The organism is Janthinobacterium sp. BCJ23 (genome assembly GCF_059617945.1).
Window position 1 is genome coordinate 112,548 of sequence record NZ_JCAQAW010000008.1, and the last position, 183,678, is coordinate 296,225.

Sequence of the window (183,678 nt, forward strand, 5' to 3'; positions counted from 1 at the left end):
CTTGCTGCGCCGCCAGGGCGACCGGCAGGGGGCGCTGGCGGCGTATGCCCGGGCGGCAATGCTGGCGTCGAATGCAGTGGAAAGGCAATACCTTCTCCGGCGTCACGGGGAAATGCGCCTGCCGCTTGTATAATGCTCCCAAGTTCAAACAGACTGCCTACCATGACCAATACGACCCATTTCGGATACAAAACAGTTGCAGAAGACGACAAAGTGCGCGAAGTCGCCAAGGTGTTCCATTCCGTCGCTGCCAAATACGACGTGATGAACGACTTGATGTCGGGCGGGCTGCACCGTCTGTGGAAGACGTTCACCATTGCCAATGCGGGCGTGCGCCCCGGTTTCAAGGTGCTCGACATCGCCGGCGGCACGGGCGACCTGTCGAAGGCGTTTGCCAAGCAGGCGGGCCCTACCGGCGAAGTCTGGCTGACCGATATCAATGAATCGATGTTGCGCGTGGGCCGCGACCGCCTCTTGAATCGCGGCTTGCTCACCCCCACCATGTTGTGTGACGCGGAAAAACTGCCATTCCCCGATAATTATTTCGACCGTGTCAGCGTGGCCTTTGGCCTGCGCAACATGACGCACAAGGATGTGGCGCTGGCAGAAATGCGCCGCGTGCTGAAACCGGGCGGCAAGCTGCTGGTGCTGGAGTTTTCCAAGGTGGCCGCTCCCCTGCAAAAGCCGTACGACCTGTATTCGTTCTCGGTCTTGCCGTGGTTCGGGCAGAAAATCGCCGGCGACGCGGAGAGCTACCGCTACCTGGCAGAATCGATCCGCATGCACCCGGACCAGGAAACCCTGAAGACCATGATGGAAACGGCGGGCCTGGAACGCGTGCAGTACTACAATTTGACGGCAGGCATTGCCGCTTTGCACACCGGTATCAAGATGTAATGCATCAACGTTGGTGATTTTAGGAGATGGAATGAAATTGAAGAAATTTATGGTCGGCATGATGCTGGCCGCGACCACGGTATCCATGCTGGGCGAGGCGCTGGCCCGTCCCATGGGCGGTGGCCGTTCGATAGGCCGTCAGTCGCAAAGCGTGAGCCGCCAGGCGCCCGCGCCGGCCCCAGCGCCGGCACCGGCTGCCACGCCACGCCAGGCGCAACCGGCGCCGGCTCCTGCGCCAGCACCTGCCGCCAAGGCACCGAGCCGCTGGAAGGGCTTGCTGGGCGGCGCCTTGCTGGGTCTGGGTCTGGGCGCGCTGCTGTCGCATTTCGGCCTGGGCGGCGCCCTGGCCAGCATGATCAGCACCTTGCTGATGGTGGCTTTGCTGGCCGGCGTGGTCTTCTTCATCTATCGCATGGTGCGCGGCAAGCGTGCTGGCAACAGCAGCGGCAATGCGCCGTTCGCCGGCTTCGGCAACCAGCCTGCGCCAGCGGGCAACGTGCCTGACATCGGTTCGCGCATTCCACCGCTGCCGCCGCTGCAGCCCGTCTCGTCCGGCGTCGGCCTGGACAAGCCGGTCCCGGTGCCGGCTGCCGCGCCATGGGGCGTGCCAAGCGACTTCGACAAGGAAGCCTTCCTGCGCCACGCGAAAAGCAATTTCATTCGCCTGCAAGCGGCCTGGGACAAGGCCGACGTCAACGATATCCGCGAATTCACGTCGCCGGAAGTGTATGCGGAACTGCGCATGCAAATCCAGGAGCGGGGCACGCAGGCAGACTTTACCGATGTCGTCACCATCGATGCCGAGCTGCTGGGCATCGAGACGAGCGTCAACGATTACCTGGCCAGCGTGAAGTTTGTGGGCCTGATCCGTTCGGCGCCGGGCGCCGCGGCGGAACCGTTCGCGGAAGTGTGGAATATGTCGAAATCCGTCAGCGGCAATAGCGGCTGGGTCCTGGCAGGCATCCAGCAATTGAATTAATTGTAAAAACTTGCTGAATAATGGCTTAAGTCCATGCGGAATGCATGATGCTTAACAGATATTTCCTGCTGAACTGGTAAGATCGAAACCGCCCACGTTGTTTTACGGGCGGTTTTTTCTTTTTGGGGGCGCGAAGCGCGCAACATGATGGCACCACTTTCCGACCTTTCCCTGATGACGCCCGTCATCGCGACTATTAACCACTTGCTGGCGCAAGAGCCGTGGGCGCGCCAGCAGCTGGCCGTGCACGCCGGCAAGCTGGCCTGCATCGACACGGGCGCCGTGGCCCTGCGCCTGCGTGTCGACAGCGCCGGCATGCTGGAAGCGGCGCCGGCCGACATGCCGGCCAACGTCACCATCCGCGTAAAATTGTCCGACGTGCCGCTGATCCTGCAAAACCGCGAGCGGGCGTTTTCCTACGTCAAGATCGAAGGCGATGCCGAGTTTGCCAATGCGATTTCGCAATTGAGCAAGGGCTTGCGCTGGGAGGCCGAGCACGACCTGGAAAAGGTCGTCGGCCCCATGCTGGCCACGCGCCTCGTTGCCGGCGCGAAGGATGCGGCCGCCTTTGTGCGCACGGGCCAGCAAAAGCTGGCGGAAAACGTGGCCGAATATTTTCTCGACGAACAGCCCATGCTGATCCGTCCTTCTACCCTGCAAGAGTATTCCGCTGGCGTGACGCGCGTGCGCGATGACGTCGAACGCCTGGCCAAGCGCCTTGCCCGGCTGGAAAAGGCGGCCGCCGCCGTCCAGCCGCAGTCTTCCTCACCGGATTTGTCTACATGATATTGAAATTCCTGCGCCTGTTTAAAATCATCCGTGTTTCCATCAAGTACGGTCTGGATGAGATAGCGATTTCTGGTCTGCAAGTTCCCCGCACCGCCAAATTGATCGACACCCTGATTTTCTGGCGCGACCTGTCATCGCCACGGGGCTTGCGCCTGCGCCTGGCACTGGAAGAGCTGGGCCCGATTTTCGTCAAATTCGGCCAAGTGCTGTCGACCCGGCGCGACCTGATGCCGCTTGACATCGCCGAAGAACTGGCGCGCCTGCAAGACCGCGTGCCGCCTTTCGATTCCGACCTGGCCATCGCGCAAATCACGAAGTCGCTGGGCGCCCACCCGGATCAGTTGTTTGCCCGCTTCGAGCGCGAGCCGGTGGCGTCCGCCTCGATTGCCCAGGTGCACTTCGCCACTTTGAAAGATGGCCGTGAAGTGGCCGTGAAGGTCTTGCGTCCAGGCATGAAAAAGCTGATCGACGAAGACGTTGCCCTGATGCACATCGCCGCCGACTGGACCAGCCGCCTGTGGGCCGACAGCAAGCGCTTGAAACCGAAAGAGGTGGTGGGCGAGTTCGACAAATACCTGCACGACGAGCTGGACCTGATGCGCGAGGCGGCCAACGCCAGCCAACTGCGCCGCAATTTCGCCAACTCGGACTTGCTGCTGGTGCCGGAAATGCACTGGGATTACTGTTCCAGCAGCGTCATCGTCATGGAGCGCATGGTCGGCATTCCCGTGTCGCAGACGGAGCGCCTGGTGGCGGCCGGTGTGGATTTGCGCAAACTGTCCAGCGATGGCGTAGAGATTTTCTTCACGCAAGTATTCCGCGACGGCTTTTTCCATGCGGACATGCACCCGGGCAATATTCTCGTGTCGATCGCGCCGGAATCGTTCGGCCGCTACATCGCGCTCGATTTCGGCATCGTCGGTACCTTGAACGACTACGACAAGGATTATTTGTCGCAAAACTTCCTTGCCTTCTTCCGCCGCGACTACAAGCGCGTGGCCGAGGCGCACATCGAATCGGGCTGGGCGCCGAAAGACACGCGCGTCGATGAGCTGGAAGCGGCCGTGCGCGCCTGCTGCGAGCCGATCTTCGACCGTCCGCTGAAAGATATTTCTTTTGGGCAAGTCTTGCTGCGCCTGTTCCAGACCTCGCGCCGCTTCAACGTGGAAGTGCAGCCGCAACTGGTGCTGCTGCAAAAGACCCTGCTCAATATCGAAGGCCTGGGCCGCCAGCTGGACCCGGAACTGGATCTGTGGCAAACGGCCAAGCCCTACCTGGAAAAATGGATGAGCAACCAGGTGGGGCCGCAAGGCTTCATGGAGCGCCTGCGTGCCGAAGCGCCCCGTTATGCGCATATCTTCCCGCAACTGCCACGCTTGCTGCACCAGGCTTTGACCGTGCATGGCGAGCCGCGCGAAAACGATGTGGAACTGATGAAAACCTTGCTTGCAGAACAACGCCAGACGAACCGCTTGCTGAGCTTTATCGTGTATTTCGTGGGCGCCTTCGCCCTCGGCGCGCTGGGCTTGCAAGTGTTCATGCGCTGGCATCAACTGCCGTTTTAAAGGCTGAGGACGTAAGTGATGGCTGACTTCAATACCCGCGATCCGCTCTCGCCCGCCTTCTGGGACGAGCGTTTCGAAAAGCAATTCACGCCCTGGGACCACGGCGGCGTGCCCACGCGCCTGCGCAGCTTCGTCGCCGGCAGCCCGGCGCCGCTGTGCTGCCTGATCCCCGGCTGCGGCTCGGCCTATGAGCTGGTCTTCATGCTCGATCACGGCTGGGATGCCACGGCCATCGACTTTTCGCCAGCCGCCGTGGCTGCCGCGCGCGCCGTCGTCGGCGAGCGGGCAGGGCAGGTGGTGGAAGCCGATTTCTTTGCCTGGGAACCTGTCGCGCCGCTGGACCTGATCTATGAGCGGGCTTTTTTGTGCGCCATGCCGCGCGCCATGTGGCCGCAAGTGGCGGCCCGCTGGGCGCAACTGCTGGCGCCGGGCGCCATGCTGGCCGGTTACTTTTTCTTTGACGACAATGCCAAGGGACCGCCATTTGGTATTTCACGGGAGAAACTGCAGGAATTGCTGGCCCCGCATTTCGACTGCCTGGCCGATGAAGCCGTCGACGATTCCATCGCCGTCTTCGCCGGCAAGGAGCGCTGGATGAGCTGGCGCCGCCGGGCGGACTGAGGCGGACCGGTCAATTTCCGTTGAGGGCAAAGGAAAAGCTTTATAATTCAGGGTTTTTGATGATTTTCTCGGAGTAGAGATGCCGATTTACGCTTACCGTTGTGACGAGTGTGGTTTTGCCAAGGATGTCTTGCAAAAGATCTCCGATCCAGTACTGACGGTGTGCCTGTCGTGCGGCAAGCCCAGTTTCAAGAAACAATTGACGGCCGCCGGTTTCCAATTGAAGGGCACTGGCTGGTACGCGACCGATTTCCGCGGCGGCACGGCGCCCACCACGGCCATTCCGACGGGCCCGGCTGATAACGCCAAGCCTGCCCCGGCCGCCGAGAGCGCGCCTGCTGCCGCACCTGTGCCCGCCCCGGCTGCAACCGCGCCGAAAGCGGACTGAGAGCGCGCCGCGCCGATACGATCCATTACCGAGAAACTGATGCGTAAATACTTTATTACCGGATTACTGATTTTGGTGCCCCTGGCCATTACGGCCTGGGTCCTGAATCTGGTGATCAGCACGATGGACCAGTCGCTGTTGCTGGTGCCCGGCAGTACGCAGCCCAGCGTCTGGTTCGGCCACAAGGTTCCCGCGCTGAGCACCATTCCCGGCCTGGGCACGGTATTGACGGTACTGATCGTGTTCTTCACGGGCTTGCTGACGAATAACCTGGTCGGCAATTACGTGGTGAAGCTGTGGGAAAAATTGCTGCAACGCATACCCATCGTCAACTCCCTGTATTCGAGCGTCAAGCAAGTGTCGGATACCCTGTTTTCCCCATCGGGCAATGCGTTCCGCAAGGCCGTGCTGGTGCCGTATCCGCACCAGAACTCCTGGACCATCGCTTTCCTGACGGGCGTGCCGGGCGGCGATGCGGCGAACCACCTGGTGGGCGACTTTGTCAGCGTGTATGTGCCGACGACGCCGAACCCGACATCGGGCTTTTTCCTGATGATGAAGCGCAGCGATGTCGTCGAACTCGACATGAGCGTCGATGCGGCGCTCAAATATATCGTCTCGATGGGCGTGGTGGCGCCTGCGGAAGTTGTTGCTGTACCGGCCCCGGCAGCCAAAGAATAAAGGCAGGCGTCCCATGCGGGACGTGGCCGGATTGAACACTCACTAACCTGAACTGAGAATTTTATGTCTATGCGTACTGAATACTGCGGCCTCGTTACCGAAGCCATGCTGGGACAAACCGTCAGCCTGTGCGGCTGGGTACATCGCCGCCGCGACCACGGCAGCCTGATTTTCATCGACTTGCGCGACCGTGAAGGCCTGGTGCAAATCGTCTGCAACCCGGAACAAGCGGAAATGTTCAAGGTCGCCGAAGCCGTGCGCAACGAATTCTGCCTGCGCGTGACGGGCGTCGTGACCAACCGTATCGAAGGCACGATCAACAACAACCTGAAGTCCGGCAAGATCGAAGTGGTCTGCTCGGAGCTGGAAGTGCTGAACCCTTCCGTGCCTGTGCCGTTCCAGCTGGACGACGACAACCTGTCGGAAACGACGCGTCTGACGCACCGCGTGCTGGACCTGCGCCGCCCGCAAATGCAGAACAACCTGCGCCTGCGCTACAAGGTGACGATGGAAGTGCGCAAGTACCTCGACGCGCTGGGCTTCATCGACATCGAAACGCCGATGCTGACCAAGTCGACGCCAGAAGGCGCGCGCGATTACCTGGTGCCGTCGCGCGTGAACGCGGGCAGCTTCTTCGCCTTGCCGCAATCGCCACAGTTGTTCAAGCAACTGTTGATGGTCGCTAACTTCGACCGTTACTACCAGATCACCAAGTGCTTCCGCGACGAAGACTTGCGCGCTGACCGCCAGCCTGAATTCACGCAGATCGATTGCGAAACCTCGTTCCTGACGGAACAGGAAATCCGCGACCTGTTCGAAGACATGATCCGCGTCGTCTTCAAGAACACCCTGGACATCGACCTGCCGAACCCGTTCCCGGTGATGGATTTCGCCGAAGCGATGGGCCTGTACGGTTCCGACAAGCCGGACATGCGCGTCAAGCTGGCCTTCACGGACTTGACGGAAGTCATGAAGTCGGTCGAATTCAAGGTCTTCAACGGCGCCGCCAACATGAAAGGTGGCCGCGTGGTTGCCCTGCGCGTACCGCAAGGCGGCAGCATGCCCCGTTCGGAAATCGACGCCTACACCCAGTTCGTCGCCATCTATGGCGCCAAGGGCCTCGCTTACATCAAGGTCAACGAGAAAGCCAAGGGTCCTGAAGGCTTGCAGTCGCCGATCGTCAAGTTCCTGCCTGCCGACGTGCTGGCCACGATCCTCGAGCAGACGGGCGCGCAAGACGGCGACCTGATCTTCTTCGGCGCCGACAAGGCCAAGGTCGTCAACGACGCCATCGGCGCGCTGCGCGTGAAAATCGGTCACAGCGAATTCGGCAAGAAAGCCGGCCTGTTCGAAGACGTGTGGAAGCCATTGTGGGTAGTCGACTTCCCGATGTTCGAGCACGACGAAGAAGCGGACCGCTGGACGGCTACCCACCATCCATTCACGGCGCCAAAAGACGGCCATGAAGACATGCTGGAAAGCGATCCGGGCGCCTGCATCGCCAAGGCCTACGACATGGTCTTGAACGGCTGGGAACTGGGCGGCGGTTCGATCCGTATCCACCGCGAAGAAGTGCAGTCGAAAGTGTTCCGCGCACTGAAGATCGATGCCGAAGAAGCGCAGCTGAAGTTCGGCTTCCTGCTCGACGCCCTGCAATACGGCGCGCCACCGCATGGCGGCCTGGCATTCGGCCTGGACCGTATCGTGACCATGATGACGGGTTCCGAATCGATCCGCGACGTGATCGCCTTCCCGAAAACCCAGCGTGCGCAAGACTTGCTGACCCATGCGCCGTCGGAAGTGGACGAGAAGCAACTGCGCGAACTGCACATCCGTTTGCGCAGCGCCGAGCCAAAAGTAGTGTAATGAAGCATGCGGCTGCCCCGGCGGCCGCTGTTTGATCCACTATGCAAAAAAAGGCGCTGTCGTGGCGCCTTTTTCATTGTTGATATGACTCATAAAATCCCTGTTTCCGTGCTGGTCGTCATTCATACGGCTGACCTTGACGTCTTGCTCATCGAACGCGCGGGCCAGCCCGGTTTCTGGCAATCGGTGACGGGTTCCGTCGATGCCGTCGACGAACCGCTGCTGCAGACGGCCGCGCGCGAACTGTTCGAGGAAACCGGCATCGTTGCCGATGGACACGATATCGTGCTGCGCGACTGGAAATTGTCGAATGTGTACGAGATCTATCCGATCTGGCGCCACCGCTATGCGCCCGGCGTGACGCGCAACACGGAGCACGTGTTCAGCGTGCAAGTGCCGCGCGACATCGCCATCACCCTGAGCCCGCGCGAACACTTGCAATATGCGTGGCTGCCGTACTTGGCGGGGGCCGACCGCTGTTTCTCGTCGTCCAACGCGGAAGCGATTCTGCAATTGCCGGCCATGACGGGCCTGGCGCGTCCCACCTGATTTTCCTAGAAAGCATTCCATGTTGAACTGGTTACATTTGACTGCGCAGCAAAAACTGCTGGGCACCCTGGGCATTGTTTTTTGCCTGTGCTTTATTTTCCTGCTGTTCAGTTCCACCGTGCCCGGCCGTACGCCACCGATCGGCATGCCGCTGATGGCGATCGGCTGGCTGCTGCACCCGGGCGCGTTTGCCAAGGGCAAGCGCACCGTGGCCTGGCGCGGTGCACCGTTGCTGGTCAAGATCGTCTGGGCGGCCGGCATCACGGCGCTGCTCGTCAGCGTGACGGCGGGCGTGGGACGCATGCTGGCCTGAACACCCGATAGCGAACGATTACCCGGCAACATTTTGATATGAATAACAACGTCAGCGATGACGAGAGGATGGCATGCTGAATTGGTCTCAACTTTCTTTACGGCAGCGCATGATCAGTGTGCTATTCCTGTCCTGGGTGTTGGGCAGCCTGTATGCCGTCTGTTTCCCGGAGCAGCCGCATGCCAGTTTTCCGCAAGCGGGCTTGCCCTTGTTGATGCTGGGATTTTTGCTGCATCCGCGTTTCTTCGCTGGCGGACGCGGACCGTTCAGCTGGAGCAGCGCGCCCAGCCTGATAAAGGGTTTGTGGGTGACAGGTGCCATTGTCGGCAGCATCAGTGCCGCTAGTAGTCTGCTGCTGTCGGCTGCAGGTAAATAAAGCTGCCGTAGGTGCGCACGCGCACCTACGCTGGCGCCGCGCGGGGCCCGTCTGGGAGTAGAATCAATGCATGAAAATCCGCGTAGCAACTTATAATATTCACAAGGGTGTCTCCTCCGTGCGAGGCTTGCCCCGCGTACATGCTTTAAAACAGGCGATCGCCCTGTTTCATGCCGATGTCGTCTTTTTGCAGGAAGTGCAAGGCAAGCACGACCGCAATGCGGCCCGCTATGGCGCCGAGAAAAACGGCCACAAGCATTGGCCGGAAGCGTCGCAGCATGAGTTCTTTGCCGGCGCCGAGCACCATTCCGCGTATGGCATGAATGCCGTGTACGATCACGGCCACCATGGCAACGCCTTGCTCAGCAAGTTTCCCATCGCCTCGCAAACCAACCACGACGTCTCCGACCATGCCTACGAGCAGCGCGGCATCCTGCATTGTGTGCTGAAGACGCCGCAGGCCGACGTGCACTGCTATGTCGTCCACCTGGGCCTGTTCGAGTCGGGACGGGGCCGCCAGACGCAGGCGCTGATCGACGCCGTGATGGAATCGGCGCCCGATGGCGAGCCCGTCATCATTGCCGGCGATTTCAACGACTGGCGCAACACGCTCAGCGACAAGCTGCGCAATGCGCTGGGCGTGGTCGAGGTATTCGACCAGCGCGCGTCGAACTCGGCCTTGGGCGACCTGGTGCGCACCCTGGCGCGGCGCCAGACGAAAACGCCGATCCCCGTGCCGGCGCGCACCTTTCCCGCCGCCTTGCCCTGGTTCCGCCTGGACCGCATCTATGTGCGCGGTTTCCACGTGGAGGGCGCGCAAGTGATGCATGGCACCTTGTGGGCAAAACTGTCGGACCACGCGCCGATCGTTGCTGCTTTGAAACTCGCGTAGACTGCCGGCATGCGTACAGTCAATTTCATCGCCCACAACGACATCAAGCTGCTGTATTGCGGCACCGATTACTTCCCTGCCTTGATTGCGGCCATCGACGGTGCGCGCTCGGAAGTCTATTTCGAAACGTATATCTTTGCCGACGACGCCACGGGCACCCTGGTGCTCGACGCGCTCAAGCGTGCCGCCGCGCGCGGCGTGCTCGTGTGCATGATCACGGACTGGTTCGGCACGGGCAACCGCCGGGTCAACGCCATGCATGCGCAGCTGGAGGCGGCTGGCGTGCACCACCGCATCTTCAACCCGTGGTTCCGGCGCGGCATCACGCGCACGCACCGCAAGATCTGCGTGGCTGATGGCGAAATCGCGCTGGTGGGCGGCATCAATATCAACGACGACATGTTTTGCGACTACGATCACAACATCAGCCTGGAAGCGCCGCGCTGGGATTTTGCCGTGCAGGTGAAGGGGCCGCTGGTCGACGCCATCCACGAAGAGGTGCAGGCGCAGTGGGCGCGATTGGGCAAGATGAATCTGGTGCGGCGTATCAAGCTGTACCGCAAGATGCGCGTCGTCAGCAAGGAGCTGGCGAAAAATCCCGTCGTGGCCGGCTTTGTCGTGCGCGACAACCTGCGCAACCGCCGCACCATCCAGCGCGCCTACCTGCAGGCGCTGGGCCAGGCGCGCAAAAGCGTGATGCTGGCCAACCCGTATTTCGCACCCGGACACAAGCTGCGCCACGCGCTGGCCCAGGCGGCCCAGCGGGGCGTCGACGTGGTGCTGCTGATCGGCGTGGGCGAGTTCCGTATGCAAGATGCCGTGGCGCACTCGTTTTATCCGAAACTGCTGGCCGCCGGTGTGAAAATCGTCGAATACCGCAAGACGCAGCTGCACGCCAAGGTGGCCGTCGTCGACGACGACTGGGCGACGGTGGGCTCCAGCAATATTGACGCGCTGAGCCTGTTCCTGAACCAAGAGGCGAACGTGGTGATCAAGGACGTGGCCTTCGCGCAAAGCTTGCGCCAGCATATCGAGCAGGGCGTGGCCGACGGCATCGTCATTCACCAGGACGATTTCAAGCACATCGGCCGCTTCCGGCGCATCGGCTACGAAGCCGCGTTCCTCGCGTACCGGCTGGTGATGCGCATTTTTTCAGTAGGCAAGTACGCATGAACGAGATGACAACGGTAAGGCTGGACAAATGGCTGTGGGCGGCGCGCTTCTTCAAGACGCGCTCGCTGGCCAGCGAAGCTGTCGACACGGGCAAGGTCAAAGTGGGCGGCGAGCGCGTGAAACCGGCGCGCAGCGTGCGCGTGGGCGACGAGCTGGCCATCGACAATGGCGCGGAGACATGGGAAGTGGCCGTGCTGGGCCTGTCCGACAAGCGCGGCGCGGCGCCCGTGGCGCGCTTGCTGTATGGCGAAACGCCGGCCAGCATCGCCCGCCGCGAGCAGCTGGCTGAGGAGCGCAAGCTGTTCCGCGAGCCTGGCACCACCATCAAGGGGCGGCCGACCAAGCGCGACCGCCGTCAACTGAACAAGGCAGGCGGCCTCGACTGAGGCACGCTGGCACTCAGGCGGCAGGGGCGCGCGCCGCTTTTGCCTGCCTGAAATCGCTACAAACACGCGGCTAAAAAATGCTGCGCCGCACCAATAGAACACCGGCTCTAAAGTTCCCGTTTGACTTTTACGTGGTAGTGGATAATAGTACGAGCGTTCGGATTTTTTCGAAGCGTGCTTTTTTTTACCCTCGCTTCAGTCCGCCAGATCGGCAACATCACTTTGAGAACGGACCTCTTGAATACTTCAGTCAAATTCATGCGCAAGGGCGAACTGACCCGTGCAGCCATCCTCGACGTGGCGCTGGACCTGTCCAGCCGCGACGGCCTGGAAGGCCTGACCATCGGGCTGCTTGCGGACAAAATGAACATGAGCAAGTCGGGCGTGTTTGCCCACTTTGGCTCGCGCGAAGACTTGCAGATGGAAGTGCTGAAGCTCTACCACTATCGTTTCGAGCAAGAAGTCTTTTTCCCCAGCATGAAAGAACCACGCGGCATCCAGCGCCTGCAATCGATGTTTGCGCGCTGGGTCAAGCGGGTCAGCGTGGAAATCGCTTCCGGCTGCATCTATATCAGCGGCGCCGTTGAGTATGACGACCGTCCCGGTCCCATCCGCGAGGCCCTCGTGGCCATGGTGCGGGCTTGGCAGGGCGCGCTGCTGCGCTGTGTCGAGCAATCGATCGCCACGGGCGACCTGAAAGCGGACACGGACGCCCAGCAGCTGGTGTACGAGATGTATGGCCTGATCCTGGCCCTGCATCACGACGCGCGCTTCCTGCGCGTGCCGGGCAGCATCGAACGGGCGCAAGCTGGCTTTATCCGCCTGCTGGCGTCGTACCAGAATTCCGTCACAAGCAAATAAGCTGTCAGGCAGTATCCGCAACAACGCACACGCACTTACAAGTACAACACTTTAGCTAATCGCCTTCAGGAGAAAATTATGGGTCAATACGTCGCGCCAATCCGGGATATGCAATTCGTCCTGCATGAGTTCCTGCAAGTGGAAGAAGAACTGAAGCAAATGCCGTCGTACGCCGACGTCGACGCCGACATCATCAACCAGGTGCTGGAAGAGGGCGGCAAATTCACCTCCGAAGTCTTGTTCCCGCTGAACCACTCCGGCGACCGCGAAGGCTGCCACCACGACCCCGTCACGAAAAACGTGACCACGCCTAAAGGTTTCAAGGAAGCCTACAAGCAGTACGTCGAAGGCGGCTGGGCAGCCTTGGCTTGCGATCCGGAATACGGCGGCCAGGGCTTGCCTGTCGTGCTGAACAATTCGTTCTATGAAATGCTGAACTCGTCGAACCAGGCCTGGTCCATGTACCCGGGCCTGTCGCACGGCGCCTACGAGTGCCTGAAGGAACACGGCACCGACCACCAGAAGGAAGTCTACCTGCCGAAACTGGTGTCGGGCGAATGGACTGGCACCATGTGCCTGACTGAACCGCACTGCGGCACCGACCTGGGCCTGCTGCGCTCGAAAGCGCTGCCTGAGGCGGACGGTTCCTGGACCATCACCGGCAACAAGATCTTCATCTCGGCCGGCGAGCACGACATGGCGGAAAACATCCTGCACCTGGTGCTGGCCCGCGTGCCGGACGCGCCGGAAGGCTCGAAAGGCATCTCGCTGTTCCTGGTGCCGAAATTCCTGCCGAACGCGGACGGCACGGTCGGTGAACGCAACCCGATCACCTGCGGCGCCATCGAAGAAAAAATGGGCATCCACGGCAACTCGACCTGCCAGATGAACCTGGACGGCGCGAAAGGCTGGATCATCGGCCAGCCGAACAAGGGCTTGAACGCCATGTTCGTCTTCATGAACGCGGCCCGCCTGGGCGTGGGCATGCAGTCGCTGGGCCTGACGGAAATCGCCTACCAGAACGCGCTGATCTACGCCAAGGACCGCACGCAAATGCGTTCGCTGTCCGGCATCAAGAACCCGGAACTGCCGGCCGACCGCATCATCGTGCACCCTGACGTGCGCCGCATGCTGCTGACGGGCAAAGCCTACGCCGAAGGCGCGCGCGCTTTCACCTCGTACGTGGCGCTGCAGATCGACCGCGAACTGCACCACCCCGACGCCGACGTGCGCAAGGAAGCGGCCGACGAAGTGGCGCTGCTGACCCCTGTCATCAAGGCCTTCATCACCGACAACGCCTGGATCGCCACTTCGGACGCGATGCAAGTGTTCGGCGGCCACGGCTACATCTCGGAATGGGGCATGGAACAGTATGTGCGCGACGCGCGCATCAACATGATCTATGAAGGCACGAACACGATCCAGTCGCTGGACCTGTTGGGCCGCAAGATCCTCGGCGACAACGGCGCCAAGCTGCGCAAGTTCGGCGAAAAGATCAAGGCTTTCGTCGAAGACAACGGCACCGATGAAGCGATGAACGAATTCGTCACGCCACTGGGCGACCTGGGCGACAAAGTCACCAAGCTGACCATGGAAATCGGCATGAAGGCCTTCCAGAATCCGGACGAAGTGGGCGCGGCATGCGTGCCTTACCTGCGCGTCGTCGGCCACATGATCTACAGCTATCTGTTCGCGCAGATGGCCAAGATCGCCCTCGAAAAAGAATCCAGCGGCGACAAGTTCTACACCGCCAAACTGGCTACCGCACGTTTCTACTTCGCCCGCTTGCAGCCTGAAACGGCAACCCTGATCCGTCAGGCGCGTTCCGGTTCGGCCAACCTGATGGCACTCGACGCAGACCTGTTCTAAGACTTGAGGAAAATATGACCAATTTCATCGTTAAAAAAGTAGCCGTCCTCGGCGCCGGCGTGATGGGTGCGCAGATCGCCGCCCATTGCATCAACGCGAAAGTGCCGGTCGTGCTGTTCGACCTGCCAGCGAAGGAAGGTCCAAAGAATGGCATCGTGCTGCGTGCCATCGAGAACCTGAAAAAGCTGTCGCCTGCCCCGCTGGGCAACAAGGATGATGCGGCGCTGATCCAGGTAGCCAACTACGAAGACAACCTGGACCTGCTGGCCGGTTGCGACCTGATCATCGAAGCCATCGCCGAGCGCATGGACTGGAAACACGACCTGTACCAGAAGGTCGCTCCGCACATCGGCCCGAACGCGATCTTCGCCTCGAACACCTCGGGCCTGTCGATCACCAAGCTGGCCGAAGGCTTCGACGCCGACCTGAAATCGCGCTACTGCGGCGTGCACTTCTTCAACCCGCCGCGCTATATGCACCTGGTCGAAATCATCCCGACCGAGTTCACCAAGCCTGAAATCAGCGACCAGCTGGAAGGCTTTTTGACCACCACCCTGGGCAAGGGCGTGGTACGCGCCAAGGATACGCCGAACTTCATCGCCAACCGCGTTGGCGTGTTCGGCATCCTGGCCATCGTGCACGAAGCTGAAAAATTCGGCCTGTCCGTGGACGTCGTCGATGATTTGACTGGCGCCAAGCTGGGCCGCGCCAAGTCGGGCACCTTCCGCACGGCGGACGTGGTCGGCCTGGACACCATGGGCCATGTGATCAAGACCATGCAGGACTACCTGCCGAACGATCCGTTCGCCGCCGTCTACAAGACGCCGGCCGTGCTGGCGCAGCTGGTGGAAAAAGGCGCGCTGGGCCAGAAGAGCGGCGCAGGCTTCTACAAGAAGGTCGGCAAGGAAATTCAACGCCTCGATTTCGCCACCGGTGAATACGTGGCCGGCGGCGCCAAGGCCGCCGACATCATTGCCCGCATCCTGAAAGAAAAGGATCCGGTCAAGAAGATGAAGGCGCTGCGCGAATCGACGAACCCGCAAGGCCAGTTCCTGTGGGCGATCTTCCGCGACGCTTTCCACTACATCGCCATTCACCTCGACACCGTGGCCGACAATGCGCGTGACATCGACTTCGCCATGCGCTGGGGCTTCGGCTGGAACGTCGGTCCGTTTGAAACGTGGCAGGCATCGAACTGGCTGCAAGTGGCCAACTGGGTCAAGGAAGACATCGACGCCGGCCACGCGCTGTGCAACGCACCGCTGCCAGCCTGGGTCTTCGAAGGTCCGGTCGCTGAAAAAGGCGGCGTGCATACGCCGGAAGGTTCGTACTCCGCCGTGTCGAACAGCTTCGTGCCACGCTCGACCCTGTCCGTGTATGACCGCCAGCCATTCCGCGCGCCCGTCCTGGGCAGTGGCGCCATCGACGGCAAGACCGCCGGCACCACCGTCTTCGAAGACGAATCCGTGCGCGTCTGGCATACGGGTGACGACGTCCTGATCATCTCGTTCAAGACCAAGATGCACGTGATCGGCGAAGGCGTGATTAACGGACTCAAACTCGCATTGGCGGAAGCTGAAAAGAATTTCAAGGGCCTGGTGATCTGGCACGCCGATGCAGCCGAAGGCGGCGCCTTCTCGGCCGGCGCCGACCTGCAATCGGCCTTGCCGGCGTTCATGCAAGGCGGCGTGAAAGCCGTCGATCCGATCATCGCCGAACTGCAGAACACCTTCATGTCGCTGAAATACGCGAACGTGCCGGTGATCGCCGCGGTCGCTGGCCTGGCACTGGGCGGCGGTTGCGAACTGGCCCTGCACGCATCGAAGCGCGTGGCCTCGATCGAGTCGTACATCGGCCTGGTGGAAGTGGGCGTGGGCCTGATTCCTGCCGGCGGCGGCTTGAAGGAAGCGGCGCAGCGCGCCTACAAGGAAGCCAAGGGTAACGACATCCTGCAATTCCTGAAGACGGGTTTCACCAACGCAGCCACCGCCAACGTGTCGAAGTCGGCGCTGGAAGCCAAAAAAATGGGCTACCTGAAGGAAGACGACGTGATCGTGTTCAACGCCTACGAGCTGCTGCATGTGGCCAAGGTCGAAGCGCGCGCCATGTTCGATGCCGGCTTCCGTCCGCAACTGCCGTCGCTGATCCAGGTGACGGGCCGTTACGGCTGGGGCACCATCAAGGCGCAGCTGGTCAACATGCGCGACGGCGGCTTCATTTCGGCGCACGATTTCAAGCTGGGCGAGATGATCGCCGAGATCGTATCGGGCGGCGACGTGGACCAGGGCAGCTTCGTCAGCGAACAGTGGCTGCTGGATATGGAACGCAAGGCATTCCTGGAGCTGTTGAACCATCCGAAAACCCAGGAACGGATCATGGGCATGATGCAAACCGGTAAGCCGGTACGCAACTAAGCCTGACGTCGATGGCGATCCTGTCCATTATTTTTAAAGTATTGCTGCGCGTGAGGCCAAGCATGGTGTATGACCGTATCAAACAACAGATGATGGACACCTTGCCCTTCGTGCGGCTGCTGGGGATCAGTATCGACGACATCGGCGCCGGCACCTCGAAGGTGTCGATGCCGGAAGATCCAAAACTGAATAATCACCTGGGCACGCAGCATGCGGGCGCCTTGTTTACCCTGGCCGAAACGGCTTCCGGCGCGGCCATGGCTGGCGGCTTCGCCGAGCTGATACTGGGCTTGCGCCCGGTGGCCAAGGAGTCGCGCATCCAGTATCAGAAGGTGGCCCGGGGCGCGACGCGCGCCGAAGGCCGGGTACCGGGCGACCTGGCTGCCTTGAAGGCGCAGCTGGCGCAGGATGGCAAGGTGGCGTTTCCCGTGGCAGTCGATATTTTCGACGCCGAAGGCACGCTGGCGGCACAGGTGACGGTGGACTGGTATTTGTCGCAGAAGCGATAGGCCAGCATCCCGGACATTCGACAGAACACGAACCTCGTTCAACATCTTTGAAAGCATAAAATGAGCAAACAACTTCAAGACGCGTACATCGTCTCTGCAACCCGCACCCCGATCGGCAAGGCGCCGCGCGGCATGTTCAAGAACACCCGCCCGGACGACCTGCTGGTGCGCGTGCTGCAATCGGCCCTGGCGCAAGCGCCTGGCCTGGACCCTGCATTGATCACCGACGCCATCATCGGCTGCTCGTTCCCGGAAGCGGAGCAGGGCTTCAATATCGCGCGTAACTCGGTGCTGCTGGCCGGCTTGCCGAAAACCGTTGGCGGCGTCACCGTCAACCGTTACTGCGCTTCGGGCATCACGGCCATCGCCATGGCGGCCGACCGCATCCGCGTGGGCGAAGCCGACGTCATGATCGCCGGCGGCATCGAATCGATGTCGATGGTACCGATGATGGGCCACCACCCATCGATGAACCTGGACATGTTCAGCGACGAGAACATCGGCATGGCTTACGGCATGGGCCTGACGGCCGAAAAAGTGGCGCAGCAATGGAAAGTGTCGCGCGAACAGCAGGACGCGTTCTCCGTTGAATCGCACCGCCGCGCCATCGCCGCGCAGCAAGCCGGCTTCTTCAAGGCGGAAACGACGCCAGTGGAAATCATCACGCGCACGCCGAACCTGGCCACCGGCCAGGTCGATGTGACGCGCCGCACCGTCGACACGGACGAAGGCGCGCGCGCCGATTCGTCGATGGAGTCGCTGGCAAAACTGAAGCCTGTGTTCGCCGCCAAGGGTTCCGTCACGGCCGCCAACAGCTCGCAGATGTCCGACGGCGCCGGTGCGCTCTTGATCGTCAGCGAAAAAATCCTGCGCGAGCACAACCTGACCCCGCTGGCGAAATTCTCCTCGTTCGCCGTGCGCGGCGTGCCGCCGGAAATCATGGGCATCGGTCCTAAATTCGCCATTCCCGCGGCATGCGCCGCCGCCGGCATCACGCAAGACCAGCTGGACTGGATCGAGCTGAACGAAGCGTTTGCCGCCCAAGCCTTGGCCGTCATCGGCGACCTGGGCCTGGACCCATCGAAGGTCAACCCGATGGGCGGCGCGATCGCCCTGGGCCACCCGCTGGGCGCGACCGGTGCCATCCGCGCCGCCACCGTGATCCACGCGTTGCAGCGCACCAAGCAGAAGTACGGCATGGTCACGATGTGCGTGGGCGCCGGCATGGGCGCGGCAGGTATTTTCGAACGCGTATAAGTTCGACGGGCTAAAGCAATAAAACAGGGCGCTGCGGGATTACCCCGGCGCCCTTTATCTTTTTGGAGACGACATGGATATTTTGTGCAGCAAGAGCGAGGGCATCCTGACCCTGGAATTCAACCGCCTGGAACGCAAGAATGCGATCACGGGTGCCATGTACCAGACCCTGGCCGACGCGCTGGTGGCGGCCGAGACCGATGATGAAGTGCGCGCCATCCTGATCTGCGGCAAGCGCGAGATTTTCACGGCCGGTAACGACCTCGACGACTTCATGAAGACGGCGCGCCCGAAGGATGGCTCGCTCGACCATGACCGTCCCGTGTTCCAGTTCATGCGTGCCCTGTACGGCAGCAGCAAGCCCGTGGTGGCGGCTGTTTCCGGTCCCGCCATCGGCATCGGTACCACCTTGCTGATGCATTGCGACCTCGTCTACGCGGCCGACAACGCCAGCTTCTCGATGCCGTTCACGCAGCTGGGCCTGTGCCCGGAATTCGGCTCCAGCCTGCTGCTCACGCAACTGGCCGGCTACCCGCGCGCGGCGGAAAAGCTGATGCTGGGCGAAGCGTTCCCTGCCAGCGAAGCGCTGGAAATGGGCCTGGTCTCGAAAGTCGTGCCCCTGTACGACTTGATGACGTACGCGCAAGGCCAGGCGGCCAAGCTGGTAGCCCTGCCAGCGGCCTCCATCCGCGCCACCAAGCGATTGATGAAGCAAAGCCGCATGGAGCCGATGAAGGCGGCCATCGCCGAGGAAAACAAACTGTTCAGCGCCATGCTGGGTGGCGCCGAGGCGAAGGAAGCGTTTACGGCCTTCTTTGAAAAACGCAAGCCGGATTTCAAACAGTTTGCATAAGGCAGGGCCTGACATCTCGTCGGACCCGGCACCATCTGATTTGGACATGATGATCGGTGATGAGAATGCGGTGGCCGGTGCTGCCGCAATTCATCGAATGGATTTTTCTCAGCCCCCGGCCTGCGTAGGAGGATGTGCCTTCAACGAGGGATGGAAGCGGCCAATTCCGAGCTATCGAGGAAGAATGCGCGGTTGTCAGCGAGTTTCTCGATCATGAAATCAATAAAAGTCCTCACCCGCAGAGACTGTTCCGCCCGATGCCCATAGTAGATATAGATGGCGCCGCACTCGCTGACATGCTGCATGAGCAAAGGCACGAGCCGGCCGCTACGGATATGCGGCATCGCCTCGAAACTCCCTAGCTGTCCAATGCCAAGACCCGATAACACCGCCCGTGTCTCCATCGCGGTGTCATTCACGCAAATGACGGCCGGTATGTCCCGATGCACAATTTCATCGCCGATCTGGAACTGCCATTGGGCGACCTTGCCTGTATTTGCCCACCGATAGCCGGTGCAGCTGTGCTGGCTCAGTTCGTCTATCGTCCGAGGAGCGCCGTGGCGCTGAATGTAGTCCGGCGATGCGCAAACGATCAACTGAATGGGCACGAGCCGCCGCGCAATCGACGCTCCCGAGGGCGGCGGTCCACCCCGGAAACCGACATCGGCGCGTCCGCTCACCAGATCGGTGAACTGGTCATCGAGCTGGATGTCGAGCTGCACTTTGGGATGGGACTGGTGGAATAATTCGAAAAATTGCCAAAGCACGGACAGCCCCAGCGACTGGGCAGCGTTGATGCGCAATATCCCGTTCACTTCTTCCTTTGACCGGCGCGCTTCGTCGAGGGACGACGACAGTATGGCCAGTGCCGGTTTCACGCTCTCGAACAGGCGCTGGCCTTCTTCCGTCAAACTCAGCTTGCGTGTGGTGCGGTGGAACAGGCGCACGCCAAGTGATTTTTCCAGCTGGATCACCGATTGGCTGGCCGCCTGCGGCGAGATGCCCTGGTCGATGGCCGCGCGCCGCAAACTGCCCAGCGTTGCCGTGCGGACGAAGACGGTAATGGCGCGGATATCGTTCATGAGCGAGAATGATTAGCAAGTTTTAGTTGATTATCATTCTAGCATTTGACCACTAGTTCATGCCAATTTTTGCTTCTATCATTCGCCTTTTAAGCACCTCGGGAGCAGAATGATGAAGAACGTTCAACAGCACGAATTCAAGCGCGTCTGGTTGATCACCGGTGCATCCAGGGGCATCGGCGCATTGATTGCAGAGGCGGCACTGGCGGACGGCAATGCGGTGGTCGCAACCGGGCGTAACGCGGCAGCGGTCGTCGAGCGGCTTGGCACATCCGCCGCGTTGCTGCCGCTTGCGCTCGACGTGACGAATGAGGAGCAAATCAGGCTGGGCGTGCGTGTTGCGCTGGAACATTTTGGGCGTATTGACGTGCTCGTCAATAATGCGGGCTTCGGTCTGCTGGCTGCCGTGGAAGAGTCTGGCGATGCGGATGTGAGACGGATGTTTGACACGAATGTCTTCGGCTTGCTGAACGTGACGCGCGCCGTGCTGCCCACAATGCGGGCGCAGCGTTCCGGTCACGTGATCAATATTTCATCGATCGGCGGCTATCAGGCTGCGGCAGGGTTCGGGGTGTACTCATCGACAAAATTTGCCGTCGAAGGCATCACGGAAGCCATGCATACCGAACTCAAGCCACTGGGCATTCACGCCACCATCGTTGAACCAGGTTATTTCCGCACCGATTTCCTCGATGCCTCATCGCTGCTCGTAGCACCCGATGAAATTGGGGATTACGCGGCGACTTCGGGCGCCGTGCGCAGACAAGCGTTAGCGCTGAACCACAATCAGCCCGGTGATCCCAAAAAATTGGCGGCCGCCATGCTCCGCCTTGCCGACGCGCCCAATCCGCCACTGCGCCTTCCCATGGGCACCGATACGCTGGCTGCGATTGCCGCAAAAAACGCCTTTGTGGCACAGGAAATGGAGACGTGGCGCGAGCTCTCCGCATCGACGGATTTTCCCGCCTGACAGAGTTTGACCGGGGGGCCATGCCTGAATTTGCCCATATAAGCGGTTTGCAGCTGCATCCCCCGATTCTTGAAACCATTATTGATATCGCGTTCGCTGGCAAGGAATAACGCATGAGCACATCTGATTCTGTTGGCAAAGTTCTCCACCATCACATACGGCGGATGTCAGGACGCGATCCGCACGAGCCGCACCGTGTCGCATCGTCTCTGGAATTGTTATTCGACCTGACTTTCGTCACATGCTTTGCGTTTGCCGCTGCACAGTTCGCACACGCACTCGCGGCAGGCCATTACGCCAGCGCGCTTATCGGATTTGGATTTTCGAGCCTCTGCATCTGCTGGGCCTGGTTCAATTTCACGTGGTTTGCATCCGCCTACGACACTGACGACTGGATTTTTCGCATCACCACCATGGTGCAGATGACGGGTGTGCTGGTGCTGGCGGTCGGTTTGCCGCGCCTGTTCTCTTCCCTCGAACACGGCCAGCAGCTCGATAACTCGGTGATGGTACTCGGCTACGTGATCATGCGCGTGGCGATGATATGTCAATGGTTGCGGGCAGCGAGGCAAGACGTCGCACGGCGCCGCACGTGCCTCAGCTATGCCGCCGCCATTGCGATTGCCCAGATAGGCTGGATAGCGATTATTCTTTTCCCTTTCTCGATGGGCGTGACCATTGCCCTCGTTGTCATCTGGTTTCTCATCGAGTTCGCCGGCCCCGTGCTGGCGGAGCGCAAGGATGGCGGTACGCCCTGGCACGCGGAGCACATTGCCGAACGCTACAGCCTGTTCGCCATCCTTGCCTTGGGTGAAGGGTTGGTCGGTACGGTCGCGACTTTGTCTGCCGAAATAGAGCACCAGGGCTGGACACTGGAAACGGCGCTCGCTTGCCTTGCAGGTGTCGGACTGACCTTTGGCATGTGGTGGGTGTATTCCATTCTGCCGTCGGCAAATGTGCTGCACGTGCATCGCTCACGCGCTTTCATCTGGAGCTATGGGCAGATACTGATCATTGCATCTATTGTGGCAACGGGGGCTGGCCTTGACGTCGCGGCGAACCTGATTGAAAACAAGGCCCATATCGGCACACTCCCGGCCCTGCTCGCCACCGCGATTCCCGTGACCATTTTCCTCGCCTTGATTTATGCGCTCCACTATTTTCTTGTGCGCCGCTTCGACCAACTGCATATATGGCTTTTGCTTGCAACAGCCATCGTCATCGCGACAGCGATCATGGCGGCGATCTTTGGCGCGAATATCGTTGAATGTCTCGGTATTCTGCTCTTTGCACCGGTCATCACGGTCGTCGGCTATGAAGTCTTGGGACACCGTCACCAGGACGAAATGCTCACATCCGTTAATGTGTGACGCAGTGCGCGAACCGATTGCATGCTGTTGATAGGGCTGCCGGCAAGCAAACCTGACATTTTTATCTTTTATGATACTTTTCTGAAGAATTTCATTTTTTTACGCTAATTCATTGATTGCGACAATTGTCATTCTCAAATGATGTGAGAGTCCGTAGCCATACGCTTTCACAGCCATGACGGCCAGTTAATGCGTATTGTTCGAGTATTGCTGCTGCAGTTAAAAACAGGAGGAGCATTCATGATTCGATTGGTGTTGCTGTTATTGGGCGTCGAATATCTACGCAAGCGCTGGCGCGGTATCCTGTTGATCGGATTGATATGGTTGATCGCAGGCCTGGTCATATTTATCGACGCACTCGATAACGCACTGTACTTCCCGATCAATTTCTTTGCTTACCTGTTCCTGGCCGAAGGCCTGGCAACGCTGGCTGTGGCATGGACCGGCGTCGGCGGCCAACGCATCCTGCGATACGTGAAAGGCTGCGCCGTCGTGCTGGCCGCGATGCTGATCTTCGCCGGTCACCACCATGGCAATTTCCTGTTATCGATGATTTTTGGGACGCTGTTTCTCGCCGATGGGCTGATACAGTGCATTTCCGCTTACATGGTCCGCTATCGCCGCTGGCGCGTGGCCTTCTCTTGGGGTGTGGCCGAGATTGCGCTGGCCATTTTCTTTTATCAGCCCTACCCGACGCATTATGTCGGCACACTGCCGTATTGCCTGGGCTTGTTCCTGATGTTTGGCGGCGCCAACTTGATCGCCCTGGCCGCCCGTGTTCGCCGCATGAGCGATAACCCGGCGCTGTCGGAATCGGTGCGGCCTGACGTTCAGCCGGATGAGCAGCTTGCTTCCGCATTCACGCAAGTGGAGTGGGAAGGTCCTCCCGCGGACCATGAGCAGGCGCTGACGGTGCACGTCTGGACGCCTTCCGGTTCAGCCAAGTCGCCCACCCAGAATTACCCGATCGTCGACCGCTATATCGCCGCGGTCGATGTCAACGGCGTGATCTCCACCGGGCATGCGGCATTGGAGTCGCCGGAGGGTATTTATATCAGCCTGTATCCGAGTGTGGAGATTGACCGTTCGCCCGACGATTTCGGGCGCCTGCTGCGCGCCACCCGCGAGAATGACGTACCGGGTGTATTCCAGCCCGATTACGCGACAGAGTCGAAGGCATGGTGCCCGTCCACCGTTCAGGTCCGTATCCGGAATTACGACCCGCGCCAGCTGCAGTCTTTCTGGCGCCATTATCGCGAGGACGCGACTTACAATCTCACGCATCGCAATTGTTCCAGTACCGTCGCCCGGGCTCTGGAAGCGGCTATCGACGGCGCCGTTGGCCGCCTGTACGGGGAGCGCGCAGGCTGGAGAGTGTTTTTCCGCATCCTGGCGACGCCGGAACTGTGGGTCGCCGCCCAGATCCGCAAGCGTGCCGTGACGATGGCGTGGACGCCCGGGCTGACGCTCGATTACTCCCGAGCGCTCAGCATGCTGGCCGACCCGCGTCCGTTCGCCTGGTGGAAATTGGCAAGGACCGCCTTCAGCCGGATGGCGCAATTGCGCCGCGAATGGCGCGCCCAGGATCATGGCGCCGTTGATCTTCGCGAGCAGCCTGCTGAAGACGCCATGCGTGACAAGCGCGCGTAGGTCGCCGCTGCTGCATTGAAATAGAAGGGTCTAGACGACTGGTCTAATTGTGCTACAATGCCTCGCATGAAAGCTGAATACATCGACGTGCGCCAGCACATTATCGACCAAGGCAAGGCCATCATCACGCGCAAGGGTTTTGCCGGGGTGGGGCTGAACGAGATCCTGTCGGCCGCCGACGTGCCCAAGGGCTCGTTCTACCATTACTTCAAGTCCAAGGAATTGTTTGGAGAAGCGATGCTGGAAGATTACGTCACCGGCTACCTGGACGAAATGGAGCTCGTGCTGGGCCAGCCGGGCCAGAACGCGGCGCAGGCGCTGATGGCGTATTGGGCCAGCTGGACCAGTGCAAGCCTCGACGGCAGCGGCTGCGATTGCCGCTGCCTGGTGGTCAAGCTGAGTAGTGAAGTGGCGGACATGTCGGAGCCGATGCGCGTGGCGCTGCTCGACGGCACCCACCGCATCATCGCCAGACTGGCCCTGGCCATCGCGCGCGGCAGGGTGGACGATACCTTGCCATCGGTGGCCGATCCGGCGCAGATGGCCGCCACCTTGTACCAGCTGTGGCTGGGTGCGGCCATGCTGACCAAGCTGCGGCGCGACGCCAGCGCCTTGCAAACGGCCTGGCGTGCGACCCTGGCGATGTTGCAGCTGCCGCCGGACAGCGACCGATAGGCAGCAAACCAAGCAAACAAGCGGACGCACCACGTCCGCATTTTTTGAACTGCATTCTAGACGACCAGTCTAATAATAAGGGAGCAGCAGCATGAAGAATTTTGAATTCCATAACCCGACGAAGATCGTGTTCGGCGCCGACACCGTCGCCAAATTGTCCATCTTGGTGCCGCATGATGCGCGCGTGCTGATTTTGTACGGCGGCGCCAGCGCGGAAAAGACCGGCACCCTGGCCGAAGTGCGAGCTGCGCTTGCGCTGGGCCAGCGCAGCGTGCAGGAGTTTGGCGGCATCGAACCCAATCCCAGCTATGAAACCCTGATGCGCGCCGTCGCCCAGGTGCGCAGCGAGAAAGTGGACTTCCTGCTGGCCGTCGGCGGCGGCTCCGTGATCGATGGCACCAAGTTCGTCGCCGCAGCCGCCCTGTACGACGGCGAGCCGTGGGAAATCGCCGAGCGCGGCGGCGCCAATGTGCAGCGCGCCTTGCCGTTCGGCACGGTGCTGACCTTGCCTGCCACGGGCTCGGAAATGAACAGCGGCGGCGTGGTGACGAAAAAAGCCACGCATGCCAAGCTGAGTTTCCGTAATCCGCTGCTGTACCCGCAGTTTTCCGTACTCGACCCCAGCAAGACCTTCACCTTGCCGGCCACGCAGGTGGCCAATGGCCTGGTCGACGCCTTTGTCCACACGACGGAGCAGTATCTGACCTATCCGGTGCAGGCGATGGTGCAGGACCGCTTTGCCGAAGGCTTGCTGCAAACGCTCGTCGAGATCGCGCCGCAGGCGGTCGCTTCGCCCGACGATTATGCGACTCGCGCCAACCTGATGTGGACCGCCACCCTGGCCCTGAATGGCTTGATCGGCGCGGGCGTGCCGCAGGACTGGGCCACCCACATGATCGGCCACGAACTGACGGCTCTGTACGACATCGACCATGCGCGCACCCTGGCGCTGGTGCTGCCGGCCCTGCTGGACGTACAGCGCGAGCAGAAACGCGGCAAATTGCTACAGTATGGCGAACGTGTCTGGAACATCACGGAGGGCAGCGACGACGAGCGCATCGATACCGCCATCGCCCGCACGCGCGCCTTCTTTGAAGGCCTGGGCATCCCGACCCGTTTGTCGGCCTATCAGCTGGGCCAGGAAGCGGTGGAAGCGGTACTGAAACAATTGAAAGCACATGGCATGACCTCACTCGGCGAACACCGCGATATCGACCTCGCGCGCAGCCGCCGTATCCTCGAAGCAGCACTGTAACCCTGACATAAAAGGACACAACATGAACATCCTGATGGTACTGACCTCGCACGACCAACTCGGTAATACCGGCAAGAAAACCGGCTTCTGGCTGGAAGAATTCGCCGCACCCTACTATGCCCTGAAAGAAGCGGGCGCGAAGCTGACGGTAGTGTCGCCCCACGGCGGCCAGCCGCCGCTGGACCCGAAAAGCGACGAGCCGGATTCGCAAACGGACGCCACGCGCCGCTTCAAGCAGGACGCCGATGCGCAAGCTGTGCTGGCCAACACGGGCAAGCTGGCCGACGTAAGGGCAGCCGACTTTGATGCCGTGTTTTACCCGGGCGGCCATGGCCCGCTGTGGGACCTGGCCGAAGACCCGCACTCGATCGCGCTGATCGAGCAGATGATCGCCGCCGGCAAGCCTGTCGCCGCCGTCTGCCATGCGCCCGGCGTGCTGCGCCACGTGAAGGCAGCCGATGGCACGCCGCTGGTGCGCGGCAAGCAGGTGACGGGCTTTACGAATACCGAGGAAGACGCCGTCGGCTTGACGGCCATCGTGCCTTTCCTCGTCGAGGACATGCTCAAGCAAAACGGCGGCGTCTACTCGAAGCTGGGCGACTGGCAGCCGTACGCCGTCACCGATGGCTTGCTGGTCACGGGCCAGAATCCCGCATCGTCTGAAGCGGCCGCGCAGGCGCTGCTCAAGCTGCTGGGCTGATGCCAGGGTAGTGCGTCCGGCCGCTCGTCGTCACACAGCAGTGTGTCCAGCGGCCATGCCCGCCAGGATCAGGCCGACCGAGGCGTGCCATTGCGTCTCGCTGGCCGGCCTGCCCGCCAGCGCATAGCCGTGCAGGAAATCGACGAGCGTATCGCGCCCGCGCAGCCGGGTTTTTTTGTCAAGCGCGAGGCCTTCGAGGGCTTGCTCAAACAGCGCCGTGAACCGCTGGGCCACGTCGGCTTGCTCCACCAGCCCGCGCGCCATCAGGCGCACGAAATACGGCGTGGCGCTGACCAGTTCCAGGTACAGCGCGCACAGCGCGAGCACACGCCGTGGCGCTGCCTGGCGCCGCGTAAATGGCGGCTGCTGCGGATCGAGTGCGGCAAAACGCTGCGCCATCAAGGCCAGCAACAGTTCCTCTTTCCCCGCGTAGTAGTGATACAAGGCCATGGCGTCGACGCCCAGGCTCTGCGCCAGTGCGCGCATGGAAAACGCATCGCCTTTTTCTTCCAGCAGGGCCAGGGCCGCTTGCAGGATGGCGGCGCTATCCAGCGCGGGCTTGGTGCGGCGCGGACGCCCGGCGCGGCGCACGGGAGATTCGGTGGCTTGAAGTTTTTGGGTTTTCATGGGCATAATTCTACACTGTAGAATTAAATCAAGGAGCACCCATGCAAAAAACTTTCGTCAGCGTTTTTCTCGGTATCAGCCTCGATGGCTGCATCGCGGGAGAGAACGGCGACCTGTCCTGGCTGGCCGAACTGGCGCCCGACTCGCCCGATGCCACCGGCTACACGGCATTGATGGAGCAGGTCGATACCTTGCTGATCGGCCGCACCACGTATGACGCCGTGCTGGGGTTCGAACCGTGGCCGTATGCGGGCAAGCGCGTGCAGGTATTGAGCCACCGCGGCTTCGCGCCGTGCCATGGCGAGCAGCGCCGCGAAGGCAGCGTGCGGGACGTGCTGGAGGCGCTGGCGGAAGAGGGTTGCCGCCACGTGTATCTCGATGGCGGCGCCGTTATCCGCGCCGGTTTGCGTGAGGGGATCATCGACAGCCTGACCTTGTCCGTGCTGCCCGTGGTGCTGGGCAAGGGCGTGCGCCTGTTCGAGGACGGCTTGCCGCGCAGCGACTGGCGCCTGGACGGCACGCGCCAGCTGCCCAGCGGCGTGGTGCAACTGCGCTATCGGAAAAATTAGCCCGCGCTGGCGATATCGACGATGAAGCCGGGATCGTAGCGTTCATTTTCCGGCGTGCCGTCGGGCCGCTTGTAGCCGCAAGGGTTGCACACGACGCGGCAATCCTGGACGCGGTAGTCGAGCGAGGCATGCATGTGGCCATGCACCCACAGGTCCGCCTGCGCCACCAGTGCATCGAGCTGCGAGGCAAACGCAGGCGAGCCGAGATTTGTCGCGTATTGCTCTTCCACCGACAGCATCGAGGGCGCCATGTGCGTGATGACGACCGTCTTGCCATCGAACGGTTGCGCCAGCTGCCGTTCCAGCCAGGCGCGGTGCTGTACGTGCAGCTGCGCCGTGTCGCTGGCGCACAAGAGGCGCGGCGTGTCGCCGCCCGTGCTGATGCGCTTGTAGTCGGGCATGTAACTTTGTGCCGCAACCATCGCTTCTTCCTGGCGCTCCGCACCAAACAGCAGAAAATCCGTCCACAGCGTGATGCCGAGGAAGCGCATGCCGCCGAGCGTCACCGCGTCGCCGTCGAGCAGGCGGACGTTGGCGCCGCGCGCATTGGCGCTGGCGCAGGCGTCGCGCACGGCGTCCTGCATGTGTTCGAGCTGGTGGCCATAGCCTTCATGGTTGCCATGCACGTACAGCACGGGCAGGGCGCCGAAGGTGCGCGCGGCCCAGGCGATGGCGTTACTGCCCGTGTCGATGTCGCCGGCCAGGATCACCACGTCGGGTCGGCAGGCGGCAAGGTCGATGGCGGGTGTGTCGTCACCCCAGACTTCCAGGTGCAGGTCGGACAGGATCAGCAAACGCATGGCAATAGGGGAGCAGTGACTGGGCCTCTATCGTAGCGCAAGTTGCCGCGCCCGTCTGCTTGACCGCGCGAGGGTAGCGACGTTACCCTGTGGCATCGATTACCGCAACTTACCCTGGAGCCGCATGCCGCCTTTCTTCCTTCCCAAGTCCTTGCTCAGCATCGCGCTGGCCGCCATGGCGCTGCCGTTTGCCGCACATGCGGAAACGCCTGCCATCGATCCCTTGACGCAGCCGATCGCCTCGCCGTATGCGGCGCAATGGAACCGCCCGCAGCAGCCGGCACGCATCCACGGCGACACGTATTACGTGGGCGTGGGCGGCTTGAGCGTGGTGCTGATCGATACGCGCGAGGGCTTGATCCTCATCGACGGCGCGTTGCCGCAATCGGTGGCCGCCATCAAGGAGCATATCCTCGAGCTGGGCTTTCGCCTGGAAGACATCAAGTTCATCCTGAATACGGAAGCGCATTTCGACCATTCAGGCGGCATTGCCGCCTTGGCCCGCGACAGCGGTGCGCAAGTGGTCGCCAGCCCGCTCGGCGCGCAGGCGCTGCGCGCGGGCTCGGTGCTCGCCATGGACCCGCAAGCGGGCGAAATCGACCCCATGCCGGCCGTGGAAAACGTGCGCGAAATCGCCGATGGCGAAACCCTGCAGCTGGGCGACGTGACCGTTACGGCGCGCTACACGCCCGGCCATACGCCAGGCAGCACCAGCTGGACCTGGGTGTCGTGCGAGGATGCGGAGCGTACGGACTGCCTGAACGTCGTGTTTGGCGCCAGCCTCACGCCGGTGGCGGCCGACGATTTTCACTACCTGGGCGATGAACGCCATGCTGACCTGACGCCGGCCTTCCGCCGCGTCATGCAGGACTTCGCCAAACTGCCATGCGACATCCTGATCTCGGCCCATCCCGACCATTCCGGCGGCGACCGCAAGCTGACGCAATTGCTGGAAGGCGTCACGCCGAATCCCTTCATCGATACGCAGGCGTGCAGCAGCTACGCGGCCAAAAATGAAGCGAAGCTCGATGCGCGCATCGCCAAGGAAAAAGCGGCTGCGACAAAATAACAACGTTGGCGCGTTCGCCATGAAAAGCGGTTGACGCACTGCAGCATCCGGTGCAGAATCATCGTCCGCAGTGCAGATTAACCCAACAAAAGAAAGGATACCCATGTTCGAGCAGGCTGGCAGCAAGTCGTACTTCCACTAGCCCCGCGCATGACGCTCGGGGCCACCGGCATCTTGCCGATCCCGAGCCGGGTCCTTGAAAACCCCGGTGAGGAAACTCGCCGGGGTTTTTTGGTTTACCAGGACCCCGGCATAACGCAGACATCAGGAACACCGTTATGCCCATTCATCAGACCCTGCGCGGCGCCCATGTGCCCGTGCATATTTTTACCGACGATATCGACGCGCAGGCATTGCGCCAGCTGCACAATATCGCCAGCCTGCCCATCGTCCATCCATATGTGGCGGCCATGCCCGATGTGCATGCCGGCATCGGCGCCACCGTCGGCAGCGTGATTCCCACGCGCGGCGCCATCATTCCGGCCGCCGTGGGCGTGGACATCGGCTGCGGCATGAACGCCGTGCGTACCACCCTGACGGCCAGCGACTTGCCCGACAACCTGGCGCGCCTGCGCAGTGCCATCGAAGCGGACGTGCCCGTCGGTTTCGAGCAGCACGACTGGAGCCGCGTGCAGGGTTCGCGCCATGCACGCACCGCGCGTCCCCTCGCCGGCCGCCTGGAGCACATCGTCGAGCGTCACCGCGGCATCGCCAAGATGCTGCGCCAGTTCGAACGCACGTGGATCTGCCAGGCCGGCACCCTCGGCGGCGGCAACCATTTCATCGAGATCTGCCTCGACGAGGAGCAGCGGGTATGGATCATGCTGCATTCGGGCTCGCGCGGCATCGGCAACGCCATCGGCCGATACTTCATCGCCGCCGCGCAGAAGGACATGCGGCGCCACCAGCTGCAGCTGCCGGACGCGGATCTGGCATACCTGAGTGCAGGCTCCACGATGTTCGACGACTATGTGGAAGCGGTGGACTGGGCGCAGGATTATGCGCTGCTCAACCGCAGCGAGATGATGCGCCGCGTGCTCGACGCGCTGGCGAAGTTTGCACCGCCGTTCCAGCTCGATGGAGAAGCCATCAACTGCCACCACAACTACATCGCGCGCGAAACGCATGGCAATGCCGACTTGTACGTGACGCGCAAGGGCGCCATTTCGGCGCGGCAGGGGGAGCTGGGCATCATCCCCGGCAGCATGGGCGCGCGCAGCTTCATCGTGCGCGGCAAGGGCAACCCGGAGTCGTTGTGTTCCTGCTCGCACGGAGCGGGGCGCAGCATGAGCCGCAGCGAGGCGAAGCGCCGTTACGACCGCTTCGATCTGGCCGAGCAGACTGCCGGTATCGAATGCCGCAAGGATGGCGGCGTGGTCGACGAGATTCCGGCCGCCTATAAAAATATCGACGCCGTGATGGCGCACCAGAGCGACCTGGTGGAGGTGGTGCATACCTTGCGCCAGGTCGTCTGCATCAAGGGTTGAAAGGAGAGCATATGAAAATCAAAGTGAAAGCCACGTCCAAGCCGCGCAACCCGCTGGTGGCGGCAGCGAAACTGCGCGGCGGCGCCGGCGCGCACCAGTCGGAGGCGTCGCCGCGCGCGGCGCGCCGGGCCGGCAAGCACCGCCTGCAGCAAATGCTGGCGGGCCGCCTCAAAGCTGACGATTAGCGGACCGGCAGTTCGACGATGAAGTTCGGATCAAAAGCGGGATTTTGCGGCGTGCCGCTGCGCGTCTTGTAGCCGCACGGGTTGCTGACGACGCGGCAGCGGCCGATGCGGTAGTCGCGCGAGACGTGGAGGTGGCCATGCACCCACAGGTCCGCCTGCGCGGCCAGGTCGTCCAGGCGCGAGGCGTAGGCGGGCGTACACCCTTCGCTGCCGTAGGCATCGTCGACGGACAACAGCGACGGCGCCATGTGGCTGATGACCACCGTGCGTCCGTCGAAGGGCTGCGCCAGCTCGCGCGCCAGCCATGCTTTTTGCTGCGCATGGAACATGGCCGTATCGGCCGCGCGCAGCTTGCGAAAGCCCATGCCGGCCAGGCGGATGCGCTTGTAATCGTTCATGACGGCTTCCGCGTCGCGCATGGCCGCTTGCCGCGTGTCGTCGCCCAGCAGGCGGAAATCCGTCCACAGGGTGGCGCCCAGGAAGCGCACCTTGTTGCCTGCCTGGTCGGTGATCACATAGGACTCCGCATCGAGAAAATGCACGTTGGGCGTGGCGGCGCAGGCCGCGCGCAGCTCCTGGCGCACCTTGTCCAGATGGTGGCCGTAGCCTTCGTGGTTGCCATGCACGTACAGCACGGGCAGGCCCGCAAACGCGTTGGCGGCCCAGGCGACGGCGCGCGAGCCCGTGTCGATGTCGCCGGCCAGGATGACGGCGTCGGGGCAGCTGAGCGCAAGGTCGCCCTGCGGCGCTTCATCGCGCCATAGCTCGTGGTGCAGGTCCGACAGTATCAATAAACGCATGCTGTTTTCACGCCTGTTGAAAGAGCACCATCGTACCTGAAAACCTTCACTCTTCCGGCAGCGTGGCGAAGCTGTGCGCCAGGTAGTCGATCAGCGCACGCACGGCCGGCAGCAGGCCGCGCCGCGAGGGAAATACCGCGTGGATGATTTCGCGCTGCGGCCGCCACTGCTCCATCAGCGGCAGCAGGCTGCCATTGGCCACCTGCTCGGTGATCATCATGGTCGGCAGCTGCACCACGCCCACGCCGGCCACGGCCGCGTCGCGCAGGGTTTGCATGTCGCCGGTGACGAAGCGCGGTGTATGGCGTAGCTGGGCGCGCGCCCCATCGGGGCCATGCAAATCCCACTGGTAGTACTGTTGCGGCATGCCCAGGGCCAGGCTGGGCCAGTCGGCCAGGTCGGCCGGCGCCTTCGGCAGCGGTGCACCGGCGAACAGCAAGGGGCTGCCCACCATGCACTGGCCCCGTTCGGCCAGCACGCGCAGCACCAGGTCGCTGTCGGGCAGCGGCGGCGGACGCACGCGGATGGCCACGTCGATGCCCTCGGCCACCAGGTCGACGCGTCGGTTACTCGCTTCCAATAACAGAGTCACCTGCGGATGCGCGCGCATGAAACCGGCCAGCATGGGCGCGACCAGCGATTGCAGCAGGGCGATGGGGCAGGACAGGCGCACCGTGCCGCGCGGCGCGGCCCGCGTCAGTTCGATCGCTTCCTGCGCCGCTTCCGCTTCCACCAGCATCGCCTTGCAATGCTCGTAAAACGTCTGTCCCACGTCGGTGACGGAAAAATGCCGCGTCGTGCGCTGCAGCAGGCGTGCGCCGAGGCGCTCTTCCAGCAGCGCGATGCGCCGGCTCAGTTTGGATTTCGGCATGCCCAGCGCGCGCCCGGCTGGCGCAAAGCCGCCATGGTCGACCACCTGCACAAAGTAATACAAGTCATTCAGATCTTGCATGCCACCTCCTTGATCGTTCTATTTTTGGAACGCTGATGGCCTATTTTACCGTCTACCCGCTTCATCGTTGCAGGTCTATTCTGTCTCCATCGTAATGCAAACCTCAACAGGAGATCGAGATGAACAAAGTCACAGGTATCTACAGCGCACCGCGCCAGCACTGGGTAGGCGATGGTTTCCCCGTGCGCTCGATGTTTTCATATAACGGCCATGGCAAGCAGCTGAGCCCATTCCTGCTGCTCGACTATGCCGGCCCCGCCGAATTTGCCCCCGGCACCCGTCCGCCCGGCGTCGGCTCGCACCCGCACCGCGGCTTTGAAACGGTGACCATCGTCTACAAGGGCGAAGTGGCGCACCGCGATTCGACGGGCCAGGGCGGCGTGATCGGCCCCGGCGACGTGCAGTGGATGACGGCCGGCGCCGGCATCCTGCATGAAGAGTTTCACTCGCCTGCCTTCACGCAGTCGGGCGGCACCTTGGAAATGGTGCAGCTGTGGGTGAATCTGCCGGCGAAAAACAAGATGACGGCGCCCGGCTACCAGGCCATCACCAGCGACACGATACCCACGCTGGCGCTGCCCGACGATGCAGGTTCCGTGCGCGTGATCGCCGGCGACTTTGCTGGCCAGCATGGCCCGGCCCGCACGTTCTCGCCGATGCAGGTGTGGGATGTGCGCCTGGCCCAGGGCAAGTTGACGGAGCTGCCCGTGACCCGCGGCTGGAGCACGGCGCTGATCGTCCTGCATGGCACGGTGCTGGTCAATGGCGAGAGCGTGGTGCGCGAAGCGCAGATGGCGCTGTTCGAGCGCGACGGCGACAGCATCACCGTCGAGGCGAACAACGACGCCGTGGTGCTGCTGCTCAGTGGCGAGCCGATCGATGAACCCATCGTCGGCCATGGCCCCTTCGTCATGAACACCGAAGCGGAAATCGCGCAGGCGTTCGAGGATTTCAACAGCGGCCGCTTCGCCCGTATCGCGAAGTAATTTGTGCAGTGAATTTGTGTAGCGAATTGTGTAGTACCCGTGCCGCATCCCGCGGCACGGTTTTTCAGGAGACCACCATGAGCACCCCCGCCAACTTCCAAGGTTTGCCACCGATGATCGATCCCGACGACGCCGTCATGCTGCTGATCGACCACCAGAGCGGCTTGTTCCAGCTGGTGCGCGACATCGAGCAGCACGTGCTGCGCGGCCACGTCACGGCGCTGGCCAAGCTGTCCCGCCTGGCCAAGATGCCGACGTTTACCACCGCGTCCGTGCCCGACGGCCCGAACGGCCCCTTGATCCCGGAAATCCACCATTTCAACCCGGAAGCCGTCTATATCCCGCGCACGGGCCAGATCAACGCCTGGGACAATCCGGCCTGGGTCGAAGCGATTGAAAAGACGGGCCGCAAGACCCTGCTGATCGCCGGCACGCTCACCAGCGTGTGCATGGCTTTTCCCACCATCAGCGCGCTGGCGGCCGGCTACAAGGTGTTTGCCATCATCGACGCCTCGGGCAACTGGTCGAAGATGGCCACCGACATCACCATGGCACGCGTCACGCAAGCGGGCGCCGTGCCGATCGACACGTATGCCGTGCTGGCTGAAGTGATGAGCACCTGGAACCGCGCCGATGCGATGGAATTCGCCGCCATCATGACCGACCATATCGTGCCGCCGTACCGCGCGCTGATCGAAAGCTACGACAAGGCGCAGGGCGTGCAAAAGAATGGCCGCGAAACGAAGCTGGAAATCCTCGAGGCGGCATCGAAGGGTTAGTCGCCGCTACGGCGCTTCGTAGCTGCTGCGTATCGCTGCCAGCACGCCGCGCTGTTCCAGGCGCGTGATGGCGGCGTTCAGTTGCGCCAGGTCGGCGGGGCTGGTCGTGCGCGCGTTGAGCATCAGGTGCACGGGCGCGCGCAGTGCCAGGAAGGGCAGGGTGTTCAAGGCCACGCCCTGCAGACGCGCTTCGTGGCGCACGGCCAGCACGTCGCCCAGCAACAGGTCGGCGCGGCCTGCGTCGAGCATGAGGATGCCTTGCCGGAAGCTGCCGAAGGTATTCAGGCGGCCGTCTTTTTCCATTGCCGGACGGGCCGCCGCATAGTCGGCCCCGTACCAGCCCACCTTGGGCGCCAGCAGGGTGGACTTGCCGCGCGCGAGCTGCGCGAAGCTGGCGACTTGGCGGTGGTTGCCGTGCGCGCCGGATTTGCTGAAGACACCGACGGCTTCATCGCGATACGAGAGGGAAAAGCGGGCATAGGACTGGCGTTCCGGCGTCTCGGACGCGGCGGGCAGCAGGTCCAGTTCGCCTTTCTGGAACAGCAGCTGGCGCCGCGCCGTGGGCAGTTCCGGCACGGTCAGCAAGGTGCAGCGCGCCTCCTTGAAGATGGCGCGCAGCAGTTCCAGGTCCAGCCCCGTATAACTGCCCTGGGCGTCGCGGTAGACATACGGCGGCCATTGCTCGAGCGCCATCGTCATGCGGCAGGCCAGGGCGGGCAGGACGCTGCCAAGCAGCGTTGCCGCAAGCAGCACGTGGCGCAAGCGCATGGAACATCTCCGCAGTGGTTCAGGGGGTACTGCTTAGCAATTTGCCAGAATGGCCACGGAAGTCAAGCAGTGCATGGCGGGTTGCGGATATCAAATGGGCTATAGTGGCGGCGTGTCTTCATCCAAAGGAAATCCGCTTGACTCCCCCGCTCGAGATCGCCGCCAATGTCTTGATGACTGCTTCCATCATCCTGGCCGGACGCAACAACATTCATTCCTGGTGGATCGGCATGGTCGGCTGCGTGCTGTTTGCCGTGCTGTTTTTCCAGGTCAACCTGTACGCCGACGTGATGCTGCAGCTGTTTTTCATCGTCACCTGCGTCATCGGCTGGCTGCAATGGCGACGCGGCGCCGGCGGCAAGCCGTTGCCGATCACGCGCACGGGTTGGCGCAGCCTGGCCTGGGTCGTGCCGGCCGGTATCGCCTCCGTGGCCATCTACGGCATGCTGCTGCACCGCTTCACGAATGCCTACGCGCCATTCATCGATTCGGCGGTGTTGGTATTTAGCATCATCGCGCAATTCCTGCTGATGAGCCGCCGCATCGAAACGTGGGCTTTCTGGCTGCTCGTCAACACCGTGGCCGTGCCGCTCTACTACAGCCGCGGCCTGCACCTGACGGCCGTGCTGTATGCGGCCTACTGGGTCAACGCCGTCATTTCCTGGTACTGGTGGAGCGTGCAGGCACGCCGCGCGGCGGCCGTGCCGCCGGCGCTGGCCGACGCCTGATATTGCCAAAAACCAAGTCCTTAGATCCAAATCGTATATACATTCAATTTTTAATTCGTTCACCCCATAAAGACACCGGGATATAGTGGCCTTTCCCCGCTTACCGGTGTCTTTTATGTTGCGTTTTACCCTTTCTGCCTGTTTTTACGCCGCCCGGCACCAGCTGACCATGCAATGCATGGCGCAGTGGATGCCGATGCGTGCCCGTCCACGCATCCCGTAATTCCTTCATCCCCCGTCGTCGTTTTGCCCGCAGGCCAACCCGGTCCGCGTGCCCCTGCTCGGCCTTTTTTATGTGAAAAAGGCTGCAATCCCAATAAGAGGAAACCATGTTCAAACCACTCGCCATCAGTCTTGCCATCGCCGCCGCCTTTCCCGCCGTCTCCACCATCGCCCATGCCGAGGACGACATGCTGCGCGTCAACGTCACCGGATCGAATATCCGCGTCAGCGAAAAAGAGGGGGCCAGCGCCGTGCAGGTCATCACGGCCAAGGAATTGAAAGCCAGCGGCAAGACCAGCGTGTCGGATGTGCTGCGCGCCATCTCCGCCAACAGCGGCAACAGCTACAACGAACAATATACGGGCAGTTTCTCGGCCGGCACGTCGGGCCTGTCGCTGCGCGGCATCGGCCAGAAAAATACCCTGATCCTGGTGAACGGCAAGCGCGTGGCCAGCTATGCGACGGCGCAAAACCTGCAGGAAACCTTTGTCGACCTGAACAGCCTGCCAATGGCGGCCGTGCAGCGCATCGAGGTGCTCAAGGATGGCGCCTCGTCGATCTACGGTTCCGATGCCGTGGCCGGCGTCGTCAACATCATCCTGTACAAGGAATTCACGGGCACGGACATCACGGCGCAGTGGGGCGGCTCGACCGAAGGCACGGGCCAGCATGAAAAGAGCGCGGCGCTGCAGACGGGTTTCGGCAAGCTAGAGGAAGACGGCTACAGCCTGGTCTTCTCGATCGACGCGCAGCAGCGCGACAAGCTGCAGCAAAGCGACGTGGCGTGGATGCGCGATGCGGACTTCCGCAATCAGCAGCGTGGCGCGCTGGGCTGGGTCGCCACCAATTATGCGGGCAGCGATCCGACGCGGACCCTGGGCGGGGTGCGTGGACCGCTGCAACTGGTCAATTATGGCGACATCACGCCCGGCAAGACGGGGCAAGTGCTCGCGTATAACCCGTCGCCGTATAAAACCCTGATCCCCGGCATCCAGCGCGTGCACACGGCCGCGCGCGCCACCTTCAAACTGAACGCGGACACGGAAGCGTACGTCGACTTGCTGCACAGTTATTCGCGCGCCGACCAGACCTTCAGCGCGCCGCTCACTGTCAACAATGCCACGCGCGTGTGGAACAACGCCACGCAGGCGCTCGACACCATCCCCGTCGTGCTGCCGGTCGGCCATCCGAACAATCCGGGCGCCACGCCCCTGCCGTTCACGGCCACCCTGTTCGACCTGGGACCGCGCCTGAAACAGGACAAGGTCACCTTCTACCGCGCGCTGGCGGGCGTCAAAGGCACGCTGGCGGGCTGGGACTGGGATGCGGCCGTGGGCCACTCGAGCAGCAAGCTGGAAGAAACCGTGCAGAACTTCGTCAACCGCTACGAATTCCAGAAGGTGCTGGCCGATGGCAGCTATAACTTCCTCGACCAGTCGCAAAACAGCGAAGCGGTGCGCAACCGCCTGCGCCTGTCTACGCTGCGTCCGGCCGAGTCGACCCTCGACACCGTCGATTTCTCGGCCGCGAAAGACCTGTGGCAATTGCCGGCCGGTCCGCTGGGCTTTGCCGCCGGTGCCCAGTGGCGCCGCGAAAAGATGGATTCGCAAACCTCGACGGCCGTGCTGTCGGGTACGGAGCTGCGCCCGGCCATCAACATCATCAACGGTTCGCGCAGCGTGTCGGCCCTGTTTGCCGAATTCAACGTGCCCGTCGTGAAAGACCTGTCCGTCAATCTGGCGGGCCGCGCCGACCATTACAGCGATTTCGGCAATGCGTTTTCGCCGAAGGCCAGCGCGCGCTACCAGGCGGCGCCGTGGCTGCTGGTGCGCGGTACCGTGTCGCGCGGCTTCCGCGCGCCGTCGCTGCCGGAAATCACGCAAAGCACGGCCGTCAGCTACGTCAGCGTGCTCGATCCGCGCGACCCGATCACGCCCACGCAGACGCGCGGCGTGACGGCCATTACCATCGCCAATACGGCGCTGCGTCCGGAGCGCTCGAATAACCTGAACCTGGGCGTGGTGGTGTCGCCGACCAGCAGTTCGAGCATCGGCCTCGATTACTACCGCATCAAGCAAGATGGCGTGATCGGCACGGAAAGCGCGACCACCACGCTCGCCAACGAAGCGTCGGCGCCGCAGAAGATCACGCGCGATGCCGATGGCCGCATCACGACCCTGTACCGCCAGTACCGCAACCAGGGACAGCGCGAAGTGTCGGGTATCGACCTCGACCTGCGCCAGCGCTTCGTCGACAAGGACTGGGGCAAGCTGACCCTGGCCGGCCAGTTGAGCCGCGTGCTGCGCTTTGCCGAACCGCTGTCCGACGGCGCCCCGCTCACCGATGGTGCCGGCACCAATTATTTCGGCTCGATTCCGAAATGGCGCGGCGTCACATCGGCCACGTGGGAGCAGGGCAAGTGGTCGTCCACGCTCACCTGGAACTACGTGGGCAGCTATGCGCAAAACACGCATCTCGATGAATCCGTGGCCGCCTTCAGCACGTTTGACGTGACCACCAGCTGGCAGGTCACGCCAGCGGCGAACGTCACCTTCATCGTGCAAAACCTGGCCAACAAGCGCGCGCCGTGGGATTACTCGGCCTCGGGCTTCGACTATACGCAGGCCGACCCGCGCGGCCGCTTCGCCTCGCTCAAGCTGAACTACAAGTTCTAATGACCGTTTGACACCTGCCGCTGGCCCGTCTGTTCATGCAGGCGCTGGCGGTAGGCGCTGGGCGTGACGCCCATGCGTTCGCGGAAGGCCGTGGCGAAGTTGCCCGCGTTGTGAAAGCCGATCAGCAGGGCGATATCCTGCACGTCGATCTCGGTCTGCTGCAACAGTTCCACGCCGCGGGCGATGCGCGCTTCACGGATGAAAGCGAAGACCGTCATGCCCGTCTGCTCGCGGAACATCAGGGTCAGCTTTTCGCGGTAGGTGCCCACGCTGCGGGCGATTTCGGACAGGTTGGGCAGGCTGCCCAAGTTGTCGAGAATCAGTTGTTTGACGGCATTGACGAACACGAGGTCCGGATGTTGCTGCCGGTCGCTGACCGGGGTCGCTGTCGGTGGCGTGCTGTTGCTTCTACGCATCAATCCCAGATGGATATGGATGCGCGCGGCCAGTTCTTCCGGCAGGAAGGGCTTGGAAATGTAATCGACGCCGCCCACCTGCAAGCCCATGATGCGTTCCTTGGCGGCATCGGCGCCGCTGAGAAAGATCACGGGTATCTGTTCCGTTTCGGGATTGGCCTTGAGCAAACGGCACGCCGTGTAGCCATCCATCTCGGGCATGCGCACGTCGAGCAGGATCAGGTCGGGATGCGTGGCCAATGCCAGCTGGTAGCCCTGGTAGCCATTGAAAGCAATGCTGAAGCGATAGGGCTGCTCGCTGAGCAGTTCCATCAGCATGCGCTGCTCGAACGCGGAATCGTCCACGAGCAGGATATTCTTTTTGATGGTTTCGCTGGTCAATGGCATGGCATGGATGACTTAACCAAATAGCAAGTTGTTGCTTATTATGCCCTGCTTTTCCTTTTTTTTCTGCTTTTCTCGTGTTTCAAAAGATGTTTCTCCGCCAGAAGAAGCGCGGATTTCCTAGATCGCCAATAATTCGCTCATGCATTGATTTTAAGCAATGTCGATTGCCAAAAAATCTGTTTTGCAAATGCTGCAAACAATGCCGGAGTCCCCGGGTTCCTGACTCTCGGCACAAGTTTTTTGTCGTCCTGGTTTGCGTGCCCGAGAAAACGCCGGCAATACCGTGACTATCCTCGATGCCCTTCATATTGGTGGGCTCATTAATGATGTTCCATCATCAGGAGGTATCATGTTGCGAGTTATTTTTCCCCGCCTTATCGTTGCCGCCAGCGTGGCGGTTGCCGCCACGGCGTTCCTGCCGCGTAGCGCCGACGCCGCCGTGTATCTGAATGGCAGCGCCACCACCACCTTTGACGTCACCCTGAAAATCATCGCCAATTGCACCATCGCGGCGGCCAATCTCGACTTTGGCCAAAGTCAGGGTGTACTGGCTACTGCCGTTAACGTCAATACGACCGTGAATGTCACCTGCACCAATACCACGCTGTATAACGTGGGCCTGACGGCCGGCTCGGGCACGGGATCGAGCGGCACCACGCGCTATATGAGCGGCACGGGCGGCAACCTGGGGACGGTGCAGTTCAATCTGTACCAGACGGCCGGCAGCACCCTGTGGGGCGATACCCAGGGCACGAATACCGTCGGCGGCACCGGCAACGGTTCATCGCAGCCGATCACGGTGTACGGCAATATTCCGCCGCAAGCGACACCGGCGCCCGATACCTACAAGTCGACCATCACGGCCACCGTGTACTTTTAAGCCAGGCGCTGCGTGAAGGCCGGTGCTGTTTCCCTGATGAAAAGCGTGCTGGCGCTGCTGGCCTGCTGTGCGGCGGGCGCACACGGCGCCAATCTGCAGATTTCGCCGGTGACGCTCAATTTGCGCGCGCCACAGAATGCGGCCGGCATCAGCCTGCAAAACCTCGGCGACCAGCCCATCTACGGACAGGTGCGGGTGTTCGCCTGGGAGCAGCGCGATGGCGAGGAAACCCTGGCGCCGACGCAGGAACTGGTGGCCAGTCCGCCGATCGTGGAAATCGCCGCCAACAGCCGGCAGACCATCCGCCTCGTGCGTGCCCAGGCCGGTCCCGTGGTGCAGGAAAAGACGTATCGCGTGCTCATCGATGAAGTCAGCCGCGAAGATGGGGCGGGCCGCAGCGGCATCGATATCCGCCTGCGCTATTCGGTGCCCGTGTTCGTGCTGCCGGCCGGTGCGCCGGGCAAGGAAATACTCGACTGGCAAGTGTTTCGCGAGCGGGGCGAGTGGATGTTGCGTGTCAAGAACAGCGGCAATTTCCATGCACAGATCGGTGCGATGACGTTGACGAACCAGGCGGGCAAGGAATTTGTCATCAGCAAGGGGCTGTTTGGTTATGTCCTGGCGGCACGCATGCGCGTCTGGCGCTTGCCCGTCGCCAGGGAGGCCGAACTGGATGGACCGTTGAGTATTGCGGCAAACGTGAATGCAAAGGCGCTCGTTGCCACGAATTCGACACCTTGAACCGGGCCGCCATGGCGGGCGGGTTTGCCGCGAACCGGGTTAAACCATGAGACGCGCACTGGCATCCTTGCTGTTGCTGTTGCTGGCCATGGCACCGGTGGCCAGGGCCGATGGATCGGCCGCCGAAACGGGTGCCGATCCGGGACCGGCCAGCTTGCCGAGCGATCCGATGGCGCCGAATGAACTGTATCTGGAGGTGACTGTGAATGCTGAATCAACCGGGCTGATCTTGCGCTTTACCCAGGTGGGCAAAGGCTTGCGCAGCAGTGTGGCGAACTTGCAGCAGTTGGGGCTGGACCCGGCGCGCCTGGTCGCACCCGGTCAGACCGAGGTGGCGCTTGATGCGATTCCCGGACTCAGCTATGACTATGATGCGGCGCGCCAGAGCGTGTCGCTGCAGGTGGCGGACGACTTGCGCTCGCCGTACCGCATCAACGCGCGCCTGGCCCCGCAGACGCCGCCGTCGCGCGTTACGCCCGGCGCCGTCCTCAATTACGAAGCCTATGCGGAACTGGGCCGGACGCGGCGCGCCGCCATCTTCAACGACTTGCGCTATTTCAATGACAGTGGCGTGTTCAGCAATACCGGCACCGTGAACCTGGGGTCGGACCAGCGCAAGTACATGCGCTTTGACACCTTCTGGAGTCACGCCGACCCCGAGACCCTGCAGACGTGGCAAGTGGGCGACCTGATTTCGTCTTCGCTCAGCTGGAGCCGCGCCGTGCGCGTGGGCGGCGTGCAGTGGCGCAAGAATTTCCAGCTGCGCCCCGACCTGCTGACCTTTCCCGTCGCCTCCGTCGATGGCACGGCGCTCGTGCCCTCATCGCTGAGCCTGTACGTCAATGGCGTGCAGCAATATGCTGCCAGCGTGCCCAGCGGTCCGTTCGTGCTGAACCAGGTGGCCGGCATCAATGGCGCCGGGCAAGCCACCCTCATCACGCGCGATGCCCTGGGGCGCAGCGTGACGACCGTGCTGCCCCTGTATGTCGATACGCGCATGCTGGCTGCCGGCTTGAGCGATTATTCGGTCGAGGCGGGCGCCGTGCGGCGCGACTATGGCCGCCGGCTGTTCGGCTATGAGCGGCAGCTCGTTGCCAGCGCTTCCGTCCGCCATGGCGTCAGCGACAGCTTCACGATTGAAGGCCATGCGGAACTGGCTGCCGGCTTGTATCAGGCGGGGGCGGGCGCGCTGGTGCGGCTGGGCCAGGCAGGCGTGCTCAGCGGATCGCTGTCGGCCAGTGCCGGCCACAGCCTTGGCGTGCAGCTGGGCGCAGGCTACCAATACATGGGGCCGCGCTTCAGCGTCGACGTGCAAAGCGTGCGCGCCAGTGCCGGATTCGGCGACCTGGCCTCGCGCGACGGCAGTCCCGTGGTGCGCGCGGCGGACCGCTTTACCGTAAGTTTGCCCTTGCCGGCGGGAAGCAGCATCAGCAGCAGCTATATCCGCTACCGCGCACCGGGCGCACCGTCATCGAAGCTGGCCACCCTGGGCTATTCAGCCACCCTGTTGCACGGCCTGTTCCTGAACGCCAGCCTGTTCCAGGATTTGCGGCAACGCGAGAAGCGGGGATTTTATGTCGGCCTGAGCATGGCCTTCGACAATAATCTGTCCATCAGCACGAGCGCCAGCCGGCAAAACGGCGAGAGCGGCCGCAGCGTCAGCGCGCAGCGCGCGGCGGACTTTGGCGGCGGCTTCGGCTGGAACTTGCAGGCAGGCACGGTGGGCGGCAATACCTACCGGCAGGCGCAAGTGGAATACCTGGGCAATGACGGCCGAGTGAGCGCGCGCACGCAAAGCAGCAGCATGGGCAATGCCTCCTCGCTGGGCGCGGCCGGCGCGCTGGTGCTGATGGATGGCCATGTCGAGACGACGCGCCAGGTGGGTAATGGTTTTGCGCTGGTCTCCACTGGCGGCGTGGGCAATATTCCTGTGCTGCATGAAAACCGCCAGATCGGCGTGACGGGCGGGAGCGGCTATCTGCTGGTGCCGAATTTGAATCCCTATGGCAATAACCAGATCAGCATCGCCACGGATGAACTCGAAGTCGACGCGCGCGTACCCGTGACCAATATGACGGTTGTACCGCAACACCTGGCCGGCGTGCTGGCGGCCTTTCCCGTCGAACGCTACAGCGCCGCCACCGTCATCGTGCAGGGCGCCGATGGCAAGCCGCTGGCCACGGGCTTGCCCGTGCTGCATGTGCAAAGCGGCAAGCAGACGGTCGTGGGCTTTGACGGTATCATTTTCGTCGACGATCTGCGCGAACAGAATCAATTGCAAGTGGGCGAGGGCGACAGCGCGTGCACGGTCGGCTTTGCGTATGTGCGTCCGGCCGCGGGCGGCTTGCCCGTGATCGGGCCGTTGCGCTGCGCTGCCACCGGAGGAGGCCGCTGATGCGCCGCCTGCTGCCATGGCTGACCTTGCTGCTGGGCTGCGCCTGGGGTAGTGTGGCGCAGGCGGCCGATACCTGCACGGTCAGCATGACGAATATCAATTTCGGCGCCGTCAGCCCGATTTCCGGCACCGATTACGTGGCGCAGGCCACGGGCACCTTCAGCTGCCTGTTTTCGTCGCTGAACCTGGGACAGTTGCTTACGCCCAATGCGCAAGTGTGCATCTCGCTGGGGCTGGGCACGAATTCCACCTCGGCCCTGCCGCGCAAGCTGGGCAATGGCAGCAACCGCATGGAGTACAACGTGTACGTGGACAGTTCATATGCGACGGCGAAGATCTGGGGCGGCGCCGGCGTGGCGGGCGCGCCATCGACCTTCGGCATGACCCTGTCTGCCGGCTTGCTGGCCCCGCCAGGCACGTATTCCACCACCTTTACCGTGTACGCGAAGATTCCTGCCGGCACGGCCCTGGCCGCCGTACCCACGGTCGCCAACGCCAATACCGTCTATGCGTCGAGCTTTGCCGGCGTGGGCACCTACACGTACACGACGTATGGCCTCGTCAACCTGCAGGGGTGCTCGGCCACCAGCGGCAGCTTCGGTTTCACGGTAAGTGCCACGGCCGTCAACGACTGCACCATCGCGGCCAGCCCGATGGCGTTCGCCAACGCCTCCATCCTGACGGGCAACTTGCGCAGCACCAGCACCTTGTCCGTGCGCTGCGTGAATAACAACGCCTATCAGATTGCCCTGAACGGCGGCAGCGTGGCGGCCAATGTGGCCAACCGGCAAATGAAAAACCTCTTAACGACGGACAAGGTCAGCTACCTGCTGTCATCCACGCTCGATGGCGCGCCCTGGGGCGATGGCACGGCAGGCACGAGCATGGTGACGGGGACGGGCACGGGCGCCAGCGTGCCGCTGACGATTTACGGCCGCGTGCCGGCGCAGGTGTCGCCGCGCCCCGGCGACTACAAGGACACGGTGACGGCAACGATTTATTTTTAGAACGTGACGGTAACGAGGCCGGTGCCCGATGGCGTCGCCTGCTGGTGCAGCAGATAAGGCGTGTTGTGCTGGCAGCGTACCTGGGTGATGTTGCGCTGCGAGATGATGGTGCACGCTTCCTGCACGACGAAGGTGGCCTGCAGCGTTGCGGAAGCGGCGGTACCGGCGGTGGTGGTCTGGCAAAGGGACAGGGCGAGCAGGGCAGGCAGTACGGCAAGCTTCAAAGGGGTCATCGTGAACGCATCGAGTGAAAAACGGGCGTGGGCAGCAGCGCCGGAAGGCGTGGCTGGCACCGTTTTTCGCACCGGGATTGGGAGAGCAGAACCAGCCATGATTGTACTTGAACAAGGAAAGTGTGAGTTTTCGCGTATTTTCAGCCCGCCGCAGGGGCAAGCAGCTCACTTTCAAAATGATAGTAACTAAGTTTCCGTGTTGCAACTGAAATTTTTTTCGATTGTTGTGTTGAATCAATGTGAGGAGATGGCCATGAAACATACCAACTTTAATAATTTGCCTTGCCCGATTGCGCGCAGCCTGGGCAAGGTGGGCGAATGGTGGAGCATCCTCATCCTGCGCGAAGCGTTTTATGGCAAGACGCGCTTCGACGAATTTGAAAAAAGCCTCAAGATCGCCCCCACCATCCTGACGCGCCGCCTGGCCGACCTGGTGGAAGGCGGCTTGATGACACGCCGCCTGTATTGCGCCAAGCCGCCCCGCTATGACTACGTGCTGACCAAGTCCGGGCGCGCCTTCAAGCCCGTCTTGCTGGCGTTTATCGCCTGGGGCAATGAAAACTTTGCGCCCGAAGGCGCCAGCCTCGTCATCGCCAGCCGCGATACGGGCCTGGCCGCCGATCCGGTGCTGGTCGATGCCACGACGGGCTTGCCCATCAATGACGAGTATTACGCGTTCGCGCCAGGGCCTGCCGCCAGCGACAGCATGCGCAGCATCATCCTCGACGCGGAAAAAAGCAGCGGCATCGCGCCCAAGCCGAAGGCGCCGGCCGCCAACCGCGGCTGGGTGGCGGAAGGGCATCTGGCCTGAAGACGCGCTGGCGGAGGTGCGCCGAGTTTGGCGCAAAGCAAGACGGACTGCACGGCATGGCGTTACCGTCGCACTATGCAATGCAAGTGCGGCGCAGGCCCGGCTGTGCAGGGCGAGGCGCCATCCGTGACCCGATGTCCGTTGAAGGAGTACTGCGATGACTACATTGCCACAACACGCTCGCCGCGCCGCCACCGTGCTGGCGCTGGCCGCCCTGCTGGGCGCCTGTTCCCATGGCCCGCACCACCCGGGCGGCCAGGACGTCACCTTGACGGGCGCGCAGGAAGTGCCGGCCAATACCAGCACGGCCAGCGGCAGCGGCAATATCCGCGTCGCCCATGACCGCAGCGTCAGCGGCGGCGTGCGCTACACGGGCATGGTGGCCACCGTCGCGCATATCCATGAAGCGCCGGCCGGCGCCAACGGCCCCGTCATCATGCCCCTGGTGAAAACGGCCGAAGGCATGTTTGCCGTGCCGGCCGGCGCCATGCTGACGCCGCCCCAGTATGCGAGCTACCAGGCAGGCAATATGTACGTGAACGTGCACAGCGCCGCCTACCCGGCCGGCGAGATCCGCGCCCAGCTCAAGCCCTAGCCGGCCGCCGGCGTTTTCCCCGAAACCTCCTTGGGCCGCGCGAGCGGCCTTTTTTTGCGCCCGGCGGCCAGCCGCAGCACCGCGCTACAATGGCGCTTCATGCTGACCATCCTCGCCATCACCTTTCCCTTCTTCGCCCTGGTACTGTGCGGCTACCTGGCCGTGCGGCGCACGCTGCTGCCGTTGGCCGCCATCGGCGGCTTGAACAGTTTTGTCCTGTACTTCGCGCTGCCGTGCATGCTGTACCGCTTCGGCGCCGCCACGCCCATCGCGCAGCTGCTCGACGCCAGCGTGTTCGGCGTGTACCTGCTGTGCGCGCTGATCATGGTGGGCGTCACGACGGCCATGACCCTGAGCCACCGCATCGACTGGAACAATGCCGCCTTCGGCGCGCTGGTGGCGGCCTTCCCGAATACAGGCTTCATGGGTGTGCCCCTGCTGTTGACCCTGCTCGGACCCCGTTCGTCCGGTCCCGTCATCGTCACCATCATCGTCGACATGCTCATTACCAGCTCGCTGTGCATCGCCCTGTCGCGTATCGGCAGCGGCGGCGCGCACGGCAGCCGCGCCGCCATCGCCAACGCCATGAAAGGCATGCTGGGCAACCCGATGCCGTGGGCGATCGTGCTGGGTGCCATGTCGTCGTGGCTGGAACTGGCCTTGCCCAAGCCATTGATGCAGACGGTGGGCCTGCTGGCCGACGCCGCCTCGCCCGTTGCCCTGTTTACCATCGGCGCCGTGCTGGCCCGTTCGCAAATGAGCACGGCCGACCCGGCGCCGCTGGGGGAGTATGTGCCCGTGGCGCTGAAAAAACTGCTGCTGCATCCGCTGCTGGTGTGGGGTATTGGCCATGCGGCCATCGCGCTGGGCGCGCCGCTCGATCCATTCGCGCTGACCTGCATGGTGCTGGTGGCGTGCCTGCCCAGCGCCAGCAATGTCTCGCTGCTGTCGGAGCGCTTTGGCGCGAACACGGCGCGCATCGCCCGCATCATTCTGGTATCGACGGCGCTGTCGTTTTTGACGTTTTCGGCAGCCGTCAGCTGGCTGGCGTGAGGGTGGCCGCGTGGCCCCGGGCCTCGCCGCGCGCCTTGCGCATCGTCGAGAGCACAGCGACGGCGCGCATCGCCCGCATCATCCTGGTCTCGACGGCGCTGTCGTTTTTGACGTTTTCGGCGGCCGTCAGCTGGTTGGCGTGACGTTGGCGGCGATCAGCGCACCGAGTGCTTGCGCCGCGCCGGGCTGGGTGCCGGCGGCCAGTTCGCGCGCCATGGTGGCCTGGTCCTGCATGCTGCGGTTCTGCCCCAGCTTCCATTTGCCCGTGATGCGCGTGAGGGGGATTTCGATGCCGACGATGGCTTTCAAGAGTTTCTCGATATAGGCGGCCGGCGCGTCGCTCACCCGCCATGGCGCGGCTTGATCTGCCTCATGGCGCGCCGTCAGCCGCTCCACCAATCCCAGCAGCCACGCCGCATCGTCGATGGCGCGCAAGGGGCCGTGGGCGTGCACGACGGCGTAATTAAAGGTCGGCACTTCCTTGCCGCTGCGCTGCTTTTCCGCATACCAGGCGGGCGTGATGTAGGCGTGCGGGCCCTGGAAGATCACCAGTGCTTCGTCGTTCCCGCCGGCGGCGCGCCACAGCGGATTGGCGCGCGCCACGTGAGCGCGCAGGCTGCCGAATGGGGCGTCGGGCGTGGGCGCGGCGATCTCGAACGGCAGGTGGTCGGCGCACAAGCCATCGACGCCCTGGCGCACCAGCGCGCCCAAGGGATGGGCGTCGATCAAGCCATGCAGCACGTCGAGGCGCTCTTCGCGAAAGCTGGCGGGCGAGTACATTTAATCAGCTCCTTCCACGACCACGTCGGCCGTCAGCGAATTGGCGATGTAGCAGCGTTCGTGCGCGTCGTGGTGCAGGGTGGCCAGCGCCTCGGGCGAGGGCGGCGTTCCCGCAAACGCGATGCGCGGACGCAGCACGATGCGCGTCATGGCCAGGCGGCCTTGCGCATTTTCCCCCAGGTCGCCGGTGGCGTCGTCGCGGTAATCGTCGATGACGTAGCCGCGCTGCGCCGCCAGCGACAGGAAGAACAGCATGTGGCAGCTCGACGTGGCCGCCACCAGCGCTTCTTCCGGATCGATATTTTCAGCCACCGACATGGGCAGCGGCACGGACAGGGGCGACGACGAGGCAGCTACCGTCAGGCCGCCGTCGAACTGCCATTCATGGCCACGGCTGTAGCGCTGGCCGGCGAAATCCTGGCCGTCGCGCTGCCAGGCCACGGTGGCGAAAAACTGATGCATGGGTGCTCCGCAAGAGTAAGGGGGTACGTCATCTTAGCGCCAGTCTTGGCTATTTAAAACAGCCAATAAGTGCTATCTTGAAGCTACCAATTCAAGAGTGCCACCATGCCAGCTTCCCATTTGCACCAGATCATCGCCACCTTGCCGCTGCGGCGCGGCGCCAGCGAGCCGCTGTTCCGCCAACTGTATGCGGCCATCAAGGCCGCCATCCTCGATGGCCGCATGAATCCCGGCATGCAGCTGCCGCCCACGCGCGACTTTTGCCGCCTGCTGGCCGTGTCGCGCCAGACGGTGCTCAATGCGTATGCGCTTCTGACAGCCGAAGGCTATCTCGATGGCGCCGTGGGGCGCGGCACCTTCGTCAGCGTCGAGGTCCCCATGGCCGCGCCGGCCACCAAGATGGAAGCGCCTGGCCTGCTGCGGCCCCTGTCGGCGCGCGGCCAGGGCGTGGTGACGGCCATGCGCCAGGTGGCGTTCCACCGTGGTCCGCTGCGGGCTTTCCGCGTCGGCATGCCGCGCATCGACCATTTCCCGTTCGACGTGTGGAATCGCCTGGAAGCGCGGCGCTGGCGCCGGCCCGACCACCATTTCGGCTACAGCGACCCGGCCGGCTACCTGCCGCTGCGCGAACTGCTGTGCGTGTATCTGAAGGCGTCGCGCGGTGTCCAGTGCACGCCGCAGCAGATCGTCATTACGTCCGGTTCGCAGCAGGCGCTGTTCCTGCTGTCGACCATTTTGCTGGCGCCCGGCGACCCGGTCTGGATGGAGTCGCCCGGCTACCGGGGCGCCAGCGGCCCGCTGCGCGCGGCCGGCGCGCGCGTGTTTCCCGTCCCCGTCGATGCGCAGGGGCTGGACGTGGCGTATGGCGTTGCGCACTGTCCGCAGGCGAAGCTGGCGTACGTGACGCCATCGCACCAGATGCCGCTGGGCGTGAGCATGAGTTTACCCCGCCGCCTGGCCTTGCTGGCCTGGGCCGCACAGCACAAGGCGTGGCTGGTGGAAGACGATTACGACAGCGAATACCGCTACGCGGGTGCGCCATTGGCCTCGCTGCAAAGCCTGGACCGGGCCGGCTGCGTGGTGTATGTCGGCACCCTGTCGAAAGTGCTGTTCCCTGGCCTGCGCCTGGGCTATATGGTGGCGCCGCCCGCGCTGGCCGACGCGCTGGTGCAAGCCAAGGCCGTGATGGACCGGCACACGGCCATCGTGCCGCAGATGGCGCTGGCCGACTTCATCGCCGAGGGCCACTTTGGCCGGCATATCCGCCGCACGCGCGACAGCAATGCCGAACGGCGCGACTTGCTGGTGCGCGGCATCGCGCGCGAACTGGGCGACCAGCTCGCGTGCGGCCCGGCCGACAGCGGCCTGGAACTGTGCGCGTATTTTCGCGCCGGCCACGATGAAGAAACGGTCGCGCGCGCGGGCCTGGCACGGGGCATCGAATTGCGTCCGTTGAACCACTATGCCGATCCGGCGGCGGGGCCCGAGTGCGCCACGCCGCCCGGGCTGCTGCTGGGCTTTGCGGCCATTCCCCCGGCCGAGATACAGCATGGCGTGCAGGAACTGGGACGCATCCTGCGCGGCCGATAAACTATACTGGCATTTGCCTGCACACGAAGAACACGACCATGACCACCATCCGCTGCTCCTGGGCCAACCCGGCCAATCCCCGCTATCTCGACTACCACGATACGGAGTGGGGCGTACCTTGCCACGACGAGCGCCGGCTGTTCGAGATGCTGAACCTGGAAGGCGCGCAGGCTGGCCTGAGCTGGGAAACCATCCTCAACAAGCGCGACACCTACCGCGCCGCGTTTGACGACTGGGACGCGGAAAAGATCGCCGCGTATGGCCCGGACAAGGTGGCGCAGCTGCTGGCGGACCCCGGCATCGTGCGCAACTGCCTGAAGGTGGCGGCCGCCATCACGAATGCGCAAGCCTATTTGCGCCTGCGCGCGCAAGGCCAGACCCTGGACAGCTTCCTGTGGGCGTATGTCGATGGCCAGCCCATCGTCAACAGCTGGCAGCCGGGTGAATTCCCCGCCAAGACGGCATTGTCCGACCAACTGTCGAAAGACTTGCTCAAGCTGGGCTTCAAGTTCGTCGGCTCGACCATCATCTACGCCTACATGCAGGGCATCGGCATGGTCAATGACCATGCGCCCGCCTGCTTTTGCCGCGCGGGGCGCTGATGCACCGCGCGCTCGTCCTGCTCGACACGGATTTTGACGGCGCCCGCTTGCGTGCCGCCTGTGCGGCGCATGGGGGGCGCCGCCTGCATTACATCGCGCTGGCGCCGCGTCCCGTCGATGCGCGCCACTTGCCCGAAGAGTGGCGTGCGCAATGGCCGCCCTGCGTGCCGGGCTTGCACCGCATGGTGTCGCACGATGGCTTCGTCACGCTCGATGTGCTGATCGGCGAGGCCGATGCCTGCCTGGCGCAACTGTCGGCGCGCGTCGATGAAGTACACCTGGCCTGGGTGCCGCCAGCCACGCCGGTGCTGGCGCGCCTGATGGCTGATGGCGCCCGTCTGCAAGCCGTGCATCTGGACGAGGCGCAGCGCGCGGCCCTGCAAAAGAATGGCTTTGTTTTTGACGAGAGCCGTTTGCGCGCCGTGTTTTATGCGCGGCGCGCAGAGTACGCGGCCGTCACCGTGCCCGAGCGGCGCGCCATCGTCATCGGCGCGGGTGTGGCCGGCGCGGCCGCCTGCGAACGGCTGGCCGCGCGCGGCTGGAAGGTGACCCTGGTCGAGCGCCACATGCAACCGGCCAGCGAGGCCTCGGGCAACCTGGCCGGCATCTTCATGCCGCTGATGTCGAAGGACGACAATATCGCCACGCGCCTGGTGCGCGCCGCCTACCTGTATTCGCTGAACCGCTGGAAAGACCTGGGCGGCATCGGCGCCGCCATCGAGGGTGCGCAAAGCGGCGTGCTGCACCTGGCGCGCGACGGCGCGCATGCGCAGGTGCAGCGGCAGATCGCCGCCAGTGGCCTGTATCCGCGTGAATTCGCCCGCTGGCTGGAAGCGCCCGAGGCGACCGCCATGCTGGGCGCACCGGCGCCCGATGGCGCCTGGTGGTTCGAGCAGGGTGGCTGGGCGCGCCCGTCTTCCGTCTGCGCGGCCATGCTGGACGCCTGCGGCGCCTCGCTCACGCGGCGCTTTTCCAGCAGCGCCTTGCGCCTGGAGCGCGGCGACCAGGAATGGCTGGTGCGCGATGCGGACGGCGCCCTGATCGCGGCTGCACCCAACGTCATCCTGGCGGCGGGGACGGGTGCCGTCGATTTCGAACAGGCGGCCGGCCTGCCGCTGGACGCCGTGCGCGGCCAGGTCACGCACCTGGCCGAAGGAAGCTTGCCATCGTTGCCGTTCGTCGTCTGCCGCGAAGCCTACATGACGCCGGCGCACCAGGGCATCGTGTGCGTGGGCGCCAGTTACGACGCGGACGCGGACACCAGCTTGCGCCCATCGAGCCAGGAAGACAATATCGCGAAGATCGCCGATATCCTTGGCGTGGCCCCGTTCGCCGCGCCGCTGGCCGGGCGCACGGGCTTTCGCTGCATGGCACCGGACCGCCTGCCGCTGGCGGGCGCCTTGCCCGACCCCGGCGTACCGGGCCGCTGCGAGCGCCTGCGCGACGTGCCGCGCTGGCCCGGCCTGTTTGGCTTGCTCGGCTACGCCTCGCGCGGCCTGATCTGGGCGCCGCTGGCGGCCGAGCTGCTGGCGTGCCAGCTGGAGGGGGAGCCGCTGCCGCTGGAACGCCAGTTGGCAGAGGCGCTTGATCCTGCGCGTTTTCTACTTCGCGAACGCCGCCGCGCTTCCTGAGGACACCTAAAGGCAAATTCCGGGGTCAGACCCGGCGGGTCTGACCCCGGCTTTACGCTGCAATATCTCCATATACGTTTTTCAGCTTTCCAAACTCTTTTTAATTTGTTTTCCGAACAACATAAGTTCGCTACAGTGGACTCGTGCTGGTTTTTGACGACGGAAGAAAGAGGTGGAAAGATGGCTGCTGCAGAACTGATTTTCGATCCCCGCGCCGCGCATGGCGAGGCGGCTTTTGACGAGGTGCTCAATCTCGCGCGTACTCAGGCGCAGGCGCAGGGCTTGCCGTATGCGGGCATCGTCAGCGCGCAGGATGCGTGGCAACTGGTGCAGGCTGGCAAAGCCGTGCTGGTCGACGTGCGCACGCATGAAGAACGCACGTTCGTCGGCTACGTGCCCGCCTCGCTGCACGTGGCGTGGGCCACCGGCACGGCCATGAACCGCAATCCCCGCTTTACGCGCGAACTGGAAGCGAAGGTGGGCGGCAAGGAGGCCGTCGTGGTGCTGCTGTGCCGCAGCGGCAAGCGCTCGGCCGCGGCCGCCGAAGCGGCGGCCAAGGCCGGTTTCACGCACGTCTTCAATATCGCGCAAGGCTTCGAGGGCGACCTCGACGAACAGCAGCAGCGCGGCCACAGCGGTGGCTGGCGCTGGCATGCGCTGCCCTGGCTGCAAGACTGAGCCTCTTCCCGGGACCACCATGAACCAGCGAGCCATTCCCCCTGCCTCTCTTGCCGCACAGCCGCAATGGGAACTGCGCCAGATCGTCGATGAATTGCGCGCCGTGCGCGAGCAGTGGCGCGAAGGATTGGCCAGCAACCAGGAGTGCGGCGCGCGCGAATTCCCGTCGCGCCAGCACTTGCACGACATCATCAAAGCCCTGTGCGCGGCGCTGTTTCCCATGCGCCTGGGGCCCCTCGACCTGCAGCAGGAGAGCGAAGATTTCTTTGTCGGCCACACGCTCGACACGAACCTCACGGGCTTGCACGAACAGGTGCGGCGCGAACTCAGTTACCACGCGCGCCAGCACGGCTTGCAGCAGACGGTCTCCATCGAACAGCAGGCGCTGGCCATCGTGCAGCGCTTCGCCCGCGCGCTGCCGCGCATCCGCACCCAGCTCGACACGGACGTGGCGGCCGCCTTCCATGGCGACCCGGCCGCGCACAGCGTCGATGAAGTGCTGCTGTGCTATCCGGGCATCCTGGCCATCATCCATTACCGCCTGGCGCACACCCTGTATGCGCTGGGCGCGCCGCTGGTGGCGCGCATCATCGCCGAAGTGGCCCATTCGCAGACGGGCATCGACATCCACCCGGGCGCCATCATCGGCAGCAGCTTTTTCATCGACCATGGCACGGGCGTGGTGATCGGCGAGACGGCCATCATCGGCGAACGCGTGCGCATCTATCAAGCCGTCACCCTGGGCGCCAAGCGCTTTCCCGCCGGCGCCGACGGCGTGCTGAAAAAGGGACTGGCGCGCCACCCCATCGTGCAGGACGACGTGGTCATTTATGCGGGCGCGACGATCCTGGGACGGGTGACCATCGGCCAGGGCTCCGTCATCGGCGGCAATGTCTGGCTGACCCGCAGCGTGGCGCCCGGCAGCCATGTCACGCAAGCGCACAACCAGCAGGAGGCACCGGAATTGCCGGCGCCATCCCACCCCGCCTTTGCCCACCACCCATGAGGACAGCATGTTGATCAAACAGTTTGGACTGGCCGTGCGCCAGTTGCGTGAAGGGCATGGCTGGTCGCAGGAGCGGCTGGCCGAAGCGGCCGACTTGAACCGCTCGTTCATCGGCGAAATCGAACGGGGCGCCGCCACGCCGTCGCTGCTGACGGTGGAAAAACTGGCCGTCGCGCTGGGCATCGGCCTGGCCGGATTGATGGCGCGCTGCGAGCCGGAATTGGTGGAGTAAAGCGGTTGGATTAAGTGCCGTGATGATGGCGATAGCATGTTGAGAAAAAGAGAGGGGCGTCCGATACTTTATTCGTTTTTCAGATAAGCATATTCACTTTTCTCATCAGGAGTAGTCATGGCAGAAGCAACAGAGAACCAGTTCGCGCTGGGCGATAACGCCGCGCGCCAGCTGGCCAATGCAAGCAAGAGCATCCCCCAGTTATCCACGATCACGCCGCGCTGGCTCGTGCACCTGCTGCAATGGCTGCCCGTGGAAGCGGGTATCTACCGCCTCAATCGCGTGAAAAATCCGAAGGACGTGCGCGTCGCCTGCTCGCAGCGCGACGAGTCGGAACTGCCGCAAACCTTCGTCGACTACGACGACCAGCCGCGCGAATATTTTCTCAACGCCGTCAGCACGGTGCTCGATGTGCACACGCGCGTGTCGGACCTGTACAGCAGCCCGCACGACCAGATCAAGGAGCAGCTGCGCCTGACCATCGAGACGATCAAGGAGCGCCAGGAAAGCGAATTGATCAACAATCCCGACTACGGCCTGCTGGCCAGCGTGCATGACGACCAGCGCATCTTTACCCTGACGGGCGCACCGACGCCGGACGATCTCGACGAACTGCTGACGAAAGTGTGGAAAGAGCCGGGCTTTTTCCTCGCCCATCCGCTGGCCATCGCCGCCTTTGGCCGCGAATGCACGCGCCGCGGCGTGCCGCCGCCGACCGTCAGCCTGTTCGGTTCCCAGTTCCTCACGTGGCGCGGCGTGCCGCTGGTGCCATCGGATAAACTGCCGATCGAAGACGGCAAGACGAAGATCATTTTGCTGCGTGCGGGCGAACAGCGGCAGGGCGTGATCGGCCTGTTCCAGCCTGGTCTGGCGGGCGGGCAAAGCCCGGGCCTGTCCGTGCGCTTCATGGGCATCAACCGCCATGCGATTTCGTCCTACCTGATTTCGCTGTATTGCTCGCTGGCCGTGCTGACCGACGATGCGCTGGCCGTACTGGAAGACGTGGAGATCGGTAAATACCATGACTACCCAGACACCTACAAGTGATGGCGCGGCGGGCTTGCCTGCCGTCCCGTTCTTACCCGACGAAGCGACCTTGAACCGCCTGGCCGGTGAATTCTTTGCCCGCTTGCCGGGGTTGGCCCCCGCGTCGGACAAGTCACCCAGCCTCGGCGGTTCCGGCAGCGTGCTCGATGCGGCGCCCCGCTATGCGAACCGTCCGCCGCCGCAGCCCGGCCCTTCCTTCGCCGCCATCGCCCCTGGCGTGGCGACGGCGCAAGTGCCGCCCGTGACGGCGCCGCTGGAGGCACCGATTGCGCCGGCGCCCGCATCGATTCCCACGCCGCGTGCGTCCGCCGTCAGTGCGCCGTCGCCATATTATTTTGTCGGTGGCGCGCATGGTTATCCGGCGTCGAACGGCAAGCTCGATGGCCTGGCGCAGCAGGGTCTGGGACAGGCCGCGCCGCAGCAGGCACCCGCGCGCCAGCTGCCCGTATCGCCGGCGAACAGCCAGCCCGTGTTCTACTTCCAGACCGAGCTGCCCTCGGCGACGAAGCCGGGCCAGCACCAGACGCCGGCGCCATTCGACGTGCATGCCGTGCGGCGCGATTTTCCCGTGCTGGCGGAGCGCGTCAACGGCAAGCCGCTGGCCTGGTTCGACAATGCGGCCACCACGCACAAGCCGCAGTCGGTGATCGACCGCGTGTCGTATTTCTATGCGCACGAGAATTCGAACATCCACCGCGCCGCGCACGCATTGGCGGCGCGTGCCAGCGACGCGTACGAGGCCGCACGCGCCAAGGTGGCCAATTTCCTCGGTGCGGCTTCACCCAATGAAATCATTTTCGTGCGGGGCGCCACCGAGGGCATCAACCTGATCGCCAATACCTTTGGCCGCAAATACATCGACAGCGGCGACGAGATCATCGTCTCGCAGCTCGAGCACCACGCCAACATCGTGCCGTGGCAGCAGCTGGCGGCGGAAAAGGGCGCGACCCTGCGCGTGATTCCCGTCGACGACAGCGGGCAGATACTGCTCGATGAATTCCGCAAGCTGCTCAACGGCCGCACCAGGTTGGTGTCCGTGACGCAGGTGTCGAATGCATTGGGCACCGTGACGCCCGTGGCGCAGATCATCGCGCTGGCGCATGCGGCCGGTGTGCGCGTGCTGGTCGATGGCGCGCAAGCCGTGTCGCATCTGCGCGTGGACGTGCAGGCGCTGGGTGCGGATTTCTATGTGTTCTCGGGCCACAAGGTATTTGGCCCGACGGGCATCGGCGCCGTGTATGGCAAGGCGGACTTGCTCGAGCAATTGCCGCCATGGCAGGGCGGCGGCAACATGATCGCCGACGTCACGTTCGAGCGCACCGTCTACCAGGGCGTGCCGAATCGTTTCGAGGCGGGCACGGGCAATATAGCCGATGCCGTGGGCCTGGGCGCTGCCATCGATTACGTGCAGCGCATCGGCCTGGAAAACATCGCCGCCTACGAGCACGCGCTGCTGGAATACGCGACGCACCACTTGCAATCGATTCCCGGCGTGCGCCTGATCGGCACGGCGATTGAAAAGGCGAGCGTGGCTTCGTTCGTGCTGGCCGGCTACGAGCCGGCGGAAGTGGGGCGCGCCCTGAACGACGAGGGCATCGCCGTGCGCTCGGGCCACCACTGCGCCCAGCCGATTCTGCGCCGCTTCGGCGTGGAAGCGACCGTGCGGCCATCGTTCGCCTTCTACAACACGTATGAGGAAATCGACCGCATGATCGTCGTGGTCAAGCGCCTGGCGGGTGCGCGCCGCTGATCTTGCCTGTTTGTCAGCCTGATGCCGCCCTTGCGCAAGCGGGGGCGGCATTGTTGCGTCATGTCACGGACTTTACGCGTGGCTGGCTGGCGCCCGCAGGCTGGCGGTATAATTTATCCTTGGCAATATTGAAGCTGCGGCCCAAGGAGATATCCGGTGGAAGATCAACACAGCTCGCCCGAGCTATTCCTGTTCCTGGCGTCGACCGTGCACGACATGAAAAACTCGATCAGCGTGGTCAGCGGCACGTTGGAATCGCTGCTGGCGGCCGAGCAGGCGAAAACGGCCCCCCAGGCCGACCCCGCCTACCTGCAGATGGCGCAGATGCTGTACCAGACCAAGCGCCTCAACGATAACCTGATCCAGCTGCTGGCCCTGTACAAGGAAGTGGGCAAGCCCGGCTACCCGTTCGACGTGCAGCCGCAGCTGGTGAGCCAGGTGGTCGACCAGGTGGTGGACCAGGAAAAGATCCTGCTGGCCTCGAAAGGCATCGCCCTGGAGACGGCCTGCCCGCCAGAGCTGATCTGGACCCTCGATGAAGATCTGGTCATCGGCGTGCTCGCGCATGCGATCAACAACGCCATCCGCTACACGAAGGACACGATCCGCCTGTCCGTGCGGGAGCACGGCGGCATGCTCGAGCTGCGCGTGGAAGACAATGGCGACGGCTATACGCAGGCCTTGCTCGACGCGGGCAGCGCGGCCATGGATGGCATGGCGGCCGGCGTGAATTTTTCCACCAATAGCACGGGACTGGGCCTGTATTTTTCCAGCGAAGTGGCAAAGATGCACAAGCACCGGGGCAGCAGCGGCAGCATCGCGCTGGAAAATGGCGGCGCCCTGGGCGGCGGCTGCTTCATCCTGCGCCTGCCCTGAACGAGGAACCCATGACGACAGACAGCCACGCCACCGCCGCCGAAGCGGGCAGCACCGACTGGGCCGACAAACATTATCTGCTGGTCGACGATTTCATCGGCATCCGCATCTTGCTGCGTGAATCCTTGCGCAACCTGGGCGCGCGCCATATCGACCAGGCGGCCAGCGGCGGCGAAGCCATGAAGCTGCTGGCCAAGACGCGCTACGACGTGGTGCTGTGCGATTACAACCTGGGCGAAGGCAAGAACGGCCAGCAAGTGCTGGAAGAGACGCGCGTGCGCAACCTGACGGCGCCATCGAGCGTGTGGCTGATGGTGTCGGCCGAGAAAAGCGTGGAATCCGTGATGGGCGCGGCCGAGCACCAGCCCGACGCGTATCTGATCAAGCCGATCACGGAAGGCGTGCTGCTGACGCGCTTGAACCGCGTGTGGCACAAGAAGCAGGTGTTTCGCGAAATCGACCAGGCCTGCATGGAAAAGGATTATCTGCGCGCGGCCAAGCTGTGCGACGCGCAGATCGAAGTCAACAAGCTGCACGAGCTGGAATTGCTGCGCATGAAGGCGTCGTTGCTGCTGAAAAGCGGCGAGCCGGAAAAGGCCCGTGCCGTGTACGAAAAAGTCTTGGCCGAGCGCGATTACAGCTGGGCCAAGGCGGGCCTGGGCAAGATCCGCATGAACAACGGCGAGCACGAGGCGGCGCGGCAAATCTTCCAGGGCGTGATCGTGGAAAACAAGTACTACATCGATGCCTACGACCAGATGGCCGTCGCCTACCAGCTGATGGGCCAGCACGAAGAGGCCTGCGGCGTGCTGGAAAAGGCGGCGCGCCTGTCACCCAATTCCGTGCCGCGCCAGCGCAACCTGGGGCTGGCAGCCCTGAAGGTCGGCAATGTCAGCATGGCGGAAAAGGCCTTTCGCAAATGTATTTCCATCGGCGAGTTTTCCGTCATGAAGACGCCGGACGCTTACCTGGGCCTGGCGCGCGTGTGCGGCCTCAAAAAGGATGCCAAGGAAGCGCTGCAATGGCTGCTGCTGGCGCAGCGCGAATTCTCGCCCGAGCAGATCGGGCTGCGCGCGAAGATCACGGAAGGCATGGTGCACCACGAAACGGGCGACTACCGGCGCGCGCGCAAGTGCGGCGACGAACTCGAAGCGATGCTGGCCGAAGACCCGGCGCGGCCCGAGAAAAGCATTTGCATGGAACTGGCGACCCTGCTGTTCGCCGTCGGCGTCAAGGATGCGCCGGCCGGCCTGCTGTGCTACGTGGTCAAGAACAACCACGATAACCAGGTGGTGCAGGACGAAGTGCAGAAAATTTTCGACAAGGCCAAGATGGGCGACGAGGGCACGAGCCTGATCATCGCCTCGCGCAAGGAAGCGTCGGACTTGATGAACAAGGGCGTGCTGCTGTGGAAGACGGACAAGCTCAACGAAGCCGTGGCCTGGATGCGCACGGCGCGCGACAAGCTGCCGAACAACTTACGCATCCTGTTCAATTCCGCGCAAATCATCGTGTCGTTCCTGGAGCAGCGCGGCTACCAGGCGGAATTGGCGGCCGAAGCCATGGAAGTGTTGTTGTATGTGGACAAAATTGCACCAGGGCAGCAGCGCTTCGCGCAATTGATGGAGCAACTGGTGCAGTTGACGCCGCCGCCCGGGCCGGAAGAGGCCGTCGTGGTAGCGGAAAAAGCGCCGCCGGTGCCGGAAAAAGGGGGAAAAGTCGTGCGTGAGCGTGCCGGATGATAAACTAGGGGCCAGCGTGGGTTCGCCCGTGCTTGAGTTGCTCTACAACAATAAGGAAGAAACTATGCGTGATGTGGTCAATGAAGTATACAAAAAAATGAAAGTCGGCGCCGTTGCCTGGGTACGCCCGGTCGCCGCCAAGGGAGACACGCTGGAAACATTCCAGTCTTCGTACGAGCACGCCAAGGCGCTGGCCGACGAAGGCCTGATCACGATCGGTGACGTAAAACGCCAAGCCGACAATCAGATCGAGGCGATCCGCATTCATCGTATCGCCTGATCATATCGCCAGCTTGAAACATCAGGCCTTGCCTGGTGCTTTCGACTTGGGTGCCGTGCGCTTTGCCGGCGCCTTGCGCAGCGGGGCCTTGGCCTTGGCTGCCGTGCCTGCTTCAGCGGGTTTGGCGGATTTGCCGGCCGCTGGCTTGGCCGTCGCTCCAGCCGCTCCACCGCCAAAACTGGCAGCATCGGGCGACATGGCTGTCGACACGGCCTGCTTGAACTGATCTTGTAACAAATTCCACCAGGCACTTGGATTGGCCAGCTGGGCTGCCGCCTGGCTGCCGGCATCGCTGGGCACCGCCGCAGCCGGTTCCGGTGCGGGGGCAGGCGCCGGCTTTGGTTCAGGCGCTGTCGCCGCAGCTGTGGGTGCCGCTTGCTGGAAAAATGCGGAAGCGTAGGGTACCGATTCAAACACGGATTTCTCGCTGGCGCCGGGCTGGGTAATGGCTGCCGCCAGAGAAGCGCCCATTGATTTCAGGGTAGCGATGGTGCCGCGCTGCACTTCCAATGCCTGAATACTGCCGCGCAGCATGCTGGTATTGAGGTTCAGCCAGGCTTCGACGGCTTTCAAGTCATTGATTTTCTTGTCCAGCTCTTCCACCGACATGGTGGGCGCCGTGATGCCAGGCACGCCCATGCCGGGCACGCTCATGCTGCCCCACAGGTTCTTGACGAAGTCGAGGGTGTCGGTCACAACTGCTGCGCCCGGCATTTGGGGCATTTGCGGGTTTGCCATGCGAAATCTCCTGGTAGGTGGATGTGCCTAGCGTAGCAGATATCAGCTTGCAACTGACGCAAAGCCGCCAACATTTTCTTACATAAAACAGCAGGAGTTGAGTACGGGCAAGAAGCGGGAAGTAGGGGGAAGGCGTTACACTACGGCCTATGATGCCTGACTCCTTCTTTTCGCCACCGCGCCGCCGCACCGTCATTTTTGTCGCGGTCATCGGCGCACTGCATTACGTGGCGCTGGAATGGCTCACCTCGCGTGCCAACATGGTGCCGCTGGGGCAGGATCATGCGCAGGTGGTCAGCATGGCCTTGATCGCCGAGCCGCCCGCACCCGTGCTGGTGCCGCCTCCGCCGCCCAAGCTGCGGCCCTTGCCCGAGCCCCGCTTGCCGCCACCGCCGCCGCCGACGGAGCTGCCGTCGAGCGACACGGCCCAGTTCACGGCGCCCGCCAGCGACGCGCCGCAAGGGCCGGTCACGCCAGCGGCACCGGCGGCCAGCGCGCCAGCCATCACGGCGCCACCGCCCGCCGTGGCGGAAGCACCGGCACCGGCCAGTCCGCCGCCACCGCCCGTCGAGCAGGCGCGGCGCTACAAGACGAATGCGCCTGCATCGGCCCAGTTCGACCTGCACGTGGACCGGCGCGATGCGGACGGTACCAAGTGGCAGGGCGTGGCCGCCATGGCGTGGGACAACCGGGGCGACACGTACCAGCTGAAACTGGAAGTGGGCTTGAGCATGCTGATCACGCGCATCAACCTGCTGGTGCTGACCAGCGAAGGCCTGATCGATGGCAGCGGCATCGTGCCCGTCACGGCGACGGAAAAGCGCAAGGGCCGCGCGCAAACAGCCACGCATTTCAACCGTGACGCCAAGGCCATCACGTTTTCGGCCACGACGGCCACGGCGCCATGGCAGGAGGGGGCGCAGGACAAGGCCACCGTGCCATTCCAGCTGGCCGCCATCGGCCGCGCCGACGTCAATCAGCTGGCGGGCAATATCGACATCCTCGTCGGCGAGGAAAAAGAAGCGACCGTGTTCCGCTTCCAGCTGGTGGGCGAGGAAGAACTGGAGACCAAGATGGGCCGCCTGGTGACCTGGCATTTGCGCCGGCCGCCGAAGCCCGGCACGTATTCGTCGCAGCTCGATATCTGGCTGGCGCCATCGATGCAATGGTATCCGGTACAAATACGCAATACCGAAGCGAACGGGGCGCTGACCACGCAAACCGTGACCCAAATTCGCGTCAATGACGCTACAGGAAAATAGATGACTACTTTGATAACTTTGAAACGTGTTCTGATCGCCAGCCTGCTGGCCGCCACCCTGAGCCCCGCCATGGCAGCGGACGCGCCCGTGGACCACCCCGTCATCAAGCGCCCGTACAAGCTGGCGCCGTCGGTCGACCTCGTCTATTCGATCAAGGCGAAGCAGCGCGGTATTGCGCTGTCCGGCGAATCGGTCAGCAACTGGCGCGCCGGCGACGGCAAGTACTCGCTGCTGGCTGAAACCAGGGCCGCCCTGTTCGGCAAGATCCTCGAGCAGCGCAGCGAAGGCACGGTCGACGATTACGGCCTGGCGCCGACGCAGTTCGTGGAAAAACGTTTTCGCAAGGAAGCGGCCACGACCACCTTCAAGCGCGACAGCAAGACCATCGTCTTCAGCGAAGGCGATGACAGCTATCCGCTGAAAGGCGGCGAGCAGGACCGCAACAGCACCGTCTGGCAACTGGTCAGCGTGGCGCGCGCCGCCCCCGAGAAATTCACACCCGGCTCGGAATGGAGTTTCTTCGTTGCCGGCCGCCACGACGCCGAGCCGTGGACCTTCAAGGTCGTCAAGCAGGAGACCGTCGCCACCGGCCAGGGTCTGGTGGAGGCCGTGCACCTGATCAAGGCGCCGCCGCCGGACAAGAAGGGGCAGCAAGTGGACCTGTGGCTGGCGCCGTCGCTGGAATGGTATCCCGTGAAGGTGACGTTCGCCGACGAAGACGGTGATTACGTGGAGCAAACCTTGCAAAAGGTCGTGCAGAAGTAAGTGCTTGCTGTTGTTGTGGGGTCAGACCCGCCGGGGGGAGGTGCCCAATGGGCGCATCCCGATTCCAAAGGAACTGACCCTTGTCCGCCCGTTTTCGCCATCAGGAGTCTTGATAAGCAGGCGCCAGCGTTGCGCCGTGTCCGCACCTCCCCCTCCCACGCGCTAAATTGCATGTCAGAACTGATATACTGACGCCCCCGCCCCGCAGCGCTGCGTTAGCCCGCTGCGCCGCCCGCTGAACACTCATCCGGAAAAGAATGATTGATATAATGGCAAGTGCAGCCGTGGCTACGGATGCAAATCAGACAGAGCAAGAGCATCACGATTCCTTGCAGGCGCATTTCCAGCCCAATATTTCGGCCGATGAAATAGAGCAAGTTTTTCACTTGAAGCGGGCGCAGCCTCTGCTGCAAGTGTTTACGGCCCTGTTCCACGGCGGTTTCGACGGCGTGCTGGTGCGTCTGCTCGTGTTGCGCGAACTCGCGTCCGATGCGGCCACGTCCGCCTATACGCGCGCCGATATCAACACGAAACTCGCCTACCTGTTGCCGGAAAGCCTGGAAACGGTCTTGCTGCGCCTGCGCTCGAACCAGTTGCTGGCCTGGGATGCGCAGCAGGGCGTGTACCGCGTGACGCCGATGGCGCGCAATGTGCTGTCGGCCATCGACAGCTTGCTGGGCCTGGGCCAGACGGAAGACGAAGCGGAAATGGGTTTTCTGCTGTCGCAGGTAGCGGGCGCGCAAGCCGTCGGCGGCGTGTCGGTTGAACAACTCCAGCATTTGCTGGGGCGCCTGGTGGATTTGACGGAGGAGTTCTCCGACGCCATCGCGTCCGGTTCCGAATTCCGGCTGCGCACGGCGCAGGCAAAGTGGAACATGGCGTGCGACTGGGTCGAGAAGGGTTCCGAAATCCTCGTGGCCATCACGTCCGATGAAAACGCGGATAGCGCCACGCACAAGGCGGCGCAGGCGATCGGCCGCGCGCAAAGCAAATTGCTGAACATGCAAGGCATGTTTTCGCGCGCCCTGAACCAGATCGAGCGCCAGCGCGTGCACCTGGGCCAGTCGGGCCTGTCGACCACGGACATCAAACGCTGGCTCTTGCTGCACGAAGACCTGGCCAGCCTGGCTGAAGGCGCCATCGACCAGCCCGTCGTGCCGCTGTTCTCCACGCCGGCCGAGATGATCGACGTTGCCGAAACGGAACTGCTGTCCGAACGGGCGGCAGGTATTACCAACACGGGCCTGCCCAGCGGAGAGGATGCGCCCACCACCATCAGCGACGGACCCGCCATGCAGCTTGAACTCGATGACCTGTTGGACCGCCTGTCGAACTTCGCCAGCCTGGGCAATTTCCCCAGCATCGGCGAAGAGGGGCCGAAGTCGGTGCCCGTGCAGGATTCCTTGCTGCCGGCCAGCTTTGCCGTGGCGTCATACCGCGCTTCGATGCTGCCGCTGCTGGGCGACGTGTCCGAAGCGAGCTTGCAAGGCTCGACGGCCGAACTGGCCCGCTTGCCGATTACCTTTACACCGACCGACGAGATGGTCCAACTGACCGACCCCCACGTGGCGGCCATGTCGATCGCCTCGCTTTCACTGAATGTTTCACTTGATTTAGATAGCGGCACCGCCGATGAATGACGATTCCCAAATCCTGATTGCGCGCCTGCTCACGCATCAAACCCTGCGCCGCGACGACAAGCTCGTCAAGCGCGTGCTGTCCGACGAGCTGTTCCGCGCCGAGATCGATGCGCGATTGCTGGCCTGCGGCTTGAAACTGCTCGACAACGTGTATGCCGACCACGTGACTTTGGCCCTGACGCGCACCATCGAGCCGAAGATTTTCGGCGCGCGCGACGTGTGGCAAAACAATAATTTCGGCCTGGCGCGCGATGGCGTGGCCTTGCTGGTGGTGCTGTGGGCGCAGATCATCCTGCCCAAGCGCGAACGCCAGGAAACGCACCAGCATGCGGACGATGACCAGAACGATATGTTCGGCACGGAAAAACCGCTGCCGCGCGCGGAAGACGCGTCGATCGGCATTTCCTACAAGGCGCTGCTGTCGGACTTCGGCGACAAGCTGGGCAAGAAGACGCGCATGGACATGAATCTGGGCACCCTGGCCAAGCTGGGCTTCATCGAGCGGCGCGGCGATTTCATCCTGGAAGGTCCGCTGCTGGACCTGATGATGGACACGGACGTCTTGAAAGAGCGCATCATCAACGGCGCCCTGGCCGACGTGTTCAAGCGGGCGCCGGCGCGCCTGGTGGCCGTCGACCTCGATGCTGACTTGTCCGCTGATTTGTCCGCCGATATCGGCGACCTGCCTGACGCTGGCGACGAGCCCGCGTCCGACCTTCCTCACTGAAAGCGCCCATGTTTCATATCAAATCACTTGAACTGGTGCACTGGGATTACTGGCAGCGCATCAAGAATATTCCGCTCGACGCGAAGATCATCACCATCGCGGGCCAGAACGGTTCGGGCAAGACCACCTTGCTCGACGCCTTGCGCACCCTGTTCGGCCTCGACTGTTCGATGGGGCGCACGTATAAACACTATGCGCGCCACTCGGGCCAGCAGACGGCCTGGCTGCGCGCCGTGGTCGACAACAAGAACGTGGGCAAGCAGTTGTCGAACCGGCCATTCCGCAGTTCCGGCTTCTTCAGCGACGATGAAGTAACCCTGTTTTGCCAGATCCAGAAAAATGGCGGCGACTGGAAGCGCCAGTATCTGATGCGTCCGGGCAATGTGCAGATCGAGGACATCACGGATGCCAACGACTGGCTCGGCGTGGAAAACTACCGCAAGCGCCTGGCCAATGCGGGCTTGTCGCCAGCCATGTCGAAAGTGCTGGCGCTGGAGCAGGGCGAGACGGACAAATTGTGCGAATATGCGCCGCGCCAGCTGCTCGACCTCGTATTCCAAGTGTTTGGCGACAAGGAAGTGCTGGATGCCTACGACGAAGCCAAGCGCCACCAGCGCGACACGGAAGTGGAGCTGAAACGTTTCGAGACGGAACTGGAAGCGTCGAAAACCAACCTGGAAGGCTTGCGCCTGCGCGTGGCCAATTACCACCAATGGGAAGGCTTGCATAAAGAGCGCCGCAACCTGCTGGAAGAAGTGCTGCCCAGCTTGCAATACCACGAGGCGCGCGAAAAAGCGGCCATCGCGAGCCGGCAATTGCGCGATGCGCGCAAGCCGATGGCGCAGGCGGACCAGCAACTGACCGATAAACGCAATGCGCTGGCCGCGCAAGCGAAGGCGCTGTCCGACGCGCAGATGAACGAGACCCTGCTGGAGCAGGAATCGATCGGCCTGCAGAGCCGCCTTTCCCTGATCAATGCCAAGCTGAAACCGCTGGACAGCCTGCTGGAACAGAAGGACCGCTTGCAGAAGCTGGCGGCCGATTCGGGCAGCGACATCGCCGAAGTGGCGGCCCAGCTGGAACAGAAGGAAGCGGAACTGCTGCGCCAGCGCCAGCAGCGCGACGCCCTGTCGGCGCGTATCACGGGCGAGCAGGCAACGATTGCAGCATTGCAAGGCAAGACGGCCATGCCGGAGCCGGACAATGTGCGCGGCATGCGCCGCGCGCTGCGCGACGCGGGGATCAGCCACGCCATGCTGTCGGACATCGTCGAAGTAACGGATAGCCGCTGGCAGGGCGCCGTCGAAGGCGTGCTGGGCGGTTATGCCTCCGTCGTCCTGCTCGACAAGGCCAAGGATGCGGCCGCCGCTTACCGCCTGGCCGAGAAGGAGCGCTACCGCCACTTCATCGTGCCCGACCTCGTGACGGCGCCCGTGGCGAAAGACGAAAGCTTGCTGGCCGTGGTGAAGTTTTCCGCGCCCGTACCCAGCTGGCTGATCGAGCAGCTGTCGCGCATTTCGCGCGTCGACTCCGTTGAAGCAGGCTTTAAATTGGGCAACCACGAAGAGTGGATCACGCCCGAGGCTTACCACCGCGAACGCCGCGGCGGACGCTCGCTGTTCGTGGAAGCGTCGCGCTACCGCTTCGGCCAGGCTGGCCGCAGCGGCCGCCTGGAAGCGCTGCTGCGCTCGCTGCCGGGCCTGGAAGGCCAGGAAGACACGCTCACCTTGGCGATCTCGAAGCTGGCGGCCGAAGTGGGCGCCTTGAAGGCGCGCATCGCCGGCGTCGACGCGGCCAAGGAACTGAGCGCACGCCAGGAAGAATTCGCCGAAGCGCTGCGCAATTCGAAGCCGCTCAAGGAAGAGCGCCTGGAAGTGGGCGGTCGCCTGGGCGAGTTGCAAAACCTGACGAAGAACGCCACTGTGGCGCGCACGCGTGCCGATACGGTGTGGCAAAACGCGCGCCTGGCTTTGTCGGAAGCGGAAGCCGGTTCGCGCCTAGGCTACAAGAAGCAGATTGAACAGCGCGCCGAACATGCGCGCGCCTTGCTGGCCCTGCGCCATGCGTGGCGCCACCTGCCGAAAAGCTGGCGCCGTCCCGCCCGCCGCGCCGCCCTCGTGGCCGAACACCAGAATGCGCACCAGGTCGATCTGCGCGTGGCCAGCCTGCAAAACAGCCTGGCGCGCGACGACTGGGAACTGGACGCCACCGTCATCGACCAGCATCACCGCCTGTCGGACCAGCTGCACGGCCGCCAGTCGGAAACGGACGAGCGCCGCTACCAGAACAACCGCGCCATCGAAGCGACGGGCAATGCCCGCGGCGCCTACATGGAGCGCTTGCGCTACACCATCAAGACCTACAGCAAGAACATCAAGGAGCTGGGCGAACTGGCCGGCATCGAAGTCCATGCCGACCCCGTGCGCCTGGAAAACGACGATGTGCAGCTGTCGCAGGCGGGCTTGCACGTGCGCTTCAAGTTCGATGGCAAGGGCGTCATCGGCATGAACGATGGAGAAGCGTCGGGCGGCCAGCAGGTGATGAAGTCGCTGGTGTTGTTGATCGGCCTGCTGAAATCGGAAGACGGTTCCGGCGGCTTCGTCTTCATCGACGAACCGTTTGCCCATTTGGATATCCGCAACATTCAGCTGGTCGGCGAGTTCCTGAAGAACACGGAAGCGCAATACCTGATGACGACGCCATTGACGCACAACACGGACGTCTACGATCCGTCGGAGCTCACTTTGATCACCAGCAAGAAGAAAAAGGATACCCAATGGGCGCAACCGATTTTCGTGCTGCAACGCCGGGTCGATCCGGCATCGGGCAAGGTGGCGTGATGCTGGTACGCACTTTGCTCGCATCTGCAGTACTGGCACTGGCGTGCTCGGCGCCAGCCGTGGCCAACGATGGCATCGGTTCCGTGAGCGCGGGTGGCATCCTGTTCGGCAAGACGGATGCCGTGGCCATGAAAAAGGAAGTGCTCAGCGTGAGCACGGACTTGATCAAGGTCGAGTATGAATTCCTCAATGAATCGGCCAAGGATGTGGAAGAGACGATCTTCTTCCCGCTGCCCGAATACTCGTCCGGCTACCACGGCTCGCCCACGTATTACGGCCAGCCGCAGCAGTTCACCGTCGACGTCGATGGCAAGCGCAAGGACTATCAAACCACCTTCGTCGCCAAGCTCGACGCCGAGGACGTGACGGCCCGCTTGCGCCAGCTGGGCCTGTCGGATGCGCAAATTGCCTATTTCCCCTCGCACACGCCGTTCGACAAGAAGGTGGCGCCGCTGACGGCCGCGCAGAGCAAGATCATGATACGCGAAGGCTTGCTGGCCCAGCTGTACGACGAGGAATGGGTACCGGCCTGGACCGTCAAAGTCATCTATCTGTGGCAGCAGAAATTCCCCGCCGGCAAAGTCGTGCGCGTGCGCCATCAATATGCGCCGTTCGTCGCGGCCGGTCCGGGCGCGTCCTACCTGGGCGATGGCGATACATTTGAAAAGAAATACTGTGGCGACAAGGCCTTCTACAAGACGTGGAACCGCCTGGCGGCCAAGCAGGGCGAAAGCGGCTTCGTCAATGCCGTGTGGGTGTCGTACATTTTGACGACCGGCAACACGTGGAAGAATGGCATCGAAGACTTTACCTTGAACCTGATCAAGGGCAAGCCGGACGAGCTGGTCAGCCTGTGCTTCCCGGGCACGTTCACCAAGATCAACCCCACCACCTTGCAAGTCAAGCTGCGCAACTTCCATCCGAAGCAGGATCTCGACGTGTACTTCGGCAATGTCGAAAGCGCGGGCGACCACGACGGCGTGGCGCCACGGATCCGGCCATAGCAATGAGCACGCAGGAAGCGCTGGCCGCGCGCCTGCGCGCCATCGCCCACGCCACGCCGTGGTGCATGCAAGCCCTGCACGCCGTGGCGCAGCTGGGCTTGCCCCACTGCTGCATCGGCGCCGGCGCCGTGCGCAACCTCGTGTGGGACGCCTTGCACGGCTACGCGCAACCGTCGGCATTGAGCGACATCGACGTGGCGTATTTCGATGCGCACGATGTGCATCCGGATAGCGAAACGCAGTTGCGCCAGCGCCTGGAAACCGTGCTGCCCGGCGTGCCGTGGGAAGTGTGCAACCAGGCCCGGGTGCACCTGTGGTTCGAAGGCGAGTTCGGCTATGCCGTGCCGCCGCTACTGTCGCTCGACGACGCCATCGCTTCCTGGCCCGAGTTTGCCACGGCGGTCGGCCTCCATCTGCAGCCTGACGGCGGGATCGGCATCATCGCGCCGCATGGCCTAGATGACCTGTTCGACATGGTGGTGCGGCGCAACCCAGTGCGCATCAGTCAGGACGGCTATGCGCAGCGCCTGGCCAGCAAGAACTATGCGGCGCGCTGGCCGCGCGTGACCATCATCGCTTGAAAAATGCTGGCGTAAAAGCAATTAAATACACTGTGGATACAGATTGCCTATAATTGCCAGTTATCCAATAGTGTTTTCCTGATCTCATGTCCCTGTCCATTTCCATGCCGCTGCGCCGCCTCGGCCGTTTGTTCTGCCTTTCCTCCGCCCTCGTGGCGCCCGCCGCCTGGGCCGGCAGCTATACCGATTTCCAGCAAGCGAGCGGCCAGCTGGAAGCGCTGATGGCCAAGGCGACGCCGCAAAGCGGCTTGCCGCGCCTGAGCGACCCTGGCGTGGCGCAGCTGTTTGCCCATATCGCCGACGGCCCGCGTCTGTTCCGGGCGCCCGTCGCGGCGCTGCAGGACATGAATCAGAGCGTGTCCCTGTGCGAACGGAGCACCAATCTGGGCAAGTCCTATTACCAATTTGGCCTCACGCGGCCGCTGCCGTTGTCGGGCGCCGAGTTGCAGCAGGCGCGCAGGGAACAAGTGACGCAGAACCTGGCCGATTACGGCGATGAAATGGCTGCCTTGTTCGCCTTTGGCATGCATTGCCATGCGCACTTGATTGGCTTGATGGAAAAGGAGTTCAGCAGCCAGCCCTTGTCCGAGGTGAGCAGTGCGGAGCGCATGCGCGCCCGCGCCTTCAGCAAGGGATCGAGCACCATGTTTGTGAACGTGGTGCAGTTCGTGCAAGTGCCGTTCTGGAACGTGGCGCAAAAGAAGCGGATGCTGGAAGCGGCGGGACAGCACGCCGCAGCGAATGCCAATCTGATGGCGCCGCCCTTGCGCGAGCGTTTGCTGACCAGCCTGGTCGATGCGGACAAGGATCTCGATCCGGCCCTTGCACCGGCGCTGGCGGCGATACGCCAGGCGCTGTCGGTGACGACGTGTACCGGCCTGTGCCAGTACTACTGACTGATGTGACTTACTCCGATGCCTGCAGCGGCTTGTTGCGCTGGCGCCAGCGCACGAGGCCCCACGCATACACGGCGTAGTAGCCGATGACGAGGCCGTAGGCGGCCATGGTCAGCGGACTCTGGCCGAACGGTGGCGGCGGCACGGGCACGTCCAGGCGCGTGTTCAGGTAGATTTCCATGCCGCGGTACAGCAGGCGGGCGATGAACAGCATCGTGATGGCTAGGCCCAGGTAGCGGTGCTGGGTAAAGAAGAAATCCTTGCCGACCTGTTCGAAGCGCGTCAGTTTCAATCCCAGCACGCCGAGCCAGCCGCCGGCCAGCGCGCCCGCGCCCAGGCTGGACAGGGGCAACAGCTCGAATTTCGTCGTCGTCGCCAGGAACAGCAGCAGCGCGGGAAAGACGACCGCCACGCTCCAGTGGCGCCACAGCTGCGACTTCTGGCGCGCCACCAGTTTCTTCAGACGCGAATAAATGCGCCAGACCAGCAGCGGGACCAGGAACAGCAGGGCGAGAGTAGTGGTTTCCATGTAGACATTCGGGTGCGGGTAAAACAGCGATTGTAAGCCAGATGGGGATGGGCGGCGATGCTTGTCAAACAGCAAAAGTTGCTGGTTGACATTTACATGGCATGAACGCACTATGCCCTGTCACACAGCGCCGCCATGAGCGGTGCGGTGCGCTTGCTTGTTGTCGCCACCTTCATACACTGGAGTTCCATGTCTACTCGTTTGCCTTTGCTGCCCATCACTGTCGGCCTGATGGCCTCGTCTTCCCTGGCCATGGCGCAAGATGGCGCGTATCAAGCCCCGCCAGCGCCTCTGCAAGCCATCGTCGATGCGCCGCGCGCGCCGACCCTGAGCCTGAGCCCGAAACGCAACCTGGCGGCCGTGCTGCCCACGCCATCCTTGCCCAGCATCAGCGAAGTGGCGCAGCCGGAACTGAAACTGGCGGGCTTGCGCATCAATCCACGCACGTATTCGGCCAGCCGTTTCAGTTTTCACACGGGACTGGGTTTGCTCGACATCGATACGCAGAAGGAAATCAAGGTCAGCGGCTTGCCAGCTTCGCCCCGCATCGCCGACCTGGCCTGGTCGCCCGACCAGCGCTACCTGGCGTTTACGCACATCGCCTTTGCCGATCCCGCCAAGGGCGTGAAGGAATCGGGCGTGGAACTGTGGCTGCTTGACGTGCAGACGAAAGCGGCGCGCAAGCTGGGCAATCAAGCCCTGTCGACCGTATATGGCCGCGGTTTTTCCTGGCTGCCAGACAGCAAGACCTTGCTGGTGCAACTGAAACCGGCCAAGCTGGGCGCGGCGCCCGTGGCGAGCGGCATTCCGACGGGCCCGTCCATCCAGGACAGCGTGCCGGGCGGCGGCGTCAAGCAATTGCGCACCTATCCCGACCTGCTGAAAAACGAACAGGATGCACAGCTGTTCGAGCACTACATCACCGTGCAGCTGGCCTTGCTGGACGTGGCGGGCAAGCAGCGCCTCGTGGGCCAGCCCGGCCAGTTCTCGCGCGTGGCGGCCTCGCCCGATGGCAAGCACTTGCTGACGACCAGCATCGTGCGTCCGTATTCCTACATCGTGCCGGCCTCCGACTTTGCGCACAAGATCGACGTGCGCGACCTGAATGGCAAGGTGGTGCATGCGGTGGCGGCCCTGCCGCTGGAAGAAGGTCTGCCGCCAGGCAATGATGCCGTGTCCGCCGGCGTGCGTTCCGTCAGCTGGCGCGTTGACGCGCCAGCCACCCTGGTGTGGGCCGAGGCGCAGGATGGCGGCGACCCGGCCAAGGTGGTCGAGATCCGCGACATCGTCTACACGCAGGCGGCGCCGTTCACCGCCAAGCCGGCCGTGCTGGCCAAGCTCGGCTCGCGCTATGCGGGCATCGCCTGGGGCCGCGGCGACCTGGCCCTGCTCAGCGAAGCGTGGTACAAGACGCGCGCCGTCAAGCAGTGGAAGATTTCGCCAGACCAACCTGCCGCGCCGGCCGACCTCGTGTATGCGGGATCGTTCGAAGACCGCTACAACGATCCGGGCCAGCCGGTGATGCGCGCCGACGCGGCCGGCTTGCCGCGCCTGCTGATCGCCTTTGACAACTCCATCCTGCTCGACGGCCAGGGTGCGTCGAAGGAAGGCGACCGTCCCTTCATCGACCGCCTGAACCTGGCGACGAAACAGAAGCAGCGCCTGTTCCAGAGCGCCGCGCCGTATTATGAAAACGTGGTGGCCGTGCTGGATGAGGACGGCAGCCGTTTGCTGTCGACGCGCGAATCGCCGACCGAGCAGCCGAATTACTATGTGCGCAACCTGAAGCAGCAGGGTGCGGCGCAATTGACGGCTCTCACGCATTTCCCCCATCCGCTGCCGCAATTGAAGGACGTGCAGAAAGAGCTGATCCGCTACAAGCGCGCCGACGGCGTGGACTTGACGGCGACCTTGATGCTGCCGCCGAACTACGACGCCAAGCGCGACGGTCCGCTGCCGACCCTGATGTGGGCATACCCGCAGGAATTCAAGACGGCCAGCGCCGCCAGCCAGACCAAGGGTTCGCCGTACAAATTCAATGCCGTCAGCTACTGGGGGCCGGCCGCCTTCCTGTCCATGGGCTACGCCGTGCTCGACAATCCATCGTTCCCCATCGTCGGCAATGGCGATCAGGAACCGAACGACACCTATCTGCCGCAGCTGGTGGCCGACGCCGAGGCTGCCGTCGAGGAGGTGGTGCGCCGCGGCGTGTCCGACCGCAACCGCATCGCCATCGGCGGCCACTCATATGGCGCTTTCATGACGGGCAATTTGCTGGCGCACACGCGCCTGTTCCGCGCCGGCATCGCCCGCAGCGGCGCCTACAACCGCACTCTGACGCCGTTCGGCTTCCAGGCGGAAGAGCGCTCGTTCTGGCAGGCGCCGGCCGTCTACCAGGCCATGTCGCCGTTTAATTATGCGGACAAGATCAAGGATGCGCTGCTGATGATCCACGGCGAGCAGGACAACAACTCGGGCACTTTCCCCATCCAGAGCGAACGCATGTTCCAGGCCGTCAAGGGACTGGGCGGCACGGCGCGCCTGGTGATGTTGCCGAACGAGAGCCACGGCTACCGCGCGCGCGAATCGATCATGCAGATGCTGTACGAAAGCAACAACTGGCTGGAGAAATATGTGAAGAACGCGGCGCCGCCAGCCGCCGACGCCAAGCCGGCAAGCAAATAAGGGCAGCGGCGCGCATCTCGTGGTATGGTCTTCCTTTGTCTGCAGGGAGGCCAGCCATGTCAGTCATCCATACCCACCGCGCGCCCGACCCGGCGCCCGTCGATGAACCCATGCCGGCGCCGGAGCCGCAAGAAGCGCCCGGGCGCCAGCCGGGGCCCGTGCACCCGGTGCCGCAGGACGATCCCGTGCCGCACCCGCACCCCAGTTAATCTCGTCAAGAAAGGCTGTTTTAGATGGCAATTGTCAAGGAAGTCTACACACGCAAAGTCAGCGGAGAATCGTTCGACTATGAACTCGACTACACCCAGGGCGCGGACGTGGCCTGGATTGCGCGCGTGTACCACGACGGCGTGCTGAAAGGCTCGCCGCACGGCGCGCTGACGGCCAACGTGCTGTCCGGCCCCGCGCTGGAACAGTATCTGCGCGCCTACGTCGAAGGCATGATCGAGCGGGGGCTCGACGTGGCCGAGTAAGCTGTTTTCGTTAGAGCAAAGAAAAGGGCGCCGAGGCGCCCTTTGTGTTTCTGCTGGTGTCGGTTTACGCGGCTGCGCCGCTAATCCGACCTACGCGCATGCACATGGAGCGTAGGTCGGATTAGCGGGGCAACGCCCCGCGTAATCCGACAACATGGTTGGCCGCCAATTTAATCAAACGCCCACGTGTACAACACGTCGAGCGCATTGTTCGTGCCCGTCTGGAATTGCAAGGTGATGCGGCGGTTCAGCTTATAACGCAGCTTGACCAGGCTCGTCGCAGTGCTCGTACCTTGCTCGAACGTCAGGTAGGCGCGCGAGGACAGGCGCTTGCCGACGGTGACGACCGTGCTTTCCAGCCCTTGCGCCTGCGACAGGCCCACTTCATCGAGCCCCAGCGAATTGGCCAGCTTGCCTTGCAGGCCGCCGCCGGAGCCGCCGAAGAGGGCGCCGGCCGCCGTCGTCAGGAGGGCCATTTCATCGCCGGCCGCCGTTTCCGCGCCGTGGCCGAGGATCAGCCAGGCCAGCTTGTCGCTGTCCGACACGCTTGGCGTGGACACCAGCTTGGCCGTCGGCGCCTGGGCCGTACCGCGCACTTCCACGCCCGCTTCCACGTTCGTTTCCGACAGCGCTTCGCCTTCGGGACGCTTGCGCACGGCCAGGATATTGAGCGACGGGTTGTCGTAGGCGCCCGTGAAGGCGATCAAGCCCCGTTCGATCGACAGCTTCTGCCCGTAGGCCGCGTACTGGCCGCTAGTGACCTTGATGCTGCCCGTCACGCGCGGCGCGGCGCGGTTGATGACTCTGGCGCGCACATTGCCGGCCAGGTCCGCGTCGATGCCCATGCCGCGCAGGTGGAAGGCATTGCCCAGGTCGAACTCGAGGTCGATATTCAGGGGCAGCGACGGCGCTTCCTTGCTGCCCTTGACTTCCTTGCCCAGCACCACCACGTCGCTGCTTTGCGTCGGCGTGTCTTGCGGCGCCAGTTCGATCAGCGCGCGGTTGGCCCTGAACTTGCCCTCGAAGCTGAAGCGTTTGTCGTTGCGCACCAGGGTGCTGTTGCCCGACAAGACCAGGGTACGGTCGGGGCGCGACAGCGCTTGCAGGCGGTCGGCCAGCAGTTTCAGTTCCAGGCTTGCCTCGCCATTCGCAAAGCGTACCCAGCCATCGGCCTGCACCTTGCCATCGCCGCCGTCAAAGCTCAGGCGCTGCAATTGCAGTTGATCGCCGGCCAGCTTCGCCTGCAGCACGCCATTGCGCAATTTCAAGCCCTGGTCGGCCCAGTTGACGAGCAGCTTGCTGCCGTTGATGTCGCCATTCAATTGCGGCGCGCCGATGGTACCGCTGCCGGACAGGGCCACCTTCAAGGCGCCGCCCAGTTCCAGGCCCGGCTGGCCCGTCAGCGGCGCCAGCCACGCCAGCGAATCGATATTGGTGGTGCCCGTCAGCGAGAGGGCGCTGTCGTTGCTGATGCGTCCGCCCAGCATTTGCACGGTGGCATTGATGTCGCTCTGGCCCGCGCGCGCGCCGTCGAGTTTCACGGCCAGGCGCAGCTGCTGGTTGGCCACGTCCACTCTCGCATCGAGCGTGCGCAAGCCCAGCGCCAGCGGCTGCTCCACGCCCACCGTCACGTCGCCTTTTTCGCGGTAGATGTGCAGCATGCCGGCCAAAGATGGATCCTTCTGTTTCGCCGTCGGCACTTGCATGTCGAGCGACCATTGCGCGCCCAGGGTCAGGTCGCTGCGCGCATTGGCTTGCAGCGCGGGAATCACTTGCGCCAGATAGGTCAGCGCCACGCCGGCCGCCTGGCCGGAACTGGTCCAGCGGGGGCCGTTCTTGACGAGGCTTTGCATGGTGATGCTGCCTGCCGGCAATTTGATGACGGTGTTGCCCACGCTGATCTGCTCGGGCTGGCCCAGGCCCGCCACGCCGCTGTTGGCAGGGCCCGCCACTTTCACGGGCACGGGCGCTTGCAGCACGAGCGCATAGCGGCCCTTGTTTTGCAGGCTGTCGATGGTGCCCGTCCAGCTGGCGCCGCTCTGGCTGCCGCGCACTTGCACGGTGGCGTCGAAATCGTCATTGCGCGCCGCCAGGCTCACCGTATGGCTGCCGCGCGTACCCGTCGTGCCCAGGCGGGCGCTGGCCAGCTTGAAGGTGGGCGTGCTGTAGCCCGTGATTTCCAGGCTGCTGACCATGGGGTCGAGCGCGCCCTGGCCGGCGCCCACGCTGGCGCTGCCTTTGACGGCTTTCAATTGCTGGTCGCCAAAGAAGGTCAGGTCCTTGCCGTCGAGCGTCAGCTGGGCTGCGGGCGCATCCATCTTGCCCGAGACGGAACCGGCCGCATGCAGCACGCCGCCAAAGCGCGGTCCCAGGGTCGACAGTTGCGGCGCATCGAGTTTCCACGTCAGCTTGTCTGTGGCGCCGCCCAGCGCGCCCTTGGCCAGCAGGCTGTTCGGCCCCAGGCGCAATTCCGTATCCACGCTGTCGATGCGTTTTGCATTGGCCGACAGCTTGGCGTAGCCGGCCAGCGGCGCATTTTGCAAGGTTGATTCGCGCAGGGCCAGGTTCAGGGCCACTTGCCAGTCGCTCGTCAGGCGGCCGCTGCCGTTGAAGTCCGCATTGACGTTACCATTGGGCAGCGATGCGCCAAACGCGGCCGGGTTGATCTTTTGCAGGGAACCCGTCATTTTCAATTCCGCTTGCTGCTTGGCTCCCGTCAAGCCCACTTCGCCGCTGGCGTGGATGGCGCTGTCGGGCGCAGGGCGCTTGCCGCTGGTCAGGCCCAGGCCCTTCGCATCGGCAACAAAGCTCGTGCGCGGCTGCTGCATGGTTCCCTGCACCACGCCGCTGGCCAGTACCGTGCCCAGCAAGTCGCCCTGCAAGGCGGAAAGTTGCCGCGCATCGACGTTCCAGTTGAGTTTTTCGCCGGCGCCGCCAAAGTTGCCCTTAGCCGTCACGTTGTTCTTTCCCAGCGCCAATTGCACGTCGATGCCGCTGAAGTGGGCCGCATCGGCCGTCAGCTTGCCCTTGCCCGACAGGGGCTGGTCGAGCAGCTTGCTGGGGCGCACGGTGAAGTCCGCATTCGCCAGCCACTTGGGCGCCACGTGACCATTCGCGCGCACGTCGAGGTTCAGGTCGGCCACGGGGAAGGCGCCGAAGTCGGCGGGATTGAGACGGCTGGTACTGGCCACGGCCTTGAATGGCTGCTCGTCCTTCAGGCTGATCTGGCCCGTCGCATTGACGCTGCTTTTGCCCGCTTGCAAGGTCGCCTTGCGCAGTTGCACCAAGGAGTCGGCCAAGGTCGCTTCCACGTCCAGGCGCAGCTTGGCTTCGCCGAGCTTGGCGCGCAGGGTCTGCGTCTTGCCGTCGCTGTCGAGCACGATGTCGCCGACGATTTTCGTGCTGTTGATGCTGCTGTAAATGTGCTGCAAGTCGATCTTGTCCGTGTGCAAGGTCAGCTGCGCATTGCCGATGGGCGCGTCGGCCGCGTCGCGGTTAAGCTTGCCGCCGCCCGTGAATTTGCCCGCGTTGCCGAAGTCGATGATGGCTGACTCGAGCGTCGTGGCCGTCAGGGTGCCGCCCAGGCGTGCCTCGAACTGGCGCAGCGGCAGCTTTTGCTGGTCGATGGGGCCCGGCGTGGCGTGGTTGAGGATGGCCAGCTTGCCCGACACGGTTTGCGCGTTGGGGCGCGTGTCGATGGTGGCATCGAGTTCCAGGCTCAGGTCCGCCTGCGGCAAGGTGGTGTCGAACTTGCCCGGATTGATGTTGCGGCCTTTGATGCTGGCCGAGCGCAGGATGATGACGGGATCGAACGGCGCCAGCGCCAGCCGGGCGTCGGCCGTGGCCGCGCCCGCGCTGCCCTTGGCCGTGACGTTCAGCACGTTCAAGTCGCCGCCCAGTTGCAAGGCGAGGGCAGCCGGTTTTTCGCCGGCGGCGGGGTTGAGCTGCGTCAAGCCGGCCTTGCCCGACAGTTTGAACGGCTGCGTGGCGGCTATCGTCGCGCTGGCCGTGGCCTGGCCGAACGGCGTCAGGGCTGAGGCGTCTTCCAGCTGCCATTGCGACTTGTCACCCGACAAGGTGAAATGGATTTTTTCAAACACCGTGTTGCCGCCCGGGCTGACCAGGGTCACCTTGTCCAGGCGCGCGTCGGCAATGCCGATCCTGAACGGCGCGGCCAGGCTGGTGGGCATGGTCGACGGTTCCTCGGACGGCGCCGTGCTTTCCACGGACAGGCTGGCCACGTGCAGTTCGCTGATGGCAATGCCTTCCGAGAAGAACTGGAACGGCGACCAGTTGATGTCGATATTGTCGGCCGTGATGTGCTGCGTCTTGCTGCGGTAGCTGACGTGGCCCAGGTGCATGCGGTTGTACAGCGAGCCGGACACGCCCGACACTTCGATGTCGCCGCCGCTGGCGCTGGCCACTTTTTGCACCAGCATCTGCAAGGTCGATTCGCGGCCCAGGAACCAGAAGGCGCCGCCCAGCAGCACCGCCAGGCTGGCGACGGCGATCAGTACGTAGCGCACCCAGCGGCGCGGTTTTTTCGCCGGCGGCGGAGGGACGGCGCCGGGCGATTCGGTAGTCATATCGGACATCAGAAAGTGAATCCCAGAGAGAAGTGCAAACGGTAGGCGTGGACGGCGTGGCCATATGCCACGTCGACATTGATGGGACCGACCGGGCTCTTGTAGCGCCCGCCCAGGCCGTAGCCCGATTTCGGCGTCATGGCCGCTTTCATGGTGTCGGCCGCGTTGCCGGCGTCATAGAAGGCGGCTATCGCCCACTTCGGCTTGAACCAGTACTGGTATTCGGCGCTGCCGGTGAGCATGTAGCGCCCGCCGACGGTAGCGTCGCCCTCTTTGACGCCCAGTTCCTGGTAGGCATAGCCGCGCACCGACTGGTCGCCGCCCGCGCGGAACAGGTAGACGGCCGGCACGCCGCGTTTTTCCTTCGAGCCGAGCGCGCCCATTTCGCCGCGCACGATCAGCTCGCCTTTTTCACCGAGCGGGCGGTAATACACGGCCTTGCCGGCCACGCGCACGAAGCGCTCGTCCGTCAGCACGGGCAGCAGGGCGCCGCCCACCTGGGCGTTGATGACATAGCCCTTGGTGGGGAACAGCAGGCTGTCGAGGCTGCGCTTGGTGATGGCATAGGTCAGCGGCAAGCTCTTGCTGCGCGTCTGTTCCAGCCCCACGACGGTCTTGTTTTCGCTGAGGAACTCGAACGTCAGGCTGCGCTCGAGGTTGGTGCCGCCCCAGTTGCGCTTGGCCGAGATGGTCGTCACAGCCGTGATTTCGTTGGAAATGTCGCTGCGCTCGAACGAGGCGCCCGCGCTGTCGTTGTAGCCGCGTTCGGTCGTTGGAAAGTAAAAATTGGCGTGCGCCGCCTGTTTCTTCGTTTCCATTGTGAGAGCGCTCTTGAAGCGCGTGCCCCACACGTTCAGGTTGTCATAGTTGAGCTGGGCGCGGTTACCCGTATTCGTACTGAAACCGAGACCGGCGCTGACGTTCTGCTGCTTGTTTTCCGTCACGCGCACGACCAGCGGCAACTGCGGCGCGGGGCCGCGGTTGGCGGGCTTGGCGTCGGGCGCGGCGCCGGCGGCATCGGCTTGCTGGCTTTCCTGGCCCGCCTCGATCTGCTCGCTGAGGATGCTGCTCATGTCGGCGCTCACTTCCACGCTGGCGAAGTAGCCCGTGTCCTGCAGGCGCGCCTGGAACGATTGCAGCGCCGATTCGCTGTAATAATCGCCGGGACGGATCTTGTCGAGGTTGCGGATGATGCTGGCATCGTAGCGCTTCAAGCCTTCGATGCGCAGCTCGCCGAAGCGCAGCTCGGGGCCGCTGTCGAGCACCACCAGCAGCGAGACCTTGTGCGTTTCCGGGTCGACCACGGCTTGCGTGTCGACCAGCTGGGCGCGCGGGTAGCGCGTCTGCACCACTTCGCGCAGCAGCGCGCGCTTGGCCGCTTCCCAGTCGGACTGGCGAAACACGCTGCCCGTCTTCAGGGCCCAGCTGCGCTTCAGCGCTTCCGTATCGTAGGGCTCGCTGGCGGCCAGTGGCGGCGTGGGGTCGAAGCCGCGCAATTCCAGCTCGACCTTGTCGATGGTCGCGGGCTGGCCCGGGTCGACGTCGACGATGACGACGGGCTTGGCGCCCGTCGTATCGACGCGCACCGTGACGACGGGCGTATAGTAGCCGGCCGTGGCGATGAGGTTTTTGGCTTCCTCGGGCGTGGCGCGCACGAGGCGGCGCAATTGCTCGCGGTCCATGCGCGGGTTGCCGCGGAAGCGTTCCAGGTCCAGGTTTTTTTCGAGCAGCTCATCGAGGTCGCCGGGCGCGTTGACCTTGACCTCGTACTGCAGCGGGGCAGGCGCCGCTTCCGTGGCGCTGGCGCTCTCTGGAGCAGCATCTTGCGTGGCCTCTTGTGCGGCAGCATGGGCGGCAGGAAACAGCAAGATGGCACCGCCGGCGGCCGCCAGTGTCAGTTGCCCCATTACTTTTGCCACTACTTGTGCCAAAATTCGTGGTCGTATCGCCTTGCCGGCAGCCGTATGCCGTATGGGTCGTGCAGAAAACATGGTGCTCCAGATAAGTAAATGCTGACTGCATGTTACCGGAATAGGTAAACTGATGGCGGACGAATAAGTATTTTTTGCGCAGGGAATCATGTTTTCCCGCGCACTCGGACAGAATAAAACTGAAAAGAAAGAAATTATGCTAGCAACGGACTCCGCACTGGTGCTCTTTAGCGGTGGACAAGATTCCACCACCTGCCTGGCCTGGGCCTTGAAACACTATAGCCGCGTGGAAACCATCGGCTTTGATTATGGCCAGCGCCACGCGATCGAACTGACCGTGCGTCCCGGCGTGCTGGAACAGATACGCCAGCAGTCGCCCGAATGGGACAGCCGCCTGGGCCAGGATCACATGATCGACCTGTCGCTCATTTCCGCCATTTCCGATACGGCCATGACGCAGAACGTCGAGATCGTCATGCAGGAAAACGGCTTGCCGAATACTTTTGTTCCTGGACGCAACTTGCTGTTCATGACCGTGGCCGCCACCGTGGCGTATCGCCGCGGCTTGACGGTGCTCGTGGGCGGCATGTGCGAGACGGATTTTTCCGGCTATCCGGATTGCCGCGACGACACGATGAAGGCACTGCAAGTGGCCTTGAACCTGGGCATGGACACGCGCTTGAAGCTGGAAACGCCGCTGATGTGGCTGGACAAGGCGCAAAGCTGGGACCTGGCGGAAGACCTGGGCGGCCAGCCGCTGGTCGACCTGATCCGCAGCGGCACGCATACCTGCTACCTGGGTGAGCGGGGTGAATTGCACGACTGGGGCTATGGCTGCGGCACTTGCCCCGCCTGTGCCCTGCGCGCGAATGGTTACCAGCAATATGCTGCGAGAAAAGCCCTGAAGTAACAGGTTGCGCCGTTTCTTCAAGCGGCGCGGCGGGGAGACCAGCCATGCTGTGGTTTTTGCCACAGGAGTGTCTTGCCATGAAATCCCTCTTTGCCGCGCTGTACGGCCCCGTGTTCTGGGCCGGCTTCATCGGCGCCGCCGCTTGCCTGATCGCGGTGTGCCACTATTCCCTGTGGGTCTTGCCACCCTTGCTTCTGCTGGCCCTGCTCACTTCCTTTCTTGCCGAGCGCTATGCGCCGTATGACGGCGCGTGGAACGATGGTCACGGCGACGGCTGGCGCGATACGCTGCATGCGCTCGTCAATGAAGCGCTGTACCTGCTGGGCCTGGCGGCTTTTCCCCTGCTGGCCGGGCATCTGGCGCTGGGGCCGTTCTGGCCGGGCCAACTGCCGTTCTGGGCGCAGCTGCTGCTGGCGATCCTGATTGCCGACTGCGGCATCACGCTCGTGCATTACCTGAGCCACCGTTATTATTTTCTGTGGAAACTGCATGCCGTGCACCACAGCGTGCAGCGCATGTACGGTTTTAATGGCTGGATGAAACATCCGCTGCATCTGCTGCTCGAAGCGGCGGGCGGCATGCTGCCCTTGCTGCTGCTGGGCATACCGGAGAAGGTCATGGCCGTGCTGGCGTTTGCCGTGGCGATCCAGCTGTTGCTGCAGCACGCGAATGTCGACATGCGCATGGGGCCGCTGCGCCACGTGTTCGCGTGGGCACCCTTGCACCGTTTTCACCACATGAAGTACGGCACGGCCGGCGACGTGAATTTCGGCCTGTTCTTTACGTGCTGGGACCGCCTGCTGGGCACGGCGTTCGACGCGCCCGGCTACCGCATGCGGGGCGAGGACCTGGGCATCGGCAGCCGTCCCGATTATCCCGTTGCTTATGGACCGCAGCTGCTGGAACCGTTCCGCGCGGAAGAGGGCGTGCGCGCGCCGGAGCTGCCGGCCGGTTTGCAGCAGGCGCTCAATCGTGCCGTCAATCGAGCAGCTTGACGTCGAGCTGGCGCAAGCTGCGGTCGGCGCGCACGCCGAACAGGCTGCGCATGGTGCGCGAAAAATGCGCGGCATCGGCAAAGCCGGCGCCGTGGGCCGCCTGTGTCAGGGTACTGCCGAGCAAGACGAAACGGATGGCCAGGCGCAGGCGGCGCCACAGCACCAGGCGCCGCACGGGCAAGCCCAGCTGGGCGCTGAACAGGCGCTCCAGCTGGCTTAGCGACAAATGCGCCGCCTCGGCCACTTCCGCCGCGCTGACCTTGCCGGACAATAGCGCATCGACCTTGTCCAGCGCCCGCAGCAAGCGGGGATCGGGCAAGCGCTCGCGCGGCTGCGCCTGCAGCGCGGCGGCCAGGCTGTCGAGACTGGGTACGCCGGCGCTGGCGGCCGCCGCCAGCAGGGCCGCGCCGCCCAGGCGCTGTGGTTCCGCATAGATGGTCAGCATGGGCGCCGGCGCGGCGATGATGGCGTGCGGGCGCAGGCTGTCGACCAGCAAGTGCCGCGCCGTGTGGATGATGCCGTCGAGCTCGGCCGTAAAGGGCGCTCCCGTGCTCAGCATCAGCTGGTGCGCATAATGGGCGTGACTGTCCGTGGCGCCCGCTGCGCCATGCAAGATGGCAAAGTCCGGCGCCAGCCAGAGTGTTCCCTGCCAGCTATCGTGCTGCAAACGCGGCTCCCTGATGATGGATTGCGGGGCGATCATACCAGTGTCGGGCGATGGTTTTCATGGCATCGAATTTTCCTGGAGTACACATCATTGCGTTCACGAAATATGTGCTCTTTTTAATACAATATTCAGCATTGCAAGGGCGCCCGCTGTAACGTACTATCATTCTCATCGACTACCGATGGTAGTTGTACAGCCCGCTGCCAGCTATGTTGCTGGCCGTGAAATGGTTTGATGTCCGTCCTGTCAGCCTGTCATGTCTACACGCGCGTCTTCGTCGTGGTTTGCCAAGCCAGTGTCGCACTGGGTGGGACCGCGCGCGTTGGCCGCGCTGGTGCTGGCGCTGTGCCTGGGGCTGACGTACGGCGCCTGGCGCAATGCCCATGATGCCAGCGAACAGCAGGTGCAGGCCGATTTCGATTTCCGCGTGCGCGAACTGGTGGGCAACATCGCCGGCCGCATGCAGACCTATATCCAGGTGCTGCACGGGGTGCAGGGACTGTATGCCAGTTCGCAGGAAGTCACGCGCCGCGAATTCCATGCCTATCTGTCGGTGCAGCAGGTGGACCGTCACTTTCCCGGCATCCACGGCATCGGCTTCCTGCCGCTGTTGCCCGGCGCCGCCCTGGCGCGGCACGAGGCCAGCGTGCGCGCGGAAGGCTATCCCGGCTATGCCGTGCGTCCGCACGGCCAGCGCGCCTGGCATGCGCCCATCACCTATCTGGAACCTTTAAGCGACAGCAACCTGCTGGCCTTCGGCTATGACCTCTGGTCCGAACCCGTGCGCCGCGCCGCGCTCGAGCAGGCGCGCGATACGGGGCGGGCCGCCATGACGGGCAAGATTCACCTGGTGCAAGATAGCGGCAGCGCGCAGGCGCATGGCTTCCTCGTCGTGCTGCCCGTGTATGACAACGGCATGCTGCATGCGAGCGTGGAACAGCGGCGCGCCGCCTTGCGCGCCTGGGTGTTTGCGCCGTTCCGCATGGGCGACCTGATGGCGGGCGTGGGCGGCGAGGCGGCGCGCCAGCTGGACCTGGAAATCTATGACGGCGCGCAACTGGCCGAGGCGACCCTGATGTACGACAGCTTGCCGGGCGGCTTTTCCTCTGCCGCGTCGGACAGCCTCGTGTCGCGGCAAGTCATCACCATCGCCGGCCGCCCCTGGACCTTGCGCGTGCGCGCCATGCCGGGCTTCGATGGCGAGCTGCTGGCGCGGCCCCGTCTGGTGGCCTGGACCGGTTTGCTGGCCAGCATCGTGCTGGCGCTGGCGGCCTGGCTGCTGGCGGCGGGCCGTGCCCGCGCCCAGGCGGCGCTGGCGCGCTCGAGCGAGCTGACCGGCCAGCTGGAGCAGGGGCAGGCGAGCGTGCTGGCGATGGCCGAGGCGGCGCAGCGCAGCCAGGCCATGCTGCGCAGCATCCTCGATTCGACCATCGACGGCATTCTGGTCGACAATATCAACGGCCGCATCTTCACGTCGAACCGGCGTTTCCGCGACCTGTGGCAAGTGCCCGACGCGCTCGACTGGCAAGCCGATGGCACGGCGCTCGTGCGCCATGTGGAAAGCCAGCTCGAGCAGGCGGCGCCTTTCCTCGGGGCACGTGCCCACGCGCCGCACGGCCACCGCGAGCGGCGCGACGTGCTGCACCTGCGCGATGGACGGGTGGTCGAGCAATACGTGCGCAGCATGCAGCTGGGCAATGAGCAGGCGCGTTTGTGGACCTTCCGCGATATCAGCGAGCGCAGCCAGATGGAACGGCGCGAGCATACGCGGCGGCAAGTGCTGGAAATGCTGGCCACGGGCGCGCCGCTGGAACGGGTGCTGGAAAGCGTGGTGCTGAGCGTGCAAGCCGACCATCCCGCCATGCTGTGCAGCATCTTGCTGCTCGACGAAAGCCGCCACCGCCTGGTGCTGGGTGCGGCGCCGAGCCTGCCCGCGTTTTTCAACCTGTCCAGCCATGGCCACGACCTCGACACCCTGCAGGGCGTGCATGGGATCGCCGCGCAAGCCGTGCGCGACGGCCAGCGCGTGATCGTCGGCGACCTGCATGCCGCTGCGCAGGAAACGATGGAACTGGCGTGCCGTGCCCAGCTGCAGTCGTGCTGGGCCGAGCCCGTGCGTGGCGGCTCGGGCAAGCTGCTCGGCGTGCTGATGGCGTATCACCGCCAGCCGACCTTGCCGGGTGCCGCGCATCTGGCGCGGCTGAGCGAGGCGGCCAACCTGGCCGGCATGGCCATCGAGCAGGCGCAGGTGGCGCTGGCCCTGCGCGCCGGCGAAGCGCGTTTCCGCAGCCTGTACGACCATGCGCCCGTGGCCTTGTGGGAACAGGACTGGTCGGCCGTGCGCGCCGCGCTCGATGCTCTCGAGCAAGCGGGCGTGCGCGACCTGGGCGCCCACTTCCAGGCCAATCCGGACGCGCTGCGGCGGCTGGCGGGGCTGGTGCGCATCATCGATGCGAACGGCGCCGCGCTGGCGCAAGTGCGCGCCAACGAGGACGACCAGCGCCGCGGGGCGCTGGGCCTGGCACAGAATTTCGACGACAGCGCCTTGCCCCGTTTCGGCGATGCGCTGCTGGCGCTGGCTGGCGGCGCTCACCTGTACGAGTGCGAGAGCAGCTTCGTGCGTCTCGATGGCGCGGCGCGGCAAAATGAATTGAGCTTGCTGGTGATGCCTGGCCATGCGGACAGCCTCGATTTCGTCATGGTGTCTTCGCTCGACATCACCGAGCGCAAGCGCATGAACGCGGAACTGCTGCAGCTGGCCACCACGGATTTCCTGACCGGCTTGCCGAACCGGCGCCACTTCATGGCGTCGCTGGAAAACGAGCATGCCCGCTTGCAGCGCGAGCTGGCCAGCTGCGCCAGCGTGCTGATGCTCGACATCGATCACTTCAAGCGCGTCAACGACGAGTATGGTCATGCCGTGGGCGACGCCGTGCTGCGCCACCTGGGCGCGCTGATGTGCCAGGCGCTGCGCAAGGTCGACGTGCCGGGCCGCGTGGGCGGCGAGGAATTTGCCATCTTGTTGCCGGGCACGGATCTGAGCGCCGCCGCCGTGTTTGCCGAACGGCTGCGCCGGCGCGTGGCGGAAAGCTCGCTGACCATCGATGGCGGCACGGTGATCACCATCACGGTGAGCATCGGCATGGCCGCCATGGCCGGTACCGATGCCGATTGCGACGCCGTGCTGGCGCGCGCCGACGAGGCGCTGTACCGGGCCAAGCGGGGCGGGCGCAACCGCATCGAACAGAATGATGGCGGCGGCGACGGCGTGCTCAGCAAATTCATGGCGCAATGATTACAGGCTGTGCTGACGCGCTTGCGTCTGCTTGCGGTTGCGGCTGACGATCAGCCAGACGATGGCCACGGGTATCAGCAGCGGCAGCAGCACTGGCGTGCTCAGCGCGAGCGCCAGCACGACACACAGCGCCACGGCGGCGATCAGCACCACGCCCACGCCGGCCAGCACCACGCCCGTGACGACGGCGGCGCACACCACCGCAATGGCGGCGATCAGCAAGCCGCCGCCGGCAAACACGAGGCCGAATAGCCACTCAAGCGGACCGTCGATATCGTCGCCGTTGAACTGCATGTGCATGTCGCTGCCGCCGATCTTGTCGAGGAACAGGCAGGCGAGCATGACGATGAGGACGAAGGTGAGCAGTTTTTTCATGGTGAACCTCGCAGTGTGGGTGATGGGGTGTTGCATGGTCACACTGTAGGGGCGCGCCCGGCTTGCCGCCAGCGGCGTGCGACAGGCCGTCATTTTCACGGTATGGAAGGCGCTGGAGGCCAGAAAACGCTGATCTGGAACAAGATTTCTTTTCTTGTAATGTACGCAAGCCGTCCTATACTGAATACCTCACTCTCGCAAGGAGGGCAACATGCTTTTGTTTGCAGATACCGGGGATCAATCGCTATCCCCCCCTGACCATCGAATCACGCGCCAGCGTAGCGCCACGCAGTCCTGCGCCGAGCCCGTCGGCGCGCCATCGGCGATACCGCCGATCATCATCAATCCCTTTAATTACCATGCGCCGCTGCCGGCCATCGACCCGCGCTGGGTGCCGCCGGGCCCGCCGCTGACCTGGCCCAACCGGCCTGCCATGTCCATGTGCTGACAGTCGCGTGGGAAGATGCCGGACGGAAGTGTTGAACGTTCACCCGTGCCGCCGGGAACGCGGCACGGGCGGGCGTTTTCGACTATCATGCTAGCCCCGACCTTCCATCACGAGCACCGCCATGAGTACCGATTTCCCCGACTTTTCCGACGAAGCAGCCGAGCAGGACAATGACGCCCCGATCCAGGAGCCGCGCCTGTGGGTAGGCAATGGCTGGACGGCGAGAGTGATCAAGAACGAGGAAGACGAAGGCTGGGCCGTGGCCATGATCAAGGATGGCGAACCGGAGCCGGCGCTGGTGGGCCCGTGGACCATGGGCCGCGACAAGAAAAACCCGAAGCCGCTCGACGTCAACGCCTTCAATACCCTGGTCAAGACGGCGTCGGAAGTGCTGCGCCGCCATGAGCAGCAGCTGCATGCGCAATTGCACAAGAACCTGTTCGTCGCCACCGACGAGGGGCAAGTCAAGGTGATGTTCGACATCGTCCCCGACGAAGACCACCCGTACGCGGAACTGAGCGCCTACGACGCCGACGGCGAGCAGATCGCCAAGGTGCGCACCTCGGCTGCGTTCAAGTTCAACGCCACGTCAGCGGCGAACTGGATCGAGGGCGGCTACCGCCGGCCGTAATCCAATGCCACCACCGGCGTCAACAATGTGTCGGATTACGCGCTTGCGCGCTAATCCGGCCTACCTCTTGCAACATACGCCAGCCGGTACAGCAGCGGCAGGGCGTAGGTCGGATTAGGCCTGAAAGGCCGTAATCCGACGCCACCAGCGCCAACAATGTGTCGGATTACGCGTGCCCTTCGGCCACGCTAATCCGACCTACCTCCTCTTCTTTCCTGCGATACGCGAGCCGGTACAACAGCGGCAGCACCAGCAAGGTCAAGGCCGTCGACGATAAAATGCCGCCGATCACCACGGTGGCCAGCGGACGCTGCACTTCGGCGCCCGTGCCCGTGGCGATCGCCATCGGCACGAAACCGAGCGACGCCACCAGCGCTGTCATCAAGACGGGCCGCAAGCGGGTGATCGCCCCTTCCCGTATGGCATCGTGCAAGGGCATGCCCTGTTCGCGCAACTGGCGGATGTAGGCGATCATCACGAGGCCGTTCAGCACGGCCACGCCGGACAGGGCGATGAAGCCGACAGCGGCCGAGATCGACATAGGGATGTCACGCAGCCACAGGGCGACGATGCCGCCTGTCAAGGCGAACGGGATGCCGCTGAACACCAGCAAGCCATCCTTCACATTGCCGAACATGGCGAACAGCAAGACGAAGACGAGGGCCAGCGCCACCGGCACCACCAGCTCCAGGCGTTTCGTGGCCGACTGCAGCTGCTCGAACTGGCCGCCCCAGCTGGTCCAGTAGCCGGCGGGAATGGCCACTTGCGCTTGCAATTGCTGCGTGGCGTCGGCGACAAACGAGCCGATATCGCGCCCGCGCACGTTGGCGCTGATGACGATGCGGCGCTTGCCGTCTTCGCGGCTGATCTGGTTCGGTCCCGGCGCTACTTGCAGGCTGGCTACTTCACCGAGCGGAATGAAGCGGGCACGGCCTTCCGCCGCCGCGCCCAGGGGCAGGGCGATGGGCAAGCGTTTCAGCTGCTCCAGGTCGCTGCGCAGGCTGTCGGGCAGGCGTACGACGATGTCGAAGCGGCGGTCGCCCTGGAACAGGGTGCCGGCCTCTTGCCCGCCGATGGCCGTGGCGATCGCCGCTTGCACGTCGGCAATGTTGAGACCGTAGCGGGCCGTCTGCTCGCGGTCGATCTGCACCGTCAGCATCGGTAACCCCGTCGTCTGCTCGACCTTCACTTCCGTCGCACCGGGAATCTTGCCCAGTACGCCGGCGATCTTCGCGGCCGTACCGTCGAGGACAAGCATGTCGTCGCCGAACAGTTTGACGGCCACGTCGCTGCGCACGCCGGAAATCAGCTCATTGAAGCGCAGCTGGATCGGCTGTGAAAACTCGTAGTTATTGCCCGGTAAACTGGTGGCCGTCGCTTCGATTTCCGCCAGCAATTGCTCGCGCGATTTTCCCGGTTCCGGCCATTCGTCGCGGGGCTTGAGCATGATGTAGCCGTCGGAAATATTCGGCGGCATGGGGTCGGACGCGATCTCGGCCGTCCCCGTGCGGGCGAACACGCGCGCGATTTCCTTGTGGTTTGCCATGAGCTTGTTTTCCAGCTGCTGCTGCATGGCCAGCGATTGCGTCAAGCTGGTGCCGGGGATGCGCAGGGCCTGGATGGCGATGTCGCCCTCGTTCAGGCTGGGCACGAATTCGCTGCCCATGCGCGTGGCCAGCAAGCCCGACAGCACGACGGCCACGGCCGCGCCCGTCAGCACGACGGGCGTGTTGCGCATCACCTTGTCCAGCAGCGGCGCATACCAGCGCTTGGCGGCGCGCATGATGGCGTTTTCCTTTTCCTCCACCTTGTCGCCGATGAACAGCGCCACGGCGGCCGGAATGAAGGTGATCGACAGCAGCATGGCGCCCAGCAGGGCGATGACGACCGTCAGCGCCATCGGCGTAAACATGCGGCCTTCCACGCCCGTGAGCGCGAAGATGGGCAGGTACACGACCATGATGATCAGCTGGCCGTACAGCAGGGGCCGGCGGGCCTCTTGCGATGCGGCAAACACTTCCTGAAAACGTTCCTGCAAGGTGAGCGGCCGTCCCAGTTTCTGCTGCGCGTGGGCCAGGCGGCGCACGCAGTTTTCCACGATCACGACGGCGCCATCGATGATGATGCCGAAATCGAGCGCCCCCAAACTCATCAGGTTGGCGCTTACATGGTATTGCACCATGCCCGTAAACGTGAACAGCATGGCCAGCGGAATCACCATGGCCGTGATGATGGCCGCGCGGATATTGCCGAGGAAAAGGAACAGGATGGCGATCACCAACACCGCGCCTTCGAGCAGGTTTTTCTTCACCGTATTGATGGCCTTGTCGACGAGCACCGTGCGGTCATACACGGTGACGGCGTGCACGCCTTTGGGCAGGCTGCGGTTGATCTCCACCATCTTCTTGTCGACGGCTTGCGAGACGGCGCGGCTGTTCTGCCCGATCAGCATGAAGACGGTGCCGAGCACCACTTCGCGGCCGTTTTCCGTGGCCGCGCCCGTGCGCAGCTCGCGCCCCAGCACCACGTCGGCCACGTCGCGGATGCGGATCGCCACGCCTTGCACATTGGCGACGACGATGTTGCCGATGTCGCTTTTGGATGCCACCTGGCCCGGCGCGCGTATCAGCAGCTGCTCGCCCTGTTTTTCGATATACCCGGCGCCCACGTTGCTGTTGTTGCGCTCGAGCGCCGTCACCACGTCTTGCAGGCTGATGCCGTAGGCGGCCAGTTTTTCAGGGTAGGGCGCCACCTGGTATTGCTTGGCGTAGCCGCCGATGGCATTGATTTCCGTCACGCCCGTGACGTTGCGCAACTGCGGCTTGATGATCCAGTCCTGGATTTCGCGCAAGTCCGTCGGCGTGTACGGCGTGCCGTCCGGCTTTTTCGCGCCGTCCTGCGTTTCCACCGTCCACAGGTAGATTTCGCCGAGGCCCGTGGAGACGGGGCCCATCTTGGGCGTGATGCCGGACGGCAGGCTTTCCCTGGCTTCCTGCAAGCGCTCGTTGATCATCTGGCGGGCAAAATAAATGTCCGTGCCATCCTTGAAGATCACGGTCACTTGCGACAGGCCATAGCGTGACAGCGAGCGCGTCTGTTCCAGATTCGGCAAGCCGGCCATGGCCGTCTCGATGGGGAAGGTCACGCGCTGCTCGGTTTCCAGCGGCGAATAGCCGGCGGACTGGGTATTGATTTGCACCTGCACATTGGTGATGTCGGGCACGGCGTCGATGGGCAGCTTTTGATAGCTGTAGATGCCGAGGCCAGCCATGGCGGCGACGGCCAGCATCACCAGCCAGCGCTGGTCGATGGCGAAGCGGATCAAGCGTTCAAACATGATGGTTTCCTTTAGTTTGACGTGATCAGTGTTCGTGGCCGGCGGAGTCTTTGCCCAGCTCGGACTTCAGAACAAAACTGCCTTGCGCCGCATACGGCGTGCCGGCTGCCAGGCCCTGCTTGATGTGCGTCAATGTGCCATCGCTGCGGCCCGGCACCACGGGCGTGGCCTGGTAGCCATCTTTCACCTGCACGAAGACGACGGGCTTGTCTTCCACCGTCTGGATGGCCGTGCTGTGCACGGTGACGGGCGCGTCCGCTTCGCCGGACACCACTTCCACCGTGACGAACAGACCCGGGCGCCAGGCCATGTCGGGGTTTTGCAAGCTGATGCGTGCCTTGGCCGTGCGCGTCTGCTCGCCCAGCAAGGCGCCCACGTAGGTGATCGTGCCTTGCGCGCTGGCGTCAAACGCGGACGCTTTCACTTCCGCCTTGCCTCCCATGCGAACGGTGGCCAGGTCTTTCGCCGGCACGGCGATTTCCGCCCACACGGTCGACAGGTCGGAAATGACGAAGATGTTCGCGTCTTCCTTGACGGCCTCGCCCAGGGTGATGTGTTTTTCCAGCACCATGCCATCGAACGGCGCGCGGATCTCATAGCGGTTCAGCGGACCTTTGCTGGTACTCGTGGCGCCCAGCGCGCTGAGCTTTTGCTGCGCGTTCTGCACGGCGATTTCCGCTTCGCGCCACGCCTGCTGCGCCTGCAGATAATCCTGTTCGGCCGAAATTTTCTCGCGCCACAGTTTTTCTTCGCGCTCATACATGGAGCGGGCCAGCGACAAGCGCCGCTGCGCCGACAGCAGCGCGCTGCGCTGTTCCGACAATTCCGTGCTGGCGATGACGGCCAGCACTTGTCCCTTCTTGACTAGCTGGCCCAGGTCCGCCTGCACCGTTTCGACCACGCCGGCCAGGCGCGGCACGACGTGGGCCGTGCGGTCTTCATTGAACCGGATTTCACCGGGCAAGGCGACCGTCGTCTTGATGCGGCCAGGCGCAGCCGTGGCGATGACGACGCCGGCTGCCTTGCTTTGCGCCGCCGTCAATTCCAGCTTGCCTTCCACTTCTTCGTGGCCGTGTTCGTCTTTCTTTTCCGCATGTGCTTCCGCCTTGACGGCAGGGGCCGAAGGGGCGCTGGACTTGCCGGTGCCGAGGATCAGAAAGGCCAGCACGATGCCGGCGGCCGCGATGGAAGCGATGGCGACCGCCTGTTTTTTGTTGAGTGTGATGTTCATGGATGGTGTTCCTTACAGGGAGGCGGGGGCGCCCAGCAGGCGTTCGATGTCGGCGGCGGCGTGTTGCGCTTCCGTCAGCGCGCGCAGGTATTGGTTTTTGGCTTGCAGCAAGGTGCGCTGGGCATCGAGCACGTCGAGGAAGGCGAACTTGCCGAACTCGAAACCTTTGCTGGCCGCGTCATAGGCGCTTTGGGCACCAGGCAAGATGTCCTGGCGCAAGCTTTCCACGTCGAGCCGGGCCGTGGCCAAGCGTTCGGTGGCGGCGGCCACGTCCGTTTGCACGGCGATGCGGGCGGCGGCCAGCTCGTCGCTGGCCTTGTCGCTGCGGCGCAGGGCGTCGAGTTTGTTACCCGCATTGCGGTCGAACAGGGGCAGCGGCAGGGCCAGGCCGATGATGGCCTGGTTGCGGCCCAGCTCTTCCGAGCGCTTCATGCCGATGCTGATGGTGACGTCGGGCGTGGCGCGCCGCTGTTCCACGTCCAGCATGGCTTGCCGCTGGGCCAGCGCGCTTTGCGCCTGGCGCACGGCCGGCGCCTGGGCCAGGCGCGCCGCCAGTTCGCTTGCCGGTGGCAGCGCCGGCAAGGTTTCCAGCCGTCCTTCCGCGACGCTGAAGCGTGGCGTGGCGTTGCCCCACAGGGCGGTCAGGCGCTTACGCGCGCTGGCCAAGGTGCTGCGGGCCAGGTTCAGTTCCAGCCGCACGCTCGCTTCGGCGACCCTGGCGCGCGTTTCCTCGACGGGCGAAGCCTTGCCGGCCGTTACCCTGCGCGCCGTGATGTCGCTGGCGCGCGCGGCCAGGGCCTGTGCGCTGTCGGCCAGGCGCAAGCCTTCCTGCGCGGCCAGCACGTCGACAAAGGCACTCGTGACGGCGGCGCGCGTGTCGGCTTGCTGCATTGACAGGCCCGCTTGCGCCAGGTCTGCGCCGCGCTGGGCAACGGCGGCGCGCGCACCGCGCTTGCCGCCCAGTTCGATGAGCTGGTTCAGTTGCACGGTGGTGCTGCGCGTGGCGCGCCGCGTGTCTTCCAGCACGGTTTGCAGTTCCGGATTGGGCAGGGCGCGTGCCTGTTGCAGGGCGCCGCCCTGCGCCGCCAGTTCATGGCGGGCGGCGGACAGGGTGGCGTTGCCGCGCTCGGCCAGCGCCAGTGCGGCGGGCAGGGTCAACGGTGCGGCGGGTTCCACGCCAGATTGCGCGTGGACAAGGTTGCCGGCCAGCAGGCCAGCGGATAGCAAGAAAATGAATCGGTACATCGAATTCTCCAAAAGCATGGAAAAGAATTCGACGGGACGCGCAGGCCTGCGCCTGACTTACTGCGATAAGTGATTGAAACGTCCCGTCGGCCTAGATGGCCGACGACCAGTCAGGGCGCTTGGGAGCGTCCGGGATGTGGGAAGCGTAAAAGAAGGGGGAGGTGTCCGCGTTGACGGACGCCGTGTCGCCGACGGGCAGGCTGGAGCCGGCTGGCAGCCACGCATGGCCGATGCCGTGGCAGACGTTGCAGTCGCTGTGCGGCTGGCCTTTTTTCTGCTGGTCCGCCACTTTTTTGTCGCCGGCAGGCTGCTTGTCCGCATCTGCCTTGTGCTGGTGGCTGTGGTGACCCAGGTGCTGCGCCGCCTTGCCTTCCTCGTGCAGGCAATACGCGCTCGCCGCGGCCCAGGACATCTGGAGCGGAAGCACGAACAGCAGAAAAATGAGGAAGAATCGGCGCATGGTGACGGCTATTGTACAGAAAGAAAGAAGGCCGTGCCCATGTCAGCGCGGCTGGGCGCGCCACGCCTTCAGCTGCGCGGCGATGGCCTTGCCCTGGAACAGTTGCGGCTCGGAATGCTCTTCCGCCTCCATGCCGCCTTCGTTAAAGTCGGCCGCTTCGCGCGCCTGCACCAGCACTTTGGCCTTGTCGAACGCTTCGGCAAAGCCAGCGCTCTTCGGCAAGGCTTCCTTGAAATACGCTTCGCTGAAATACGTAAAATCGTTCTGGTCGTCGCAGCCGAACGAGGTGCGGTCGCTGCGCGCGGCCGTGATGATGAGGGTATTGTCATCTTTTAAGGGCGCAATGAATCCGCCCGCATAGCAGGCCGAGATCACGATGACTTTCCAGCGGATGCCGCTGTGCTTGAGCATGGACGCCAGCTCCTGCGCGGGCAGGCTGTGCAAGTCCATGCCGTTTTGCGCCAGCGCCAGTTCGTGCTCGGGCGAGCCGTGGCTGGTGAGGAACAGAAACAGGATGTCGTTGGCCTTGTCCATCTTGGCGCCCAGCGCGTCGAGGCTGGCGGCGATGCTGGTGCGCGTGGCCATCGGCTGCTGGGCCACCGTGTTGCGGCTGTTGACCAGCATCAAGGAGCGGCCCACGGTACCGTAATCGCGGTCGAACTGGCGCTGCACGAAGGCCGTTTCGCGGTGGAACACTTCCTGCGCGCCATCGCCGGCCACGCCCAGCAGGTACAGATTGATTTTCTTTGCCGCATCGCGCGGCGCGATGCGGGCCAGGGCGCCGTCGAGCAGGCTGCGCTGGTTGTACAGGGCCAGTTCGATATTGTCGCGCGTGAGCTTGTCCAGGGCAGGGTCGTCCAGCTGGCCTTCCGTCCAGTTGCCGCTGTCTTCGCGCCGGCCGTCCGCTTGCGCCACGGCGTAGCGCAGCACGCCCTTGCCGTCGAACTGGCCATTCTTGAAGCCGCCCCGGTATTCGTCGCCGTCGGCCGTGCGCAGCACGCCTTCACCTTCGAATTTCCAGTCTTTCAGCTCGCCTTCGTAGTGGATGCCGTCGCTGGTGGTGACCTTGGCCTTGCCCTGCACCTGGCCCTGGACGAAGTCGCCTTCGAAGACGGTGCCGTCCGTGTCGGTCAGCTTGCCGGCGCCGTGCGGGCGCCAGTGCTTGAAATGGCCTTCGAAGGTGGCGCCATCGGCGCCCTGGAAGCGGCCTTGTCCCTCGAAGCTGCCCTTGACGAAGCTGCCCGCATAAATCTCGCCCTTGGGCGAGGTGTAGCGGCCGATGCCATCGAAAGCGCCCTGGCGGAAGGCGCCTGTGTATTCGACGCCGGACGCCTGGCGCAGCTTGCCCTGGCCGGAAAACACGCCGCGCGCGAAGCCCCCTTCGTAAAACGCGCCGCTCGCGTATTCGAGCCGGCCCTGGCCATGCATCTTGCCCGCGACGAGGGGGCCGAAATAGCGTCCGCCATCGGCCGTTTCCGCCGCCGGCGCCTTGGCTGGCGCGGCGCACAGCGGCGGCATGCCCAGCGCGGCAAAGGCCAGCAGGCCGGCGAGGGTATAGGGACGAAGCGAGGCGCGTAGCGTGGCGGTCATGAGGACAGTCTGGTCTGTAGGAAGGGGCCTAGTCTGCCACTGTATTGCCAGCGTGGCAAATGTGCGCGTGGCGTGTGTTGCTCTGCCTCAAGGCAAGATTCTCCGTTTTATGCCGTGCCAAGGCCGGGCTGAACTGATAATATTGATTTTCAGAACATATACTTGCACAAGGTACATAGTCACCCATGGAAAGCCGCCTCAGCCGTCTGGAAGCCGTTCAAACCGTGTTGCTGGAGATCGGGCAGCGCTCGAGCACCTGCAGCGATATCAGCGAATTCCTGCAGGCGGTGCATGCGGCGCTGGGACGCATCATGTATGCGGCGAACTTTTACGTGGCGCTCAGCGACCATGACGACGGTCTCGTGCGCTTTCCCTATTTTGTCGATGAATTCGACGCCGCGCCCGACCCGGACGAGGGCGTGCGCCTGGCCAGCGCCGCGCAGTCGCCCACGGCATGGGTCATCGTCAACCGCAAGCAGCTGGTGATGACGGCCGACGACGACGCCATGCGCGCCATCGGCGGCGGCGCCTGGGGCGGCGGCACGGAGGCCGAGCACTGGATAGGCTGTCCGCTGCTGGACCAGCAGCACCAGGTGCTGGGCGCCATCGTCATCCAGAGCTATGACGCGCAGCACCGCTTCAGCCTGGAAGACCAGGCCCTGTTCGCGCTGATCGCCACCCACGTGTCGAGCGCCCTGCAAGGCATGCAAAGCATGGACCGGCTGGAAAAGGCGGTGCAGGAGCGCACGGCCCTGCTGGCGCACGAGGTGGCCGAGCGGCGCCGCGCGGAAAACCTCCAGCATGCGCTGTATGAAATCGCCAACCTGTCGGCGCAGGCGGCCGACGCGACGACCCTGTATGCGCGCCTGCACGCCATCATCAGCGAGCTGGTGACGGCCAAGAATTTCCTGATCGCCCTGTACCACCCGGACAACAAGGACATCACGATCCCGTATTTCGTCGACGAGAAGGATGCGCAGGCGCCCGTGAAACGCTTTCATTACGGCATCGGCATGAGTTCGTACGTGCTGGCGCGGCGCAAGGCTTGCCTGCTCGATGCCAGCAGCTATGCGGCGCTGGTGGCCAGCGGCGAGATGGACGAGCCGCTGGGCAATGTCGGTATCGCCAGCTGGATGGGCGCGCCCATGCTGCTGGGCGAGCGCAAATATGGCGTGATCATCGTACAAAGCTACGACGAATCCGTCGTGTATGGCCAGGCGGAACTGGACGTGCTGGCCTTCATGGCCAGCCATGTGGCCGTGGCGATGGCCCGCATCCAGGCCGACAGCGCCATGCGCCAGGCCAAGGAAGCGCTGGAAGAGCAGAACGCGGCCCTGAACAGCGCCCTGAGCGCCTTGCAGGAAGCGCAGTCGGAACTGGTGCGCCAGGAAAAGCTGGCGTCCCTGGGGCGCCTGGTGGCGGGCGTGGCGCATGAAATCAATACGCCGCTGGGTATTTGCGTCACGGCCACCAGCCACCTGGTGCAGGAATTGAAACTCACGCGCGAAGACTTGGAAGGCGGCCAGCTCGACGAGGACGGCTTGCGGCAATTCTTCGACATCATCGACCAGACCCTGCGCATCATGACGACGAACACGCAGCGCGCCGCGGCGCTGGTGCGCAGCTTCAAGCAGGTGGCCGTGGACCAGTCGTCGGACGAATTGCGCAGCTTTAATTTGCGCAAATACCTCGATGAAGTCCTGCTGTCCCTGCAGCCCAAGCTCAAGGGCAAGCCGGTCAAAGTGGAGATCGACTGCGCGCTCGAGGTGCAGCTGCGCAGCTATCCGGGCGCCGTCTCGCAGATCGTCACGAACATGGTGGTCAATTCACTGGTGCATGGCTTTGCCGAAGGCGAGCCGGGCAAGATCAAGCTGTCCGCCAGGACGGCGGGCGACATGCTGGAACTTGACTACAGCGACGATGGCATGGGCATGGACAGCGCCACCCTGGCACAGCTGTTCGACCCCTTTTTCACGACGAAGCGGGGCTCGGGCGGCAGCGGACTTGGCGCGCATATCCTCTACAACCTGGTGACGGGGCCGCTGGGAGGGACGGTGAAGGTGGTTAGTGCGCCAGGCATGGGATTGCATTACAAGATACGCTTCCCATTAGAACCACGTAGGTCGGATTAGCGCTTGCGCGTAATCCGACGCCGGCGGCTAAAAACGGCGGGCCGGAGACGCGGGCCTGAGAAAATACCGATGGCGGCGTTGCAGCTCCTTGCCGTACATGCGTACTGTCTGCGTCGCTGCGCCTTGCCCTCGACATTTTTCAGGCCCGCTTGGCCCGGAACGCCCATGTTGGGGGCTTGGGCCGAAGCGTATTTTTCTGGCGTGCGTATCGATTCGGGGGGCACTTGGCTCTTTGATGAACCGCGTAATCTGGCGCCGTCGGCGGCGCCAACAATGTTGTCGGATTACGCGCAAGCGCTAATCCGACCTACTAGTCGGGGAAACGCTTGTTCAGTGCCAGCGCTTCATCCAGATTCGCAATCAGCAACTCCACATACTGCGGATCGAGGTGGCTGCCGCTCACTTCGCGCAGGTAGCTGACCACGCGCTCCAGGGGCCAGGCGTCCTTGTAGCAGCGCTTGTGCATGAGGGCGTCGAAGACGTCGGCGACGGCGGCGATGCGTGCGTATTTGTGGATGTTTTCGCCGACGAGACCTTGCGGGTAGCCGCTGCCGTCGAATTTTTCATGGTGCTGGTGGGCGATCACGGCCGCTGCCTTCAGGAGCGGGCGCTGCGAGCCGTCGAGGATGGACATGCCTACCGTCGGATGCTGCTTCATGATTTCCCATTCGGCCGCATCGAGCTTGCCCGGTTTGAGCAGCACGGCGTCGGGGGTGGAAATCTTGCCGATGTCGTGCATGGGCGCCGCGTGACGCAGCACCATGGTTTCCTCTTCCGACATGCCGGACGCCTGCGCCAGCAGCTGGCACACTTCGGCCATGCGGCGCACGTGGTTGCCGCCTTCGTGCGAGCGCGATTCGACCACGTCGCCCAGGCGCAAGATCAGCTCGGCCTGGGTATCGGTGATTTCCTGCGTCAGCAGGATGTTGTCGAAGGCGATGGCCACGCCCGAGCAGAATACTTCCAGCAATTGTGCGTCGAGGTCGGAAATTTCTTCCACGCCTTTTAGCACCAGCAAGGACGCCTTGCCGCTGCTGTTCGGGAAATAGCCGACATAGGTGTCGCCATGCAGGCGCGAAATCTTGTTGCTCTTGGCATCGTCCAGCTGCGACAGCAGGGACGGGCTGAGGATGCCGCCATCGGCTTCATGGTCGCCGATCTGCGCGAGGATTTCATAGTCCTGCTCGCCCGTGATGGCGCTGGCGCCGCGCAGGCGCAGCAGCATGCTCGTTTCCAGGCGCAGCAGGGCGACGACTTGCTGCAGCAGGCCGCTGGCGAAGTCGCGCAGGTTGCGCTGCTTGAAGATGTGCGCCGAGGCGGCGATGACGCGTTCCAGGCCTTCGCGGTAATGGAGCTGGGCCTGGCGCGCCTCTTCCACCTTCATGATGTCGCGGTAGGCGCGCAGGGCGGCAAAGGTGGTGGTGAACAGCTTGGTGCGGTCCAGTTCCGTCTTTTCCTTGTAGTCGTTGATGTCGTAGTTGACGATCACGCGTTCTTCCGGCGCCTGTCCCGGCTGCCCAGTGCGCAGCACGATGCGCGTAAACTGGTTGCCCAGGTCTTCGCGCATCCAGCGCGCCACTTCCAGGCCGCTGTCTTCGCGTTCCATCACCACGTCGAGGAAGACGAGCGCGATGCCTTCTTCGCGCGCCAGCACCTGCTTGGCTTCGGCGCCGCTGTACGCGTGCACGAAGCTCAGCGCGCGGCCTTCGAGGCGGAAACGGCTCAGCGTCAGTTTGGTGATGTCGTGGATGTCGGGTTCATCATCGACGAGCAGGACTTTCCAGGGAGGTAACTTGGGCGATGCTGAAGACAAAAATGACATAAGGGCAAGTTCCGCTAAAAGGCATAACTGACGCAATGCTGAGACGCCCGCGCCAGGAATTCCTGTGCGCCATGACCGGCGTTGCGCGTTTTTCGGGCGCATTTTGTCGATTGTAGACTGACAGCTAAGTATTAACAATAAGCAAGAACAATTGACTAAAATCATGCAACACACGTGCTAAAAAAGCACTTTAAATCCGTGCCGCCGACACTATCTATACTTTATCGCTTAGGCAACTATATTTTCAAGACAATACTTTGTTTTAATTAATATTGCTAATGAATCTGCAAAAAAGTGGCGGCCGGTCTTGTCAGAGTTGCCGTAGGAAAAGGTAACAAGGTATGAATTTCGCTTTGAACGGCGGCGCATGGGGGTATAGTGAATCGGATAAAAAGTGGCTCATGCGCCACCCATATTTTTCCTGAAAGGATTACATCATGAAAAAGAAGACAACGCGCGCCCTGATCGCCGGCCTGGCCTTGCTGGCCAGCAGCGCGGCCTGGGCAGGAACCGAAGTGCATTTCAGCAAACCGGATCAATTCACGGATGTGCCGTTCGACCCGCACGAACGGGAAGACGTACTGAAGGAGCTGACCCGGCATTTCGAGAAGCTGGGTACGGCGCTGCCGCCCGGGCGGACCTTGAAAATCGACGTCACGGATGTGGACCTGGCGGGACGTGAAAATCCTTCGCTGCGTGCCGGCCATGATATCCGCGTCATGAATGGCCGGGTCGACTGGCCGCGCATGCGCCTGCAGTATGTGCTGGAACAGGATGGCAAGGTCATCAGCAGCGGCAATGCGGCCCTGTCCGATATGTCATACCTGAGCCGCATCAATCCTTACTTCAGCAATGAAAAGTTGCGCTATGAAAAGCTGATGATCGATGACTGGTTTTCCGATACCTTTGGCGTCAAGGTGAAGCGCCACGCGCGCAAGTAGTGAGCAAGTAGTAAATCAGCGCAGGTAAGCGCCTTCGATGCGCGCCAGCTCGCCGCTCTGCCGCATGGCGAGCAGGGCGGCATTCATCTTCTCGATGAAATCGGCCTTGTAGGCGGGCGTGTTGCGCGCGCTGTAGGCGATGTAGGTGGCTTCTGATGACAATTCCAGCACTTCGCGCAATTGAAAGCCGTAGCCGGCCAGTTCCTCTTGAAGCTGGCGCGCCGTGTGGCGTGCCGCGCCGCGGTCGCTGGCGTAGCAATCGATGCGCCGCAGGGCCAGTTTCTTCAGGTTCGCTTCATTCCCCTTGGCCGCTTCCAGGCGCAGCAGCCCCTGGCGGGCTGGCGCCATCAACTTTTCCGACAGCAAAAAACCCGTGTTGACTCCAATGGTCAGACCCGCAAAGTTGGTCGGGAAGTGCGTGCGCGGCGTGCGCATGACGGCGTCATGGCAAAACAGCACCACCGATTCGCGGTGCAGCACGGCCGAATATGGTTGCACGTACGAGCGTTCCGTCTTGCGTCCGGGCGGAAACAGGCCGAAAACCTGGCCTTTTTCCAGCGCGTCGAGCCCCCGTTTCCAGGGACGCGGCTGCAATTCCAGCCGGTAGCCGGGCATCGCGCCCGCCGCCTGGCGCAGGATGTCGATATACATGCCCTTGAAGACACCGTTTTCCACATAGCTGTACGGCGCGTAGTCATCATCGCCGTACAGCGTGACGGTTTGCGGCGCGGCCAGGGCGCATGGCAAGACGCCCAGCAACGCCAGGGCCAGGCACAGTCTTGCCGTTATTGCTGATTGCATGCCGCTCCAGAATTAATTATCTTCCTGGCAAGGATACAGCATGGCGGCATCGAGCTGCTGTCAATCGATCCAGTTCACCTGCGGGAACTTGCTGCCGAACTCTTCCGGCATAGGCACGACCTGGCTGCGCTTGTAGTTGAAGAAGACAAAGCCGGACTTGGCCATCGCGATCAGGGTGTTGTCGCGCGGGCGCGTGATGCGGAAGGTGATGTCGCCGCCATACTTGTTGAAATCCATGACACCCACTTCGAACAGCAGCTGGTCGCGCGCATGGGCTTCGGCGCGGTAGGTGGTGGCCAGGTCGGTGACGATGATGCCGGTGCCGTCCGCTTCGATGTCGCGCACGCCATATTCGAACAGGAAGCGGGCGCGCGCCTCGGAAATCATGGAAATCATGGAATCGTTGCCGAGATGGTTGCCGGCGTTGATGTCCGTCGTGCGTACCGTCAGTTGCGAGGAATAGCAGTACTGGTCTTCGGGAAATTCAAGTTTCAAACGGGCCATGGTGTTCTCTTGGGCTGGTGCGCAGGGCGCGGCGGAAAAATCCAATTCTAGCCGGTTCCCCGCGCTCCGTCGAAAAACGCCGCCTCAGGCGTGCGTCGCCATGACTGCTTGCACATGCTCATTGGCCCACCTTATTGGCCCACCTTTTTGCGTACGCTTATTTACGTACAATCTTGTACACCTTGCCCGTGCCGCTCAGCATGTACAGCTCGTTTTGCGCATCCTGGCCGAACGACAGGATGTTGCCCACGTTCGTGATGCCCCAGTCTTTCACGGCCGATGCCGTGCCATTGCTGTAGCTGAAACTCTTCAGCCAGGCGCTGCAGTAATCCGAATACAGGTATTGCCCCGTCAGTTCCGGCAAGGCCGCTCCCCGGTACACATAGCCGCCCGTGATCGAACAGCCGTTGGCCGTATCGTTGTTGTACGTGATGGCGGGCAATACCAGCCCTGCCTGGTTGCAGCTGGTGCTGTTGTAGCACTGCGTGCCTTCCATGATGTTCCAGCCATAGTTGTTGCCCGCCTGACCCACGGGGCGCACGTCGACTTCTTCCAGGTTGGCCTGGCCCACGTCGGCGATGTACAGCAGCTGGGCTGGCACGTCGAAGGCATAGCGCCACGGGTTGCGCAAGCCGTAGGCCCAGATTTCAGGACGCCCGCCTGCCGTGGCAAACGGGTTGCCCGGCGGAATGGCGTACGGCTGGGCGGCGCTGCTGGCGTTGACGTCCAGGCGCAGCAGCTTGCCCAGCAGGACATTCGTGTTTTGCGCGTTGCGTGGCGGGTCGCCCGCGCCGCCGCCATCGCCCGTGCCCGCATACAGATAGCCGTCCGGCCCAAAGCTGAGCAGGCCGCCATAATGGTTGCTGAACGTGGGGTGGGGAATCGTCAGGATGGTCAGCGCCGACAGGGGATCGGCCATGTTGGCGTTGCCGGCCGACACCTGCCGGCGCTCGATGACGATATCGCCGGCCAGGTTGGTGTAATACAGGAAGAAATAGCCATTGCTGGCGTATTGCGGATGGAAGGCCATCGACAGCAAACCCCGTTCGCCGCTGGTGGTGGTGAGCGTACTGATGTCGAGGAAGGGCGTGGCCAGCAGAGTGCCATTCTGCACCACGCGGATGCGGCCGGCCCGTTCGAGGATGAACAAACGGTTGTCGCCGGGCGGCGCCGTGAGGAAGATGGGCACGCTCAAGCCGCTGGCCACCTCCTGCAGGCCCAGGGTCAGCGGCGTGGCCGCCGCATACAGGACGCTGGCGCTGGCCGTCGCCCCCGCGTTGACTTGCACCTGCTGCGTGACGGGCGTGGGCGCCAGCGGTCCCGTGCCTTGCGCCACGTTGGCGGCGTTGAGCGTATAGGCGCCGGGCGCCAGATCCGTGAGCGTGGCGCTCGCCGTCAATGTCTTGCTGTAGGACGCAGGTCCCGTCACCGTGACGGCGCCCGCCACGCCGGCCGGCAAGCCGCCGATGCTGACCATCAGGCTGCCGGTGGTGGGGCCAGGCGCAGGGTCGTCATCGTCGCCGCCGCCACAGGCGGCCAGCAGGGCCAAACAGCATGCCAGCAGCAGGGCCAGCCAGGGCCGGGGAAAGCGGGAAAAGATATGGCGCATGTCGGTCTCCTGCGGGAACGGCGCAACGGCGGCTCAATCGGGGAGCCTGTGCCAAGAATGCGCGTCTTTGTGCCTGTAGGTTTGCGTTGGCGCAAACGTGCGGCGCCATCGGACAAATGCGCCGCGTTTTCAGACAAGCGCGTGGCCAGCCGCGCCATCGCGCCTGCCGGCGCCCGATAATGGCGCATCTGAAACCGAGCAGGAATGACACACATGAAAACCAAAGCCGCGATTGCCTGGAAGGCGGGCGCCCCGCTGACCATCGAAGAAGTCGACCTGGCCGGCCCGCGCGCCGGCGAAGTGCTGGTCGAACTGAAAGCCACGGGCATTTGCCATACCGATTACTACACCTTGTCCGGCGCCGATCCGGAAGGCATCTTCCCTGCCATCCTCGGCCATGAAGGCGCCGGCGTCGTCGTCGACGTGGGCCCGGGCGTGACGATCCTGAAAAAGGACGACCACGTCATCCCGCTGTACACGCCGGAATGCCGCCAGTGCAAGTTCTGCCTGTCGCAAAAGACGAATCTGTGCCAGGCCATCCGTTCCACGCAGGGCCGCGGTCTGATGCCGGACGCGACCAGTCGCTTCTCGCTCAATGGCCAGCCCCTGTTCCATTACATGGGCACGTCCACGTTCTCGAACTACATCGTCGTGCCGGAAATCGCCTTGGCGAAGATCCGCGAAGACGCGCCATTCGACAAGGTGTGCTACATCGGCTGCGGCGTGACGACGGGCGTGGGCGCCGTCTTGTTCTCGGCCAAGGTGGAAGCGGGTGCCAATGTGGCCGTGTTCGGCCTGGGCGGCATCGGCCTGAACGTGATCCAGGCGGCGAAAATGGTCGGCGCCGACAAGATCATCGGCATCGACATCAATCCGGCGCGCCAGGCCATCGCGCGCAAGTTCGGCATGACGCATTTCATCAACCCGAACGAAGTGGAAAACGTCGTCGACGCCATCGTGCAGCTGACGGACGGCGGCGCCGATTATTCGTTCGAATGCGTGGGCAACACCAACTTGATGCGCCAGGCGCTCGAGTGCACGCACAAGGGCTGGGGCAAGTCCTTCATCATCGGTGTCGCGGCGGCGGGCCAGGAAATTTCCACCCGTCCATTCCAGCTGGTGACGGGGCGCGAATGGCGCGGTTCGGCCTTCGGCGGCGCGCGGGGACGCACGGACGTGCCGAAAATCGTCGACTGGTATATGGAAGGCAAGCTCAATATCGACGACCTGATCACGCACCGCTTGCCGCTCGAACGCATCAATGAGGGTTTCGACCTGATGAAGAGCGGCGAATCGATCCGTTCCGTCGTGTTGTATTAATTTTATCGGACTGTACTCATTGCGCAACACATGACGGACGGGGCAGGGCGGCACGCTGTACTTCGCTGCCTGCCCCTGCTAGTGTGAAGACATCCGCCTTGCTTTGGGAGCCGTCCATGTTTGCCACTGCCTATCTCGCGACCTTGCGCCGCATGCTGCCCGTCTTCCTTGGCGCGGCCCTGTCTTCCCTGCTGGCCTTGTGGTGGAGCAATGCCGCCAGCCTTGCCACGCCCGCCATCTGGCTGGCGCTGCTGGCCACCTATCTGCTGTGCGCACTCCTGTTTACACCGCTGGCCCGGCAGAGCCGCCAGTTGGCCACGCGCCACGTGCGTCACGGCAAGCCGCGCTGACCTGCTAGCGCGCCGTGCTGGAAAAGCGCTCGCGGTAATCGCGCGGCGTGATGGCGAGTTTCTTTTGAAACAGGCGGCGCAGCCTGTCCTCGCTATGCAAGCCCGCCTGCACGGCCACCTGTTTTAAGGAAGACACATTGTCTTCCAGCAAACGGCGCGCCACTTCGAAGCGGGCCGTGTCGATGAATTCCGTGGGGCTGGTGCCCGTTTCGCGCTGGAACACGCGCGTAAAATTGCGCTCGCTCATGGCCAGTCTGGCCGCCAGCAGCGGCACGGTGAGTTCTTCGGCAAGATGCTCCATGATCCAGCCCTGCAACTGGCGGATGGTCGGATGCGTCGTCATCTGGCTCGACAGGTGCACGGAAAACTGCGACTGGCCGCCGGGCCGCTTCAAATACACGACCAGGTCGCGCGCCACTTCCAGCGCGATATCGCGGCTGAAATCGTCTTCCACCAGGGCCAGCGCCAGGTCGATGCCGGCCGTCACGCCAGCCGACGTCCAGAATTTCCCTTCCCGCACGAAAATCGCATCGGCATTGACCTGTATCAATGGATAGCGCTGGCGCAGGCTGTCCACGGCGCTCCAGTGCGTGGCGGCACTCTTGCCGTCGAGCACACCGGCTTCGGCCAGGAAGAAGCAGCCCGTACACAGGGCCGCCAGGGTATCGATGCGCGGCGCCGCTTCGGCCACCCAGGCGGCGAGCGCGGGGATGTCCTGCAAGACTTGCTCGACGTGATGGCAGCCGACGATGACGGCCAAGTCGGGCAGGCGGCTGGCGTCGAGCGCCTTGCTCGCGTGCAGCGACATCAGCGTGTCCGATTCGACCAGGCCGATGGCCGTCGAGGCGATGCGCACGTCGTAGCCGCCGGGCAGCTTGCGCAGGCGCAGATGGGTGTTGGCATAGTCAAACACCTTCATGGCGCCGATGGCTTCGAGCGCCTTGAAGCCGGGATAGACGATGATGTCGACTGTGCGCAGGGGAAATTCTTTGGGGCTTTGCTTGATCATGCGATATGCGCGAGGGGGATAAATACTGCCATAATGCAACAACAGCGATGGCGTAGGTTAGCATGAAATAATCGGCGCGCCCGCTGGCTACCTACCCATCGGATTCCTGAATATCGTGCGCTTACTCCACTTTTTTGCCGCCCTGACATTGCTGCTGGGCTCATCCCTTGCCCACGCGGCCACGCTCAACTTCAATGGCGGCGCCGTCAGCGGCTGCGGCCTGAGCCAGGACGGTTTGCAATACACGTGCGCCTCGCTGGCGCTCGGTTCTACCGACGTCATCGTCATCGGCAGCGCGTATGGCGTGACAGTCAACAGTTCCTTGTCGATGAGCTACAACCAGGGCTTGACGATGAGCGGCAATGCCGCGCTGACGGTCAAGGGCAATCTCGACATCAAGGACATCAATCCGCCGAACCTGAAGGTGACGGGCGGAAACCTGACAGCCGAGGGCGGCACTTTCTTCCTGGGCGCGCAGGAACAGACGATTACGGCGAATATCTCCGCCACGACCATCAAGATGGGCTCGAACAACGTCACGGTGACGGGCAGGATCAGCGCCAAGGGGCCGGTGGAAATCGCCTCGGGTTCGGTCATCAACGGGCCCATCAGCGGCACCATCGTCAATATCCTGGCCGCCAATACCCGCATCCAGGGCGATATCACGGCGACCACTTCGCTGACCATCGGTTCCGGCAGCCAGGTGACGGGCAACCTGAAATCGCCGACGATCGACTTGAAGGCGTCCGGCCTGCTCGTCACGGGCGACGTGGAAGCCAGCAATTCCTTGTCGATCGCCTCGGGCAACGGCATCAAGGGCAATGTGGACGCCGGCGAGGTAACGCTCGACTCGTCCAACGCCTATATCACGGGCAACGCCAAGGTCGACCACATCACTCTGGGCTGGCAGGGCCGGGTGCAGCAAACCATCACCTGCAAAACCTATACACCGTCGTATCCGTGCAGCTGCGTGACGAACAACAGCGGCTGGGCTTTCAATGAACCGATGGGTCCAAAGTGCGGGCCGGGTACGCAGGCGGGGCCCCACCATTTCCAGATCGAGCATTCGGGCAATGCCCTGACGTGCGCGCCGCAGACGGTGACGGTGACGGCATGCGCGGATGCCGCCTGCAGCGCCAAGTACACGAACGGCGTGAATGTCACTGTCAGCCCTGGCGGCACGGCGACGCAGATAGGCAACACCGGCGTGGCGACGGCCAGCGTGCGCCAGTACACGGCCGGCACGGCCACCCTGAGCCTGACGAGCGTGCCCGGTACCACGGGCGCGCTCGTATGCAAGCGTGCTTCGGACAACAGCAGCAGCTGCGACATGAGCTTTGCGGCGACAGGCTTGACGGTCACTCCCGTCAATCATGTTTCTGCCAAGCTGCAATCGTTCAGTATCAGCGCCGTGCAGGCGCCCCCCAGTTCGACCCCGCAAGCTTGCGTGCCCCTGTTCAAAAGTACCAGCAAGAACCTGAATCTCGCTTGCAGCTATGGCAATCCCGCCAGCGGCACCCTGCCTGTTTTCGTGCAGGGAACCGGGGCGCTCGTGCCACTGGCATCGAACAGCACCAGCGCCTGCGGCACGGCGGGCGCGAACGTCAACCTGGCGTTCAACGACCAGGGCGTCGCCACCGCCATCATGTCGTATGCGGACGTGGGACAGCTGAATTTGAAGGCCACCTATACGGGGTCGGCCACAACCGGCGACGCCGGCTTGAGCATGACGGGCAGTGGCAAGGTTACCGTCGTGCCGGCCTCGTTCAGCGTCGTTGCCATCGCCAACCCCCAGCGCGCGGGCGCGCCTGTGGCGGTCAGCATGAGTGTGCTCAATAGTGTGGGCGCCGTGACGCCGAACTTCGGCAATGAAAAGCCGGCGGAGACGGTGCTGCCTTCGCTGTCCAGCCTGGTCAAGCCGACGACCAGCGAGATCGCCGCGCCGGACACACCAGCCAAGCCGGCCATGCAGGGTGGCGTGGTCTTCACGAATGGCAGCGTTGTCAGCAGCGACATGAACTGGCCGGAAGTGGGCACCATCACCATCGCTTTCAATCTGGCCAACCCCAACGGCTACCTGGATGCCAACCTTGCTGTGCCGGCCTTGCCCAAGGCTTCGGGCGTGAGCGGGGAGGTGCAGTTTATCCCGCACCACTTCATTACGGAACTGGTGAAAACCGGCGCTCCCGCCGGCATCGCCACGCCGTGCGCCGCACCGCTCACCTGCGCCAACGACGGGGAAAAAGGCCGCTACGCTTACTCGGGGCAGGCGATAGGCATGCGTGTGACGGCGCGCGCCTTGGGCGGGACGCCGACCAAAAACTATGACGACCGCGTCCCGAGCGTCCTGGCGCCCGTGCTGCTCGAAGGCCTCGATGCGGCCACGGGCACGATTTCCTTTCCGCCGAGTACCCCCGATGGCAGCAGCCGGCTTACCGATGGCAAGAAGGCGCAGACCACCATCACCGGCGTGGCGCCCGCGAAATTCACCCTCGGCGTTGCCCTTCCCATGGTCGCCTACCGTTTTCCGGGCAAGGCCGGCGTGCCGCTGAAGGTGGCGCCTACCGACGTGCGCTTGCGCGCCAGCAGCACCTATCCCGGCGGCGCCGTCGTCAGCTCAAGCTCGGCATTGATACAGAACGAGGCACGGATGACCGTGCTGTCGGGGCAATGGATGGTGCCCCACGGCTATGGCTCCGAATTGCTGCCAGTCAGGCTGGCCGTGCAAGTCCAGTACTGGAACGGCACGAAATGGGTCACGAATCTGCTTGACAACGTCAGTGCCTTGAACAAGTCGGACGTGTTGTTTGTCAATTGCAAGAAAACGCTGGACTGCGGCAAGCTGGCCGTTGATGACCGGATATACACCGTCACGCAAGGCGCACTGCCGCAAACCAATCTCCTGACCTTGCTGGCGCCCGGCGCCGGCAAGGCCGGCAGCGTGGATGTTTCCGTGGGCAGCCATCCCTACCTGGCCAGCACTGTGGGCACCGTCGTCTTCGGTGTCTTCAAATCGGGTCCCGTGATTTACCTGCGCGAGATGTATTGAGCCTGGACCAAGGGCGGGGGCAGAAAAGAGGAAAAACCAGTAACATGCCTGGCTGTGGCATTCCCCCCAACCTCAGACTGGAGTTTTCTATGAGCACAACTTCGCAGTGGATCGATATCGCCGGCCCGGACGGCAGCTTCCAGGCTTACCTGGCCGTGCCGCACGTGGGCAAGGGTCCCGCCATCATCCTGTTGCAGGAAATTTTCGGCGTCAACGAGCACATCCGCGCCGTGGCCGACCAGTATGCGGCCGATGGCTACGTGGTGCTGGCGCCGGACCTGTTCTGGCGCGCCGGCGCGCACATCGAGCTGGGCTATGACGCGGACGGCTGGAAGCGCGCCGTCGAGCTGATGCAGGCCACCGACAATCCGCAGGCCCACGCCGATATCGCCGCCACCGTCGCTGTCCTGCGCGCGCGTCCGGAAGTGACGGGCAAGCTCGCTTCGGTCGGCTACTGCTTCGGCGGCCGGCTGTCGTATCAGGCGGCCGCGGCTGGTCTCGTCGATGCGGCCATCGCCTATTACGGCGGCGGCATCCAGAACAAGCTGGACCTTGCCGACCAGATCAAGGTGCCGCTGCTCATGCATTTCGGCGGCCAGGACAGCCATATTCCGCCGGAAGCCGTGCAAAAGATCGCCGAGCGCTTCGAAGACCGCCAAGACGTGGAAATCCATATCTACCCGGGCGCCGAGCACGGTTTCAACTGCACCCACCGCGACAGCTACCAGCAGCGCGCCGCCGCCCAGGCGCATGGCAATTCGTTGATTTTCCTGGCGGAAAACCTGTAAGACAGCCACCCCAGGCTGGCCAGTTGCCATAGTTTGCTCAGCAGCAAAGCGGCATGGGCGCTAAAATAGCGGCTGTGCCGGGCAACTCCGGCCGGCCGGGCGCGGCGCCCGGCAAACCTGGATGAGGAACCGAATTAAAGATGGCCCAAGTAATTGTTTCTGTAACATTGGCGGCAAGCGCCGAACGAGTGTGGGATTTTATCGGCGGCTTCCAGTCGCTGGCTGAATGGTCGAGCTCGATCAAGACCAGCCTGTCCGAGCACGGCGGCCGCGTACGCCGCCTGAAAACCACGGACGGCGCCATCATCGCCGAACGGCTGCAAAGCTACAGCGAAGCGGACAAGAGCTACAGCTACACCATCGTCTCGGGCCCGATCCCCGTCAAGAACTACCGTTCCACCCTGCGCGTCACGGGCGAGCCAGGCGCGAACGAGTGCGTGGCCGAATGGTCGAGCGAATTCGACGCGGCCGAAGGCGTGGAAGAGGTCATGATCGGCGCGTTTCAGCATCTGTATGAAACGGCGTTTGTCGACCTGAAACGCATCATGGCAATCTGAAGCCGCGCAATCCGGCATCCCACCGGCGCTAACATACGTGGCTGTGCCGCTAATCCGACCTACGGGATTGTGGCCGGCACGCTTGTAAAAACACCGGCACAGGCCGGTGTTTTTCATGATGCCTAGCGCTTGACCTTCCCAAACGCTTCGCCCTTGTTCCACACCGGCAAATTCTTGTCGTTCGCCACTTCATAGCCGAGGTTCAATGTAAATTGCGCCTGCTGCACCATGCCCGACAAGTCCCACGACGGGTTGTACTCATCGGTGACCTGGTGGTAGTCCTTTTTAAAGGCGACCAGGCGCTCGCCCGACGCTTTCGGCTCCTGGACGAAGTCGAACGAGCCGTCGCCGGAAAACACTGCCGAACCCACGTTGAAGGCGGGTACGCCAGCCTTGGCAAACGCAAAATGGTCGGCCCGGTAAAACGCGCCGGACAGGTCCGGGATCGTCGGTGCCAGACGCAGGCCCATGCGCTTGGCGACCTTGGCGGCGCTCGCGTACAGGCTGCTGCGCTCGGCGCCGGCCACGCCGATGTCGTGCGTCTTGCCGACAAAATTCATGCTGTCGAGGTTCAGGTCGGCGGCTGTCTTGGCCAGCGGCCACAGGGGCGCGCGCGTGTAGGCCGTGCTGCCCAGCATGCCCGTTTCTTCGCCGGCCGGCCACAGGAAGATCTGCGTGCGGCGCGCCGGCTGTTTCACGGCCACTTGCGCCATGGCCAGCAAGGCCGCCGCGCCCGACGCATTGTCGATGGCGCCGTTGTAGATATGGTCGCTTTGCCCGGCGCGTTGGCTGCCTTCGTCATCCTTGCCCAGGTGGTCCCAGTGGGCCGAGTAAATGACGGCCTCGTCCTTCAATTTCGGATCCGTGCCCGGCACGATGCCGGCCACGTTGAATTGCTCGATGCTGCGTACCTGGCTATCGAGCGCCACCTTGACCGTGGCGTTCAGGGCCACGGGGCGGAACGCGCGCGTTTCCGCCTGCGCGCGCAAGGCGTCCAGGTCCTGTCCGCCGGCCTGGAACAGCGTGCGCGCCATGTCTTGCTGCAGCCAGCCTTCCATCGCATTGCCCGCACCGGCCAGGTTGAAGCGTTCATGGCCGAAACCGTTGGCCGGTACCGACCAAGGATACGAAGCCGATGCGGTCGTGTGTATCAGCAGCACGCCGGCGGCGCCCTGGCGCAGCGCTTCCTCGTACTTGTAGACCCAGCGGCCGTAATAGGTCAGCGACTTGCCGGCGAAGCGCTGCGGTTCGGCGCTTGTGGGTTGCGGGTCGTTGACCATCATGATGACGAGCTTGCCCTTCAGGTCGACGCCCTTGAAATCGTCCCAGTTTTCTTCTGGCGCGCGGATGCCGTAGCCGGCGAACACGACGGGCGCATCGAACGCCACTGTCTGCTGGCCATTTGCCGCGCCAAAGACGATGTCCTTGCCGAAGGCGGGAGACAAGGTCTTGCCCCCCGCGCTGAACGTGACTTTGCTCGATGGCAAGGCCTTGCTGCCGACGATGGTCAGCGCCTGGCGGTACGTGCCATCCTTCAACGGCTGCAGGCCGGCCACGGCCGCCTGCGTTTCCAGGTAACGCACGGCCAGGTCGCCGCCGCGCTGGCCCGTGCCGCGTCCTTCCAGTAAATCGTCGGCCAGGAAGGACAGGTGGGCGCGCAGGGGCGCTTCGGCCACGAGCGGTTGGGCGAGGGCGGCCGTGCTGAACAGGCTGGCGGCGAGGACGAGGGGAAAGCGCATGACAACTCCAAAAGTGAATACGGGAAAGCAAAGCAGCGACAATCTTACTCTACCGCAATGCCCTGGCGTAGCGCGCGGCGTGCGCGGGCCAATTGCGGCCACAATGGCTGCTCGTCTACCGACAAGGAGCGTTCCATGACTGCCACGAACTTGCAATCGAGCAATACCCTGCGTACCGCCGACGGTACATTGATCCACTACAAGGACTGGGGCAGCGGCCCGCCCGTCGTCTTCAGCCACGGCTGGCCATTATCGTCCGACGCGTGGGAAGACCAGATGTTTTATCTGGCCTCGCGCGGCTACCGCGTCATCGCGCACGACCGGCGCGGCCATGGCCGCTCGAGCCAGCCGTTTGACGGCAACGACATGGATACCTATGCCGACGACCTGGCCGCCCTGATCGACGCGCTGGACTTGACGGGCGCCACCCTCGTCGGCCACTCGACGGGCGGCGGCGAAGTGGCGCGCTACATCGGCCGCCATGGCACCGGGCGCCTGGCCGGCGCCGTGCTCGTGGGCGCCGTGCCGCCGCTGATGCTGCAAACCACGGAAAACCCGCTGGGCTTGCCCCTGTCCACATTTGACGCCATCCGTGCCGGCGTGCAGGCCGACCGCAGCCAGTTTTTCCAGGACTTGAGCGAGGCCTTCTATGGCTACAACCGGCCCGATGCAAAGCCGTCGCAGGGCGTGCGCGACGGTTTCTGGCGGCAAGGCATGCAGGCGGGCATGCCAGCATCCTACCTGTGCATCAAGCAATTTTCCGAGACGGATTTTACGGCTGACCTGGCCAAATTCGACGTGCCGACCCTGGTGATCCATGGCGACGACGACCAGATCGTGCCGATTGCCGCCTCGGCGCGGCGCACTGCCGAACTCATCATCGGCAGCAAGCTGCTCGTGTATGCGGGCGCGCCGCACGGCCTGGCGACGACGCACAAGGACCGGCTGAACGAGGACTTGCTGGAATTTTTGCGCCACTCGGTCGATGCGGCAAGCAATATCGAGGCGCATCTGTAAAGTAGTCGAATCTATTGCAAAACATATAATATTGCTTGGTTTTTGCACCAATTGCGTGCGGATCGCCGATTTTTCTGCGTTTTAGACTGCAAAAAATGGCGTTCTGCCGCCCCGTTCCACCCGGTAAGGTCCAGTAAAGAGTAAACTAGCGGATACACTCTTTCGCATTGGGCGATTCGAGCGAACTTGTGAGTGATTTCATGTCTGATACACCAATTTCCTTATTTTCCGACCTTAACCTGAGCGAGCCGCTGATTCGCGCGCTCAAGGATGTCGGTTACGAAACACCGTCGCCTATCCAGGCGGCCACGATTCCATTATTGCTCGCGAACCGCGACGTGCTGGGCCAGGCGCAAACGGGCACGGGTAAAACCGCTGCCTTCGCCTTGCCGATCCTGTCGCGCATCGATCTGAAACAAAGCTCACCCCAAGCCCTGGTCCTGGCACCGACGCGCGAACTGGCCATCCAGGTCGCCGAAGCGTTCCAGGTGTACGCCGCCCACATCCCCGGCTTCCACGTGCTGCCGATCTACGGCGGCCAAAGCTACGGCCCGCAGCTGTCGGCCCTGCGCCGCGGCGTGCACGTCATCGTCGGCACCCCAGGCCGCGTCATCGATCACCTGGACAAGGGTTCGCTCGACCTGTCCAAGCTGAAAACCCTGGTGCTCGACGAAGCCGATGAAATGCTGCGCATGGGCTTTATCGACGACGTCGAACGTATCTTGAAAGAAACCCCGGAAGGCCATCAAACGGCGTTGTTCTCGGCCACCATGCCTTCCGTCATCAAGCGCATCGCCACGACCTATCTGGTGAACCCGGCCGAAGTGACGGTCGCCGCCAAGACGGGCACGGCCGACAACATCCGCCAGCGCTACTGGCTGGTGTCGGGCATGCACAAGCTCGACGCGCTGACCCGCATCCTGGAAGCGGAAGCGTTTGACGGCATGATCATCTTCGCCCGCACCAAGCTGGGCACGGAAGAGCTGGCCGGCAAGCTGCAAGCCCGTGGCTTCTCGGCTGCCGCCATCAATGGCGATATCCAGCAAGCCCAGCGCGAGCGCACGATCCAGCAGTTGAAAGACGGCAAGATCGACATCCTCGTGGCAACCGACGTGGCCGCCCGCGGCCTGGACGTCGAGCGCATCAGCCACGTCGTCAACTACGACGTGCCGCACGATCCGGAAAGCTATACCCACCGCATCGGCCGCACGGGCCGCGCCGGCCGCAGCGGCGAAGCGATTTTGTTCATCACCCCGCGTGAAAAGAACTTGTTGAAAGCCATCGAACGTTCGACCCGCCAGCCGATCGGCATGCTGGAACTGCCAACGATCCAGGCCGTCAACGACGTGCGTATCGCCAAGTTCAAGGAGCAAATCAGCGAAACCCTGGCCCTGGGCGAACTGGAACAGTTCCAATCGCTGATCGAAGATTTCGAACGCGAACAAAACATTCCCGCCATCGAAATCGCCGCTGCCCTGGCGAAGATGGCGCGTGGCAATACGCCGCTGCTGCTGGACAAGAACAAGGCGCGCGAGCAAGCCACGTGGCAAGACGACCGTCCAGTGCGCCAAGACCGTTTTGACCGCCCTGAGCGCAGTGACCGTTTCGAGCGTAATGACCGCTTCGACCGCAACGAGCGCAGCGAACGCCCGGCCTTCCCGAAAAAGGAACGTATCCAGCGTCCAGCCGACGCCGGCATGCAGACCTTCCGCATTGAAGTCGGTCATCAGCATGGCGTGAAACCAGGCAATATCGTGGGCGCCATCGCCAACGAAGCGGGCATCGATTCGAAAAACATCGGCCGCATCGAAATCTATGACGACTACAGCGTCCTGGACTTGCCGGACAGCATGCCGAAAGAATTGCTGGACCAGCTGAAAACCGTGTGGGTCGCGGGCCAGCAGCTGCGCATCAGCCGCGACGGCGACGCGCCGGACCTGGCGCCGCCAGCCGCGCCGCGCAAGCCGTTCGCCGCCAAGTCCGCGCCAGCGTTCAAGGATGCGCCAGCGGACGCGGGCGACGCAGCCCCTGCGCCGCGCGCGCCGAAGAAGGAACGTCCACGCCCAGGCGTGACGGCTTACCGCATCGAAGTGGGCCGTGAACACGCCGTGACGCCAAGCAACATCGTCGGCGCCATCGCCAACGAAGCGAACCTGGAAGCCAAGCATATCGGCCGCATCGATATCTTTGACAATTACAGCGTGCTGGACCTGCCTGAAGGCATGCCGCCGGAAATCCTCGACCACCTGAAATCGGTCGTGGTCTCGGGCCAGAAGCTGCGCATCAGCCTGGACGATGGCACGACGGAGCGCAAGCCTGCGCCGCCGCGTCCGAAGTCGCCACCGCGCAAAACCTTTAAGTAAGCCATCCCCACGGGCGCTCCGGCGCCTGTGTCGCGGATTGGAGACAGTTCCCCCACTGGCGCATTCGCGCCAGTTTTTATTTTCCCTCAAGAAATGAATATTGTTACCGCGCTATGGTTGGTAGCAGGCGTCGCCACGTGCCGGCCATTGCGCCAGTTCCCTTGCGCCTTTTTGTCGGAGCATACGCCGTATTTATTGCCTGCTTCGCCGATAAATAATTTTTTATTAATTATTGTGTCTGCGCGCAATTTGAATTTTGCATTCAATAAAATCAATCAAGTTGAATCAAAGTAAATTCTAAAACATAAATGAATTAGCTTTTATTAAATTGTTTGACCAGTGTCACTGTCGCCGGGACGATATATCATGGGTGCTTGATGTGGTATATTGTTTTTATGATTTTGTTATGCTAGTTGAAAAAAAATAGAGGAGCGACGATGCGGGTCAATACGCCTATCACGCAAAATGAATACGTATTAAATGAAGGCATGACGATTGTTTCCACGACGGATTTACAAGGAAACATCAATTACGCCAATCAGTATTTCATTGAAGTCAGCGGTTTTTCAGAAATGGAACTGCTGGGTGCGCCACAGAATATTCTGCGTCATCCCGATATGCCGGCCGAAGCGTTTGCTGACCTGTGGGATACCATCAAGACGGGCATGCCATGGACCGGCATGGTCAAGAACCGCTGCAAGAATGGCGATTTCTACTGGGTCTTCGCCAATATCACGCCCGTCATCGAAAACGGCCGCCCGATCGGTTATATGTCCGTGCGCACCAAGCCCACGCGCGAGCAGATCAACGAAGCGGCAGCCCTGTATAAAAGTTTTAAAGACGGCAATAGCGCCAAGCTGGCGATCCGCAATGGCCGCGTCGTGCGCCAGGGCTTGGCCGCCAAGCTGGCCGAGTGGCGCAAGCTGACCCTGTCGCAAGACCTGGCCCTGCATTGCATCGTCTTTGGCGTGGTGCTGGCCATCCTCGGCTGCGCCGTGTGGAATATCGACGGCGACACGAGCACGGCCACGCGCAGCTGGCTCAGCGGCGCTGCCGCCGCGGCCGTGGCGCTGATGCTGTATTTCTGGGCCCATTTGCACAATTCCCTCGTTGCACCGCTGGGTGAGGCCATCACGGTGGCGCGCAAGATGGCCGGCGGCGACTTGACGGGCGTCATCGACAAGGTGCGCGACGACGACATGGGCCAATTGATGGCGGCCTTGCGCCAGACGAATATCAACCTGCACAGCATCATCGGCGACGTGCGCGCCAACTTCGAGGATATCCGCGTCACCACGGCCGAGATCGCCACGGGCAATATGGATTTGTCCAGCCGCACGGAATCGCAGGCTTCCAGCCTCGAGCAGACGGCGGCCAGCATGGAAGAGCTGACTTCCACGGTGCAGAACAGCGCCGACCACGTGGACACGGCCAATAAGCTGGCGGCGCAGGCGTCTACCGTCGCGGCCAAGGGCGGCACCATCGTCAGCGAAGTGGTGACCACGATGGACGAGATCAGCACCTCGTCGCGCAAGATTCTCGACATCATTGGTCTCATCGACGGCATCGCCTTCCAGACGAACATCCTCGCCTTGAACGCGGCAGTGGAAGCGGCCCGCGCGGGCGAGCATGGCCGCGGTTTCGCCGTCGTGGCCGGCGAAGTGCGCAGCCTGGCGCAGCGCTCGGCGACGGCCGCGAAAGAAGTGAAGAACCTGATCGACCATTCGATCGCCACCGTGAATGCGGGCAGCGTGCTGACCAGCAATGCGGGCGCCACCATGACGGAGGTGATCGCCTCGGTAGCCCGCGTGACGGAAGTGATGGACGAGATTTCCTCGACCACGCGCGAGCAGAACCAGGGCATTGGGCAAGTCAACCAGGCCGTCATCCACATGGATGGCATCACGCAGCAGAATGCGGCGCTGGTGGAACAGGCGGCCGCAGCCGCCACCAGCCTGGCGCAGCGCACCGACAGCGTGGCCCAGTCGATCGGCATCTTCAAATTGAAGGCCTCGCCCAAGCGCAAGACGGCTGGCGTGGGGCGCAGCGTGGGCGCGGGCGTGGCGGCAAGGGCCTTGCTGAAGGCACGCTAATTACCCCAACGGCGAAAGGCTGGGATCGTACCCTCAGGGTACGACCCCAGTTTGCTTTTGGGGTACTTTTACTGCTTCACCCGATACACCTCCCCGCTGCGCACCTTCTTCACTATCCCATCCCCGTCAAACAGAATCACATATTCCCCCTGCGCGCCCGAGGCGTTCGGGTAGGTGTACATCCACACTTCATTGCCGCTGTCGAAGCGGATGGAGGTGCTTTCTCCCAGCGCCGCGCGCACCTGTTCGCGCGTGCTGCTGCCCGGTTGCACCGTCTGTTCCAGGGTAGCGTAAGGAACATTCTTGCTCGCCTGCAAGGCGCGCGTGCCGGAGCAGGCGGCCAGCAGCGCCAGCATGGCGATCAGCAGCCATTTCATGGCACCACCTCGTCCATGTAAGTAAATTCCAGCAGGGTGTCGTCGGGCCAGCTGGCATCCCATAAGGGCGCGTAATACGTGCGGTCAAGCAAGACCTGGCAATCGCAATAGGGCAGCGAGGCGGGCGTCTGCTCGCCGCCCGCGTACAGCATCCTGAACGGCAACGCCAGGCGGCGCTCGCCATGCACGAGGGTGACGCCGAACAGGGGCCGCTCCGTGAAGAACAAATAATTGCCATCCGGCTCGGAACACACCTTGTCCGTGCTGTAGAGCATGCTGGACAGCCAGGCGATGATTTGCGGGTCGTTCGAGATCAGGCCCGAATCCATGCCGGCGCGGCATTCCAGGCGCAGGTCGCCCAGGCGCCGCGTGCCGGGCGGCAAGCCGGGCGTGATCACTTGCGCGCGCCAGCTCATGGTGGTGGCCTTGCGGTTGGCGATCAGCACGGCGTCTTCGCGCGCCGCTTGCGCATTGCGCACGGGAGCAAAGCTGTTGTCCTCGGCCAAGGGTAAGGGGATGCTGACGGTGTCGCCAGCGATGCGCAGCTGCACGCCCGTCATGTCCACGCCAGGCTGGCGCGGCAGTAGACGAAAGCGCAAGCTCGCTTGCGGCGCCAGCGCACGGTCGCGTTCGAAACGGTCCACGCCCTGCAGCATCTTGCGGTACGATTTATCGACGGGGTCGCGCGTGGCGTCCACTTTCACCTGCGGCACGGGCGCGGTTTGCGCCAGGGCAACCGGGCCAGGGAGCAGGCAGGCAAGCAGCAGGGGGATAGTGATGCGCATGGCTGGATGCTACGCTTTTTTGCGCATCAGCCACGCACGGATGGCTGTTCAGTATTCGCTATATTTGCGCGCGTCGCCGCGCACCTGCTGCGCCGGGTATTTCTGCGCATTGAGTTCCATCTTTTCCAGCACGGCCGCGTGCAGGTCGACGCCGCTCTTGTCGGCCAGGCGTACCAGATACATCAGCACGTCGGCCAGCTCGTGGCGGATGCCCGTGCGTTTGACCTCGTCCAGCTCGGCATCCGCGCCTGTGGGCAGCCACTGGTAGTGCTCGGCCAGTTCCGCCACTTCCACGGACAGGGCCATGGCCAGGTTTTTCGGCGTGTGGAACTGGTCCCAGTCGCGCTCGTCGGCAAAGGCGCGCAGGCGCGCGCGGATGTCAAACAGGCTGTCGGCAGGCGCACTCATGCCGCCACCTGCAGCGGTTTTTCCATGAAGACACTGAACGGATCGTCAGGATAGTCGCCGTACGGCCCGCGCCGCTGGTAGCCGTGGCGTGCGTACAGGGCGATGGCTTCGGGCTGGTGGATGCCCGTCTCCAAGGTCAGCAAACGGCAGCCGCGCGCCAGCGCCTGCTCTTCCAGCAGGGCAAGCAGGCGCTTGGCCAGCCCCAGGCCGCGGCTGTCCGGGTGTACGTACATGCGCTTGACTTCGCCGAAATCGGGCGTGACGACGATGGCGCCGCAGGCGCGCGCCGCGCCTGCCGCATCGCGGGCGACGGCAAACAGCAGTGTATCGGACGGCACGGACGCCAGGTCCAGCGAGTAGACGCACTCGGCCGGATACAGGGTCTGTTGATAGGCATCAAGCTCGGCGATCAGGGTTTGCACGTCGGCTTGCTGCGGCGATTCCAGGCGGATGGTCATGGGGAGGTCGAATGTATGGGACTTCTCCCATGGTATCACTGCGGTGGTGCCAGGCGCATCGTCAGGCCGATGGGCGACATGACAAAACCCATCAGCTCCTGCGCTTCGCCGCCATCGGGCGTGTCGACGCCGGCGATGTCGAAGCTGCCCAGCAGCATGGCCATGGCGATCTTGATTTCCAGCAAGGCCAGGTAGCGGCCCGGGCACGTGCGCAAGCCGGCACCGAAGGGCATGGCGGCGCGCTTGTTGTTCGCTTCGCCGCCTTCCAGCCAGCGTTCGGGCTGGAACGCCCGTGCGTCGGGAAAGTGCGCATCGGACACGCTGTCGTGGCGCATCACGCACCAGAGCATGCTGCCGGCGGGCACGGCCACGTCGCCCACCACCGTGTCGCGCAGCGCTTCGAGCGGAATGTAGGGCGCCACGGGTTTCAAGCGCATGGCCTCGCTGGCGCAGGCGCCCAGGTAGTCGAGGCTATCCATTTGCGCCACGGTGAACTGCGCCACGTCGGGTGCCAGGCGCCGCACTTCCTCGCGCGCCTTGGCCAGGCTGTGCGGATGGCGTTGCAACAGGTAGATGATCCAGGAAATCGTGTTGGCCGTCGTGTCTTCGCCGGCCAGCAGCATGGTCAGCACATTGCCGGCCACGGCGCGGTCGTTCACGCCGCTGCCGGGTTCGTCGGCGGCGGCGATCATGGCTTCGAGCAGGTTGGGCGGGCGCACGCGCCGCGCGGGGTCTTGTTCCATGCGTTCGCGCGCCTGCCGCACCAGTTGCGCCACGGCCACGTCCAGCGCCGCCACGTCGCGGTCCAGGCGCCGGTCGACGGGCAGCTTGACGTAGCGCCAGTACGGCAGCATCGACAGGCTGCGCCGCGCCACGGCTGGCAGGATGGCGTCTAGGTGGCGCTGGATCACGTCCTCGCCCGATTCGAGTGTATTGACTTCCGTGCCGAAGGCCAGGCCGGCGATGATGTCGACCGTGTAGCGTTTCAGGTCGCCATCGAGGTCGATGGCCTGGCCTTGCGTGGCGGCCAGATGCCAGCGCCGCTGCAGGCGCTGCGCCACCGTCACCAGCGCGGGAAAATACGCCTTGATGGCGCCCGGTGCCATGCCGGCCATCACCATGCGGCGCTGGTTGCGCCACTCGCTGCCTTCGGCAAGGAAGACGCCGGGATTGCCGCCCATTTCCTCCGAGACGATGTAGCTGCTGAGAGGACGGCGGAAACCATCGGGACGGTCGCGCAGCACGGCGGCCACAGCCTCGCTGTCGGCCACCACCAGTACCAGGGTGCGGCCGAACCAGGCACGCATGAAAGGTCCATAGCGGCGTACCCAGCCTTCCACGTCGCGGTGGATGCGCGGCAGCCGCACTTGCATGGCGTTGCCGATGATGGGCAAGGCGAATGGCCCCGGCAACTGGCGGATCTGGCGCAGGGTGGTGGCGGGTGCGGCGGCGTGGTCGAGTGGTGGCATGGAAAGCTCCTGTTGTCGTGGGAACGATGGCTAGACTCTAGCGCGCTTGCGGGCACGCGTCTTGAACGAATACGACATCGCGCGCGGCCAAAAATTGCCGGTACAATCGTCGCCATGCCTGCCGCCCCCATGCCCCTGACCCGCTTGATCGCGCCGCGTACCGCACTCGCTTCCTGCGTGCGCGCCTTCCTCGTGCGCGACACCACGCATTGCGCGCCGCTGCCGCCCGCGCAGCGCCTGAACCGCTTTCCCGCCACGCCCATGTGCTGCCTGCTGTGGACGGTCGCGGGCGACGTCGAGGCGGCCGCGCCCGGCCCCGACCTGCTGCATGTGCGCATGCCGCCCGCCCTGTTCAGCGGACCGCGCGGCTATCCGCTGGTCAGCTACAACCCCGGCCCCGTGCACTCGTTCATGGTGATGCTGTATCCGGCCGCCCTGCATGCGCTGACGGGCATCGACATGGCGGCCCTGTTCGACCAGGTGCGTCCGCTGGAACCGCTGTTCGACGCCGACTGGCTGGCCTTGTCCGACGCCGTGCTGGCCGCACCCGACGATGCAGCGCGCATCGCGCTGGTGGAAGCATTCCTGGCGCCGCGCTGGGCGTTGGCGCGCAAGAGCGGCGACCATCCCACCGGCGCCATCCAGGACTGGGTGCGCCGCCTGGGCGTACAGGCGGCCTCGACTAGCCTGGCCAGCGGCGCGCGCAATATCGAGCGCCGCATCAAGGCCTGGGCCGGCCAGCCCATGCGCACCCTGCGGCGCATGCGCCGCGCGGAACAGTCGTTTCTCGACGCACGCGAGGCCATGCTGCAAGGCAATGCTGCATGGACCGATATCGCCGCCGAGGGCGGCTACGCCGACCAGGCCCACCTGTGCCGCGAAGTGCGCGCCATCACCGGCCTGAGCCCCACCGAACTGGCACGCGCCAGCCGCGAAGATGAAAGTTATTGGATCTACAGGATTTGGGCGTAATCCGGCCGGTGGTGATGTCGGATTAGCGTGGCAACGCCACGCGTAATCCGACAACATCGTCGGCGTGGCCGGTGGTCATTCCGACCTACCGCTCGCTGTACACCTTGCCTTTGGCCAGGGTCACTTCATGGTGCGCCGCACCGGGCGCCATCATGGGGAAACAATTTTCTGCGCCATGCACGCGCACGTCGAGGAAGTACGGGCCGTCGGATGCCAGGCAGGCCGCCAGCGCCGCGTCGAGGTCTTCGCGCCGGCTCACCGTATGCGCCTGCCAGCCGAACGCGCGGGCCAGCGCGACGAAATCGGGCAGCGCTTCCGTGTAGCTGTGGCTGTAACGCCCGCCATGGATGAGTTCCTGCCACTGGCGCACCATGCCCATGTAGCCATTGTTCGACAGCACCACTTTCACGGGCAGGCGGTGCTGCACGGCCGTGGCCAGTTCCTGGATATTCATCAAAATCGACGCGTCGCCGCTGACGCACACGATGCATTTTCCCGGATGGGCGATCTGCGCGCCGATGGCGGCCGGCAATCCATAGCCCATGGTGCCGGCGCCGCCCGAGGTCAGCCAGCGGCGCGGCTGCTCGAAGCGCAGGTGCTGCGCCGCCCACATCTGGTGCTGGCCCACGTCGGTGGACACGATGGCGTCCTGTCCGTCCAGGGCCGCCTGCAGCCGGCGCATCAGCGCCTGCGGTGCGATCACGTCCGGCGTGTCGTCGAACGCCAGGCTGTCCTGAGCGCGCCAGCCGTCGATACGCTGCCACCACGGCTGGCGGTCCGCCAGCAAGCGGCCGCGCAGCTGCGCCAGCAATGCCGCCAGCACGGGCGCGCAATCGCCGCGCAGGGCCACGTCGGCGCGCACCACCTTGCCGATCGACGCGGGGTCGATATCGACGTGGATGATTTTCGCACTGGGGCAGAAGGCGTCCAGCCTGCCAGTCACCCGGTCGTCGAAGCGGGCGCCGACGCAGACGATCACATCCGCATGGTGCATGGCCAGGTTCGCTTCCAGGGTGCCGTGCATGCCCAGCATGCCGAGGAAGGCCGGGTGCGAGGCGGGAAAGGCGCCCAGTCCCAGCAGGGTCAGGGTACACGGCGCGGCCGCCAGTTTCACCAGCTGCTGGAAAGCGGCGCAGGCATCGAGGCCGGAATTGATGAGGCCTCCGCCACCATAGAACACGGGCTGGCGCGCGGAGGCGATCAGGATGGCGGCCTGCTCGATATCGGCCGCCTCGGGCAGGGGGCGGCGACGTTGGCGACGGATGGCGGCGGCGTGTTGGCCGCGACCTGCGCCAATTGCATATCCTTGGGAAAATCGATCAGCACGGGGCCGGGCCGGCCCTGCGTGGCCTGGATAAATGCTTCGTGCACGACGGCGGCCGTCTCGTCGGCCGCGCGGATTTGCCGGTTCCACTTGGTGACGGGGCGCGAGATGCCCAGCGCGTCGCATTCCTGGAAGGCGTTCGTGCCGATGCTGGTGGTGGCTACCTGGCCGCTGATGCAGATGACGGGAATCGAATCGCACAGGGCGTCAAGCAAGCCCGTGGTGGTATTGCTCATGCCGGGGCCGGAGGTGACGAAGACGACGCCGGGCCGCCCCGTGCTGCGCGCATAACCCTCGGCCGCGTGCACGGCCGCCTGTTCGTGGCGCACGAGCACGTGGCGCAAGCGCGGTTGCGCGTGCAGCGCGTCGTACAGGGGCAGCACGGCGCCGCCCGGGTAGCCGAAGACGGTGTCGACGCCCAGGGCCAGCAGGGTGTTGATCAGGGTGCTGGCGCCATTGCGCGGCGCAAGATCGTGGGCGGGAGCGAGGAGGGGAGCGGGATCGGGTTTCATGTGTCTATTTTCTGCTTGCCCCGGCAGAAAAGGCTGCTGGTTTTCTCGTATAAAATGCTTTGATCAGCAAAATTTGCTGCAAACATGGGAAATTGCAAAATGAAGCTCGATAAATTCGATCTCGCCATCCTGACGGCCCTGCAGCAGGATGCCCGCATCAGCCTGCACGAGCTGAGCGCCAAGGTGGGCCTGACCTCGTCGCCGTGCTGGGCGCGCATCAAGCGCATGGAGGACGACGGCGTCATCGAAGGCTACACGGTGAACGTCAACGCGGCCAAGGTGGGGCTGGCCGACACCGTCATCGTGCAAGTGACCCTGGACGACCATTCCGACCAGGCCCTGTTCGAATTCGGTCACGCGCTGGCCATGATCCCGGAAGTGCTCGAAGCGTTCCTCGTCTCCGGCGACTACGACTACTACCTGCGCATTGCCGTGAGCGACACGCGCGACTATGAACGGCTGCTGCGCGAGCGTTTATACAAAATCCCCGGCATCCGCCACAGCAAATCGAGTTTCGTGCTGCGCCAGCTCAAGCAGAGCTATTTGCCCTTGCAGCGCTAAGTTTCCTTGCACGGCGGGAGTTTTTCCCTAGTTCCTCGATGGTGGCTGTCCGATACTGGACAGACATAAAAACCATGATAAAAACGGGGATACGCATGAAACTGACTTTATTGGCCGCCGCCGCCATGGCGCTGTGCCAGGCGCAGGCAGCTGAACCGGGGATGGCCGCCTCGGGCGACTTGCCCACTGTTATCATCACGGGCAGCATGCCGCTGCCCACCGTGGAGCAGCCGCGCGATGCCTTGGCTGCGCCCGTGCAGACGGCCAGCGCACAGCAGATCGCCGCCAGCGGCGCGCTCGATATTTCCGCCTTCCTGCGCCGCAACCTGGGTAGCGTCTACGTGAACGAAGTGCAGAACAACCTGTTCCAGCCCGACGTCAGCTACCGCGGCTATACGGCCTCGCCCTTGCTGGGCACGCCGCAGGGACTGTCCGTGTACCTGGACGGCATGCGGCTGAACCAGCCGTTCGGCGACGTCGTCAGCTGGGATTTGATACCGCGCATGGCGATCGCTTCGCTGACCTTGATGCCCGGCTCGAATCCCCTGTTCGGCCTGAACACCCTGGGTGGCGCGCTGGCCCTGCAGACCAAGGATGGCAAGAGCCACCCGGGTACCGCCGTCGAGGCGCGCCTGGGTTCCGATCAACGGCGCGCCGTGGAGGTCGAGCATGGCGGCAGCAATGCGCAGGGCTGGCACTGGTACGTGACGGGCAACCGTTTCAAGGAAGTGGGCTGGCGCGACGATTCGCCATCCGACGTGCGCCAGGTGTTTGGCAAGCTGGGATGGGGCGATGCGCGCACCGATATCGCCGTCACCGTGGCGCACGCGGACAATGCGTTGACGGGCAACGGCTTGCAGGAACAGCGCCTGCTGGCGCGCGACTACCGCAGCGTCTACACCAAGCCTGACCTGACGGAAAACAGGTCGACCCTGCTGAACCTGACGGGCAAACACCAGGCCGGCGCCGCCTTGCTTTTGTCCGGCAATGTCTACTACCGCAAGATCGACACGCACACCTACAACGGCGACCTCAACGACGAGTCGCTCGACCAGTCCGTCTACCAGCCCGGCGCGGCCGAGCGCGCGGCCCTGGCGGCGGCCGGCTACACGGGCTTTCCCGTCAGCGGGGCAAATGTGACCAATACGCCGTTTCCGAAGTGGCGCTGCATAGCCAACGTGCTGCTGAATGAGGAGCCGGCCGAAAAATGCAATGGCATGATCAACCGCAGCCATACGCAGCAGGAAAACTATGGTTTTTCAGGCCAGTTCACCGCGCTGGCCGACGTGGCGGGCGGGCGCCATGCCGTCACGGCCGGCGCCGCCTTCGATGCCAGCCACGCCACGTTTCGCCAGACGAGCCAGTTCGGCTATCTGAACCCGGACCGCGGCATCACGCCCGTCGATTTCTTTGCCGACGGCACGCAAATCGACGACGATGGCACGCCCGTCGACAACCGGGTCGACTTGAGCGGGCGCATGCGCACCTGGAGCGTGTATGCGAGCGACAGCATCGCGTTTAGTCAAGACTTGACCCTGACCATCTCCGGCCGCTACAACCGCAGCACGGTGCGCAACCGCGACGCCATCACGCCCGGCGGCGGCAGCGGTTCGCTCGATGGCGACCACCGTTTCAGCCGCTTCAATCCCGCCATCGGCCTGGCCTATGCGCCAGTCAAGGGCGTGAGCGCCTACCTCGGCTACAACGAAGGCAGCCGCACGCCGACGGCCATCGAGCTTGGTTGCGCCGATCCGGAAAACCCCTGCCGCCTGCCCAACGCCATGGCTGGCGACCCGCCCTTGAAACAGGTGGTGACGAAGACGTGGGAAGCGGGCGTGCGCGGCCAGTGGGACGAGGTGGCGCGCTGGAGCGCTGGTGTGTTCCGCGCGGAAAACCACGACGATATCCTGTTTGTGGCCGACAACCAGGCCGGTTTCGGCTACTTCAAGAATTTCGGCAAGACGCGCCACCAGGGCATGGAGCTGGCGCTCGACGGCAAGGCGGGCGCGCTGGACTTCGGCGTCAACTACACGTGGCTGCAGGCGACGTATCAAAGCCGGGAAACCGTCAACGGCAGCGCCAACAGCAGCAGCGACGCGGACGCGCCTGGCCTCGAAGGCAATATCGTCATCACGCCGGGCAACCGGATTCCCCTCACGCCCAGCCATATCCTGAAGGCGCACGTGGAGGTTCAGGGCGGACGCGACTGGACGGTGGGCCTGGCCATGATGGCCGTGTCGAGCTCCTATGCGCGCGGTAATGAAAACAATGCGCACCAGGCGGGCGGGCCAGCGTACCTGGGCGCGGGCAAGAGCGGCGGCTACGCCGTGGTCGAGCTCAATGGCAAATACCAGCTGACACGGCAACTGAGCGTGTTCGCCCAGGTCAACAACCTGTTCGACCGGCACTATGCGACGGCGGCCCAGCTGGGCGCGACGGGTTTCGACGCCAACGGCAACTTTGCCGCCCGGCCACTGCCGGCCGTGAACGGCGAATATCCGATGGTCAACGCGACCTTCTACGCGGCCGGCGCCCCGCGCAGCGTGAATGTGGGCTTGCGCTACGTGTTTTAAGGGTGGATCTGTTCAATGACGCCATTGCGCAGGGCAAGATGGACGAGCGCGGCGGGGCCGGGTACGTCGAGCTTTTCCCTGATGCAGGTCTGGTGGTTGGCCACCGTCTTGCTGCTCAGGTGCAGCAGGCGGGCGCAGTCGGCGGCGCTGCGGCCTTCGGCCAGCAGGCGGAAGATTTCGAATTCGCGCTGGCTCAGGCTGCTCAAGCGCTGCGCTTCCATGCTGGCGGTGTCTTGCAGCACGCCGGGTACGCTGTGCGGATCGAGGTAGCGCCGGCCCGCATGGGCGGCACGCACGGCGTCGACCAGGTGTTCCGGGTCGGCCTGCTTGCTGACGAAGCCGCAGGCGCCGCCCTCAAAAGCGCGGGCGATCAGCTGCGGCGTGTCGTGCATGCTGAACACGAGCACGCGGGCACCGGCATCGCGGGCGATCAGCTTGCGCAGCAATTCCAGGCCGCCGATACCGGGCATGGACAAATCCGTCACGCAGACGTCGGGCGCGTGCTCCTGGTACAAGCCATACGCCGTTTCGCCATTGCCCGCCTCGGCCACGACGGCGATGTCGCCGCCCTGTTCCAGCAGGCGCCGGTAACCGGTGCGCACCACCGGGTGGTCGTCGACCAGCATCACGCGGATCGGGGTCATGGCCGCGTTCATGCCGCACCTGCCGCCAGCGGCATCGCCACTTCGATGCGCAAGCCGTTGCCCAGCGCGCTGATCCAGCGGATATGGCCGCGCAGGCCGGCCACTCTTTCGCGCATGCCCAGCATGCCGAAGCCATCTGTCGGCGTTTTGTCTGGATGCAAACCCTGGCCATTGTCTTCGATAGCCAGGTGCAGCAAGCCGTGCGCATCGGCGCGCAATTCCACCGTGGCCCGGTTGGCGCCCGCGTGGCGCGCCACGTTCGTCAAGCCTTCCTGCACCAGGCGGTAGATGGCGGTGGCGGTGCAGTCGTCGAGGTTGGCGGGGATGGCGTGCGGTGCGAAATGGCAGGCGATGCCGTGCTGCTGGGACCAGCTGTCGCACAGCGCCTGCAGGGCCGGCGCCAATCCCAGGCTGTCGAGCACGGGCGGGCGCAGCCGGCGCAGCATGGTGCGCACCATCGCATGCAGCGCTTCCGACGAGCGCGCGATGCTGGCGGCGCACGCCTGCACGTTCGCCTGGTCGCCATCGCGCGCGCGCAGGATGTAGCTGGCGGCCGCGCGGATGGCTGTGCAGTCTTGTCCCACTTCATCGTGCAGCTCGCGCGCCAGCGCGCAGCGTTCCTCCTCCTGCGCGCGCAGCAGGCGCTGCGTGAGGGTGCGGTTTTGTGCCAGCAGCAGCGCCACCTGGCGTCCGCGCCGCACGGCAAAGCCGGCCAGGGCCAGCGCCAGCAACAGCAGGCTCAGGGCCAGTTCATCAAGTTGCCAGTGTTCGTGGCGCCACAGCGCGTACGTCAGCCGTTCGGCCAGGTCCAGCCTGGCGGCCAGCAGGAAAAAAGCCAGCGCCAGCGCGCAGCACATGAGGAGGCGCCGGGCCGGCCGCGTGTCTGAGCGGCCGTTGCCGGCAAATTGATGGTGTTCCATGGTGCTGCTCCCTGAGCGCGGTCGATCTCTTCGTTGTGCAAGCTTCATGCCATCGTGCAGCGGCTGTGGCCGGGCGCGTGGCGGGGAGACAAGTGTTCCAGGATGGAACAGGTGTACCACGATGTGACGCGGGGATGACGGCGCGGCAGGCGCGGTTTTCGAGCTTATCCGAAGTCGCGCCGGCGCGCTGGCGCGCACGTCTGCGGTGCGAGGCATTGTTGTTCCGATGTAACGTTGAGATTGCTCAAGCTTTCATAGATAAAACAAAACAAAGTATCGCAGAGTTAGATAAAAAATAAATAAATGATATTAAAAATATGATATTTGTTTTGTGTGGTTTGCTATATTTGTTGACACTTTTGTGAAAAAGCTGAAAGCGGGCGCGAGACCTGCCGACCTATCTATCCACAACAACCAAGGGAATAGAATGAATCGTCCATCACATGCGCGGGTATCGCCCGCCACCGCCGATCGGCCCGCTACCCGCGGCCGTGCCACCATCTTGGCCGCGCTGGCCACCTTGTCCGTGCTGGCCTCGGCGCCGGCCATGGCCGGTGTCCTGACCTTCGATAATTTGCCCCCCGACGTGTATGAAAGCGGCCAGACGCTCAATACGTCGAGCTACAACCTGCTGTTCCTGGCCGACCCGACCACGGCGGCCGGCGGCGGCGTCAGCGGCGTAGGCGCCATCCTCGATGGCCGCGTGGGCTCGTCGTGCGATATCGCCGCCTGCCCGCAGGGCGCCACCGGCAACTACCTGGCCATCCTCAACGATGGCGGCGTGAATTTCGCGCGCGCCGATCACCAGGCGTTCAGCCTGGCCGGTTTCGACTATTCCTTCATCGCGCCCGTTTCCGGCTTGCCCAATATGCAGTGGGGCCAGCTGCAACTGAGCGGAACCCTCAGCAACGGCCAGGTGGTCAGCACGTCGCTGGCGTTCCCGGGCCAGGGCAGCGATGGCAATTACCATTTCCAGAGCGCATCCCTGCTGGGCGGCTTCAGCAACTATGCGTTGACGGGCCTGACCTTCAACGCCTGCATTTTCAATGACACTGGCGCGTGCACCAATTCCATCGATTTCCCCGCCTTTAACCAGGGCCAGTTTGCGCTCGACAATATCAACATCAGCGCCGTGCCGGAACCGTCGACCTATATGCTGCTGCTGGCCGGCCTGGGCGCCATCGGCATGCTGTCGCGCCGCCGCAGCGGCAAGTTCGCAGCGTTCACCGTGCAAGGAGCGTGAGATGAAACTACGTCCAGTCTCTCTCGGCATCCTCCTGCTGGCCGCCAGCCTGGCGCAAGCGGCGCAGGCGCAGGAACGCCGCTCCTACATCGTGCAGCTGGTCGACAAGCCGGCCGCCACCTACACGGGCCAGGTCGACGGCCTGGCCGCCACCAAGCCGGTCCCGGGCACGCGCATCAACGTGGGCGCCGCCGATGTGCAGGCCTACCTGAGCTACCTCGACACCAAGCAGGCCGCCGTGGCCGGCACCGTCAGCGCGGCGGAAATCACGCACCAGTACAGCGTCGTCTTCAACGGCTTTTCCGCCTTGCTGACGGACGATGAAGTGCGGGCCCTGAAGAAAAACAGCGGCGTAGCCAGCATCAGCGCCGACTCCATCCTGCAGCTCGACACCAGCTACACGCCCACCTTCCTGGGCCTGGACAAGCCGGGCGGCCTGTGGGAACAACTGGGCGGCAAGACGCACGCGGGCGAAGACATCATCATCGGCATCGTCGACAGCGGCATCTGGCCCGAGAACACGGCCTTTGCCGACCGCCTCGACGAGAACGGCGTGCCCAGCCACAGCGGCAGCAACGTCGTGTATGGCGCGCCGCCGGCCAGCTGGCAGGGCACTTGCCAGACGGGCGAAGGTTTCAGCGCCGAGAATTGCAACAACAAACTGATCGGCGCACGCTACTACCGCGCCTCCACGGCGGCGCTGCACTGGACGGAATTCCGTTCGCCGCGCGATTCCGTCGCCGGCCTGACGGGGCATGGCGGCCATGGCACGCACACGGCGTCCACGGCCGGCGGCAACAATGGCGCCTTGGCCACCTCGAACGGCGTGTCGCTGGGCAAGGCCTCGGGCATGGCGCCGCGCGCGCGAATCGCCGCCTATAAAGTCTGCTGGACGGCCGCATCGACGGGCCGCAACGGTTGCGCCACGGCCGACAGCGTGGCCGCCATCGACCAGGCCGTCAAGGATGGCGTCAACGTCATCAACTTCTCCATCGGCCCGAACGCGGGCGGCGGCGCCTTCGACGAGCCGACGGAAGTCGCCTTCCTCGGTGCGGCCGCGGCCGGCGTGTTTGTCGCCACGTCGGGCGGCAATTCCGGTCCATCCACGCCGGCGCCCGACGTGCCGGCGCCCGTCTCGCACATCAGCCCGTGGCTGGCGACGGTCGCCAATTCCACCCACAACCGCCTGTACGCGGGCAATGTCATCCTCAGCAACGGCACCAGGCTGGAAGGCGCATCGAGCAATGCGAAGACGCCGGCCCTGCCGCTGATCCGCTCGCGCGACGCGGGCCTGGCCGGCGTGCTGCCGACGGACCTCAATTTGCTGCGCTGCTTCGGCGAAGCCGATGCCACGTCCGCTTATCTGGACCCGGCGAAAGTGGCGGGCAAGATACTCGTGTGCGACCGTGGCGGCAACGTGCTGGTCAACAAGAGCGCGAATGCCAGGACGGCGGGCGCGGCGGGCGTGGTCATCGCCAACGTGGCCGGCGGCGCCAACACCATCATCAACCAGGCGCACACGCTGTCGACCGTGCACCTGGCGCAGGCGCAGGGCGACGCGCTGAAGGCTTTCATGGCGTCCAATCCGGACGGCACGGCGGCATTGGGTGAAATCCATACGATCGCCGACACGACGGTGCAGGCGCCGATCGTCAGCGACCGTTCTTCGCGCGGACCGAACGTGGCCAACGCGAACATCCTGAAACCGGACATGTCGGCGCCCGGCACCAACATCCTCGCCGGCGTGACGGCCGACCTGACGCCGGCGCAGCGCGATGCCGTGGCCGCTGGCGGCGCGGCGCCCGTGGCGGAATGGGATTTCTATTCCGGCACTTCGATGGCCAGCCCGCACGTGGCCGGCGTGGCGGCGCTGCTCAAGCAGCAGCATCCGGGCTGGTCGCCCGCGGCCATCAAGTCGGCGCTGATGACGACGGCCTTCAGCACGTATCCCGATGGCTTGAACGGTTCCGTGTCGTGGGATGCGACGGCGAAGAACTCGGGCCAGCTGCCATGGGGCCAGGGCGCCGGCCACATCGCACCGAACAGCGCGGCCGATCCCGGCCTCGTGTACGACGTGTCGGAAATCGACTATGCGCGCTTCCTGTGCGGCCTGAACCTGAAGGTCTACAGTCCCGCCACCTGCCAGGCCGTCGGCACCATTCCTGCCTACAACCTGAACCTGGCGTCGCTGACGGCGGCCAACGTGCTGGGCACGCAGGTGCTGACGCGCACGGTGACCAACGTGGGCGCCAGCAGTGCCGTCTACAACGTCTCTGCCAGCCTGCCCGGCTACACGGTGGCGGTGACGCCAACGAGCCTGAGCCTGGCGCCGGGCGCCAAGGGCCAATACCAGGTCAAGTTGACGCGCACCACGGCGCCGGCCAATACCTGGACCTACGGCGCCCTGAGCTGGACGGATGGCACGCACACGGTGCGCAGCCCGCTGACGGCGCGCGGCACGTCGCTGGCCGCCATTCCGCTGGTCAGCAGCGAAGCGGCCACGGGCAGCAAGGTGCTGACCCTGGGCACGGGCTTCACGGGTGCGCTGGTCGGCGTCAAGTCGGGTCTCGTCGAAGCCGTGCGCCAGACGCGCACGATTGGCCAGGCCAACAACAGCACGGCTTCGGCCAGCTGCAAGGCGGGAGGTGCCACGGGTGTGAACGTGCACAACGTGGTGATCCCGGCCGGCACCCTGGCGGCGCGCTTTGCCACCTACGATACGGAAACGACGGGCGGTGCGAATACCGACATGGACATGGAGGTCTACAACGCCGCCAATGTGCTGGTCGGCAGCAGCGGCAATGAAAGTTCCAATGAGCAGGTGGAACTGCGCCTGCCCGCCGCCGGCACCTACAAGGTGTGCGTGATCGGTTTTGCGCCGCAAAACGGCCAGGCCGACTACACCTTGTCGTCGTGGGTGCTGGCGCCGGGCTTGAACAACGGCAGCTTCAAGGCGCTGATGCCGGGCACGGCCTTCATGGGCGGCACCGCGTCTGTCTCGCTGAGCTGGTCCAACCTGGCCGAAGGCAAGCGCCACCTGGGCGCCGTCGGCTACCAGGTCGCTGGCGTGGTGCAGGGCGTGACGGTGGTCGAGGTCAATACCAATGATCCCGTGCCGCTGTTCCAGAACGCGCGCGGCGCCAAGCCGGTGCTGGCCGAGTAAACCGTTTCAGATGTCAGCGCAAGGCGTGCCTCCGGGCACGCCTTTTTTTTAACGCAGACCCCCGTTCGGGAGGAATAGCACTTGCATGGCGGTAACGCCCCCGGTATCTTGTCGGATAGCCATGGCTTTGTGGCCTGGCATTCTTGGGGAGTCGCGCGTGACCAGTTTCCGCACCAATACCGACCGCCTGCTGGAAGTGCGCCTGCAGGATGAAAAAGTGCTGGCGATTGCCGGCGCGATGGTCGCCTATACGGGCGCCATCAAATTTGAAAAGTCCCTGCTTGGCGGCGAGGGCCTCTTTGGCGCGCTCAAGCGCAAGGTGACGAACGAAGGCATGCAGGTGATGCAGGCTTCAGGCACCGGCACGGTGTTTTTCGCGCAGAATGCGGCCGAGATCACCGTCATGGCGCTGGCCGGCGAAAAGCTGACCATCGAAAGCAGCAGCCTGCTGGCCTACGACACGAGCCTGAAGACGGGCACCAGCTTTGCGGGCTTGCGCGGCGCCAGCTCGGGCCAGGGCCTGTTTTCCACCACCGTCGAAGGCAACGGCAACCTGGCCGTCATTTCGCGCGGCAACCTGATCATGCTGGAAGTGACGCCCGCGCATCCGCTGCGCGTGGACCCGGACGCCTTCGTCGGCTTCAAGGGCGACATCCGCCAGGAATTCGTTTTCGACGTCAACTGGCGCACGATGATCGGCCAGAGCTCGGGCGAATCGTACCAGCACAAATTCACAGGCCAGGGCGTGGTGTTCATCCAGCCCGCCGAACGTTAAGTTAGCGAGGACCCGCGATGCCTGTCTATCAGCAGATCAATGAAAAGATGCTTGAGGTCAAACTCGGCAATGAAGAAGTGTTCGCGCGCAAGGGCGCCATGGTGTCCTACCAGGGCGACGTGGCGTTCAGCCGCTCCTTCCTGGCCGGCCAGGGCGTGCAAAGCCTGGCCATGCGCGCCGTCACGAACGAAGGCTACGCCATGATGTCGGCGCGTGGCACGGGCAGCGTGTTTTACGCCCAGGGCGGCCTGTTCGTCACCATCGTCCCCGTGCGCGGCGAAACGTTTTACGTGGAAAGCGATTCCCTGCTGGCCTTCGATGCGCGTTTGACGGCCGGCACCATGTTCCTCGGCAACCAGGGCGGCGTGCAGGGTGTGGTGCGCGGCATGGCCTCGGGCCAGGGCTTGTTTACCACCACCTTGCAAGGCACGGGCGACGTGGCGATTTTGTCGGACGGTAACGCCATCGGCTTGCCCGTCACGCCGGACGTGCCCGTGTTTGTCGACCCGCAAGCGTATATCGGCCACACGGGGCAGCTGAGCTCGACCATCGTCACGGACCTGAACTGGAAAACCTTCGTCGGCCAGGCGTCGGGCGAATCGTACCAGGTGAAGTTCACGGGCCAGGGCACGGTCTACATCCAAGCGAGCGAAAGGTAAGCCATGACGATTTACACTCCCGATACCTTGCCGAAGAACGATAACCTGAACCGTTTTTCGTATGTCATCGACGTCAAGGAACAGATCTTCATTCGCAAGGGCAAGATGATCGCCTTCTATGGCGAGCTGCGCTTCGAAGCCATGGGCAGCAGCGTGCTCGACCTGATCGTGCGCAATGCCTTCAATGCGCCGAAATACATCCACCACTTTGTCGTCGCGCAAGGGCAAGGACAATTGATTTTGGGCGACAACGGCAACGACCTGGCCTGCTACGACCTGGACAACGCCAACATGACCATCCGCGCGAAAAACCTGCTGGGTTTCACGAAGGATGTGATCTGCCAGGAATCGACCTTGCCCGGCTACCTGACCATGATAGGCACGGGTAAAGTCATCGCCTCGTCGAACGGCCCCGTGCATTTCCTCGAGTTGCCATGCCGCGTGGACGAGCAGGCCGTGCTGGGCTGGGCCGATTGCCCCAGCCCCTCGTATCACTACGATTATGCCCACGTGCAGGGTTGGGCCTCGGCCGCCGGCGCGCTCACGGGCTTTACCCTGTCGGGCGAGGAAAAGCAGATCGACTTCACGGGCGCCGGCACGGTGCTGGTGCAGTCGTCCGAGCTGGACGTGACGGGCAGCTCGGCCCTGGCCAACCTGCTGGCGCAATTGCCGATGCTGGGCAAGGAAGACCTGGGGACCTTGAGCTTGTCCGTCCAGCAGCAGATGAAGCAGGAACGTTAAGCTACTTGACGGCCGCCCAGCCGGGCGGCCGCTTTTCCAGGAAGGCGGTGACGCCTTCCTCCGCATCCTCTTCCATCATGTTGCGCGCCATCACGTCGCCCGCATACGCATACGCGTCGTCCAGCGGCAGCTGGCGCTGCCGGTAGAACATGGCCTTGCCGTAGCGGATGGCCGTCGGGCTTTTCGCCATGATCTGCTGCGCCAGGCGCGCCACGGCTTCGTCGAGCGCCGTATCGGCCACCGTTTCATTGATCAGGCCCCAGTCGGCGGCCGTGTCGGCGTCGATGAAGCGGCCCGTCACCAGCATGTCGAAGGCCCGCTTGGGCGACACATTGCGCGACAGGGCAACCGATGGCGTGGCGCAGAACAGGCCCACGTTGATGCCGGAGACGGCAAAGCGGGCCGATGCGCCCGCCACGGCCAGGTCGCAGCTGGCGACCAATTGGCAGCCGGCCGCCGTGGCGATGCCGTGCACGCGGGCAATCACGGGCACGGGCAAGCTTTGAATGGCTTGCATCACGCGCGAGCATTGCGCGAACAGGGTTTGATAATACGCAAGCTGGCGCGTCGCCTGCATCTGGCGCAAATCGTGGCCCGCGCAAAAGGCTTTGCCTTCGGCGGCCAGCACCACGCAGCGCACGTGCGGCTGCTGCGCGATCGTGTCGAGCGCTTCCTGCAGCGCGGCCAGCATGGCTTCGGACAGGGCATTGAATTGCAGCGGGCGGTTCAGCCGCAGGGTGACGAGGCTATCGTGCTCCTCGCGCAGTACCAGCGGCGTGTCGGTATCATGTGTTGCGGTCATGCGGTCTCCAGTGGCCTGATGGCCTTGTTGTTCTAGGAAATCTTATTTGGCGGCATTGACGCTGCCGATGCCGGCGATCGACTTGTGCACGATCTTCGGCTTGCCATAATAGGTCAGTTCGCCCATGCCGCGCACCACGGCGTTCAGTTCTCCCGAGGAATACACCTTGACGGAGCCGATGCCTTCGAAATTCACATCGACGTTTTTCGCCAACAAGGCTTTCGTATCGACTTCGCCCACGCCTTGCGCCTTCAGGCGCAGCCAGTCGACCTGGCCATCGGCGGCCAGGCGGCCCGCGCCCTTGTAGCTGATGTCGACTCGTGGACCATTGAGCTTGGTGAGGATTTTTTCGCCCGCGCCTTCCGCGATCAGCTTGCGCAAGGTGGGCATGGTGATGATGATGCGTGGGTCGCCCTCGGTCTTCTTGATGTCCTTGTCCTTCATGGAAATTTTCAGCTCGCCATCGACCACTTCCGTGATGACGCCGCTGAGGAATTTCTGGTCGCCGCGCAGCAGCAGGCTTTGCTCCTTGCCCGATTCCACTTCGATGCTGATGGGGCCGCGGATGTCGATGGCGTTGAAGGCGGCTACCGTGCGGGTTTGCTCGTCGGCATGCGCGAGGGTCGAGAGGCAGGCGAGGGACAGGACTGACAACAGGAACAGAGGACGCATGGCGGTTTCCTTGAGTAGTTGATCAGTGTATTCTATGTTGCAACATCTCCAAGGGGGAGAAATTTGCGATGAACGGCACAAATCGCGGCGCGGATGACACGCCTCCGCAGGCCAGCCGCGCGCCCGGCAAGGCGCCGTTGGTCTATGCTATGGCGTACCGCGTCCTGGAGAGCAGATGAAAAATTACCACAAAGAAGATTATCCCGTCGCCGAAATCCGGCGCTTCCTCGAACCGGGGCCGGTGGTGCTTGTCAGTTCAACGTGGCAGGGCGAAAGCGACGTCATGACCATGGCCTGGCACATGCTGATGGAATTTACGCCATCGTTGCTGGGCTGCTTCATTTCCGACGCGAACCACAGCTATGAAATGATCAAGCGCAGCATGGAGTGCGTGATCAATCTGCCCACGGCCGACATGGTCGACCAGGTAGTCGCCATCGGCAATTGCAGCGGCGAAGACACGGACAAGTTCACGGCCTTCGGCCTCACGCCCCAGCCCGCCGAGCTGGTGGGCGCGCCCCTGATCGCCGAGTGCTACGCCAACTTCGAATGCAAGCTGGCCCAGGTGGCGGGCAATCCGAAAGGCGGCTTCTTCATCTTCGAGTGCGTGAAAGCCCACGTGGCCACCTCGCCCAAGCTGCCGGAAACGTTACATTACCGCGGCAACGGCGAGTTCATGGTGTCGGGCCGGACCATCAGCCGCAAGAGCCTGATGAAGCCGGAGATATTGTAGACACCTGACCAAACCTACTGCGCGTCGATATAGGCGGCCTGCGATGCTCACCGTACTTGAGTACGGTTGCGCTTCTTAGCCACCTCTATCTTCCGCTCGCTACGGTTTTGTTAGGTGTCGTGAGGCCGCTTAAATCACCCCCCTTAAATCACGCCCTGCGCCAGCATCGCATCGGCCACTTTCACAAAGCCGGCGATATTGGCGCCATCGACATAGCTGACCGTGCCATCGGCGCGCGTACCGTATTGCTTGCACGCGGCGTGGATGCCCTGCATGATCTGCAGCAAACGCGCATCGACTTCCTCGCGCGGCCAGGAAATCCGGGCCGCGTTCTGGCTCATTTCCAGGCCGGACGTGGCCACGCCGCCCGCATTGCTGGCCTTGCCCGGCGCATACAGCACGCCGGCCGCTTCGAATGCCTTGGCTGCCTCGATGGTGGTCGGCATGTTGGCGCCCTCAGCCACACACTGCACGCCGTTGGCGATCAAGGTGCGCGCGTCGTCGATATGCAATTCATTTTGCGTGGCGCAGGGCAGGGCGATATCGACCGGAACATGCCATGGCGACACGCCCGACTCGAAGCGCACGCCCGTGCGCGCGGCGTAGTCGCTGACCCTGCCATACAAATGGTTCTTGACCTCCATCAGGATGGCCAGCTTTTCCGGCGTAAAGCCTGCCTCGTCGATGACGGTGCCGCTCGAATCGGAGACGGTGATGACTTTCGCGCCCATCGCCATGGCTTTTTCCACAGCGTACTGCGCCACGTTGCCCGAGCCGGACACGGACACGCGCATGCCTTCGAACGAGCGGCCCCGCGTTTTCAACATTTCCTGCGCAAAATACACGGTGCCGTAGCCCGTCGCTTCCGGGCGCATCAGCGAGCCGCCGAAGCTGGCGCCCTTGCCCGTGAACACGCAGTCGGCGCGGTTGCTGAGCTTTTTCATCATGCCGACCATATAGCCCACTTCGCGCCCGCCCACGCCGATGTCGCCGGCCGGCACGTCCGTGTCCGAACCCACGTGGCGGAACAGTTCGCTCACGAAGGCCTGGCAGAAACGCATCACTTCGCCCGGGCTCTTGCCCTTCGGATCGAAGTCGGAACCGCCCTTGCCGCCGCCCATGGGCAAGGTCGTCAGCGCATTCTTGAACGTCTGCTCGAAGGCGAGGAATTTCAGCACGGACAAGGTCACGGAAGGGTGGAAGCGGATGCCGCCCTTGTACGGTCCGATGGCCATGCTGTGCTGGATGCGGTAGCCGCGGTTGACTTGCACTTGCCCGTGGTCATCGACCCACGACACGCGGAACATCACCACGCGCTCCGGCTCGATCAAGCGTTCCAGCAAGCCTTGTTCCGCGTATTTCGGGTGCTGTTCCAGGAACGGCCACAAGCTCTCCATGACTTCGGTGACGGCTTGCAGAAACTCGGGTTGACCTGGATTGCGTGCGGCGACATGCTGGACATACTCGTGAGCAGATGCGTATTTCATCAGAATTCCATGGAGGTAATCGGTTATTTGGGCAACTATCATCGCAGATTTCGCACAAAAATGGTGCGGAAATTTGGTTTTGAGGGGTTTCTGCTACATTGTGGGGATTTTTTTGGCACTATGGTCGATGCGAGCCGTAAACAACAACGCCAGCCCGAAGGCTGGCGTTGTCGTCATTCTTGCGTGCTTGGCTGGTCAAGCCAGGACAGGGATCACCCCGCCATGCCGCGCAAGATCAGTCCCGTGATGTAGGCGCCGTAGGTGCCCAGCGCGTAGCCCAGCACGGCCAGCAGCACGCCGACGGGGGCCAGGGATGGGTGGAAGGCGCTGGCGATGACGGGGGCCGAGGCGGCGCCGCCGATGTTCGCTTGCGATCCCACGGCCATGAAGAACAGGGGCGCGCGGATCAGCTTGGCGACGAGCAGCATCAGGCCGCCATGCACGGCGATCCAGATCAGGCCCAGCAGGAACAGGAAAGGCTTGTCGAACAGGGCTTTCAAGTCCATGTGCATGCCGATGGTAGCCACCAGCACATACAGCATGGCCGAGCCGATGGTCGAAGCGCCCGCGCCTTCCAGGCTGCGTGCTTTGGTAAAGCTGAGCAGCAGGCCGAAGGTGGTGGCGAGCACGACGATCCAGAAGAAATTCGACGTCAGGCTGTAATCCTGCAAGCGCCATGCGGCGGGCAGGGTGTTGATCCAGCTGATGATGGGGCCGGCCAGGAAGTGCGACAGGCCCGTCACGCCCAGGCCCACGCCGAGGATGATCATGATGTCGGTCAGGTTGGCTACGCGCGCGTGCTGGGCGCGGTAGCTTTCGATGCTGTCCTTGAGCGCATTGATGGCGGACAAATCGGCACCGGTCCAGCGGTCGAAGGCGCCCGCGCGGCCGGCCAGGAACAGCAGCACGGCCGTCCAGACGTTGGCCACCAGCACGTCGACGGCGACGAACTGGCCAAACAAGGTGGCGTCCACTTCAAACACTTCCTTCATGGCCGCCTGGTTGGCGCCGCCGCCTATCCACGAGCCGGCCACGGTGGTCATGCCGCGCCACGTGTCGCCGGCCACCGTTTCCGGGTGGATCAAACGCAAGGCTTCGAACGAGACGAGGGCGCCCAGCATCACACCCAGCGTGCCTGTCAAAAACATGATGATGGCCTTGGGACCGAGGCGGATGATGCCGCCGAAATCGATGGCCACGCACAGCAGGACCAGCGCGCTGGGCAGCAGGTAATCGCGCGCCACGGCGTACAGGCCGGACGCGTTGCCGTCGATGATGCCGAACGTGTTCAGCAACGCCGGGATCAAATAGCACATCAGCAGGGACGGGATATACGTGTAGAACTTTTTCCAGAAGCCGTCGGGGCGGGAAGCGCTCCAGAAGACGGCTCCCAAGGTCATGGCGAGCAGGCCGAGGACGACGGCGTCATTGGTGATCAGGGCGGGTGTGGCAGGTGGCATCGGGGATTCCGGTGAACGTGTCAGGGACGCACGGATGCCGATAAGGCCCCCGGGCGCGGGTGGCCGTATCGTATAGCAATGTTGAAGCCTAAACAAATTATTTAGGTAGTGCTAGCCGGAATTTTTCTTGCCAAATCAAACACTTGTAGACTGCTTCGCTACCCCGCGCAGCAGACTGGCGGTTACAAATAGCGCGCCAGCAAGGCCTTGTCGAGAGCGCCGTCAAGTTCGATGCGCACGAAGTGGCCGCTGCCGGGCGCCACCTGGATCTCTTTGCCGTCATCGCTGAGCATGCGGGTAATGGTGACGTCGCGGTTGCCGCCCGGATGCACGGCCTCGATGCGGTCGCCCACGGCGAAGCGGTTTTTCACTTCCACCCTGGCCCAGCCGTCCGCCACGCCCAGCACGTCGCCCACGTACTGGCTGCGGTCCGCCTCGGACGCGCCGCGCATGTAGTTCTGGTGCGCCTGCGTGTGGTGGCGCTGGTAAAAGCCGTCCGTGTAGCCGCGGTTGGCCAGGCCTTGCAGCTGGCCCAGGAGGCTGATATCGAAAGGGCGGCCCGCGACGGCGTCATCGATGGCCTGGCGGTAGACTTGCGCCGTGCGCGCCGCGTAGTACAGCGACTTGGTGCGGCCCTCGACCTTCAGCGAATCGACGCCGATTCTCACCAGGCGCTCGATATGCTCGACGGCGCGCAAGTCCTTCGAATTCATGATGTAGGTGCCGTGCTCGTCTTCGAGTATCGGCATCAGCTGGCCCGGGCGCTGGGCTTCTTCAATCAGATAGGGCTGGTCGGCCAGCGGGTGGCGCGGCTGCTGGTGCAGGGCGGAAAACGCATTGTTGTCCGCCTCGGCCAGCGCCTGGTGAAATTCCAGCGGCACCACCTGCATGCCGCCCAGGTCGCCGCTGGCGTCTTCGGACGCGTTTTTCACCTTGTAATCCCAGCGGCAGGAATTCGTGCAGGTGCCCTGGTTCGGGTCGCGGTGGTTGAAATAACCGGACAGCAGGCAACGGCCCGAATAGGCGATGCACAGCGCGCCGTGAACGAAGACCTCGAGCTCCATTTCCGGGCAGCGCTGGCGGATTTCCTCGATCTCGTCGAGCGACAGTTCGCGAGATAAAATCACGCGCGTCAAGCCCATGCGGTGCCAGAACTTGACGTCGGCCCAGTTGACGGCGTTCGCCTGCACGGACAGGTGTACGGGGACGTCCGGCCACTTGTCGCGCACCATCATGATCAGGCCCGGGTCGGCCATGATCAGCGCGTCGGGGCGCATGGCGATCACCGGTTCCATGTCGCGCAAATACGTTTTCAGCTTGGCGTTGTGGGCGAAGATATTGCTGGCGACAAAGAACTGCTTGCCGCGTGCATGCGCGCCATCGATGCCCTCCTGCAAGGCTTGCAAGGTCGAAAAATCGTTATTGCGCACGCGCAAGCTGTAGCGCGGCTGGCCCGCGTAGACGGCGTCGGCGCCATAGTCGAAGGCGGCGTGCATCTTGGCCAGGGAGCCGGCAGGCAGGAGGAGTTCGGGAGCGTGGCGCATGGAGGATGGGCAAAGCCGGCGATCTTATGCTGGTTGGCCGCATATTGCATTGCCTTGGGTCAAGGGATTGATATCCGCTGCCGGGATGCTCAGGCGTCAGGCGTTCAAGCCTGTGTGTCCCTGGTGCCGCTCGTGCAGGGCTTGCGCTTTCAGAAACCGGCGCAAGCCCTGGCAGGCTAGTGCGCATGCGCGGCCCCGCTGTTGCCGGCTTGTCCCGTCATGGGCAGGTGTTCGGGCGGCATGCCGTCCTTGAACAGTTGACGCAATTGCTGGCGCAGTTCCGGCGTGTCTTGGTGATGGTGTACAGAGACCGCGTGCTCCACGGCAATACCCAATAGCTCTTCCTCACTGTCGGCCGAGATGGCCACCGAGCAATGCGTGTCGCTTGGGAATTCCCGGCAATCGATGAATTTGCGCGTCATGATCGACTCCTTTCCGAAAAGAGCGGGCACAGCACCCGCTCAATTCAGTATAGGCCGCAATCCGGCTCAGGCTGCGCGGCTGTTGATATCGGCCCCGTGCGCCTGCAAGTGTGTAGGCTGCGCCGCAGCGGGCGCAAAATCGTCGACCTGTATCAAGCCGTCGACCAGGCGCGCATATTCCAGCAAGGTATTGTGCTCCTGGCAGCTGACCGAGCCCGCCGCCTTGGCTGCGGCCAGCCACTGCTGCATGGCGGACAGGCTTTGCGGCAGGTGCCGCAGGGCCGCGCCTTCGGGCGTGTCTTTCAGGCGTTTTTCGATGTGCAGGATGTCGGGCAGCAGGGTCAATGCCTGCTCGGCGCAAGCCACGGGGTCGTTGCTGTCGTTGGCCACATAGCCGTCGGCCAGCAGGCGTTCGCGGTCTGCGCCCGGCGTTTGCAGGGCCAGCGCCACCTCGCTGCCCAGTTCGTCGGATGGCGGACGGTGGGGCAAGCCAAACGGGAACAGCAAGGTGCGCAGCAGCACGGCCAGCACGCGCGCGGGGAAATTGTCGAGCACGCCCGTCAAGCCCTGCTGCGCCTTGACCAGCGCATCCTGCAGCGACCAGTGCACATAGGGCAGGTCGGCCTCGGGCCGGCCATCATCCTCGTAGCGCTTCAGCACGGACGACGCCAGGTACAGCTGCGCCAGCACGTCGCCCAAGCGGGCGGACAGCCGCTCGCGGCGCTTGAGTTCGCCACCGAGCACGAACATCGACATATCCGTCATGACGGCAAACGCCGTCGACAACCGCGTCAGGGCGCGGTAGTAGGGCGTCAGTACAGGCGCGCCGGCATCGGGCACGGCCGCCAGGCGCGCGCCGCCCAGCCCGTACCACAATCCCCTGGCCAGGTTGCCCAGCACAAAGCCGACATGGCCAAAGAAGGCCGTATCGAAATCGCGCAAGGCCTTGCGGCCGTCGCTTTCGCTGACGGCAGCCATTTCCCTGAGCACATACGGATGCGCGCGGATGGCGCCCTGGCCAAAGATGATCAGGCTGCGCGTGAGGATGTTGGCCCCTTCGACCGTGATCGCGATGGGGATTTGCTGGTAGGCGCTGGCCAGGAAATTGTTGGGCCCCACACAAATGCCCTTGCCGCCGAGAATATCCATGCCGTCATTGACGAGCGCGCGGCCCCGTTCCGTGACGTGGTATTTGACGATGGCGGAAATGACGGCCGGCTTTTCGCCCAGGTCGACGGCGTGCGCGGCCAGGGTGCGCGCCGCATCCATCAGGTACAGGTTGGCGCCCATGCGGGCCAGCGCTTCCTGCACCCCTTCGAACTTGCCGATAGGCATGTTGAATTGGCGCCGCACGGCCGCATACGCGCCGGTGCCGCGCACGGCCATCTTGCCCATGCCCACGCTGGACGAGGGCAGCGAAATGGCGCGCCCGGCCGCCAGGCACTCCATCAGCATGCGCCATCCCTTGCCCACCTGCGCCTGGCCACCGATGACCCAGTCGATGGGGATGAACACATCGTTGCCCGACGTGGGGCCGTTCTGGAAAGCGGCGTTCAAGGGATGGTGGCGGCGCCCGATCACCACGCCGTCGTGGCTGGCGGGGATCAGCGCGCAAGTGATGCCGGGCGCATCGTTGCCGGACAGCAGATGCTCGGGGTCGCTGGTCTGGAATGCCAGGCCCAGCAAGGTTGCCACGGGCGCCAGGGTGATGTAGCGCTTGTTCCACGTGAGGCGGAAACCCAGGGTAGGGCGTCCTTCATGCATGCTCATGCAAACCACGCCCAGGTCGGGAATGGCGGCCGCGTCGGAACCCGCGTACGGGCTGGTCAGGGCAAAGCAGGGAATCTCGGTGCCGTTGGCCAGGCGTGGCAAATAATGGTTTTTCTGTTCTTCTGTGCCGTAATGCAGCAGCAGTTCGGCCGGTCCCAGCGAGTTGGGCACCATCACGGTCACGGCCAGCGCCGAGCAGCGGCTCGACAATTTCATCACCACTTGCGAATGCATGTAGGCGGAGAATTGCTTGCCGCCATATTGCTTCGGGATAATCATGCCGAGGAAACCTTGCGCCTTCATGTAGTCCCACGCCTGGGATGGCAAATCCTGCGCCTGCTGCGTTTCCCAGTCGTTGACCAGTTCGCACAGCCGCTCGACGTCGTGCTCAAGAAAGTGGCGCTCCTCGGCCGTGAGCGTGGCGCGTCCATAGCTCAGCAGCTTGGGCCAGTCGGGTTTGCCGGAAAACAGGTCCGCATCCCACCACGTGGTACCGGCTTCGAGCGCGTCACGCTCCGTGTCGGACATCGTCGGCAAGATGCGCTTGAACAGGGCCAGCAGGTGTGGGGTAATCAGGGCGCGGCGCACGGGGCCGGGCGCGAACAGTACAACCAGGCCCAGCAGGGCCACCACCAGTATGATCGTCAGCATGCGATATCTCCCTGTTATATGACAACAGGATAGGCCGAGATGGCCGATGTTACTGTACGGTACAGCGCATACGCACAACGCCAACCGCAGGGGTTGGCGTTGTGCTGTCAGGCGTGAAGCGTATTAGCGTTGTGGAACGACAATCACCGTGTCGCCCTGTTTGCCCTTGGCGCCCGTGTCGCCTTTGGCGCCTTCATCGCCGGCAGCACCAGCGTCGCCCTTGGCGCCATCGTTGCCTTGCATGCCGCTGTCGCCGGTCTGGCCCGTGGCGCCGGTCGCACCGGTCGCGCCGGCAGGAGCTTCAGCGCCAGTGGCACCCGTCGCGCCGGCAGGACCAGGCGCGCCTGCAGGGCCGGGAACGACTTGTACGACGGTGGGCGCGGGTGGCGCTTCGCGCTGGCAAGCGGTCAAGGCAAGGGTAGAGGCGAGCGCGAGCAATATCAGGGTAGTTTTCATGATGCATCCTTTGGCAGTGTGCCGTTATGTACGGAACGGCTCGACGGCGTCGGGCGCGAGTTTCGCATGGCGGTGTGGCGGGGAGAGCTGACCAGATGGCCGTTGCGCCGTGTCGCGCAGGACGCTGGCGGCGGGAAGGGATGTGGTCTGCCTGCAGCATGGGCTCTTGGGCTGCTGCAGTCCGTTCGTTTGCGTACACAGTGGCGGGGTGGGGGAGGTTTTGTGCAAAGGAAAACAAAAAGCCAACCCGAAGGTTGGCTGAGGATGTTCAAAGCGGGCTGGCAGCTCCCTGATTGATCGTCTGGTGCTGCCTGGCGCGTTTATTTAACGGTGAAACTTTTGTCGTAGCCACCATTCGTACTTGTATATCCTAATGTGTCACGGAACGCTGTCCAGCCAACCACCCATTGCCCCGCTTTGGCGCCTGCGGGTATCGTCACCGTTGAACTGAACGTAGCATGCTTCGCGTCGCCGGATGCCAGCACCCATTTGCTGTCGATGCGTGTTCCGCCGATATCGGCGATGTTGTACCAATAGGGATTGGGCAGGACGTTGAGATTGATCCCGGTGGCATCTGTCACGATGACGGTGGTCGTCACCAGTTGACTTGTCTGAGAGACATCAACGGTGGTGGGATTGACGGTGATGGCTGAAACGGCGGGACCCGATGTGTCGCTGAGTCCATTACTTTGCACGGTGAAACTCTTTTCGTAGCCGCCATTCGTACTCGTATATCCTAATGTGTCACGGAACGCTGTCCAGCCAACCGTCCAGGAGCCGGCTTTGGCGCCTGTGGGTATCGTCACCGTTGAACTGAACGTAGCATGCTTCGCGTCGCCGGAGGCCAGCATCCATTTGCTGTCGATGCGGGTGCCGCCGATATCGGCGACGTTGTACCAATAGGGATTGGGCAGGGCGTTGAGATTGACCCCGGTGGCATCTGTCACGGTCACCGTGGCCGTCACCAGTTGGCTTGCCTGCGAGACGTCAACGGTGGTGGGATTGACGGTGATGGCTGAAACGGCGGGGCCCGACGTGTCGCTGAGTTCATTACTTTGCACGGTGAAACTCTTTTCGTAGCCGCCATTCGTACTCGTATATCCTAATGTGTCACGGAACGCTGTCCAGCCAACCGTCCAGGAGCCGGCTTTGGCGCCTGCGGGGATCGTCACCGTCGAACTGAAGGTGGCATGCTTCGCGTCGCCGTAGGCCAGCACCCATTTGCTATCGATGCGGGTGCCGCCGATATCGGCGATGCTGTGCCAATAGGGGTGGGGCAGGGCGTTGAGATTGATTCCGGTGGCATCTGTCACGGTCACCGTGGCCGTCACGCGTTGGCTTGCCTGCGAGACGTTGACGGTGGCGGGGGTGACAGTGATGGCTGACACGGAGGGTCCCGATGTGTCGACGGCACTGGCGCTGACAGTGACCGTTGCATCCGCACTGCTCGCTTTGCCATCGTTGACGATGAGCTTGGCGACATACAAGCCGGAGGCATCGGCGGTAAAGCTGGTCCTGGCTGCGCTGGCAGAGGACAAGGTGGCCGTACTGTTCGCCGGTTTTTCCGTCAGCATCCAGGCAAACGTCAAGGCATCGCCATTGGCATCCGAGCTGGCGCTGCCATCGAGTTCGACCACGCTGCCGGACAAGACATTTTGCGCGTAGCCTGCGTTCGCAACCGGCGCCGCATTGGCTACACTGGCCGTAATGCTGACCGCCGCGGCGTTGCTGCTGACCTTGCCGTCGTTGACGATGACGCTGGCGACATAGGTGCCAGCCACATCCGCCGTAAAAGTGGGCCTGGCGGAGGTCGGCGACAACAAGCTTGCCGTGCTGCCTGCCGGTTTGGATTGCAGGGTCCATGCATAGCTGAGTGTACGGCCGGCATAGGCCGAGCTGGCGCTGGCATCGAGGGTAACGACAGTGCCCGTTACCACGCTTTGTGCCGGCCCGGCCTGGGCGACAGGGGGGACTGCGGCAATATCGGCGATGACTTGCTTGATGGTGTCTGGATTGCTGATCTTGGCCAGCGCGGTCACGACCTGGGTAAGCTGGGCGGCATTGATTTTTATTCTGAGCGCATCGAGAACCCTGTCCTGTGCATCGCCGCCGGCGGGGTTGCCTTGCGTCGCCGCTTTCAAGGGCGTGGAAAGGAAATCAGCGAGCGGGGTCGTGTCGACGACACCGCTCAGTACCGCAGCCACGTCGGCCTGCGCCGCTTTCACCGCAGTGCTATTGATCTTGCTGCCGGCAATAGCGGAGTCAAACGCGGCAAAGAAGACCGCGGGTTCGTTACCCAATACCCGCGCCGTCAGCATTTCGGTCAGTGGCGTGATGTTGGCAGTGGCGGCGTTGCCGCTTCCCAGCACGAGCGTGTGTAATTTCGAACCATCAGCCGGATCGGTGATCTGGAGCAGGCACGGTAGTTGGCCACCGGCGGCGGCAAGGCTGTAGCTGCCGTCGGCCAGCGACGTGGCGTTGCCTGTGCCCGTCTGGCATTTGGCAGTAATCATGGCGCCAGCAATTGCTTTCCCCGTTGCGGCAGTGCCGTTGACGGTTAATTTTGCCGGGTTAGCAGGGGCCGGTGAGGAGCTGCTACCACCACCACCGCATGCAACGAGCATGCACGAACCAAGCATAATTGCCAAAATCTTCATCGAATATATCCATTTTCAATTTTTAAAGTGATGCCATGTGGCGTCACGTTCAAACGGCCAAGCTCTTGCCGAAGTCAGTCTGTTAAGGGAAATTATATATCTTTAAGTAATATTTTATGCCTTGAAATTGAAGGCTATGCACTTGAAGGGGCGTAGGGATGTATTTTTTCATGTGGCGCGCAGCGCTGCGCGGCTTGCAGCGTGACTGGCGACAGGCTGGACGCGAGCAATTCAGCAAACAAAAAAGCCAACCCGAAGGTTGGCTTTTTGCTATGTGCTGCTGAATTCTTGGTGGCCCGGGGCGGAATCGAACCACCGACACAAGGATTTTCAATCCTCTGCTCTACCGACTGAGCTACCAGGCCAAGGCGGCGAATTATAGCAGAAAGACTTTCTACCTGACCAGAGCTAGCTGTGTTCAAATGCAACAGATGGCCAAAACATGGTGTTTTGGCATCCTTGTATGACCCGAAGGGATGTGGCGATGCAGCGACGTATTGGAGTGCAGGGCCTGGCGGTGGCGGGCTTGTTCGGTTTGTTGTGCGGTGCGGCGCGGGCCGACGGGTTGACCGATCTGAATGCGGCGCTGGCCCGATTGCAGGGCCAGATGCCGATCAAGGCGCAGGTGGAATCGAAAAGCTGGCGCCGCGAGGGCGAGGGCAAGGCGGCGGAAGAGGATAGCGGCCAGGCGACCGTCACTGTCGAGGGTGGGCCGGCGGGCTTGCAAGTGCTTTACGGCAAGGATTTGCTGGCGAAAGTGGAGGCCGAGCAGCGCGCCAGGGTGAAGGATCCGAAGGTCAAGACGCCGATCGGCTTTGCGCTGGGAGAAATGAAGGCGACGGAGTTGCGTTCCATGGTGTCGGCCGCGGACGCCTTGTCGCGCGAGATCGAGGAAGCCGTGTTCAGCGGCGAGAAGATGGATAGCTACAAGGGCAAGCCGGCGCGTCTGCTCAGCTTTACTTTGTCGCTCGACAAGGTGCCTGAGAAAGACCGCAAGTATGTGAAGAAGTTCGAAGGCGGCATCGAGGTGTGGATCGCCGCGGACGGCACGCCGCTGGCCAGCCATTTCCACTTTGACGTGAGCGGGCGCGCCTTTGTCGTCGTCAGCTTTACGCAAAAGTCGGACGAGACGCGCCAGTATGGCGTCAGCGGCGACCATTTATTGTTGCTGCGCAAGGAGAGCAAGAACACCACCTCGGGCGCGGGCGAGAGGGTGGAGAGCAAGATCGTCAAGACCCTGCAATTGCAATCCTGACGTGTTGCCGGCACATTCGATTACATGGCGGCGTTGCCGCCCATGGCGCTCTTTTGCAGCACGCAGCGTCCCGCTTCGCAGGTGGCGCCCGGGTCCGTGACGATGGAGCAGGTCGACATCATGCCGTCCGCTTGCTGCTGCTTGCGGCTGGCCTCGGCTTGCGCCAGGGCCAGGGCCTTGAGCTTCTTGCCGTCATTGTTTTTGCTGGACCAGGCCAGGTAGCGCTCGGGGCCGCCGCAAGCCTTGGCGCCGATGGCGATGGTCTGACATTGCTGGGTGGAATCGCAGGCAGCGGTGCCCACTTCCGCCTGGATTTGCGCCAGCAAGCCGGCATTGCCGGGGGCGGGCGGCGCATCATCTTGCGTGGGGGCACTGCCGCAGGCACTGGCGGCCAGCAGCAGGAAGCTGGCGCACGTGGCGCGCAGCAGGGAGGAGTAGGTTGACGTTTGCATGCCTTCATCATGTGCCACGCTTGCGTAAATGGCAAGCGCGATTCGCACTTGGCCAGAACCTTGATCCCGGTCATTTCCATTGCCAACCCGTCAAAGTTAATATAAATCAACATCCAATTAGCGATGTACGGGTGGCGACCGGGCCGGCGCGCTGCATTCCCGCGCCGGTGCGCGCAGCCGATTCGGGAATGTTTCCAGGAGTTAGACTATGCGCCGCACCATGTCCCCCTTCCTCTTCATCGCCAGCCTCGCTCTCAGTGGCGCGTTGCACGCCGCCAGCAAGGAGCCGATCCAGCCGATTACTGCCGCCAAGGTGGCCAATCCAGCCATAGTCGAGCTGGGCAAGAAACTGTTTTTCGACCCGCGCCTGTCGCGCTCGGGATTTATTTCCTGCAACAGCTGCCATAACCTGAGCATGGGCGGCACGGACAATATCAAGACCTCGATCGGCCACAACTGGCAGCGCGGACCCATCAATTCGCCCACCGTGCTCAATGCCAGCATGAACGTGGCGCAATTCTGGGATGGCCGCGCCAAGGATTTGCAGGAGCAGGCGGGCGGCCCCATCGCCAATCCGGGCGAGATGGCTTTTACGCACGAGCTGGCCATCGACGTGCTGGCCTCGATTCCCGCTTATCGCGCGGAGTTCAGACAAGTGTTTGGCCAGGACAAGCTGTCCATCGAGCAAGTCACGCGCGCCATCGCCGCCTTTGAAGAGGTGCTGGTGACGCCCGGTTCCCGCTTCGACCAATGGCTGTCGGGCAAGAAAAGCGCGTTGACGAAAGACGAACTGGCCGGCTACCAGCTGTTCAAGTCGAGCGGCTGCATCGCCTGCCATAACGGCCCTGCCGTGGGCGGCAATACTTTCCAGAAGATGGGCGTGGTGGAACCGTACAAGACGGCGATGACGGCTGAAGGGCGCTCGGCCGTGACGGGCAAGGATGCGGACCGCTTCAATTTCAAGGTGCCGACCCTGCGCAACGTGGAGCTGACCTATCCGTACTTCCACGATGGCGAAGCGGCGACCCTGACGCAGGCCGTCGACGTGATGGGCCGCTTGCAGCTGGGCCGCACGTTTACGCCCGATGAAAACGCCAAACTGGTGGCTTTCCTGAAAACCCTGACGGGCAAGCAGCCGCACATCGTGCTGCCGATCTTGTCGCCATCGTCGGATACGACGCCACGGCCGGTGCCGTTTGACTGAGTGCTTGCCTGGGGTCAGACCCGGCGGGTCTGACCCCGACACCAGTTACTTCAGCGTGCGCTGGAATAATTGATAAATCCGGCGGTACTCGTCATACCACGCTTCCGGCTGGACGAAACCGTGGCGCTCCATCGGGTAGCTGGCCATTTCCCAGTTATCCTTTTTCAGCTCGATCAGGCGCTGCGACAGGCGCACGGAATCCTGGTAAAACACGTTGTCGTCGATCATGCCGTGGGCGATCAGCAGGTTGCCCGTCAGCTTGTCCGCGTATTCGATCGGCGACGAGATTTTATACGCTTGCGGATCGATGTCCGGCGTGTTCAGGATATTCGCCGTGTACTCGTGGTTGTAGGTCGTCCAGTCCGTCACGGGGCGCAGGGCGGCGCCCGATTTGAAGATGTCCGGCGCGCGCATCAGGGCCATCAGGCTCATGAAGCCGCCATAGCTGCCGCCATAGATGCCCACGTTCCGGATGTCGCCCTGGTGCTGCTGCGCCAGCCAGTTGGCGCCATCGACAAAATCTTCCAGTTCCGGGTGGCCCATCTGGCGGTAGATGGCCGTGCGCCAGGCGCTGCCGTAACCGAGCGAGGCGCGGTAGTCGACGTCGAGCACGATGTAGCCTTGCTCGACCAGCAGGTTGTGGAACATCTGTTCGCGGAAATACACGGGATAGCGTTCGGTCACGTTCTGCAGGTAGCCGGCGCCGTGCGCGAACATGACGATAGGGTAACGCTTGCCCGCTTCCAGCTGCTTTGGCCGGTACAGCTTGGCCCAGATCGGTGCCGCGCCGTGCGTGGACGGCACTTGCACCAGTTCCGGCATGACCCAGCTGCGCGCCTTGAAGGCGTCGCTGCGCGTATCGGTGAGGATAGTCGCCTTGCCGCCGGCAACGGGAACCGTCGCCAGCTGGGCCGGCATATAGCTGGTGGAATAGCGCAGCAGCAGCTTGCCGTTGTCGGGCGACAGGCCGAAGTTTTCCACGCCTTTCAGATTCGTGACTTCGCGCGCCCCGCCATCGTTGGCCGTGCTGGCGCACACTTCATACGTGCCTGGCGCTTGCCGGTTGCACATGAAATAGGCATTCTTGCCGTCGCGGCTCCACTCGACGGCGCTCACTTCCCACTGGCCGCTGGTCAGTGCGCGCGCCGGAGCCGCGCCCTGTTTCGTGTACAGGTGGGCGTAGCCGCTTTCCTCGGACAGATACCACAAGGTGGCGTTGTCTGGCAGCCAGCCGAATTCCTCGGCGCGGCGGTTGACCCAGGCCGTATCGCTGATGCGGTGCACGGGCACGAGGGCGCCGTTGGCCAGGTCGACGTTGGCGAGCCAGCCGTCTTTGTTGTCGATGGCGCGGATGCGCACGGCGGCCTTGCTGCCGTCATCGGTCCAGGCGATGCCGTCGCGCTGGGCGTCGATGCGTACGGCACGGTTGCCTTTCAACGGCGGCAGCTTCTGTTCCGCGCGCAAGGCTGCCAGCGGGTCGGTGGCGATACCGGGCAGGCTGTCAAAGGCGATCTCGCGCACCTGGCCCGTGCGCAGGTCCGCCAGTTTCAGGCTTTGCGCGATCGGCATGTTGCGGCCCACGCGCGTGCGTTCGTCGTCCGCTTCCGGATAGCCCGTTTCCGTGACATAGCGGGCCAGTTTGCCCAGCTTGCCTTTTTCGGCAGCTTTATCCTGCGTGACGAACAGCAGCCAGCGGCCGTCCGGCGACAGGGCGCTGCCGGAAATCGTCACTTTCTCGCCCAGGTAGATCGGTTCCGGCGCGCGCGTGGCGTCCAGGCGGCGCTCTTCGTGGCGGCGTTCGCGGTTCGCGTCGCGGTCTTCCTTCTGGCGCGCCAGGTTGACGATCAGGCGCAGCTGCAGTTCACGCAGGGCGTCCGCTTCCGGCTTGGCGTCCGGGTCCTTGGCCGCGCGCAGCAGGGCCACGGGGGCGCTCAGGCGATCAAGACGGTTCCAGCTGAACCAGTCGGTGCCGCTGCGGTATTGCACGGCGCCGCCGTCGCTGGAATATTGCGGGTCGCTGATGGCCGTCACACCGCGCGTGATTTGCGTCAGGGCGCCGTTTTTCAGGTCGCGCTCGAACAAGTCGCCGTTGCGCAGCAGGATGGCGCGCGTGCCGGCCCGGTTGACGACCATCTGCTGGCCATCGAGGTTGGCCAGCTGCGCATCGTCGACCTTCTTGCCGCTATTGAGCTTGGCGTTCGCGCCTGGTAATTGATAGGTGTCGCGCAGGGGCGAGCCGAGGCGTTTTTGCTTGTAGTAGAGCTGGCCATTCCAGCCCCACCATGCCGCTTCGACGGGTGTGCCAATCCAGTCGGGATCGGCCATGGCCTGGTCCAAGGTGATCGGCGTGGGCGCGGTGGCGGTGGAGGAAGGGGCCGCATGCGCGGCGGGCAGCAAAGAGAGCAGCAGGAGCGGCAGCAGGGGAAGAACCAGACGCATCGGGGATCACTTTAATCAAAGGGGATGATGAAGGTACAGGCTATGAGGCCGGTATTCTAGCGGAGGAGTTGCGTGCAGGAAATGTCGGAAAGCTAAGCCTGGTGCCGGGCCAGCCAGGCGAGAAAGTCGGCGAGCGGCATCGGCCGCGCATACAGGAAGCCCTGCAAGCCGTCGCAATCGTGGGCGATGAGGAAGTCTGCCTGCTCCTGCGTTTCCACGCCTTCGGCCACGACGCGCAAGCCCAGATGGCGCGCCATGGCCAGGATCGCTTGCACGATGGCCGTGTCGCGCGCATCGTGCGGCGTGTCGTCGATGAAGCGCTTGTCGATTTTGAGTTCATACAGCGGCATCGAGGTCAGGTAGGCGAGGCTGGAATAGCCGGTGCCGAAATCGTCGATGGAAAAGCGGATGCCCAGGTCCGCCAGTTCGCGCATGCGCGCCAACGAGGCGTCGCGCTGGTCGATCAGCAAACCCTCCGTCAATTCCAGGATCAGGGCGCCGGCCGGCGTGCCGTGTTCGGCAAGCGCCGCCTGCACGCGGGAAGCGAAATCGGGCTGGCGAAACTGGGCCGGGCTGACGTTCACGGACAGGGCGACGGGCGATCCCGCCTGCGCCAGCACCCTGGCGGCGCGGCATGCTTCGCGCAGCGCCCAGTGGCCCAGCTTGACGATCAGCCCCGATTCCTCGGCGATGGGAATGAAGATATCCGGCGCGATGTACGTGCCGTCCGCCTGCGGCCAGCGCATCAGCAATTCGGCGCCCGTGACCCGGCCGTGACGGTCGACCTGCGGCTGCACGTGCATGCATAACACATGGTCATCGAGGGCGCGCGCCAGCGCCCGTTCCAGGGTCAGCCGGCGCTCCACGCCCGCCTGCATGGCCGCTTCAAAGAAGGCGATGCCGTTGCGCCCTTCGGCCTTGGCGCGGTACATGGCGATGTCCGCTTCGCGCAGCAGGTCGTGCGCCTGCTGCTCCATTTTCGGCAGCAGGGTCACGCCGATGCTGGCGCTGCAATGATAGGACTGCGCGCCGATCTCGAAGTCGCGCGCGATGGCGGCACGGATTTTCTCGGCTACCTGGGCCGCGGCGCGCGCGGCGCTGTCCAGGTCATCGGCCAGGTGCGCCAGCAGCACGACGAATTCATCGCCGCCGATGCGCGCCACTGTGTCGGCCTTGCGCATCAGCTGCGCCAGCCGTTCGCCCGCCAGGCGCAGCAGCGCGTCGCCGGTGGCGTGGCCGCGCGCGTCGTTGATGTGCTTGAAGTGGTCGAGGTCGATGAACATCAGCGCGCTGATGGACTGGTTGCGCGGCGCGGCGGCCAGCAAGTGGCCGATGCGGTCCATCAGCAGGCGCCGGTTGGGCAGGCCCGTCAGCACATCGTAGAAGGCCAGGCGGTGGATGTCCGCTTCCGATTTCTTGCGCTCGTCGATTTCGCGCTCGACGGCCACCCAGTGCGTCTGCTTGCCATCCGCATCCGTAAATGGCACCAGTTCCGCCTCGACCCAGTACGCCTTGCCGGCCTTGTTGTAATTCAGTAATTCCGCCCTGGCTGGCTGGGCGCGGGCCATGGCGGCGGCGACGCGCGCCAGTTCGTCCGCATCGGTGGCGGGGCCTTGCTGGAACAGCAGGCTGCGGCCCAGCACTTCGGCGCGCGCATAGCCGCTGCTGCGCTCGAAGGCGTCGTTGACGAAGATGATGCGCGTGGCGGGCACCGTACCCGCGCCTAACGCGGTATCGGCCACTTCGGCGATCATCACCATGTCGTTCAGGCGGGCCAGCGCCGTGGCCGTCAAGCGCAGGTCGGCGTTCAGCTGCGACAGGGCCTGGCTGCTGCGTTCCAGGTGGCGCAGCAGGAAGGCGCAGGACAGGGTCAGTACGGCGGCGATGAACAGGAAGTTCAGGGCCACGATCAGCGCGCGCAGCACGGGCGAATCGGGTACGCCGCGCAATTGCAGTTCCACGTCGGGATGCAGGCCGAGCAGAAAGATGGTCAGCGACGTCAGCGCCAGGGTCGACAAGGCTGGCCGCATGCCCAGCAGCAGGGCCGCCAGCACGGGCATGAGCATCATGTAGATCTGGCTGACGGGGCCGATTTTCATCAGCAGGCCCACGCCCACCAGATAGGCGACGATGAGGAATTGCCACACGCGCCAGCGGTAGGGCATGGCGCGCAGATGCCAGATGAGGCCGATCCAGCCGATGGCCAGCAAGTCGAGGGCTACTATGGACCAGATAGCTTCGCGCGCAGCCAGCAGGGCGCTGGGGATGGCAGTGGCGATGCCCAGCAGCAGTACCGCCTGCAGCAGGCGCGTAAAAATCTGTCCGCGCCAGTGCGCGAGATCGTTTGACGCGGCCACGCTGCCGTCCTTTCCTCAGGGAGCTCTGCTGCCGAGCTGAGCAGTATGGTAAAAATATTACGCGGTATCTTTCAGCATGTCATCTTGATCATTCGGCATGATTGACGGCGCGACCACAAGGCGTATTGGCCCGCCTAGTCCGTTTGCGCCGTGGGCCAGTAGTGGCTATCCGGCGTGTCGCGCGCGCCGAAGATGGCCTGGCCGACGCGCACGACGGTGGCGCCTTCTTCAATGGCGATTTCATAATCACCGGACATGCCCATCGACAGCTCGTCGAGGCTGACGCCATCGGGGGCGCCCTGGCGCAGCCGGTCGCGCAATTCGCGCAGCAGCACGAAGCAGCGGCGCACGCGCACGGCTTCCGCCGACAATAGCGCCAGGGTCATGAGCCCGCGCACGCGCAGCGCCGGGAAGGCGGACAGCTGGCGCAGGAAAGCGGCCACTTCGTCCGGCGGCAAGCCGTACTTGCTGGCTTCTCCCGAGGTGTTTACTTGCACGAACACATCGAGCCCGCGCCCTTCCGCTTGCAGGCGACGTTCCAGCGCCTCGGCCACGCGCAGGCTGTCGAGCGCCTGGAATTCGCTGGCAAAGCGCGCCACCAGCTTGGCCTTGTTGGTCTGCAAATGGCCGATCACCGACCATTGCAGGTCGGCCAGGTCCGCCATCGCTCCCCATTTGCGGCCCGCCTCCTGCGGCTTGTTTTCACCCAGCATGCGGCAACCGGCGGCGTAGGCCAGGCGCAGGCTCGCCTCGGGCTTGGTCTTGCTGACGGGCAGCAGGCGTACGCCGTCCGGATCGCGCCCGACCCGCTGGCAGGCGGCGGCCATGCGCGCATGCACTGCCGCCAGATTGCGGCGGAAGTCATTCACCGACACGGCTTGCGGCCAGCGCCCATGCCGCTCGTGCATGGTGGGAGTGAGCAGGGGAGTGTCTTTGTGCATGTGTCGGCCTTGTGTCAGTCTTTAGCGGCAGGAGTCGCGGGAGTGGTGTATTATTGTCCTATGCCAAAATATATCATGTCTGAGACTATCGTGAAGATTGCCGGGAAAACCGCCGCGGAACTGTTCGACAGCATCCGCGCGCTGACGCAGGCGGGCGAGTTGCTGCCGGGCCAGGAGCTGCCGACCGTGCGCGAGCTGGCCGCGACCCTGGGCGTCAACCGCAATACCGTGTCGCTGGCTTACCAGCGCCTGGTGACGGCCGGGATCGCGGTCACGCAAGGGCGTTTGGGCACGGCCATCCGCGCGCAGCGCGATCCCGGCGAGCAGGAAGGCTTGCTGCCCGGCTCGCCGCTGGCCGACCTGGGCGGCGGCAATCCGAACCTGGCCTGGCTGCCTGACGTCGGCGCGGCCTTGGCGCGCAAGCCATACCGTCCGCGCCTGTATGGCGAAGCCACCGTCGATCCGGAACTGGAAGTGCTGGCGCGTCGCTGGCTGGCCGGCGATTGCCCCGAAGGCCACGACATCACCGTGACGAATGGGGCGGTCGATGCGGTCGAGCGCCTCCTGGGGGCGTACCTGGCCGCAGGCGACAAGGTAGCCGTGGAAGACCCGTGCTTCGTCAGCAGCATCAACACCTTGCGCATCGCCGGGTTGCACGCCGTTGGCGTGGCCGTCGATGCCGAGGGGATGCAGCCCGGGGCGCTGGAACGGGCGCTGGCGCAAGGCGCGCAAGCCGTGATCGTGACGCCGCGCGCGCACAATCCCACCGGCTGCAGCCTGAGCGCGGCGCGTGCGGATCAGCTGCGCGCCGTGCTGGCCGCCTATCCGCACGTGCTGGTCATCGTCGACGACCATTTCTCGCTGCTGTCCACGGCCGGCTACCAGGACGTGATTCCCCCTGCTGCCCGGCGCTGGGCGCTGATCCGATCGGTATCGAAGATCTTCGGCCCCGACCTGCGCCTGGCCGTTGTCGCCAGCGACGGGCAGACGGCACAGCGTTTGCGCTTGCGACTGGCGCCCGGCACGAACTGGGTCAGCCATCTTTTGCAGGATGCCGTGAGCGCCTGCCTGTCGTCGTCCGACGTGTCCGCGCAGGTGGTCCTGGCCCGCGCCGACTATGCGCGCCGACGCGACATGGTGGCGGCGGCGCTGGCGGCGCAAGGCCTGGTCTGCGCCAGTCCCGCCGATGGCCTGAACCTGTGGCTGCCGCTGCCAAGTAACAGCCAGGCGGCCGTGCTGGCGCTGGCCCGGCATGGCTGGCTGGTGCGCGGCGGCGAAGCCTTCGGCGTGCAGGCGCCGGCGCACGGATTGCGGATCACCGTGTCGACCATCGATGACGCGGGCGCGCAGGCGTTCGCCGCGGTGCTGGCCCAGGTGCTGGGCCGGTCATAGTTTCAGTTACTCGCTACAGAAGGGGAAGATCATGAAAGTCCATTTCGTCGTGCATGAAGCATTCGAGGCGCTGGGCGCCTATGAAACCTGGGTGCGCGAGCGCGGCCACGAGGCCACGTATTCCCGCGTTTATGCCCATGAGCCGCTGCCCGTTTCCATCGCGGACATCGACCTGCTGGTCGTCATGGGCGGGCCGCAGTCGCCGTCGACGACGCGCGAGGAGTGTCCGCATTTCGACGCCGCGGCCGAACAGGCCCTGATAGCCGCCTGTGCCGCGGCGGGCAAGGCGGTGGTCGGCGTTTGCCTGGGTGCGCAACTGATCGGCGCGGCCTTGGGAGCGCCCCATGCGCACAACCCTGAAAAGGAAATCGGCAAGTTCCCCATCACGCTGACGGCAGACGGAAAGGCGAACGACAAGTTCGCCCACCTCGGCGACGTCCTGGAAACGGGGCATTGGCCAGCGACATGCCGGGCCTGACCGGCAACGCGAAGATCATCGCCTATAGCGAAGGCTGCCCGCGTCAGATCGTCGAGTACGGCAATCTGGTGTACGGCTTCCAGTGCCACATGGAGTTCACGCCGGAGGTGGTCGAGCTGCTGATCGCCGCGTCGGAAGCAGAACTGGCCACGCTGGAATCGCACCGCTTCGTGCAGCAGCCAGCGACCTTGCGCTCCCACGACTGGCAAGCGATGAACGGCCAGCTGTTTGTTTTCCTCGACCGGCTGATGCAGGCTTACGCGGCGCCATAAAAAACGCCAGCATGATACTGGCGTTGCGGGGGCAGGCAGGCGAGGCGCTTATTTCTTCGGCGCGCTCAGGCATTCCTTCATGAAGGCTTTGCGGGCGTCGCCTTTCATGTCCTTGGCGTCGACATTGCACGCTTTCATCTTGTTTTGCTGCGTCATGGCCGGCGCCGGCTTGGCGCTCAGGCACTCTTTCATGAAGGCCTTGCGCTCATCGCCTTTCTTGCCGGCGGCGTCCGCATTGCAGGTGGTCATTTTTGACTGTTGGGCCGTCTTGGCGACGGGCGCCGCTTCCGGTGCGGCGGCAAAGGCGGTGCTGGCAAACGCGGCGGCGATGCAGAGGGCGATGAATTGTTTCATGGTAAATCCTTTAGGCGCAGTCGGTGGAAGGGGACATGCAAGCGGCAGGCAATGCCGATATGCAGAACGTAACTAACTATATGACATTTATCAACAAAATTTCCACTCGAGTGTGTCTTTTTGTTACTGACAGGCACAAGGCGCCCGCTGGCTGGCCCGGGCAGCCATGTTGCGGCGGCAGCGCCCCTGTTTTTTGCTATGCTAGCGACTTTCCACCGGCCGATGCCGCTGCCTTGGCCGGCGCACCCTCAATACGGAGTAGTTATGGTCTCGTTGCAAGAGCAGTTTTTAAAGGCCGGCCTGGTCGACCAGAAGAAGGTCAAGCTGGCCAACCAGGACAAGAGCAAGCAAAAAAAGGACGAGCGCAAGAGTGGCACGCAAAGCGTCGACGAAGTGCGCCTGGCCGCGCTCGAGACGCAGCGCAAGAACGCGGAACGCGCGCGCGAACTGAATGCCCAGCGCGACGCGGCCGCCAACCAGAAAGCCATCGTGGCGCAGATCGCGCAAATGGTGCAAAAGAACCGCCAGAGCAAGGGCAACAACGGCGACGTGCCGTATAACTTCACGTTCAACAACAAGATCGAGCGCATCTACGTGACAGCGGCCGTGCAAGCCCATCTGGTGGCGGGCCGTCTGGTGATCGTCTGCCTGGGCGGCGCCGTGGAACTGGTGCCGCGCATCATCGCCGACAAGATCGCCGAACGCGACCCCGCCATCGTCGTGCGCGTCAAGCAGGCCAGCACCGAAGTGGATGAGGATGATCCGTACGCGGCGTTCCAGATTCCTGATGATTTGATGTGGTAAAAGCGATGTGGCTGGCCGCAGGCGGCCGCCTTGCGTGATTTGAGAACGCCAACCTGCGGGTTGGCTTTTTTTGCATTAATTCGGTGCGACAGGCAAGCCAAATCCTGCGGGTAATCGCCCCAGGATATCGCCGGTGATGCCGGAGTAAAAAATAATGCCAGCCATATTGCCGGCAAGGTAAATGCTTTGTATTGTTTTCATGTCCGTTCTGTCCGGAGTAAACTCGGACCGGTAGAAATCATAGACTAGGTAAGGCGCCGCCACTTTCATCACGAGCAGCGCCTTCAAGGCAGGTAGCTCTTTTTCCGCGACGGCATTTTCCATCGTCAACTGGATTACAGGTTTCTTGTTAGATTGAAAATTGTCACGCTGAAAATCCAGGAACGGGATGCGATTGACTGCAATGCCCAGCCTTGCCGTGTCGGTTTCTTCGATGGGGTATTTTGCGCGATAGCTGCCAGGCCCCTTGTACGGACCTTTTGATTTCAGTTTGGAACTCAATTGAAATTGATCCAGGCCCTTGTATCGCAGTTTGTTGAGGTCGTAGTCAGGAGCGCCGATGCCATTCAGCTCAAAAGAGTAAGGCAAGACAAAGAGCTTTACTTTTCCTGTATTCGCATTGAATTCGTAGCTGATGGCATTTGAGGATTGTTCGTTATTCTTGACCGGGGTCACCAAGGCAAACCAGTCATTCAAGCTTGAGTTGCCGATGATTTTTTCATCCAGGGCAGCGGTCTTTCTACGCTGATAATCAGCCGTCGATTCGAATTCGCCTTTTTTGTCGGCCAAGAATTTTTGTATGGCGGTCACGGCGAGGCCAAGCGGCAAGCCAGGGTAGTCGGGATCAATGCGGCCGCTTGCCAGCATCTGCATGGAAAACGTCGACGCTGCCAGCCTTTTTTCCCATGGCCTGAGTGGGATTGCGCGCCGAGGTTCCTGCTGCGTGGCGCTTGAAGACGTTGTCACCTGTGCTGCGACTTGCGCAGGCTGCGCCATCCCGGTACTGGCAAGGGCACTGGCAACAGCCAGTAATAAACATTGTTTCACGGTCATGTTCCTTGATACGGGCGTTAATCTTTGATTAATCTTAACATGTTCCCGTGGGGAAAATCCTGTGTCAGGAATGCCGGCGTCTTGTGCAATGGTGCCGGATGATGAGCTGGGAGGGAATGTGACGGCGCCACAAACAAAAACGCCACCCGAAGGTGGCGTTTTTGAACGTGAAACTAATTCTTGGTGGCCCGGGGCGGAATCGAACCACCGACACAAGGATTTTCAATCCTCTGCTCTACCGACTGAGCTACCAGGCCAAGGTGGCGAATTATAGCAGACCAAAACGGGAATGCAAGAGCCGGCGACGACTTTTCCCGGATTTCCTGCATGGGCATCATTTTACTTGCCTGTGGATCAAATATGATTTGATATAAACGGTATTTTTATCAACAAAGGAAGGGCGCATAGTGTGGTCATCGACATGTATTTGAGAGGACTGCCGCATGAATACCACCACCAATCACACCGCCATCCCTGAAATCGGCCTGGGCACCTTCCGCCTGCAGGGCCAGGTCGTCATCGATTCCGTCACCGCGGGTCTCGACGTCGGCTACCGCCATATCGATACGGCGCAAATCTACGGCAATGAAGCGGAAGTGGGCCAGGCGATCGCCGCCAGCGCCGTCCCGCGCGACGAACTGTTCGTCACGACCAAGATATGGATCGACAATCTGCAGCGCGACAAGCTGATTCCCAGCCTGAAGGACAGCCTGCACAAGCTGCGGCTGGAACAACTGGACCTGACCCTGATCCACTGGCCATCGCCGAACGACGCGATTCCCGTCGCTGACTACATGGCGGCACTGGCTGAGGCGAAGGCGCAGGGGCTGACGAAGTCCATTGGCGTATCGAATTTCACCAACGCGCAGCTGCGGCAAGCCATCGATACGGTGGGTGCATCGGAAATCGCCACGCAGCAGGTCGAGATCCATCCGTTCCTGCAAAACCGCAAGGTCATCGATTTCGCGCGCAGCCAGGGCATCCACATCACGGCCTACATGCCGCTCGCGTATGGCAAGGTGATGGCCGACCCCGTGATCGCGGCCATCGCCGCAAAGCACGGCGTGACGCCGGCGCAAGTGGCCCTGAGCTGGTCGCTGCAGCAGGGCTTTGCCGTGATTCCGTCGTCGACCAAACGCGCCAACCTGGAAGCGAACCTGCATTTCCAGCGCATCACCCTGTCGCCGGACGAGATGGCGCAGATGGCGACCCTGGAGCGGGGCGAGCGCCTGGCCAACCCGGACGGCCTGGCGCCGCAGTGGGATTGAGATGGGCGCCATGATGAAGCTGGGGCAGGGCGGCTTCAGTATCGGCCTGGAACTGCGGCAGAACCGCCGCCCGCTGGCCGAGACGATGCAGGAGATCGCGGACCACGTGTTGCCCGTCTTTCATGGCGCCGCTTGATCTGAGGCACGCGTTCTGTACTTCCGGACTATCTGAAACAGGTGGGGCAAACGCTATAATGGCCGCATGAACAGTCCCACTCCCCCTACCATGCGGCGCTTCATGCACAGCCACAGCGACGTTTGCATCGTCGGCAACGGCGCCATCGCGAAAACCACGGCGCTGGCGTTTGCCCAGGCAGGACAAAGCGTCACCCTGTTATCTCCGGCGAGTCCGCCGGTGACCGCGTCCCCTTCGGCCGCCAAGCCGCTCGAAGCCAGCTGGGACGTGCGCGTGTATGCGCTCAATCACACGGCGCACGACTTGCTGTCGTCGCTGAAGGTGTGGGGCGCTTTAGAGGCCGACAGGGTGGCGCCCGTCGACGCCATGCTGGTCAACGGCGACGGCGCGCAGGCGGGCGGACTCGGTTTCGACGCCTACGGCGCCCATGTGGGCAGCCTGGCGTGGATCATCGAAGACCGCAACCTGGGCCAGGCGCTGGACGCCGCCCTGAAATTCGCGCCGAACGTCAGCGTGCTGCAGGGCCGCGCCAGCCGTCTGGAATGGACGAACGACTCGGCCATCGTGCACCTCGATGGCGGCGACACCATCACCTGCGCGCTGGTGGTGGGTGCGGACGGCGCCCAGTCGTGGGTGCGGGGACAGTGCGACATCGGCCTCGATTATCGCTCGTATGGCCAGCGCGGCGTGGTCAGCAACTTCGCCTGCGAAAAGCCGCACCATGGCGCGGCCCACCAGTGGTTTACGGGCAGCGAAGGCATCGTCGCGCTGCTGCCGCTGCCGGGCGAGCGCGTCTCTCTCGTCTGGTCGGCGCCCGATGCGCTGGCCGAGACCTTGATGGCCGAACCGGCCGACGCCCTGGCCGCGCGCTTGTCCGCATACTGCCAGGACAAGCTGGGTAAACTCACTCCTTTGCAGCCGGAGCTGGTGCGCGCGTTCCCCCTGACCCTGATGCGCCCGCACGCCATGGTTGCGCCGCGCGTGGCCCTGGTGGGCGACGCTGCCCACGTGGTGCACCCGATGGCCGGCCACGGCATGAATCTGGGCTTTGCCGACGTGGCGCAGCTGGTCAAGACGATCGCTGAACGCGAAGCGCACCGCGGCATCGGCGACGAACGCGTGCTGGCCCGCTATGCGCGCGCGCGCAAGGAAGACGTGCTGCTGATGCAGCTGGCCACCGATAGCCTGGCGCGATTATTTGGCGCCGATCTGGAACCGTTGCGCGTGGTTCGCAATTTGGGATTAAACTTGCTGGATAAATTACCTGCGCTGAAGCGGAAAATGATTTCGCACGCCTTGGGGCATCAGTAAATATCAGCGTATCTTAAGATATCGCCGGATAATGGCAGCAGTGAAAATTCAAGGTCGCCGCAGCTGGTCTGCGGCGCTCGTTTTATTAAAGAGATAACGGCGCCGGGCCCCCTGCCAGTTTCGCCGGGCGTTTCAAGTGGAGAAGTGATAGTGATAACAATGAACAGAAGCATGAGCAAAATCGCCTTGCTGATGGCCTCGGGCCTGATGATGTCGTGCGCTGGCGCCGAAACGCCGACGGAAGCGAACATCAAAAAGCTGATCGAGCCGCGCCTGGGCGAAGGCGCCAAGGTTGATTCGGTCAAGGAAACGCCGTACGGCGGCCTGTACGAAGTGCGCACGGGTGGCGACATCCTGTACACGGACAAGAGTGCGCAATACCTGTTCGTCGGCCACGTCTTCGACGCCAAGACGTCGCAGGATCTCACCAAGGTGCGCCTGGACGAAGTCAACCGCATCAAGTTCTCCGACCTGCCGCTCGATTCGGCCATGAAGACCGTCAAGGGCAATGGCAAGCGCGTGATCGCCGTGTTCGAAGATCCGAACTGCGGCTATTGCAAGCGCTTCCGCCAGAACGCTTTGAAGGAAATCGACAACGTCACCGTCTACACCTTCATGTACAACATCCTGTCGCCCGATTCGATCGTCAAGTCGCGCAATGTGTGGTGCGCGCCGGACCGCAACAAGGCCTGGGATGACTGGATGTTGCACGGCAAGGCGCCAGCCACGGTCGCCGCCAATTGCGCCAACCCGCATGAAAAAATCCTGGCCCTGGGCCAGCAGTTGCGCGTCTCGGGCACGCCAGCCATCTTCTTCGCCGACGGCAGCCGCATTCCGGGCGCGGTCGATGCGAAAACGCTGGAACAGAAATTCTCGACCATTAAGTAATCCGGGCTGTCGCCAGGAAGGCTGGACGGCGCGCCCTCGCAAGGCGCGCTTTTTTTTCGTTTTTTTCCGCTGTCGTATCATCAAGTGTTGTTCGTAGACGCCATAACAATCCAAAAAGGGGAAGCAGCAGATGATTACCTTGAATATCAACGGACGCGACACGCAAGTCGACGCCGATCCTTCCACGCCCATCCTGTGGGCGCTGCGCGATAACCTGAACATGACGGGCACCAAGTTCGGCTGCGGCGCGGCCCTGTGCGGCGCCTGCACGGTGCACCTCGACGGCCAGCCGATCCGCTCGTGCATCACGCCGATTTCCTCGGTGGGTGCGCAAAAGATCACCACCATCGAAGCGATGGAAAACGACCAGGTGGGCAAGGCCGTGCAGGCGGCATGGGTACGCCACGACGTGCCGCAATGCGGCTACTGTCAAAGCGGCCAGGTGATGAGCGCGACGGCGCTGCTGCGCACCAACAAGGCGCCCAGCGATGCCGACATCGACGGCGCCATGAGCGGCAATATCTGCCGCTGCGGCACCTATCAACGGATCCGCGCGGCCATCAAGGACGCGGCCAAGACCCTGGCCTGAGGAGAACGGCATGCGTATCGAATGGTTGAATCAGGAAGCATTGCAGCATGGCGGGGTGACCCTGGGCGCGGCGCTGGCATCGGCGCCGGTGGCTGTGGTTGGCGCGGCCGATGGCGTGTCGCGGCGCGGTTTCATGAAAGCCGGCGCTGTGGCCGGCGGCGGCTTGATGCTGGGCTTTTTCCTGCCGGGCGCAGGCAAGCTGGCGCAGGCGGCCGATGCCGCACCCGCCAAGCCCGTGTATGCGCCGAACGCCTTTTTGCACATCGCTCCCGATAACACGGTGACGGTGCAGGTGAACCGGCTGGAATTTGGCCAGGGCGTGCAAACGAGCTTGCCCATGCTGATCGCCGAGGAACTCGACGCCGACTGGAGCTTGGTGCACGGCGCGCTGGCGCCCGCCGGCGAGCAGTACAAGGATGCCGCTTACGGCATGCAGATGACGGGCGGCTCGGGCAGCATCGCCCACTCGTTTACGCAGTACCGCGAAATCGGCGCGAAGGCGCGCGCCATGCTGGTGGGCGCCGCTGCCGCGCAGTGGAAAGTCAATCCCGACCAGGTACGCGTCGCCAAGGGCGTGCTGTATGGCCCCGGCGGACAAAAGTCGACGTATGGCGAGTTTGCCGACGCGGCCATGCGCCAACCCGTGCCTACCACCGTCAAGCTGAAGGACCCGCGCGAATTTTCCATCATCGGCAAACCCGTGAAACGCCTGGACGCGTCCGCCAAGTCGACGGGCAAGCAGCAGTTCGGCATCGACTTCAAGCCGCCAGGCGCGAAAGTGGCCATGGTGGCGCGCCCGCCCGTGTTTGGCGCCAAGGTGGCGAAATTTGACGCCAGCAAGGCGAAAGCCATCAAGGGCGTGCTCGAGGTGCTGGAAGTGAAGACGGACCGTGGCGGCAGCGGCGTGGCCGTCATCGCCGACGGTTACTGGCCTGCCAAGCAGGGGCGCGACGCGCTGGCGATCGAATGGGATACGAGCGCGGTGGAAAAGGTCAGCAGCGACAGGCAGCTGGCCGCCTTCAAGGCGCTGGCGAAAACGCCGGGCACCATCGCCAGGCCTGCCGACATGGGCAAGCTGGCCAAGGCGCCGAAAAAGATCGAAGCCGTGTACGAATTCCCCTACCTGGCGCACGCGCCGATGGAGCCGCTCAACTGCGTCGTCGATCTGCAAGCGGACAAATGCACGATGTGGGTCGGTTCGCAATTCCAGACGGGCGACCAGGCGGCGATTGCGGCCACTTCCGGCCTGAAACCGGAGCAGGTGACCTTGCACACGATGATGGCGGGCGGCGGCTTCGGCCGGCGCGCCGTGCCCTCGTCCGACTATGTGGTCGAAGCCGTCAACGTCGCCAAGGCATACCGGGCGGCGGGCAAGAGCGGTCCGTTAAAGCTGATGTGGAGCCGCGAGGACGACATCAAGGGCGGCTACTACCGGCCGTCGCACGTGCACCGCGCGCAGATCGGCCTTGACGCCAAGGGCAAGATCCTCGCCTGGGACCACACCATCGTGGGCCAGTCCATCATGGCCGGCACGCCGTTCGAAGCCTTCATGGTGAAAAATGGCGTCGACGGCACCATGGTCGAAGGCATGGGCGAGCCTTACACCTTGCCGATGAAGCTGTCGGTGCACACGGCCAAGGCGAACGTGCCCGTGCTGTGGTGGCGCTCCGTCGGCTCGACGCATACGGCCTTCGTCATGGAAACCCTGATCGACGAGGCGGCGCACGTGGCGAAGATGGACCCCGTCGCCTACCGCAAGCAGCTGATCGACGCCAAGCACACGCGCCACATCGCCGCGCTGGATCTGGCCGTGGCCAAGTCCGGCTATGGCAAGAAGAAGCTGCCGAAGGGGCAGGCCTGGGGCGTGGCCATGCACGAGTCGTTCAATTCCGTCGTCGCCTACGTGGTGACGGCGTCGGTGGTCGAAGGCGCGCCCAAGCTGCACCAGGTATGGGCGGGCGTGCATTGCAACCTGGCCGTCAACCCCTTGACGATCGAGGCGCAAGTGCAGGGCGCTGCGCTGATGGCGTTGGGCATGACCATCCCTGGCGCGGCCATCACGCTCAAGGATGGCGTGGTGGAGCAGCAGAACTTCGGCGACTACCCGGTGCCGCGCATGCAAGACATGCCCGTGATCGAGGTGCACCTGGTGCCATCGGGCGACGCGCCGACGGGCATGGGTGAGCCGGGCGTGCCGCCATTGGCGCCTGCCTTTGCCAATGCGCTGTTCGCCTTGACGGGCAAACGCCTGCGCAAGCTGCCGTTCGACCTGGCGGCCGCATGACGGCAGCGGTTTTTTGAGTACGGTCGGCATCTTGCTGGCAGCCGGAAGGGGGCGCAGGTTCGACCCTTCCGGCGTACAGAACAAATTATTGCAGCCGTTGGCCGAAGGCCCGCATGCGGGCTTGCCGGTGGTGGTGGCGGCAGCAAAAGCCATGCTGGCGGCCTTGCCGCGCGTGCTGGCCGTGGTGCGCGCAGACGACACGCAGGTGGCGCGCGTGCTCGGCGCGCTCGGTTGCGAAGTGCGCGTCTGCCATGATGCCGACACGGGCATGGCCGCCTCGCTCACCTGCGCCATCGATTATGTGCGCGGCGCGCCGGGCTGGCTGATCGCCCTGGGCGACATGCCTTTCGTGGAAGCGGCTACAATCGCCGCCTTGTCGCAAGCCATCGGCGATGGCGCGCGCATCGCCGTGCCCGTGTTCGAGGGACGGCGCGGCAATCCTGTCGCGTTTGGCGCCTATTACTTGCCGCTGCTGCTGGCGCTCGATGGCGACCAGGGCGCGCGCAGCATCGTCAACAGCCATGCCGTGTGCGAAGTGACAGTGGACGACGGCGGCATCTTGCGCGATATTGATACACCTGACGATTTGTCGCCGGTGCATGGCGCGCCCGGGCGATTGTAGAATATCCATGCCAGACACGAGGAAAACATGAAGAAAGCACCGATTAAAAAAATCACCGCAAAAGCCTCCGGCAAAGCCACAAGCAAAGCCGTTGCGAAAACCAAGGCGAAAGCCGCACCGGCCGCCGGCATCATCTACAGCATCGCCGCAGCGGACCTGGCAGGCCACATGTTCAGGGTGACGTTGACGGTCAAGTCGCCGGCCGCCATCGGCCAGGTCCTGTCCCTGCCGGCCTGGATCCCGGGCAGCTACATGATCCGCGAATTTTCGCGCAATATCGTCAGCATCCGCGCCGAGTCCGAAGGCAAGGCCGTGGGGCTGACCAAACTGGACAAGCACTCGTGGCAAGCCGCGCCGTGCAAGGGCCCGCTGACGGTCGAATACGACGTGTATGCATGGGATCTGTCCGTGCGCGCCGCCCACCTGGACCAGAATCACGGCTTTTTCAACGGCACCAGCGTGTTCCTGCGCGTGCTGGGCCAGGAATCCGATGCCCATGAAGTGCACATCGTGCAGCCGAAGGATGCGGCCTGCAAGACCTGGAAAGTGGCCACCACCCTGCCGGAACTCAAGGCGAAGCGCTATGGCTTCGGCAGCTACCAGGCCGCCAACTACGATGAGCTGATCGACCACCCGGTGGAAATGGGCGACTTCGCGCTGGCCACCTTCACCGCGCATGGCGTGCCGCACGATATCGTCGTCACGGGCAAGGTGCCGAACCTGGACCTGGACCGTTTATGCCGCGACCTGAAAGCTATCTGCGAAACGCAGATCGCCTTCTTCGAGCCGAAAACCAAAAAAGCGCCGATGGACCGCTATGTGTTCATGACCATGGCTGTCGGCGACGGTTACGGCGGCCTCGAACACCGCGCCTCGACGGCGCTGATCTGCGCGCGCGCCGACCTGCCGACGACGGCGTCGAACAGCACCGAGATCGGCGATGGCTACCTGAAATTCCTGGGCCTGTGCAGCCACGAGTACTTCCACACCTGGAACGTCAAGCGTATCAAGCCGGCCGCCTTTGCGCCGTACAACCTGCAGGCGGAAAGCTACTCGCCGCTGTTGTGGCTGTTCGAAGGCTTCACCAGCTATTACGATGACCTGATGCTGGTGCGCGCGGGCCTCATCGATGAAGCGGCCTATTTCAAGCTGCTCGGGAAAACCGTCAACAGCGTCTTGCGCGGCAGCGGCCGCACCAAGCAAAGCGTGGCCGATTCCAGCTTCGACGCCTGGGGCAAGTACTACCGCCAGGATGAAAACGCGCCGAACGCCATCGTCAGCTACTACACCAAGGGTTCGCTGATCGCGCTGGCCTTCGACCTGACGATCCGCAGCAAGACAAATGGCGAGAAATCGCTGGACGACGTGATGCAGGCGCTGTGGCAGCGCTATGGCCGCGATTTCTACAAGGGTAAAGCGCGCGGCGTGACGCCGGCCGAAGTCGAAGCCCTGTTCGATGAAGTTTCCGGCACGCGCATGAAACCGTTCTTCGAGCGCTACATCCGCGGCACGGACGACGTGCCGCTGGCGCGCCTGCTGGCGCCATTCGGCGTGAAATACAGCGACGCGCGCAAGGCGGAAAAAGCCAGCCTCGATGTCAACCTGGGCCGCGACGGCAACGACGCCAAACTGGCGCAGGTGCACCAGGGCGGCGCCGCCCACGCAGCCGGCCTGTCGGCGGGCGACGTGCTGGTGGCCGTTGATGGCTTGCGCGTGACGGGCACCAACCTGGACACCTTGCTGGGCCGCTACGCCGTCGGCGCCACGGTGGCGGTTCACGCCTTCCGCCGCGACGAGCTGATGACGTTCGCGGCCGTGCTGCAGGGCGACCGCGTGCCGGGCGTCAGCCTGGCCCTGCTGCCGGCGCCAAAGAAAGCCACGGGACCGAAGCGTCCTAGCGCCGTATAAGCTGTTCGTCATGCGGTAAGACAGGGAACCGGCCGTCACTGGCCGGTTTTCTATTTCAGGCTGCAATTTCTCAATGCAGCGTATCCGCCGGCCGCCTTGGCCTCTTGCCATCATATTTACTGCAAATGAACTAATTTTTCTTTAACTAAACTAAAATTGCCGAACTGCTTCTTTTAGATCGCGCCCAACGTGCAAACCCTCGATCCCCGAACCATCATGCTGATGACGACCCTGATGTGCGGGGCGATGAGCATCGTCATGTTTTCGGTGTATCGCAGCTTCCGGCGCGAGGTGCAGGGTCTCGGGCATTGGGCGGCCGGTCTGCTGTTGCTGGTGTGCGCGTCCCTGCTGTTCGGCACCCGCGAGGTGCTGCCGCCGGCATTGTCCATGATCGCTGCCAATGCGGCGCTGGTGGCCGGCATCGGCCTGTCGATGCTGGGCACGGAGAAATTCTTCGGCCTGGCGCCCAGCCGCCGCGCCTATCTGCTGATACTTGCCCTGGCCATCGCCGGCAATAGCTGGTGGCTGCTGGCGCGCCCCGATTTCTCGGTGCGCGTGGCGGTCTTTTCCCTGCTGGTCTTCCTGTTTTATGCGCGCCAGGTGCAGCTGGTGTGGCGCCATGGCGAGCGCCACTTTTCCAGTTTTTTCTTTGGCGCGCTGATGCTGATGCAAGCTGTCGTGGTACTGGCGCGCGGCGTGTCGGCCTTGCTGCATGGCGGCGCCAGCGTGAACCTGATGGTGGCCGGCACGCCGGCCGGCATCTATCTGGCGGTCGCCAATTTCATGGCGCTGCTGCTGACAGTGGGCTTCATGACGGTGGCCACGCGCCGCCTGCAGCAGATACTGGAACGCCGCTCGACCCACGATCCGCTGACGCAGGTGCTGAACCGGCGCGGCTTTGGCGACGCCTATGCGCGCGAGACAGGCAATCTGCGGCGCCGCCGTTTGCCGCTGACACTGCTCAGCATCGACCTCGATTACTTCAAATTGATCAATGACCGCTACGGTCACGCGGTGGGCGACCAGGTGCTGGCGCACGTGGCCGCCGTCATCGGCAGCGCCTTGCGCGAATCGGATTGCGTGGCGCGTTTCGGCGGCGAGGAGTTCGTCGTGCTGATGCCGGACATGCCGGCGCATAACGCGCTGGGCGTGGCCGAACGCATCCGCGCCTTGCTGCACGAGCCCAGTCATGCAGGGCTGCCACCGTGTACGGTCAGCATCGGCGTCGCTTGCCAGGCATCGGTGGTGGAAGGGCTGGAACAGCTGCTGTCGCGCGCCGATGCGGCCCTGTACCTGGCCAAGGAGCGGGGACGCGACCGCATCGAACTCGATGCTTGCGCGGTTACTGAGGGCCGGACAATGTCCGCAGCTGGAAGCGGTACTGGTCGTTGAACAGGAAGGTTTCGGAAAAATCGAAGGTCCGGGCGTGGCGGCGCATCAGGTGCCCGGCCGGTGGAAACGCGGTTTGCACGCGCCGCACGGCGGCCAGCGCGGCGGCCGATGCTTCGCTGTTGCGCGAACGGTGCACGTGCACGCTTTTCAGTTCGCCGTCAGGGCCCACGCTCAGGTCGAGCACGACGATGGCCTGCAGCATGGGCGGCAGGCGCCCGCTGAACGTGTATTCAGCGTTGGCCGCCATGATCTGCTGCGCCACCAGCGATTTGTAGGCGTCGATGCTGGCGGCCAGCTGTATCGCCGCCGGCGTGCGAGGGGGCGTGGACGTGGGCAGGTTCGCCGCTGGCGGCGGCGTACTTTGGCAGGCTGCCAGCAGGCTGGCGGCGGCAAGAACGGTGATCGCGTGTCTCATGGCTGCCAGCCTACCATGGTTTAACTGAACAGGCGTTCCAGCTCCACGCCGGGGTCTGGCGCGCGCATGAACGCTTCGCCCACGAGGAAACTGTGGATGTGCGCATCGCGCATGCGTTGCACGTCGGCCGTGCTGTGGATGCCCGATTCCGTGATGATCAATTTGTCTTGCGGGATGCGCGGCAGCAGGCCGAGTGTCGTTTCCAGCGACGTGTCGAACGTGCGCAGGTTGCGGTTGTTGATGCCGATCAGCGCGCTCTTGAGCTTGAGGGCCGCCGTCAGTTCTTCGCCGTCGTGGCTTTCGATCAGCACGCCCATGCCCAGTTCGTGGGCGCACGCTTCCATCTCCGCCATCAGGCCATGGTCGAGCGCCGCGACGATCAGGAGGATGCAGTCGGCGCCCATGGCGCGCGCTTCATAGATCTGGTACATGTCGACCATGAAATCCTTGCGCAGCACGGGAATGGCGCAGGCGGCGCGCGCCTGCTGCAGATACTCCACGGAGCCCTGGAAGAACTGCTCGTCCGTCAGCACGGACAGGCAGGCCGCGCCGTGCTGGGCATAGCTGGCGGCGATGTCGGCAGGGCGGAAGTCGGCGCGTATCACGCCTTTCGACGGCGATGCCTTTTTCACTTCGGCGATGATGCCGGGCTTGCCGGCGGCGATGTGCTGGCGCAGGCTTGCTTCAAAGCCGCGCAGCCCGGCGCGCAATTCGCTGTCGCTTTCCACGTCGCTACGCAGGCTGGCCAGGCTGCGGCGGGCTTTGGCCTTGGCCACTTCATCGGCCTTCACGGCCAGGATTTTATCGAGTATGTCGGACATGATGGTCGCTATTCTATAAAGGAGGGCGGAGGGCTTACGCTTGCGCCGGGGTGCCCAGCTGCTGCGTGACCTGCACGAATTGGTCGAGTTTCGCCAAGGCCGCACCCGAGCTGACGGCGGTGCGCGCACGCGCCAGGCCGTCTTCGATCGAGCTGGCCACGCCGGCCGCATACAGCGCCGTGCCCGCGTTCAGGGCGACGATGTCGGCAGCGGCACCGGGCTCGCCGCGCAGTGCTTCCATCATCTTCGCTTTCGATTCGATGGAATCGGCCACCTTCAGGTTGCGGCTGGCGATCATCGACATGCCGAAGTCTTCCGGATGGATTTCATATTCGCGGATTTCGCCGTTGACCAGTTCACCGACCATGGTGGCCGCGCCGAGAGACACTTCATCCATATTGTCGCGGCCATACACGACGATCGCGTGCTGCGCGCCCAGGCGCTGCAGCACGCGCACCTGGATGCCAACCAGGTCGGCGTGGAACACGCCCATCAAGATGTTCGGCGCGCCGGCCGGGTTGGTCAGCGGCCCGAGGATATTGAAAATCGTGCGCACGCCCAGCTCCTTGCGCACGGGCGCCGCATGCTTCATGGCCGCATGGTGATTCGGCGCGTACATGAAGCCGATGCCCGTTTGCGCGATCGACTGGGCGATCTGCTCGGGCTGCAGGTTGATGTTGACGCCCAAGGAATCGAGCACGTCGGCGCTGCCGGACGAGGACGACACGCTGCGCCCGCCATGCTTGGCCACGCGCGCGCCGGCGGCGGCCGCCACGAACATCGAGGCGGTGGAAATGTTGAAAGTGTGCGCGCCGTCGCCGCCCGTGCCGACGATGTCGAGCAGGTTGGTGGTGTCGGCCATGGGCACCTTGGTGGAAAACTCGCGCATCACTTGCGCGGCGGCGGCGATTTCGCCGATGGTTTCCTTTTTCACGCGCAGGCCCATGGTGAGGGCCGCGATCATGGTGGGCGACATTTCGCCGGACATGATCTGGCGGAACAGGTACAGCATTTCGTCGTGAAAGATCTCGCGGTGTTCGATGCAGCGCAGCAGGGCTTCTTGTGGTGTGATCGGCATGATGCTTCCTTCTTCAATGATGGCGCAGGAGGACACTGATGGCACGCCGTGGCGTGCGCATGGGATCAGCGCTCGAGGAAATTCTTCAGCAGGGCGTGGCCGTGCTCCGAGAGGATCGATTCGGGGTGGAACTGCACGCCCTCGATATCGTATTCCCGGTGGCGCACGCCCATGATTTCGCCGTCGTCCGTCCACGCCGTCACTTCCAGGCAGGAAGGCAGCGAGGCGCGTTCGATCGCCAAAGAGTGGTAGCGGATCACTGTGAAGGGGCTGGGGATGTCCTTGAAGACACCCACGCCTGTATGCGCGATGAGGGAAGTCTTGCCATGCATGACTTGCTTGGCGCGGATGACTTTACCGCCAAACGCTTCGCCGATGGCCTGGTGGCCCAGGCACACGCCCAGTATCGGTTTCTTGCCGGCAAAGTGCTTGAGCACTGCCACCGAAATGCCAGCCTGCGCCGGCGCTTTCGGGCCGGGCGAGATGCAGATGCGGTCCGGGTTCAGCGCCTCGATCTGTTCGATCGTGATTTCATCGTTGCGGTAGACCCGCACGTCTTCGCCCAGTTCGCCAAAATACTGCACGATGTTGTAGGTGAAGGAGTCGTAGTTGTCGATCATGAGCAGCATCTTAAAACCCTCCATCCAGGCCATCTTGCACTTGTTCGGCGGCGCGCAGCACGGCGCGCGCCTTGTTTTCCGTTTCCTGCCATTCCATTTCGGGGATGGAGTCGGCCACGATGCCGGCCGCGGCCTGCACGTACAGCATGCCGTCCTTGACCACGCCCGTGCGGATGGCGATGGCCACATCCATTTCGCCGCCAAACGACAGGTAGCCGCAGGCGCCGCCGTAGATGCCGCGCTTGGTGATTTCCAGTTCGTCGATCACTTCCATGGCGCGCACTTTCGGCGCGCCCGTCAGGGTGCCGGCGGGGAAGGTCGCGCGCAGCACGTCCAGGTTCGACAGGCCCTCCTTGAGGGTGCCTTCCACGTTCGAGACGATGTGCTGCACGTGCGAGTATTTTTCGATAACCATGCGGTCGGTGACGTGCACGCTGCCCGTCTCCGCAATGCGGCCGATGTCGTTGCGCGCCAGGTCGATCAGCATCACGTGCTCGGCGATTTCTTTCGGATCGGCCAGCAGCTCGGCTGACAGCGCGGCGTCGCTCTCAGGCGTGGCGCCGCGCGGACGGGTGCCGGCGATGGGGCGCAGGGTGACTTTCTTGCCGCCATCGGACGTGTTCTCGTTGCGCACCAAAATCTCGGGCGAGGCGCCGATGATCTGCATGTCGCCGAAATTATAGAAGTACATATACGGCGACGGGTTGAGCGAACGCAAGGCGCGGTACAAAGTCAGTGGCGAATCGACATACGGCTTGCGGATGCGCTGGCCGATCTGCACCTGCATCAGGTCGCCCGCCATCACGTATTCATGCGCCTTGGCGACGGCCTTCAGGTAGTCTTCCTTGGAAAAGTCGCGGATGGTTTCCGTGCGCACGGAAGCGCTGGTGACGGGCGCATCGACACCGCGGCGCAGCATCATGCGCAAATCTTTCAGGCGCTGCTGCGCTTTCGAAAACGATTCGGGCTGCGTGGTGTCGGCGTAAACGATCAGGTAGAGCTTGCCGGACAGGTTGTCGATGACGGCCAGTTCTTCCGTCACCATCAGCTGGATGTCGGGCAGCTTCAAGTCATCTTTCGGCGCGCCGCCAGCCAGTTTTTTCTCGATGTGGCGCACGGTGTCGTAGCCGAAGTAGCCGGCCAGGCCGCCGCAGAAGCGCGGCATGCCGGGGCGCAGGGCCACCTTGAAGCGCGACTGGTACTGTTCGATGAAGTCGAGCGGATTGCCTTCGTGCTCTTCGATCACGACGCCGTTCTTGACGATCTCGGTGCGCTTGCCATGGCTGCGCAACACGGTCGTGGCGGGCAAGCCGATGAAGGAATAGCGGCCGAAGCGTTCGCCGCCGACGACGGATTCGAGCAGGAAGGTGTTCTTGCCGCCTTGTTGGGACTGTGCCAGTTTCAGGTACAGGGTGAGCGGGGTTTCCAGGTCGGCGAACGCTTCTGCGATCAGGGGGATGCGGTTGTAGCCTTGCTGGGACAGCGATTTGAATTCGAGTTCGGTCATGTTTCTCTCCATGCCGTCAGGGTATGCGTGTGCATGGTGCACAAACCCTGCGGTGGGTTATCAAAAAACTTGCCAGGGCACGCAACAGGCGCAATATGCGCAAACTATACGGGTGCAGCCGGCAGCAATCGTAACGGCTCGGCCCTTAAGCCTGCCAGGATTGCCAGCGTCGCCAAAGCCAGGCCTCAATCGAGCCGGTTTGGGTGACATTGTGTTTTTTGATGAGAAACGTGTTCACGATATGGTGGTGGGTTTGGTCAGTATGCCGGTTAGTTTTGCATGCTAATAAAACGGGCTGCTTCGAGCAGTGTCTTTACTATACCATCGGAATCGGTATCGTGTATAGAGTGTCCGTGATTGTAGCCATACGGTACCGTCAGTACGGGACAAGCCGCAGCCCTGGCCGCTTGCGCGTCGTTCGAGGAGTCGCCGATGGCCACCACTTTTGATGGCGCCAGGTCGAAGTCCGCGCACACTTGCAGCAGCGGCAGCGGGTCCGGTTTCTTCCTCGGCAGCGAATCGCCGCCGTAGACGATCTCGAAATACTGGTCGAGGTTTTTCAGTTTCAGCAGGGGCAGGGCGAAGGCAATCGGCTTGTTGGTGACGCATGCCAGGCGCAGGCCTGCCGCCTTCATCGCCGCCAGCCCCGCTTCCACATCCGGGTACAGGGTGCTGAACTGGCCGTTGATGGCCAGGTAATGGCGCTGGTAGCCGTCCATCGCCTGCTCGAAACGCTGTTCCACGCCGGCCGCATCGAAGTCGAGCGCCAGCACCGTGCGGATCAGGTTTTCCGAGCCCTTGCCGACCATCAGCTGGATGGCGTCGGCGCTGATGGGTGCCAGGTCCAGCTCGGCGCGCATGCCGTTGATGGCGACATGAAAATCGGGCACGGTGTCGAGCATCGTGCCATCGAGGTCGATGATGGCGGCGCGCACGCCGGCCAGTACGTGGTCTTTCACCGTGCACGCTTGCATCAGGCGCCCTTGACGGCTGCCAGCTCGGCGCGCATGGCGTCGATGACGGCTTTGTAGTCTGGCTTGCCGAAGATGGCCGAGCCGGCGACAAAGGTGTCGGCGCCGGCAGCGGCGGCAGCGGCGATGTTGTCGATCTTGATGCCGCCATCGACTTCCAGCATGATGTCACGGCCCGATTCGTCGATCATGCGGCGCGCTTCGGCGATTTTCTTCAGCGCCTGCGGGATGAAGGACTGGCCGCCGAAGCCTGGATTGACGGACATGATCAGGATGATGTCGATCTTGTCCATCACGTGTTCCAGGTAGTGCAGCGGCGTGCCGGGGTTGAATACCAGGCCCGATTTGCAGCCATTGTCGCGGATCAGCTGCAAGGAGCGGTCGACGTGATCCGACGCTTCCGGGTGAAAGGTGATGATGTTCGCGCCAGCCTTGGCGAAATCCGGGATAATGCGATCGACAGGCTTGACCATCAGGTGCACGTCGATGGGCACTTGCACGTGCGGGCGGATCGCTTCGCACACCAGCGGGCCGATGGTCAGGTTCGGCACATAATGGTTATCCATCACGTCGAAGTGGATGATGTCGGCGCCGGCGGTAACGACGTTGCGCACTTCCTCGCCCAGGCGGGCAAAGTCGGCGGACAGGATGCTGGGAGCGATACGGAATGTAGTCATGGTGGAGTAGCCAAAGGATAGAAAATGCGAAGATGCGCTATTTTACGCTTGACGCCGCTGCCATGCCTCATTGAAGCACGATGAAACACAGAATACGCGGCGCGCCGTGGCCAATGCGGCACACGCGCCGCCATAATGACTGCAATGTCTGAATAGGAATGACGATGGCGACTTATGAATTTACGGTAACGGTCAAGACGCAATACCTGCCCGAGCAATCGGCACCGGACCAGGGGCGGCACGTGTTCAGCTACACGATCCGCGTCGTCAACACGGGCACGGCTGGCGCGCAACTGATTTCGCGCCACTGGGTCATCACGGATGCGAACAACAAGGTGGAAGAGGTGCGTGGCCTGGGCGCCGTCGGCCACCAGCCGCTGCTGCAGCCGGGCGAACAGTTCGAATACACGAGCGGCACCATGCTGGGCACGCCGCAAGGTTCGATGCACGGCGAGTATTTCTGCGTGGCCGAAGATGGCCATCAGTTTGAAGCGCCGATTCCCGAGTTCGTGCTGTCGGTGCCACGCACCCTGCATTGACGCAACGCCGGGGGGCTTGCGCCCCTTACTTCAGTTTTTCGGTGCTGTCCTGTTCTTCGCCGAGCTGCTTGCGCGCCGGCGGTGCGGGTTTTTTACCCGAATACATGGTCCACCAGACTATAAATGCCAGCAAGAAGAACGCCACCAGCGCCTCTATCATCAAGATCCACATACGCACCCCTATGTTATTTACCCGCAGCTTAGTATTTACCCGCCGTCTGTTGACACGCGGTAGTCTACCCGTTTCAGTCGGCGCCGTCGCGCTTGCGCTGTCCGCCTGTACCACGCCGCCCGCGCCACCCGCTGCCAGCGGCAAGGCGCCGCCCATCGCGCCGACCGTCGTCAGGCCGGTTCCGGCCAAGCCGGCCGACGCCAAGGACGCCGCGGATGTGGCGGCGCCCACCTTCGTGCCCGCCAAGTTTGCCGCCTTGCCTGGCTGGGCCCGTGACGACATGCGCGCCGCCTGGCCCGCTTTCATGGCATCGTGCGGCGTGCTGGTCAAACGTCCGGACTGGAAGGAATCGTGCACCATCGCGCGCCAGGTGAATGCCGACAGCGACAAGGCCATCCGCCTGTTCTTCGAGACGTTCTTTGTGCCGAATCAAGTCATCACCGCCGATGGCGCCAGTACCGGCTTGGTGACCGGCTACTACGAGCCGCTGCTGCACGGGGCGCGCAAGCGGGGCGGCCCATACCAGACACCGCTGTACAAGGTGCCCGACGACCTCGTCTCGGTGGATTTGTCCGGCGTGTATCCGGAATTGAAGAACATGCGCTTGCGGGGCAAGCTGGTCGGCAAGAAAGTGATACCGTATGCGACCCGCGCCGACATCGAGCGCGCCACGTCCGTCACGGGCAAGGAATTGCTGTGGGTGGATGATGAAGTCGAGGCCTTCTTCCTGCAGGTGCAGGGCTCCGGCCGCGTGCAGCTGACCGATACGCAGGAAACCGTGCGCGTGGCGTACGCGGACCAGAATGGCCATCCGTACAAATCGATTGGCCGCTACCTGGTCGACAAGGGCGAGCTGACCTTGAGCCAGGCCTCCGCGCAGGGCATCAAGGCGTGGATCGCCGGCCATCCCACGCGCAAGGATGAATTGTTCAACGCCAATCCCAGCTATGTCTTCTTCAAGGAAGAGCGCTTGCCCGATCCGAAAGTGGGGCCGAAGGGGGCGCTGGGCGTGCCGCTGACGCCGCAGCGCTCGGTGGCCATCGATTCACGCTTCTTGCCGCTGGGCGCGCCCGTGTTCCTGTCCACCACGCAAGCCAATAGCGAGATTCCCATGCAGCGGCTGGTGATGGCGCAGGATACGGGCGGCGCCATTCGCGGGCCGATCCGTGTCGATTATTTCTTTGGCTTTGGCGCGGAAGCGGCCGAGAATGCGGGCCGCATGAAGCAGAGCGGCGCCGTGTGGGTGTTGTTGCCGAAGCAGGCGCCGGCGCGCTAGGGAAAGCGTCGCCGGGCAGTTCGTGGTGTGGCTTAGCGCAAGACCATCACTGGCAAGTGGGTGTGGGCCAGCACTTTTTGCGTTTCGCTGCCCACGAACAGCTTGTTCAAACCCTTGCGGCCGTGCGAAGCCATCAGGATGATGTCGCAATGGTAGGTTTGCGCCGCATTGACGATTTCATCGTGCGGGCTCGGCGACACGGCGACCACGCCTTCGAAAGGCACGCCGGCGGCGCCTGCCGCTGCGCCGATCTTGTCGATGGCGCGTTGCGACGCTTCCTGCATCTGCTGTTCATACAGGCTGGCGTCGAGCACGATGCCGCCGTCGGCCATGGGCGAGAACGGGAATGGTTGCACCACGCTGATGGCGATCAGCTTGGCCTTGTTCAGTTGGGCGAAGGCGAGGGCGGTCTCGGCGGCTTTGTCGGACAGCGGCGAGCCGTCGGTGGGAAATAAGATGGTGTTAAACATAGCGTGCTCCTCAAGTGATGTAAGACAGCTTATGGATTTACATCAATTAAAACCTTGATATAAATCAAACCTCACAGGCTTTGGCGTGAATAGTGTCGCCAAGGCAATCTTTTGCCAGTGTATTCCCGTTCACCGCTTCAGGTGCGCACGCTACGCAGCGGCGTGCCCCACACCATGACCACCGTCAACACGATGCTGCCGGCCGCGATGCAGGCCAGGCCATTGCGCACGCCAAAGTGTTCCGCTACCCAGCCGGCGGCCAGCGCGCCCAGCGGCGCCGTGGCCACCGTCAGGAAGCGCATGGTCGACGTCATGCGGCCCAGCATGGGGTCGGGCGTGACTTTTTGGCGCAAGCCCAGGTAGGGAATAAAGAACAGCATCACGCCGCAATCGAAAAAGAACATCAAGATGGCATAGGCCACGGCGCTGGCGGCCGCGCTGCTGAACAGCGCGGCGGGTATCGTGGGCGTCAGCGCAAAACAGAGCGAGGTCGATGCCAGGCCGATCAGGATGGTGCGGCCGGCGCCATAGCGCTTCGTCAAGGGCTTGACGATGAAGGCGCTGAGCAGGACGCCGGCGCCGCCGAGCATCTGCGTCATGCCCAGCACGCCCGGGCTCATGCCCAGGTCGCGTGTGGCGAACAGCACCGTCAAGGCCATGCTGGCGTAAAACAGGAAGTGCCAGATGCCGGCGCCCCAGGCCAGCGCGCGCAGCAGTGGCTCGCGCCAGACGAACAGCAAGCCGTCGGCGATGTCGCGCAAGGCGTGCTTGTCGGATGGCGCTGGCCGCGGATCGCGCACGCTCATGGCGCGCAGATTGCAAACGGAAATCAGATAGCCGCACGCCGTGCACAGGATGGCGACGGGTGCGGACAGCACTTGCACCAGCACGCCGGCCAGGCCGGGACCGATCAGGCGCGAAGCCGATTCGGTGGCGGCAAATTTCGACTGCGCATCGATCAAGCCATCGCGGCCCACGAGGAAAGTCAGAAACACCTGTTCGGCGCCACCACCGACGACGAAGCCCGTGCCGATGATGAAGCCCACTATATATAACCATGGCATCGACAGCACGCCGCACCAGTAAGCCACGGCCACGCTGGCCAGGGCCAGGCCCGACATGCTTTCGCTGAACAGCATGATCGGGTGCTTGCTGCGCCGGTCCAGCAGCACGCCGACGGGCAAGCCGAACAGGGCGAACGGCAGCGCCTGCAGCGCAACCAGCACGCCCATCTGTTCCGGCGTCGCATGCAGCAAGAGCACCGCGCACAGGGGCAGGGCCAGCGAGGTGATCTGGGCGCCGAAGCAATTGAGGCCGTTGCTGAACCACAGGCGGCGGAAATTGACGCTGCCGGCGCTGCCGTCGCCGCGCAGGTAGCTGGCGCAGTACTGGAAGAGGGAGGAGAAAATATGCTGCTCGATAAAAAAGATCGGGCTCACAATAATAGCAGCGCACCTGCCGCGCCGCTGCCTTTAGCCGCTACAATCGTTGCACCGTTCATCGAGAGGAGACACCATGCAATACGAAGACCTGATCATCGATATCCAGGACAAAGTGGCGGTCATCCGCCTGAACCGACCCAAGGCCCTGAATGCCTTGAACGACAACATGATGAATGAGCTGGGCGACGCCTTGCTGAAGTTCGACGCCGACGAGAGTATCGGCTGCATCGTGCTCACGGGCAGCGAAAAAGCATTTGCCGCCGGCGCCGACATCGCGGCCATGGCCGACTATACCTATCCCGATACCTATACCCAGGGCTACATCAGCCGCAACTGGGAGCATATCTTGCGCGTGCGCAAACCGGTGGTGGGCGCCGTGGCCGGCTATGCGCTCGGTGGCGGCTGCGAACTGGCCATGATGTGCGATTTCCTGATCGCCGCCGACAGCGCCAAGTTTGGCCAGCCGGAAATCAAGGTTGGCGTCACGCCAGGCGCGGGCGGTACGCAGCGTTTGCCGCGTGCCATCGGCAAGGCCAAGGCCATGGACTTGCTGCTGACGGCGCGCACCATCGATGCCGCCGAGGCGGAACGCATCGGCCTCGTGTCGCGCGTGGTGCCGGCAGATAAATTGCTGGAAGAAACCCTGGCCGCCGCCAAGACCATCGCCGCCATGCCGACTTCGGTTGCCATGATGATCAAGGATTGCGTCAACCGCGCTTTTGAAACCACCTTGACCGATGGCGTCGCCTACGAGCGCCGTTTGTTCCAGGCCGCCTTCGGTACGCCGGCGCAAAAAGAAGGCATGCACGCTTTCCTGGAAAAGCGCTTGCCAAACTTCGACGGTCTTTGATATGATTCGCCTCCCCGATGAGGCGCACTAGTTTGCGGCACAAAAGGGACGGCCTTCCGGGGCTGGGTAGTAGAAAAAGAAGGTTGACGAAATGCTGCAAACGCTTCATACTCTTCCTTCTTCGCAGCTGACAAACACAACGCTTTGTCGATAGCGCGAAAGTAGCACTGAATACAGTTCTTTAACAATTAACAGTCGATAAGTGTGGGCATTTGATGTCAGTGCAGCAGCGATCTTCGGATCGCTGTAAAACTTAAAATATCAAATGTTCACAAGAAATAATGAAATAGGATACTTCTTCGGAAGTAGCCTGTCAGTTTTTTGAGTGAGCGACCCGTCGCAAGACGGTGCCAATAAAATGGCAAAGTAACAGAGATTAAACTGAAGAGTTTGATCCTGGCTCAGATTGAACGCTGGCGGCATGCCTTACACATGCAAGTCGAACGGCAGCACGGAGCTTGCTCTGGTGGCGAGTGGCGAACGGGTG

The 183,678-nt window shown here is 63.4% G+C and carries 166 protein-coding genes, 2 tRNA genes, 1 rRNA gene and 1 pseudogene (1 of these 170 cut by a window edge); 108 read left to right on the forward strand and 62 right to left on the reverse strand.

Annotated elements, in window-relative coordinates; all coding sequences use genetic code 11:
• From AC54AG_RS22185 to AC54AG_RS22285, 21 genes are all read left to right on the forward strand, one after another.
• Positions 1 to 133, forward strand: the final stretch of a protein-coding gene (locus tag AC54AG_RS22185; RefSeq protein ID WP_496631588.1) for an RNA polymerase sigma factor. It extends 1,109 nt beyond the left edge of the window; only the last 133 of its 1,242 coding nucleotides appear in the window; its start codon lies beyond the left edge, outside the window; the stop codon is at positions 131 to 133.
• 29 nt (positions 134 to 162) lie between these two features.
• The gene (ubiE, locus tag AC54AG_RS22190; RefSeq protein ID WP_034778407.1) at positions 163 to 897 is read left to right on the forward strand and encodes a bifunctional demethylmenaquinone methyltransferase/2-methoxy-6-polyprenyl-1,4-benzoquinol methylase UbiE; all 735 of its coding nucleotides are present in this window, start codon (positions 163 to 165) and stop codon (positions 895 to 897) included.
• A gap of 31 nt (positions 898 to 928) precedes the next feature.
• Positions 929 to 1,876, forward strand: coding sequence for a Tim44 domain-containing protein (locus AC54AG_RS22195; protein WP_496631589.1), 948 nt, complete (start codon positions 929 to 931; stop codon positions 1,874 to 1,876).
• 147 nt (positions 1,877 to 2,023) lie between these two features.
• Positions 2,024 to 2,662, forward strand: a complete 639-nt coding sequence (locus AC54AG_RS22200) for a ubiquinone biosynthesis accessory factor UbiJ (RefSeq protein ID WP_070305555.1) — start codon at positions 2,024 to 2,026, stop codon at positions 2,660 to 2,662.
• Complete coding sequence (gene ubiB / locus AC54AG_RS22205) at positions 2,659 to 4,230, forward strand: ubiquinone biosynthesis regulatory protein kinase UbiB (RefSeq protein ID WP_034753364.1); 1,572 nt, start codon at positions 2,659 to 2,661, stop codon at positions 4,228 to 4,230. The genes AC54AG_RS22200 and ubiB overlap by 4 nt, the downstream gene beginning before the upstream one ends.
• An 18-nt stretch (positions 4,231 to 4,248) precedes the next feature.
• Positions 4,249 to 4,851, forward strand: a complete 603-nt coding sequence (locus tag AC54AG_RS22210; RefSeq protein WP_496631590.1) for a methyltransferase — start codon at positions 4,249 to 4,251, stop codon at positions 4,849 to 4,851.
• Positions 4,852 to 4,930: 79 nt separating this feature from the next.
• A complete protein-coding gene (locus AC54AG_RS22215) occupies positions 4,931 to 5,239 on the forward strand; it encodes an FmdB family zinc ribbon protein (protein WP_496631591.1) in 309 nt (102 codons plus the stop codon).
• Positions 5,240 to 5,278: 39 nt separating this feature from the next.
• A complete protein-coding gene (locus AC54AG_RS22220) occupies positions 5,279 to 5,920 on the forward strand; it encodes a DUF502 domain-containing protein (protein ID WP_034753372.1) in 642 nt (213 codons plus the stop codon).
• Positions 5,921 to 5,989: 69 nt separating this feature from the next.
• Complete coding sequence (aspS, locus tag AC54AG_RS22225) at positions 5,990 to 7,786, forward strand: aspartate--tRNA ligase (RefSeq protein WP_035824170.1); 1,797 nt, start codon at positions 5,990 to 5,992, stop codon at positions 7,784 to 7,786.
• 84 nt (positions 7,787 to 7,870) lie between these two features.
• Entirely contained in the window at positions 7,871 to 8,335 is a 465-nt protein-coding gene (gene nudB / locus AC54AG_RS22230; protein ID WP_496631592.1) for a dihydroneopterin triphosphate diphosphatase, read from the forward strand.
• A 19-nt stretch (positions 8,336 to 8,354) separates the two neighbouring features.
• The gene (locus AC54AG_RS22235; RefSeq protein ID WP_072457749.1) at positions 8,355 to 8,648 is read left to right on the forward strand and encodes a hypothetical protein; all 294 of its coding nucleotides are present in this window, start codon (positions 8,355 to 8,357) and stop codon (positions 8,646 to 8,648) included.
• Between the two features lie 109 nt (positions 8,649 to 8,757).
• Positions 8,758 to 9,024, forward strand: coding sequence for a hypothetical protein (locus tag AC54AG_RS22240; protein ID WP_070305354.1), 267 nt, complete (start codon positions 8,758 to 8,760; stop codon positions 9,022 to 9,024).
• A gap of 70 nt (positions 9,025 to 9,094) precedes the next feature.
• Positions 9,095 to 9,916: an endonuclease/exonuclease/phosphatase family protein gene (locus AC54AG_RS22245; protein ID WP_034753381.1), complete on the forward strand. Its 822-nt coding sequence runs from the start codon at positions 9,095 to 9,097 to the stop codon at positions 9,914 to 9,916.
• A 9-nt stretch (positions 9,917 to 9,925) separates the two neighbouring features.
• Positions 9,926 to 11,089, forward strand: coding sequence for a cardiolipin synthase ClsB (gene clsB / locus AC54AG_RS22250; protein ID WP_034753382.1), 1,164 nt, complete (start codon positions 9,926 to 9,928; stop codon positions 11,087 to 11,089).
• Positions 11,086 to 11,475, forward strand: coding sequence for an RNA-binding S4 domain-containing protein (locus tag AC54AG_RS22255; protein WP_070305356.1), 390 nt, complete (start codon positions 11,086 to 11,088; stop codon positions 11,473 to 11,475). The genes clsB and AC54AG_RS22255 overlap by 4 nt, the downstream gene beginning before the upstream one ends.
• Before the next feature lie 258 nt (positions 11,476 to 11,733).
• Positions 11,734 to 12,336, forward strand: coding sequence for a TetR/AcrR family transcriptional regulator (locus tag AC54AG_RS22260; protein ID WP_034753385.1), 603 nt, complete (start codon positions 11,734 to 11,736; stop codon positions 12,334 to 12,336).
• Positions 12,337 to 12,414: 78 nt separating this feature from the next.
• Positions 12,415 to 14,205: an acyl-CoA dehydrogenase C-terminal domain-containing protein gene (locus AC54AG_RS22265; protein ID WP_496631593.1), complete on the forward strand. Its 1,791-nt coding sequence runs from the start codon at positions 12,415 to 12,417 to the stop codon at positions 14,203 to 14,205.
• 14 nt (positions 14,206 to 14,219) lie between these two features.
• Positions 14,220 to 16,619 carry a 3-hydroxyacyl-CoA dehydrogenase/enoyl-CoA hydratase family protein gene (locus tag AC54AG_RS22270; protein WP_072457014.1) on the forward strand — a complete coding sequence of 800 codons (2,400 nt, stop codon included), beginning with the start codon at positions 14,220 to 14,222 and terminating at the stop codon, positions 16,617 to 16,619.
• Positions 16,620 to 16,681: 62 nt separating this feature from the next.
• Complete coding sequence (locus tag AC54AG_RS22275) at positions 16,682 to 17,128, forward strand: PaaI family thioesterase (RefSeq protein WP_034753657.1); 447 nt, start codon at positions 16,682 to 16,684, stop codon at positions 17,126 to 17,128.
• Between the two features lie 60 nt (positions 17,129 to 17,188).
• The gene (locus tag AC54AG_RS22280; RefSeq protein WP_034753391.1) at positions 17,189 to 18,385 is read left to right on the forward strand and encodes an acetyl-CoA C-acyltransferase; all 1,197 of its coding nucleotides are present in this window, start codon (positions 17,189 to 17,191) and stop codon (positions 18,383 to 18,385) included.
• Between the two features lie 73 nt (positions 18,386 to 18,458).
• On the forward strand, positions 18,459 to 19,238 hold the full coding sequence (locus tag AC54AG_RS22285; RefSeq protein ID WP_072457016.1) for an enoyl-CoA hydratase: 780 nt from the start codon (positions 18,459 to 18,461) through the stop codon (positions 19,236 to 19,238).
• A gap of 140 nt (positions 19,239 to 19,378) precedes the next feature.
• Here the strand turns inward: AC54AG_RS22285 and AC54AG_RS22290 are convergent, their stop codons facing one another.
• Positions 19,379 to 20,320, reverse strand: a complete 942-nt coding sequence (locus tag AC54AG_RS22290; RefSeq protein WP_496631594.1) for a LysR family transcriptional regulator — start codon at positions 20,318 to 20,320, stop codon at positions 19,379 to 19,381.
• A 112-nt stretch (positions 20,321 to 20,432) separates the two neighbouring features.
• Here AC54AG_RS22290 and AC54AG_RS22295 point away from each other — a divergent pair, with 112 nt between their 5' ends.
• From AC54AG_RS22295 to AC54AG_RS22320, 6 genes are all read left to right on the forward strand, one after another.
• The gene (locus AC54AG_RS22295) at positions 20,433 to 21,290 is read left to right on the forward strand and encodes an oxidoreductase (protein WP_496631675.1); all 858 of its coding nucleotides are present in this window, start codon (positions 20,433 to 20,435) and stop codon (positions 21,288 to 21,290) included.
• Positions 21,291 to 21,403: 113 nt separating this feature from the next.
• Positions 21,404 to 22,660, forward strand: coding sequence for a low temperature requirement protein A (locus tag AC54AG_RS22300; RefSeq protein ID WP_496631595.1), 1,257 nt, complete (start codon positions 21,404 to 21,406; stop codon positions 22,658 to 22,660).
• A 240-nt stretch (positions 22,661 to 22,900) separates the two neighbouring features.
• Entirely contained in the window at positions 22,901 to 24,310 is a 1,410-nt protein-coding gene (locus tag AC54AG_RS22305; RefSeq protein WP_496631596.1) for an HdeD family acid-resistance protein, read from the forward strand.
• Positions 24,311 to 24,376: 66 nt separating this feature from the next.
• Positions 24,377 to 24,985, forward strand: coding sequence for a TetR/AcrR family transcriptional regulator (locus AC54AG_RS22310; RefSeq protein ID WP_496631597.1), 609 nt, complete (start codon positions 24,377 to 24,379; stop codon positions 24,983 to 24,985).
• Positions 24,986 to 25,076: 91 nt separating this feature from the next.
• The gene (locus AC54AG_RS22315; protein WP_319992200.1) at positions 25,077 to 26,240 is read left to right on the forward strand and encodes an iron-containing alcohol dehydrogenase; all 1,164 of its coding nucleotides are present in this window, start codon (positions 25,077 to 25,079) and stop codon (positions 26,238 to 26,240) included.
• A gap of 22 nt (positions 26,241 to 26,262) precedes the next feature.
• The gene (locus tag AC54AG_RS22320; protein WP_496631598.1) at positions 26,263 to 26,940 is read left to right on the forward strand and encodes a type 1 glutamine amidotransferase domain-containing protein; all 678 of its coding nucleotides are present in this window, start codon (positions 26,263 to 26,265) and stop codon (positions 26,938 to 26,940) included.
• A gap of 30 nt (positions 26,941 to 26,970) precedes the next feature.
• Here the strand turns inward: AC54AG_RS22320 and AC54AG_RS22325 are convergent, their stop codons facing one another.
• Positions 26,971 to 27,567, reverse strand: a complete 597-nt coding sequence (locus tag AC54AG_RS22325; protein ID WP_496631599.1) for a TetR/AcrR family transcriptional regulator — start codon at positions 27,565 to 27,567, stop codon at positions 26,971 to 26,973.
• 41 nt (positions 27,568 to 27,608) lie between these two features.
• On the opposite strand from AC54AG_RS22325, the gene AC54AG_RS22330 reads away from it, so the two are divergent.
• Positions 27,609 to 28,136 (forward strand): dihydrofolate reductase family protein, encoded by a 528-nt coding sequence (locus AC54AG_RS22330; RefSeq protein ID WP_496631600.1) that lies wholly within the window; start codon positions 27,609 to 27,611, stop codon positions 28,134 to 28,136.
• Here the strand turns inward: AC54AG_RS22330 and AC54AG_RS22335 are convergent.
• Positions 28,133 to 28,936, reverse strand: coding sequence for a metallophosphoesterase family protein (locus tag AC54AG_RS22335; protein WP_496631601.1), 804 nt, complete (start codon positions 28,934 to 28,936; stop codon positions 28,133 to 28,135). The two genes, AC54AG_RS22330 and AC54AG_RS22335, sit on opposite strands and share 4 nt — an antisense overlap.
• A gap of 124 nt (positions 28,937 to 29,060) precedes the next feature.
• On the opposite strand from AC54AG_RS22335, the gene bla reads away from it, so the two are divergent.
• The 3 genes from bla to AC54AG_RS22350 all read left to right on the forward strand — a co-directional run bounded on the left by bla (position 29,061) and on the right by AC54AG_RS22350 (position 31,677).
• Positions 29,061 to 30,005, forward strand: a complete 945-nt coding sequence (gene bla, locus AC54AG_RS22340; RefSeq protein WP_496631602.1) for a subclass B3 metallo-beta-lactamase — start codon at positions 29,061 to 29,063, stop codon at positions 30,003 to 30,005.
• Positions 30,006 to 30,283: 278 nt separating this feature from the next.
• Positions 30,284 to 31,492: an RtcB family protein gene (locus AC54AG_RS22345; RefSeq protein ID WP_496631603.1), complete on the forward strand. Its 1,209-nt coding sequence runs from the start codon at positions 30,284 to 30,286 to the stop codon at positions 31,490 to 31,492.
• A gap of 11 nt (positions 31,493 to 31,503) precedes the next feature.
• Positions 31,504 to 31,677 carry a hypothetical protein gene (locus AC54AG_RS22350; RefSeq protein WP_175444615.1) on the forward strand — a complete coding sequence of 58 codons (174 nt, stop codon included), beginning with the start codon at positions 31,504 to 31,506 and terminating at the stop codon, positions 31,675 to 31,677.
• On the opposite strand, the gene AC54AG_RS22355 is transcribed toward AC54AG_RS22350, so the two are convergent.
• Both AC54AG_RS22355 and AC54AG_RS22360 read right to left on the reverse strand, forming a co-directional pair.
• Complete coding sequence (locus AC54AG_RS22355; RefSeq protein WP_496631604.1) at positions 31,674 to 32,477, reverse strand: metallophosphoesterase family protein; 804 nt, start codon at positions 32,475 to 32,477, stop codon at positions 31,674 to 31,676. The two genes, AC54AG_RS22350 and AC54AG_RS22355, sit on opposite strands and share 4 nt — an antisense overlap.
• Positions 32,478 to 32,523: 46 nt before the next feature.
• The gene (locus AC54AG_RS22360; protein ID WP_338680627.1) at positions 32,524 to 33,429 is read right to left on the reverse strand and encodes a LysR family transcriptional regulator; all 906 of its coding nucleotides are present in this window, start codon (positions 33,427 to 33,429) and stop codon (positions 32,524 to 32,526) included.
• Between the two features lie 119 nt (positions 33,430 to 33,548).
• Between AC54AG_RS22360 and AC54AG_RS22365 the strand changes: the two genes are divergently transcribed.
• Together AC54AG_RS22365 and AC54AG_RS22370 are read left to right on the forward strand one after the other, a co-directional pair.
• On the forward strand, positions 33,549 to 34,415 hold the full coding sequence (locus AC54AG_RS22365) for a pirin family protein (protein WP_139092187.1): 867 nt from the start codon (positions 33,549 to 33,551) through the stop codon (positions 34,413 to 34,415).
• 77 nt (positions 34,416 to 34,492) lie between these two features.
• Positions 34,493 to 35,194 carry an isochorismatase family protein gene (locus AC54AG_RS22370; RefSeq protein WP_198511246.1) on the forward strand — a complete coding sequence of 234 codons (702 nt, stop codon included), beginning with the start codon at positions 34,493 to 34,495 and terminating at the stop codon, positions 35,192 to 35,194.
• Positions 35,195 to 35,200: 6 nt separating this feature from the next.
• Here the strand turns inward: AC54AG_RS22370 and AC54AG_RS22375 are convergent, their stop codons facing one another.
• A complete protein-coding gene (locus tag AC54AG_RS22375) occupies positions 35,201 to 35,962 on the reverse strand; it encodes a substrate-binding periplasmic protein (protein WP_331778503.1) in 762 nt (253 codons plus the stop codon).
• 137 nt (positions 35,963 to 36,099) lie between these two features.
• Here AC54AG_RS22375 and pnuC point away from each other — a divergent pair, with 137 nt between their 5' ends.
• Positions 36,100 to 36,690 (forward strand): nicotinamide riboside transporter PnuC, encoded by a 591-nt coding sequence (gene pnuC, locus AC54AG_RS22380; protein WP_080698630.1) that lies wholly within the window; start codon positions 36,100 to 36,102, stop codon positions 36,688 to 36,690.
• A gap of 329 nt (positions 36,691 to 37,019) precedes the next feature.
• A complete protein-coding gene (locus AC54AG_RS22385) occupies positions 37,020 to 39,587 on the forward strand; it encodes a TonB-dependent receptor (protein ID WP_319992209.1) in 2,568 nt (855 codons plus the stop codon).
• Here AC54AG_RS22385 and AC54AG_RS22390 read toward each other — a convergent pair.
• Positions 39,584 to 40,390 carry a response regulator transcription factor gene (locus AC54AG_RS22390; protein WP_070305391.1) on the reverse strand — a complete coding sequence of 269 codons (807 nt, stop codon included), beginning with the start codon at positions 40,388 to 40,390 and terminating at the stop codon, positions 39,584 to 39,586. The genes AC54AG_RS22385 and AC54AG_RS22390 overlap by 4 nt on opposite strands.
• A 349-nt stretch (positions 40,391 to 40,739) precedes the next feature.
• Here AC54AG_RS22390 and AC54AG_RS22395 point away from each other — a divergent pair, with 349 nt between their 5' ends.
• The 4 genes from AC54AG_RS22395 to AC54AG_RS22410 are packed head-to-tail and all read left to right on the forward strand — an operon-like array spanning position 40,740 to position 45,413.
• On the forward strand, positions 40,740 to 41,270 hold the full coding sequence (locus tag AC54AG_RS22395; protein ID WP_034753434.1) for a Csu type fimbrial protein: 531 nt from the start codon (positions 40,740 to 40,742) through the stop codon (positions 41,268 to 41,270).
• Positions 41,271 to 41,282: 12 nt separating this feature from the next.
• On the forward strand, positions 41,283 to 42,011 hold the full coding sequence (locus AC54AG_RS22400) for a fimbrial biogenesis chaperone (protein ID WP_254798671.1): 729 nt from the start codon (positions 41,283 to 41,285) through the stop codon (positions 42,009 to 42,011).
• Positions 42,012 to 42,057: 46 nt separating this feature from the next.
• On the forward strand, positions 42,058 to 44,406 hold the full coding sequence (locus AC54AG_RS22405; RefSeq protein ID WP_496631605.1) for a fimbria/pilus outer membrane usher protein: 2,349 nt from the start codon (positions 42,058 to 42,060) through the stop codon (positions 44,404 to 44,406).
• Positions 44,406 to 45,413, forward strand: a complete 1,008-nt coding sequence (locus AC54AG_RS22410) for a Csu type fimbrial protein (RefSeq protein WP_496631606.1) — start codon at positions 44,406 to 44,408, stop codon at positions 45,411 to 45,413. Before AC54AG_RS22405 ends, AC54AG_RS22410 begins: the two co-directional genes overlap by 1 nt.
• On the opposite strand, the gene AC54AG_RS22415 is transcribed toward AC54AG_RS22410, so the two are convergent.
• The gene (locus AC54AG_RS22415; protein ID WP_338680630.1) at positions 45,410 to 45,646 is read right to left on the reverse strand and encodes a hypothetical protein; all 237 of its coding nucleotides are present in this window, start codon (positions 45,644 to 45,646) and stop codon (positions 45,410 to 45,412) included. The genes AC54AG_RS22410 and AC54AG_RS22415 overlap by 4 nt on opposite strands.
• 253 nt (positions 45,647 to 45,899) lie before the next feature.
• Here AC54AG_RS22415 and AC54AG_RS22420 point away from each other — a divergent pair, with 253 nt between their 5' ends.
• From AC54AG_RS22420 to AC54AG_RS22435, 4 genes are all read left to right on the forward strand, one after another.
• Positions 45,900 to 46,457, forward strand: coding sequence for a winged helix-turn-helix transcriptional regulator (locus tag AC54AG_RS22420; protein ID WP_034753667.1), 558 nt, complete (start codon positions 45,900 to 45,902; stop codon positions 46,455 to 46,457).
• 157 nt (positions 46,458 to 46,614) lie between these two features.
• The gene (locus tag AC54AG_RS22425) at positions 46,615 to 47,052 is read left to right on the forward strand and encodes a CHRD domain-containing protein (protein ID WP_496631607.1); all 438 of its coding nucleotides are present in this window, start codon (positions 46,615 to 46,617) and stop codon (positions 47,050 to 47,052) included.
• Between the two features lie 99 nt (positions 47,053 to 47,151).
• A complete protein-coding gene (locus AC54AG_RS22430) occupies positions 47,152 to 48,105 on the forward strand; it encodes an AEC family transporter (RefSeq protein ID WP_496631608.1) in 954 nt (317 codons plus the stop codon).
• A gap of 2 nt (positions 48,106 to 48,107) precedes the next feature.
• Positions 48,108 to 48,248, forward strand: a complete 141-nt coding sequence (locus AC54AG_RS22435; protein ID WP_161784201.1) for a hypothetical protein — start codon at positions 48,108 to 48,110, stop codon at positions 48,246 to 48,248.
• Here AC54AG_RS22435 and AC54AG_RS22440 read toward each other — a convergent pair.
• Both AC54AG_RS22440 and AC54AG_RS22445 read right to left on the reverse strand, forming a co-directional pair.
• Entirely contained in the window at positions 48,232 to 48,885 is a 654-nt protein-coding gene (locus AC54AG_RS22440) for an FMN-binding negative transcriptional regulator (protein ID WP_496631609.1), read from the reverse strand. The genes AC54AG_RS22435 and AC54AG_RS22440 overlap by 17 nt on opposite strands.
• The gene (locus tag AC54AG_RS22445) at positions 48,886 to 49,347 is read right to left on the reverse strand and encodes an OsmC family protein (RefSeq protein ID WP_496631610.1); all 462 of its coding nucleotides are present in this window, start codon (positions 49,345 to 49,347) and stop codon (positions 48,886 to 48,888) included.
• A 105-nt stretch (positions 49,348 to 49,452) separates the two neighbouring features.
• Here AC54AG_RS22445 and pdxR point away from each other — a divergent pair, with 105 nt between their 5' ends.
• The 11 genes from pdxR (at position 49,453) to AC54AG_RS22500 (ending at position 60,781) form a co-directional block, all read left to right on the forward strand.
• Complete coding sequence (gene pdxR / locus AC54AG_RS22450; protein ID WP_496631611.1) at positions 49,453 to 50,937, forward strand: MocR-like pyridoxine biosynthesis transcription factor PdxR; 1,485 nt, start codon at positions 49,453 to 49,455, stop codon at positions 50,935 to 50,937.
• Positions 50,938 to 50,975: 38 nt separating this feature from the next.
• Positions 50,976 to 51,539 carry a DNA-3-methyladenine glycosylase I gene (locus AC54AG_RS22455; RefSeq protein WP_496631612.1) on the forward strand — a complete coding sequence of 188 codons (564 nt, stop codon included), beginning with the start codon at positions 50,976 to 50,978 and terminating at the stop codon, positions 51,537 to 51,539.
• Positions 51,539 to 53,170: an FAD-dependent 5-carboxymethylaminomethyl-2-thiouridine(34) oxidoreductase MnmC1 gene (mnmC1, locus tag AC54AG_RS22460; RefSeq protein WP_496631613.1), complete on the forward strand. Its 1,632-nt coding sequence runs from the start codon at positions 51,539 to 51,541 to the stop codon at positions 53,168 to 53,170. Before AC54AG_RS22455 ends, mnmC1 begins: the two co-directional genes overlap by 1 nt.
• A 180-nt stretch (positions 53,171 to 53,350) precedes the next feature.
• Entirely contained in the window at positions 53,351 to 53,848 is a 498-nt protein-coding gene (locus AC54AG_RS22465; protein WP_083292998.1) for a rhodanese-like domain-containing protein, read from the forward strand.
• Positions 53,849 to 53,867: 19 nt separating this feature from the next.
• Positions 53,868 to 54,854 (forward strand): serine O-acetyltransferase EpsC, encoded by a 987-nt coding sequence (epsC, locus tag AC54AG_RS22470; RefSeq protein WP_331778513.1) that lies wholly within the window; start codon positions 53,868 to 53,870, stop codon positions 54,852 to 54,854.
• 7 nt (positions 54,855 to 54,861) lie between these two features.
• Positions 54,862 to 55,086, forward strand: a complete 225-nt coding sequence (locus tag AC54AG_RS22475) for a helix-turn-helix domain-containing protein (protein ID WP_034753446.1) — start codon at positions 54,862 to 54,864, stop codon at positions 55,084 to 55,086.
• A 117-nt stretch (positions 55,087 to 55,203) separates the two neighbouring features.
• Positions 55,204 to 56,133: a family 2A encapsulin nanocompartment shell protein gene (locus tag AC54AG_RS22480; RefSeq protein WP_496631614.1), complete on the forward strand. Its 930-nt coding sequence runs from the start codon at positions 55,204 to 55,206 to the stop codon at positions 56,131 to 56,133.
• Positions 56,108 to 57,883, forward strand: coding sequence for a family 2A encapsulin nanocompartment cargo protein cysteine desulfurase (locus AC54AG_RS22485; protein WP_496631615.1), 1,776 nt, complete (start codon positions 56,108 to 56,110; stop codon positions 57,881 to 57,883). Before AC54AG_RS22480 ends, AC54AG_RS22485 begins: the two co-directional genes overlap by 26 nt.
• Before the next feature lie 156 nt (positions 57,884 to 58,039).
• Complete coding sequence (locus tag AC54AG_RS22490; protein WP_070305412.1) at positions 58,040 to 58,759, forward strand: sensor histidine kinase; 720 nt, start codon at positions 58,040 to 58,042, stop codon at positions 58,757 to 58,759.
• Between the two features lie 11 nt (positions 58,760 to 58,770).
• Entirely contained in the window at positions 58,771 to 60,501 is a 1,731-nt protein-coding gene (locus AC54AG_RS22495) for a tetratricopeptide repeat-containing response regulator (RefSeq protein ID WP_070305414.1), read from the forward strand.
• Entirely contained in the window at positions 60,485 to 60,781 is a 297-nt protein-coding gene (locus AC54AG_RS22500) for a hypothetical protein (protein WP_230516689.1), read from the forward strand. The genes AC54AG_RS22495 and AC54AG_RS22500 overlap by 17 nt, the downstream gene beginning before the upstream one ends.
• 21 nt (positions 60,782 to 60,802) lie before the next feature.
• Here AC54AG_RS22500 and AC54AG_RS22505 read toward each other — a convergent pair whose 3' ends face one another.
• Complete coding sequence (locus AC54AG_RS22505) at positions 60,803 to 61,519, reverse strand: PhaM family polyhydroxyalkanoate granule multifunctional regulatory protein (protein WP_496631616.1); 717 nt, start codon at positions 61,517 to 61,519, stop codon at positions 60,803 to 60,805.
• A gap of 149 nt (positions 61,520 to 61,668) precedes the next feature.
• Between AC54AG_RS22505 and AC54AG_RS22510 the strand changes: the two genes are divergently transcribed.
• The 8 genes from AC54AG_RS22510 to AC54AG_RS22545 all read left to right on the forward strand — a co-directional run bounded on the left by AC54AG_RS22510 (position 61,669) and on the right by AC54AG_RS22545 (position 71,234).
• The gene (locus tag AC54AG_RS22510) at positions 61,669 to 62,781 is read left to right on the forward strand and encodes a DUF3108 domain-containing protein (RefSeq protein ID WP_496631617.1); all 1,113 of its coding nucleotides are present in this window, start codon (positions 61,669 to 61,671) and stop codon (positions 62,779 to 62,781) included.
• Positions 62,782 to 63,546 (forward strand): DUF3108 domain-containing protein, encoded by a 765-nt coding sequence (locus AC54AG_RS22515; protein WP_496631618.1) that lies wholly within the window; start codon positions 62,782 to 62,784, stop codon positions 63,544 to 63,546.
• Positions 63,547 to 63,815: 269 nt separating this feature from the next.
• The gene (locus tag AC54AG_RS22520; protein WP_128141393.1) at positions 63,816 to 65,186 is read left to right on the forward strand and encodes a hypothetical protein; all 1,371 of its coding nucleotides are present in this window, start codon (positions 63,816 to 63,818) and stop codon (positions 65,184 to 65,186) included.
• The gene (locus AC54AG_RS22525) at positions 65,179 to 65,913 is read left to right on the forward strand and encodes a hypothetical protein (RefSeq protein WP_034753458.1); all 735 of its coding nucleotides are present in this window, start codon (positions 65,179 to 65,181) and stop codon (positions 65,911 to 65,913) included. Before AC54AG_RS22520 ends, AC54AG_RS22525 begins: the two co-directional genes overlap by 8 nt.
• 8 nt (positions 65,914 to 65,921) lie before the next feature.
• Positions 65,922 to 68,753, forward strand: coding sequence for an ATP-binding protein (locus AC54AG_RS22530; protein ID WP_496631619.1), 2,832 nt, complete (start codon positions 65,922 to 65,924; stop codon positions 68,751 to 68,753).
• The gene (locus tag AC54AG_RS22535) at positions 68,753 to 69,757 is read left to right on the forward strand and encodes a DUF4424 family protein (protein ID WP_496631620.1); all 1,005 of its coding nucleotides are present in this window, start codon (positions 68,753 to 68,755) and stop codon (positions 69,755 to 69,757) included. Before AC54AG_RS22530 ends, AC54AG_RS22535 begins: the two co-directional genes overlap by 1 nt.
• 2 nt (positions 69,758 to 69,759) lie before the next feature.
• Entirely contained in the window at positions 69,760 to 70,338 is a 579-nt protein-coding gene (locus AC54AG_RS22540; protein ID WP_496631621.1) for a nucleotidyltransferase family protein, read from the forward strand.
• Positions 70,339 to 70,424: 86 nt separating this feature from the next.
• On the forward strand, positions 70,425 to 71,234 hold the full coding sequence (locus AC54AG_RS22545) for a hypothetical protein (protein WP_496631622.1): 810 nt from the start codon (positions 70,425 to 70,427) through the stop codon (positions 71,232 to 71,234).
• A 10-nt stretch (positions 71,235 to 71,244) separates the two neighbouring features.
• Here the strand turns inward: AC54AG_RS22545 and AC54AG_RS22550 are convergent, their stop codons facing one another.
• Positions 71,245 to 71,763 (reverse strand): CcdC protein domain-containing protein, encoded by a 519-nt coding sequence (locus AC54AG_RS22550; RefSeq protein ID WP_034753462.1) that lies wholly within the window; start codon positions 71,761 to 71,763, stop codon positions 71,245 to 71,247.
• Positions 71,764 to 71,952: 189 nt separating this feature from the next.
• On the opposite strand from AC54AG_RS22550, the gene AC54AG_RS22555 reads away from it, so the two are divergent.
• From AC54AG_RS22555 to AC54AG_RS22565, 3 genes are read left to right on the forward strand one after another with little or no spacing between them, the layout of a single operon-like run.
• Positions 71,953 to 74,448, forward strand: coding sequence for an alpha/beta hydrolase family protein (locus tag AC54AG_RS22555; RefSeq protein ID WP_072457076.1), 2,496 nt, complete (start codon positions 71,953 to 71,955; stop codon positions 74,446 to 74,448).
• 56 nt (positions 74,449 to 74,504) lie between these two features.
• The gene (locus tag AC54AG_RS22560) at positions 74,505 to 74,657 is read left to right on the forward strand and encodes a hypothetical protein (RefSeq protein WP_175444616.1); all 153 of its coding nucleotides are present in this window, start codon (positions 74,505 to 74,507) and stop codon (positions 74,655 to 74,657) included.
• Between the two features lie 24 nt (positions 74,658 to 74,681).
• Positions 74,682 to 74,921 carry a hypothetical protein gene (locus AC54AG_RS22565; RefSeq protein WP_034753464.1) on the forward strand — a complete coding sequence of 80 codons (240 nt, stop codon included), beginning with the start codon at positions 74,682 to 74,684 and terminating at the stop codon, positions 74,919 to 74,921.
• Positions 74,922 to 75,091: 170 nt separating this feature from the next.
• On the opposite strand, the gene AC54AG_RS22570 is transcribed toward AC54AG_RS22565, so the two are convergent.
• Complete coding sequence (locus AC54AG_RS22570; protein WP_496631623.1) at positions 75,092 to 79,516, reverse strand: translocation/assembly module TamB domain-containing protein; 4,425 nt, start codon at positions 79,514 to 79,516, stop codon at positions 75,092 to 75,094.
• Entirely contained in the window at positions 79,516 to 81,414 is a 1,899-nt protein-coding gene (locus AC54AG_RS22575) for an autotransporter assembly complex protein TamA (protein ID WP_496631624.1), read from the reverse strand. Before AC54AG_RS22575 ends, AC54AG_RS22570 begins: the two co-directional genes overlap by 1 nt.
• 220 nt (positions 81,415 to 81,634) lie before the next feature.
• Between AC54AG_RS22575 and queC the strand changes: the two genes are divergently transcribed.
• On the forward strand, positions 81,635 to 82,348 hold the full coding sequence (queC, locus tag AC54AG_RS22580) for a 7-cyano-7-deazaguanine synthase QueC (protein ID WP_034753467.1): 714 nt from the start codon (positions 81,635 to 81,637) through the stop codon (positions 82,346 to 82,348).
• 77 nt (positions 82,349 to 82,425) lie between these two features.
• The gene (locus tag AC54AG_RS22585; RefSeq protein ID WP_496631625.1) at positions 82,426 to 83,343 is read left to right on the forward strand and encodes a sterol desaturase family protein; all 918 of its coding nucleotides are present in this window, start codon (positions 82,426 to 82,428) and stop codon (positions 83,341 to 83,343) included.
• On the opposite strand, the gene AC54AG_RS22590 is transcribed toward AC54AG_RS22585, so the two are convergent.
• Entirely contained in the window at positions 83,327 to 84,046 is a 720-nt protein-coding gene (locus tag AC54AG_RS22590) for a helix-turn-helix domain-containing protein (RefSeq protein WP_496631626.1), read from the reverse strand. The two genes, AC54AG_RS22585 and AC54AG_RS22590, sit on opposite strands and share 17 nt — an antisense overlap.
• A gap of 220 nt (positions 84,047 to 84,266) precedes the next feature.
• On the opposite strand from AC54AG_RS22590, the gene AC54AG_RS22595 reads away from it, so the two are divergent.
• Positions 84,267 to 87,305 carry a sensor domain-containing diguanylate cyclase gene (locus AC54AG_RS22595; RefSeq protein WP_496631627.1) on the forward strand — a complete coding sequence of 1,013 codons (3,039 nt, stop codon included), beginning with the start codon at positions 84,267 to 84,269 and terminating at the stop codon, positions 87,303 to 87,305.
• On the opposite strand, the gene AC54AG_RS22600 is transcribed toward AC54AG_RS22595, so the two are convergent.
• Positions 87,306 to 87,680 (reverse strand): hypothetical protein, encoded by a 375-nt coding sequence (locus tag AC54AG_RS22600; protein WP_496631628.1) that lies wholly within the window; start codon positions 87,678 to 87,680, stop codon positions 87,306 to 87,308. It abuts the gene before it with no gap.
• 211 nt (positions 87,681 to 87,891) lie between these two features.
• Between AC54AG_RS22600 and AC54AG_RS22605 the strand changes: the two genes are divergently transcribed.
• Positions 87,892 to 88,128: a hypothetical protein gene (locus AC54AG_RS22605; RefSeq protein WP_072457088.1), complete on the forward strand. Its 237-nt coding sequence runs from the start codon at positions 87,892 to 87,894 to the stop codon at positions 88,126 to 88,128.
• A gap of 121 nt (positions 88,129 to 88,249) precedes the next feature.
• Positions 88,250 to 88,759, forward strand: a complete 510-nt coding sequence (locus AC54AG_RS22610; protein ID WP_034753470.1) for a hypothetical protein — start codon at positions 88,250 to 88,252, stop codon at positions 88,757 to 88,759.
• A 166-nt stretch (positions 88,760 to 88,925) separates the two neighbouring features.
• On the opposite strand, the gene AC54AG_RS22615 is transcribed toward AC54AG_RS22610, so the two are convergent.
• The 5 genes from AC54AG_RS22615 to AC54AG_RS22635 form a co-directional block, all read right to left on the reverse strand.
• On the reverse strand, positions 88,926 to 92,096 hold the full coding sequence (locus tag AC54AG_RS22615; protein ID WP_496631629.1) for an efflux RND transporter permease subunit: 3,171 nt from the start codon (positions 92,094 to 92,096) through the stop codon (positions 88,926 to 88,928).
• 25 nt (positions 92,097 to 92,121) lie between these two features.
• Positions 92,122 to 93,327 carry an efflux RND transporter periplasmic adaptor subunit gene (locus AC54AG_RS22620; protein ID WP_496631630.1) on the reverse strand — a complete coding sequence of 402 codons (1,206 nt, stop codon included), beginning with the start codon at positions 93,325 to 93,327 and terminating at the stop codon, positions 92,122 to 92,124.
• 12 nt (positions 93,328 to 93,339) lie between these two features.
• Positions 93,340 to 94,572, reverse strand: coding sequence for a TolC family protein (locus tag AC54AG_RS22625; protein ID WP_496631631.1), 1,233 nt, complete (start codon positions 94,570 to 94,572; stop codon positions 93,340 to 93,342).
• Positions 94,573 to 94,663: 91 nt separating this feature from the next.
• Positions 94,664 to 95,032, reverse strand: a complete 369-nt coding sequence (czcI, locus tag AC54AG_RS22630) for a cation efflux protein, CzcI family (RefSeq protein WP_456148401.1) — start codon at positions 95,030 to 95,032, stop codon at positions 94,664 to 94,666.
• Positions 95,033 to 95,074: 42 nt separating this feature from the next.
• A complete protein-coding gene (locus tag AC54AG_RS22635) occupies positions 95,075 to 96,622 on the reverse strand; it encodes a C13 family peptidase (RefSeq protein WP_496631632.1) in 1,548 nt (515 codons plus the stop codon).
• Between the two features lie 185 nt (positions 96,623 to 96,807).
• Between AC54AG_RS22635 and AC54AG_RS22640 the strand changes: the two genes are divergently transcribed.
• Positions 96,808 to 98,754, forward strand: a complete 1,947-nt coding sequence (locus AC54AG_RS22640; protein ID WP_496631633.1) for a GAF domain-containing sensor histidine kinase — start codon at positions 96,808 to 96,810, stop codon at positions 98,752 to 98,754.
• A gap of 310 nt (positions 98,755 to 99,064) precedes the next feature.
• Here the strand turns inward: AC54AG_RS22640 and AC54AG_RS22645 are convergent, their stop codons facing one another.
• Entirely contained in the window at positions 99,065 to 100,576 is a 1,512-nt protein-coding gene (locus AC54AG_RS22645; protein ID WP_070305451.1) for a DUF3369 domain-containing protein, read from the reverse strand.
• Between the two features lie 437 nt (positions 100,577 to 101,013).
• On the opposite strand from AC54AG_RS22645, the gene AC54AG_RS22650 reads away from it, so the two are divergent.
• On the forward strand, positions 101,014 to 101,517 hold the full coding sequence (locus AC54AG_RS22650) for a DUF3016 domain-containing protein (RefSeq protein ID WP_070305452.1): 504 nt from the start codon (positions 101,014 to 101,016) through the stop codon (positions 101,515 to 101,517).
• 15 nt (positions 101,518 to 101,532) lie between these two features.
• On the opposite strand, the gene AC54AG_RS22655 is transcribed toward AC54AG_RS22650, so the two are convergent.
• From AC54AG_RS22655 to AC54AG_RS22665, 3 genes are all read right to left on the reverse strand, one after another.
• Positions 101,533 to 102,318: a substrate-binding periplasmic protein gene (locus tag AC54AG_RS22655; RefSeq protein ID WP_496631634.1), complete on the reverse strand. Its 786-nt coding sequence runs from the start codon at positions 102,316 to 102,318 to the stop codon at positions 101,533 to 101,535.
• Positions 102,319 to 102,378: 60 nt separating this feature from the next.
• Positions 102,379 to 102,822, reverse strand: coding sequence for a thioesterase family protein (locus AC54AG_RS22660; RefSeq protein ID WP_034753479.1), 444 nt, complete (start codon positions 102,820 to 102,822; stop codon positions 102,379 to 102,381).
• Between the two features lie 157 nt (positions 102,823 to 102,979).
• Positions 102,980 to 104,431 carry a PQQ-dependent sugar dehydrogenase gene (locus tag AC54AG_RS22665; RefSeq protein WP_496631635.1) on the reverse strand — a complete coding sequence of 484 codons (1,452 nt, stop codon included), beginning with the start codon at positions 104,429 to 104,431 and terminating at the stop codon, positions 102,980 to 102,982.
• 213 nt (positions 104,432 to 104,644) lie between these two features.
• Between AC54AG_RS22665 and AC54AG_RS22670 the strand changes: the two genes are divergently transcribed.
• Together AC54AG_RS22670 and AC54AG_RS22675 are read left to right on the forward strand one after the other, a co-directional pair.
• A complete protein-coding gene (locus tag AC54AG_RS22670; RefSeq protein WP_496631636.1) occupies positions 104,645 to 105,751 on the forward strand; it encodes an S-(hydroxymethyl)glutathione dehydrogenase/class III alcohol dehydrogenase in 1,107 nt (368 codons plus the stop codon).
• 116 nt (positions 105,752 to 105,867) lie between these two features.
• Positions 105,868 to 106,101 carry a hypothetical protein gene (locus AC54AG_RS22675; protein ID WP_034784311.1) on the forward strand — a complete coding sequence of 78 codons (234 nt, stop codon included), beginning with the start codon at positions 105,868 to 105,870 and terminating at the stop codon, positions 106,099 to 106,101.
• Between the two features lie 4 nt (positions 106,102 to 106,105).
• On the opposite strand, the gene AC54AG_RS22680 is transcribed toward AC54AG_RS22675, so the two are convergent.
• A complete protein-coding gene (locus AC54AG_RS22680) occupies positions 106,106 to 107,110 on the reverse strand; it encodes a GlxA family transcriptional regulator (protein WP_034753483.1) in 1,005 nt (334 codons plus the stop codon).
• 115 nt (positions 107,111 to 107,225) lie between these two features.
• Between AC54AG_RS22680 and AC54AG_RS22685 the strand changes: the two genes are divergently transcribed.
• The 3 genes from AC54AG_RS22685 to AC54AG_RS22695 all read left to right on the forward strand — a co-directional run bounded on the left by AC54AG_RS22685 (position 107,226) and on the right by AC54AG_RS22695 (position 111,504).
• Positions 107,226 to 110,159 carry a polymer-forming cytoskeletal protein gene (locus AC54AG_RS22685; RefSeq protein ID WP_034753484.1) on the forward strand — a complete coding sequence of 978 codons (2,934 nt, stop codon included), beginning with the start codon at positions 107,226 to 107,228 and terminating at the stop codon, positions 110,157 to 110,159.
• A gap of 89 nt (positions 110,160 to 110,248) precedes the next feature.
• On the forward strand, positions 110,249 to 110,947 hold the full coding sequence (locus tag AC54AG_RS22690; RefSeq protein ID WP_496631637.1) for a dienelactone hydrolase family protein: 699 nt from the start codon (positions 110,249 to 110,251) through the stop codon (positions 110,945 to 110,947).
• A gap of 140 nt (positions 110,948 to 111,087) precedes the next feature.
• A complete protein-coding gene (locus tag AC54AG_RS22695; RefSeq protein WP_072457112.1) occupies positions 111,088 to 111,504 on the forward strand; it encodes an SRPBCC family protein in 417 nt (138 codons plus the stop codon).
• A 122-nt stretch (positions 111,505 to 111,626) separates the two neighbouring features.
• Here the strand turns inward: AC54AG_RS22695 and AC54AG_RS22700 are convergent, their stop codons facing one another.
• On the reverse strand, positions 111,627 to 113,243 hold the full coding sequence (locus AC54AG_RS22700) for a M28 family peptidase (RefSeq protein WP_496631638.1): 1,617 nt from the start codon (positions 113,241 to 113,243) through the stop codon (positions 111,627 to 111,629).
• A gap of 135 nt (positions 113,244 to 113,378) precedes the next feature.
• On the opposite strand from AC54AG_RS22700, the gene AC54AG_RS22705 reads away from it, so the two are divergent.
• The 3 genes from AC54AG_RS22705 (at position 113,379) to AC54AG_RS22715 (ending at position 118,716) form a co-directional block, all read left to right on the forward strand.
• Positions 113,379 to 114,260 (forward strand): alpha/beta fold hydrolase, encoded by an 882-nt coding sequence (locus AC54AG_RS22705; RefSeq protein WP_070305464.1) that lies wholly within the window; start codon positions 113,379 to 113,381, stop codon positions 114,258 to 114,260.
• 200 nt (positions 114,261 to 114,460) lie between these two features.
• Positions 114,461 to 116,623 (forward strand): DEAD/DEAH box helicase, encoded by a 2,163-nt coding sequence (locus AC54AG_RS22710; protein WP_051991450.1) that lies wholly within the window; start codon positions 114,461 to 114,463, stop codon positions 116,621 to 116,623.
• A gap of 437 nt (positions 116,624 to 117,060) precedes the next feature.
• Positions 117,061 to 118,716: a methyl-accepting chemotaxis protein gene (locus AC54AG_RS22715; protein ID WP_072457118.1), complete on the forward strand. Its 1,656-nt coding sequence runs from the start codon at positions 117,061 to 117,063 to the stop codon at positions 118,714 to 118,716.
• 68 nt (positions 118,717 to 118,784) lie between these two features.
• Here the strand turns inward: AC54AG_RS22715 and bamE are convergent, their stop codons facing one another.
• From bamE to AC54AG_RS22740, 5 genes are read right to left on the reverse strand one after another with little or no spacing between them, the layout of a single operon-like run.
• Positions 118,785 to 119,093: an outer membrane protein assembly factor BamE domain-containing protein gene (bamE, locus tag AC54AG_RS22720; RefSeq protein ID WP_496631639.1), complete on the reverse strand. Its 309-nt coding sequence runs from the start codon at positions 119,091 to 119,093 to the stop codon at positions 118,785 to 118,787.
• Complete coding sequence (locus tag AC54AG_RS22725) at positions 119,090 to 119,878, reverse strand: hypothetical protein (protein WP_496631640.1); 789 nt, start codon at positions 119,876 to 119,878, stop codon at positions 119,090 to 119,092. Before AC54AG_RS22725 ends, bamE begins: the two co-directional genes overlap by 4 nt.
• Positions 119,879 to 119,926: 48 nt before the next feature.
• Positions 119,927 to 120,286 (reverse strand): nucleotide pyrophosphohydrolase, encoded by a 360-nt coding sequence (locus AC54AG_RS22730; RefSeq protein ID WP_496631641.1) that lies wholly within the window; start codon positions 120,284 to 120,286, stop codon positions 119,927 to 119,929.
• On the reverse strand, positions 120,283 to 120,744 hold the full coding sequence (locus AC54AG_RS22735) for a GNAT family N-acetyltransferase (RefSeq protein ID WP_046682200.1): 462 nt from the start codon (positions 120,742 to 120,744) through the stop codon (positions 120,283 to 120,285). Before AC54AG_RS22735 ends, AC54AG_RS22730 begins: the two co-directional genes overlap by 4 nt.
• 35 nt (positions 120,745 to 120,779) lie before the next feature.
• Positions 120,780 to 122,213 (reverse strand): cytochrome P450, encoded by a 1,434-nt coding sequence (locus AC54AG_RS22740; protein ID WP_496631642.1) that lies wholly within the window; start codon positions 122,211 to 122,213, stop codon positions 120,780 to 120,782.
• 114 nt (positions 122,214 to 122,327) lie between these two features.
• On the opposite strand from AC54AG_RS22740, the gene AC54AG_RS22745 reads away from it, so the two are divergent.
• Complete coding sequence (locus AC54AG_RS22745; protein WP_496631643.1) at positions 122,328 to 123,185, forward strand: helix-turn-helix domain-containing protein; 858 nt, start codon at positions 122,328 to 122,330, stop codon at positions 123,183 to 123,185.
• An 85-nt stretch (positions 123,186 to 123,270) separates the two neighbouring features.
• Here AC54AG_RS22745 and ilvB read toward each other — a convergent pair.
• Positions 123,271 to 125,021 (reverse strand): annotated as a pseudogene (ilvB, locus tag AC54AG_RS22750) (biosynthetic-type acetolactate synthase large subunit).
• 99 nt (positions 125,022 to 125,120) lie between these two features.
• Between ilvB and AC54AG_RS22755 the strand changes: the two are divergent.
• Entirely contained in the window at positions 125,121 to 125,582 is a 462-nt protein-coding gene (locus AC54AG_RS22755) for an Lrp/AsnC family transcriptional regulator (RefSeq protein WP_034784295.1), read from the forward strand.
• Between the two features lie 95 nt (positions 125,583 to 125,677).
• A complete protein-coding gene (locus AC54AG_RS22760; protein WP_496631644.1) occupies positions 125,678 to 128,155 on the forward strand; it encodes a TonB-dependent receptor in 2,478 nt (825 codons plus the stop codon).
• Here AC54AG_RS22760 and AC54AG_RS22765 read toward each other — a convergent pair.
• Both AC54AG_RS22765 and AC54AG_RS22770 read right to left on the reverse strand, forming a co-directional pair.
• Entirely contained in the window at positions 128,152 to 128,799 is a 648-nt protein-coding gene (locus AC54AG_RS22765) for a response regulator transcription factor (RefSeq protein ID WP_331778551.1), read from the reverse strand. The two genes, AC54AG_RS22760 and AC54AG_RS22765, sit on opposite strands and share 4 nt — an antisense overlap.
• 8 nt (positions 128,800 to 128,807) lie before the next feature.
• Positions 128,808 to 129,719, reverse strand: coding sequence for a histidine kinase (locus AC54AG_RS22770; protein WP_496631645.1), 912 nt, complete (start codon positions 129,717 to 129,719; stop codon positions 128,808 to 128,810).
• Positions 129,720 to 130,146: 427 nt separating this feature from the next.
• On the opposite strand from AC54AG_RS22770, the gene AC54AG_RS22775 reads away from it, so the two are divergent.
• The 5 genes from AC54AG_RS22775 to AC54AG_RS22795 all read left to right on the forward strand — a co-directional run bounded on the left by AC54AG_RS22775 (position 130,147) and on the right by AC54AG_RS22795 (position 136,300).
• Entirely contained in the window at positions 130,147 to 130,962 is an 816-nt protein-coding gene (locus tag AC54AG_RS22775; RefSeq protein ID WP_496631646.1) for an NF038120 family PEP-CTERM protein, read from the forward strand.
• A gap of 1 nt (position 130,963) precedes the next feature.
• The gene (locus AC54AG_RS22780; protein WP_496631647.1) at positions 130,964 to 134,125 is read left to right on the forward strand and encodes a S8 family serine peptidase; all 3,162 of its coding nucleotides are present in this window, start codon (positions 130,964 to 130,966) and stop codon (positions 134,123 to 134,125) included.
• Positions 134,126 to 134,246: 121 nt separating this feature from the next.
• A complete protein-coding gene (locus AC54AG_RS22785) occupies positions 134,247 to 134,900 on the forward strand; it encodes an AIM24 family protein (RefSeq protein ID WP_257620518.1) in 654 nt (217 codons plus the stop codon).
• A gap of 17 nt (positions 134,901 to 134,917) precedes the next feature.
• Positions 134,918 to 135,559, forward strand: a complete 642-nt coding sequence (locus AC54AG_RS22790; protein WP_034753503.1) for an AIM24 family protein — start codon at positions 134,918 to 134,920, stop codon at positions 135,557 to 135,559.
• 3 nt (positions 135,560 to 135,562) lie between these two features.
• Positions 135,563 to 136,300, forward strand: coding sequence for an AIM24 family protein (locus AC54AG_RS22795; protein ID WP_034753505.1), 738 nt, complete (start codon positions 135,563 to 135,565; stop codon positions 136,298 to 136,300).
• A gap of 1 nt (position 136,301) precedes the next feature.
• Here the strand turns inward: AC54AG_RS22795 and AC54AG_RS22800 are convergent, their stop codons facing one another.
• Entirely contained in the window at positions 136,302 to 137,102 is an 801-nt protein-coding gene (locus AC54AG_RS22800; RefSeq protein WP_338680687.1) for an enoyl-CoA hydratase, read from the reverse strand.
• A gap of 42 nt (positions 137,103 to 137,144) precedes the next feature.
• Positions 137,145 to 137,774, reverse strand: coding sequence for a head GIN domain-containing protein (locus AC54AG_RS22805; RefSeq protein WP_070305483.1), 630 nt, complete (start codon positions 137,772 to 137,774; stop codon positions 137,145 to 137,147).
• Between the two features lie 175 nt (positions 137,775 to 137,949).
• Here AC54AG_RS22805 and AC54AG_RS22810 point away from each other — a divergent pair, with 175 nt between their 5' ends.
• Positions 137,950 to 138,507 (forward strand): flavin reductase family protein, encoded by a 558-nt coding sequence (locus tag AC54AG_RS22810; RefSeq protein ID WP_496631648.1) that lies wholly within the window; start codon positions 137,950 to 137,952, stop codon positions 138,505 to 138,507.
• 143 nt (positions 138,508 to 138,650) lie between these two features.
• Here AC54AG_RS22810 and gdhA read toward each other — a convergent pair whose 3' ends face one another.
• The 8 genes from gdhA to AC54AG_RS22850 all read right to left on the reverse strand — a co-directional run bounded on the left by gdhA (position 138,651) and on the right by AC54AG_RS22850 (position 149,319).
• A complete protein-coding gene (gene gdhA / locus AC54AG_RS22815; RefSeq protein ID WP_496631649.1) occupies positions 138,651 to 139,994 on the reverse strand; it encodes an NADP-specific glutamate dehydrogenase in 1,344 nt (447 codons plus the stop codon).
• A gap of 212 nt (positions 139,995 to 140,206) precedes the next feature.
• A complete protein-coding gene (locus AC54AG_RS22820) occupies positions 140,207 to 141,454 on the reverse strand; it encodes a DUF819 family protein (RefSeq protein WP_496631650.1) in 1,248 nt (415 codons plus the stop codon).
• Between the two features lie 182 nt (positions 141,455 to 141,636).
• Positions 141,637 to 142,998 (reverse strand): prephenate-dependent tRNA uridine(34) hydroxylase TrhP, encoded by a 1,362-nt coding sequence (gene trhP / locus AC54AG_RS22825; RefSeq protein ID WP_496631651.1) that lies wholly within the window; start codon positions 142,996 to 142,998, stop codon positions 141,637 to 141,639.
• A gap of 176 nt (positions 142,999 to 143,174) precedes the next feature.
• Positions 143,175 to 143,420: a DUF1059 domain-containing protein gene (locus AC54AG_RS22830; RefSeq protein ID WP_496631652.1), complete on the reverse strand. Its 246-nt coding sequence runs from the start codon at positions 143,418 to 143,420 to the stop codon at positions 143,175 to 143,177.
• Positions 143,421 to 143,486: 66 nt separating this feature from the next.
• Positions 143,487 to 145,931, reverse strand: a complete 2,445-nt coding sequence (locus AC54AG_RS22835; protein WP_496631676.1) for an acyl-CoA dehydrogenase — start codon at positions 145,929 to 145,931, stop codon at positions 143,487 to 143,489.
• 33 nt (positions 145,932 to 145,964) lie between these two features.
• The gene (locus tag AC54AG_RS22840; RefSeq protein ID WP_034753517.1) at positions 145,965 to 146,297 is read right to left on the reverse strand and encodes a hypothetical protein; all 333 of its coding nucleotides are present in this window, start codon (positions 146,295 to 146,297) and stop codon (positions 145,965 to 145,967) included.
• Between the two features lie 320 nt (positions 146,298 to 146,617).
• Complete coding sequence (locus AC54AG_RS22845; RefSeq protein WP_496631653.1) at positions 146,618 to 148,954, reverse strand: PKD domain-containing protein; 2,337 nt, start codon at positions 148,952 to 148,954, stop codon at positions 146,618 to 146,620.
• A 289-nt stretch (positions 148,955 to 149,243) separates the two neighbouring features.
• A tRNA-Phe gene (locus AC54AG_RS22850) sits at positions 149,244 to 149,319 on the reverse strand.
• Between the two features lie 119 nt (positions 149,320 to 149,438).
• Here AC54AG_RS22850 and AC54AG_RS22855 point away from each other — a divergent pair.
• Entirely contained in the window at positions 149,439 to 150,209 is a 771-nt protein-coding gene (locus tag AC54AG_RS22855) for a hypothetical protein (RefSeq protein ID WP_496631654.1), read from the forward strand.
• 20 nt (positions 150,210 to 150,229) lie between these two features.
• Here AC54AG_RS22855 and AC54AG_RS22860 read toward each other — a convergent pair whose 3' ends face one another.
• On the reverse strand, positions 150,230 to 150,661 hold the full coding sequence (locus AC54AG_RS22860) for a hypothetical protein (RefSeq protein WP_496631655.1): 432 nt from the start codon (positions 150,659 to 150,661) through the stop codon (positions 150,230 to 150,232).
• Between the two features lie 220 nt (positions 150,662 to 150,881).
• On the opposite strand from AC54AG_RS22860, the gene AC54AG_RS22865 reads away from it, so the two are divergent.
• A complete protein-coding gene (locus AC54AG_RS22865; RefSeq protein ID WP_496631677.1) occupies positions 150,882 to 151,865 on the forward strand; it encodes a cytochrome-c peroxidase in 984 nt (327 codons plus the stop codon).
• Between the two features lie 45 nt (positions 151,866 to 151,910).
• On the opposite strand, the gene AC54AG_RS22870 is transcribed toward AC54AG_RS22865, so the two are convergent.
• The 3 genes from AC54AG_RS22870 to AC54AG_RS22880 form a co-directional block, all read right to left on the reverse strand.
• The gene (locus AC54AG_RS22870) at positions 151,911 to 154,304 is read right to left on the reverse strand and encodes a S9 family peptidase (RefSeq protein WP_496631656.1); all 2,394 of its coding nucleotides are present in this window, start codon (positions 154,302 to 154,304) and stop codon (positions 151,911 to 151,913) included.
• A 92-nt stretch (positions 154,305 to 154,396) separates the two neighbouring features.
• Complete coding sequence (locus tag AC54AG_RS22875; protein ID WP_338680697.1) at positions 154,397 to 156,661, reverse strand: putative bifunctional diguanylate cyclase/phosphodiesterase; 2,265 nt, start codon at positions 156,659 to 156,661, stop codon at positions 154,397 to 154,399.
• A gap of 134 nt (positions 156,662 to 156,795) precedes the next feature.
• Complete coding sequence (locus tag AC54AG_RS22880; protein WP_496631657.1) at positions 156,796 to 157,602, reverse strand: YggS family pyridoxal phosphate-dependent enzyme; 807 nt, start codon at positions 157,600 to 157,602, stop codon at positions 156,796 to 156,798.
• Positions 157,603 to 157,692: 90 nt separating this feature from the next.
• On the opposite strand from AC54AG_RS22880, the gene ptsJ reads away from it, so the two are divergent.
• From ptsJ to AC54AG_RS22895, 3 genes are read left to right on the forward strand one after another with little or no spacing between them, the layout of a single operon-like run.
• Positions 157,693 to 158,994: a MocR-like B6 salvage transcription factor PtsJ gene (gene ptsJ / locus AC54AG_RS22885; protein WP_496631678.1), complete on the forward strand. Its 1,302-nt coding sequence runs from the start codon at positions 157,693 to 157,695 to the stop codon at positions 158,992 to 158,994.
• A gap of 31 nt (positions 158,995 to 159,025) precedes the next feature.
• On the forward strand, positions 159,026 to 159,472 hold the full coding sequence (locus AC54AG_RS22890; protein WP_496631658.1) for a glutamine amidotransferase-related protein: 447 nt from the start codon (positions 159,026 to 159,028) through the stop codon (positions 159,470 to 159,472).
• Positions 159,460 to 159,744: a hypothetical protein gene (locus tag AC54AG_RS22895; protein WP_496631659.1), complete on the forward strand. Its 285-nt coding sequence runs from the start codon at positions 159,460 to 159,462 to the stop codon at positions 159,742 to 159,744. The genes AC54AG_RS22890 and AC54AG_RS22895 overlap by 13 nt, the downstream gene beginning before the upstream one ends.
• Positions 159,745 to 159,792: 48 nt before the next feature.
• Here AC54AG_RS22895 and AC54AG_RS22900 read toward each other — a convergent pair whose 3' ends face one another.
• A complete protein-coding gene (locus AC54AG_RS22900; protein WP_034753527.1) occupies positions 159,793 to 160,098 on the reverse strand; it encodes a PsiF family protein in 306 nt (101 codons plus the stop codon).
• 264 nt (positions 160,099 to 160,362) lie between these two features.
• Between AC54AG_RS22900 and AC54AG_RS22905 the strand changes: the two genes are divergently transcribed.
• Positions 160,363 to 160,902, forward strand: coding sequence for a DUF2058 domain-containing protein (locus tag AC54AG_RS22905; RefSeq protein ID WP_496631660.1), 540 nt, complete (start codon positions 160,363 to 160,365; stop codon positions 160,900 to 160,902).
• 75 nt (positions 160,903 to 160,977) lie between these two features.
• Here the strand turns inward: AC54AG_RS22905 and AC54AG_RS22910 are convergent, their stop codons facing one another.
• Positions 160,978 to 161,955: a hypothetical protein gene (locus AC54AG_RS22910; protein ID WP_496631661.1), complete on the reverse strand. Its 978-nt coding sequence runs from the start codon at positions 161,953 to 161,955 to the stop codon at positions 160,978 to 160,980.
• Positions 161,956 to 162,136: 181 nt separating this feature from the next.
• Positions 162,137 to 162,212: transfer RNA gene (locus AC54AG_RS22915), tRNA-Phe, on the reverse strand.
• A gap of 186 nt (positions 162,213 to 162,398) precedes the next feature.
• Here AC54AG_RS22915 and dkgB point away from each other — a divergent pair.
• The 9 genes from dkgB (at position 162,399) to AC54AG_RS22960 (ending at position 172,353) form a co-directional block, all read left to right on the forward strand.
• Positions 162,399 to 163,223, forward strand: a complete 825-nt coding sequence (dkgB, locus tag AC54AG_RS22920) for a 2,5-didehydrogluconate reductase DkgB (protein ID WP_496631662.1) — start codon at positions 162,399 to 162,401, stop codon at positions 163,221 to 163,223.
• Position 163,224: 1 nt separating this feature from the next.
• Complete coding sequence (locus AC54AG_RS22925; protein ID WP_456129365.1) at positions 163,225 to 163,359, forward strand: hypothetical protein; 135 nt, start codon at positions 163,225 to 163,227, stop codon at positions 163,357 to 163,359.
• Between the two features lie 66 nt (positions 163,360 to 163,425).
• Positions 163,426 to 164,670: a UbiH/UbiF family hydroxylase gene (locus AC54AG_RS22930; protein ID WP_496631663.1), complete on the forward strand. Its 1,245-nt coding sequence runs from the start codon at positions 163,426 to 163,428 to the stop codon at positions 164,668 to 164,670.
• A 171-nt stretch (positions 164,671 to 164,841) separates the two neighbouring features.
• The gene (locus tag AC54AG_RS22935) at positions 164,842 to 165,558 is read left to right on the forward strand and encodes a DsbC family protein (protein ID WP_496631664.1); all 717 of its coding nucleotides are present in this window, start codon (positions 164,842 to 164,844) and stop codon (positions 165,556 to 165,558) included.
• 130 nt (positions 165,559 to 165,688) lie between these two features.
• Positions 165,689 to 166,147, forward strand: a complete 459-nt coding sequence (locus AC54AG_RS22940) for a (2Fe-2S)-binding protein (RefSeq protein ID WP_034753534.1) — start codon at positions 165,689 to 165,691, stop codon at positions 166,145 to 166,147.
• A 10-nt stretch (positions 166,148 to 166,157) separates the two neighbouring features.
• Positions 166,158 to 168,431: a xanthine dehydrogenase family protein molybdopterin-binding subunit gene (locus AC54AG_RS22945; RefSeq protein WP_496631665.1), complete on the forward strand. Its 2,274-nt coding sequence runs from the start codon at positions 166,158 to 166,160 to the stop codon at positions 168,429 to 168,431.
• 13 nt (positions 168,432 to 168,444) lie between these two features.
• Positions 168,445 to 169,053 carry a nucleotidyltransferase family protein gene (locus AC54AG_RS22950; RefSeq protein WP_496631666.1) on the forward strand — a complete coding sequence of 203 codons (609 nt, stop codon included), beginning with the start codon at positions 168,445 to 168,447 and terminating at the stop codon, positions 169,051 to 169,053.
• Positions 169,054 to 169,080: 27 nt separating this feature from the next.
• Complete coding sequence (locus AC54AG_RS22955; protein ID WP_496631667.1) at positions 169,081 to 170,961, forward strand: M61 family metallopeptidase; 1,881 nt, start codon at positions 169,081 to 169,083, stop codon at positions 170,959 to 170,961.
• A 189-nt stretch (positions 170,962 to 171,150) separates the two neighbouring features.
• A complete protein-coding gene (locus tag AC54AG_RS22960; RefSeq protein WP_496631668.1) occupies positions 171,151 to 172,353 on the forward strand; it encodes a GGDEF domain-containing protein in 1,203 nt (400 codons plus the stop codon).
• Here AC54AG_RS22960 and AC54AG_RS22965 read toward each other — a convergent pair.
• The 7 genes from AC54AG_RS22965 to rpe all read right to left on the reverse strand — a co-directional run bounded on the left by AC54AG_RS22965 (position 172,304) and on the right by rpe (position 178,442).
• Complete coding sequence (locus AC54AG_RS22965; protein ID WP_496631669.1) at positions 172,304 to 172,768, reverse strand: hypothetical protein; 465 nt, start codon at positions 172,766 to 172,768, stop codon at positions 172,304 to 172,306. The two genes, AC54AG_RS22960 and AC54AG_RS22965, sit on opposite strands and share 50 nt — an antisense overlap.
• 20 nt (positions 172,769 to 172,788) lie before the next feature.
• A complete protein-coding gene (trpC, locus tag AC54AG_RS22970; RefSeq protein WP_070305528.1) occupies positions 172,789 to 173,589 on the reverse strand; it encodes an indole-3-glycerol phosphate synthase TrpC in 801 nt (266 codons plus the stop codon).
• A gap of 34 nt (positions 173,590 to 173,623) precedes the next feature.
• Positions 173,624 to 174,667 carry an anthranilate phosphoribosyltransferase gene (gene trpD, locus AC54AG_RS22975; RefSeq protein WP_070305530.1) on the reverse strand — a complete coding sequence of 348 codons (1,044 nt, stop codon included), beginning with the start codon at positions 174,665 to 174,667 and terminating at the stop codon, positions 173,624 to 173,626.
• A gap of 65 nt (positions 174,668 to 174,732) precedes the next feature.
• A complete protein-coding gene (locus AC54AG_RS22980; protein ID WP_034753541.1) occupies positions 174,733 to 175,296 on the reverse strand; it encodes an aminodeoxychorismate/anthranilate synthase component II in 564 nt (187 codons plus the stop codon).
• Position 175,297: 1 nt separating this feature from the next.
• Positions 175,298 to 176,794: an anthranilate synthase component I gene (trpE, locus tag AC54AG_RS22985; protein WP_496631670.1), complete on the reverse strand. Its 1,497-nt coding sequence runs from the start codon at positions 176,792 to 176,794 to the stop codon at positions 175,298 to 175,300.
• A gap of 269 nt (positions 176,795 to 177,063) precedes the next feature.
• Positions 177,064 to 177,768 (reverse strand): phosphoglycolate phosphatase, encoded by a 705-nt coding sequence (locus AC54AG_RS22990; RefSeq protein ID WP_496631671.1) that lies wholly within the window; start codon positions 177,766 to 177,768, stop codon positions 177,064 to 177,066.
• On the reverse strand, positions 177,768 to 178,442 hold the full coding sequence (rpe, locus tag AC54AG_RS22995) for a ribulose-phosphate 3-epimerase (RefSeq protein WP_034753544.1): 675 nt from the start codon (positions 178,440 to 178,442) through the stop codon (positions 177,768 to 177,770). The genes AC54AG_RS22990 and rpe overlap by 1 nt, the downstream gene beginning before the upstream one ends.
• A gap of 164 nt (positions 178,443 to 178,606) precedes the next feature.
• Between rpe and apaG the strand changes: the two genes are divergently transcribed.
• A complete protein-coding gene (gene apaG / locus AC54AG_RS23000) occupies positions 178,607 to 178,981 on the forward strand; it encodes a Co2+/Mg2+ efflux facilitator ApaG/CorD (RefSeq protein ID WP_034753698.1) in 375 nt (124 codons plus the stop codon).
• A gap of 25 nt (positions 178,982 to 179,006) precedes the next feature.
• Here the strand turns inward: apaG and AC54AG_RS23005 are convergent, their stop codons facing one another.
• Positions 179,007 to 179,153, reverse strand: coding sequence for a hypothetical protein (locus AC54AG_RS23005; protein WP_165829277.1), 147 nt, complete (start codon positions 179,151 to 179,153; stop codon positions 179,007 to 179,009).
• Positions 179,154 to 179,202: 49 nt separating this feature from the next.
• On the opposite strand from AC54AG_RS23005, the gene mltA reads away from it, so the two are divergent.
• Positions 179,203 to 180,429, forward strand: coding sequence for a murein transglycosylase A (gene mltA / locus AC54AG_RS23010; protein ID WP_496631672.1), 1,227 nt, complete (start codon positions 179,203 to 179,205; stop codon positions 180,427 to 180,429).
• A 32-nt stretch (positions 180,430 to 180,461) separates the two neighbouring features.
• Here the strand turns inward: mltA and AC54AG_RS23015 are convergent, their stop codons facing one another.
• Together AC54AG_RS23015 and AC54AG_RS23020 are read right to left on the reverse strand one after the other, a co-directional pair.
• Positions 180,462 to 180,899 carry a universal stress protein gene (locus AC54AG_RS23015; RefSeq protein ID WP_496631673.1) on the reverse strand — a complete coding sequence of 146 codons (438 nt, stop codon included), beginning with the start codon at positions 180,897 to 180,899 and terminating at the stop codon, positions 180,462 to 180,464.
• 137 nt (positions 180,900 to 181,036) lie between these two features.
• A complete protein-coding gene (locus tag AC54AG_RS23020; RefSeq protein WP_496631674.1) occupies positions 181,037 to 182,338 on the reverse strand; it encodes an MFS transporter in 1,302 nt (433 codons plus the stop codon).
• 76 nt (positions 182,339 to 182,414) lie between these two features.
• Between AC54AG_RS23020 and AC54AG_RS23025 the strand changes: the two genes are divergently transcribed.
• Positions 182,415 to 183,191 carry an enoyl-CoA hydratase gene (locus AC54AG_RS23025; protein WP_072457177.1) on the forward strand — a complete coding sequence of 259 codons (777 nt, stop codon included), beginning with the start codon at positions 182,415 to 182,417 and terminating at the stop codon, positions 183,189 to 183,191.
• Positions 183,192 to 183,569: 378 nt separating this feature from the next.
• Positions 183,570 to 183,678 (forward strand): 16S ribosomal RNA (locus tag AC54AG_RS23030); the annotation flags it as partial.

What these genes read in the sequence shown, in the direction of transcription:
- AC54AG_RS22655 (WP_496631634.1), bottom strand. Translation starts at nt 102,318, where the DNA reads ATGCAATCAGCAATAACGGCAAGACTGTGCCTGGCCCTGGCGTTGCTG.
- AC54AG_RS22785 (WP_257620518.1), top strand. Translation starts at nt 134,247, where the DNA reads ATGGCTTTGTGGCCTGGCATTCTTGGGGAGTCGCGCGTGACCAGTTTC.
- AC54AG_RS22605 (WP_072457088.1), top strand. Translation starts at nt 87,892, where the DNA reads ATGCTTTTGTTTGCAGATACCGGGGATCAATCGCTATCCCCCCCTGAC.
- AC54AG_RS22370 (WP_198511246.1), top strand. Translation starts at nt 34,493, where the DNA reads ATGAGCACCCCCGCCAACTTCCAAGGTTTGCCACCGATGATCGATCCC.
- AC54AG_RS22235 (WP_072457749.1), top strand. Translation starts at nt 8,355, where the DNA reads ATGTTGAACTGGTTACATTTGACTGCGCAGCAAAAACTGCTGGGCACC.
- AC54AG_RS22965 (WP_496631669.1), bottom strand. Translation starts at nt 172,768, where the DNA reads ATGAGACACGCGATCACCGTTCTTGCCGCCGCCAGCCTGCTGGCAGCC.
- AC54AG_RS22765 (WP_331778551.1), bottom strand. Translation starts at nt 128,799, where the DNA reads ATGACCCCGATCCGCGTGATGCTGGTCGACGACCACCCGGTGGTGCGC.
- AC54AG_RS22215 (WP_496631591.1), top strand. Translation starts at nt 4,931, where the DNA reads ATGCCGATTTACGCTTACCGTTGTGACGAGTGTGGTTTTGCCAAGGAT.
- AC54AG_RS22445 (WP_496631610.1), bottom strand. Translation starts at nt 49,347, where the DNA reads ATGCATCAGTTTTTCGCCACCGTGGCCTGGCAGCGCGACGGCCAGGAT.
- AC54AG_RS22245 (WP_034753381.1), top strand. Translation starts at nt 9,095, where the DNA reads ATGAAAATCCGCGTAGCAACTTATAATATTCACAAGGGTGTCTCCTCC.
- AC54AG_RS22795 (WP_034753505.1), top strand. Translation starts at nt 135,563, where the DNA reads ATGACGATTTACACTCCCGATACCTTGCCGAAGAACGATAACCTGAAC.
- AC54AG_RS22930 (WP_496631663.1), top strand. Translation starts at nt 163,426, where the DNA reads ATGAACAGTCCCACTCCCCCTACCATGCGGCGCTTCATGCACAGCCAC.
- AC54AG_RS22625 (WP_496631631.1), bottom strand. Translation starts at nt 94,572, where the DNA reads ATGTACCGATTCATTTTCTTGCTATCCGCTGGCCTGCTGGCCGGCAAC.
- bamE (WP_496631639.1), bottom strand. Translation starts at nt 119,093, where the DNA reads ATGAAATGGCTGCTGATCGCCATGCTGGCGCTGCTGGCCGCCTGCTCC.
- AC54AG_RS22505 (WP_496631616.1), bottom strand. Translation starts at nt 61,519, where the DNA reads ATGGCAAACCCGCAAATGCCCCAAATGCCGGGCGCAGCAGTTGTGACC.
- AC54AG_RS22385 (WP_319992209.1), top strand. Translation starts at nt 37,020, where the DNA reads ATGTTCAAACCACTCGCCATCAGTCTTGCCATCGCCGCCGCCTTTCCC.
- AC54AG_RS22865 (WP_496631677.1), top strand. Translation starts at nt 150,882, where the DNA reads ATGTCCCCCTTCCTCTTCATCGCCAGCCTCGCTCTCAGTGGCGCGTTG.
- AC54AG_RS22355 (WP_496631604.1), bottom strand. Translation starts at nt 32,477, where the DNA reads ATGCGTTTATTGATACTGTCGGACCTGCACCACGAGCTATGGCGCGAT.
- AC54AG_RS22240 (WP_070305354.1), top strand. Translation starts at nt 8,758, where the DNA reads ATGATCAGTGTGCTATTCCTGTCCTGGGTGTTGGGCAGCCTGTATGCC.
- nudB (WP_496631592.1), top strand. Translation starts at nt 7,871, where the DNA reads ATGACTCATAAAATCCCTGTTTCCGTGCTGGTCGTCATTCATACGGCT.
- AC54AG_RS22590 (WP_496631626.1), bottom strand. Translation starts at nt 84,046, where the DNA reads ATGATCGCCCCGCAATCCATCATCAGGGAGCCGCGTTTGCAGCACGAT.
- AC54AG_RS22665 (WP_496631635.1), bottom strand. Translation starts at nt 104,431, where the DNA reads ATGCGCCATATCTTTTCCCGCTTTCCCCGGCCCTGGCTGGCCCTGCTG.
- AC54AG_RS22635 (WP_496631632.1), bottom strand. Translation starts at nt 96,622, where the DNA reads ATGACCGCCACGCTACGCGCCTCGCTTCGTCCCTATACCCTCGCCGGC.
- AC54AG_RS22895 (WP_496631659.1), top strand. Translation starts at nt 159,460, where the DNA reads ATGCCGGGCCTGACCGGCAACGCGAAGATCATCGCCTATAGCGAAGGC.
- AC54AG_RS22990 (WP_496631671.1), bottom strand. Translation starts at nt 177,768, where the DNA reads ATGCAAGCGTGCACGGTGAAAGACCACGTACTGGCCGGCGTGCGCGCC.
- AC54AG_RS22300 (WP_496631595.1), top strand. Translation starts at nt 21,404, where the DNA reads ATGAGCACATCTGATTCTGTTGGCAAAGTTCTCCACCATCACATACGG.
- AC54AG_RS22565 (WP_034753464.1), top strand. Translation starts at nt 74,682, where the DNA reads ATGGCAATTGTCAAGGAAGTCTACACACGCAAAGTCAGCGGAGAATCG.
- AC54AG_RS22755 (WP_034784295.1), top strand. Translation starts at nt 125,121, where the DNA reads ATGAAGCTCGATAAATTCGATCTCGCCATCCTGACGGCCCTGCAGCAG.
- AC54AG_RS22555 (WP_072457076.1), top strand. Translation starts at nt 71,953, where the DNA reads ATGTCTACTCGTTTGCCTTTGCTGCCCATCACTGTCGGCCTGATGGCC.
- ubiE (WP_034778407.1), top strand. Translation starts at nt 163, where the DNA reads ATGACCAATACGACCCATTTCGGATACAAAACAGTTGCAGAAGACGAC.
- AC54AG_RS22745 (WP_496631643.1), top strand. Translation starts at nt 122,328, where the DNA reads ATGCCTGCCGCCCCCATGCCCCTGACCCGCTTGATCGCGCCGCGTACC.
- AC54AG_RS22805 (WP_070305483.1), bottom strand. Translation starts at nt 137,774, where the DNA reads ATGCGTCCTCTGTTCCTGTTGTCAGTCCTGTCCCTCGCCTGCCTCTCG.
- AC54AG_RS22715 (WP_072457118.1), top strand. Translation starts at nt 117,061, where the DNA reads ATGCGGGTCAATACGCCTATCACGCAAAATGAATACGTATTAAATGAA.
- trpE (WP_496631670.1), bottom strand. Translation starts at nt 176,794, where the DNA reads ATGACCGAACTCGAATTCAAATCGCTGTCCCAGCAAGGCTACAACCGC.
- AC54AG_RS22425 (WP_496631607.1), top strand. Translation starts at nt 46,615, where the DNA reads ATGACTACATTGCCACAACACGCTCGCCGCGCCGCCACCGTGCTGGCG.
- mnmC1 (WP_496631613.1), top strand. Translation starts at nt 51,539, where the DNA reads ATGCACCGCGCGCTCGTCCTGCTCGACACGGATTTTGACGGCGCCCGC.
- AC54AG_RS22660 (WP_034753479.1), bottom strand. Translation starts at nt 102,822, where the DNA reads ATGGCCCGTTTGAAACTTGAATTTCCCGAAGACCAGTACTGCTATTCC.
- AC54AG_RS22345 (WP_496631603.1), top strand. Translation starts at nt 30,284, where the DNA reads ATGCCCATTCATCAGACCCTGCGCGGCGCCCATGTGCCCGTGCATATT.
- AC54AG_RS22575 (WP_496631624.1), bottom strand. Translation starts at nt 81,414, where the DNA reads ATGGGGCAACTGACACTGGCGGCCGCCGGCGGTGCCATCTTGCTGTTT.
- AC54AG_RS22195 (WP_496631589.1), top strand. Translation starts at nt 929, where the DNA reads ATGAAATTGAAGAAATTTATGGTCGGCATGATGCTGGCCGCGACCACG.
- AC54AG_RS22365 (WP_139092187.1), top strand. Translation starts at nt 33,549, where the DNA reads ATGAACAAAGTCACAGGTATCTACAGCGCACCGCGCCAGCACTGGGTA.
- AC54AG_RS22265 (WP_496631593.1), top strand. Translation starts at nt 12,415, where the DNA reads ATGGGTCAATACGTCGCGCCAATCCGGGATATGCAATTCGTCCTGCAT.
- AC54AG_RS22595 (WP_496631627.1), top strand. Translation starts at nt 84,267, where the DNA reads ATGTCTACACGCGCGTCTTCGTCGTGGTTTGCCAAGCCAGTGTCGCAC.
- AC54AG_RS22740 (WP_496631642.1), bottom strand. Translation starts at nt 122,213, where the DNA reads ATGCCACCACTCGACCACGCCGCCGCACCCGCCACCACCCTGCGCCAG.
- AC54AG_RS22945 (WP_496631665.1), top strand. Translation starts at nt 166,158, where the DNA reads ATGCGTATCGAATGGTTGAATCAGGAAGCATTGCAGCATGGCGGGGTG.
- AC54AG_RS22820 (WP_496631650.1), bottom strand. Translation starts at nt 141,454, where the DNA reads ATGCCACCTGCCACACCCGCCCTGATCACCAATGACGCCGTCGTCCTC.
- AC54AG_RS22480 (WP_496631614.1), top strand. Translation starts at nt 55,204, where the DNA reads ATGGCAGAAGCAACAGAGAACCAGTTCGCGCTGGGCGATAACGCCGCG.
- AC54AG_RS22570 (WP_496631623.1), bottom strand. Translation starts at nt 79,516, where the DNA reads ATGTCCGATATGACTACCGAATCGCCCGGCGCCGTCCCTCCGCCGCCG.
- AC54AG_RS22690 (WP_496631637.1), top strand. Translation starts at nt 110,249, where the DNA reads ATGAGCACAACTTCGCAGTGGATCGATATCGCCGGCCCGGACGGCAGC.
- AC54AG_RS22770 (WP_496631645.1), bottom strand. Translation starts at nt 129,719, where the DNA reads ATGGAACACCATCAATTTGCCGGCAACGGCCGCTCAGACACGCGGCCG.
- AC54AG_RS22830 (WP_496631652.1), bottom strand. Translation starts at nt 143,420, where the DNA reads ATGACGCGCAAATTCATCGATTGCCGGGAATTCCCAAGCGACACGCAT.
- AC54AG_RS22610 (WP_034753470.1), top strand. Translation starts at nt 88,250, where the DNA reads ATGAGTACCGATTTCCCCGACTTTTCCGACGAAGCAGCCGAGCAGGAC.
- AC54AG_RS22475 (WP_034753446.1), top strand. Translation starts at nt 54,862, where the DNA reads ATGTTGATCAAACAGTTTGGACTGGCCGTGCGCCAGTTGCGTGAAGGG.
- AC54AG_RS22350 (WP_175444615.1), top strand. Translation starts at nt 31,504, where the DNA reads ATGAAAATCAAAGTGAAAGCCACGTCCAAGCCGCGCAACCCGCTGGTG.
- AC54AG_RS22940 (WP_034753534.1), top strand. Translation starts at nt 165,689, where the DNA reads ATGATTACCTTGAATATCAACGGACGCGACACGCAAGTCGACGCCGAT.
- AC54AG_RS22495 (WP_070305414.1), top strand. Translation starts at nt 58,771, where the DNA reads ATGACGACAGACAGCCACGCCACCGCCGCCGAAGCGGGCAGCACCGAC.
- AC54AG_RS22760 (WP_496631644.1), top strand. Translation starts at nt 125,678, where the DNA reads ATGAAACTGACTTTATTGGCCGCCGCCGCCATGGCGCTGTGCCAGGCG.
- AC54AG_RS22910 (WP_496631661.1), bottom strand. Translation starts at nt 161,955, where the DNA reads ATGACCGTGAAACAATGTTTATTACTGGCTGTTGCCAGTGCCCTTGCC.
- ubiB (WP_034753364.1), top strand. Translation starts at nt 2,659, where the DNA reads ATGATATTGAAATTCCTGCGCCTGTTTAAAATCATCCGTGTTTCCATC.
- AC54AG_RS22415 (WP_338680630.1), bottom strand. Translation starts at nt 45,646, where the DNA reads ATGACCCCTTTGAAGCTTGCCGTACTGCCTGCCCTGCTCGCCCTGTCC.
- AC54AG_RS22585 (WP_496631625.1), top strand. Translation starts at nt 82,426, where the DNA reads ATGAAATCCCTCTTTGCCGCGCTGTACGGCCCCGTGTTCTGGGCCGGC.
- AC54AG_RS22485 (WP_496631615.1), top strand. Translation starts at nt 56,108, where the DNA reads ATGACTACCCAGACACCTACAAGTGATGGCGCGGCGGGCTTGCCTGCC.
- trpD (WP_070305530.1), bottom strand. Translation starts at nt 174,667, where the DNA reads ATGCCGATCACACCACAAGAAGCCCTGCTGCGCTGCATCGAACACCGC.
- AC54AG_RS22880 (WP_496631657.1), bottom strand. Translation starts at nt 157,602, where the DNA reads ATGCACAAAGACACTCCCCTGCTCACTCCCACCATGCACGAGCGGCAT.
- gdhA (WP_496631649.1), bottom strand. Translation starts at nt 139,994, where the DNA reads ATGAAATACGCATCTGCTCACGAGTATGTCCAGCATGTCGCCGCACGC.
- apaG (WP_034753698.1), top strand. Translation starts at nt 178,607, where the DNA reads ATGGCGACTTATGAATTTACGGTAACGGTCAAGACGCAATACCTGCCC.
- AC54AG_RS22200 (WP_070305555.1), top strand. Translation starts at nt 2,024, where the DNA reads ATGGCACCACTTTCCGACCTTTCCCTGATGACGCCCGTCATCGCGACT.
- AC54AG_RS22540 (WP_496631621.1), top strand. Translation starts at nt 69,760, where the DNA reads ATGAGCACGCAGGAAGCGCTGGCCGCGCGCCTGCGCGCCATCGCCCAC.
- AC54AG_RS22410 (WP_496631606.1), top strand. Translation starts at nt 44,406, where the DNA reads ATGCGCCGCCTGCTGCCATGGCTGACCTTGCTGCTGGGCTGCGCCTGG.
- AC54AG_RS22775 (WP_496631646.1), top strand. Translation starts at nt 130,147, where the DNA reads ATGAATCGTCCATCACATGCGCGGGTATCGCCCGCCACCGCCGATCGG.
- bla (WP_496631602.1), top strand. Translation starts at nt 29,061, where the DNA reads ATGCCGCCTTTCTTCCTTCCCAAGTCCTTGCTCAGCATCGCGCTGGCC.
- AC54AG_RS22545 (WP_496631622.1), top strand. Translation starts at nt 70,425, where the DNA reads ATGTCCCTGTCCATTTCCATGCCGCTGCGCCGCCTCGGCCGTTTGTTC.
- AC54AG_RS22640 (WP_496631633.1), top strand. Translation starts at nt 96,808, where the DNA reads ATGGAAAGCCGCCTCAGCCGTCTGGAAGCCGTTCAAACCGTGTTGCTG.
- AC54AG_RS22455 (WP_496631612.1), top strand. Translation starts at nt 50,976, where the DNA reads ATGACCACCATCCGCTGCTCCTGGGCCAACCCGGCCAATCCCCGCTAT.
- AC54AG_RS22295 (WP_496631675.1), top strand. Translation starts at nt 20,433, where the DNA reads ATGAAGAACGTTCAACAGCACGAATTCAAGCGCGTCTGGTTGATCACC.
- czcI (WP_456148401.1), bottom strand. Translation starts at nt 95,032, where the DNA reads ATGCGCCGATTCTTCCTCATTTTTCTGCTGTTCGTGCTTCCGCTCCAG.
- AC54AG_RS23025 (WP_072457177.1), top strand. Translation starts at nt 182,415, where the DNA reads ATGCAATACGAAGACCTGATCATCGATATCCAGGACAAAGTGGCGGTC.
- AC54AG_RS22560 (WP_175444616.1), top strand. Translation starts at nt 74,505, where the DNA reads ATGTCAGTCATCCATACCCACCGCGCGCCCGACCCGGCGCCCGTCGAT.
- AC54AG_RS22700 (WP_496631638.1), bottom strand. Translation starts at nt 113,243, where the DNA reads ATGCGCTTTCCCCTCGTCCTCGCCGCCAGCCTGTTCAGCACGGCCGCC.
- AC54AG_RS22550 (WP_034753462.1), bottom strand. Translation starts at nt 71,763, where the DNA reads ATGGAAACCACTACTCTCGCCCTGCTGTTCCTGGTCCCGCTGCTGGTC.
- AC54AG_RS22980 (WP_034753541.1), bottom strand. Translation starts at nt 175,296, where the DNA reads ATGCTGCTCATGATCGACAACTACGACTCCTTCACCTACAACATCGTG.
- AC54AG_RS22860 (WP_496631655.1), bottom strand. Translation starts at nt 150,661, where the DNA reads ATGCAAACGTCAACCTACTCCTCCCTGCTGCGCGCCACGTGCGCCAGC.
- AC54AG_RS22735 (WP_046682200.1), bottom strand. Translation starts at nt 120,744, where the DNA reads ATGACCATCCGCCTGGAATCGCCGCAGCAAGCCGACGTGCAAACCCTG.
- AC54AG_RS22900 (WP_034753527.1), bottom strand. Translation starts at nt 160,098, where the DNA reads ATGAAACAATTCATCGCCCTCTGCATCGCCGCCGCGTTTGCCAGCACC.
- AC54AG_RS22405 (WP_496631605.1), top strand. Translation starts at nt 42,058, where the DNA reads ATGAGACGCGCACTGGCATCCTTGCTGTTGCTGTTGCTGGCCATGGCA.
- AC54AG_RS22710 (WP_051991450.1), top strand. Translation starts at nt 114,461, where the DNA reads ATGTCTGATACACCAATTTCCTTATTTTCCGACCTTAACCTGAGCGAG.
- AC54AG_RS22650 (WP_070305452.1), top strand. Translation starts at nt 101,014, where the DNA reads ATGAAAAAGAAGACAACGCGCGCCCTGATCGCCGGCCTGGCCTTGCTG.
- aspS (WP_035824170.1), top strand. Translation starts at nt 5,990, where the DNA reads ATGCGTACTGAATACTGCGGCCTCGTTACCGAAGCCATGCTGGGACAA.
- AC54AG_RS22420 (WP_034753667.1), top strand. Translation starts at nt 45,900, where the DNA reads ATGAAACATACCAACTTTAATAATTTGCCTTGCCCGATTGCGCGCAGC.
- AC54AG_RS22925 (WP_456129365.1), top strand. Translation starts at nt 163,225, where the DNA reads ATGGGCGCCATGATGAAGCTGGGGCAGGGCGGCTTCAGTATCGGCCTG.
- AC54AG_RS22375 (WP_331778503.1), bottom strand. Translation starts at nt 35,962, where the DNA reads ATGCGCTTGCGCCACGTGCTGCTTGCGGCAACGCTGCTTGGCAGCGTC.
- AC54AG_RS22525 (WP_034753458.1), top strand. Translation starts at nt 65,179, where the DNA reads ATGAATGACGATTCCCAAATCCTGATTGCGCGCCTGCTCACGCATCAA.
- AC54AG_RS22840 (WP_034753517.1), bottom strand. Translation starts at nt 146,297, where the DNA reads ATGAAAACTACCCTGATATTGCTCGCGCTCGCCTCTACCCTTGCCTTG.
- AC54AG_RS22465 (WP_083292998.1), top strand. Translation starts at nt 53,351, where the DNA reads ATGGCTGCTGCAGAACTGATTTTCGATCCCCGCGCCGCGCATGGCGAG.
- AC54AG_RS22675 (WP_034784311.1), top strand. Translation starts at nt 105,868, where the DNA reads ATGTTTGCCACTGCCTATCTCGCGACCTTGCGCCGCATGCTGCCCGTC.
- AC54AG_RS22320 (WP_496631598.1), top strand. Translation starts at nt 26,263, where the DNA reads ATGAACATCCTGATGGTACTGACCTCGCACGACCAACTCGGTAATACC.
- AC54AG_RS22260 (WP_034753385.1), top strand. Translation starts at nt 11,734, where the DNA reads ATGCGCAAGGGCGAACTGACCCGTGCAGCCATCCTCGACGTGGCGCTG.
- AC54AG_RS22255 (WP_070305356.1), top strand. Translation starts at nt 11,086, where the DNA reads ATGAACGAGATGACAACGGTAAGGCTGGACAAATGGCTGTGGGCGGCG.
- AC54AG_RS22905 (WP_496631660.1), top strand. Translation starts at nt 160,363, where the DNA reads ATGGTCTCGTTGCAAGAGCAGTTTTTAAAGGCCGGCCTGGTCGACCAG.
- pdxR (WP_496631611.1), top strand. Translation starts at nt 49,453, where the DNA reads ATGCCAGCTTCCCATTTGCACCAGATCATCGCCACCTTGCCGCTGCGG.
- AC54AG_RS22725 (WP_496631640.1), bottom strand. Translation starts at nt 119,878, where the DNA reads ATGCGCATCACTATCCCCCTGCTGCTTGCCTGCCTGCTCCCTGGCCCG.
- AC54AG_RS22530 (WP_496631619.1), top strand. Translation starts at nt 65,922, where the DNA reads ATGTTTCATATCAAATCACTTGAACTGGTGCACTGGGATTACTGGCAG.
- dkgB (WP_496631662.1), top strand. Translation starts at nt 162,399, where the DNA reads ATGAATACCACCACCAATCACACCGCCATCCCTGAAATCGGCCTGGGC.
- AC54AG_RS22955 (WP_496631667.1), top strand. Translation starts at nt 169,081, where the DNA reads ATGAAGAAAGCACCGATTAAAAAAATCACCGCAAAAGCCTCCGGCAAA.
- AC54AG_RS22325 (WP_496631599.1), bottom strand. Translation starts at nt 27,567, where the DNA reads ATGAAAACCCAAAAACTTCAAGCCACCGAATCTCCCGTGCGCCGCGCC.
- AC54AG_RS22360 (WP_338680627.1), bottom strand. Translation starts at nt 33,429, where the DNA reads ATGCAAGATCTGAATGACTTGTATTACTTTGTGCAGGTGGTCGACCAT.
- AC54AG_RS22620 (WP_496631630.1), bottom strand. Translation starts at nt 93,327, where the DNA reads ATGAACATCACACTCAACAAAAAACAGGCGGTCGCCATCGCTTCCATC.
- AC54AG_RS22615 (WP_496631629.1), bottom strand. Translation starts at nt 92,096, where the DNA reads ATGTTTGAACGCTTGATCCGCTTCGCCATCGACCAGCGCTGGCTGGTG.
- AC54AG_RS22315 (WP_319992200.1), top strand. Translation starts at nt 25,077, where the DNA reads ATGAAGAATTTTGAATTCCATAACCCGACGAAGATCGTGTTCGGCGCC.
- AC54AG_RS22440 (WP_496631609.1), bottom strand. Translation starts at nt 48,885, where the DNA reads ATGTACTCGCCCGCCAGCTTTCGCGAAGAGCGCCTCGACGTGCTGCAT.
- AC54AG_RS22285 (WP_072457016.1), top strand. Translation starts at nt 18,459, where the DNA reads ATGGATATTTTGTGCAGCAAGAGCGAGGGCATCCTGACCCTGGAATTC.
- AC54AG_RS22810 (WP_496631648.1), top strand. Translation starts at nt 137,950, where the DNA reads ATGAAAAATTACCACAAAGAAGATTATCCCGTCGCCGAAATCCGGCGC.
- AC54AG_RS22645 (WP_070305451.1), bottom strand. Translation starts at nt 100,576, where the DNA reads ATGTCATTTTTGTCTTCAGCATCGCCCAAGTTACCTCCCTGGAAAGTC.
- clsB (WP_034753382.1), top strand. Translation starts at nt 9,926, where the DNA reads ATGCGTACAGTCAATTTCATCGCCCACAACGACATCAAGCTGCTGTAT.
- AC54AG_RS22390 (WP_070305391.1), bottom strand. Translation starts at nt 40,390, where the DNA reads ATGCCATTGACCAGCGAAACCATCAAAAAGAATATCCTGCTCGTGGAC.
- AC54AG_RS22270 (WP_072457014.1), top strand. Translation starts at nt 14,220, where the DNA reads ATGACCAATTTCATCGTTAAAAAAGTAGCCGTCCTCGGCGCCGGCGTG.
- AC54AG_RS22275 (WP_034753657.1), top strand. Translation starts at nt 16,682, where the DNA reads ATGGTGTATGACCGTATCAAACAACAGATGATGGACACCTTGCCCTTC.
- AC54AG_RS22870 (WP_496631656.1), bottom strand. Translation starts at nt 154,304, where the DNA reads ATGCGTCTGGTTCTTCCCCTGCTGCCGCTCCTGCTGCTCTCTTTGCTG.
- AC54AG_RS23015 (WP_496631673.1), bottom strand. Translation starts at nt 180,899, where the DNA reads ATGTTTAACACCATCTTATTTCCCACCGACGGCTCGCCGCTGTCCGAC.
- AC54AG_RS22510 (WP_496631617.1), top strand. Translation starts at nt 61,669, where the DNA reads ATGATGCCTGACTCCTTCTTTTCGCCACCGCGCCGCCGCACCGTCATT.
- AC54AG_RS22855 (WP_496631654.1), top strand. Translation starts at nt 149,439, where the DNA reads ATGCAGCGACGTATTGGAGTGCAGGGCCTGGCGGTGGCGGGCTTGTTC.
- AC54AG_RS22395 (WP_034753434.1), top strand. Translation starts at nt 40,740, where the DNA reads ATGTTGCGAGTTATTTTTCCCCGCCTTATCGTTGCCGCCAGCGTGGCG.
- AC54AG_RS22290 (WP_496631594.1), bottom strand. Translation starts at nt 20,320, where the DNA reads ATGAACGATATCCGCGCCATTACCGTCTTCGTCCGCACGGCAACGCTG.
- AC54AG_RS22670 (WP_496631636.1), top strand. Translation starts at nt 104,645, where the DNA reads ATGAAAACCAAAGCCGCGATTGCCTGGAAGGCGGGCGCCCCGCTGACC.
- AC54AG_RS22845 (WP_496631653.1), bottom strand. Translation starts at nt 148,954, where the DNA reads ATGAAGATTTTGGCAATTATGCTTGGTTCGTGCATGCTCGTTGCATGC.
- epsC (WP_331778513.1), top strand. Translation starts at nt 53,868, where the DNA reads ATGAACCAGCGAGCCATTCCCCCTGCCTCTCTTGCCGCACAGCCGCAA.
- AC54AG_RS22935 (WP_496631664.1), top strand. Translation starts at nt 164,842, where the DNA reads ATGAGCAAAATCGCCTTGCTGATGGCCTCGGGCCTGATGATGTCGTGC.
- AC54AG_RS22695 (WP_072457112.1), top strand. Translation starts at nt 111,088, where the DNA reads ATGGCCCAAGTAATTGTTTCTGTAACATTGGCGGCAAGCGCCGAACGA.
- AC54AG_RS22790 (WP_034753503.1), top strand. Translation starts at nt 134,918, where the DNA reads ATGCCTGTCTATCAGCAGATCAATGAAAAGATGCTTGAGGTCAAACTC.
- AC54AG_RS22515 (WP_496631618.1), top strand. Translation starts at nt 62,782, where the DNA reads ATGACTACTTTGATAACTTTGAAACGTGTTCTGATCGCCAGCCTGCTG.
- queC (WP_034753467.1), top strand. Translation starts at nt 81,635, where the DNA reads ATGCTAGCAACGGACTCCGCACTGGTGCTCTTTAGCGGTGGACAAGAT.
- AC54AG_RS22520 (WP_128141393.1), top strand. Translation starts at nt 63,816, where the DNA reads ATGGCAAGTGCAGCCGTGGCTACGGATGCAAATCAGACAGAGCAAGAG.
- trpC (WP_070305528.1), bottom strand. Translation starts at nt 173,589, where the DNA reads ATGTCCGACATACTCGATAAAATCCTGGCCGTGAAGGCCGATGAAGTG.
- AC54AG_RS22705 (WP_070305464.1), top strand. Translation starts at nt 113,379, where the DNA reads ATGACTGCCACGAACTTGCAATCGAGCAATACCCTGCGTACCGCCGAC.
- AC54AG_RS22730 (WP_496631641.1), bottom strand. Translation starts at nt 120,286, where the DNA reads ATGAGTGCGCCTGCCGACAGCCTGTTTGACATCCGCGCGCGCCTGCGC.
- AC54AG_RS22430 (WP_496631608.1), top strand. Translation starts at nt 47,152, where the DNA reads ATGCTGACCATCCTCGCCATCACCTTTCCCTTCTTCGCCCTGGTACTG.
- AC54AG_RS22335 (WP_496631601.1), bottom strand. Translation starts at nt 28,936, where the DNA reads ATGCGTTTGCTGATCCTGTCCGACCTGCACCTGGAAGTCTGGGGTGAC.
- AC54AG_RS22330 (WP_496631600.1), top strand. Translation starts at nt 27,609, where the DNA reads ATGCAAAAAACTTTCGTCAGCGTTTTTCTCGGTATCAGCCTCGATGGC.
- trhP (WP_496631651.1), bottom strand. Translation starts at nt 142,998, where the DNA reads ATGCGCCACGCTCCCGAACTCCTCCTGCCTGCCGGCTCCCTGGCCAAG.
- AC54AG_RS22310 (WP_496631597.1), top strand. Translation starts at nt 24,377, where the DNA reads ATGAAAGCTGAATACATCGACGTGCGCCAGCACATTATCGACCAAGGC.
- rpe (WP_034753544.1), bottom strand. Translation starts at nt 178,442, where the DNA reads ATGACTACATTCCGTATCGCTCCCAGCATCCTGTCCGCCGACTTTGCC.
- AC54AG_RS22280 (WP_034753391.1), top strand. Translation starts at nt 17,189, where the DNA reads ATGAGCAAACAACTTCAAGACGCGTACATCGTCTCTGCAACCCGCACC.
- AC54AG_RS22780 (WP_496631647.1), top strand. Translation starts at nt 130,964, where the DNA reads ATGAAACTACGTCCAGTCTCTCTCGGCATCCTCCTGCTGGCCGCCAGC.
- AC54AG_RS22220 (WP_034753372.1), top strand. Translation starts at nt 5,279, where the DNA reads ATGCGTAAATACTTTATTACCGGATTACTGATTTTGGTGCCCCTGGCC.
- AC54AG_RS22600 (WP_496631628.1), bottom strand. Translation starts at nt 87,680, where the DNA reads ATGAAAAAACTGCTCACCTTCGTCCTCATCGTCATGCTCGCCTGCCTG.
- AC54AG_RS22305 (WP_496631596.1), top strand. Translation starts at nt 22,901, where the DNA reads ATGATTCGATTGGTGTTGCTGTTATTGGGCGTCGAATATCTACGCAAG.
- AC54AG_RS22800 (WP_338680687.1), bottom strand. Translation starts at nt 137,102, where the DNA reads ATGACCGCAACACATGATACCGACACGCCGCTGGTACTGCGCGAGGAG.
- AC54AG_RS22535 (WP_496631620.1), top strand. Translation starts at nt 68,753, where the DNA reads ATGCTGGTACGCACTTTGCTCGCATCTGCAGTACTGGCACTGGCGTGC.
- AC54AG_RS22210 (WP_496631590.1), top strand. Translation starts at nt 4,249, where the DNA reads ATGGCTGACTTCAATACCCGCGATCCGCTCTCGCCCGCCTTCTGGGAC.
- AC54AG_RS22680 (WP_034753483.1), bottom strand. Translation starts at nt 107,110, where the DNA reads ATGATCAAGCAAAGCCCCAAAGAATTTCCCCTGCGCACAGTCGACATC.
- AC54AG_RS23005 (WP_165829277.1), bottom strand. Translation starts at nt 179,153, where the DNA reads ATGTGGATCTTGATGATAGAGGCGCTGGTGGCGTTCTTCTTGCTGGCA.
- AC54AG_RS22890 (WP_496631658.1), top strand. Translation starts at nt 159,026, where the DNA reads ATGAAAGTCCATTTCGTCGTGCATGAAGCATTCGAGGCGCTGGGCGCC.